At 41.5% G+C, this 197,889-nt stretch carries 153 protein-coding genes, 1 other RNA gene, 7 pseudogenes and 1 CRISPR repeat array; of the genes and pseudogenes, 85 read left to right on the top strand and 76 right to left on the bottom strand.

All coding sequences use genetic code 11. The annotated features are described in order from the left end of the window. Nucleotides 1-424: 424 nt before the first annotated feature. A complete protein-coding gene (locus H6G86_RS11320) occupies nt 425-568 on the top strand; it encodes a hypothetical protein (RefSeq protein ID WP_190934381.1) in 144 nt (47 codons plus the stop codon). Between the two features lie 195 nt (nt 569-763). Then, nucleotides 764-4,390, top strand: a complete 3,627-nt coding sequence (gene nifJ, locus H6G86_RS11315; RefSeq protein WP_190934380.1) for a pyruvate:ferredoxin (flavodoxin) oxidoreductase — start codon at nt 764-766, stop codon at nt 4,388-4,390. Between the two features lie 168 nt (nt 4,391-4,558). On the opposite strand, the gene H6G86_RS11310 is transcribed toward nifJ, so the two are convergent. Both H6G86_RS11310 and H6G86_RS11305 read right to left on the bottom strand, forming a co-directional pair. Beyond that, the gene (locus H6G86_RS11310) at nt 4,559-6,142 is read right to left on the bottom strand and encodes a hybrid sensor histidine kinase/response regulator (RefSeq protein WP_190934379.1); all 1,584 of its coding nucleotides are present in this window, start codon (nt 6,140-6,142) and stop codon (nt 4,559-4,561) included. Nucleotides 6,143-6,545: 403 nt separating this feature from the next. Next, nucleotides 6,546-8,465, bottom strand: a complete 1,920-nt coding sequence (locus tag H6G86_RS11305; protein WP_190934378.1) for a GTPase family protein — start codon at nt 8,463-8,465, stop codon at nt 6,546-6,548. A gap of 290 nt (nt 8,466-8,755) precedes the next feature. Between H6G86_RS11305 and H6G86_RS11300 the strand changes: the two genes are divergently transcribed. From H6G86_RS11300 to H6G86_RS11290, 3 genes are all read left to right on the top strand, one after another. Next, nucleotides 8,756-9,007, top strand: coding sequence for a DNA-binding protein (locus H6G86_RS11300; RefSeq protein ID WP_313930858.1), 252 nt, complete (start codon nt 8,756-8,758; stop codon nt 9,005-9,007). Then, a complete protein-coding gene (locus tag H6G86_RS11295; protein ID WP_190934377.1) occupies nt 9,004-9,417 on the top strand; it encodes a type II toxin-antitoxin system death-on-curing family toxin in 414 nt (137 codons plus the stop codon). Before H6G86_RS11300 ends, H6G86_RS11295 begins: the two co-directional genes overlap by 4 nt. Before the next feature lie 338 nt (nt 9,418-9,755). Beyond that, entirely contained in the window at nt 9,756-10,559 is an 804-nt protein-coding gene (locus tag H6G86_RS11290; RefSeq protein ID WP_190934376.1) for a PEP-CTERM sorting domain-containing protein, read from the top strand. Nucleotides 10,560-10,826: 267 nt separating this feature from the next. On the opposite strand, the gene ebsA is transcribed toward H6G86_RS11290, so the two are convergent. Then, nucleotides 10,827-11,201, bottom strand: coding sequence for a type IV pilus biogenesis protein EbsA (gene ebsA, locus H6G86_RS11285; protein WP_190934375.1), 375 nt, complete (start codon nt 11,199-11,201; stop codon nt 10,827-10,829). A gap of 675 nt (nt 11,202-11,876) precedes the next feature. Between ebsA and H6G86_RS11280 the strand changes: the two genes are divergently transcribed. Next, the gene (locus tag H6G86_RS11280; protein WP_114082993.1) at nt 11,877-13,283 is read left to right on the top strand and encodes a glycosyltransferase family 2 protein; all 1,407 of its coding nucleotides are present in this window, start codon (nt 11,877-11,879) and stop codon (nt 13,281-13,283) included. Nucleotides 13,284-13,349: 66 nt separating this feature from the next. Here the strand turns inward: H6G86_RS11280 and H6G86_RS11275 are convergent, their stop codons facing one another. Continuing rightward, complete coding sequence (locus H6G86_RS11275; RefSeq protein WP_190934374.1) at nt 13,350-15,473, bottom strand: DNA polymerase III subunit gamma/tau; 2,124 nt, start codon at nt 15,471-15,473, stop codon at nt 13,350-13,352. A gap of 367 nt (nt 15,474-15,840) precedes the next feature. Between H6G86_RS11275 and H6G86_RS11270 the strand changes: the two genes are divergently transcribed. Together H6G86_RS11270 and H6G86_RS11265 are read left to right on the top strand one after the other, a co-directional pair. After that, nucleotides 15,841-16,527 carry a hypothetical protein gene (locus tag H6G86_RS11270; protein WP_190934391.1) on the top strand — a complete coding sequence of 229 codons (687 nt, stop codon included), beginning with the start codon at nt 15,841-15,843 and terminating at the stop codon, nt 16,525-16,527. Nucleotides 16,528-16,697: 170 nt separating this feature from the next. After that, nucleotides 16,698-20,651: a CHAT domain-containing protein gene (locus H6G86_RS11265; RefSeq protein WP_190934373.1), complete on the top strand. Its 3,954-nt coding sequence runs from the start codon at nt 16,698-16,700 to the stop codon at nt 20,649-20,651. A gap of 79 nt (nt 20,652-20,730) precedes the next feature. Here H6G86_RS11265 and recR read toward each other — a convergent pair whose 3' ends face one another. Continuing rightward, entirely contained in the window at nt 20,731-21,360 is a 630-nt protein-coding gene (gene recR, locus H6G86_RS11260) for a recombination mediator RecR (RefSeq protein ID WP_190934390.1), read from the bottom strand. Between the two features lie 596 nt (nt 21,361-21,956). Here recR and H6G86_RS11255 point away from each other — a divergent pair. Next, nucleotides 21,957-22,568 (top strand): LuxR C-terminal-related transcriptional regulator, encoded by a 612-nt coding sequence (locus H6G86_RS11255; protein ID WP_190934372.1) that lies wholly within the window; start codon nt 21,957-21,959, stop codon nt 22,566-22,568. Nucleotides 22,569-22,913: 345 nt separating this feature from the next. On the opposite strand, the gene H6G86_RS11250 is transcribed toward H6G86_RS11255, so the two are convergent. After that, a complete protein-coding gene (locus H6G86_RS11250; protein ID WP_190934371.1) occupies nt 22,914-23,396 on the bottom strand; it encodes a DUF4168 domain-containing protein in 483 nt (160 codons plus the stop codon). A 110-nt stretch (nt 23,397-23,506) separates the two neighbouring features. After that, the gene (gene holA / locus H6G86_RS11245; protein WP_190934370.1) at nt 23,507-24,496 is read right to left on the bottom strand and encodes a DNA polymerase III subunit delta; all 990 of its coding nucleotides are present in this window, start codon (nt 24,494-24,496) and stop codon (nt 23,507-23,509) included. A gap of 172 nt (nt 24,497-24,668) precedes the next feature. Here holA and H6G86_RS11240 point away from each other — a divergent pair, with 172 nt between their 5' ends. Beyond that, nucleotides 24,669-25,460, top strand: a complete 792-nt coding sequence (locus tag H6G86_RS11240; RefSeq protein WP_190934369.1) for a DUF1868 domain-containing protein — start codon at nt 24,669-24,671, stop codon at nt 25,458-25,460. Between the two features lie 278 nt (nt 25,461-25,738). On the opposite strand, the gene H6G86_RS11235 is transcribed toward H6G86_RS11240, so the two are convergent. Together H6G86_RS11235 and H6G86_RS11230 are read right to left on the bottom strand one after the other, a co-directional pair. Then, nucleotides 25,739-26,524 carry an RDD family protein gene (locus H6G86_RS11235; RefSeq protein ID WP_190934368.1) on the bottom strand — a complete coding sequence of 262 codons (786 nt, stop codon included), beginning with the start codon at nt 26,522-26,524 and terminating at the stop codon, nt 25,739-25,741. Between the two features lie 45 nt (nt 26,525-26,569). Beyond that, on the bottom strand, nt 26,570-27,415 hold the full coding sequence (locus H6G86_RS11230; RefSeq protein ID WP_190934367.1) for a hypothetical protein: 846 nt from the start codon (nt 27,413-27,415) through the stop codon (nt 26,570-26,572). Between the two features lie 80 nt (nt 27,416-27,495). Between H6G86_RS11230 and H6G86_RS11225 the strand changes: the two genes are divergently transcribed. From H6G86_RS11225 to H6G86_RS11175, 11 genes are all read left to right on the top strand, one after another. After that, nucleotides 27,496-28,449 (top strand): stage II sporulation protein M, encoded by a 954-nt coding sequence (locus H6G86_RS11225; protein WP_190934366.1) that lies wholly within the window; start codon nt 27,496-27,498, stop codon nt 28,447-28,449. Between the two features lie 101 nt (nt 28,450-28,550). Next, a complete protein-coding gene (locus tag H6G86_RS11220) occupies nt 28,551-29,120 on the top strand; it encodes a Uma2 family endonuclease (protein WP_190934365.1) in 570 nt (189 codons plus the stop codon). A 357-nt stretch (nt 29,121-29,477) separates the two neighbouring features. Then, on the top strand, nt 29,478-30,521 hold the full coding sequence (pstS, locus tag H6G86_RS11215) for a phosphate ABC transporter substrate-binding protein PstS (protein ID WP_190934364.1): 1,044 nt from the start codon (nt 29,478-29,480) through the stop codon (nt 30,519-30,521). 321 nt (nt 30,522-30,842) lie between these two features. Then, the gene (gene pstC, locus H6G86_RS11210) at nt 30,843-31,820 is read left to right on the top strand and encodes a phosphate ABC transporter permease subunit PstC (protein ID WP_190934363.1); all 978 of its coding nucleotides are present in this window, start codon (nt 30,843-30,845) and stop codon (nt 31,818-31,820) included. 52 nt (nt 31,821-31,872) lie between these two features. Then, nucleotides 31,873-32,754, top strand: a complete 882-nt coding sequence (gene pstA / locus H6G86_RS11205; RefSeq protein ID WP_190934362.1) for a phosphate ABC transporter permease PstA — start codon at nt 31,873-31,875, stop codon at nt 32,752-32,754. A 193-nt stretch (nt 32,755-32,947) separates the two neighbouring features. Continuing rightward, nucleotides 32,948-33,727 carry a phosphate ABC transporter ATP-binding protein PstB gene (pstB, locus tag H6G86_RS11200; RefSeq protein ID WP_190934361.1) on the top strand — a complete coding sequence of 260 codons (780 nt, stop codon included), beginning with the start codon at nt 32,948-32,950 and terminating at the stop codon, nt 33,725-33,727. Nucleotides 33,728-34,278: 551 nt separating this feature from the next. After that, nucleotides 34,279-35,058, top strand: a complete 780-nt coding sequence (locus tag H6G86_RS11195) for a phosphate ABC transporter ATP-binding protein (RefSeq protein WP_012410452.1) — start codon at nt 34,279-34,281, stop codon at nt 35,056-35,058. 184 nt (nt 35,059-35,242) lie between these two features. Beyond that, nucleotides 35,243-36,532, top strand: a complete 1,290-nt coding sequence (locus tag H6G86_RS11190) for an IS1/IS1595 family N-terminal zinc-binding domain-containing protein (RefSeq protein WP_190934360.1) — start codon at nt 35,243-35,245, stop codon at nt 36,530-36,532. Between the two features lie 81 nt (nt 36,533-36,613). Beyond that, complete coding sequence (locus tag H6G86_RS11185) at nt 36,614-37,318, top strand: SDR family oxidoreductase (RefSeq protein ID WP_190934359.1); 705 nt, start codon at nt 36,614-36,616, stop codon at nt 37,316-37,318. Nucleotides 37,319-37,424: 106 nt separating this feature from the next. Continuing rightward, on the top strand, nt 37,425-38,501 hold the full coding sequence (gene hppD, locus H6G86_RS11180) for a 4-hydroxyphenylpyruvate dioxygenase (RefSeq protein WP_190934358.1): 1,077 nt from the start codon (nt 37,425-37,427) through the stop codon (nt 38,499-38,501). A 103-nt stretch (nt 38,502-38,604) separates the two neighbouring features. Next, complete coding sequence (locus tag H6G86_RS11175; RefSeq protein ID WP_190934357.1) at nt 38,605-39,297, top strand: HAD family hydrolase; 693 nt, start codon at nt 38,605-38,607, stop codon at nt 39,295-39,297. 150 nt (nt 39,298-39,447) lie between these two features. On the opposite strand, the gene H6G86_RS11170 is transcribed toward H6G86_RS11175, so the two are convergent. Beyond that, nucleotides 39,448-40,077, bottom strand: coding sequence for a CPP1-like family protein (locus tag H6G86_RS11170; RefSeq protein ID WP_190934356.1), 630 nt, complete (start codon nt 40,075-40,077; stop codon nt 39,448-39,450). Between the two features lie 623 nt (nt 40,078-40,700). Here H6G86_RS11170 and H6G86_RS11165 point away from each other — a divergent pair. Further along, on the top strand, nt 40,701-41,420 hold the full coding sequence (locus tag H6G86_RS11165) for a response regulator transcription factor (protein ID WP_041565535.1): 720 nt from the start codon (nt 40,701-40,703) through the stop codon (nt 41,418-41,420). 749 nt (nt 41,421-42,169) lie between these two features. On the opposite strand, the pseudogene H6G86_RS11160 reads toward H6G86_RS11165, so the two are convergent. Next, nucleotides 42,170-42,361, bottom strand: a pseudogene (locus H6G86_RS11160) (DUF2811 domain-containing protein); the annotation flags it as partial. Here H6G86_RS11160 and H6G86_RS11155 point away from each other — a divergent pair. Next, on the top strand, nt 42,360-42,626 hold the full coding sequence (locus tag H6G86_RS11155; RefSeq protein ID WP_190934355.1) for a hypothetical protein: 267 nt from the start codon (nt 42,360-42,362) through the stop codon (nt 42,624-42,626). The pseudogene H6G86_RS11160 and the gene H6G86_RS11155 sit on opposite strands and share 2 nt — an antisense overlap. 206 nt (nt 42,627-42,832) lie before the next feature. Then, nucleotides 42,833-44,116 carry an MDR family MFS transporter gene (locus H6G86_RS11150; protein WP_190934354.1) on the top strand — a complete coding sequence of 428 codons (1,284 nt, stop codon included), beginning with the start codon at nt 42,833-42,835 and terminating at the stop codon, nt 44,114-44,116. Nucleotides 44,117-44,322: 206 nt separating this feature from the next. Here the strand turns inward: H6G86_RS11150 and hisIE are convergent, their stop codons facing one another. Both hisIE and H6G86_RS11140 read right to left on the bottom strand, forming a co-directional pair. Further along, a complete protein-coding gene (gene hisIE / locus H6G86_RS11145) occupies nt 44,323-44,973 on the bottom strand; it encodes a bifunctional phosphoribosyl-AMP cyclohydrolase/phosphoribosyl-ATP diphosphatase HisIE (protein WP_114081825.1) in 651 nt (216 codons plus the stop codon). A 100-nt stretch (nt 44,974-45,073) separates the two neighbouring features. Further along, nucleotides 45,074-45,262, bottom strand: coding sequence for a ChaB family protein (locus H6G86_RS11140; protein WP_012410442.1), 189 nt, complete (start codon nt 45,260-45,262; stop codon nt 45,074-45,076). A 106-nt stretch (nt 45,263-45,368) separates the two neighbouring features. Between H6G86_RS11140 and hemL the strand changes: the two genes are divergently transcribed. After that, nucleotides 45,369-46,667 carry a glutamate-1-semialdehyde 2,1-aminomutase gene (hemL, locus tag H6G86_RS11135; protein ID WP_114081826.1) on the top strand — a complete coding sequence of 433 codons (1,299 nt, stop codon included), beginning with the start codon at nt 45,369-45,371 and terminating at the stop codon, nt 46,665-46,667. Between the two features lie 564 nt (nt 46,668-47,231). Further along, nucleotides 47,232-48,137, top strand: coding sequence for a polysaccharide deacetylase family protein (locus tag H6G86_RS11130; RefSeq protein ID WP_190934353.1), 906 nt, complete (start codon nt 47,232-47,234; stop codon nt 48,135-48,137). Between the two features lie 133 nt (nt 48,138-48,270). Here the strand turns inward: H6G86_RS11130 and H6G86_RS11125 are convergent, their stop codons facing one another. Continuing rightward, complete coding sequence (locus H6G86_RS11125) at nt 48,271-49,101, bottom strand: fasciclin domain-containing protein (RefSeq protein WP_190934352.1); 831 nt, start codon at nt 49,099-49,101, stop codon at nt 48,271-48,273. 346 nt (nt 49,102-49,447) lie between these two features. Between H6G86_RS11125 and H6G86_RS11120 the strand changes: the two genes are divergently transcribed. The 4 genes from H6G86_RS11120 to H6G86_RS11105 all read left to right on the top strand — a co-directional run bounded on the left by H6G86_RS11120 (nt 49,448) and on the right by H6G86_RS11105 (nt 55,023). Continuing rightward, complete coding sequence (locus H6G86_RS11120) at nt 49,448-50,239, top strand: glutathione S-transferase family protein (protein ID WP_163927539.1); 792 nt, start codon at nt 49,448-49,450, stop codon at nt 50,237-50,239. A gap of 144 nt (nt 50,240-50,383) precedes the next feature. Continuing rightward, nucleotides 50,384-52,114, top strand: coding sequence for a helicase HerA domain-containing protein (locus H6G86_RS11115; RefSeq protein WP_190934389.1), 1,731 nt, complete (start codon nt 50,384-50,386; stop codon nt 52,112-52,114). A 590-nt stretch (nt 52,115-52,704) separates the two neighbouring features. Next, nucleotides 52,705-53,688: an RNA polymerase sigma factor, RpoD/SigA family gene (locus H6G86_RS11110; RefSeq protein WP_012410436.1), complete on the top strand. Its 984-nt coding sequence runs from the start codon at nt 52,705-52,707 to the stop codon at nt 53,686-53,688. Nucleotides 53,689-54,315: 627 nt separating this feature from the next. After that, entirely contained in the window at nt 54,316-55,023 is a 708-nt protein-coding gene (locus H6G86_RS11105) for a hypothetical protein (protein WP_190934351.1), read from the top strand. Nucleotides 55,024-55,031: 8 nt separating this feature from the next. Here the strand turns inward: H6G86_RS11105 and cobO are convergent, their stop codons facing one another. The 3 genes from cobO to H6G86_RS11090 all read right to left on the bottom strand — a co-directional run bounded on the left by cobO (nt 55,032) and on the right by H6G86_RS11090 (nt 57,897). After that, nucleotides 55,032-55,709: a cob(I)yrinic acid a,c-diamide adenosyltransferase gene (cobO, locus tag H6G86_RS11100; RefSeq protein WP_114081831.1), complete on the bottom strand. Its 678-nt coding sequence runs from the start codon at nt 55,707-55,709 to the stop codon at nt 55,032-55,034. A gap of 336 nt (nt 55,710-56,045) precedes the next feature. Continuing rightward, entirely contained in the window at nt 56,046-56,501 is a 456-nt protein-coding gene (locus H6G86_RS11095) for a GFA family protein (RefSeq protein ID WP_190934350.1), read from the bottom strand. Between the two features lie 127 nt (nt 56,502-56,628). After that, nucleotides 56,629-57,897 (bottom strand): plasmid pRiA4b ORF-3 family protein, encoded by a 1,269-nt coding sequence (locus H6G86_RS11090; RefSeq protein WP_190934349.1) that lies wholly within the window; start codon nt 57,895-57,897, stop codon nt 56,629-56,631. A 183-nt stretch (nt 57,898-58,080) separates the two neighbouring features. Here H6G86_RS11090 and H6G86_RS11085 point away from each other — a divergent pair, with 183 nt between their 5' ends. The 3 genes from H6G86_RS11085 (at nt 58,081) to H6G86_RS11075 (ending at nt 65,298) form a co-directional block, all read left to right on the top strand. Continuing rightward, entirely contained in the window at nt 58,081-58,617 is a 537-nt protein-coding gene (locus H6G86_RS11085) for a nucleotidyltransferase family protein (RefSeq protein WP_190934348.1), read from the top strand. 172 nt (nt 58,618-58,789) lie between these two features. After that, entirely contained in the window at nt 58,790-64,213 is a 5,424-nt protein-coding gene (locus H6G86_RS11080) for a trifunctional serine/threonine-protein kinase/ATP-binding protein/sensor histidine kinase (protein WP_190934347.1), read from the top strand. 422 nt (nt 64,214-64,635) lie between these two features. Further along, nucleotides 64,636-65,298 (top strand): nuclear transport factor 2 family protein, encoded by a 663-nt coding sequence (locus tag H6G86_RS11075; RefSeq protein ID WP_190934346.1) that lies wholly within the window; start codon nt 64,636-64,638, stop codon nt 65,296-65,298. Nucleotides 65,299-65,349: 51 nt separating this feature from the next. Here the strand turns inward: H6G86_RS11075 and H6G86_RS11070 are convergent, their stop codons facing one another. After that, complete coding sequence (locus H6G86_RS11070) at nt 65,350-65,787, bottom strand: (2Fe-2S) ferredoxin domain-containing protein (RefSeq protein ID WP_190934345.1); 438 nt, start codon at nt 65,785-65,787, stop codon at nt 65,350-65,352. A gap of 75 nt (nt 65,788-65,862) precedes the next feature. Further along, entirely contained in the window at nt 65,863-66,543 is a 681-nt protein-coding gene (locus H6G86_RS11065) for a GntR family transcriptional regulator (RefSeq protein WP_190934344.1), read from the bottom strand. A gap of 89 nt (nt 66,544-66,632) precedes the next feature. Between H6G86_RS11065 and H6G86_RS11060 the strand changes: the two genes are divergently transcribed. Both H6G86_RS11060 and H6G86_RS11055 read left to right on the top strand, forming a co-directional pair. After that, a complete protein-coding gene (locus H6G86_RS11060; protein WP_190934343.1) occupies nt 66,633-68,255 on the top strand; it encodes a 2-isopropylmalate synthase in 1,623 nt (540 codons plus the stop codon). Between the two features lie 486 nt (nt 68,256-68,741). Then, nucleotides 68,742-69,170, top strand: a complete 429-nt coding sequence (locus tag H6G86_RS11055; RefSeq protein WP_163927529.1) for a KTSC domain-containing protein — start codon at nt 68,742-68,744, stop codon at nt 69,168-69,170. Here the strand turns inward: H6G86_RS11055 and H6G86_RS11050 are convergent. Beyond that, nucleotides 69,167-69,364 carry a GAF domain-containing protein gene (locus H6G86_RS11050; protein WP_190934342.1) on the bottom strand — a complete coding sequence of 66 codons (198 nt, stop codon included), beginning with the start codon at nt 69,362-69,364 and terminating at the stop codon, nt 69,167-69,169. The genes H6G86_RS11055 and H6G86_RS11050 overlap by 4 nt on opposite strands. 262 nt (nt 69,365-69,626) lie before the next feature. Between H6G86_RS11050 and H6G86_RS11045 the strand changes: the two genes are divergently transcribed. Together H6G86_RS11045 and H6G86_RS11040 are read left to right on the top strand one after the other, a co-directional pair. Next, nucleotides 69,627-70,115: a molybdenum cofactor biosynthesis protein MoaE gene (locus tag H6G86_RS11045; protein WP_190934341.1), complete on the top strand. Its 489-nt coding sequence runs from the start codon at nt 69,627-69,629 to the stop codon at nt 70,113-70,115. A 225-nt stretch (nt 70,116-70,340) separates the two neighbouring features. Next, on the top strand, nt 70,341-70,661 hold the full coding sequence (locus H6G86_RS11040) for a hypothetical protein (RefSeq protein ID WP_163927526.1): 321 nt from the start codon (nt 70,341-70,343) through the stop codon (nt 70,659-70,661). A gap of 34 nt (nt 70,662-70,695) precedes the next feature. On the opposite strand, the gene H6G86_RS11035 is transcribed toward H6G86_RS11040, so the two are convergent. From H6G86_RS11035 to H6G86_RS11020, 4 genes are all read right to left on the bottom strand, one after another. Continuing rightward, nucleotides 70,696-71,019 carry a DUF2103 domain-containing protein gene (locus H6G86_RS11035; RefSeq protein ID WP_185585786.1) on the bottom strand — a complete coding sequence of 108 codons (324 nt, stop codon included), beginning with the start codon at nt 71,017-71,019 and terminating at the stop codon, nt 70,696-70,698. A gap of 5 nt (nt 71,020-71,024) precedes the next feature. Continuing rightward, complete coding sequence (clpS, locus tag H6G86_RS11030) at nt 71,025-71,351, bottom strand: ATP-dependent Clp protease adapter ClpS (RefSeq protein ID WP_114081844.1); 327 nt, start codon at nt 71,349-71,351, stop codon at nt 71,025-71,027. Between the two features lie 108 nt (nt 71,352-71,459). Then, the gene (locus H6G86_RS11025) at nt 71,460-73,538 is read right to left on the bottom strand and encodes an FAD-dependent oxidoreductase (RefSeq protein ID WP_190934340.1); all 2,079 of its coding nucleotides are present in this window, start codon (nt 73,536-73,538) and stop codon (nt 71,460-71,462) included. Nucleotides 73,539-73,968: 430 nt separating this feature from the next. Beyond that, nucleotides 73,969-74,292, bottom strand: a complete 324-nt coding sequence (locus H6G86_RS11020) for a slr1957 family protein (RefSeq protein WP_012410419.1) — start codon at nt 74,290-74,292, stop codon at nt 73,969-73,971. Nucleotides 74,293-75,031: 739 nt separating this feature from the next. On the opposite strand from H6G86_RS11020, the gene H6G86_RS11015 reads away from it, so the two are divergent. The 10 genes and pseudogenes from H6G86_RS11015 to H6G86_RS10975 all read left to right on the top strand — a co-directional run bounded on the left by H6G86_RS11015 (nt 75,032) and on the right by H6G86_RS10975 (nt 83,188). After that, entirely contained in the window at nt 75,032-75,556 is a 525-nt protein-coding gene (locus H6G86_RS11015) for a pentapeptide repeat-containing protein (protein WP_199338232.1), read from the top strand. Beyond that, nucleotides 75,553-76,707 (top strand): 5-(carboxyamino)imidazole ribonucleotide synthase, encoded by a 1,155-nt coding sequence (locus tag H6G86_RS11010; protein WP_190934387.1) that lies wholly within the window; start codon nt 75,553-75,555, stop codon nt 76,705-76,707. Before H6G86_RS11015 ends, H6G86_RS11010 begins: the two co-directional genes overlap by 4 nt. A 60-nt stretch (nt 76,708-76,767) precedes the next feature. Next, nucleotides 76,768-76,951, top strand: a non-coding RNA gene (gene ssrS / locus H6G86_RS11005) — 6S RNA. A gap of 279 nt (nt 76,952-77,230) precedes the next feature. Next, nucleotides 77,231-77,685 (top strand): annotated as a pseudogene (locus tag H6G86_RS11000) (IS1 family transposase); the annotation flags it as partial. Between the two features lie 26 nt (nt 77,686-77,711). Continuing rightward, nucleotides 77,712-78,213, top strand: a pseudogene (locus H6G86_RS38615) (sensor histidine kinase); the annotation flags it as partial. A gap of 231 nt (nt 78,214-78,444) precedes the next feature. After that, a complete protein-coding gene (locus H6G86_RS10990) occupies nt 78,445-79,710 on the top strand; it encodes a M16 family metallopeptidase (protein WP_242064769.1) in 1,266 nt (421 codons plus the stop codon). Between the two features lie 95 nt (nt 79,711-79,805). Then, a complete protein-coding gene (locus H6G86_RS10985) occupies nt 79,806-81,077 on the top strand; it encodes a M16 family metallopeptidase (protein ID WP_190934386.1) in 1,272 nt (423 codons plus the stop codon). Nucleotides 81,078-81,223: 146 nt separating this feature from the next. Then, nucleotides 81,224-82,309 carry a peptidoglycan-binding domain-containing protein gene (locus tag H6G86_RS10980; RefSeq protein WP_190934338.1) on the top strand — a complete coding sequence of 362 codons (1,086 nt, stop codon included), beginning with the start codon at nt 81,224-81,226 and terminating at the stop codon, nt 82,307-82,309. Between the two features lie 373 nt (nt 82,310-82,682). Continuing rightward, nucleotides 82,683-82,805, top strand: a complete 123-nt coding sequence (locus H6G86_RS39480; RefSeq protein WP_277883576.1) for a hypothetical protein — start codon at nt 82,683-82,685, stop codon at nt 82,803-82,805. Nucleotides 82,806-82,834: 29 nt separating this feature from the next. Beyond that, nucleotides 82,835-83,188 carry a phage holin family protein gene (locus H6G86_RS10975; RefSeq protein WP_190934337.1) on the top strand — a complete coding sequence of 118 codons (354 nt, stop codon included), beginning with the start codon at nt 82,835-82,837 and terminating at the stop codon, nt 83,186-83,188. Nucleotides 83,189-83,193: 5 nt separating this feature from the next. On the opposite strand, the gene H6G86_RS10970 is transcribed toward H6G86_RS10975, so the two are convergent. Both H6G86_RS10970 and cimA read right to left on the bottom strand, forming a co-directional pair. Continuing rightward, a complete protein-coding gene (locus H6G86_RS10970; RefSeq protein WP_190934336.1) occupies nt 83,194-83,667 on the bottom strand; it encodes a cobalamin biosynthesis protein in 474 nt (157 codons plus the stop codon). 128 nt (nt 83,668-83,795) lie between these two features. Next, nucleotides 83,796-85,457 (bottom strand): citramalate synthase, encoded by a 1,662-nt coding sequence (cimA, locus tag H6G86_RS10965; RefSeq protein ID WP_190934335.1) that lies wholly within the window; start codon nt 85,455-85,457, stop codon nt 83,796-83,798. Between the two features lie 75 nt (nt 85,458-85,532). Between cimA and H6G86_RS10960 the strand changes: the two genes are divergently transcribed. From H6G86_RS10960 to H6G86_RS10925, 9 genes and pseudogenes are all read left to right on the top strand, one after another. Further along, nucleotides 85,533-85,871, top strand: coding sequence for a 2Fe-2S iron-sulfur cluster-binding protein (locus H6G86_RS10960; protein WP_163927518.1), 339 nt, complete (start codon nt 85,533-85,535; stop codon nt 85,869-85,871). Between the two features lie 16 nt (nt 85,872-85,887). Beyond that, complete coding sequence (locus H6G86_RS10955; protein WP_190934334.1) at nt 85,888-86,292, top strand: hypothetical protein; 405 nt, start codon at nt 85,888-85,890, stop codon at nt 86,290-86,292. A gap of 113 nt (nt 86,293-86,405) precedes the next feature. Continuing rightward, nucleotides 86,406-88,415 carry a glycine oxidase ThiO gene (gene thiO / locus H6G86_RS10950; protein WP_190934333.1) on the top strand — a complete coding sequence of 670 codons (2,010 nt, stop codon included), beginning with the start codon at nt 86,406-86,408 and terminating at the stop codon, nt 88,413-88,415. Nucleotides 88,416-88,702: 287 nt separating this feature from the next. After that, entirely contained in the window at nt 88,703-88,882 is a 180-nt protein-coding gene (psb34, locus tag H6G86_RS10945) for a photosystem II assembly protein Psb34 (protein WP_163927515.1), read from the top strand. A gap of 387 nt (nt 88,883-89,269) precedes the next feature. Further along, complete coding sequence (locus tag H6G86_RS10940) at nt 89,270-91,432, top strand: tetratricopeptide repeat protein (RefSeq protein ID WP_190934332.1); 2,163 nt, start codon at nt 89,270-89,272, stop codon at nt 91,430-91,432. A gap of 547 nt (nt 91,433-91,979) precedes the next feature. Continuing rightward, on the top strand, nt 91,980-92,693 hold the full coding sequence (locus H6G86_RS10935) for a conjugal transfer protein TrbI (protein ID WP_190934331.1): 714 nt from the start codon (nt 91,980-91,982) through the stop codon (nt 92,691-92,693). Between the two features lie 295 nt (nt 92,694-92,988). Then, a pseudogene (locus H6G86_RS40150) lies at nt 92,989-94,014 on the top strand (right-handed parallel beta-helix repeat-containing protein); the annotation flags it as partial. 366 nt (nt 94,015-94,380) lie between these two features. Next, a pseudogene (locus H6G86_RS10930) lies at nt 94,381-94,998 on the top strand (S-layer homology domain-containing protein); the annotation flags it as partial. A 36-nt stretch (nt 94,999-95,034) separates the two neighbouring features. Further along, entirely contained in the window at nt 95,035-96,456 is a 1,422-nt protein-coding gene (locus H6G86_RS10925; RefSeq protein ID WP_190934330.1) for a cobyrinic acid a,c-diamide synthase CobB, read from the top strand. Nucleotides 96,457-96,626: 170 nt separating this feature from the next. Here the strand turns inward: H6G86_RS10925 and H6G86_RS10920 are convergent, their stop codons facing one another. Then, a complete protein-coding gene (locus tag H6G86_RS10920; RefSeq protein ID WP_012410401.1) occupies nt 96,627-97,064 on the bottom strand; it encodes a cyclic nucleotide-binding domain-containing protein in 438 nt (145 codons plus the stop codon). Between the two features lie 699 nt (nt 97,065-97,763). Here H6G86_RS10920 and H6G86_RS10915 point away from each other — a divergent pair. Next, on the top strand, nt 97,764-98,438 hold the full coding sequence (locus tag H6G86_RS10915; RefSeq protein ID WP_190934329.1) for a cadmium resistance transporter: 675 nt from the start codon (nt 97,764-97,766) through the stop codon (nt 98,436-98,438). A 354-nt stretch (nt 98,439-98,792) separates the two neighbouring features. Then, the gene (locus H6G86_RS10910) at nt 98,793-99,464 is read left to right on the top strand and encodes a pentapeptide repeat-containing protein (protein ID WP_190934328.1); all 672 of its coding nucleotides are present in this window, start codon (nt 98,793-98,795) and stop codon (nt 99,462-99,464) included. Nucleotides 99,465-99,539: 75 nt separating this feature from the next. Here the strand turns inward: H6G86_RS10910 and H6G86_RS10905 are convergent, their stop codons facing one another. Genes H6G86_RS10905 through H6G86_RS10895 form a run of 3 tightly spaced genes read right to left on the bottom strand, consistent with a single transcriptional unit; the run spans nt 99,540 to nt 103,489 of the window. Further along, entirely contained in the window at nt 99,540-101,978 is a 2,439-nt protein-coding gene (locus H6G86_RS10905) for a single-stranded-DNA-specific exonuclease RecJ (protein WP_190934327.1), read from the bottom strand. Nucleotides 101,979-101,981: 3 nt separating this feature from the next. Further along, nucleotides 101,982-102,623: a GNAT family N-acetyltransferase gene (locus H6G86_RS10900; RefSeq protein WP_190934326.1), complete on the bottom strand. Its 642-nt coding sequence runs from the start codon at nt 102,621-102,623 to the stop codon at nt 101,982-101,984. Between the two features lie 53 nt (nt 102,624-102,676). Continuing rightward, nucleotides 102,677-103,489, bottom strand: coding sequence for a PD-(D/E)XK nuclease family protein (locus tag H6G86_RS10895; protein ID WP_190934325.1), 813 nt, complete (start codon nt 103,487-103,489; stop codon nt 102,677-102,679). Between the two features lie 431 nt (nt 103,490-103,920). On the opposite strand from H6G86_RS10895, the gene H6G86_RS40145 reads away from it, so the two are divergent. Further along, entirely contained in the window at nt 103,921-104,181 is a 261-nt protein-coding gene (locus H6G86_RS40145; RefSeq protein WP_520449431.1) for a WD40 domain-containing protein, read from the top strand. A gap of 218 nt (nt 104,182-104,399) precedes the next feature. Here the strand turns inward: H6G86_RS40145 and H6G86_RS10885 are convergent, their stop codons facing one another. Further along, nucleotides 104,400-104,603, bottom strand: coding sequence for a hypothetical protein (locus H6G86_RS10885; protein WP_163936482.1), 204 nt, complete (start codon nt 104,601-104,603; stop codon nt 104,400-104,402). Between the two features lie 10 nt (nt 104,604-104,613). Beyond that, nucleotides 104,614-105,177, bottom strand: coding sequence for a peptide deformylase (gene def, locus H6G86_RS10880; protein WP_190934324.1), 564 nt, complete (start codon nt 105,175-105,177; stop codon nt 104,614-104,616). 158 nt (nt 105,178-105,335) lie between these two features. Here def and H6G86_RS10875 point away from each other — a divergent pair, with 158 nt between their 5' ends. Both H6G86_RS10875 and H6G86_RS10870 read left to right on the top strand, forming a co-directional pair. Then, a complete protein-coding gene (locus H6G86_RS10875) occupies nt 105,336-106,238 on the top strand; it encodes a cell division protein FtsX (RefSeq protein ID WP_114081867.1) in 903 nt (300 codons plus the stop codon). Nucleotides 106,239-106,410: 172 nt separating this feature from the next. Next, complete coding sequence (locus H6G86_RS10870; RefSeq protein WP_190934385.1) at nt 106,411-107,220, top strand: DUF3598 family protein; 810 nt, start codon at nt 106,411-106,413, stop codon at nt 107,218-107,220. Nucleotides 107,221-107,289: 69 nt separating this feature from the next. Here the strand turns inward: H6G86_RS10870 and H6G86_RS10865 are convergent, their stop codons facing one another. The 3 genes from H6G86_RS10865 to H6G86_RS39970 form a co-directional block, all read right to left on the bottom strand. Beyond that, the gene (locus H6G86_RS10865; protein ID WP_190934323.1) at nt 107,290-107,757 is read right to left on the bottom strand and encodes a PIN domain-containing protein; all 468 of its coding nucleotides are present in this window, start codon (nt 107,755-107,757) and stop codon (nt 107,290-107,292) included. After that, entirely contained in the window at nt 107,754-108,002 is a 249-nt protein-coding gene (locus tag H6G86_RS10860; RefSeq protein ID WP_190934322.1) for a UPF0175 family protein, read from the bottom strand. The genes H6G86_RS10865 and H6G86_RS10860 overlap by 4 nt, the downstream gene beginning before the upstream one ends. A gap of 109 nt (nt 108,003-108,111) precedes the next feature. Next, the gene (locus H6G86_RS39970) at nt 108,112-108,228 is read right to left on the bottom strand and encodes a hypothetical protein (RefSeq protein WP_369009467.1); all 117 of its coding nucleotides are present in this window, start codon (nt 108,226-108,228) and stop codon (nt 108,112-108,114) included. Nucleotides 108,229-108,284: 56 nt separating this feature from the next. On the opposite strand from H6G86_RS39970, the gene H6G86_RS10855 reads away from it, so the two are divergent. Continuing rightward, the gene (locus tag H6G86_RS10855; RefSeq protein ID WP_190934321.1) at nt 108,285-108,458 is read left to right on the top strand and encodes a hypothetical protein; all 174 of its coding nucleotides are present in this window, start codon (nt 108,285-108,287) and stop codon (nt 108,456-108,458) included. 35 nt (nt 108,459-108,493) lie between these two features. Here H6G86_RS10855 and H6G86_RS10850 read toward each other — a convergent pair whose 3' ends face one another. From H6G86_RS10850 to aat, 3 genes are all read right to left on the bottom strand, one after another. Further along, a complete protein-coding gene (locus H6G86_RS10850) occupies nt 108,494-109,048 on the bottom strand; it encodes a hypothetical protein (protein WP_190934320.1) in 555 nt (184 codons plus the stop codon). Nucleotides 109,049-109,053: 5 nt separating this feature from the next. Continuing rightward, the gene (locus H6G86_RS10845; protein ID WP_190934319.1) at nt 109,054-110,325 is read right to left on the bottom strand and encodes an RNA/DNA-binding domain-containing protein; all 1,272 of its coding nucleotides are present in this window, start codon (nt 110,323-110,325) and stop codon (nt 109,054-109,056) included. Nucleotides 110,326-110,400: 75 nt separating this feature from the next. After that, nucleotides 110,401-110,979: a leucyl/phenylalanyl-tRNA--protein transferase gene (gene aat / locus H6G86_RS10840; RefSeq protein WP_190934318.1), complete on the bottom strand. Its 579-nt coding sequence runs from the start codon at nt 110,977-110,979 to the stop codon at nt 110,401-110,403. A 101-nt stretch (nt 110,980-111,080) separates the two neighbouring features. Between aat and H6G86_RS10835 the strand changes: the two genes are divergently transcribed. Beyond that, on the top strand, nt 111,081-111,410 hold the full coding sequence (locus tag H6G86_RS10835; protein WP_012410384.1) for a DUF8822 family protein: 330 nt from the start codon (nt 111,081-111,083) through the stop codon (nt 111,408-111,410). 133 nt (nt 111,411-111,543) lie between these two features. Here H6G86_RS10835 and rpsN read toward each other — a convergent pair whose 3' ends face one another. From rpsN to H6G86_RS10805, 6 genes are all read right to left on the bottom strand, one after another. Continuing rightward, nucleotides 111,544-111,846 (bottom strand): 30S ribosomal protein S14, encoded by a 303-nt coding sequence (gene rpsN, locus H6G86_RS10830; protein ID WP_114081875.1) that lies wholly within the window; start codon nt 111,844-111,846, stop codon nt 111,544-111,546. 75 nt (nt 111,847-111,921) lie between these two features. Beyond that, nucleotides 111,922-112,611, bottom strand: a complete 690-nt coding sequence (gene nth, locus H6G86_RS10825) for an endonuclease III (RefSeq protein WP_190934317.1) — start codon at nt 112,609-112,611, stop codon at nt 111,922-111,924. Then, a complete protein-coding gene (rseP, locus tag H6G86_RS10820; protein WP_190934316.1) occupies nt 112,587-113,687 on the bottom strand; it encodes an RIP metalloprotease RseP in 1,101 nt (366 codons plus the stop codon). The genes nth and rseP overlap by 25 nt, the downstream gene beginning before the upstream one ends. 124 nt (nt 113,688-113,811) lie before the next feature. Then, a complete protein-coding gene (serS, locus tag H6G86_RS10815) occupies nt 113,812-115,092 on the bottom strand; it encodes a serine--tRNA ligase (protein ID WP_190934315.1) in 1,281 nt (426 codons plus the stop codon). A gap of 196 nt (nt 115,093-115,288) precedes the next feature. After that, on the bottom strand, nt 115,289-115,606 hold the full coding sequence (locus H6G86_RS10810) for a hypothetical protein (RefSeq protein ID WP_228058047.1): 318 nt from the start codon (nt 115,604-115,606) through the stop codon (nt 115,289-115,291). 366 nt (nt 115,607-115,972) lie between these two features. Continuing rightward, nucleotides 115,973-116,545 carry a DUF3611 family protein gene (locus H6G86_RS10805; protein ID WP_114081880.1) on the bottom strand — a complete coding sequence of 191 codons (573 nt, stop codon included), beginning with the start codon at nt 116,543-116,545 and terminating at the stop codon, nt 115,973-115,975. A gap of 965 nt (nt 116,546-117,510) precedes the next feature. On the opposite strand from H6G86_RS10805, the gene H6G86_RS10800 reads away from it, so the two are divergent. Then, complete coding sequence (locus tag H6G86_RS10800) at nt 117,511-117,858, top strand: PadR family transcriptional regulator (protein WP_163929912.1); 348 nt, start codon at nt 117,511-117,513, stop codon at nt 117,856-117,858. A 52-nt stretch (nt 117,859-117,910) separates the two neighbouring features. Next, complete coding sequence (locus H6G86_RS10795) at nt 117,911-118,441, top strand: cofactor assembly of complex C subunit B (protein ID WP_012410376.1); 531 nt, start codon at nt 117,911-117,913, stop codon at nt 118,439-118,441. A gap of 438 nt (nt 118,442-118,879) precedes the next feature. Here H6G86_RS10795 and H6G86_RS10790 read toward each other — a convergent pair whose 3' ends face one another. Further along, nucleotides 118,880-119,197 (bottom strand): DUF3155 domain-containing protein, encoded by a 318-nt coding sequence (locus H6G86_RS10790; RefSeq protein ID WP_041566316.1) that lies wholly within the window; start codon nt 119,195-119,197, stop codon nt 118,880-118,882. 286 nt (nt 119,198-119,483) lie between these two features. On the opposite strand from H6G86_RS10790, the gene H6G86_RS10785 reads away from it, so the two are divergent. Beyond that, nucleotides 119,484-120,827 (top strand): GAF domain-containing sensor histidine kinase, encoded by a 1,344-nt coding sequence (locus tag H6G86_RS10785; RefSeq protein ID WP_190934314.1) that lies wholly within the window; start codon nt 119,484-119,486, stop codon nt 120,825-120,827. Nucleotides 120,828-120,909: 82 nt separating this feature from the next. Here H6G86_RS10785 and H6G86_RS10780 read toward each other — a convergent pair whose 3' ends face one another. The 5 genes from H6G86_RS10780 to fbp form a co-directional block, all read right to left on the bottom strand. Continuing rightward, nucleotides 120,910-122,151 (bottom strand): S-layer homology domain-containing protein, encoded by a 1,242-nt coding sequence (locus tag H6G86_RS10780; RefSeq protein ID WP_190934313.1) that lies wholly within the window; start codon nt 122,149-122,151, stop codon nt 120,910-120,912. A gap of 404 nt (nt 122,152-122,555) precedes the next feature. Then, the gene (gene opcA / locus H6G86_RS10775) at nt 122,556-123,917 is read right to left on the bottom strand and encodes a glucose-6-phosphate dehydrogenase assembly protein OpcA (protein ID WP_163929935.1); all 1,362 of its coding nucleotides are present in this window, start codon (nt 123,915-123,917) and stop codon (nt 122,556-122,558) included. 108 nt (nt 123,918-124,025) lie between these two features. After that, nucleotides 124,026-125,555, bottom strand: a complete 1,530-nt coding sequence (gene zwf / locus H6G86_RS10770; RefSeq protein WP_012410371.1) for a glucose-6-phosphate dehydrogenase — start codon at nt 125,553-125,555, stop codon at nt 124,026-124,028. A 134-nt stretch (nt 125,556-125,689) separates the two neighbouring features. Further along, nucleotides 125,690-126,835 (bottom strand): transaldolase, encoded by a 1,146-nt coding sequence (tal, locus tag H6G86_RS10765; RefSeq protein ID WP_190934312.1) that lies wholly within the window; start codon nt 126,833-126,835, stop codon nt 125,690-125,692. 352 nt (nt 126,836-127,187) lie between these two features. Then, nucleotides 127,188-128,237, bottom strand: coding sequence for a class 1 fructose-bisphosphatase (gene fbp / locus H6G86_RS10760; protein WP_190934311.1), 1,050 nt, complete (start codon nt 128,235-128,237; stop codon nt 127,188-127,190). A gap of 534 nt (nt 128,238-128,771) precedes the next feature. Between fbp and H6G86_RS10755 the strand changes: the two are divergent. After that, a pseudogene (locus H6G86_RS10755) lies at nt 128,772-129,350 on the top strand (Uma2 family endonuclease). A 397-nt stretch (nt 129,351-129,747) separates the two neighbouring features. Here the strand turns inward: H6G86_RS10755 and H6G86_RS10750 are convergent. From H6G86_RS10750 to H6G86_RS10725, 4 genes are all read right to left on the bottom strand, one after another. Continuing rightward, nucleotides 129,748-131,058, bottom strand: a complete 1,311-nt coding sequence (locus H6G86_RS10750) for a hypothetical protein (RefSeq protein WP_190934310.1) — start codon at nt 131,056-131,058, stop codon at nt 129,748-129,750. 7 nt (nt 131,059-131,065) lie between these two features. Further along, a complete protein-coding gene (locus tag H6G86_RS10745) occupies nt 131,066-133,042 on the bottom strand; it encodes a DNA cytosine methyltransferase (RefSeq protein ID WP_190934309.1) in 1,977 nt (658 codons plus the stop codon). Nucleotides 133,043-133,238: 196 nt separating this feature from the next. After that, nucleotides 133,239-137,177, bottom strand: coding sequence for a DUF4912 domain-containing protein (locus H6G86_RS38610; RefSeq protein ID WP_242064767.1), 3,939 nt, complete (start codon nt 137,175-137,177; stop codon nt 133,239-133,241). Nucleotides 137,178-137,665: 488 nt separating this feature from the next. Further along, entirely contained in the window at nt 137,666-138,778 is a 1,113-nt protein-coding gene (locus H6G86_RS10725; protein WP_190934308.1) for a precorrin-8X methylmutase, read from the bottom strand. Nucleotides 138,779-139,017: 239 nt separating this feature from the next. On the opposite strand from H6G86_RS10725, the gene H6G86_RS10720 reads away from it, so the two are divergent. Beyond that, entirely contained in the window at nt 139,018-140,958 is a 1,941-nt protein-coding gene (locus tag H6G86_RS10720) for a heavy metal translocating P-type ATPase (protein WP_190934307.1), read from the top strand. Here H6G86_RS10720 and H6G86_RS10715 read toward each other — a convergent pair. The 4 genes from H6G86_RS10715 to H6G86_RS10700 form a co-directional block, all read right to left on the bottom strand. Next, on the bottom strand, nt 140,941-141,405 hold the full coding sequence (locus H6G86_RS10715; RefSeq protein ID WP_190934306.1) for an RpiB/LacA/LacB family sugar-phosphate isomerase: 465 nt from the start codon (nt 141,403-141,405) through the stop codon (nt 140,941-140,943). The genes H6G86_RS10720 and H6G86_RS10715 overlap by 18 nt on opposite strands. Nucleotides 141,406-141,647: 242 nt before the next feature. Continuing rightward, nucleotides 141,648-144,839: an efflux RND transporter permease subunit gene (locus H6G86_RS10710; RefSeq protein ID WP_190934305.1), complete on the bottom strand. Its 3,192-nt coding sequence runs from the start codon at nt 144,837-144,839 to the stop codon at nt 141,648-141,650. Nucleotides 144,840-144,983: 144 nt separating this feature from the next. Next, on the bottom strand, nt 144,984-146,615 hold the full coding sequence (locus H6G86_RS10705; protein ID WP_190934304.1) for an efflux RND transporter periplasmic adaptor subunit: 1,632 nt from the start codon (nt 146,613-146,615) through the stop codon (nt 144,984-144,986). Between the two features lie 1,069 nt (nt 146,616-147,684). Next, the gene (locus tag H6G86_RS10700) at nt 147,685-148,974 is read right to left on the bottom strand and encodes a glycosyltransferase family 4 protein (RefSeq protein ID WP_190934303.1); all 1,290 of its coding nucleotides are present in this window, start codon (nt 148,972-148,974) and stop codon (nt 147,685-147,687) included. A 724-nt stretch (nt 148,975-149,698) separates the two neighbouring features. Between H6G86_RS10700 and glyS the strand changes: the two genes are divergently transcribed. Together glyS and murD are read left to right on the top strand one after the other, a co-directional pair. After that, nucleotides 149,699-151,852: a glycine--tRNA ligase subunit beta gene (gene glyS, locus H6G86_RS10695; RefSeq protein WP_190934302.1), complete on the top strand. Its 2,154-nt coding sequence runs from the start codon at nt 149,699-149,701 to the stop codon at nt 151,850-151,852. Nucleotides 151,853-151,936: 84 nt separating this feature from the next. Beyond that, entirely contained in the window at nt 151,937-153,421 is a 1,485-nt protein-coding gene (gene murD / locus H6G86_RS10690) for a UDP-N-acetylmuramoyl-L-alanine--D-glutamate ligase (protein ID WP_190934301.1), read from the top strand. A 134-nt stretch (nt 153,422-153,555) separates the two neighbouring features. Here murD and H6G86_RS10685 read toward each other — a convergent pair whose 3' ends face one another. Beyond that, nucleotides 153,556-153,780 carry a type II toxin-antitoxin system HicB family antitoxin gene (locus H6G86_RS10685; protein ID WP_012410354.1) on the bottom strand — a complete coding sequence of 75 codons (225 nt, stop codon included), beginning with the start codon at nt 153,778-153,780 and terminating at the stop codon, nt 153,556-153,558. Continuing rightward, the gene (locus H6G86_RS10680; RefSeq protein ID WP_313930840.1) at nt 153,758-153,973 is read right to left on the bottom strand and encodes a type II toxin-antitoxin system HicA family toxin; all 216 of its coding nucleotides are present in this window, start codon (nt 153,971-153,973) and stop codon (nt 153,758-153,760) included. The genes H6G86_RS10685 and H6G86_RS10680 overlap by 23 nt, the downstream gene beginning before the upstream one ends. Before the next feature lie 236 nt (nt 153,974-154,209). Between H6G86_RS10680 and argS the strand changes: the two genes are divergently transcribed. Beyond that, nucleotides 154,210-155,964, top strand: coding sequence for an arginine--tRNA ligase (gene argS, locus H6G86_RS10675; protein WP_190934300.1), 1,755 nt, complete (start codon nt 154,210-154,212; stop codon nt 155,962-155,964). Between the two features lie 175 nt (nt 155,965-156,139). Beyond that, complete coding sequence (locus H6G86_RS10670; RefSeq protein WP_190934299.1) at nt 156,140-156,697, top strand: 3'-5' exonuclease family protein; 558 nt, start codon at nt 156,140-156,142, stop codon at nt 156,695-156,697. A 117-nt stretch (nt 156,698-156,814) separates the two neighbouring features. Here H6G86_RS10670 and H6G86_RS10665 read toward each other — a convergent pair whose 3' ends face one another. After that, nucleotides 156,815-158,149 (bottom strand): hypothetical protein, encoded by a 1,335-nt coding sequence (locus tag H6G86_RS10665; protein WP_190934298.1) that lies wholly within the window; start codon nt 158,147-158,149, stop codon nt 156,815-156,817. Nucleotides 158,150-158,986: 837 nt separating this feature from the next. Further along, nucleotides 158,987-159,220 carry a hypothetical protein gene (locus H6G86_RS10660; RefSeq protein WP_114081902.1) on the bottom strand — a complete coding sequence of 78 codons (234 nt, stop codon included), beginning with the start codon at nt 159,218-159,220 and terminating at the stop codon, nt 158,987-158,989. 160 nt (nt 159,221-159,380) lie between these two features. On the opposite strand from H6G86_RS10660, the gene H6G86_RS10655 reads away from it, so the two are divergent. Then, nucleotides 159,381-161,525, top strand: coding sequence for an NAD(P)/FAD-dependent oxidoreductase (locus H6G86_RS10655; RefSeq protein ID WP_190934297.1), 2,145 nt, complete (start codon nt 159,381-159,383; stop codon nt 161,523-161,525). Between the two features lie 17 nt (nt 161,526-161,542). Beyond that, on the top strand, nt 161,543-161,722 hold the full coding sequence (locus H6G86_RS10650; RefSeq protein WP_190934296.1) for a hypothetical protein: 180 nt from the start codon (nt 161,543-161,545) through the stop codon (nt 161,720-161,722). 196 nt (nt 161,723-161,918) lie between these two features. On the opposite strand, the gene H6G86_RS10645 is transcribed toward H6G86_RS10650, so the two are convergent. Beyond that, nucleotides 161,919-163,469 carry a hypothetical protein gene (locus tag H6G86_RS10645; RefSeq protein WP_190934295.1) on the bottom strand — a complete coding sequence of 517 codons (1,551 nt, stop codon included), beginning with the start codon at nt 163,467-163,469 and terminating at the stop codon, nt 161,919-161,921. 979 nt (nt 163,470-164,448) lie between these two features. Between H6G86_RS10645 and H6G86_RS10640 the strand changes: the two genes are divergently transcribed. The 3 genes from H6G86_RS10640 to H6G86_RS10630 all read left to right on the top strand — a co-directional run bounded on the left by H6G86_RS10640 (nt 164,449) and on the right by H6G86_RS10630 (nt 168,229). Beyond that, entirely contained in the window at nt 164,449-165,903 is a 1,455-nt protein-coding gene (locus H6G86_RS10640) for an aminotransferase class V-fold PLP-dependent enzyme (RefSeq protein WP_190934294.1), read from the top strand. 109 nt (nt 165,904-166,012) lie between these two features. Continuing rightward, nucleotides 166,013-167,299, top strand: coding sequence for a sulfite oxidase (locus tag H6G86_RS10635; RefSeq protein WP_190934293.1), 1,287 nt, complete (start codon nt 166,013-166,015; stop codon nt 167,297-167,299). A 147-nt stretch (nt 167,300-167,446) separates the two neighbouring features. Then, nucleotides 167,447-168,229: a sulfite exporter TauE/SafE family protein gene (locus tag H6G86_RS10630; protein ID WP_190934292.1), complete on the top strand. Its 783-nt coding sequence runs from the start codon at nt 167,447-167,449 to the stop codon at nt 168,227-168,229. Nucleotides 168,230-168,415: 186 nt separating this feature from the next. Here the strand turns inward: H6G86_RS10630 and H6G86_RS10625 are convergent, their stop codons facing one another. After that, nucleotides 168,416-169,204 (bottom strand): response regulator, encoded by a 789-nt coding sequence (locus H6G86_RS10625; protein ID WP_190934291.1) that lies wholly within the window; start codon nt 169,202-169,204, stop codon nt 168,416-168,418. 668 nt (nt 169,205-169,872) lie between these two features. On the opposite strand from H6G86_RS10625, the gene H6G86_RS10620 reads away from it, so the two are divergent. Further along, entirely contained in the window at nt 169,873-170,964 is a 1,092-nt protein-coding gene (locus H6G86_RS10620) for a sensor histidine kinase (protein ID WP_190934383.1), read from the top strand. 305 nt (nt 170,965-171,269) lie between these two features. Here the strand turns inward: H6G86_RS10620 and H6G86_RS10615 are convergent, their stop codons facing one another. The 6 genes from H6G86_RS10615 to H6G86_RS10590 all read right to left on the bottom strand — a co-directional run bounded on the left by H6G86_RS10615 (nt 171,270) and on the right by H6G86_RS10590 (nt 177,593). Then, complete coding sequence (locus H6G86_RS10615; RefSeq protein ID WP_190934290.1) at nt 171,270-172,769, bottom strand: Ig-like domain-containing domain; 1,500 nt, start codon at nt 172,767-172,769, stop codon at nt 171,270-171,272. A 66-nt stretch (nt 172,770-172,835) separates the two neighbouring features. Continuing rightward, complete coding sequence (locus H6G86_RS10610) at nt 172,836-173,609, bottom strand: TIGR03943 family putative permease subunit (RefSeq protein WP_190934289.1); 774 nt, start codon at nt 173,607-173,609, stop codon at nt 172,836-172,838. Nucleotides 173,610-173,662: 53 nt separating this feature from the next. Then, nucleotides 173,663-174,718 (bottom strand): permease, encoded by a 1,056-nt coding sequence (locus H6G86_RS10605; protein WP_190934288.1) that lies wholly within the window; start codon nt 174,716-174,718, stop codon nt 173,663-173,665. Nucleotides 174,719-175,495: 777 nt separating this feature from the next. Continuing rightward, complete coding sequence (locus H6G86_RS10600) at nt 175,496-176,503, bottom strand: WD40 repeat domain-containing protein (RefSeq protein WP_190934382.1); 1,008 nt, start codon at nt 176,501-176,503, stop codon at nt 175,496-175,498. A gap of 299 nt (nt 176,504-176,802) precedes the next feature. After that, on the bottom strand, nt 176,803-177,096 hold the full coding sequence (locus H6G86_RS10595; RefSeq protein ID WP_012410339.1) for a hypothetical protein: 294 nt from the start codon (nt 177,094-177,096) through the stop codon (nt 176,803-176,805). Nucleotides 177,097-177,422: 326 nt separating this feature from the next. Continuing rightward, nucleotides 177,423-177,593 carry a CAB/ELIP/HLIP family chlorophyll-binding protein gene (locus H6G86_RS10590; protein WP_012410338.1) on the bottom strand — a complete coding sequence of 57 codons (171 nt, stop codon included), beginning with the start codon at nt 177,591-177,593 and terminating at the stop codon, nt 177,423-177,425. Between the two features lie 420 nt (nt 177,594-178,013). On the opposite strand from H6G86_RS10590, the gene ald reads away from it, so the two are divergent. The 3 genes from ald to cydB all read left to right on the top strand — a co-directional run bounded on the left by ald (nt 178,014) and on the right by cydB (nt 188,528). Then, complete coding sequence (gene ald, locus H6G86_RS10585) at nt 178,014-179,105, top strand: alanine dehydrogenase (protein ID WP_190934287.1); 1,092 nt, start codon at nt 178,014-178,016, stop codon at nt 179,103-179,105. A 276-nt stretch (nt 179,106-179,381) separates the two neighbouring features. After that, nucleotides 179,382-185,338: a CRISPR direct-repeat array (repeat unit 37 nt; unit sequence ATTGCAATTCATCAAAATCCCTATTAGGGATTGAAAC). Between the two features lie 638 nt (nt 185,339-185,976). Further along, complete coding sequence (locus tag H6G86_RS10580; protein ID WP_190934286.1) at nt 185,977-187,422, top strand: cytochrome ubiquinol oxidase subunit I; 1,446 nt, start codon at nt 185,977-185,979, stop codon at nt 187,420-187,422. 92 nt (nt 187,423-187,514) lie between these two features. Continuing rightward, on the top strand, nt 187,515-188,528 hold the full coding sequence (gene cydB / locus H6G86_RS10575) for a cytochrome d ubiquinol oxidase subunit II (RefSeq protein ID WP_190934285.1): 1,014 nt from the start codon (nt 187,515-187,517) through the stop codon (nt 188,526-188,528). A 125-nt stretch (nt 188,529-188,653) separates the two neighbouring features. Here the strand turns inward: cydB and dusB are convergent, their stop codons facing one another. The 4 genes from dusB to H6G86_RS10555 all read right to left on the bottom strand — a co-directional run bounded on the left by dusB (nt 188,654) and on the right by H6G86_RS10555 (nt 192,111). After that, complete coding sequence (dusB, locus tag H6G86_RS10570) at nt 188,654-189,712, bottom strand: tRNA dihydrouridine synthase DusB (protein ID WP_190934284.1); 1,059 nt, start codon at nt 189,710-189,712, stop codon at nt 188,654-188,656. A 76-nt stretch (nt 189,713-189,788) separates the two neighbouring features. Next, nucleotides 189,789-190,622: an Rpn family recombination-promoting nuclease/putative transposase gene (locus H6G86_RS10565; protein ID WP_190934283.1), complete on the bottom strand. Its 834-nt coding sequence runs from the start codon at nt 190,620-190,622 to the stop codon at nt 189,789-189,791. 119 nt (nt 190,623-190,741) lie between these two features. Then, nucleotides 190,742-191,161: a hypothetical protein gene (locus H6G86_RS10560; RefSeq protein ID WP_190934282.1), complete on the bottom strand. Its 420-nt coding sequence runs from the start codon at nt 191,159-191,161 to the stop codon at nt 190,742-190,744. Between the two features lie 92 nt (nt 191,162-191,253). Continuing rightward, nucleotides 191,254-192,111, bottom strand: a complete 858-nt coding sequence (locus H6G86_RS10555) for an acyl-CoA desaturase (protein ID WP_190934281.1) — start codon at nt 192,109-192,111, stop codon at nt 191,254-191,256. Nucleotides 192,112-192,284: 173 nt separating this feature from the next. Here H6G86_RS10555 and H6G86_RS10550 point away from each other — a divergent pair, with 173 nt between their 5' ends. Next, nucleotides 192,285-193,514 carry a TetR family transcriptional regulator gene (locus tag H6G86_RS10550; RefSeq protein ID WP_190934280.1) on the top strand — a complete coding sequence of 410 codons (1,230 nt, stop codon included), beginning with the start codon at nt 192,285-192,287 and terminating at the stop codon, nt 193,512-193,514. A gap of 81 nt (nt 193,515-193,595) precedes the next feature. On the opposite strand, the gene H6G86_RS10545 is transcribed toward H6G86_RS10550, so the two are convergent. Continuing rightward, complete coding sequence (locus H6G86_RS10545; RefSeq protein WP_190934279.1) at nt 193,596-195,476, bottom strand: DUF1565 domain-containing protein; 1,881 nt, start codon at nt 195,474-195,476, stop codon at nt 193,596-193,598. Nucleotides 195,477-195,597: 121 nt separating this feature from the next. Between H6G86_RS10545 and H6G86_RS39475 the strand changes: the two genes are divergently transcribed. The 3 genes from H6G86_RS39475 to thiS all read left to right on the top strand — a co-directional run bounded on the left by H6G86_RS39475 (nt 195,598) and on the right by thiS (nt 197,549). Continuing rightward, the gene (locus H6G86_RS39475) at nt 195,598-195,729 is read left to right on the top strand and encodes a hypothetical protein (RefSeq protein ID WP_277883573.1); all 132 of its coding nucleotides are present in this window, start codon (nt 195,598-195,600) and stop codon (nt 195,727-195,729) included. Nucleotides 195,730-196,102: 373 nt separating this feature from the next. Beyond that, the gene (locus tag H6G86_RS10540; protein WP_190934278.1) at nt 196,103-197,218 is read left to right on the top strand and encodes a thiamine phosphate synthase; all 1,116 of its coding nucleotides are present in this window, start codon (nt 196,103-196,105) and stop codon (nt 197,216-197,218) included. 118 nt (nt 197,219-197,336) lie between these two features. After that, the gene (gene thiS, locus H6G86_RS10535; protein WP_185580391.1) at nt 197,337-197,549 is read left to right on the top strand and encodes a sulfur carrier protein ThiS; all 213 of its coding nucleotides are present in this window, start codon (nt 197,337-197,339) and stop codon (nt 197,547-197,549) included. On the opposite strand, the pseudogene H6G86_RS10530 reads toward thiS, so the two are convergent. Then, a pseudogene (locus tag H6G86_RS10530) lies at nt 197,546-197,788 on the bottom strand (penicillin-binding transpeptidase domain-containing protein); the annotation flags it as partial. The gene thiS and the pseudogene H6G86_RS10530 sit on opposite strands and share 4 nt — an antisense overlap. Nucleotides 197,789-197,889 lie beyond the last annotated feature (101 nt).

The following is a 197,889-nucleotide window of genomic DNA, read 5'->3' as shown; positions in this document are numbered from 1 at the left end:
TACCAGCCACCACCGAATCTAGCGCAGCGTTCCCCTGTTGCGTCAATGTTCACAGTCCCGGTTTTTTGTTCACGATCGCTTGACTTTTAAGACAGTCGCTACGTCTAATGCTTCAAATCCTTCACCGACCTGTTTTGTTCCATCATCACTCACTATTCCGTAAATAATTTTCTCATACCATTTCTTTGTGAGGCTGCGCCAAACCCTTTTAACTTCTTTCTTTCTTTCTTTCTTTCTTTCTTTCTTTCTTTGTGTCCTTTGCGTCCTTTGCGGTTCGTTTCTCTTTCTTCTGTCTTGTACTTAAATATGGTTTAGCGCATCTTCATACAGAATTGGTATCATCTGAGAATTTCTCTGTATAGTCCACCTGCCAAAATGTATCCATGCGTTTAGGGCACACTAACCCATGCTGTTGTGCTTGTGAATGGTTCAGGATTTGCAGCAATTGGTACATGGAGCGATCGCAGTTCAGCTTGAATTTCACAAACAAAAAGATTCCCGAACCTATACCCCACAAAAAAGAATTAATTATCTCAAAGCCTTATCTAATCAATACTTGGGTTATTGAGTACATGATTAAGACATATTAATAGATGCGCTATTTCAGATGAGATATTCATATATGCAGTATTTATTTAAAGTTAACTGAAAAGCGCATAATAAACTGCTTGCTTGGCAATGCCTGCCTGACTCCGGCTATTTTTAATTCTTCTATTTACGTGTTCTGATAATGCAGTTGAGAGACGGGGACAAAAATCATATTATGAACAAAACATTTGCAACCATTGATGGAAATGAAGCTGTCGCCCGTGTTGCTTACAAACTAAATGAAGTAATTGCCATTTATCCCATTACCCCCTCTTCAGCAATGGGTGAATGGGCAGATGCTTGGTCAGCAGAAGGTCGTCCCAACCTCTGGGGTACTATTCCCAGTGTCGTGCAGATGCAAAGCGAAGGGGGAGCGGCTGGTGCTGTGCATGGGGCATTGCAAACAGGTTCACTGAGTACCACCTTCACAGCATCTCAGGGATTATTGTTGATGATCCCCAACTTCTACAAAATTGCTGGTGAGTTGACTAGTGCTGTAGTTCATGTTGCCGCGCGTTCCTTGGCTACCCACGCTTTATCAATTTTTGGCGACCATAGCGACGTGATGGCAGCTCGTGCTACTGGTTTTGCTTTACTGTGTTCCGCTTCGGTGCAGGAAAGTCAAGATTTTGCTCTCATCGCCCATTCTGCGACTTTAGAGACGCGAGTCTCGTTTATGCACTTCTTTGACGGCTTCCGTACTTCCCATGAAGTGCAGAAAGTTAAACTGCTTACAGATAATGATTTGCGATCGCTAATCCACGATCATCTCATACTCGCCCACCGCAGTCGTGCCCTCACCCCAGATCGTCCAGTATTGCGCGGGACTGCCCAAAACCCTGATGTCTACTTCCAAGGACGGGAAGGTGCTAACCCTTACTACAACGCCTGTCCAGAAATTGTCCAGCGCATCATGGATCAATTTGGAGAACGCACGGGGAGGCATTACCAAATCTATGAATATTACGGGGCCAATGATGCCGATCGCGTTATCGTTCTTATGGGTTCAGGCTGTGAAACCGTCCATGAAACAGTAGATTATCTTAACGCCCGTGAGGAAAAGCTTGGTGTGCTAAAAGTCCGGCTTTATCGCCCCTTTAATGTCCAAAGGTTTGTTGCAGCATTGCCAAATAGCGTAAAAGCGATCGCAGTTCTCGATCGCACCAAAGAAGCAGGTAGCGCCGGAGAACCTTTGTATTTGGATGTTGTAGCTGCTATCCATGAGGCGTGGGGAGATAAGAGAGCAGGGGGAGAAAATACTTTCTCATACCCTAAAATTATTGGTGGTCGTTATGGTCTTTCTTCTAAAGAATTTACGCCGGCGATGGTGAAGGGGATTTTTGACAACCTTGCCGAAGCTAAACCGAAGAATCATTTTACGATTGGGATTAATGATGATGTTAGTCATACTTCCTTGAGCTTTGACCCTAAGTTTTCTACAGAATCGGATAATGTTGTTCGGGCAATGTTTTATGGGTTGGGTTCAGATGGGACAGTTGGGGCTAACAAAAACTCTATCAAGATTATTGGTGAAGAAACCGATAATTACGCCCAAGGCTACTTTGTCTTTGATTCCAAGAAATCTGGCTCAATGACAGTTTCTCATCTGCGCTTTGGCAAAGAGCCAATTCGCTCCACCTACTTGATTGACCAAGCCAATTTTATTGGTTGTCATCATTGGGGATTTCTAGAACGCATAGATATTTTGAAAGCTGCTATTCCTGGGGCAACTTTACTGCTTAACAGTCCATACAATGCAGATAACGTCTGGGAGAATTTGCCGTTGCAGGTACAGCAGCAAATTATCGATAAGCATTTGAAGTTATATATCATCAATGCTAGCCAGGTTGCCCGTGAAAGTGGTATGGGTGGCAGAATTAACACCATTATGCAGGTCTGTTTCTTTGCCTTAGCCGGAGTCTTGCCGCAAGAAGAAGCGATCGCTAAAATCAAACAAGCGATTGAGAAGACTTATGGTAAAAAGGGCGTAGAAGTTGTCCGCATGAACTTGCAAGCTGTAGACAACACTATAGACAACTTGCATAAAGTAGATGTCCCACAGACAATCAAAAATCAACAATCAAAAATCAACAACTCAAGATTGCTGGACTCCGCTCCTGAATTTGTGCGGGAAGTTCTGGGGAAAATCATGGTGTGGGAAGGTGATGACTTACCTGTTAGCACACTACCAGTTGATGGCACCTTTCCCGTAGGTACTGCCAAGTGGGAAAAACGTAACGTTGCCGAAGAGATACCTGTGTGGGAGCCGGATATCTGCGTTCAATGTGGGAAGTGCGTGATGGTTTGTCCCCACAGTGCCATCCGTGCCAAAGCTTATCAAGCTGATGAGTTAGTGAATGCACCAGGAACCTTTAAGTCAACTGGTGCAAAAGATAAAGACTTTGCCAATCAAAAATTTACCATTCAAGTTGCCCCAGAAGATTGCACGGGATGTACGATTTGTGTAAATATTTGCCCTGCAAAAGATAAATCTGAGCCATTGCGGAAAGCGATTAACATGGCGCAGCAGTTGCCTTTACAAGAGCAAGAGCGGAAAAACTGGGATTTCTTTTTGAGCTTACCTAATCCTGACAGGCGATCACTAAAATTAAACCAGATTCGCCAACAACAACTGCAAGAACCTTTATTTGAATTCTCTGGTGCTTGTGCAGGTTGTGGTGAAACACCTTATTTAAAACTATTAACACAATTGTTTGGCGATCGCGCCGTCATCGCCAATGCAACAGGTTGTTCTTCAATTTATGGTGGGAATCTCCCCACAACTCCTTGGACAACCAACGCCCAAGGACGCGGCCCCGCGTGGTCAAATAATCTATTTGAAGATAACGCCGAATTCGGTTTTGGCTTCCGTCTCTCCCTCGACAAACAAGCTGAGTTTGCAGCAGAATTGTTGCAACAATTGGGGAATGGGGAATGGGGCATAGGGCATGGGGAATTGGGAATATCTCACGAGTTGGTACAGTCTATTCTCAATGCCAAACAAAACACTGAGGCTGATATTTGGGAACAACGAGAACGGGTAGCGCTGTTGAAACAAAAGCTAGATGAACTGTTAGAAAAAACGAATTACCACTCCCATGCCCAAATCCAAAATCTCAAATCCCTTGCAGATTACTTAGTGAGAAAAAGCGTCTGGATTGTTGGCGGTGATGGTTGGGCTTATGACATTGATTTTGGTGGTATAGATCATGTAATTGCCAGTGGTCGCAATGTCAACATCTTGGTGATGGATACAGAAGTGTATTCTAATACAGGCGGTCAATCTTCTAAAGCTACGCCACGAGCCGCAGTTGCTAAATATGCCGCCAGTGGCAAGCCGGCACCAAAGAAAGACTTAGGTATGATTGCTATGACCTACGGAAATGTCTACGTAGCGAGTGTAGCCCTTGGTGCTAGAGATGAACATACTCTCAAAGCATTTTTGGAAGCAGAAGCTTATGATGGGCCATCAATAATTATTGCTTACAGCCATTGCATCGCCCACGGCATTAACATGACTACCGGGATGAATCACCAAAAAACTCTGGTAGAATCAGGTCGTTGGTTGCTGTATCGGCATAATCCAGAATTGCTTAAACAGGGTAAAAATCCTTTGCAATTGGATATGCGATCGCCTACGCAATCTGTAGAACATTCGATGTATCAAGAAAATCGCTTCAAAATGCTCACTAAGAGTAAACCAGACGTAGCCAAGCACTTGTTAGAACAAGCGCAAGCTGAGGTAGATGCACGTTGGCAGATGTATCAATATTTGGCAAAGCGTGATATTCCCACAGCTTGAATAAGAGGCAAGGGAGCAGGGGAGGCAGGGGGAGTTATTGAATAAGCTTCTCTCTTGTCTCCCCCCTCTTCCTTGTTTCTTTTGTCTCTTCTTCATGCCCAATGCCCAATGCCTAATTCCCAATACCTCTTCATTGTGGGATAAAACCGATGTTTACGACGGGCAACTTTACGCGCTAACCAGAAAGTATCGATCAATTTCTGCCGTAAGTATTTCAAAGTCCACAGGCTTGGTGAAGTGATATTTAAAACCAGATTTAAGCGCAAGTTCTTTATCCTCCTGGCCACTGTAACCGGTGAGCGCAATCAGAATTGAGCGACTAAATTTAGAGTCTTTACTCAGTTCCTGGGCAACGGCGAATCCATCCATTTCGGGAAGTCCGATGTCACAAATAATCACATGAGGCTCCAACTCTTTTGCAGTTTGTACACCTAAAATTCCATTCTTAGCAATGGAAACTTCATGCCCGAAGTGTTCAAGTACTGCTTTTAATGTTGTGGCAGAATCGTCATTATCTTCAATCACTAAAATCTTCAACGATTTTTTAGCCGCCTCCATAGTCTCTAGGTCGTTGTCCAAGGTTTTAATCTCTTCGCATAGAGGGAGAGTAACTTTGAATTCTGCTCCCAAATTGATCCCTCTACTTGAGGCTTCAACATTCCCACCATGAAGTTCGACAAGACTTTTGACTACCGAGAGTCCCAAACCTAGCCCACCTCTCGAACGGTCTAAACTGAGATCGGCCTGAGTAAACGGCTCAAAGAGTTCTGGTAAGATTGTCGGTTCTATCCCTATACCTGAGTCTCTTATAGATAAAGCTGCTACACTGCCTGAGCTATTTTCACCTGGAATATATGAGAGATCCACCCAGATCGTCCCATCTGGTTTTGAAAACTTTAAGGCGTTATCAAGAAGGTTCCCAAAGATTTGAAAGAATCGCGTTGGGTCAACATAAGCCCATACGGGCGTGTTTGGCAAGTCTTCTACTACGGTAAAATTCGATCTCTTTATGGCTTGTGTATGGTCATTGAGACTCTGGCGAACCAAATCTACAAGATTCAACTTCTCAAGGTTTAATGAAATCTTTCCGTAGGTGATGGACGATACATCTAGTAGCTCATCGATCAATTTCGAGAGGTGCTTAATCTGGTGCTGCATCATTAAAACTGTTTCTCCAACTGCGCCAGTCACGCCCAGCTTCAATTTGAGAAGCTGAACCCCGTTTGAGATGGGGGCAACAGGATTCCTCAACTCGTGAGCTAGCATCGCAATGAATTTGTCTTTCAGGGCGTTTTGGTTCGTAAGTTTCTGGAAAAGTTGAACATTCGCGATCGCCACTGCTGTAGTGTCGGTCAAAATCTCAAGCAGTTCTATTTCTTCAGATGTGGCTAGATGTGGTGTACTCCAGTAGGCTCCGATCGCACCCAGTGGATCGGCAATCCGTATGGGAACCATCACTAAACTTTTGACAAAAGTCACTTTATAAGCATCAATAGGAATTCTTGCATCCTGATAAATGTCCTCAATCACGGCTGCTTGTTTATTGAGCATTGCCCAACCGGAGATACAAGACTTGAGCGGAAAACGCATACCTTTCCAAAGTGGGCCAATGGCGTTTTCATCAACATAGTGGCAGCATTCACCATCCCGCAGTACAAAAGTTACTCCATCAGCATTTGTGAGATCGCGGGCTGCCAAACGCACAATCTCAATAATTTCCTCAATAGTCCGCACACAAGCCAAATCTTTCACGACTAAAAGCAGCCGATTGTAAGATGAAATACTATAGCTCTGATGTGAATTTTGTTCTTCAGAGATGGAGGTTTGTAATATATTTTTCATAAATAACTCCGAACAAAAAGGATGTTTGGTAAAAACTTAGTTAAAGCGGTAGGTTTTAGTAGACACCTACTCTTAATCGTAATCTTAACTTTGATGTTAAAAGCTAAGAGATATTACGGCATTTTTTGTTTTCCTATTTTATATTTACGAGTATAAAATATTTCCAAAATATCTGTAAATATTCAGGATTTATCGTAGGGGATTAATGCAACTTGTAGTGTTTAATTAAGACTGAGTAAATGTGCCTAGCAAACTCGCTATTTAGGCGTAGCAGAATGGAAGATGCGGATATTACTTACTCAAGGCAGACAAATTATTTAGCAATCGACAGATAATACTCAAATCGCTCTCGGAGTTGTTGAACCGTTAGATTCTGAGCCCAGTACTCGACTAGAGCGTGACCAAATGCCCAGGCGTTGCGATCAGGTGAAGTGGAATTTTCTAGCAGTAGCGGCCAGAGGGATAGTAATTCAAAGTTAAGCGGGTTAGAGTTAGCTGTATTCAAGAGCGAGAAAAGCTCATAAGCCATTTGGAGTTTGCCAATCACAATTGGCAACTGTTCCACAGGAATTTGCTCTGCCAGAAGATAGGCTAGGGTTGGAGATCCAGTTGATAGGGTAGAAACAAACTGGAGGACGGGACTTTTGAGCAATGCCGTTAGTCCCTGTGTTGTTGCCATCTGGAAGGTATAGTGGTCAATGATTTTGGCGGCGGCGACAGTACGGGCTTCGAGATTACTCAAAAAGCGGGCGAGACGGAGTTGTTTGGTAGGTGCGATCGCATCTACTAATCCTAGTGAAAGCGCCTCCACTCCCCAAGCAACTCGACCTGTTTTGCTGTCACCTGTCACCAGTGGTAGAACTAGATTACAGAAGTTTCCCAGCAATTTGGCGCGATACTCAGTGGCTTCCCGAATGGCAACTTCTTTTGGACGATCGCCCCATTCCCAATCATAAGGCGGTTGCCATTCACGGATGGGACGCAGCCGATCTACCTGAGTGACGATCGCGATCGCAGGTAAATCTGTAACTTCTGCTTTTATATCTTGCATAAAGTCTACATCCATTTGCAGGGAAGGATCGAGGGCAGGGGTGACTAATAGCAGCAAATCTGCATCGATAGCATAATCAAGCACTAGGTTTCGCAGATCGGCATGGTTGACTTGTTCATAGCCAGGCGTATCCAAAAGCGTCAATGTTTCACCACTTTGAGTTTGCCATTGATAATTTTGAATGCGATCGGTACTGGGCAAAACATCAACGGCTGCTAAATCTGCCTGAAATAGGGTGTTAATCAGGCTACTTTTTCCTGAACCTGTGCGCCCCACCAGCAGAATATTCACGGGTTTTTGCTCAACTACCTCGGCTGGTTGAGCTTGAGTCAGTATTTCTCGCAGTGTTTGGGTTTTTGCCTTGGGTAAAGTTGGTGTGGATACTACGGTTGCTGAAACTGGTAATTTGCTACGTCCATAGAGGGCGATCGCCTGCCGACACAAGTTTTTCAGGGCAGCTTCCCGAAATAACTGGTTCAAATTCCCCAATAATTGCTGAGTTGCTTGGTTACTAGAACCCTGGCTGGCTTGTTTTGCCACCGCCGCCACCGGATTTAAAAGCCACTGTGCCCAGTTCCAAGCTTTCCAAAATTTTCTAGCCGATGGTTCCAACTTCCGGTAGACCTCATATCCTTGGTATGCTTGTCCAACCGTCACCTGATTAAGAACTGGGGATAATTTTTGCATCCACTGATCCATATCATCCACCGTTCCCCGAATCAACCCATAAGCCTGGGGGACGTAAATATTCAGCAGAGGATATTGAATTTGAGGATTGTAGATATGAGCGATCGCTACAACCAAATCCTGGCATCGTGTCCAAAAAGTTTGCCAGTCTTCCCAAATCGGGCGATCGCTTTGTGACGCTTGTAGAATCTCTTGGAGTGCGGTTTCTGCAAGCTTTGTGACATCACTTCCTGCTGGTGGTCTAACTGTATCCTCTACTGCCGATTCTAATTCTTCTTGAACTTGAGCTAATACAGCTTCTACTTGGTTAACAGCTGGTTGAGTCCATTTTACGAGTAGCCAGCGCCAACCAACGAATAAAAGGGTGAACACACCCCAGATCCAACTAATACCCCACGCATGAATTTGCGAACCGGCGGATACCAGTAAGAAAATAATGATAAACGCGATCGGGATTGCCAAAACGACCCACTGCCACGGTTTTAATCGCACCATTGCCCTATACCTGCTTTGAAATGTTGGGAAATTCGAGCTTTTGCAAAAATTACTCTTATAACAAAGTCTATCGTCTTCATTCGCTAGGGCAACAGTTACAAGGGTTGCTCAAGTTGGTTGCTACTCGTTCGGCTGAGGAGATGGCAAACTAACTGGTGTTTATAAATTACGTGAAATCGAAGATTTAAAGTGCGATCGCTTTTTAATTAGATTTTGGGACATCGGGAGCGATTATCTTCGACATGTTCTGCGATCGCAAGCAACGCTAAAGATAGCGATCGCCTGCCAGAATGCCTAAAATATCAGTAATGCTACACTTTCCTAGCATTCAAGGAGTAAAGGCTGTGGCTTCCATCACGATCGACATTTCCGATGAACAATTGCAGAAGCTGAAAACATTAGCACAAGAGAGTGGTATCTCGCTTGAAGATTTGTTACGTGCCAGGATAGAAGACTGGCTCAGTCAGCCAACGAGCGAGTTTGCTCAAGCAACCAACTATGTGCTGAAGAAAAATGCCGAATTGTACCGACGTTTAGCATGATACGTTACCTGATGGCGGTGGAAGTCCTGAATCTGCATCGTCAGGTTATAGAGCAGTCTGGAGGCGCATTAGGTATACGCGACCTTGGTATTTTAGAGTCTGCTGTAGCACAACCAAAGATGACTTTTGGTGGAGAAGACTTATATCCCACAATTATTGAAAAGGCTTCAGCATTGGGCTTCTCTTTGATCAAGAATCATCCTTTCCTAGATGGAAATAAGCGTACTGGTCACGCAGCTATGGAAATATTTCTTGTTTTAAACGGGATGGAAATTGATGCTTCAATCGAAGAACAGGAGCGTGTTGTCCTGCTGTTAGCGGCTGGTGATTTAGGGCGTGAAGAATTTACAGAGTGGCTCAGGCTAAACCTTATACCAATTCTGTATGAAGATGCGCTAAACCATATTTAAGTACAAGAAAGAAGAAAGAAAAACGAACCGCAAAGGACGCAAAGGACACAAAGGAAGAAAGAAGTTAAAAGGGTTTGGCGCAGCCTCATAAAGAAATGGTATTAGAACAATTTGAACATTTTCTCATCATGAAACGAGATTCAAATTGGGTAATGATGCGATTTTCTCCGATACGCTACGCAAACGCAACGCTAAAGATAGCGATTGACAAGGCTTTTTGTTACCGATGAAGCTTACTTCACAAACTTGGGAATAATAAACTGTGCCTGAGAAAAATTTTAAATAAATCTCAGTGCATTAGGTGTGTTTTTATCGGCGCTTCAAGGAGCAAGTTGTTAATGAAAGTAAGTTCATCAGGGATTAAGCTAGGTTGTGCAATTCTTAGTGGCAGTTGTTTAGCAGCAGTGACGATCGCTTTAAGTGGAGCAAGTGCAATTGCTGCTCAATTCATCACAATTGAAAGCACTGGCACATTATCAGGAACAATCGAACTTCCCAGAAATAATCCGAATTTCAATAACAGTATTACTCGTATTGATACGGATGACACTGGAACTTATTACCGGAACTTAGGTACTAACAATAATCCTAACTATGTTCCTATATACCAGTCAGACTATTTGCAGGTAGAAACGCGCTCTGATGGAAGTCTGCATTACTTTGTCGACTTTAAAGGTATTCCCTTTGTCTCGTTCGATGGTGTTCTCACATCGCCGGTTCTCTCTGGTGGTCAGTTGACACCCTATAAATACCAAGGACAATTAGCAGGAACCAAATTTCAAGGAGTAGTTCAGGATGAATTTAATTTCATAAAAGCCTTATACGCTGGTACTGTCACCGATCCAGACACCGGAAAGCAGTATCAGGGCACTTTTGAAGTAAGTGGATATGGAGTGCGATATAGCGATGCCAATGGTAACTCAACTCCCACAGTCTTTGATTTCCAGTCTGATATCCCAGGTTCGCCAACTGTAACATCCTTGAACATCACTAACGCTACCCTGGCCAATTTAAGAATCAAAGTACCTATTGATGAAACTTCTATTCCAGAACCCGCTAGCGTTCTCGGCACTTTTTTGGTAGCTGGTTTTGGTATAGTTTTGAAAAGAAAAAAACACATCTACCCTAAAAAGATGTTTTGAAAGTATTGTATGACTAAAAGTTATTACTACATAAAGCTGAGTCTACCTCGGTGAAATAACCAAAGCCAAGGTTTTTCTAACTTATAGAGGTGGGTAAATAAGGTTTCATGTAGCTGTGACTTAATAGTTGCCCAGGTGAGTAATAAATTAAACTTTAAAAACATCTTCATAAAAGATGTTTTTAAGGTGATAAACTGGTAAGTTTTATAATCACACAGGATAGTTTTAAAAACGAGCCGAACTAGCAAAAGTCCGGCTCGTTTTTAATCAATCATCTACACGCAGTAGCTTGCGGTAAAACGGTTGTGAAAAATCGGTCAAGCGATGGCGTTTATAGTTGTCCATAACTTCAATTAAAAAATTAATAAACTCGAAACTAGCCATCATTAGTTCGTAACTCAAGTCAGCATTGCCATCAAACTGAATTCGGCAACGGGTTAAGTCAGAGGGTAAAGTAGCAACATTCCAAGATGCGACAAAGGGGACATGTTCACTAGCTTCTATCTTCCGGTGTCCCTCCAAAACCCCTTTTTGATAAAGACTGATGGCATAGGGTAAAAAATTGCGCTTAGTGCCTTGGACGTAAGGTAAGTAAACACTGGCTTGTTGTTGATTAGCAGGCTGGAGTTGCTCAATAGACATGGTTAAATATTCCTCAAGTTAGTTGGCAACTAGGGATATTAGTGGATGTTAGTAGTGTTCCCAAAAGATGTGTCTAAAGCACATAGTGGGGAATAGGGAATGGGGCATAGGGCATAGGGAATAGGGACTGGAGAGGGACTGGAGAGCAGAGTAGTGAAGTTTAAAGACTCGTCAGCAAGTATCAAAGACTGATCCCTTATGCCCAATGCCCCATAAATGAAGTTACTGCTAAGAAATATTAAAATTTCGGTTACAATAAGGCTGCATTAACTTTGATCGCAGCTGGGCGCAATAACATAACATGAAAAACCCACACTATAAATTTGTGGATGTTATTATTGCTGTTTCTTCCAACAATAAGCTGCTGTCACCTTGGTATCACTTTGCCTAAACCGGAATTCTCATTAGAGAAAGTCCAACTCTACAAGCTTCCTGCCCAAGTGGGTATCAAAGGAATCAAGCCTCTGTCTAAGAGTAGCAAACGTGGTTAATGCTAAGTAATTACCCAGAGTGACAGTGACAACAAAAGTAGTCCCGGCGGCTTTTGGCTTAGGGATAGCGGGTATTGCAGTTTGCCCATTCCGATTAAAATCGGGAAAAGTAGCTTAGGGATATTTGTCCGTAAAATTACTAACTGTAGACAAATACTGGTTTTTGAATCAAGCAACCTAACCTATGCCAGCGAATTCCTGGCCCGAAGAAGATTCTTATCAAGAGCTTGATCCGCTCAACTCCTTGTTGTCTGACCTATCAGTAGATGAGGAGTCAGTGTTAGAGACAGATCCTATGTCTCTACCATCCCGGTTTCAAGGTCGTAGAGGCAAAGCAGCTCTAGTCTTGACTATCGTCTGGAGTGGCACGATCGCTCTACATTTAGTTTCTTGGGCTTCCATATTTATTCTAGGACTGACCACCATTCTAGGATTTCATGCCTTGGTGGTCGTGTTTACTAAATCCCGTCGCTATCCAAAAGAAATACAGGGGGATTTGCCCTTTGTATCTGTATTAGTAGCTGCGAAAAATGAAGAAGCAGTAATTGCAAAATTAGTCAAAAATCTTTGTAACCTGGAATATCCAGGTGGGCAGTATGAAGTATGGATTATTGACGATCACAGCAGTGATAGCACGCCACATTTATTAGCAGAACTAGAACAGAAACACGAGCAACTGAAAGTATTAAGGCGTTCAGCAGAAGCTAGTGGCGGTAAATCAGGGGCGTTGAATCAGGTGTTGCCTCTGACAAAGGGCGACATCATAGCAGTATTTGATGCTGATGCCCAAGTGACACCAGATTTGCTGCAACAGGTAATACCTTTATTCCAAAGAGAAAAGGTGGGGGCGGTGCAGGTGCGAAAAGCGATCGCCAACGCTAAAGATAACTTTTGGACTAAGGGGCAAATGGCCGAAATGGCCCTTGATACCTGGTTTCAGCAACAACGCACTGCCCTTGGCGGTATTGGCGAACTGCGGGGTAATGGTCAATTTGTCCGGCGTTCAGCCTTGGAAAGCTGCGGTGGCTGGAATGAGGAAACTATTACCGATGATTTGGATTTGACAATCCGCTTGCATTTGGATAAATGGGATATTGAGTGTGTTTTCCATCCAGCAGTGCAAGAAGAAGGTGTGACAAATGCGATCGCACTTTGGCATCAACGCAATCGGTGGGCAGAAGGCGGTTATCAACGCTATCTGGATTATTGGGATTTAATTCTCAAAAACCGGATGGGAACGCGCAAAAGCTGGGATTTGCTGATTTTTATGCTGATTATGTATATCTTACCTACAGCAGCAGTACCAGATTTGTTAATGGCGATCGCGCGTCATCGTCCACCAATGTTAAGTCCCATTACAGGCTTGTCCGTTACCATGTCGATGGTAGGGATGTACACAGGTCTAACGCGCATACGTCAAGATCAGAAATTCTCACTTTCTACATATCTTACGATGCTAGTGCAAACCCTACGTGGCAGTTTATATATGTTGCACTGGTTAGTCGTCATGAGCAGTACTACTGCCCGGATGTCGGTAAGACCAAAGCGCCTAAAATGGGTGAAAACCTTGCATACGGGGCATGTGGAATAGCCCCTTTGGGGAATTAAAAATTAAAAATTAAAAATGCAAAATTACCAAAAATAATTTTGCATTTTTTTATTCATCATCAACTTCTGATTCTTCTACCCATTCAGGTGTAGCTATGGAATCTGAGAATTCTGGGAAATCATCTGCAAAGCGGATAATTTCCCCGTTGAAAAATACTGCTAGACGTTGAGCAGCGATCGCTACTTCATCAATTTCCCAATCAGGTGCGGGTGTTCCCTGTGGCGGTGGAGGCAAAGTTTGCGCCCCATTTCTATTTGCCCCGTTTCCATTTACCCCGTTTCCATTTGCCCCACTTCCATTTGTCCCATTTCCATTTGTCCCATTTCCATTTGCCCCGTTTCCATTTTTTGCTAGCGGCTCGGTTCTTAGTGGCGCTGGCGTTGCTGGCTGTGGTACTGGCGCTGGAGAAATTTGCTGGTTGTAACTAGGAGTAGCTGGTTGCTGAACGCGACTAGAGTCTTTTGGCGGAGGATTTTTTTTAGCTGAAGTAGAGTTTGAAGAAATTCCTTTTTCTATATTTATCTGGATTTCACGCTGGAAAGTCTGCTGGAAAGCTGCCGTAATCATCGGTAGATAAGATTTACCCTTGTCATACCATGCCTGCTTGATAGCAATTCGAGCCATAACACCGTCGAACTCTAGAAGTTGGCTCATTTGACGCAGCATTTCTTGCCTTGATTTTGGCTGGAGGTTAGCAAGCACCTGTTGCCAAACCTGAGTTAAATCATATTGTGCTTCTCCAACAACTTCTGAAGTTACTGCTTCAACGTTCGCAGGCGATACGGGTACAGTTACAGGTTCTGGGGTTGGTGGTGAAACTGAGTTAGGAGCAGAATTGTGATTTGTTTGCTGTTCAACTGCGTTAGATGAAGTGACAGGCTCATTTTGGTGGGCAGTCGCTGCATGATGGTTTGTGGTAACAGAGCCTTGTCGAAGTGTAGAATTATGATTTATTTGCGGTTCCGCTACCGGTAAAGAAGAGACTGCATGATTTTGGGTAACTGCTGGAGGATAGCTTAGAGATACAGCAGGTGGGTTAATTCGCGGCGCGATATTTGGAACTTGTGGCTGAATATTTGTCGTCGCACTGGGTAACAATCCTAGTAATGTTACTTCCAACCATAAACGCGGCTGGGTGCTGTTTTTAATTTGCACTTCAGCTTCTCGCAGGTGTTTCTGTCCTGCTAAAATCACGCTCATATCGAAGTATTGAGCAAACTCAACCAACGCCGTCCAGGTTTGCTGAGTACAAGCAACCAAATCGTGGCGGTTGGGTGCTGTTTTGGCTATGAGTAAATCGCGGTAGAATGCGGCGAGATTTTGCAGAATAATTAGGGGTTCTCGACCACGATCGAGAATTTTGTGGGTACTGTCAAGAACTGCTTCGGGTTTATCTTGAGCGATCGCATTTAGAAGTCCCAGCAAGTCCTGTTCGCTTACCGTCCCCACTAAATCCCAAACTCTATCTGGTGTCACTTCACCCACTAACAAACCCAATTGATCGAGCAAGCTTTCGGCATCTCGTAACCCTCCCTGAGAAAGTTGGGCTACCAGGGTTACAGCTTCGGGTGAAATATGAATGCTTTCTTTAGAGGCGATCGCACTTAAATGCTTAACCATCGCCTCTAATTGAATACGTCTAAAATCAAACCTTTGACAGCGCGAAATAATCGTTGGTAACACCCGTTGCGGGTCTGTTGTCGCCAATACAAAAACTACGTGTCTCGGTGGTTCTTCTAGGGTCTTAAGTAGCGCGTTGAATGCCTGGGTACTGAGCATGTGGCATTCATCGATTACATAAACCTTGTAACGACACTGCACAGGGGCAAACTGGGCTTTTTCAATCAACTCGCGGATATTATCGACACCAGTGTTACTAGCAGCATCGATTTCAATTACATCTAAGGCGTAACCCTTGGTGATTCCTTGACAAACATCACACACGCCGCAGGGTTCAGCAGTGGGCTGATCGCTTTTGAGACAATTGAGAGATTTAGCTAAAATCCGGGCACTAGAAGTTTTCCCCGTACCTCTTGGCCCAGTGAATAAATAGGCAGGGGCGATTTTGGATGTGCCGATCGCATTCGTGAGGGTGGTAGCGATCGCCTCTTGTCCCACGAGTTCAGCAAAACTTTTGGGGCGATATTTATGGTGCAGGGGTTCGTAAGACATGGAAAAATAGACTTCAATGCCTTTCAACGTTAATTAGTAGCACCGAGTCGAGTTTGGGATTCAATTATTTTAAACTCTCGTACCTGCTTTCTTCATCGATGTTGCTATAGCGCTTACACTCAACTAATGCCGTCAATTTTGGCACTCAGGAAAGCAAACAACCAGATCATAATTTTTTACTATGATTTCAACATCAATGTATCGGAATTATAGCATAGCATTTAGTACATTTGTTCTCATCAAGAGTCGGAAGTAGGGAAAAAAGAACTAATGACCAATGACAAATGACAAATGACAAAGAACTAACGCTATAGTCCAGTGCGATCGCTACAATTTTATAGATAAGCAAAACTCGATGGTGCAGCAGATGCTCAAGCGGCTATTTCAATGGCTCAAAAAGCTTTTTCAGAGCTTGTTCGGTGGAAAACAGAATGTCTCAAAATCTAGAGGGAATATCCCAAAAGAACCAGCCCCACCCCTAAGCGATACGGATCTGGAATTTCTCTTCACCGAGTTGTTGCAAGGAGTACATCAAGCACGAGGGGAAGCTTGGGCGCAAAAGTGGCTGCATAATATTGAACATCGGATTACTACTGAAGACTGGGTTCAGTGGTTAGGGCGCTTTGGTGAAAAATTGCTAGCATCACCTACACCGAATAATGAAATAGCTGCACGGTTAGTACAACTCGGTGAGTTGGACATTGGAGAAATCGGTGATGTTGCCCATAGTATTGGAATGCAGTTGTTGACGCGCAATCAAGGCGAACCAATTTGGGAATATGAAGGGCCAGACGCTTTTAGCACGACTTTACAATCTGAGCCAACGCTCTCGATATCAGAGTCAGTAGATGCGCCTGAGAATCCCCCAGAGGGAGAATATCAAACTGTCACCCTAGAAGAGTTGTTTGTAATGTTGCAAGAGGATGAAAACTTACGCCAACAGATTGCTCAACAGCTTGCCGTTGAGACAGATGATCCACAACTGCTTGTCCAGGCATTGATCAATCAATTGTATCCTGCTGGTCAATCGACTACAGAGCAAACAGAAAATTAGTCGAATCGAGAATTGTAACGTTGTAATGCTTTACTCTTGAATTTTGGTATATTTTTTGCTAACCTGCGACGGAAGCGCTGTCCCGATCTAATGGATTTTTACGTAATTGATGATTTTTTTAACACAACGATGGCTACAATCTAGAAAAACAAAATCCAATAGTGTGGCAGATGCTCAGGCGGATATCGCAGTCGCTTAAAAGGCTTTTAAAGCGCCTCATTGAAAGTAAGCAGGCTAGTTCTCTTAAGGGTGCGAGAGGACATAATCTGGTGGAGGTACTACCAGAACTAACCAATGCGGATCTGGAACAATTGTTTATCCAATTGTTAGAAGGCGTGCATCAAGCACGAGGACGACAGTGGGCATTGAGGTATCTGCAACGGGTTGAAAATCGGATTCCGGCTGAACGCTGGATAGATTGGTTGGTGATGTTTGGTGAAAGCTTGCTAGCTTCACCTGCACCGAATCCTCTTTTAGCATCACAAATGGTGCAATTGGGGGAACTTGGTGTTGGCAGAATTGGAGATGTTGCTTATGACATTGGCATCCGCATGATGCAAAACTCACCTATACAGATAGAGGATGAGGAGAATTATCCAGAAGCGGACTTAGAAATTACTCCTGAACAATATGGGGTAGAAATCGCTCCTGGGGAAGAACTGATCGGCTTAGGCGATCAGTTATGGGAGCATGATGAGCCAGATGTCATAGAAACTACTCCTGGGGAAGAACTGATCCGTAATTTAGGCGAGCAGTTATGGGAGTATGATGAGCCGGATGTCGTAGAAATTACTCCTGGAGAAGAACTGATCCGCAATTTAGGCGAGCAGTTATGGGAGTATGATGAACCAGATGTTGTAGAAATCACAACCGATGAAGAAATTATCCCAATTTCGCCTGGGCAAGAGCTAATTCGTAGCTTAGGTGAGCAGTTATGGGAATATGATGTGCCAGCTGTTGAACCAATCACCTCAGCATCTGAAAATGTCTCTTTTGAGGAAAGATTCACCGAAAATTTAGAGGAACTGGTATTGGAGTATGAAAGGGAAGAAGCCCAAGCCACAATACCCGAAAATCTCCCTCTCCCTGCAAAGGAAGATTCAATCACCTCATTAGCCCAACTGAGGTTCGATGATGAAGAAGTTGTTCAAAGTACAACAGGAGTAAATCTCCTTTCTACTAGGCCAAGAAGTGAATTAACAAGTTCTCCCTCAGTGGAAAACTGGGATAGCACTTTGACAAATTTAGAGCCAAATGTGGCTAATACATTAGATGAGTTGTGGGTGAAATTGGATCAAAGTACCAATTTAGTCCAGCAACTTGCTTCTAACTTGGCAGTTCAAAGCAGTAATTCTCCTGGTATTATTGAGCGACATAGCGATCATCCGATTACCAACGCTCAAGGATGGTTTTACCAAGGTCTAAGCCAAGCGAAAACAGGTGATTTGTTAGGCGCGATCGCATCTTACGATCAAGCTATTGAACTTCAACCTGAAGTCTCAGAGTATTGGTTTAATCGAGGCTTGACACTGTTCCATTTAGAACGTTTTGAAGAAGCGATCGCATCTTACGAAACCGCCATAGAACTAAAACCCGACTTCTACAAAGCTTGGTACAACCGGGGTGGAACTCTCGGAGAATTGGGATATTTTGAAGAAGCGATCGCTTCTTTTGACAAAGCCATAGAAGTCAAGCCAGACTACCAAGAAGCTTGGTCTAGCAAGGGTTTGGCGCTACTGAAGTTAGGTTGGCTACCAGAAGCTATTTATAGTTACGATCAAGCGCTGCAATTGGAACCAGAAGACCAAGAAAACTGGTATCACCGAGGGATAGCTCTAGCTGTAGGCGAACAATTTGCAGAGGCGATTATATCCTACGACAAAGCCCTAGAAATTAACCCAGAGTACCACGAAGTTTGGATAGACCGGGGTGTAGTGCTGTTTAATTTAGGAAGGTGGTCAGAAGCGATCGCCTCCTGGGATAAAGCCCTTTCAGTTCAAGCCGATTTCTATTTAGCTTGGTACAACCGAGGCATAGCATTAGACAACTTAGGTCGTCGCCAAGAAGCGATCGCTTCCTATCGCCAAGCGATCGCTATCAAACCCGACTTCCACCTAGCTTGGTATAATCAGGCAGTAGCGCTGTTTTATTTAGAACAATTTGCCGAAGCGATCGCTTGTTATGACAACGCTTTGGAAATTAAACAAGATTATTGGGAAGCTTGGATTGGTCGGGGAACTGCGATCGGTCATTTGGTAGACTCGGAAGCATTGCTGAATTTGTCGAGTAATATAACTGCGGCAAATCCCGACTTGCAACAGGGTGGCTACGAAGGAAAATTAGCCAGCTACGAAGAAGGGTTAAAACATCTACGGACAGATACCCACCCAGAAGGTTGGGGTAGATTGCATCTGGCGATCGCTAATACTTATTACGATCAAGGCAAAAAACATCTCAATCCCCGCGATTATTGGCGCAAAGCTGCATCTGAGTACCACCAGGCGCTGTTAACCCTGACACTAGAATATTTTCCCCTGTTCCACCTAGAGGTTTTGCAATCTTTAAGCAAGGTACTGATGGGTTTGGGACAAACAACACAAGTTCAAGAATTGCTGCAACGCGGTACAGATTTATTGCGACAATTGCTGAGTGAAGAAACTCGCTCAGACGAAAGTAAAAAACAGCTAGCTTTGAAATTTGCAGGCTTTGATCAATTGGCAGTTGATTTAGCAGTAGAATCTGGTGATTTAGTTGAAGCTTGGGAAATTGCTGAACAAGGCAAAAATGCTTGTTTGAACTGGCTACTTTCTGGCTGGAATAATAATATTTACTCGCCCCATTATGGTGCAATTCAACAACTATTTAATCCCACAACAGCAATTATTTACTGGCATATTAGTCCAGTCGCTCTACATACTTTCATTCTCAAAGACCAAGCGCCATCCCCGATTCTTCTGTTTACACCCATGCAAGATACCGGGGCAATACCTTTAGGAGAAGACGCTATTCGTCTCAATGAATTGCCGCTACCTGAAGCAGTGCAACGCCTAATTGAATTTGAAACTTGGCTAGAAGATTGGCATCAACAATACCAAGAATATCGCACCACAGCCCAAGACAAAGAAAGTAAAAGCCAGCATTCTTGGCGAGTGGATATGGAACAGAAGCTGGTGCAGTTGTATGGCATCTTGAATATTTCCACAATTGCCCAGGAACTCGAAGGCATCACCCAACTGGTTCTAATTCCTCACCGCGACTTGTACAGATTGCCCATTCATACCCTTTTCCATCTTTCTTCCCCATCCCAGGAAGAGTTGCCGAATGTGGAGTCTAATTTCACCGTCACCTATCTACCTAGTGCCCAAATAGGTTTATCAATAAGAACTGAAGATATTTGGCAATGGCAAAATCAGTTATTGCTCAGTGTTGAACATCCTGAAAGTGCAGGTTATCCTCCACTAAAATTTGCCAACCTGGAGTCTGAAGTTGTTAGTCAGATGTTCAATAATATCCAAAGAATTCAGGGAGCAGAAGCTACAAAAAATATTGTTGAAAATGCCTTGTTTGATAATTACAATATTTTTCATTTTACAGGTCATGTCACTAATAATTTAGCTGAACCTAAAAAGTCAGAATTAGCATTAGCAGGTGAAGAAAAACTGACTTTAGATGAAATCTATCACCAAAATCTATCAACTTACAACCTGATTACTCTCTCTGCGTGTGAAAATTTAAGTACTAGCAACCACACTATCAACAGTGAATATGTGAGTTTAGCCACTGGTTTTGTCAGTCAGGGTGTCCCTCATATAGTTAGTACTCTCTGGAGTGTAGAATCTTCAGCTAGTGCCTTGGTGATGATAGAGTTTTATCGGAGATTACAGCCTAATAAATCAGCAGTTACTGCCTTAGCGGAAGCAACACGATGGCTAAAAGAACTAACCGCTGGAGAACTGACAAAATGGTATGAAGATATTTTAAATAATCTGCATCCTGAAGAATTACGAATTCAAACTTATTTAGCGACACAACTATATAGAAATAGTAAAATGGCATCAGATAAAAATCTTTATAATCATCCTTACTACTGGGCAGCATTTACGATTACGGGTAAGCCGAATTAATAGTTTGAGGTAGGGGCAATTCATCAATTGTCCCTACCTCAAAATTTTTACTTTTAGTTTATAAACCTTTGAATTAACCTTAATCTAACTCTCTTCGTCCTTCCAATGCCCTTGCCAGGGTCACTTCGTCCGCGTATTCCAAATCACCACCTACAGGCAAACCAAAGGCAATCCGCGTCACCTTGGTAAACGGTTTCAGTAGCTGACCTATATATAGTGTTGTTGTTTCCCCTTCTACACTCGGACTAATTGCCAGAATCACTTCTTGAGGTTTTTGCTGATTCACCCGTCGCTGCAAAGCCATTATATTCAACTGTTCTGGCCCAATTCCATCAATTGGAGAAATCACCCCACCCAAAACGTGATATTTGCCTTTGTATTCGCGGGTTTTTTCCAGCGCAATTACATCGCGCGGATCTGCTACGACACAGATAGTATTGTTGTCACGGTTGGCATTGCGACAGATTTCACAAACAGGTTCAGCAGATAAGTGAAAGCAAACAGAACACAAGCCTATCTGTTTTTTGGCTTCAATTAAAGCTTGTGCCAAAGCTTCTACTTCTGCTTCTGGACGCTTCAAAATATGCAAAGCCAGTCTTTGGGCAGATTTAGGGCCAACTCCCGGCAGGCGTTGCAATTGCTCAATTAACCGTGCTAAAGGGCGTGCGTAAACCGTTGTCTTATCTCCAGAATGTTTTACCTTAACTATGATGACATTTTTCAGGTACTTCCATCTGTCTGGTATGGCGTTTATTATGGAAGCTTTTGAGCCTATCAAGTTGGTGAGGTTAACCGTGAGGTGCGATCGCTTACTTTAATCAATGTAAAATTTAGTCTGCAATTTAGCATACATAGTAAATACACGCACATATAAATATTTATATGTGTATTTTTATTTACATCTGAATAATTTTTATTTATTGGGGTGATAGCTATTTTGTGGAAGTGGCTCACATTCAACAAAACAATACGTTTGATTTTAGACAATTAATCTAGCAATGACACCTTAGCGTAGCGAGGTAAAGTCTAACCAAATTAAATTTTGCGTCTTCCGAAATAGCCTATTTCAGAATTGTATTTAAAATGTATAACCTTAATTAATTCAAACAAAATAGATGAATTATTGATTGAGTATTCTCAGGAGTTTCTGTTAGAAAGAACACTTGTACTTATTTTGATCGGTGTGATTAGTCTGCAATATTCACCTAATTTATTCAGATAACCATCTAAAAAATAGATTAGTACATCTTCCAATTTGCACGAATCTAACAAACAATCACTATTTTATACATTAATCTATATCCTATGATTGCCCTAACAAAGACATTAATAAAAACAGTAGCAGAACCAGAACAGCTAGAGAATATTGATTTACTTAACTCGAAGCGAGCTAATTTTTTACAAGAAGTAATTGAAGGCTTAGAAGACGGTATATTAATTTTAAGCCAAACTGGTGAAGTCGTACATAGCAATGCGTCTGCTAATCGCCTTTGTTGCCAATTCAATCAAGACAATTTCAATCCGAATTTTGTACCGTCAGCTATCTGGAATCTTTGTGAATCTTTACTCAGTAGCCGATATTTGTTTTCTGATAAACTTCTGATTTTGTCGGATGAAATTGTACTTGATAAGTCAAATATTTTTCGGATTAGAGTGAGACTGCTAGATTTAGATGGGTTTGAAGTGCCTTGCTTATTAGTTACCATAGAAAACCAATATGAATCTGTAAAAAATATAGCACTCACTGAAGTTAAAAAATTTGATCTTACGCCACGAGAAGCGGAAATTTGGTTTCTCTATAGAAGCAACTACAGCTACAAAGAAATTGCTATGAAGCTTTACATCACCATAAACACCGTGAAGAAGCACATGAAAAATATTCACACTAAGCGACAAGCAAGCTTTTCTGATAATTGAATGATAGGACGGTAATAAAAATCGATTCGTAAAATTCAATAGATTATTAATTATTAACCTATTATCCACAAACAAGTATTTTATGAATCAATCTTTGATTGTTCTATAGATAAAAAATACTATAGCGGTTCTCGACCTAGTTAAGTACGATTTTAACCTCTCTCCTAAAAGGAGAGAGGCTTTGAATTGTTCCCCCTTCCCGCGACGAGTTGGGGGTTAGGGGGTTAGGTCTATTTGCATACCTGTACCTCACCGGATTGAAAATAGCTATAGCCCTTGCTTTCATACAAGGGTGGTTATTTTAACCGCGATCCTGTCTAATTTTAGTGTTAATGCAGATTTTAACTAAGGAGAATCGGGGGTTTTTTGCAGACGTAATAAGGTATTATAAACCTGCTGTTTTAAAAGATCGTTATTTTGTAGTTCTATAGTGATTTTGTTAAACTGATCAATGCTCAAACCATTATCTTGGACAATTTTTTGAGAGCTATTGCAGTAATTTACTGCGATATCTTGAGCCTTTCTAGGAAGACCATTTATGCTGTTAGAATCGTTACAAACAATTTTGGGAACTTCTCCATTGCCAATCAGGTTTTTAATGGTTTCAAAAGCTTTTTGACGCGCTGGTTCCATTGCTAGCACTGCTTGAGCGTAGCTGTCAATTTGAGTATTGTTAGCTATTGGTGATGCAGTTTGACCATAAGCTTTTGAATTAACTGAAAAAGCGTTGGAAATGACACTCGCAGTAGCGATCGCGCCGAAAAAGAATGATTGGCAAAGGATTCGCTTTCGGCTGGATCGGGAAAAGAAATTGGAAATTTTATTCATTATAGTGTGTGACACAAAACTACATCAGGGATATTATAAGGACTTTGAATTATTTTCGGAGTTGGAAGTTCCAGCAACTGTTCAATACATCAAGTTTTTATATTTGATTATCAACTTCCTCGGCATACTTGACAAAGTTCGATGACTTTAGTCTGAAATGTTGACATTTCTGATGCTCCTTGCTTGAGGCTCACTTCTAACTCCAATAGTAGAGGTAAGCAGGAGATTAACTGTTGCACAGAAAGCAGTTTGATTTCTTGTTGTAAGAAGTAGATCCGCTTGGGATTACCGATATCAGCAGCACTAGCGATCGCTTGTTGGTTGCGCTCACCACTTTCTATCATAATCTTGACCCATAGCCAGGTGCGAAATTGTCCAATCAATGTGGCCACTATCCGTAATCCCGGCTCGGAAGCATTGATCATATCTGCCAAGGTTGTCAAAGCTTTCGCTGTATCTCCTATTCTGATTGCTGCTGCTAATTGTAAACTATTTTGGGTAGTATTTCTTACTAACTTGGTAACAGTATCTACGTCTAAAGGCTTATTGCTACCGTGAGCATATAACCGTAATTTCTCTATTTCATTGTAGAGCAATCGCGTATCATTTCCGACGGATTCTGCCAACAGTTGGGCAGTATTGGCAGTCAGTTTTACGCCCACAGTCTGGGCTACTTGATTAACAGATTGCACTAGTAATTCGGTTTTCCAAGGGGGAATGAGGGGAAATTCTCGGAATTCGGTAGCAAATTGTTTTAACAATTTCGTGGATTTGAGGCGTTCATCTGGCTTGTTGCGGCTAGTGAGTAATAAAAATGAGTTTTCGGGAATGACAGATAGCGATCGCACCAATTCCCCTAAGACATTCTCTGGACAGTGCTGATACAGGGTTGTATTTATCAGCCATACCAAGCGCCCACCAGCGCCAAAAGTGGGTGTCATCACCTGATTTAACCCCTGGATAGCAGCATCAGGTTGATCTGGGGTGAATGCAGTGTAATTAAAACTTATCCAATTGGGATCGAGAACGCGATCGCGCAAAACAGCGATCGCCTTTTCCATCGCAAAATCATCTTCACCCCAGTAAACATAGATTGGCATAGATAAACCTCATTGGGCATGGAGAATGGTGCATTGGAGAAGAATTCTTAAAACTCCTACCTCCTAACTGCTAACTTCCTCAGCCCCAAAAACTAAATACTTTTAAAATCATTCTCTTATTCGGGGTAATTTTCCCTAAAATCTATCAAGTGAGAGCGTGAGGCTATGAAGATTGGACGACAACTATCAAACTTACTTAAATCGGTTAGCACGACTGACGCTGCCAGAAGCCTACAGATCCCAAGCCCAGCATATTCAGGAATCTTCTAAATTTCAGCTAAATTCTGGCTTGAGAGAAGCAGCGTCTTTTCCTGGGTATACGCTAATTACAACGCCTGCGGCAGAAGAAGAATCAGAAAATTCTGCTTTCTATGCCAAATTACAGACTTACCAACAGGAACTTTTGCAGTTGCCTGTAAACCGTAATTTGATTATACCTGTACCTCCTGCTAGCTTCCATGTAACTTTAGCGGATTTAATTTGGGATCATGCTTACCTTGATGCCCGCGAAAAGAATCCAAAATTTGACGAGGAGTTACCCTCTTGTTTAGCCGAAATGTTTCAGCAATATCAACAATTGATGACAAATAGGAGTCATCCGATTAAATGGCAAATGCTGGGACTGATACTAATGCCAAGAGCTATAGCTGTTTGCTTAGTACCTCAAGATGAAAGCTGCTATGAGGAAATTATTAAATTCCGCCGAACAATTTATCAAAATCCCAAGTTGATTGCCTTGGGTATTGAGCAGCATTATCATTTCACTGCCCATGTTACATTAGCCTATTTTGGGGAGGTTTCATCTGACTTAGACCGCACAAGTTTCAGCACAAATCTTTCGGAATTGAATGAAAAATGGCTGTTTAATTTGCCAGAATTTTCGATCAATCGTGTCGAATTGCGAAAATTTGACAACATGACACACTATTATCGTGAACCAGACTGGCCGATTTTAGATTTTTAAGCCATTAGTTAGTAGTTAGTAGCCAGTAGTTTCCACTCATTGGCAACTGACTACTGATTATCGAACAGAATCCAGGAGTCAGGAGTCAGAATGGGCTAAACGCCCCGCTACCGCTAACAGAATGAATTTTGTACGACTGTCCGATAAGCCTTTGGCATGGCTACGCTATCGAGCGTCTTGATTCTGACTCCTGAATTCTGACTTCTGAATTCTTCTTCAAGATTTTGTCTTTTAAGTAAACTTAACTTTTTACCAATGCTGTAAATAAAATTTCTCACCTAAAATTTAGGCTCTTGATATACGAGATAAACAGCTTCTAAAAATACATCAGGTGTAACAGCTTCTGGCAAGCTTTCTAAATTAATAATAGCTACTACTTGCTCGGCTAACTTTAGAGATAGTGAGGCTCTTGCCTTTAATGACATTGCAGCCCGTCGCTGCAAATATTCACGAATAACTGCAAAATCATCGGGCAATAATTTCGATAAATCGGCGATTTGGATTAACTGTTCATAAAGTTCCTTTGCCTGTTCTGAAATTGTCAATGTCGCAGATGCAATGGGTGTTTCAGCTTGAATTACAATTGTACCGGCAGCCAAATCACCTAAACGCTTTTCGCGACTACCCAACATAATTAAAAAAGCGCCAATAAATAAAGTCTCATCAAAGGGTCGCAGTAGGGCACGGAGAGTTGCTTGTTGTAACCCAATGAGCCTGCCATCATCTCGAACTACGCGAATTTTAGCAACCCGTTTACCAGGAGTTTGCCCAAACCATAAGGTTTCAAAAAATACAAAATAGCTGATGTAAATTGCAAAGGCAATAATGAAGAAAATTGCTAACAACCAAATGTCTAAATTTGGTAAACTCGTAAAAAAGTCTTCCAAAAAATTTACCAGCTGCGTTGAAAAGATAGTCCAGGTAAAGACAAACAAAAGCAAAGTCATACCCAACACTGTATAGTCAATCAGCAGTGCTAAAGCTCGATTACCAATTCCCGCTAAAGTAAATTCCAACTCTACACTTTCTGGAGTCTGGAATGTGATGCGATTAAAAAAGCGCATATTTTAACCAATTGAAAATTAATAGAGTTGAATTAAATCGTTAAGTTAACGAAAATCTTGTGTAGGAGGTTGTCTTAACTGCAAACCCAGACCTTCACGCCGAGTCCGCAAGTCCAAGTATAAAACAGCTTTTAGTGCTTGCCAGAACGGCATTATCAAAACTCCACCTACTAAGCTGCCAATCACAGAAATAAAATACACAATTCCGTAGATGACAGTACCAGGCTCAAGCTTGATGAGGAATAAGCTAGGTATATAGTTTAATACAAACACTAATGGCAGTGTAACGAAAAAAGCAACTAAAACAACGCCCTGAATGCGAAGTACTGAGGCTTTAGTTAACTCCCAACTTCTAGCAACACTTTCGCCACCATTAACATTTTCTTCAACTGCTAGCGGTACCTCAGCTACTATCCAACGAGAGTAGAACCAGGTTAGTCCCAACAGTAAAATAATTACCATTAAAATTATTGTCAATGTGGTTGTGACTATAACACCCGCAGTACCTAATATCCCTCCTAATAACGCTACCAGCAAAGCAGATAGAATACCACCTGCGATCGCCAATCCAAAATAAACTACCAGCAAAGATATTGCTACCTGAAATCCAACTCTTAAAAATGACCAGAGACGCGGATTAACATGGCTGCTGGCAGTTTGAACATCTTCAGGGTGGTAAATCAATTCTCCAAAAGCCAAGCGTGAAATTAGTCCAGAGATGGCTGCATATTTTGCCCAGCCATAAATCGGAACGATAACCCACAAGTGAGCGATCGCAGCCAGTTTCAGATAAGTCTTAAGATGAGAACGATATAATCGCACCGCAGCACTGACAACATTTCCTACACTCAGTGGTTGTATCTGGCCGGAAGATCCAAAATTTTCAGACATAATGGCAAATTTCCCTTGAAACTACGGAGATCAATTTGAGGCTATCTTAAGCTAAGTTAAACTCAGTGTTCCCAAAATTCATGAATATTCAACGTTGGATTGCGCGACGAGAATCAAATTGGCAACGTCTGGATGCCTTATTAAAGCAGATAGAAAAAAGAGGATTAAAGTCTCTAAGGGCAGCAGAAATTAGAGAGTTAGCGAGTTTATATCGTTCAGTGGCAGCAGATTTGGCTCGTGCCCGTACCCAGCAAATCGGCAATACTTTGATACAAAGTTTACAATCTTTAACAACTCGTGCCTATACGCAGATTTACCAAGGTTCGCGGCGACAGGAATGGCAGGCAATCCTAGAATTTTACAAATGGGGATTACCAGATGTAGTCCAGAAAACATTTGCATATATTGCTTTAGCCACGGCACTGTTCATACTGGGGGCACTAGTGGCTTGGTGGTATTCTTGGCAAAACCCCAGCTTTATGACTTTGATCGTACCTGAAAGTTTGATTACCAAGGTGCGAGATGATCATAAATTATGGATGGGGTCAATTGTCGGTGTTGAACCTCTGGCATCCAGCAGTATCACGATCAATAATCTGTCAGTATCCTTTGGTGCTGTTGCCGGTGGCATCACTGTCGGACTATATACAGCCTATTTGATGATTTTTAATGGCTTATTAATTGGTGCTGTTGGCACTTTAGTTGGTCAAAATAATCTGGCTTATCCTTTTTGGGCCTTTGTGTTTCCACATGGTTCTTTGGAATTACCCGCAATCTTTTTTGCTGGGGGTGCAGGATTTTTATTAGCAAGAGCAATTTTATTTCCTGGTAAATATCGCCGTGGGGATGCACTGAAATTTTATGGTTCTCAGGCGGTGCAGCTATTATTTGGCATTGTACCAATGTTGATTATTGCTGGTACGATCGAAGGCTTTTTTTCACCTAATCCGAGCATACCTGATGTAATTAAATATTTGGCAGGAATGGGATTATTTATATTTTTTGTAATGTATTGTATACGCAAGAAAGCATGAAATAATTTAGATATTGACGAATTGGTAAATTGAAAAATATTTTAGAATAAGGTAAATACTAACGATGTCACAAAGTATTATAAGTTGAAGCTAGGATAATCATGGTACAAATATCACATAAAATATTGACCCTAGAAGAGTTTATCGCACTACCAGAAACTAAACCGTATTGCGAATACATTAATGGGAAAATCATTCCAAAACCGATGCCTCAAGGAAAACATAGCACTATTCAAGGAGAACTCTGTGCCACAATCAATTCTGTTATCAAAGTCCAAAAAATGGGTTGGGCTTTTCCAGAATTGCGTTGCACTTTTGCAGGACGTTCTATAGTTCCCGATGTCGCTGTATTTTCTTTGGCAAGGCTTCCCGTAGATGAAAATGGTGATATTGCCAATACATTTACTGTAGCACCCGACTGGATAATCGAAATTCTCTCCCCTGAACAAAGCCATACAAAAGTTACAAAAAAAATCTTACACGCTCTCAATCACGGAACTCAAATGGGTTGGTTAATTGACCCTGATGAGCGGTTCATTGCTGTTTATCCTGCGGGACAACAACCTTTACCTTTTGAGGAAATTGAGTCTGTTTTACCAGTGCCAGAATTCTGTCAGGGTTTACAGTTGACGGTAGGTGATATTTTTGGCTGGTTAAAGGTGACTGCGTAACAAATATTTCGTTCAAGCCAACCTACGATTCTTGCACTGAAAATATACCAAAACGCATCATCACCGAACTAACCGATAAACACAGATAGTTATCCATTTTCTAGCAAAGTTTTATTTTTTAAATTTAGTGATTTACTCATTTTTAATTATTTAAATTAAATTTAAGTTTTTATTGGCATCTTTTTACTAACTAATCTAATCAATCAAATATCAACAAGTAAAAAATATTTTAAATTAAGATTTAAACGCATCTTAATTTTTTGTTTATCAATTGTTAAAGAAAATTTAACCATAACAAATGTAACTTGATTAAGGCTGGAATTACAGCAGGAAGATATTCCTTTAATCAGAGGTAATATGATTTTTTCGACCACCACCTTGAATCGTGTCGTTGCTACTTCATTGGTGACAACTTCTGTTGCACTTAGTCCATTTTTTGGTGCGATCGCACAAGCTGAAACTCTCAATGGTGCAGGAGCAACTTTTCCGGCTCCGCTTTACGAACGGTATGCTCGTGAAGTGAAGAAGAAATATCCAGACTTGAAAATTAACTATCAAGCAATTGGTAGTGGCGGCGGTATTCGTCAAGTCATCGCTGGAACCGTTGACTTTGGTGGTAGTGATGCTGCAATGAAAGATGATGAAATTGCTAAAGTCAAGAATGGTGCAATCTTAGTGCCTACAGCAGGCGGTGCTGTTTCTGTTGTTTACAATCTTCCGGGCGTTAATAACCTCAAATTATCCCGCGCTACACTACCAGCAATTTATTCAGGTCAAATTACCAAATGGGATGACGCAAAAATTAAAGCTGATAATCCAGGTGCTAATCTACCAAATCAAACAATTAAATTTGCTGTTCGTGCCGATGGTAGCGGTACAACTTTCATTTTTACTAATCACTTGAGTGCCATCAGTGGCTATTTTAAAGGCAGAGTTGGAGCTAACACAGCTCCAAAATGGAATTTGCCAAATGTCCTCAAAGGCAAAGGGAATCCAGGCGTAGCTGCTATAGTAGCTCGGACTCCTGGTTCTATCGGTTATGTAGAATATAGCTACGCTGTCCAAAACAACCTCAAATCAGCACTGGTACAAAATAAGAAAGGAGAATTTGTTGCTCCTTCTTTACAATCTGCAAATGCAGCTTTAGCAACTGTTACTTTCCCAGACAACTACCGTGTTTTTGTAGGAGATCCAGGACAAGGTTATCCCATTGTTGGTCTTACTTGGATGATGGTTTACAAACAGTATGCTAATGCTGCTAAAGCTGATGCAATTAAGAAATGGATTAATTGGGTATTGAAGGACGGTCAACAGTATAACGATGACCTCAACTACACCAAAATTCCATCTGATGTAGCAAATCGAGTACTTCAAACAGTGAATAGCTCTGTCAAACCTTAACTTGCGATCTTTAGGACTTACGTAGAAAATTTCCCCCAACCCACTTAAAAAGCAATACGTTTGGGTTAATAAAAATTGTAGGTTGGGTGAAGCAAAGCGCAACTCAACAAAGCTATGAAAATGTTGGGTTTCGTTCCTCAACCCAACTTACACAACTTTAGAACTTACGTAGAAAATATCCCCCAACCCACTTAAAAAAGGGGATTTTAATGTTCTCCCTTAAAAAGAGGGAATAGGGGGATTATCTCAATAATTTCCTCTCCTACGAAAGTAAGTTAATAACTCGTTCTAGTAATCAAAAATCTATTTTATTGATTTGTAATGGCAAATTCATCAGATGATTCAAATCTAGGCGATGAAAGTTTCAATCTAACAGGTGTCAGTGGTGCAAATTTCTGGTTTGACCAAGGTTTTACACGGCTAGTATACTTTTTTGCCGTGATTACTGTTGCAGTGTTATTTTTGATGAGTTGGGTAATTTTATCAGAAGCTCTACCAGCCATCAAACAATTTGGACTGGGGTTTTTGTGGGGAAAAGATTGGGATACAGGTAATCAGATTTTTGGTGCATTACCCTATATTTATGGAACTTTGGTAAGTAGTGCGATCGCTATTTTATTTGCTGTCCCAGTGGGAATGGCAGTAGCCTTAGTCACTAGTGAAAATTTCTTACCTACATCGCTGCGAACCATCCTAGCATTTGTTGTGGAATTAATTGCAGCAATTCCCAGTGTAATTATTGGTCTATGGGGAATTTTTGTCTTTATTCCTGTTCTAGAACCTCTACAAAAGTGGCTAGCCAGCACTTTTAAATGGATACCACTGTTTAATACAGAAGATCCTTCTGGGACTAATATGTTGACTGCTGGAGTTATTCTAGCCATCATGATTTTGCCCACAATGGCAGCAATTAGTCGTGATGTCTTAATGGCTATCCCTAAAGAATTACGTAGTGCATCTATGGCTTTGGGTGGCACTCGTTGGGAAACAATTTTTCGAGTCTTGTTACCATCGGGATTTTCTGGAATTGTGAGTGCAGCCATGCTTGCTTTAGGACGTGCTTTGGGTGAAACAATGGCTGTCACTATGGTAATTGGTAACTCTGCTCAAATCAGCGCTTCTTTACTCGATCCAGCTTATACAATTCCCTCTGTATTAGCTAATGAATTTGCTGAAGCTGAACCGGGATTACATATAGGTGCTTTAAGCTATTTAGGATTGATTTTGTTTGGGTTGACTCTAGCTGTAAATATTGGCGCTGTGCTATTGGTAAAGTGGGTTGGTAGGAAAAACAAATGATACTTTTTTATCAATGTAGCAAGACGTTTATCAATCAAAACTTGTAAAAATTATGAGTGGTTACATCCAGTCAGAAAGGGATGAATCTTTGGTAGCAGAATTATGCAGTCCTCTGCCAACAGAGCGGTTAATATTTACTTATGCAATGAATGCGATCGCCTTTGGTTTTACAGGTCTAGCACTCATTCCTTTGTTATCAATTTTGTGGGAAATTTTCATCCGGGGAATATCTGGACTCAAATCAGAAATGTTTGTCAAAGCAGTGATTGATAATGGCTTTGGCAATGCCATTTTAGGAACCATAATCATGGTGATCATTGGTGCTACTTTAAGCATTCCCACAGGGATTATGACAGGAATTTTCTTAGCAGAATTTGGACAAAGCAACACAATTGCTAGCCTTGTTCGTTTTATCACCAGCATTCTTACAGGCGTGCCTTCAATTGTTGTAGGTGTATTCGCTTATGGTGTAATAGTTTTAGTAACTAAAGGATTTAGTGCGATCGCAGGTGGTTTTGCTTTAGCCGTGATTATGCTACCTGTGATTATACTGACAACAGAAGAATCCTTAAAACTGATTCCTGCATCTCAACGCCTCGCTTCTGCTGCTTTAGGTGGAACTCGCTTCCAAACTACTTTTCGCATTGTTGTCACTACTGCAATCCCCGGAATTACTACAGGTATTTTATTAGCTGTAGCTCGTGCTGCTGGTGAAACAGCGCCCTTAATTTTTACCGCTTTATTTAGTCTAGATTGGTCAGAAGGATTGTTAAGTCCAACAGCTTCTTTACCAGTATTGATTTTTAACCTCTACAACGACCCCGACCCAGAAAAAAGCCAATTGGTATGGACTACTTCTATAGTTTTACTCGGCTTAATTTTATGTGTCAGCATTATTTCTCGCTTAGTTATTAGACAGAGAAGAATAAAATGAGCAGAATACAGAATTCAGAAGTCAGAATTAATTAGTAGAGGATTTCGATTGGCTACTAATTTAAAACTATTAAATAGTAATATTAGAAAATTAAAATATATTTGATTGTCTCCCATTACTATTATATAATTTCGTCTTAATCCTGACTCCTGAATTCTGTTTTTATAATTTTTATTTCGCACCTTAATCAAGCATGAGTAACCTAATTCCAGCTATCAAAGTTAAAAATATTAGCTTTTACTATGGCACAACAAAAGCAATTGAAAGGGTATCAATAGATATTTATCAAAAACAAGTAACCGCAATTATTGGCCCTAGTGGTTGTGGTAAATCTACCTTCATAAAAATTCTTAATCGCATTAGCGAATTAGAAGGGCCTGTGAAAGTTGAAGGATATGTAGAATTTTTTGGTCAGAATATTTACGATCCTCGTGTCAACATCAATCGATTACGCCGCCAAATTGGTATGGTGTTTCAAAAACCGAATCCTTTTCCGATAAGCATTTACGAAAATGTTGCCTATGGTATGAGAATAGCAGGTAGGAATTCAAAATTAGAATTAGATGAAATTGTTGAATCTGCCCTTAAAAGCGCTGCTCTTTGGGATGAAGTGAAAGATAAGCTCGATAAATCAGCTTTAGGGCTTTCTGGTGGTCAACAACAAAGATTATGTATTGCCCGCGCTTTAGCAGTCAAGCCGAAAGTTCTGCTGATGGATGAGCCTTGCTCGGCTCTTGACCCCATTGCCACCATGAAAGTTGAGGAACTCCTTCATAGCTTACAGTCTGAGTTGACAATTGCGATCGTTACCCACAATATGCAGCAAGCCGCGCGCGTTTCTGATTTTACGGCTTTCTTTAGCACCGACGAAAGTCGCATTGGTCAAATGATTGAATTTGGCGCTACAGAGCAAATCTTTAACAATCCACTAGACCCTCGCACCCGCGATTACATTTCAGGGCGTTTCGGTTAAGCTATGTTCTAGCGTGACTTATTGATTTTTGTCGAACCTCGCGCTAGAAGATACTCATAAAGTGTAGTTTAAAAAAGTTACTAATTTATCTTGATAAATAAACTAACTCTTCACCATACATGAAGGGTATGTGATATTGATATAGAACTCATATTTGATTTTAAAAAAAACTCTGTACAACTCAAAAAGCCTTCTTTCCTATTGCCTCTTGCCAACCCACACAAGTAAGTATGGCTACACCACGCCGCGCGAACAAAAATCAAAGCGGATTTCTATATAGCTATTTTAAATCGAACCAGACCACATCCTTTCTCATAACAAAGGATGATACGTCAATTAAGGGGGAAAAGATAGGTATAAAAAGTCTATAAAAGATAATTTTTGGAACACAGTCTTAATATGAATATCTGATAACAGTTTATCTGCTGGATGACTACAGCATAACTACGTAATTTCCATGTATATCTCCTTTTAGGAGTAACATAGTGAAACAGCTGTGCTGATTTGTACTGTTTTACTTAGTTAAGTTTTGTTTTACACGTTTTGGCAATATGAGTAAACTAATTCCAGCCATCAGAGTCAAAAACTTCAGCTTCTCTTACGACACTCAAAAGATAGTTGAAGGCGTGTCAATGGATATTTACCAAAACCAAATCACGGCAATTATTGGTTCTAGCGGTTGTGGCAAGTCTACTTTTATTAAATCGTTAAATCGCATGAGTGAATTAGAAGGAGAAGTGAAGGTTGAAGGAAAAGTAGAATTTTTTGGCCAGAGTATTTATGAGCGTCGGGTCAATATCAATCGCTTACGTCGCCAAGTTAGTATGGTTTTTCCCAAGCCAAATCTTTTTCCTATGAGTGTTTACGATAATGTTGCTTATGGAGTGAAATTGATTGGATGGCATCCGAAAGTAGAATTAGATGGGATTGTTGAATCTGCCATCAAAGCTGCTGAACTTTGGGATGAAGTGAAGAATAAGTTGCACAAGTCTGCTTTAGAACTTTCTGGTGGTCAACAACAAAGATTATGTATTGCTCGGGCTTTAGCAGTCAAACCAAATGTTTTGTTGATGGATGAGCCTTGTTCAGGTCTTGATCCTGCCGCTAGCATGAAAATTGAGCATTTGATCCATAACTTGCGTTCTGAGTTAACAATTGTAATTGTTACTCACAATATGCATCAAGTTACTCGCCTATCTGATTTTACGGCTTTCTTTCATAGTAATGAAAATCGTATTACCCAAATGGTTGAATTTGGTACTACAAATAAAATTTTTACTAATCCCGTAGATTCTCGTACCCGTGACTACGTTTTCGCCCGCGTCAGTTGAAGCGTTTCTTAAAATCTAACTATTCAGAGGGCTATGACATAGTGCAGGCGGAAATTAAGGTTGAATTTAATTTCTGCTTACTTTGAGTTCTTCTTGTGTTGGGCAATGCAGACTGACATTGACAGTCTTTTTTTATACTATATACTTAAATAAAAGTATCTGCCTAGACCACCTGAATCATAAGATGAAATGTCCTCTGTGCGAATCTACTTCATATTATAAAAATGGTCGTAGCAATGACCAGCAGAATTACCTCTGCAAAAATTGTGGTAAACAATTCTTTGAGCCTGCATTACTTTGTTCCCTGGAAATGGACTTGCTTGCTAACAGCAATGGACATACTAAAGTATCTATGGCTGATGCGTCAGAACTTTCTTTAGTAAAAAACCTACCAGAAGAAAAAATCATAGAGCAAGGTCTTGGCTCTTTTAATTTTATATTAGCTGAAGAACTGCTGCAAACTATATTATCGCCTGATTGCTTAGAATCTGCTGTGTTCAGCCAATCGCTCTTAAGAATTCAGCAAGAAAATGAAATTAGACATAAGTTAGAAACAGGAATCTCTCTTCTCCTTTTGGATGCAGAAAACTTAAAATTAGATATTAATTCAGAATTATTTTTAGCCAGTATATGTAAATCTCCTCTCCAAGTTAAAATTGCATTTGCTAACTGGAAAAATCCCAATATTGGGAAGCAAGATATTGAACTATATAACCGTGGCTATCAACTTGTCCATGTACCCGAAGGTAAAAATAGTGCTGATGCAAAAATGATTGCATTCGGTGCTTCTATCTTACGCTCTTATCCAACAGTTAAAGAAATATTAGTCTGTTCTAGCGATGGAATTTTAAACCATCTTTGTAACGAACTCCAAAATCAAGGATTAATTGTCTATTGGGTACGTAGACAAGGGCAAAATTTGCATATAGACAACCGGAATACTGGCAAAATAACTTATTATTCTTTGTCAATGGCAACAGAAGTTCCATCTTTTGAAAAAGTGATTGAGCCAATTCAAGATTTAATTAAAACTGAAGACGAATCAATCAATGCTAAATTAAACAGTTTAGTGGATGTTGCAACTTCATTTCAAGAAAGATGCGAGATCAATATTAAACATAATTTAAATCAGCCAGAAGAAGAGAAGCCAATATCTGTTGTAGATAACTCATTTACTGAATCTATTAAATGCCAAGCGAAACAAGAAGAATTTACAGAAATTTCTAATCGAGAAATATTAGATAAATTACTATTTAAAATTATTCAAGATATACATATAAATTCTCCCCAAACTAAGTTATCTGTGTCTAAGCTAGGTACAGAGATCCGGAAAATAACCGGAGAATCTCCTAATTCAATTATTAAAAAATTAAAGTTAGGTTCCAATTTTACTAAATATCTAGAATCGTCTCCCACATTTACATTAAAAGCTAGTGGCAAAGAATATGAGGTAACAGCACTATTGCGCGAGTAGATGCTTTCTGGATGTTTACGTACAACCTGAGCCTATAATTCAGTATTATGTAAAAAGATGTAAAGAAATATAAATATTGCAATGCAGGATAAAGTTGTCGTTATTATCGGTGCTACTGGTGGTATTGGTTCAGCTTTAACACATAAACTTGCACCCACCGGAGTCCGGTTGGTGTTGGCTGCGAGGGATGCAGCTCGTTTAACAACACTGGCTACTGATTTACCAGGGGAAGTTTTGACCGTTCCCACTGATATTACTGACCCCCAACAAGTAGATATTTTGATAGAAAAGACCATCGCTAAGTTTGGTCAAATCGATATTTTAGTGAATGCAGCCGGTATAGGTATACTCAAGCCTTACAACAGCCTGGAACCTGCTGATTTAGACAAGATGCTAGATGTTAACTTAAAAGGCAGCTTTTATACTACCCAGGCGGCTGCTGAAGAGATGCAAAAGCGCAAGTCTGGTCACATCTGTAATGTGGTAGGAATTCTCGGCAAGCATTCGATGGGGATGGCAGCAGCTTATTCTGCTTCTAAATTTGGTGTTGTGGGTTTTAGCAAGTGCATGGCAGAGGAACTCAAGCGTTTTGGTATCAAGTTCACGCTATTCTACTTTGGTGGGGTAGATTCTCCTTTCTGGGATAATGTCAACCTAAAAGTAGACCGGAAAAAAATGCTCAGTCCTGAAACTGCTGCCAATGCGATTTTCTTTGCCCTTTCCGCAGAACCGCAAGCTGTGCCAATGGAAATTAATATTCAACCTGATAGTCATCTGTTCTTTTAGAGTGGGAGTTCGCCTAAATAATTCCTGCTTAGGAAGGACATGAAAATCTAGCAAAAGAGGCAAAATTTACAGATATATAAGCTGTTATGCTGGATTTTCAATATATATGAAAATTGATCACGTTCATTTCTATGTAGAAGATGCCAAAATGTGGCGGGATTGGTTTGTACACCATCTTGGTTTTCAATCAGTAGCCGATCGCAACAGTTCGTTTCACACTTGTACAGAAGTGGTTAAAAGTGGTGCTGTCTGCTTTTTTCTATCTTCACCACTGTTACCCACAAGTCCAGTAGCGGAGTTTTTGCGTAAATATCCACCTGGTGTAGCAGATGTCGCTTTTGCCGTGGAAGATGTAGAAGCTGCGATCGCACAAGCTCAAAAACATGGTGCTAAAATCCTACAACCCATCCAAGAACGCCAGGTAGGTAGGGCTTTTCTCAAGTGTGGCAAAATTGCCGCCTGGGGTGGACTAACTCATACATTAATAGAAAGGTCATTTGTCAGCAGTCATTCGTCATTGGTTTTTGACAAAGGACAAATCACAAATGACAACACTTTTGCCGCCATCGATCATATTGTGTTAAACGTGGCAGTTGGTGAATTGGATCGTGCTGTCGCTTGGTACGAAAAAATCCTAGATTTTCAACCCCAGCAAGCATTTAAAATTAAAACCAATCGTTCTGCTTTACACAGCCAGGTAATGGTTTCACATAACGGCAGTGTTCAACTGCCAATTAATGAACCAGCTTCCAAAAATTCCCAAATTCAGGAATTTTTAGATGTTAATCGGGGGGCAGGTATTCAACATATTGCCTTACGGACAACTAATCTGGTGAGTGCGATCGCTAAATTTCGTGCCAGTGGTTTACCTTTACTCTCAGTACCCCAAACCTACTATTCACAACTAAAACAGCGTTCAGGACTCACCCTATCACCTCTAGAACTAGAAGCGATCGCTCAACAGGAAATTCTGGTGGACTGGCAAGAATATACTCCCGTAGGGACACAACAAACTGCGCCTTTATTACTACAAATTTTCACCCAGCCTATTTTTGAACAGCCGACATTTTTCTTTGAGTTTATTGAACGCCGTTTCCAAGCTCAAGGTTTTGGTGAAGGTAACTTTCGCGCTTTATTTGAAGCCATTGAAAGCGAACAAATCAAACGTGGTACCCTGCAATAATGCTTGAGTACAAAATATCAATTGAAATTCAGCCAGACTTGATAGGCTCAAAAAATAGCCATATATCTGAGATAATTTTAATAAAAATTAACTTTTTCCGCCGATGCTAAGACTGATTACTGACTTCGACGGCCCAATTATTGATGTTTCCGAACGGTACTACCGTGTTTATCAATTTTGCTTAGATAAAACCCGTCGCCCAGATCAAGTAGTGCAAGAACTTCCGAAAGCGGAATTTTGGCAGTTAAAGCGATCGCGCGTTCCTGAAAAACAAATCGCCTTAAATTCTGGTTTAGACGAAGCCCAAGCCCAAGAATTTGCCCAGTTGCGGCGGCAAACTGTGCATACAGAAGCTTATTTCAACTATGACACTCTCGCGCCTGGTGCTGTGGATGCACTGTTAAAAATTCAAGAAGCGGGAATTGATTTGGCAGTTATGACCATGCGCCGAGTTCGAGAACTAGATTATGCTTTTAAAAAACACGATTTAGGGAGATTTTTCCCGGAAAATCGTTGTTATTGCCTGAGTAACGACTACGTTAAAACTCGTGATATTGAAGATAAGCCCTTGTTAATGGCTAGGGCATTAAAAGAACTACCTCCGGCTGCCGATACTTGGATGGTGGGAGATACGGAAGCCGACATCACCGCAGCTAAGAATTATGATATTAAGGTGATGGCTGTAGAATGTGGTATCCGCGATCGCACCCAATTGGAACTTTACCACCCCGATTTAATCGTTAAAGATTTCAGCACTGCTGTCGATTTAGTCTTAAAACCCAAACACCTTGTCTAGAAAGGCTCTGTAGCTCTAACAGATTGAATTAATCGTACATATTAAAGCAGGAGTCAGAATATGTATTCTGACTCCTGACTCTATATATTATTTGAGAAGAACACACATAAACCATGTATTCTTTATGGAAATTTGCTTACAGCTAGTGGTTTACCGTAGAAAACTACTAACCAACCACAACAATACAAACGTTACTACAGTAGAGAATTGATTCGTTCCCAGATTGGTGAATGGTGATATTTGTGGTAAGAGCCAGCTAGCAACTAGTCCCCCAGCGATTAAGCCAATGATTAAACTTATCAGGGTAAACAAAACTGCTCGGCCAAATTTGCCTTCTTTGCGATTGAGAAAGTAAATACTGGTGCCTACCCCAACCACCAATGCTAACTGCAAAATCTGCTCGCCTCCCTCTGGGTAAAACAAGCTGATAGAACTCAAACCAAGAAACCAAGCTCCTGGTAAAAGTATATCCGCAGGTGTTGGCTGATCCAGCATCCGTTGCAGCCATGCAGGTGACTGCTCACGAGGCGTTGGACTTTCTTTAGGAGGTGATTGCACTCGCAACTCTGGAAACCGGATGCGCTCAGGAACTTTAATTTTACCTTCCTGGCGCATCCGTAAGCGATCCATTAAAATCGCATCGTAAGCCGCTTCAATTACTTCTAAATGCTTGGCATCGCCACTATGTTGCTCGAATAGGCGATTACGAGCATCCTGAATTTCATCGAAGCTAGCCTCTTCTGATACCCCAAGTTTTTCGTAGGGATTTTGATCGCTCATGGGAGTTTGTTACTTCAGCCTCAGTCAGCGGCAGTCTTTTGTCGAATAAAAAACAGTTTTAGGTTTTGTTTTAATCGAAACTAAAGTCTCGACCTACTTTTATGCCCTACCAGGATAGTAGCATGGGTTAGTTTGATTGACTTTGTAATTTCAACTATAGTCACTTTAACATATCGCTATAACTCCGTGTATACCCTCATGTCGTTGCTTAATTCTGGCTTTAATCTAGAATTTGAACGGAGAGTACCTAAAATCCAGAGTTTTTATGAAAAAATTAACTTTACTGCTTTCAATTTGGCAAAATTACTGTGCCCTAATAGAATTTTTTTAATTATACTGAATAATCGCTTGTGGTATATATCCGCATATCGATTTAAAATTGAAACGTTTTAAGTTGCCATCTAACTAAAACTATTACGGCTAAAGTCAGAACGCCTATCTACTGTGGCTAAAAGAAGTTTCGCGTTTTCATCGCCGACATTTCTGATTACAGTATTTATTTGTGAATGATCGGGATTCCCATACCGTAGCCATGTAGATTCTTAGTTAGTCCCAAAGTGGTAACTGCGTTTTTACGCAACCCCTCTTGTTAATCTTACGAATTTTTGTGCAAAGTAATGGTCATGGCTCCTGCCAAGATTCTTGTAGTTGACGACGATCCTGCGGTTCGGAATTTAATCCAACGCTTTTTGATTAAACAGAACTATCAGGTGGAGGCTGCCGAAGATGGAAAGACAGCCTTAGCTCTATTTGAGCAATTTAACCCTGATTTGGTGATTCTAGACGTGAATCTACCAGATGTAACGGGGTTTAACCTTTGCCAAGAGATGCAAAGTCGTAATGGTGTTTTTGTTCTGATGTTGACTAGCCGTGCTGACGAAGCTGACAAAATTCGCGGCTTTGCCAAAGGTGCTGACGACTATCTCACCAAGCCTTTTGGGTTGGGAGAGCTAGAAGTCAGAGTCGGAGCGATTTTGAGACGACAGCGAGTGATAACTACTGCCGAGCAGAAACGCTTGGTATTTGAAAAACTGATGATTGATCCGGTGCGACGGGAGGTAGCACTTAATAACCAAGCAGTACCCTTAACTGCGCTGGAATTTGACTTGTTGCATTTTTTAGCAAGTCATCCAGGCCGAGTTTGGCGACGGGCAGAACTAATCCAAGAGGTGTGGGACTATGAATATGTCGGCGACCAACGGGTTGTAGATGTACATATTGGTCAAATTCGCAAGAAGATTGAAATTGATGCTAGTCAGCCAGCATTAATTCAAACTGTACGTGGCGTAGGGTATAAGTTTGAATCTCCTGCTCACCCCCAACATTTGGAAGCCAAGTCCTGAGTCTATAGTCTAGAGTTTTTTAACTCTTGACTGTTGACTTATGGGGTAGTGATTAGTGAATTTCTTTAGCTTCAGTAAAAGACAAATTTAGACAATTAAACATAGATAGAATTGCTCAAATACTGACCAGACAGTTATTTGAAATGTTGGTTTATCAATTTAAAACAGTGGACAGTAAATAAAGTCCACTGAAAAATATTTCTTTGGATCTGACTGTTTTGGCAGATATGTGCTTAGGTCAAGTTTTTAGGGGCACATAGCTTGTCAATTTAACCTGAAATCGGCGCTTAGAAACCGCATCTACACGGGATACCTGCCTTTGCAGGTTTCACAACAAGGAGCTTAAGCCCCTTGTTTTTTCTTGCCCAGGCTCTAAGTTGACACTAATGTAAAAATAGGTATACGCAGTAGGAGCAATTCATGAATTGCCCTTGCTGCGTATAATTTTGAGCAAGTTATAGAGCAGAATCTACTGAATCCTTTTTATTAGACATCTCCAGAAATTAAATATGCGTTATCCAGAATCCTTTTAGAGACGTAGCACTGCTACGTCTCTACATTCATTTTCGGAGATGTCTATTGTAATATTTCCCCGATATGCTTAATCGCTATTGGATCAAATCCCATTTATGGGGCACGGTTTGCCGTGCCCAAATTTAGAGTATGAGCGAGAATAACGCCCGTACTTATGGAGTATCTAATAGATTAGCTGTTGCGGGTGAATCGATGCTGGGCGTTTCTACTGAGGAGTGGTGGAATAAAGTTTCCAGATAGACTCGGGCAGCCCGGCGATCGCTATCTCCATTTTGGAGTAAAAACAATGATAGTGCCGCCGTTAATACCCTATTTTCATCCCAATCAGGATGGGTTTCTAAGTAGTTTTTTAAGGATTCGTGGAGTGTTTCGGGAATTTCTGTAAAGATGCTAACCGTTGATTTCATGAGATTTTCCTCCTATGAGGATAATCAAGAGGGACAAGTTGCTTGCGGTGAAGCGGCTTATGGCTTCCTCACCACTCTTTTGCCATCCCGACAATCTACGCCCACATCTCAGGTAATATATTTTACACATTTGATGCCAACGGTTGAACGAATTACAAAAGCAAGCCGAATCATTGTGCGCCAAGAGGGGGTGGGTTTGTCAATGCTGCGAAATGTTAAAATCCAATGTATAAAAAATAAATACGAACGAAATAATCAGCATTAGAGGCTATTTTTCGTTACTTTACTTTATAAAAACTCAGTCCTTGAAGTTCTTCACCACTGTTAATTAACAATCCCCAGCCAGAGGGTAAGAAGCCCATTAGTTCGTAGTCAACCTGTGGAAAACTGCTAAAATCCCTGTGGAAACCCTGTGGAATGAGTGAGAAAAATAGCAGCCAATGATAAGAATTACAAAAATGTCACCAAACTATGACATCTAAACTCGTGAAATTAGCTTCTCAATCTCAGCTATCATCGTGGCTGCCTTCGATACATCCTCAAGTCTGGATTTTCGCAATTGGTAGATTTCTCTCGGAAGTTGGAACCGGCTGTACCCTGTTTTACGCCCCCATTTTTTTTGTCAATGAAGTTGGTTTATCCGCAACCAGTGTTGGGGTAGCCTTGGGTAGCGCCTCGATTTCCGGCATTGTGGGAAGGATTGTAGGTGGTTCTTTGGCTGATTCTGAACACTGGGGTCGCCGCCGCACTTTGTTGTTAGCGACGGCGATTTCAGCAATTGCTTCTCTGGTTTTAGCTGCAACCAATGATTTTACTATTTTGGTAATTGGTAGCTTGATTAGCGGTTTAGGGATAGGTTTCTATTGGCCGGCGGCTGAAGCTGTTGTTGCTGACGCTAGCCAGATTGACAATCGCCGCGAAACTTTTGCGATCGCACGACTGGCTGATAATCTGGGGTTAGCGATCGGAATTATGCTTGCGGGGTTTTTGATCGCCGTAATTGGGAGTTATCGATGGCTATTTATCATTGATGCCATCTCTTTTCTGATGTTTTTTGGGGTTGTCTATGTCGGAATTAGTGAAACTGAACAGCAGCAGATAGGGGAATCTGAAAAGACGGCACATTTTGCTTCTTGGATGGCAGTATTAAGCGATCGCCGTTTCCTGGTCTACATCGCAGTTAATATATTCTTTACAATCTATATTTCTCAAATCCATAGCACCCTGCCGCTTTACTTCAAAAACTTTGTGATCAAAAGTAGTACCGAAGGATTTGCTCAAACTACTATTAGCGTTCTATTTGCTTGGCATCTGGTGCTAGCTATCATTTGTCAGTTGCCTGTCACCAGTTTCTTAAAACGTTGTTCTCACACACTGGCACTCACCGTTTCCGCCATTCTTTGGGGAGTTGGTTTTGGACTCATTTGGGTAAGCGGTACTGCCCCATCTTATAATTTAGTTTGGGTAGCATTGGCATTGGGAGTATTTGCAGTTGCAATTGTTTCTTATACTCCATCTGCCGCCTCTTTAGTCACTGAGTTAGCCCCAGAAAATCAACGTGGCGTTTATTTCTCCGTCAATGCTGTATGTTGGGCTATTGGGTCTTTTATTGGTCATCCCTTGGGTGGATGGGCATTAGATCAACCGCCAATTATTACCAATACTTTCTGGCTAGGATTCCCCTTGAGTGTGCTGATTGTCGTGGTGATTTTACAGTATCTCAATCGAATTTTAGCTGATACCAATTCTGTATGAAGATGCGCTAAACCATATTTAAGTACAAGGAAGAAAAACGAACCGCATACTCCTAGGTCGATGCAACCTACGCGCAGGTCTCGTTAGAGAAGGACGCAAAGGACATAAAGAAAGAAGTTAAAAGTCCGGTTAATCACTTATGATTACCGCATCTGTGCAAAAATCGGAAAAGCCTCTTTCTCCCTGCCCCCTGCTCCCTTTCCTCCTCATTGGCGACGTTCTTGCAACTTACGATACACAGATTTTAAATCAACTTGATGATGAGCTAAGGCAACCAAAGTATGATATAGCAAATCAGCCACTTCACCTGCGATCGCATCTGCTTCATCATCCTTAAAGGCCATTACCACCTCGGCGGTTTCCTCACCGATCTTTTTCAATATTTTGTTATCGCCACCTGCGAATAACTTACAGGTATAAGAACTTTCTGTCGGATTATCGCGGCGATCGCATATTATTTGAAACAATTGCGACAACGTATCCCCTGGTGGTGGAACAATATTTCCTTCTATTTGGTGAAAGCAACTGCGTTCTCCAGTATGGCAAGCAACATCTCCTAATTGCTCTACCCCTATGAGTAGCGCATCACTATCACAGTCATAACGAATACTTTGCACTTTTTGAATATGTCCAGAAGTCGCCCCCTTGTGCCATAATTCTTGCCGGGAACGGCTCCAAAACCAAGTTTCTTCAGTTTCTAAAGTTTTTTGTAACGACTCCTGATTCATCCACGCCATCATTAGGACAGTACCATCCAAATAATCTTGGACAATTGCAGGCACTAAACCCCGTTCATCGTAGTGAATTTTTTCAACAGGGATGGCGTAATGTAGCGATCGCAAATCGTTAGAAGACATACCAGCTAGTTTGCTCTAATGAGAATAACTTATGGATTCACGATACCATTCTGAATAGAGCAACTGGTATGTTTTTTGAATTTAACTATCTTATCTAGCTCTAAACAAGAGCATTGTGTTCCATTGCAGACTGCATTTTTACAGCACTTAAAGCAACTTTATGAGCTTTTGATGCCTCACCATACCAATGGATGGCCGAGTTAAAAGCTGCTCGGTAAAGATCCTGGTATGCTTCAGATAATCGAGTTTGAATATCTAGAGGCAAGTCTTTGTTGGACTTGTATAACATATTGTTATTTTTTTGGTTCAGTTAATTCTATAGGATAGAAATTCTAAGCAATTTTTAACACTATCCTGAGATAGAGCTTTTTATTGTCCACTGTTAGGAGAGAACCTTGGTAAATACCACAATTAAAACAACAAAATCACAAGAGGTCTTCGCAGCTGCTCAAAACCTCATGCCCGGAGGAGTAAGTTCTCCAGTTCGTGCCTTTAAATCTGTAGGTGGACAACCCATCGTTTTTGATCGTGTTAAAGGCGCATATATTTGGGATGTAGATGGCAACCAATATATAGACTATGTAGGTACTTGGGGCCCAGCTATTTGCGGTCATGCTCATCCAGAAGTGATTGCAGCGTTGCATGAAGCTTTAGAAAAAGGCACCAGTTTCGGCGCTCCTTCAACTTTAGAAAATGTTTTGGCAGAAATGGTCATCGATGCCGTTCCCAGCATCGAAATGGTCAGATTTGTTAACTCTGGAACTGAAGCCTGTATGGGAGTTTTGCGGCTGATGCGGGCTTTCACCAACCGAGACAAAATCATCAAGTTTGAAGGTTGTTACCACGGACACGCCGATACCTTTCTCGTGAAGGCAGGTTCTGGTGTTGCCACACTTGGCTTACCAGACTCACCAGGAGTTCCGAAAGCGGCAACTAGCACTACTCTAACCGCACCTTACAATGACCTAGAATCCGTCAAAGCCTTGTTTGAAGAAAACCGCGACGAGATTGCTGGCGTTATTCTTGAGCCAGTTGTTGGTAATGCTGGATTTATTGCACCCGACGCAGGTTTCTTAGAAGGATTACGGGAACTCACTCACGAGTATGGAGCCTTATTGGTATTTGACGAAGTGATGACAGGCTTCCGCATTGCTTACGGTGGCGCTCAAGAAAAATTTGGCGTTACCCCCGATTTAACAACCTTGGGCAAGGTGATTGGTGGTGGTTTGCCAGTAGGAGCTTATGGCGGTCGCCGAGATATTATGTCAATGGTTGCCCCTGCTGGCCCCGTATATCAAGCTGGGACACTTTCTGGTAATCCCTTGGCGATGACTGCTGGTATTAAGACTTTAGAATTGCTGCAAAAGCCAGGTACTTACGATTATCTTGAGCGGATTACTAAAAAGCTAGCAGATGGTTTGCTGCAAATTGCTAAAGAAACTGGTCATGCAGCTTGCGGCGGTCAAATCAGTGCGATGTTTGGCTTATTCTTTACCTCTGGCCCAGTTCATAACTACGAAGACGCGAAAAAGTCTGATACAGCCAAATTCGGACGCTTCCATCGGGGTATGTTAGAACGTGGTGTTTACCTAGCACCCTCTCAATTTGAAGCTGGGTTTACGTCTTTTGCTCACACTGAAGAAGACATTGATCAAACTTTAGCAGTTGCACGGGATGTAATGTCTAGTCTGTAAGTTGTTAAGGGATTCCCAGATAAACAAGTATCCAGTTACCTCTCTCCTAGTTTGGAGAGAGGCTTTGAATCTTACTCCCCAACGCTAGAAGGGAAGGGGCTGGGGGTTAGGTCTGTATTCCATGTAATTGGGAACCGCGACAGTAGGGGATCAAAGAAATTTTTTAACGGGTCTGTACTCTACCGTTATCACTCAAATAAGGTCACACCTTTGTCATAATTTCGCAATGGCTTCGTCAATGCAGTATGCAATATTTAAACTGCATTAAGTATATTCATGTTAACAAGGCAAAATTAATTGCCTTTTATAGTTATCTAAATTCCCTTCATATCTCATAGTCTACGAAAACTAAGGTGCAAGAATGCTCTCACTTTCCTGGTGAGGGTTTTGTTTATAGATATTTAGATATCCGTAGAGTAAGGCATTTTTTCGGAGTCAGGGTTAGAGCTAACTTTAAAAGATATTACTAATCATGCTGTAGTTTGCATGACAAAGCTTATAAAATTGGAAAAAACTGCGAGAAGTATTGTGAAAAAATGGTTCTAGCCTTGAAGGAGCTATGAAGTGGAGGACAATAAGTCATTTTTTAGTGTGCAAAAAATATTAATAGCATTGCTTGTCTTGAGTACCACCACGATCATATTTATCAAGTCAAGATCATCTGAGGCCCAAAGTACAGAAAATATAAATGTAAACAACCTACCAGCCAAAGTTGGAGCCCAACAGCAGATTGAAGAATTAAAAGCAACGATGCTTAAAATTTGGCAACAACAAGCACAAATAAAGGGCCTTTCATATACTGTGCCACTAAGCTTTCAAGGAGCAATAGTTAGTGCGGCAAAACTTGCTCCCCAACAGAAAGTAATTGCTCTCACCTTTGATGATGGGCCATGGCCTGAAAGCACCGCCCAGGTACTAGATATTCTCAAAGAAAATCAAATCAAAGGGACATTTTTTGTCATTGGGCAGAATGTGAAAAATTATCCAGGCTTACTGAAGCGAGAAATTGCTGAGGGTCACGTAATTGGTAATCATACCTGGCATCATTGGTATCAGTTTTTGAATCCACAAGCAGCCGCTTATGAAATTGACCACACAGCAGACCAGATTTATCAAGTAACAGGGATTAAAACAAATCTATTTCGACCACCAGGGGGAATTATGCACAATGGAGTGGCTGATTACGCTAAAAATAGCAAATATGCCATCATCCTCTGGTCATCTGACTCTGTAGACTACTCACGTCCTGCTGTACCAAAGTTAATTAATAATGTGTTCAGAAGAGCCAAGCCAGGTGGAATTGTGTTGATGCATGATGGTGGTGGTAATCGCTCTAAAACTGTACAAGCTTTACCAGAAATTATTGCCAACTTTCGGAAACAGGGCTATAGCTTTGTTACTATCCCTGAACTTTTAGAAATGCAAGATAAGGATCAAAAGCTGATTACAAAACAAAACCAAAACCATTAGGTGGGCTTGCCAATTTAGCTCACCGTTATTACAATACAAAAAAACCGTCCAAAATTAACATTGAACGGAATTTTTATGTATTAATACTTTATTTCTACCTAATTCTGTTACTGATTGTACTAATACCTACAAGCTACAAGTCAGGAGGCAAAATTACCTGATCAATTGCGTGAATCACACCGTTGCTGCCTGTGATATCTGCTTGTGTAACCTTAGCATCATTGACAGTTACACCAGTAGAAGGATCAACTTTAACGTTGATTGCGCCACCTTCGAGGCTTTTAACTTCACCAGACTTCAAATCAGTGGACAATACCTTACCAGGTACTACATGGTAAGTTAAAATCTTGAGCAATACTTCTTTGTTGGCTGGGTTTAACAATTCTTTCAAAGCATCTGCTGGCAACTTAGCAAACGCGGCATCGGTGGGTGCAAAAATAGTTAAGTTATCTTTGCCTTGCAATGCTCCAGTCAACCCTGCTGCTTTCAAAGCCTTGGTTAAGGTTGTAAAAGAAGCGTTTGACTCTGCCAACGCTAATAGGTTTTTGCCTTGATTGTCACTTGCCCCTGGGCCTGGTGGAGTTGTAGTAGGTTTCTCACCGGGTTGAGTTTCCGGGGTAGTACCTGGCGTGGGGGGTTTTGGTTCAATAGGTGTAGCGCTACCGCCACGGTTATAAGGAGGCTCGTTGAAAATACTGGGTCTGGGATTGGTTACACTACCTTTCTGCGCTACTTGTTTGCGCTTAGTATTGCCCTTTTGTGTTTCGGAAGCAGCCTCAGTAGGTGTGTATTGAGCGTTTACTTGAAGGCGTTGACCCTTGTTATAGGGAGCTTCGTTGAAAATACTGGGGTTAGGATTTAATACCTCTTTGGCTTCAGATGGTAAAGTAATGAGAAGGCTTAAACTAGTGAATCCTGCTATGCCTGCCAACGTGGTCAGCAGTTTGCTGTTATTTGTCTTCATAAATTTTGTTTGTCTTTTTGTCCATACATTACATAAAGATTTATAACATTTTGCTATGCACAAAATCTAACCGAAGAGGGAAGTAAAATTTTTCCTCAGAAGAGTTTTTGCTAGTGAAGTAACATATATAACCTCGGATCAAGCTGATCGGTATGAAATATATCTACCACATATTTTATGTAATGAGTATATTTTCTCAGTCACACTGATAGAGAGTTAAAAAGCCTCACTTGGTGTAGCCTCAACTCTAAAAGAGTATGAAGAGCAACTAATGTAAAGAAAAATTACTTTAACTAAAGATACAATTGTAAAGTTTAAGAAGTTGACCAGTTATTAGGTATACAACATGCTGGAATTATACCAATGGGAACTATCTCAATACTCAGAGAAAGTGCGCCTAATTCTAGATTTTAAAGGACTAGATTACCGCAAAATAGAAGTTACGCCTGGGATTGGACAAGTAGAACTGTTCCGGCTGACTGGTCAGAAACAAGTCCCAGTATTAAAGGATCGGAATAAATATATTGCGGATTCTACGGAAATAGCTAAGTATTTAGACTTAGAGTATCCCGATCGCCCCATAATACCCCAAGATCCCAAAAAACGGGGTTTAACTTTATTGATAGAAGAATGGGCGGATGAATCTATAGGCATCAAAGGTAGGAAAGCCCTATTTGCAGCTGTAAGTCAAGATCAAAATTTCCGCAAGTCTTTATTACCCACCTCAACACCAGATATATTTAAAAGTCTGGTTGGAGGAGTACCTACTGACTTACTGACAGTGTTGGGTTTTGGGGTAGGTTATAGTCCAGATGTGATCCAGTCAGCGATCGCATCTTTAAAACAAGACTTGGAAGCGCTAACGTTATTATTGGCAGATAGTCCTTATTTAACAGGAGATGAGCCAACTTTAGCTGACTTAGCAGTAGCTGGCTTATCGATATTACTCAAGTTTCCCCCTGGCCCCTATTTGGATTTACCAGCTTCTATTAGAGGAAAAGGATTGCCAATCTTTTCAGAAAATATAGATTATGAACCATTCTTTACCTGGCGCGATCGCATTTACGCCCAATTCCGTAAACCATTAATCAGTACCACTTCAGCAGGGGGTGCGCCAACTTCGATTCAGATTGATTAGGGAATGGGTATTGGGCATGGGGAATGGGGCATTGGGAATTGGGCATGGGACATGGAGATTAGGAAGATTAGGGAGAATAATTAATGACTAGTGACAAATGACCAATGACCAATGACCAATGACAAATGACAAATGACAAATCAGATGAATTCGGGACAGCCATTAGGTTCGGTTATTCAAGGTTCTCTAACTGAAGGTTTAGAAGTACGATTGCATCCTGACATTTCTGTGGAAGATATGCGGGTTGGTAAGTTTCTTGTTGTGCAAGGGATGCGATCGCGCTTTTTTTGTATGCTGACAGATGTAGCATTAGGAGCTGCTAATGCCCGAATTATTGCTAATCCCCCCAGTTGGGAAGACACTTTTTTACGGGATGTTTTAGCCGGAAGTGGTACTTATGGCACTATCAACCTCGCGCCGATGTTGATGTTCACTCCCGAAGTGGAAGAATCTTTCTCCCCAACAAACGGCAAATCGGCAAATCCCTTTATCCCATCAGTAACCGGTTTGGCTTCCTTTGTGCCACAAACCAGCACGACGATGGAATTGTTGCCTGTTAAAACTATTCCTAGCCACTTTAGTCAAGTATACGAAGCCAGTGTTGACGACTTTCGCCGCGTGTTTGGCTGGGAAGATGACCCCCAAAGGCGCAATTTTTCCATAGGGAAACCTTTGGATATGGATGTACCCGTTTGTATCGATTTAAACCGCTTCGTGGAACGGAGTAATGGGGTTTTTGGGAAATCTGGTACTGGTAAATCCTTTCTAACTCGGCTACTTTTAGCAGGCGTTATCCGTAAAAATGCGGCAGTGAATTTGATTTTTGATATGCACTCTGAGTATGGCTGGGAAGCTGTCGCAGAAGGAAAGAACGTCAATACAGTTAAGGGATTAAAGCAACTTTTTCCAAGTAAGGTAGAAGTTTATACCCTTGACCCCGAATCAACAAAACGCCGGGGTGTGCGTGATGCTCAAGAACTTTATTTGAGTTACGAGCAAATAGAAGTTGAAGATATTAAGTTATGTAGTCGAGATTTAGGACTATCTGACGCAGCCCTAGATAACGCCAATATTCTATATAGTGAGTTTGGCAAGTCTTGGATTGTCCAACTGCTGAACATGACTAACGAAGAAATCGAGATGTTCTGCGACGAGAAACGCGGACACAAAGGCTCGATTATGGCATTGCAGCGCAAACTCTTGCGGATGGACAGCCTGAAGTATATGCGAGCAGTTTGCCCCCAGAATTACATTAGTAAAATTGTGCAATGTTTGGAATCTGGGAAGAATGTTGTGATAGAATTTGGTTCCCAGTCTAATATGCTCTCTTATATGTTGGTGACGAACATGATCACCCGACGTATCCACGAGCATTACGTCAAAAAAGCAGATAAATTTTTGCAAAGCAAAAACCCTTGCGATCGCCCCACGCCGTTGATGATTACCATTGAAGAGGCACACCGTTTTCTTGACCCGGCTATCGTACAAAGCACTATCTTTGGGACTATTGCCCGTGAGTTGCGGAAGTATTTTGTCACACTTTTGGTAGTTGATCAACGTCCATCAGGCATAGATAATGAAGTTATGTCCCAGATTGGAACTCGCATTACCGCTTTGCTTAATGACGAAAAAGACATTGACGCGATTTTTACGGGTGTATCTGGTGGTAGCGGACTGCGATCGGTACTGGCAAAGTTAGACTCTAAACAACAAGCTTTAATTTTGGGTCATGCCGTACCCATGCCCGTAGTAGTACGTACCCGTCCTTACGACGCAACTTTTTACGAAGAAATTGGTGAGCCAGCCTGGGAAGAAAAACCTGACGCGGAAGTATTTGCTGCTGCTGAACTCGCCAAAGCTGACCTGGGATTTTAAATAGTTATTTGTCATTGGTCATTGGTCATTGGTCATTTGTCCTACGGGAAGTCACTGATTAATCTACATCAAGATTAATCCCTTAGCGACCAATGCACAATTCCCAATTCGTAACATCCCTCCATCCTCACAAGAAATTAAGTTCGGTTATCCGGCTACTTTTTGGCAACAGAAGAGGGGTTTTTGAGGTCACTATAGATATAGTCAGTAATTTCAAGGAAGCCTAAATTTTTTTCCAAACGACCAATTTTGGATTACAATTGAAAGTTTTATCTTAAGATACTTTACTATCTGCCTGATTTATCGTACTATAAAACTAAGTGAACTCATACCGACTTCGGATTTACTCGTTACCTCAGTAACTACCTAAAGTAAGAATTCTCAAAAATAACCACTGTGCTAATAAGAGATTGAAAATTTAGGGAAGGTAGGGGAACCTATCTTAGGGGCTTAACGTCTTAAAAACGTCTATATCAATTGACAATTGTTTTTAGTAGCTCCTGATATTTCGTGATAGATTTACTACTTTTATCCATCCATTTTAGTAAGAAAACATACATTTTATTTACGGAGTAGAGGACAACGCACCAATGCCTACTGTCAATACCCAAACGGAAAATCTCAACACCAGATTCACGGCTGATATGGTGCGAACCTATCTGCGAGAAATTGGCCGTGTACCACTGCTAACCCGTGAACAAGAGATTGTATATGGGAAGCAGGTTCAACAAATGATGACGCTCATCGATGCCAAAGAGGTTTTGGCGAAGAAACTGCACCGCGAACCGGATATGTCAGAGTGGGCTGACGTGGTTCAACAATCGGAAACTGAAGTACAACAAACAGTAGCTCAAGGTAAGCGGGCAAAGCAAAAAATGATCGAAGCGAATTTGCGCTTGGTCGTTGCTATTGCAAAAAAATACCAAAAGCGAAATATGGAATTTCTGGATTTAATTCAGGAAGGAACACTAGGATTAGAGCGGGGTGTGGAGAAATTTGACCCAATGAGGGGTTATAAGTTCTCGACTTACGCTTACTGGTGGATTCGCCAAGCTATTACCCGCGCGATCGCTCAACAAGGACGTACTATCCGGTTGCCGATTCACATTACCGAAAAACTGAACAAAATCAAGAAAGTACAGCGTGAGTTGGCTCAAACCTTGGGGCGATCGCCCACTCCAGCCGAAATTGCCAAAGAACTGGAACTAGAACCTGCTCAGATCCGCGAGTACCTGAATATGGCGCGTCAACCAGTGTCTTTGGACGTTAAAGTTGGCGATAACCAGGATACTGAGTTGCAAGAAATGCTCGAAGATAGCGGGCCATCACCAGAGTATTACACCAACCAAGAATTCTTACGCCAAGATTTGAACAACCTACTAGCAGAACTAACCCCGCAACAGCGAGAAGTTTTAGCTCTACGCTTTGGTTTAGAAGATGGTAACGAAATGTCATTGGCGAAAGTGGGTGAGAGATTGAATCTCAGCCGCGAACGTGTCCGCCAGTTAGAGCATCAAGCTTTGGCTCATCTGCGTCGTCGTCGCGCCAATGTCCAAGAATACGTTGCTAGTTAAAGATGGAGACGCGAAATCCCGCGTTTCTAGAGCATGATGAGCCTCCTGAATTCAGGGGGCGATTTTTTTATGCTGATAGCCAGGAAAAATATTTTGAGCTGAGGCTGTATTTCTACGGCGACAAATCCGAGAAAATACTATCAGTATTTTTATTTATTAAAAAGTAAAAAACAAGGTACTACGAAACCCATATTGATTGAAAGGATCTAATTTCTGATTAATTTCACCCAACGAGATGAATCTATTGGATGAAAAACAACTCAAACTAATGTTAATTAATGTAAAGTTAATTAACATTAGTTTGTAGTAAAGGGTTTAGTCCTATTTGACGGGTTCAAGAAGCCCTCTCTTCTCTACGAGAGGCTTGTCTGCGACACGCTCCGCGAACGCCAACGAGACGCTGCGCGAACACTACAAACCTTTAATTGTTTACGCTGCTCTACTTCCCCTAACTGGTGGTAATCTAAGATTGTTGGGCTAGATTAAATAAAAACTTTGGTTTTTGACAGTTTTCTTTTTTGGACAATAGTAATATAAGTCGTTAACAAAGTCTTTGACAATTAAGACTTGGTTATAGTTTAAGTAAGTTCTAAAGAACTTAGTTGATTTTTTAACAGGAGAAGTAGGGTGCTTAACAACCTTTATCAGTTCTTATCTCCCCGCCAGTGGGGAATTTCCCTAGCGGGCTTAGGCTTACTTCTCGGTTTGGGCTTTATAGGCAAGCAGACTCAAGTTGTACCGGTTACGGATTCTCCATTATCATCGGCTCAGATTCAAAAAACCACAACCTCCGAAAACTCCCTTTTGTCGCAGCTCAGAAAAGTTAGAGAGCAGAGAAGTCAGCTGAGAGCATCTGCTGGAGAGAGAGGGATTTTTGTACATCAGAGCGGAAAAACACTCCCTAAAACCACAGCGCTGGTTCCAGATTCTCAGGGAGCTACAAAAGGTACAGAAGGTTTACCAAAAGTGAATTTTCCTGTCAAAGATGGGGTTTATCTCTATGGTCAATCGCCAAAATCAAACCAGCTTGGTCAAGGTTACATCATATTTCAAAAGCAGCAGGACAAGATAACTGGTGCATTGTATATGCCCCAATCAGAATTTAATTGTTTTCAAGGTACGCTCAACAAGTCAGGAGAGTTGGCGATGACGGTTAATAGTTCATCAAATGAAGCCAGTACTCCTCGATCAAATCAGGTAGCTGCAAACAGCAAACTACCTAAAGTCAGTGAAGATGAGTTCAGCAGTTATCCTTACTCAGTGGCTCTGCAAGACTTTTATCAATTAAATTCCATCACACCTAGCGATCGCCGAACGTTGCAAATGTGCAAATAATCGTTAAGTTAATACTCAATTCCTGGTTGCGCTTTCACGCCTTGATCGCGGAAAGGGTGCTTAATTAAGGTCATTTCGGTTACGAGATCAGCACGCTCAATTAAACCTGCTGGTGCGCCTCTACCTGTGAGAATAACGTGCTTGTTAGCTGGTTTTTGCGCCAAACCCGATAAAACGTCCTCTAATGGTAAGTAAGCCATTTTGAGGGCAATGTTAATTTCGTCCAACAACACCAGATGAAAGTCTGGGTTGCGAATATATTCTAATGATTTTTCCCAGGCGGCACTAGCTTTGTCAAGATCGCGATCGCGGTCTTGAGTTTCCCAAGTGAAGCCTTCGCCCATTGCATGAAATTCTATCTGGTCTTCCCAATAGCTGAAAACCCTTTTTTCTGAAGGTTCCCAGCTTCCCTTGATAAATTGGATGATAGCTACTTTATAGCCGTGACCTAGCGATCGTAACACCATCCCCAAAGCCGCAGTGGTTTTACCTTTACCATTACCAGTATTTACAATAATTAACCCTTTTTCTGGTACAGCTTCTGCTATGCGCTTGTCTTGCACTTCTTTGCGTCGCTGCATTTTTTTGCGGTACTGTTCATCAGTCAGAGATGAAGACATTACCTCATCAATCAAGCGCCCAATTTCTTGATCTTGGTTTAATTCTTGTGGTGTATCGTTTTTCATCAAGCTTGTCTAGAAATAACTGTTAAAAGTGTTGAGAATGAACCAAAATCTTCTTACTTATCCAATTTCACTTAAATTACTTGATTGGAAATGTCTAGTAAGTTTTCATGTGAAATATTAATAGTATGTTAGCTTTATTAATGATTTGCAGACAAGTGGAAATATCTATGATACACAAACTGAACTTATAATTTGAGTTTACTATTACTGTTTTAAATAATTTAATATGTTTATTAAAGCATTTTAACAATAAAAATTTCTTATTATCTCCTTTGGTAAAATTATGAGTTAGATGCTTTAAGTGTCAGGAGCTATGATGTCTAATATTAAGAGCATTTATGGATGTTGTTGTTTCCATTTTTCCCATAAAGGCTGCGTATCCTCTGGTTGCCCATCATAGTTGAGCAATTGATCTGAAATTATTACCCATGACTGGGCACTGCATGTCCAAATGTTACCTACTGGGCGTAACCAACTTGTATTATCTAAGGTTCCAGCTTTGACATTAATAGTATTGGTTTTATAAGTCCGTTCATGAAACAATCGCGTTCCGCAGTCGCCACAGAATAGGTTATTTACTTCACGTCCGCTATCATTTTTCCGAGTCCAAGCTTTCGGTTTTCCCTGAACAATTACAACAGCATCTCGTAGTACTGTAAGAGACATACCAAAGGCACTAGACGATTGTTTTTGACACTCCTTGCAGTGGCATAGGTAAAGGGTTAAAGGTTGGGCATGAATTTCATAACGAATCTGTCCACATTGACAACCTCCAGTATATGGAAGACTCACAAGTTTTATCTCCTGAAAATTTGTGTTGCTTTATTGTAGCTAAAACTATCTCAATCTTAAAGCGGGTTTTAGTAGACACAAACAGAAGACTTCTGAACACGATTCTCTATGCTTCTCTAATTCCTCTTCATCCTTCATCTTCATCCAATTCATCATCCTCACTCCAATACTGTTGAGGTGCATTTCCATGAACTTCTAAAACTTTTGGTTTTTTGATTTTGTTATCAGGTGGATTAATTGCTTCTAACTGCACATCAAATTTCCAGTTATCACCAAAATCATAAAGATAGGTCATTTTACCACCCGGTTCTAGAGACACATCACCGATCTGCACTTGGTCGGCAAATGAGGGTGTTTCCATATAGGCATGACCGATTTTTATGATGCGACCAAAATAGTCTTTATAACTAAACTCGTACAGGTGATCGTAATCAAAGTCAAAAGCATCAAGAATTGTCTCTGCTAGCCAGCTTAATGGTTTTTTGGCTGGTATGGCAATGCGTCGCCAAGCCTTAGAAATAGACACTTTAAAAATATAAATCCCGTCAGTAAAGCCTTGCTTGGGAACAAGTAAATTATGCTCCCATTCAGGAAAAAATGGTTGAAAATGTGACTGCAACTTTCCAAAAGTTACATTGACCTCATCCTGGAATTCTCCTCGTATACCTAGTGGAAATAGTAGTTGCAACATAGCATCTCCAAATGGCAAGCGTTGTAAACTAGTAATGCGCCATCCTTTGCCTTCTGTTGGCTTGCCATGTTTAATAGATAAAAATCCAAATAATTCTAACAGGGCAACATTATGCAGACCGGGGTAATAACTAATATCGTGTTGGTGTTCATATTTAGGAAATTTTAAACCTTTATCTGGGACGCGGGGCCAAAGTTGAATACATCTAAATAAATTCCCCAATGAATCTTGATGTTCACCTAAAATTTCGTTATTTCCCCAAATGAACCACGCTTCTAATAAATTGAAATAGCGTTCTGTTAAATTCAGGTTTGACCATGATTGCAAAGTTGCTGCGTCTAAAACTAAAACCTGTTTCTTGCCTTGGGATCTAATTTGGGCTATCCCAGAACTGCGTAATAACAGATATAGTCCATTAATGTAAGGGTATGATTTCTGTACAGGGCGTTTGAGTTTAGTTTCAATTGGGTGACTTAACAGAGAATTCAATTCTGATAGTACTTTCAGTGGTAGAAGATTATTAACACTACTAACTTCCACTCCATTCGGTTGTAATAAATCTATCAGAGTTTGAAAATCACGCAAAATTGTACCGGGTTGATTTTCATCAATACTGAGTTCTTGCAGGAGTTGTTGTTGTGACTCTGTTAAGGAAGGTAGTTCAGGGTTGAGTGTGCGTTCTAGCCGCGCAAATAAATCTTCCATAAATAAAAATTATAAATTCTAAATTCACAATTTAACCTTGTGTTCTTTATACGATGACTACCGAAATTATTCTAATAAAGCTTGACCCCATAAGTGTCACAGTAGGCCTATTAAGACCGTAAGCTTAATGAGATGTGAATGATAATATTCTCATCTTCTAGTTGACAATCCCAGGAGTTTGATATGAATAGTAACACTCGTCTACAGATGATTTTAGCTGATACACCTATTGATATAGTATTACCTGCGATCGCTCAACTAAATCTACCTAACTGGTGGTTAGCCGGTGGTGCAGTCCGAAACACTGTTTGGTCTTCGATTTTTGGCAATGACTGTGGGTTAGGTATTAAAGATTTTGATATTGCATTCTTTGATATAGAAGGAAATCGTTCTCAAGAACTAGCAGCAAAGGCGACTCTCACAGAACAATTTCCTCATGACGAGTTTGATGTCAAAAATCAAGCCAGTTTTGCTCGTTGGCGGCTTGGTAGCAGACCCTACACTAGTACAGAAGATGCGATCGCAGAGTGGCTGCACACTGCTACTGCTGTCGGAGTTCGACTAGATACACAAGGCCAATGGCAATTTTTCACTCCCTACGGATTAGATGACCTGTTTGATGGAATTATTCGACCTACACCAGCACATACTCATAATATAGATGCCCACAATAAGGCATCTGGATTCTTGCAGAAGTGTCCTAATCTGCATTTGGCGTAAAAGTTAGAGTGGCTTTTCCGTTACAAGGGAATAATTGCGTTTCAATTTATAACCCTTGAATACGGAATCACAATGTTAATAATTTTCTACCACTGGGAATAATTAAAGTAGAACCCCTTTTACGAGAAGACGGGGGGTAGTACTAATTTTGTAAGTTTATAGGCAAAAATCAATGCCAAATCGTACTGGATACCCAATCAACTCAACTCTCCACGAAGGAATCCAAACAATTATTTATCAAACACAAATGCCAAAAACGCAACAGCGAGTTATCCTCAAGTTGCTTAAAAATGAATATCCTACTCTCGAAGCTTTTACTCGCTTGAAAAATGAGTATCAAATTCAGCAAGGTTTAGACCATCCCAACATAGTTAAATCTATTAGTCTAGAAACCTTTAATAATCGTGTAGGACTGTTGTTAGAAGACTTTGGTGGTAAATCTTTAGCCCAAATTCTTCAAACAGAAAAGCTTGACTTAATTAACCATTTAAATATTGCTATTCAACTGACTAAAGCTTTAGATTATTTGCATAAACACCAGATTATTCATAAAGATATCAAGCCTAGCAACATAATTGTTAACTCCCAGACAGGTATTGTTAAACTCACTGACTTTGGTATAGCCTCCCGCCTCAATAAGGAAAATCCCCAATTTAATAACCCTAACTGCGTTGAAGGCACACTTGCCTACATGTCTCCTGAACAAACGGGGAGAATGAATCGTATTCTTGATTATCGTACTGACTTTTATTCTCTCGGCGTGACTTTATATGAAATGCTCACCGAGAAAACACCATTTTTTAGTCAAGACCCCTTAGAACTAGTTTATAGTCATATTGCTGTTCAACCGATAAATCCACAGTTATTAAATCCCACAATTCCTAACGCCATCTCAGAAATTGTGCTGAAGTTGATGGCAAAAAATGCTGAGGACAGATATCAAAGTGCTACAGGATTATTAGCAGACTTAGAGTTATGTCTTAACCAGTTAAAATCTCAGGGTATAATTACTGATTTTATTCCAGGTCGTTTAGATGTCTTAAGCCAGTTATTAATTCCTCAAAAATTATATGGTCGTGAAAACCAAGTTAATGAACTGCTAGCTGCATTTGAACGTGTTACATCTGGAACTACTGAGGTGATGCTAGTTTCTGGTTATTCAGGTATTGGTAAATCAGTTTTAGTTAACGAAGTTAATAAACCCATTACTCGCAGACAAGGTTACTTTATTTCTGGTAAATTTGACCAATTAAAACGAAATACACCTTATGCTTCTTTAATTCAAGCTTTTGCTTATTTAATGCGGTATTTACTAACAGAGAATAGTGAAAAAATAGAAGCCTGGCGTGAAAAAATATTATCAGCTTTGGGAACAAATGGTAAAGTCATTACTGACGTAATTCCAGAAGTAGAATTAATTATTGGTACACAGCCAGAGGTTGCCCAAATTGGTGCAACAGAATCACAAAACCGCTTCAATCGAGTTTTTAAAGAATTTATCCAAATTTTTACCCAAAAAGAACATCCCTTAGTCATATTTTTAGATGATTTGCAATGGGCAGACTCAGCCACCTTGAATTTAATCCAACTACTTGTAACTGATAATGATAGCAAATATTTATTATTTATTGGTGCATATAGGGATAATGAAGTTAATGCAGCACATCCTTTAATTCAAAAAATAGAAGAGATTAAGAATGCTGGCACAGTTGTTAATAATATTGTGTTACAAGCTTTAAATTTAGAGAATGTGACTCAACTAGTTGCAGAAACTTTACAACAAGCAGATATTAACCCTGATTCTGAATACAACACTTTTAGCGATAAAATTATCCAACTAGCTGAATTAATTTCTAATAAAACAGGTGGAAATCCATTTTTTCTCACACAACTTATTCAGGCACTTCATCAAGAAGAATTTTTGAGATTTGACTTTATTAAGGCTCAATGGCAATGGAGTTTAAAGGATATTCAAGCAATTGGAATTACCGACAAAAATGTAGTTGAGCTAGTTGCCAGTCGAGTTGAGAAACTACCAAAATCTACCCAAGATGTTTTAAAATTAGCAGCTTGTGTGGGTGACAGATTTAGTCTTGATGTTTTATCGATAGTCAATGAAAAATCACCTTCTTTGACAGCCAATGATTTACACTCAGCTTTGCAGGCGGGATTAATTCTACCTTTAAGTGAAGCTTACCGTATTCCTTTAGTTTTTAATCAAGAAGAAGCGGTTAATTTAAATTTAGACACTTCACGAGTGGGTTACAAGTTCTTGCATGATAGAGTACAACAAGCAGCATATTCGCTGATTCCAGAAGAACTTAAGAAATCTACTCACTTAAAAATTGGACAATTGCTTCTACAAAATACCCCAAAGGAGGAAATAGAAGCTAATATTTTTGATATAGTTAATCAGTTGAATGTAGGTATTATTAACCTAATAGAACAATCTGATAAAACTGAATTGGCACGACTAAACTTAATTGCAGGGCGAAAAGCTAAAGCTTCTACAGCTTATGAAGCTGCACTTAAGTACTTCACAAATGGTATAGAACATTTAAGTATAGACGCTTGGCAAACTGAATATACCTTAACTTTATGTTTATATGAAGGAGCCGCAGAAGCAGCCTATCTAGGCGGTAATTTTGAGCAGATGCAGCAATGGGCTGCGGTCGTGCAGCAAGAAGCCAAAATCCTTCTAGATAAAGTGAAAGTCTATGAAGTACAGATTATCGCTTCTATCATTCAAAGCAAACAACTGGAAGCCATTCAGATAGCAGTATCAATCCTAAAATTGTTAGGAATAAGTTTTCCAGATGAACCGACATCAATTGATATTCAGCAGGGAATGGATGATATTGCTGTTTCTTTGAAAGGGAAAGCCATTACAGATTTGATTAACTTACCATTAATGTCTGATCCGAACAAGATTGCAGCCATGAAAATCTTAATGGGGGTTCTCCCTGCGGCTTTTCAAACTGCTCCTGTAATGATGCCAATTATTGTCTGTAAAATGGTCAATTTGTCCTTAAACTATGGGAATACGGCTGTATCCGGGTACGGTTATAGTCTTTATGGCTTACTTCTTTGTGGAGTTCAAGGAGAAATTAATTCTGGTTATGAATTTGGGAAATTAGCTTCTAGTTTGGTGTCACAATTTAATGCTGAAGAACTCAAAGCTAAGATTCTAACGGTTGTTAGCGCTCATGTTATGCACTGGAAAGAGCATGTTAGGGAGACATTAACATCATCAATGTCTGGATATGCTAGCGGTCTAGAAACTGGAGATTTAGAATATGCTGGTTATTGTGGTTACATTTATCCCTATCATTCATTTTGGTTGGGTAAGGAACTTTGGGTTCTAGAAAAAGAACTGATAGCTTACTGTGATTCGCTGAAAAAAATCAAGCAACAAGTAGCTTTCACTTGGAACTCAGTGTATTTGCAAACAGTCCTGAACTTGAAAGGAAGTTTTGAAAATGTAGACTGTTTAATTGGAGAAGCCTACGACGAGCAAAGTATGCTGCCAATTCATCAGCAAGTAAATGATCTTTATACAATTAATCATTTATTTGTTAATAAACTAATGCTATCTTACATATTTGGAGAGTATTTTAAAGCTGTAGAAAATGCTGCGATCGCAGAAAAATCTTTAGGTGGTGTTACAGGGTTGTTTGTTGTTCCACTGTTCTATTTCTACGATTCTTTAGCACACTTGGCTATATATCATACTGCTACAGAGTTGGAGAGGCAAGCTATTCTAGAAAAAGTCCAAGCTAATCAGCAAAAAATGGAACTCTGGGCTACTCATGCTCCCACAAATCACTTACATAGATTTTATCTTGTGGAGGCAGAACGGTGTCGGATTTTAGGCCAAAAGCTGGAAGCAATGGACTACTATGAAAATTCTATTGCCAAATCTCAAGAGAATGGTTTTCTCCAAGAAGAAGCTTTAGCTTATGAGTTAGCAGGAAAATTTTATCAATCTCTAGGTAAAGAGTTAATTCATCAAACCTATATAACTAAAGCTTATTATGCTTGTATTCGTTGGGGTGCGATCGCTAAAGTTAAATACTTGGAATCAAAGTATACTTTTCTAGTAGGACAAACTACTACTGTAGAAACTACTACTTCCAAAATAGATACAATTCACCTCACCACTACCACAACTACTAATAGTAGTAGCTTAAGCGATTTTTTAGACTTTAATACATTCATCAAGTTTTCGCAAGCGATTACCAATGAAATTGTTTTAGAGAATTTGTTGAGCAAGCTAATCAAAATTTTATTAGAAAATGCTGCCGCACAAAAAGCGGTACTACTCCTACTTAAAGATAATCAACTATATATCGAAGCTTCTGGAAATGCTACCGTCAATGTAGTGACAGTTTTACCCTCTATTACTGTTGAAACCTATCAGGATTTACCGCTCTCTGTGATTAATTACGTTTTTCGCACTCAGCAATATCTTGTGTTGAATGATGCAATAACTACAGAACCGTTTAACCTTGATATTTATATTCAAGAATCTAAAATAAAATCAATCTTTTGCTTGCCCATAATTTACCAATCACAGCTTACTGGGATTATTTATTTAGAAAATCAGTTATCATCAGGAGCTTTTGTTACAGAAAGAATAGAGGTATTAAAAGTCTTGGTTTCTCAAATGGCTATTGCCATACAAAATGCTCGTTTGTACACAAGAGAACAAGACAAATCTAGAGAATTAGAACAGTCAATCAAAGATTTACAAGAGGCACAACTACAACTTATTCAAAGTGAAAAAATGTCTTCTTTGGGAAATTTGGTTGCAGGTGTAGCACATGAAATCAACAATCCAGTTGGTTTTATTACAGGTAGTATTGCCCAAGCAAAAGATACTGTTAATGATTTAATAGGCTATCTGCAACTATACCGAGAAAAGTTCCCGAATCCTGGTGCTGAGATTGAAGAAAAAGCCGAAGAAATAGATATAGATTTTCTACTAGAAGATTTACCCAAAATGATTGATGGTATGACGGTAGGAACACAGCGCATTCGCAATATTAGTACTTCTCTCCGTACTTTTTCACGCGCTGATACTACCTCTAAAGTATTAGCTAATATCCACGAAGGTATTGATAGTACTTTGTTGATTTTACAGCATCGTTTGAAAGCCGATCATAACCGTCCAGCAATTCAAGTCATTAAGGAGTATGGAAATATTCCATTAGTGAAATGTTATTTAGGACAATTGAATCAGGTGTTTATGAATATTATTGCAAATGCAATTGATGCTTTAGAAGAAGCAAATATCGGCCGTAGTTTTATGGAAGTTCAAGAAAGCTATCCAAATATTATTACTATTTTAACTAAGATAGAAGAGAATAATAATCTGACAATTAAGATTCAAGATAACGCTAAAGGAATGTCAGAAGAAGTTAAAGCTTGTATCTTTGAAAATCTATTTACAACCAAATGCGTAGGAAAAGGTACAGGATTAGGATTATCTATTAGTCGTCAAATTATAATAGAAAATCATAGTGGAAGTTTGATTTGTGAATCAGTCTTAGGACAAGGAACAGAATTTATAATTTCTATTCCAGTTTTGGGATAATAATCTCTCATGATAGAGATAGATTAGCAAAGATATAGCAAATAATACCAGAATTATTTGATAATTCTGGTATTTTGTTTGTCACGAATAATTCATTACATCCTATTTTTAAAGCCTGCTAAAGTAAAGGTTATTTTGCTGTTAGAAACTATGCAAGTGGTAACATCATTACTTAACGAAATCAACATAAAGTAGGTCTAATTTGGCACTTAAAACTTTACGTGTTGCCTGCTATCATAATAACTAATTGTATACATCAAATCTTGTACTATCTTTCTCATTTACTAACTGATATAAAAATAAACTCTAACTAAATATGTAAGAATTTTAGTCTAGTTTTTATCAGCTAACATATCAGCCGTAAATTGAGTTCATAGGAAGTTATAAGATGCGAAAATTGTAAAAATTAAGGTAGTTATCCTGTGGAAAAAAGAAGAGAAGGTGGGCGGATAGTTTCAAAGGCTATCTCGTTTTTGTTAAATCAGATTAGCTTGATTGTGCTTGCAGTTATTCTTGTGCTGTTTATTGGAGGTAGGTTTGAACTAGCAAATGCAACTCAACCTAACGCAGAATTAGAAATTCAAAAATTAACATCCTGTTACGCCCTGGGAACTGATGCCATTGGTAGAGGAAATCTCCTAGAAGGAAAAAATATTTATCGGGATTGTTTTACTCAAGATGCAGTCCTAACGGCCATTTTTCCTGATGGGACAACTCAAACAAATTATGGGACAGATTCTTGGGCAGATTTTGTCTATTCAGTATTCCAAGGAAATGGTTATACAGCTACCCAACACTTAATGGGTACGATCAACATTTCAATTGAGAATAATAAAGCAACGATGACTTCTTATCTCCATGCGACTCACAAGCGCTCGGAAACTAGCATTGATGTCGCTAATGGCACTTATGAAGATCAAGTTGTCAATATAAATGGGGACTGGAAAATTCGTAAACGTACTCTCAAACTCATCGATTTCTTGAATCTCAGTTCACCGACAGTTGATTCTTCAAATGCTAATGCCCGAAGCAGCAATTCCTCAACTAATTTTGTAAGACCAAAAATGTCTGGTTTTAATCATTAATCTTTCACAGCGACAAGGCAAAAATAAAAAGTAAAAAGTAGAGAGTACTTTTTACTTTTTATTCTGTTTGATGTATGAATAAAGAAGTTCGCGTAGGCGTAGCCCGTCGTAGACATCGCTCCGAGGATTTACAATTAAACATGGACTATTACCACCACTTACAATAACGACAGTAATACCAGCTTTTGGGCAAACTCCTAAACAACTGGTGCTAACCACCCGAAATTCACCCCATAATCCCTCAATTTTTAAACGAGATTTTAACCAATTCTCTAAGTCTTGACAAGCCGTTGAGCCTGATCGCTCGTTTGCACATTGCGAACACACAAGCACTAAACCAGACTCCCATCGGGGAGAAACGCTCGGAATAGAAATAGAAGTGTCTAACGGACGAGAATTTATTAAGGGCGATGTCTGCTGAGAAGTAGATGCAAAACTTTTAAAGATACGTTGGAGCAATCTTTTAATACGCTTGATCAATTTTTTCATGGACGATCCTACCTATTTCTCTGATAGGATAGTGTAAATTTACCGTTTAATCTGTTCTGGTAGATCGTTTAATAATCAGCGTTTCTGAGCAATTTGCTGCAAGTATGCAATTAGCTGTTCTCCTGCGGTGTCAATGTGTCGTTTTAACAACCTGACAGCAGCTTTTGTATCCTGCTTTTGACAAGCATCTAAGAGTTGATAGTGTTCTTTTTGCGATCGCTCTTGGTAATCCATCTGCGCTAATTGTACGCGAACATAGCGATCGCAATTAACGTGTAAAGTTTTAATCATCCCCAGCAACCTGGGACGTTCAGCAGTGGCGTACAGCGTCGCATGGAATTCCCAGTTGAGTTTTGCCAATATACCTGCATCAGTTGCTTGATCTGTCGCTTCTAGAATCACAGCAGCTTTTTCTATATCTGTTTCTTTGAACTTGGGTATTGCCAACTGTATCGCTTTCACTTCCAAGGCGCTGCGAATTTCACAAATTTCTTGCGCCTCTTGTGCTGTCAACACCGATACGATCGCACCACGATTTAAATGCAGTGTCACCAATCCTTCTGCTTCTAGCTGCTTGAGCGCTTCACGCACGGGAATACGACTAACGCCAAACTGAGTGGCGATTTCATCCTGTCTCAGGGATTGTCCTTCGTGAAAAATGCCACGCAGAATCGCTTCCCGCAAAGCATCGGCAATTAAATCTGGGGTACTGCGTTGTTGTTGCAGCACATTCGCTGCCAGGTCATTTAAGTTCATATTGGATATTGTATACAAAATCTGAGAAATTGTATACAATATCCAAAGTAAGTTTTTTAAACATCCCTTCAATACCACGGGAGACATTTATGAGCATCGCATCTCAACCAGACCGAGTTATCATCTTCGACACCACGCTACGGGATGGCGAACAGTCACCGGGCGCAACCCTCAATGTAGAAGAGAAATTAGCGATCGCTCATCAACTAGCTCTCCTTGGTGTCGATGTGATTGAAGCAGGTTTTGCCGTTGCTAGTCCGGGAGATTTTCAAGCTGTTAAAACCATTGCTGAACAAGTTGGAATACCTGGTGGGCCAATTATTTGCAGTTTAGCTAGAGCCATTCGCCAAGATATTCACGCCGCCGCCGAAGCCTTGAAGGAAGCAGATCGTCCCAGAATTCACACGATGATTTCTACCTCTGATATTCACCTGAAATATCAGTTGAAAAAGTCTCGCAGCGAAGTATTAGCGATCGCATCAGAAATTATTGCCTATGCTAAGTCGTTTGTAGACGATGTAGAATTTTCACCAATGGATGCCAGCCGCACAGAACCAGAGTTTCTCTATCAAGTTTTGGAGGCGGCGATCGCAGCAGGTGCAACTACAATCAACATTCCTGATACCGTTGGTTACTGCACACCCAAAGAAATCGGAACTCTGATTCAGGGAATTCGAGAACATGTTTCTAATATCGATGGGGTGATTCTTTCTATTCACACTCAAAATGATTTGGGTTTGGCGACAGCTAACGCTTTGGCAGCAATTGAATATGGTGTGCGTCAAGTAGAATGTACCATTAATGGCATTGGGGAACGAGCAGGTAATGCAGCATTGGAAGAGATTGTGATGGCGTTGCAGGTTCGCAAACCATTTTTCAACCCTTACTTTGGTCATCCGGTTGATGCCGATACACCCCTGACTAATATTAAGACTCAGGAGATTTATAAAACCTCATCTTTGGTTTCCCAATTAACTGGGATGCTGATTCAGCCTAATAAGGCGATCGTGGGAGCAAACGCTTTCGCCCATGAGTCTGGTATTCACCAAGATGGAATCATCAAGCACCGCGAAACTTATGAAATTATGGAAGCTGCTGCGATCGGTTTGCCAGAAAATCGCATTGTTTTGGGCAAACACTCTGGAAGGAATGCCTTTCGTACCAGGCTCAAAGAATTGGGTTTTGAATTGAACGAAGCGGATTTGAATAAAGCCTTCAATCGGTTCAAAGAAGTCGCTGATAAGAAAAAAGAAGTCTCAGATTGGGATTTAGAAGCGATCGTTCGAGATGAAACGCAGATTCAAGTAGAAAGTGGCTTCCAAATCGAACACGTTCAGGTAATTTGTGGTGACTGCACTTGTCCAACTGCAACTATTACAATTGTTACCCCCGATGGCAAAATCCTTACAGATGCGAGTGTCGGCACTGGCCCAGTGGATGCGGTGTATCAAGTAATTAATCGATTGGTGCAGATTCCCAATCAACTAATTGAGTTTTCTGTCCAATCTGTGACTGGAGGAATTGATGCACTAGGAACTGTCACAGTTCGCTTGAAGCATCAAGAGCGGATATTCTCTGGGCAAGCATCTGATACTGATATCGTGGTAGCCGCAGCTTACGCTCATATCAACGCTCTAAATCGTCTTTATCGTTATTTGCAAACAGAGAGATCCCATTTCCATGAAATAAACTCTGCTGTTGTGTCTGGGTAGAATGGCACTAAGAAAAGCTGAAAGCTTTGCCTGGAGTGGGTGTGGGAGGTGTGGGGAGTGTGGGGAGAATGAGGAGGAATTGAGAATGGGTGCGGCATCTATCGCTTGGGAGCAACACACTACCTCCCACACCTCCCACACTCAAAAGTCTTACAAATAATGGATTCGCCGTTATCTTAGTGCCATTCGTGTCTGGGTAGATTCAGATGCGTTGCTGAATACATGTATGAATCATGTAGAGACGTAAAATTTTACGTCTCTACATGGGTTTTGGTTCCACCACTAAGGTGACTCAAACACGCCCATTTGCCCTAGCCTAATCGTGAGTATTTCCACATCGCTGAAGGCTTTGCGCCCCTACTAAATTCTTCCTTGGCAAAAAACTTGACATCAAAAAGCTTTAGTAGTATATTTGTACTATTAAAGCACTTAATTGTTGCATAAAACTTTAACACTCCCGATTGCGCCAACAGGAGAGCAAAATTAATGAGGCTATCTAAGGTAGACTTGAGCGGTTTAGTAGCGATCGCTCACTCTGATGGATATTTGCAGTTGTTGCTAGATCGAGGTGACGAACTAGAGTTTTTGGAAATTCCGGCACCGATACAAGCCTATGAAGGATTGCAAGAATTGAACGAGGCAATCGCCCAAACGCCTGCATTACCCTTTGAAGAAGAACCAATAGCTATGCTACCAGTTAGCTCATCAATGGCGATCGCTGTAGGATATGATCGCGACGAACAAATTTTGCAAGTTGAGTTTCAAAGTGGATCTGTTTATCAGTACTTAGGCGTAGATGAGGATACCTGGGAAGATTTACACGCCTCTGATTCAGTTGGCAGCTTTTTCAATCAAGAGATTAAAGGCAGATATGACTGCGATCGTCTAGATAATGCAGATTATACTATTGACTAATAACTGCGTGTAGGGTTTTCAATTGTTACGCGATCGAGTATACACAGAGTCCCGATCGCTTCTCCTCCTGGTGTTAGCAAAGGTACACCTGCATAAAATCTCACAACAAGTCCAGCACCAATGACTATAGGATTCGTAGCAAATCTTTCATTAGTTAAGGTTTCGGGAATAATTAAAACTTCGCCACTTTCCATACAAATCGCCCTGAATCCTGTTTAAATAACTAAGCAAGCATATAACTTGATGGCTTTAATTATACTAATATCCCTTAAGAAGGATGAGCTATGTTTTGGTAAATTTAAGTAAATATTAGAAGATTTATACCCTGATAATTTTGGATAAATAAAATTACTTAGCTAAAAAATTCTTGTTGTTACCTAAAGCATTAACAAGATCATACACCAGTGGTATTTTCTTCAGAGACAATAGAGAAAGCCCACATAATCAAACGCAGTTATGACGACTACACTTGTTTCTGCTGTTAAACCAAAAGCCGAAGATAGTTTTGCCATTAGCTTTGCACCATTGTCTCTTGAAGAAATCTATGCCAAGTCTGACGATCCAGCCAACGGTGCTGTGGTTCTGATGAGTGGCGTAGTTCGTAATCAAACTGGTGGTAAACCTGTAATTGCTCTAGAGTATCAAGCTTATGAACCTATGGCATTGCGGATATTTTATCAAATCGCTGCTGATATTCGCTTATCTACGTCTGATGTAAATCGGGTAGTGATTCATCATCGCACCGGACGTTTGCAAGTTGGAGAAATTAGCGTTTTAGTAGCAGTAGGTTGTCCTCATCGGAGTGAGGCATTTGAAGCTTGCCAGTATGCTATTGATACCCTCAAACACAATGCACCTATATGGAAGAAAGAACATTGGGAAGATGGTTCTAGTTGCTGGGTAAATATCGGTGCTTGCGAACAGTTAGCAGAAAATTGTTCTTAGACCAATTCTATGTAAGGCTGCGCTTTATTCACGTAGGGGCAATTCATGAGTTGCCCCTACAGTCTATAGTTTTGCATCAGTATTTATATTCGCAAAACAACAATTTTTGTTGCATTTGTTTACAAAAACTACATTCCTCTATTGAGGTTTGTAAATAATTTGTATTTCCACAAGGAATATTCCTTTAGACTGATCTTTAACTGAAAAATGTGGGAATAAACACAAATGCATTCGTTAAATATATTTTGTCACGAATTTGTAGTTGCTGTTTCCTTTGTAGCTTGCATTGTTGGACTGGTATTACTGTTGGACAGTAAGCAACAAAAAAGTGACGTGGAAGAAACAGAAGTGATTCTGTTTAGAATGAGCTTTACTTATTGGCTAGTTTACTGTGTAGCTTTTGGCATAGAAAAAATAATTTTACCCGAATGGGGATCTGTAGTTATGACTTTGAAAATAACTACCGCTCTGTCATATTTCTTAACTTTTTCGTGTATTGTTAGTCTGCCACTACACAAATTTGCAGTCCACCGTGTTGAAGAATAGACATTGGGAATTGAGAATTGGGCATTGGAGATGATTAAGATTTCATTGCGATCGCTAATGCCGTTTCCAGTTCTGACTGCTCCAAAGGAGTTAAAATAAACACTTCTTGTACCGTCTTCCCCTGCCGTGCAATTACTTTATAGCCACCGCGAATCGGTACTGAGACACGGAGTTGCATTTTTGGACAATGACCTCTTGCCCGCCCAATCACTCCCGGCGTTACTGTTTGGATGCCATCCTGCTGACAAAGACGTTCTAAAATTGGGATCAGACCAGAAAGGTGTGTCGAGTGATTCCAAACCAGTCTGGCAGCTTTTTGTGAAGCCGCCCGGAGCGAATCTGCGGTGGGTTTGCCCATAATAATTAAGCTGCTTCTAGAGGTGCCATTGTCAAACCTGCTCGGCGCAGCTGCTGGTGATAAAGTTCCGCAGGTTCTTGAGGGCCGACCCAAACGATCGCTTGACCTTCATAGTGTACCTGATTAGTCAGATCCCACGCGCGATCGCCACTCATTCCCGGAATATATTTCATCAAACATTCAGCCACATGTTGGAATGTATTAAAATCATCATTTAATACAATCACTTTGTAATTTGGATAAGTCTTACGGGTAACTTGACTAGACCGTTCAGGAGTTATAGTTGGTGCTGTGGTCATCCCGTAAACATCTGCTGAAAGGTTCGTAACCATATAACAATTGGTCAATAAGATTTTACAAAACTACAAGTAACTAGTTTAGTACATTGTCATTTGTCCTTTGTTTTAACAAATGACCAATGACAAATGACCAATGACTATCTACCGCCAATTATCCCAGTTTTCGTTAAAAATGGATGTATCAGGGAAAGCGGTGGGGTTGCCATTTTGTTGTAAAAGCCTTTTGAGAGCTTCGAGTTGTGGCTCTTGTTTGGGCAAATTATCGACTAGTTGGTAGGGTGCGATCGCATTTTTGATGGCAAAGCTAGCAACAGTTCCCGCAGCCGCGCCAGACGACCATTCAAAGGAATGAACTCGATAGGCAGCAGCAGCAATATGACTAGTAGCAATGCTTTTGCCTCCTACTAGCAAATTATCAATTTTCTGGGGAATCATTGCCCTCAAAGCGATTTGGAATGGATAAGCTTGGCCAGCACCACGCCTTTCACCTGGACGTTCTGTGTTACCAGGGGCTTCTGGGGGACTATTCACCATACAAGGATGGAAATCTATAGCATAGTGACCAATACCCACAGCATCGGGGAAGATGGTAGAACGAGTCCGTCGCATTGCTTTGTCTGGTGGGACTTTACCATCAATTACTGATATTGCTTCCAAACCTGCAACTGCTGCTCGTAGCCTCCGATACATATCTTCTGGCAGAGTCTTGGAGTAATACTGATCATTGTAATCTCGGCGAGAAATATCAATTTCCCAAATACCAAAGCCACCAGGTTGTCCCCAACTTGGGCGGCCAATGATGCGCCGTCCTTCGCGCATATAGGGATATTTCGATAAGCCATGCACTGTTCCCATCGGGGAATTTAACCCAGAAACAAAGCGGTTATTGGTTTGCTGCTGCTTTACACCCTCGCCCAGTTGGGAATCTGTAGTCCCAGCTACTAACCAGTAATAGAATGAGAGGGCATTTTCCTCAGCTTTGCGGAGGGTTTCTGTCCGCAGTCCTCCCATCCACCCTCCTGGTTGTAACTGCCCAGTTCCTTGTAACTGTTGGCGACTGTAAACTAGGTTATCCTTAGCTGTTCCGGGGCGGTAGTCGTTACCCCAAGTCCAGTTTTGCATAGAGATATCCCCTGGTGTCGCAGCAGTAAAACTTACACCTCCAAATTTTGCTGGTTTCCCCTTGTTTGGACTCCAAATGCGACGATAGGTGAAAACTAAATCAAAGTTAGCCAGTCGCGTTAATTCATAGCTAAAATATGGCGCATATTGTAAATAGAAGGGGGGCATCGTCTGCGGTTGCGGTTCCTTAGTTGCCTCCATTGCAAAGGTGTAGGTAAATCCTTGAGGGCAATAGGGGTCGTTATTGGTGCTGGAAGCAGAAGGTTCTAGGTAAGAACGGGCATCAATGCCTAATCGATAGGGAACATCAGCAAGGGCAATAATTTCTCCAGTTTCGCTGGCATCTACGACGTACCACTTCGGAGCATCCCCTTTCGCTTCCTTGGGGAGAAAACGGAGAATAGTTTTAGTAAATCGAGATGAGTTTTCGTAACTATAAGAATCTTCAATACTTTGAGATAAAGTAAAGGTATTGAGAGGTGGTGCGCCTTTTGGTGGTTGATGTTGGATAGCGATCGCACTATTAATTATTTTGCCATCAGCAGCAATTTCCAAATCCTTAATTACCGTGTTGGGAAACCATTGCAACTTCCCTTTACCCTGCTTTTCGGCATCTTTGAGCATATCGACCAAAATGGCGTGAGCATCGCGGGGAAGAAAGCAGGAGTCACTTACCCAACAATCACCGGGGTTAAGTTTACCGTATTTGCGCCCAATGCGGTTTCGCAATTCTAGGTAGCCGCGAGAATAGAATTTGAGAGCCCGTTGAGTTGGGCGTTCGTCTAACGCAGATGTCCCTTGAGAAGAAATTTGTCCTCCCAGCCAGTCAGTAATTTCCGTCAGACAAACCGTTCGTCCTGCTAGCAAACCTTCGTAAGCTGTAGCGACACCAGATAGTCCACCACCCACAACTAAAATCTCGCAGTTCACACTTTTATCTGGAGTTCTTGGTAGTGTAGTGATCGCCTTTGACGTTGGCGTAGCGTTCGCCTTTGGCGTTGGCGTAGCCATCGCGGGATCAAATGCAACTAAGGTAGATATTAAATTGAAGCCGATCAGCGATGTCAAGCTATAAGCTACTTTTTGTCTGTGCTTCATGGTTAAAAAACCGCTCCAAATCCTGTGTCACCTTGTAGAAGGTAGCATCCAAGAAATGTTCATCACAAGTTTATAAGAGTAAATATATTTAAATATAAGTTTTATACCTAAAATACTCAGTATGTCGGTCAAATGTACCTTGAAGTGATTAAAACTCAGTTAATAGTGCTGATTGCTGAGTACTTTTTTCCTGATCTATGACACAACTATAGGACTCATATTTGAATTCTGAAAACATTCAGTACAACTTCCAGAGGCTCCTTAACTGTTGCCTCTTGACTTTTGTCTCCTAATACGGTTTGGTTAAGACCAAAAAATAAAAATGTGTAGCTGAAACTGTGCTGATTTGATCTATTCTTCTTTAATTAAAAACTGCTCTTGCTAAAAGTAGACAAGAGCAGTTTTTAATCGCAAAGCCCAAAACAAGAATTTAGGCATCTTCAAGTTCAAATTGAGCCACCGTAACGGCGTTAAAAGCGAATGCCAAAACTAATGGCATCGGCGACTGAAACCAAAAGGTAAAAAGAACAGCTATGATTGTGCCAATCACTGCGGACATCGACCACAATCTTTCTTCAAAGGTCAATCCCTTCTCAGCTTTAATCCCTCTGAGAACATTAACTGGGATTGGTTCTGGCATTACCCCACCCGGAGGGAAAGCCCAGAAGTTGTTACGTCGCTCAACAAATAAATCTGTCCAGCCATTTTCTTGGCACCATGCCTCAATCCATTGAAGTGAGTAATGATTCATCATCGGGTTTGGGAGTTCGGTTTGTGGAAGTTGTGTACTCGGTGAATGTAAACTCTTAGAGATTCCTGAAGAACTAACTAATCGCTATAAAATTAACGCTAATTATCCAATTTTTAAGCTTTGTTAAGCACTGGGAACGCTTATAATTGCGCTCAAACCTTGCTTTCACTAATTAAAAGATTAGCAGTTGATGGCGGTTGTTTAATTTAAAAGACAATAAACTTTACTTGGAAAGTTGTAAGTCAAGAATTGTAAATAAGTTGTTGAGTATTACTGCTTAATAAAACTCTTTATATCCTGAAATTCAAATCTAAAAATGAATAATTGTGAACAAATCAACAAGTGTTAGGCAGTGTTAGGCATCGTCTGTTGTAGATATTGTTTTATCCAGCAAAAATATTCCTTTAGAGTTAGAGATTTCAAATTCTCTCATCATTAAGAGTGATATTATGCTCCCCTTCTATGTTTTGCGAAAGCTTGCTTGATGTGACAAGTAATTTATACTCAATCATTGCGATCGCTATTTTGTAATTCTCATCCTGCTTTAGTGCGAACGCTCCTAGATTGCCGTTCTCTACCCAAAGTATGAGGCATAATTTTGCTCAAGGTGAGAAGCTTATGCCCTTTTTGCGTTACAAAATATTAAGCAAGGGAAATATACATCCCCCAAATCCAGTAGCAGGACTGCGAGTCTCAATTAGAATCAGCCAGTCTTGCTAATATTCAAATGCGGTAAGCTTAAATGCAGCGATTAGACACCAAATTGACTCTCGATATATTTTGGCGGCAAGGGTTGACGTTCCTTCTCGGAATTATTATCTGGTGCGTGGCTGATCCCGCGCTGGCAGTAGACTGGACTCATCCACTGTCATTTAGTAATGCAGAGTTGACAAGACGTGATTTTTCTGGTGAAAGTTTACAAGCTGCGGAGTTTTCTAACGCCAATATGGAATTGGCTAACTTTTCAAACGCTGATTTGCGAGGAGCAGTCATGAGTGCTTCGGTAATGACAAAAGCAAATCTCCACGGAGCAGATTTAACTAATGCAATGGTCGATCAGGTAAACTTGACTAAGGCTGATTTGAGCGATGCAGTTTTCAAAGAAGCTCTTTTGCTCCGTGCCATCTTTAATGATGTGAATATAGACGGTGCAGATTTTACAGATGCAATTTTGGATAGAGCGCAAATCAAAGAACTGTGCGGTAAAGCCAGTGGTGTGAATTCCAAAACAGGTGTGCAAACTCGTGAATCTCTAGGATGTCAATGAAACGTGTTGGTGTAATTGGTGGTGGACAACTTGCCTGGATGATGGCGGATGCAGCACAGAAGCTAGGAGTAGAATTAGTAGTACAAACTCCAAGCGTTCACGACCCGGCCGTGTCAATCGCTCAAGAAACTGTCTTCGCGCCAGTTGATGACGCAAGTGCTACAGAAATATTAGCTCAAAAATGCGATGTCATCACCTTTGAAAATGAATTTGTTAACCTGCAAGCTTTATCTGTTTTAGCACAGCAAGGTGTTTGTTTCCGTCCCAGCTTAAAAGCTTTAGCCCCACTTTTAGATAAATATGATCAGCGTTGCTACTTACGCGATTTGGGTTTACCAGTTCCTCAATTTTTCGCCCTGGACGAGGTGGAACATCTCCAATCAAAAATAGAATATCTAGGTTTTCCAGCAGTCCTCAAAGCCCGCCGCCACGGTTATGATGGTCAGGGTACTTTCATAATTCAGGATTTTGCTACTTTAGAGCAAAAGGTAAGTTATGAAACTATAACAAAACCTTTAAATGAACCATTTTTCTTGTTAGAAGAATTTGTCCCTTTTGAAAGAGAACTAGCAATAATTGCAGCGCGTTCTGTGGAGGGAGAAATTGTAACTTACCCAGTAGTTGAAACCCAACAAGAACAACAAGTATGTCGGCGGGTAATTGCGCCTGCTGATATTACACCCAATCAAGTAGCAGAAATTCAAGCGATCGCACATACTCTATTAAATAGCCTAGAAGTAGTAGGAATTTTTGGAATTGAGCTATTTCTCAGGGGTGATGGCAAAGTGCTGGTAAATGAAATTGCGCCTCGTACCCACAATTCTGGGCATTTTTCTATTGACGCTTGTGAAACCTCTCAATTTGAACAGCATCTCAGGGCCGTTTGTGGTTTACCTTTAGGGAATCCAGGTTTGCAGTGCGCTGGTGCTGTGATGGTTAACCTGCTGGGGTATGAAAATTCTCACAGCGACTACCAAAGCCAGCGTCAACAAATAGCGGAGATTCCCCAGGCGCACGTTCACTGGTATGGGAAGACAGAATCGCGTCCTGGGCGAAAGTTAGGGCATGTTACGGTTTTGCTGGATAATCAAAATAGAGAATCGGCAAGTGTCATCGCCCACACCATAGAATCTATCTGGTATCTCAGGTAAATTGAGCAGAAACTTTCGATGTTGAACACACAACATCTTTTGAAAAGCTATAATGAGTGAGTTGCACTACGACGTTGGTGACTGCCATCAAGTTTTTTGATCTATGCCTTTAATGACAAGGGAGTCAACTGTTCTCGTGGCAGTATACCGGGCATGTACCCGGAAACTTTAAATGAGGAATTTAGGTTCCCACCTGGATAAACCCAGGTCATAAACTTAGGTAAAACGGCGTCGCGGTGAACTTAAAATTATTAGCTTCCAAAATCAGTTAGAATTTGGGAGCTTTAATTATTTAAATGATTATTACTTGTAGTAAAAACCAGAAATCCTAAACTAACGTGATGTTAAGTTTAGTTGATTACTAAACTTGAATAATCCCACTCCGCTTGTAGAGACGTAGAACTGCTATGTCTCTACATTCTTTTTTAGAGATGTATTTTTAACATCTGCTGCCAGGTTGTTCAATACAATGGGTAATCGATTCCTTTCCCATCATAAAATTAATTCCTTCTCCCATCTCAAGGTCAAAAAATTGGGAGAGAAACTTCCAGATGCACCTAAAGAAGATGTAATTCCAGAAGTTGGAGAACTTGATGAATTAGAAACATTTGTTGGCTCAAAAAAAACAAAATTTGGTTATGGACAGCAGTAAATCACTTTACTCAAGGTATTTTAGCCTGGGTTTTAGGAGATCATAGTGCCGAAACTTTTGAGTCATTGTGGGAAATTGCTAAACAGTGGAAAAGCTATTTTTATGTGACAGACGGCTGGAAATTCTATCCAAGTTTTATTCCAAATGGAGACCAAATTGTTAGTAAAACATATATGACACGAGTTGAAAATGAAAACACAAGGCTTAGACATTATCTGGCACGTCTTCACTTAAAAACTTTATGCTATTCCAAGACAGAAGAAATGCTGAGATGCTCAGTTAAATTGTTACTTCACTATTTAAAGTATCAAACTGTACCTACATAAATCGATTCATCCCTTCATTCAGCAACACCAAAGTTGCTTGTAATCTCCATGAAGGGATTGAGAGTACGCTGTTGATTTTGAAGTATCGCCTCAAAGCTAACGAAAAGCGTCCAGCAATTGAAGTTATCACCGAATACGGTAAATTACCACTAGTTAAGTGCTTTTTAGGACAATTAAATCAAGTATTTATGAACATCCTCGCTAATGCAATTGATGCCTTAGATACATCCAGCAGAGGCTTTCTTTTGCCCAAGCGCAAGCTAACCATCACCAAATACTGATTAACACCGAAGTATCTAGTGACCAAAGCAAGGTGACAATTCGCATCAAAGATAACGGTCAGGGGATGCCAGAGGAGATTAGAGCAAGGATCTTTGACCACCTGTTTACAACAAAAGAGGTTGGAAAGGGAACAGGATTAGGATTAGCGATCGTCAAATTGTCGAGGAAACCCATAATGGGCGGTTGAGGTGCAATTCTGTGCTTGGTGAAGGAACAGAATTTGTCATTGAGATTCCAGTGTTTTAACGGTTCGCAGAAGTCCTCACCCTCTCTACGAGACGCTATTTGCGTTCAACTCTGAGTAGGGTGGGGATAGGGAGAAGCTGATAATGATTGCATAACGCGTGCCATTTCTTGGTAGTCTGGACAACAGTAATAGCACAATTCTTCAAAATCTGTATAACTTGATTCTAAATTAGGTATCGTTCAGAGTTAAGATTACACAATTGCGTTGAATTGTGGTTAAAGCTACAAAAATTGTTAAAACAACTAACTAATACCGTATTTCCAGCCTCAGTCTTCCGACTAGAGAGTGGTTTAACTTTTATTCATCAAGAGATTCCCACTACTCCTGTAGTTGTGGCTGATGTTTGGGTGCGTGCTGGAGCAAGCCTAGAGCCAAAACCGTGGTTTGGGATGGCGCACTTTTTAGAACACATGATTTTTAAAGGTACGGCAACGCTTCCCCCTGGAATGTTCGATTCCAAAGTTGAAAACCGGGGTGGCGTAAGTAATGCGGCGACAAGCTATGATTATGCTAATTATTCACTCACCACAGCCGCCCCTTATTTAAAGGATACTTTGCCCTATTTGGGCGAATTACTGCTCAATGCGGCAATTCCAGAAGACGAATTTAGCCGCGAACGGGACGTGGTACTAGAGGAAATTCGCTCTTGTCAGGACGATTCCGACTGGATAGGATTTCAAGCTCTGATTCAAAGCATCTATCCACATCACCCTTATGGGCGTTCGGTGTTAGGTACCGAGCAAGAACTGATGCAGCAGTCTCCAGAAGCAATGCGCTGTTTTCATCATGCCCACTATCAGCCGGAAAATATGACAGTGGTAATTGCTGGGGGTATAGCCCAGCAACCAGCTTTGGAATTAGTAAATCGTTCATTTAGTGATTTTGCTGAACGCTCAAATTGTCCGCAGTTTGAGAAAGTGACAAAGCCAGTAATAACAGGAATTCACCGTCAAGAACTGTGTTTACCACGCATAGAGCAAGCACGATTGTTGATGGCGTGGTTGGTTCCAGGAGTAGAAGAAATCCGCACTAGCTATGGTCTAGATTTATTGTCAGTGTTATTGGCAGAAGGGCGAACTTCGCGTTTAGTGCGTGATTTGCGAGAAGACTTGCAATTGGTACAAGGAATTCATAGTAGTTTTTCTCTACAACGGGAATCAAGTTTATTTACAATTACTGCCTGGTTGGAACCAGAAAATCTGGAAGAAGTTGAGTCTTTAATTTGCGCTCATTTGGATAATTTGCAGACAGAAGGAATTAGCGAACAAGAACTTGCTCGTACACGCAGGTTGCTATGTAATGAGTATGCATTTTCTACTGAAACGCCAAATCAACTGACAGGGCTTTATGGATATTACAATACCATCGCCCAAGCTGAATTAGCTGTGACATATCCCCAGCAGATTAAGTCTTTTGATGTTCAAGAACTGCAAAAATTAGCTAAACAATATCTCTCACCGCAGAATTATGCGGTTACTGTACTTAAACCCTGTTAGTTATTGGGAATTGGGAATTGGGAATTGGGAATGGGGCATGGGGCATTGGGCAAATGACAAAGGACAAATGACAAATGACAAATGACAAAGGACAAATGACAACCTTGCTGCAAAAATCGCCTATCCATCGCACCGTATTGAATAATGGCATTGTTGTGCTGGCGGCAGAAAACCCTGCTGCGGATATTATTGCAGCGCGAATCTTTGTGCGTGCCGGTAGTTGTAACGAAAACCGGGAGCAAGCAGGGTTGGCGCATTTGCTATCAGCAGTGATGACAAAAGGATGCGATGGACTTTCTAGTTTGGAAATTGCTGAAAAAGTCGAGTCTGTAGGAGCAAGTTTGAGTGCGGATGCTGGCACTGATTATTTTTTGCTATCTTTCAAGACGGTAACATCAGATTTTGCGGAAATTCTAGCATTGGCAGGGCGGATTTTGCGATCGCCTACTTTTCCCGAAACTCAAGTGGAACTAGAACGTCGTTTAGCACTCCAAGATATTCGTTCGCAAAAAGAGCAACCTTTCAATGTCGCCTTTGAACAAATGCGGCAGGTAATGTACCAAAATCATCCCTATTCTATGTCAGTGCTGGGAGATGAAACCAGTATGAGCAGCTTAACTCGTGCGGATTTAGTAGAGTATCATCAAACTTATTTCCGCCCAGATAATGTAGTAATTAGTATTGCTGGTAGAGTCACACCCACAGACGCAGCAGCGTTGGTGGAAGAAGTTTTTGCTGATTGGCAAGCACCAGCTCAAGCACTGCCAATACTGAATTTACCTGAAATTAAAGTGGAACCACAGGTAAAGGTTAAGCCAGTACAAACACAACAATCAATCGTGATGCTCGGTTATTTGGGAACATCGGTAAGTTCTGTTGACTACGCTGCCCTGAAGTTGCTGTGTACCTACTTGGGAAATGGGCTTTCTAGTCGCTTGTTTGTCGAATTGCGCGAAAAACGCGGTTTAGCTTACGAAGTATCTGCCTTTTACTCCACAAGGCTATTTCCAGCCTCATTTGTCGTTTACATGGGTACAGCACCGGAGAATACCAGCATTGCCCTAGAAGGACTGCGTACAGAAGTAGATTTATTGTCTACCGCCGAAGTCTCTGAAAGCGCCCTCCAAGCTGCGAAAAATAAGATTCTGGGGCAGTACGCCTTGGGTAAACAAACAAACGGGCAAATTGCTCAGATATACGGCTGGTATGAAATTTTGGGCTTAGGAATTGATTTTGATACCAAGTTTCAAGAATTGATTGCGGCGGTGAGTGCCAAAGATGCGATCGCTGCTGCAAGTAAGTATTTAAAATCACCTTATTTGTCTTTAGTTGGTCAAGAAGAAGCAATTAACCGAGCGATCGCGTAACTAAAACTGTGCGAAGCCGATAGCTTACCTCTACGGGAAGCAAGCTACGCGTAACGTATCGCAGAGAAGACATCGTAAATAGAGCAGCTGTTTTTTAGACCAAGCGGCTGTACCATTAGCATGAGAATATTCTGGGAGTAAATTCCATGCAAAGCAGCCTGACAGCAAGTATTTTGAGTTACTTAAAATTACTAGACCCCACTGTAAATCGCTGTGGAATGGAAAAACGGCAAAAAAGTTGGTGGACAAAGAGGTCTAAATCTTTCTCAGCCATTGAAATACTCTTGTTATCCGCAACGCCTCTGCTTATTGCCTCAACACCTTTAATATCAATAGCAGCGCCACAAAAAATTGCCCAAATAAATCCTGGAGATAGCATCAGCCGCCCTAACCTCAAAGTTGGTAGCCAAGGCGAACGCGTATCTGAACTTCAGGCAGCTTTGAAACTTTTGGGTTTTTACTCTGGTGCAGTAGATGGTATTTATAGTGAGAATACAGCCAGTGCTGTTGCCCGTTTTAAACAAGCAGCTGGCTTGAATCCAGATGGCGTTGTTGATGCCAGCACTTGGCAAAGACTTTTCCCTAATCAACCAGTAGCAGCATCAACCATCCCTTCATCCCAGCCAAGATTTAACTCAGCTACGAATTTTCCTGTTCCAACCCAGGCTAGCAGTCTCACCAACGTTGCAAATCCTAACCCTAACCCCCCAAGACAAGCTGCAACACAAGTTGCGACTAGCCCTGAGCCAAGACCTACTACCCCAAAAAAAGCTGCAACACAAGTTGCGACTAGCTCTGAGCCAAGACCTGCTACCCCAAAAAAAGCTGTAGCACAAGTTGCGACTAGCCCTGAGCCAAGACCTGCTACCCCAAGAAAAGGTACAACTTCAAGCACACAAAAAACGCCAAATCGTACTACATCCACTGCTAGAACTCAGTCAGCTACACGGACTGGGCAAACTACTCGAACTCAGAAAAACACAACTACTCAGCGAACTCCTGGTATTCAATATACCTCCGAAGGATTGCCAATTTTACGTATAGGATTACGTGGTTCTGAAGTTGTTAAGTTGCAACAACAACTGAAAAAGCTTGGTTTCTTGAAAGGCGATGCCGATGGAGACTTTGGTGAGACAACCGAGGCTGCTGTGCAAGCAGCACAAAAGCGCTATGGTTTAGAAGCTGATGGTGTAGTTGGTGGCTCTACCTGGGAGGTTCTTTTGCGGCGCTAGCCTTACTAGGGAGCATAGCCAGCGTCTCTTTTGCCTGTAACCAAAGTTGCGGGCAAGATGCTCCGAAGTTCTGATAGACTTATTTCTTTTTTAGAAGTCCCCAAGGTACAGAAGTTTTTCAACTTTAATAAACCTCTGTAGCAATATTGTTCCGTTACGCAAAGGAGGAGAAGGAAGAAATGCTTAACTGAACTATATTGACCTCTGTAGGAGTTTTGCGCTTCACAGCATTTTTTATCAAAACAGAATTTAGGAGTCAGAATATCCAACTGAATTCTGACTCCTGAATTCTGACTCCTGAATTCTTCTTTATGAATTTAATCCGGTACATCCTGCAATACGATAAAGATACACCGATTAGAAATATCTCTCTATGCCAGGACGGAAAAATTACATTACTTTTGGGCTGACAAAGGATAATAGCAACTTTATGAGTCAAGCAGAAAGACACATGACAGTGCTACAAATCACAACTGGCGACAGTGAAATTAATTAAACTTACTGCTAATTCCTCTAAAAAAACTTATGCAACACTTTTTATTAACTTGGCTCGGTACTGCGGTGGCGTTATTGATTACTACTAAAATCGTTTCGGGATTCGTGGTCACGGGTTTTGTGACTGCCTTGGTTGCTGCCTTTGTTATTGGTCTGGTTAATGCATTTATTAGACCAATTTTGCAGATTTTGGCCTTTCCGATTACCTTACTCACCTTTGGTTTGTTTGCATTGGTGATTAACGCCTTAACCCTTTGGCTGGCAAGTGTTTTAACTCCTGGTTATGGTTTTGAAATTCAGGGCTTTCTACCTGCTTTGTTAGGTTCAATTGTGCTAGCTATTGTTTCTAGCATAATTAACTATTTTTTGAGAGTTGTTGACTAGAAAAATTAGTTAATTTTTGTAATACTCATAATATTTGAGGCTTGGGCAACAGCTAGCGTCATTGCTCCTGGTTGCCCTTGTAGCTGGAAAATTTTTTTAGGAACTAAGAGTCTCGCTCCCAATGCTTCTGTGCTGCTGCTAAAGGGGGGAGCAGTCAACAACGAGGCTTGAGTCGCTGCAATAATAGCAGCTGCCTCTGCTACGCTAGGTGTACCTATTTTGTGGTCAGTAATTGTGGCAGGGTTGGGTACACAGACAGAGCAAAGAATTTCCGCAGAAAAGGTTTTTAGGGGCAGATTGCGTAGGTGGCAAAGTTCTACTAAACCAACTTCCAAGGCTTTAGCGTCAATGGTGGCAATCCCTGCGATCGCACTTTGAGAAAGTTGATTTTCTCGAAAGGCTTCCTCAATAGCCCAATCAATCAATTGCCGTGAGGTTCCCCGCTTACAACCGATTCCTACCCAGAAAACCTGTTGCACTTGGTGTATTATCCTTAATTCAATTCTTCAAGATTTGGTGTTGGCTTATAGGAAGCGATCGCACTTTGGCGATCGCTTCCCTGATCATCGAAAAACGCAAACTTTTTTACACTAAGTACTCCATTTTGTCAACTAGAAACTTTCACCGCCGCTTCTGTTTGGGAATGCAATAACAAGCCGTATTCCAAGCCCTCCACCACCGCTTGATAGGAAGCCTCCAAAATATTGGTGGAAACCCCTACAGTCGTCCAGCGTTGACGACCATTGCCTGATTCTACCAACACACGGGTTTTTGCCGCAGTGCCCGTATGTCCGTTGAGAATCCGCACTTTGTAATCCGTCAAATCAAAGGTTGCTATTTGGGGATAAAAGTTCACCAAAGCCTTGCGTAAAGCCGCATCCAAAGCTGCAACGGGGCCATTACCTTCTGCCGCCTCCAGAATATTTTTGCCGTCAACAGCGATTTTAACTGTAGCTAGGGCGTTACTAGTTTCTTTCCCCTCAATCAAGTCACAGTGGACTTGAAAACCTTTGACTTCAAAAAACTTCTGGCGACCTCCCAAAGCTTCGTGCATCAGTAGTGCAAAACTGGCCTCTGCTGCTTCAAATTGAAATCCTTCACTCTCCAAATCTTTGAGACGTTGGAGAATTTGCTTGGCTTCTGCCTTTAGCTGATCGAGGTCAATCCCAAAACTGCGGGCTTTGGCTAGAACATTACTAAGTCCAGACTGTTCAGAAATCACAATGCGGCGATGATTCCCGACTTGTTCCGGTTGAATATGTTCGTAAGTCAGGGGATTACGTTCTACTGCTGATACATGAATACCGCCCTTGTGGGCAAAAGCCGAAAGTCCCACAAAGGGAGCGTGTTCATCTGGCGCGAGGTTGACGACTTCACTAACAAAACGACTAGCTTCTGTAAGTTGTGTTAGCTGGTCTTCTGTGATACAACTGTAACCCAACTTCAGTTGTAAATTGGGAATTAACGAACAGAGGTTAGCATTACCGCAACGTTCACCGTAACCATTAATTGTGCCCTGTACCATCTTTGCCCCTGCCATCACGGCGGCTATTGCGTTAGCAACCGCCATTTCTGAATCGTTATGAGTATGAATTCCAATTTGGGGGATTGTCCTTTGTCCTTTGTCCTTGGTCATTGGTTCTTGACTAATGACAAATGACAAATGACTACTGACATCTTGAACAATTTGCCCAATTTCATGAGGTAAAGTGCCGCCATTGGTATCACAGAGGACTAGCCATTCAGCACCAGATGCGATCGCAGCCTCTAATGTTTGTAAAGCATAATCTGGATTGTGCTTGTAACCATCAAACCAATGTTCGGCATCGTAGATAATGCGACGACCTTGAGAACGGAGGTACTCAATGGTGTCACGAATCATCGCCAAATTTTCTTCTAATGTCGTTTTGAGGCTAGTTGTAACATGTAAATCCCAAGACTTACCAAAAATCGTTACCCAGCGAGTTCCCGCAGCCAAAATATCCTGTAGCATCGGTTCGGTTGCGGCAGTGGAGTTGGGCCGTCGAGTCGAACAAAAAGCCACAATTTCAGCTTGTTTTAGCGGATCTTCTTGGAGTTGCCAGAAAAATTGTACATCCTTGGGATTAGCACCAGGCCAACCGCCTTCAATGAAGGGAACTCCCAGTTGATCGAGTCTCTTGGCAATGCGTAACTTATCTTCTATCGATACAGATAGCCCCTCGCGCTGAGTGCCATCCCGTAATGTAGTGTCATAGAGCCAAAGTTGAGGTGAGGAATTTGTGGTCATAAAACTGGGACCGACGAGACAACTTTCGAGGCAATGTGTCAATATACAACAAAAAGCCAGTTTGGCAATTTAAAAATGCCTAAAGTACTAGCTGAAGGTAAAACAATTCAGTGCGTAAGCGGAAGCAATCTCAGAACAATTTTGCTGCAAAATGGTATTCACCTCTACAATGACGGTGCTAAGGTAATAAACTGTCGGGGCATTGGCAGTTGCGGAACCTGTGCGGTTAAGGTAGAGGGCGAAGTATCAGCAGCGAATTGGCGCGATCGAGCCCGGCGTTCGCTTCCTCCCCATTCTCCTACAACAGACTTGCGTTTAGCCTGCCAAACTCAGGTTTTAGGCGATGTGAAAGTGACAAAGTTTGATGGATTTTGGGGACAAGGTTCTCGAATAGTGTGGACACCAAAAGGTTAAAAAGGAGTAAGACAAGATGGGTAGATGGACACCCCTAATTTTAATGGCTGGAGGTTTAGCCATTCTGCTTGGTACATTACTAGGCATCAATTTTCCTATGGGCGTGCAAAGCGCTAACGCTCCCAGTGGTAAAGCAGCAAAAGTTCTGCCAGCTAATATCAATGTTAATAGCAGTGCTGGCAGCAAAAATGAAGAAACTGCAACAGAAGGAAACGAAACAACCGAAACAACCGAAACAAACGAAAATAGACGCAGTATTGTAGCCCCAAGACCTGACAACAGAAGCAGTGTTGCTCAGAATCCTTCTGATGACTCAACATCACCTGCTGACAGTACAACAGACGGCAGTACAGATAGTTCCGAAAACACGCCATCCAGCGATTCTAGTCAAGGCAACGAACCAATTCGCGCCTTGTGGTAACGATATATCTGTCTTTAGTTACGAGTTATAAGTTATAAGTTATGAGTTAATTAGTTATGAGTTATTAGTTATGTACTAATGATAAATGGCTAATGATAAATGACTAATGACTAATGACTAGTGAGATCGTAATTATTGGTGGCGGCGTTATTGGTTTAGCGATCGCTATTGAACTAAAAATGCGCGGGACAAACGTCACCGTGCTTTGTCGTGACTTTCAAGCTGCCGCTACCCACGCCGCCGCCGGGATGTTAGCACCAGACGCGGAAAACATTACTAATGAGGCAATGCGTTCATTGTGTTGGCGATCGCGTGCTTTATATCCCGACTGGACAACTAAACTAGAAGAACTAACTGGTTTAAATACTGGCTACCGTGCCTGTGGTATTCTCGCACCCGTCTTTGAAGAGGCGCAAGGGAGCAGGGAGAAGGGAGCAGGGAGCAAGGGGAAGGGGGAAATCTCTCCTCTGCACCCTTCCCACTGCTCTCCTGCCTCTTCCCCGGCTTACTGGTTAAATAAAGAGGCAATTCATCAATATCAGCCAGGATTAGGAGCAGAGGTAGTTGGTGGCTGGTGGTATCCTGAAGATGCACAAGTTGATAATAAGGCTTTAGCTCAAGTATTGCGGACGGCGGCTGAGTGTGTTGGTGTTGAACTCAAAGACGGTATTACAGTAGAAGCATTTTTACAGCAGCAAGGACAAGTGGTTGGCGTGCAAACCAATGTTGGGATAATTCGCGCCGCGCACTATGTTTTAGCTTCAGGTGCTTGGTCAAATGAGTTATTGCCGCTACCTGTGCTACCCAGAAAAGGACAAATGCTGAGTGTACGGGTACCAGAATTTGCGCCGGAAGTGCCCTTAAAGCGGATTTTGTTTGAGCAGAATATTTACATCGTACCAAGACGCGATCGCCTGATTATTGGGGCAACAAGCGAAGATGTTGGCTTCACCCCCAACAACACCCCAGACGGCATTCAAAAATTATTACAAGCTGCCATCCGACTATATCCCCAATTAAAGTATTATCCTATCCAAGAGTTCTGGTGGGGATTTCGCCCAGCCACCCCCGATGAGTTACCCATCCTTGGTACTAGCCACTGTCAAAATTTAACCCTTGCTACAGGTCATTACCGTAACGGGATTCTACTTACACCTGTAACAGCCGTATTGATTGCCGATTTAATCTTAGAACAAAAGCCTGATCCTCTACTTGCTGATTTTCACTATTCGCGCTTCCAATCCGAGCCATCTACCCCCACTCCAATGCTGACTCACTCTGCCAACTTCTCCAACGGGAATCGTCCTGCTATATTCTCCCTCCCAGTTCAAGACTCGCCGCTAATTATTGCTGGCAAAACCTTTCAATCCCGCTTAATGACGGGAACCGGTAAGTATCGCAGCATAGAAGAAATGCAGCAAAGCCTCGCTGCCAGTGATTGCCAGATTGTCACCGTGGCTGTACGACGGGTACAAACCAAGGCCCCCGGACATGAAGGTTTAGCCGAAGCTTTGGATTGGACAAAAATTTGGATGTTGCCCAATACCGCAGGTTGCCAAACTGCTGAAGAAGCGATTCGGGTGGCGCGTTTAGGGCGAGAAATGGCGAAATTGTTAGGGCAGGAAGATAATAATTTTGTCAAGTTAGAAGTGATACCTGACCTTAAGTATTTACTCCCAGACCCAATTGGGACGCTGCAAGCCGCAGAACAACTGGTTAAAGAAGGTTTTGCAGTATTGCCTTATATTAACGCTGACCCCATGTTAGCCAAGCGTTTAGAAGAAGTAGGGTGTGCGACGGTAATGCCTTTGGCATCGCCCATTGGTTCTGGACAAGGGCTAAAAACAACCGCCAACATCCAAATCATCATCGAAAATGCGAATGTGCCAGTGGTGGTAGATGCTGGTATTGGTTCACCCTCAGAAGCTGCTCAAGCAATGGAATTAGGAGCAGATGCTTTATTGATTAATAGTGCGATCGCTCTTTCTGCCAACCCAGCAGCAATGGCTCGTGCCATGAATTTAGCAACAGTCGCCGGTCGCCTAGCATACCTTGCTGGCAGGATGCCGATTAAAGATTACGCCAGTCCTAGTTCGCCTCTCACTGGGACGATTACTAATTAGGGAATGGGGAATGGGGAATGGGGAATGGGGAATGGGGAATGGGGAATGGGGAATGGGGAAAAGGGGACAAGAGGTGAGAACTTGAAACAAGTCTTTCCCCTTATCCCCAATTCTCCTTGTCCTCTTCCCAATGCCCAATGCCCAATGCCCAATGCCCAATGCCCAATTCCCAATTCCCAATTCCCAATTCCCAATTCCCAATAATGTAACGATTTGTCTAGCAGTTTCAGAGCGGATTTAGCATTTATGTAACATTAAATGAAGTATCAAGATAAAGGAATTAATTCATGCCCTATACCAATGAAGAAGGCGGCCTTCTGAATAATTTTGCCCGGGAACCAAAGATTTATCAAGCAGAACCTCCAACACAAGGGCAAAAACGAACTTATCTCATACTAGGAATTGCCGCTACAGCTTTGGTTGTCGGCTTGATTCTAGTCGCCTTCTTCGTTTCTAAGAGCAGTTAATCATAAAATATTTTCAGAAAACTTAATCTTCTTTATCGTTTTTCAGGTTCCGATTTTAAGAGGGGCCTGCTTTTTTATTTTTTGTTAAAATTGAATTAGCCATTAAAGTATATAATTATACTTTTCATGACTGTTTGGCTTGAAGGCTGAATTTATTCTGAGCAACACAACATCTACTTAAAAATAATTTTTATTACAGCAGTTTGCAAATAAGTGAGCTATAAAATGTAGGACTCAAAATCACATATCAAAAATTTCTGCTTCCTACCTCCAGCCTCCAAACCCGTAGCTTTGTACTTCATACAAAAGAAAACTGCTGTATGACTTGAGCCCACTTAGATATACCCAAAACGTTGATATGTACTATGTTTTGGCTTTTTAGCCGCTATGAGCGTGAATGATACTGCACACAACAATAATTCTACTTTGAATCGGCAAGTATACCACCGCCTGAAACTTGCCCTAAGCCTTGGCTTACGACGACAACTTTTTTTAGCAGTATGTGATGATTTACACCTAAGAAATCAGGTAGCAGCTCGCTTGCATTCTACATTGGCTTATCCTGTTGGACAGGTGCTATATCAGTCATCAAATGCCCAAGAAAATAGCACTCCAGCTTATCCGCGCTTAGTCACATTGCGTTTAAATTTAAACGAACCCAATCCCATAGTTCAGATAAATCAATGGTTAGCTAATTATCCACCACCAATTGTTGGAGCATCAAAAGATACCCCTGGAAGACCTTTTCCAGTACCAGCATTTCAGATTGTCGGCGTGGAACATCTCACCAAGGAAACAGTAGCAACACAGCGTTTATTTTTACACTATCTCCGCTTAAGTGAGCAATATTTTTCTACACAAGAATCCAGTCGATTCCTAGAATCTAACTTACTGTTGTGGATACCGCGTCCTTGGTTATCTGCCATCAAGCAATCAGCACCACAGTTTTGGCGTTGCCGGACTGGTGTATTTGTGTTTGCTGGAGAACCCACACCCGCGACTCAAAATGCAGGCTATCCAGAACGTTTTTCACCTTCCAGAAACTTGGATTTAGGGAATATTGAGCAGTCGGTTTTAGATAAATCAGTTAACCAAGCAGAACTCAAAACCCCAACCTCCGAGTTCAAGTTTGAGAATAATTCCGGTTTCCCAGCAGAGATACAAGGGAATGGCATACACAAAACCCAGGAATTTACTAATAGGTCTGGTAGTGGTAAAAATAATCAATCGCTGTTGTCTTTATCTTATGTAAGTAGCGAGTTAACAGAGCTAGTAATCGCAACAATTAACGCAAGTAGGGATAAAAATACTGAAAATTATTTACAACCGCAGCAGATTTTGTTGGAGATTGAAGAATTACACGAAAAGCAAGCTTCAGGGGATGTACTGGCAGAAGCTTATCATCGCTTGGGCACTTTATACCGCCTTCGGATTGAGCAAGGAGAGTCAACCCTAGAAAACCTGATGGTGGCAATTATTGCCTATCAGGAGGCTATTAGCTATGACGAAAGCTCACCACAACTTCCAGATATCTTGAATGATTTGGGTACACTCTACTGGATGCTATACCGTACACCACCCAATTCAGAGGAGGGACAAACTTATATAGAGCAGGCAATAGAATTTTATCAGTTGGCATTAAAGATGATTTCACCGCAGACGCATCGGGAAACTTACGCTCGTGTGCAAAATAATTTGGGGACAGCTTATGGTGATTTAGCTCGTTTTTCTCACCCATCTGAAAATTGGCAGGAGGCAATATTAGCTTACAACGAAGCACTCAGCTACCGTACAGCCGATATGGATTCATTAAAGTATGCAGCTTGCCAGAATAATTTGGGTACTGCTTACTGGCATCTAGGGCAATACAACCAACCGATTGTGCATTTAAAGAAAGCGATCGCAGCTTACAACGAAGCACTCGTATACTACAACCCCGAAGAGGAACCGCTCAAGTATGGGATGATTCAAAACAACATCGGCACTGCCTGTTGGAATTTGGCACAATACGAACAACCTGCCCAAAATCTCCAGCTAGCTATTAATGTCTATAGCAAAGCTCTTAAGTATCGCACTCCAGCTAATGTTCCCAGCGCCTGCGCCGCTACACAAAATAATCTCGGTACTGCCTACTGGCACTTAGCGAACCTTTCTCAGACAACTAAAGAGGCACGTCAAAAGTATTTGCAACTATGTATCAGCGCTTATGAAGAGGCTATAGCTTTAGCTCGCTCACTTAGCGGTACTCCTTTAAGCTTTGACTTGCTTGCCTCTTATAATAACTTGGCACTAGCACATTATCAGCTAGTAATAGATAAGTCGTTTAATGGTGACAAAGCAACACATTCTCAACACTTAGAAGTAGCTTTAGACTACCATTTGCAAGCCTTAAACGGATTGAGCAAACAATCAGAGGCTTATCAAACAACCTTCACTTATGTGGTGAAAACTATTCGTGCTTTTCATAATGAATTAGGGATACAAGGACAAACTCTAGCTTTATCTAAAGTTCCTAGTCAGTTGTTACCAGAGATTTTGTCAAAGTTATAAGGTATTGAGGAGTAACTTGATATCAACTTGATAATTACTCAGAGCATCAAGTAAGGTTATCTGGCTAAGTAGATGCTCTCACTTTTTCGGGTATCTCTATTTCATAACTTTTGTGGATAATAAAAAATTAAAACCCGCCAGCGCAGGTTTCGTTTGTATGGTTCTGTGACTATCAGTACCGCAGATAAATCATTCGTTAAGAAAACGAAAATATTTCCCAATTTCTAGCAAATCAATTTAAAATGGAAGCAAGAGTTCGCAGTTAGCCCATCGCCTCTATTTAAGGGCTTAGATATGTGGACATAAGTAATAAAACAACCTTTAGGAACAAGATGATACTCGTTTACGCCGCATAAATGTCTTGCCTCTGATTTGAGTAACCCACATTAGCAGGATACTAATTCAGAGTTGCGATCGCACAGGCTCCCATAATAAAAAGTACTTTTATCTTCGGAATACGCTTATAGACAGGTTTAAAAACAGTCAGAAACAAACTCAGTAAATCACCGTCATCAAATACATCACATACACAAAGGACAACCCTCTTATGGCTCGCTCACATCAATGGAAATCTAGAACTGCTGCACTAATGGCAATAGCCGTTACCGCAAGCGTCGCTAGCCCCCTATTAAGCTTGGCTCCTGCCAATGCACAATATAGAATTGGGCAAGACAGAAATACTCAATATGGAAATGTTACCATTCCTTCTGGGGTTGCTTTTCCTGTCACCTACGAGAAAGAGACTATTACTATTGCTCCTGGGGAAAGTAAATCTATAACCTTGAGAATAGCCAATGACATTATCGACAGAAATAGAAATGTCTTAATTCCTGCTGGAACTAAAGTAAATGGACGGCTAGAATCTGTTGACTTAGATAATTATTCAAGAAATACAGATGACAACCAAGGAAAAGGCGTGCGGTTTGTCGCTCAAGAATTAGAATTTTCTAATGGTCAGCGTCAGTCGATTAATGCAACTTCTCGGACATACACCACAACTCAAAAAGTTTCACAGGGCCCTAGCACTGGTCAGGTTTTAACTGATGCAGCTATTGGTGGAGGTGCTGGTCTTTTAGGTTCACTAATTACTGGTAACAACAGAATAGATGATTTAAAACCTGTTATTGGTGCGGCTGCGGGTGCAGGTGCAAGTGTCCTATTACGGAAAAAAGAAGCAAATGTGTTTGTCATCAGACCCGCACAAGATTTAAGGCTCACACTGAATTCTAATTTGAATTTAGTACCACGCTCGCGCTACTAGATTTAACTCTATTCAAGTTGTGACTTTAATCACCCCTCATAGGCGATCGCCACTTTAACTAGAGTGTGCGATCGCCTTCATTTTTAGACCTAAAAAATTCTATTTAATAGCAACTATCATATCTCTATATCGTCTTCATCACCATCGATATTTATTGGAATACTTATTGAAGTATGCTATTGAAGGAAAGAGCTAGGAAAGTCATCTCTATTTTATTCTCTATCTAAAAGAGTATTCAAAATTACCTAATATCCTGATACTTTTTCTCAAGTAGTGTATAAAAGAGCATTTTATTATGGTAAGTAAAGGTTTCATTTTAAGCACATCTCTTGCAATTCCCGTGGTGTTAATTCTTTTGACTCAGGGAGAAAAGATAAAAGTATCTTTAGTTGAAAATGCCCCTCAGATATCCACTAACAACGAAATTAGCCTATCCAGCAACAAGCTAATTAGCGCGAATTCAACACCGAAAACATACTATGTTAGTGGTAATGGAAACGACAAAAATAGCGGACTTTCTACTTCATCCGCATTTAGAACAATTCAGAAAGCAGCAGACCTTACCAACCCAGGTGATACAGTATTGATTATGAATGGAGTCTACAAAAATGTAGCCAAAGCTTTGAGTGTAGTAAGTATTAAACGTTCTGGAACTGCAAATGCATGGATTAGGTATAAAGCATATCCTGGACATTTCCCAAAAATTCAGCACAATACATGGAACGGTGTTCTGATTTCAAGTGGTGCTTCATATATTGAGATCAACGGACTGGAGGTTATAGGGAATAATGCCAATATAACTCTTGATTATGCGATGAGTGAGAAGACTAACAAACTAAACCCACTCACAAATGGAAACTGCATCAGCATTGACGGACGCACCAGTGGTCATGTTCATCACATCCGTATTCTGAACAATAAAGTGCATGACTGTGGAGGAGCAGGTATTTCAGCGATTCAATCAGATTATGTGACAGTAGATAATAACGTAGTTTTCAATAATGCCTGGTATGGTGTTTATGGTTCTAGTGGTATTTCAATGTTGAATAATTGGAATTCTGACAAAAACCAGGGATATAAAATGTTTGTTACCAACAACAAGGCTTACAACAATCGTATGTACATCCCTTGGATTGCAGTTGGAAAGATCACAGATGGGAATGGTATTATTATTGATACTACAAGAAACGATCAGAATAACTCAAAATTGGGCGCATATCAAGGACGTACATTAGTTAAAAACAATCTTACATTTAATAATGGTGGCTCAGGTATTCATACATTTTTAAGCGAGCATATTGATATTGTAAATAACACTGCTATTTTAAATAATCAAAGTCCAGAAATTAAAGATGGGCAAATATTTGCTAATGTATCATCTGATGTCAGGATTTTAAACAATATTTTATATGCTTTTCCTGGCAAAGATATTAATAGTAACAATAAAAATAAAAACGTTGTTTATGATTACAATATATACCTGAATGCTTCTAAAATAAGTGTTAAGGGAACTCACGATATTGTTGCAGATTCACAGGTTTTAAAAAAGTATCCTACTATCGAAAAAATATCTAATGATTGGAAATCGCGGCTAGATAAACAAAATCCACCAACACGGATTTATGTAGAGTCTAACTCCGCAGGTTTTGTTTGTGAGTCAGTAACTTATAGTTTACAAGGGAAACCAATCCAAGCAGGATGCTCCCCGCTATCTTTAGCTCAAATTGCTTTTTCTGATGTTTCATCTAACTATTGGGCAGCACAATTTATTCAACAATTGTCACAGCGTGGTGTAATTGCTGGATTTCCTGATGGTAGGTTCCGCCCTGAAGAACCGGTGACACGCGCTCAATTTGCCGCTATGGTCAACAAAGCTTTCCCTAAATCACAGCAGAGGCAGGCGATCAATTTTGCTGACGTGCCTAGCAACTATTGGGCATACAGTGCAATTGAGCAAGCCTATACCATTGGTTTTTTATCTGGATATCCCGGTAATCGTTTTCAACCTAACCAGGCTATTCCCCGCCAGCAGGTTTTGGTTTCCCTCGCCAACGGTCTGGGATATACTTCTGGTGGCAATAGCGAAAACACTCTGAAATATTTCAACGATGCCTCTAAGATTGCTAGCTATGCTCGTAGCCCGATCGCAGCCGCAACCCAAAAGCAAATTGTGGTGAACTATCCTAATGTCAAGTCCCTGAATCCAACCGCAACCGCAACTCGCGCCCAGGTAGCAGCTTTTATCTACCAAGCACTGGTTAGTTCTAACCAAGCCTCAGCAATTAACTCGCCTTATGTCGTGTCAAACCTCAGCAATTAACTGCCTAATCAACAATTATCCATGTCTATAATCATTGCTGGAGAACGTAGTGGGGTGGGCAAGACAACAGTCACGCTTACCCTTTTAGCATCTTTACGTCGTCGCGATCGCTTGGTGCAATCTTTCAAGGTAGGCCCAGACTACATCGATCCGATGTTTCATCAACACGTAACTGGTCGTCCTTGTCGCAACTTAGACCCAGTGTTGACTTCAGAAACCTACGTTCAGCAATGTTTTGCCCGTCATAGTCAACTGACTGAATATGCCCTAGTAGAAGGGGTAATGGGATTATTTGATGGAATTTCGTCATTGGTCATTAGTTCTTTGTCTTCTGCAAATGACAAAGGACTAATGACTAATGACAAAGGACAAATTACTGACTTTGCAAGTACGGCACACATTGCACGGCTTTTAGATTTACCTGTGGTGTTGGTGATTGATTGCAGTCGCTTGTCTGGTTCTGTCGCTGCAATCGCTCACGGCTACCAATCTATTGACCCCCGAATTAAAATAGCTGGGGTAGTATTAAACCGCGTGGGAAGCGATCGCCACCTCTCTCTCCTCAAAGATGCCCTAAAACCCTTACAATTACCTATTCTCGGCGTGCTGCGCCGTCAAGATAATATCACAATTCCCGATCGCCATTTGGGTTTAGTACCCACAGCAGAACTTCCCGAACTCAATGCTTTAATTGATCGCCTCGCCGATTTAGGAGATACTTGCTTCGATTGGCAAAACTTATTGCCCCTGTTAAAATCACAACCTCTGCCTCCTCCCCCTAATCTGCCTCATTCTCCCTCCTCGATCAGAATTGCAGTTGCCCGCGATCGCGCTTTTAATTTTTATTACCAAGACAATCTCGATTTGCTACAACAACTTGGTGCAGAACTGGTTTTCTGGAGTCCATTAGAAGATGCTGCAATACCAAAAGATGTCCAGGGAATGTATTTTGGGGGAGGTTTCCCAGAAGTTTTTGCCCAGCAACTAGCAGAAAATACCAGCGTTCGTGATGGAGTGAAAACAGCAATTCTGGAAGGAATGCCTGCGATCGCTGAATGCGGAGGATTAATGTATTTATGTGAGCAAATTATCGATTTTGAGGGTAAATCTTGGGCGATGACGGGAGTTTTACCAACATCTGCTGTCATGGGTGCGCGTCTAACTTTGGGCTATCGTCGTGCAGTAGCTTTGCAAGATAATCTGTTAGTGAAGGCAGGTACAACTGTTCACGGACATGAATTTCATCGTTCCCATTTAACCTTAACTCCCACTAAGCCCCTATTTGAAACTTCTCGCTACGATTGTGACGAAAATATGGGATGCGAGGGATGGGGTTTTCCTGCAAATGTTCATGCTTCTTATGTGCATTTGCATTGGGGAGAAAGTAGAGAAATTCCCGAACAGTTTCTTAAAAAATGTAGAACTTATACCATTTCTTTGTGAGGCTGCGCTAAACCCTTTTAACTTCTTTCTTTGTGTCCTTTGCGTCCTACCCTGCGGGAAGCCGCTCCGCGTCTATGCGGTTCGTTATTCTTAAATATGATTTAGCGCATCTTCAGACAACGTGAGTTCGACGGAGTGAATTGACTGTGGTAGGAGGCTTTGGGTTTAATTCAACGTGAGTTCGATAAATTCATATCGTCATTTAACTTACGAATCAGACGGGATAACTCACGAATGATATTCACCGCAATTTCAGGAGTTTCTTCGATCGCATCATACAATTGCTCTTGCGTCAGTTCCAAAAATTCGCAAGGTTCCAAAGTTGTTGCAGAGGCAGAACGAGGTTGAGTATCAAATACTGCCATCTCACCAAAGTATTTTCCCTGTTCCACCTCTGCAAGCATTTTATTGCCGATGTGAACTTTAACCCGGCCTGACACGACAATATAAAGCGATCGCCCTTCTTCTCCTTGGCGAAAGATGGTGTAATTAGCTGGAAATGACAGTTCGTTCATCACTGAAGTGAGCCGCACAATAAAATCATCCCGCAATTCCTTAAAAATCGGGACTCGCCGGACAAATAATAAACGGTCAACACTGGTTAGCATAATTACAAGTTAAACATAAAACATTACTGTAAATTTTAAACCTGAAGGCAGAGCGCAATTAGTCATATTAACCGATGTTGAACGCTAGCCGCCAAGAATATCTCAAACTTTAGCCTGTCTTTGATCTGACTTTCCACATAACGTGAAAAGTCCACCAAAAACCTAACCCCCTTCCCGCGTCGGGAAGGGGGAAAATTCAAAGTCTCTCTCCTTAAAGGAAGAAAGAAATAGAAGAGAGGTTTTCCAGATGCCGTGAAAAGTCAGGTCTTTGATAGGAGCGATGCCTACGGCGGTAAACTACGCTCTTAAACTTCTCAGATACTAACTCAGTATGAAACGCAACCAACTGCCAGTCTGTTTTGTTAAAAACCTTGCCAGCCCCGCTAAAGCAACACCTATAAAATAGACTGTTTATCAATCACCTTTATTTATCGTTTTAAAAAACAAGAGTATTTGCTCTTATTGGGTTGCAAGCCATAATATTGACTTCATGAGCTCCCAAGGTACCTTGCTGAGAAAAAAATCACCAATTTGATTAGAGGCAATCGCCTGTAAAAACTGGGGAACTGGCTGATGACTAGCGAACCTCAATCGGTTGTCGTTAGGTAAAACAGTCGCAAAATCTCCTTATCTACCCTCACCGCGAGGTGCAGAGAAGGACTAGGACATAACAGCATTGAATTATCGTGAGCAACAATTATGAGTTGGCTAATTAGTACATTATTTATTGGGATATCTGTCGCTTTTGCAACTACCTTTGACGACAATTTATATTTGACAGCTTTTTTTGGAAAAGTCAATCGCAGCTTTCGTCCTAAGCATATTATTATCGGTGAATTTCTGGGATTTACTACCTTAGTGTGCGCTAGTCTCCCTGGTTTCTTCGGTGGTCTTCTGATTCCTAGCACCTGGATTGGATTACTAGGTTTGCTTCCCATTGCTATTGGTATCAGTAATTTCATCAGTCGAGAAGAAGAAGGAGAGACAGTGCAAGCTGTGTCAGTTGAGTTAAAGTCTCCTGTCAAATCTGAACGCCAGAATAAATCATTATTAGCAACCATCCGCGATCCTCAAACCTACCGCGTTTCTGCTGTCACCATTGCCAATGGAGGAAACAACATTGGGATCTATGTACCTTTGTTTGCTAGTAGCAATCTTCCAAGTTTGAGTGTAATTTTGTGTGTTTGTTATTTCAGTATTGGAGTGTGGTGTTTCCTGTCTTACAACCTGACTCGTAATCCTCTGATGACTCCCGTTTTAACCCGCTTCGGCCGAAAAGTCTTCCCATTTGTCTTAATTTACCTGGGACTATCTATCTTAATTAAGAGTGAATCATATCGACTGTTACCTAATCTGGCAATGCTTTCTAATTAGGCATTACACCCGAACTGAAAACTGTTTACCTGGGAATGCCATGTCTACGATGGTCACTGACTTGTACTGAGTGCAGTCGAAGCATACCACTTCATAAAAGCAAGCTACGTGCAGCGTCTCGTCGAGAAGTGCAGGCTACGCCTACGCAGATGGGTGCTATTCCCTGACATAACCAAACAATTACCCAATCGTTTCCCATCCAAAAAGATTTTTTTAATCACTTGAATTTATCAACTTGAATCAAAATAATATTTGATCTTATCAATCAATTTATCTAAAGTGAGAATAAAGCACATTATTGATGGCTCTTATAAAAGCAAACCCACTACTACGAATAATGATAGGAAGGAACTCATGAATCAATCAAATTCCAAAAAATTAACTCGGTGGATTGTAACAGTAGTATTTCTGGTACTTGTCGCAGGATTTTCGCTCCTTGATCAGCCAGCAGTTAAAGCTCAAACATTAACAACATCCATACCTACTGAGTCTGAATTAGCTCCAGTCACATCTCCGGTTACACCGCCAATGGAGTCTGAACTAGCTCCAGTCATACCTCCGGTTACATCGCCAATGGAATCTGTAACTTCCCCAGTTATACCTCCAGTTGTATCTGTAGCAACAAATGTTAGACATTTATTACAAACCAATGAATGTGTCGGATGTAACCTAACTGGAGCAATGCTTAAGGATGCAAACCTGCAAGCGGCTAATTTGGAGGGTGCTAACTTACAAAATGCAGACTTAGAAAGGGCTAACCTACAGCAAACAAACTTAAAAGGGGCAAACTTTCAAGGAGCAGATTTAGGTAAGGTAAACCTTTTGGGAGCAAACCTGTTAGGAGCAAACCTATTTGATGCAGACTTAGAAAAAGCAAACCTGTTGGGAGCAAATCTGCAAATGGCTAACCTACAGGGCGCAGACTTGGAAAAGACAAATCTCACAAATGCAAACATCCAGGGGGTTAACCTGATGGGGGTTGATTTGGAAGGTGCTATCAGACCTGAAGGATTCACTGTTCAGTAATTAAACTGAAGTTCTGAGTAAATTTAATAAAAACCCTCAAAAGCCTGATTCAGTAATGAATACAGGCTTTTATTTTTAAAGATTTGTACTCATATAATTGTCGGAATTTGCGATCGCCACAATAGTAGATAAAGGCACGTCAGCAAAATACTGTTGCTGAAATTGTTCTTCTCGGACAGCAGCTAAAAATTTTGCCACCGCTTCATCAGCAAGGTTTTCTGCCCTATCACTCGAATGCCAGGTAATTTGTAAATAATTGTCTTGTCGTTTGACTGTGAACCCTAAATGTTTTAAGGCTTTGATTCCTACAAGTAAAGTTTGATCGCTGATGCCGATTTTCTCTAAAAGTTGGACGCGCGTAACTAGTTGATTTGTGCGGCTGAGATATTTGGCAATTCCGACAAGAGTCAGCCAAATTTGATTGGGTGGTTGGTGGTTGGGTTTAGACCAAGCGATCGCTAATTGTTGTTGATTGGAAACCGTAGATGCAGAGCGGCTTATCGCTAAACATCGCCGCAACCATAGACGTAAATTATCCCAACTCGTGGGACAATCTTCAAGAATCAACGCTAAGTCCTGAGTTGTGTTAGCCCTAGCCTGTGAGTGTTCCCGATTCCGTAAGTCTAAGATGAGTGGTGAGTGTTGAGTGTTCAGTGCTGAGTTAACACTCGGACGCACGGCAATTAATCTGATTTCATAACGTTTTTTAAAGGTATTGTAGTCCAGTTCAGCTATGCAATCACACCTTCCTATGGGCAATTCATCTTTGTAGTGTCCCCACCATAAGCCAGGAAAAGCACTTCTGCCGGAATCATCCCGAATGTCAAACTCAGTTTTAATGTACTGTACCTTCTTCCCTTGCCAATCCTGCTGATTACGATGCCAGGCATTTTCAAACCAACAGTTTTGAATGAGCAATTTCGGAACAGCATTACCCATTCCACAAGGTTCTAGCACTTTCAGTTCTAAAAATAACTCTTTCCCCAAGTCTGCAACTGTCACCGTCAAGTCTGCTTGCACCGTTGGCGTTAGGGTTGTACTACCTAAAGATTGCCGCAACTGCTGATTAATCGCTGCTGCAAATAAAGGAATATTCTCTACTAACAAACTCAACCCAGCTGCAAAGGGATGTCCGCCAAAGCGATGTAACAAATGTGCTTGGTCTTTTACCAGTTGGTATAAATCTACAGAATTCACCGAACGGGCAGAACCACGGGCTAGGGATTGGGGACTTGTACTGAGCGCAGCCTCTCGTAGAGAAGTATTAGGGATTGGGGATTGAGAAAATTCTTCCTCTGTTCCCAGTCCTTCTGTACTTAACAAAATCGTTGGGCGACCTGTTTCTTGTGCTACTTGTCCGGCAACTAAGCCCAACACACCCGCAGGCCATTGGGCATCTTCTAGGACAATGACGCTGGTGGTTGATAAGTCTAATTGAGTAAGTTTTTGTGCTACTTGCGCTTGTACATCTTTTTGCAAAGATTTGCGCCTGGTGTTTGCGAGTTCTGTAACTTCGGCTAATTCGTTACAACGTTTGACATCTCGACTGGTTAATAATTCAACGCAAAAACTGGCATCACCTTGGATGCGGCTGACAGCGTTAATTCTTGGCCCCAAACCAAAGGAAATATCTGTGGGGCGATCGCCACTTTTCTGGCACAATTCTAATAATCGCCCCACTCCCGGACGACGACGCGCTGCTGGTGGCTGTTTAAAATCTTCTTGTAGTCGTTGAATTCCCAACTGCGCCAAATAACGACAATCTCCACTTAATTGCACTAAGTCGGCAATTAATCCTACTGCTACTAAATCTAATAAATCCTCTAACGGATGTTTTGCAACATTAGGCAGACTTTGATATAGTGCCTCCACTAACTTATAAGCTACCGCTACCCCAGAAAGATTAAATAGCTGATGTTCTCTTGAAAAATAGCGGGGATTGATAATTGCTGCGACGGGTGGGCGTTCAGTTGGTAAAGTATGATGGTCTGTAACTATTACATCTATGCCTAGCTGTTTAGCGTAGATAATTTCCTCAATATTTGTGCTGCCAGTATCGCAAGTAACAATTAATTTACAACCTTGTTTTGCTAAGTTATCAATCCCTTGATTATTGAGACCGTGAGATTCTTTCAGGCGATTGGGAATATAGAAAATTAACTGAGTATTTTGTTTAAAAAATTGCCCTAATCCATCCCAAAGTACAGATGTAGCAGTAATCCCATCAGCATCAAAGTCTCCCCAAATAGCAATTTTTTCTTTGGCGTTATATGCTTGTTGCAACCGTGCGATCGCTAAGTCCATTTCTTGCCCAAACTCAAAGGGACTCGCTGGTTGATAAGCTTTATAGTTAATAAAAGCTGTTAATTGTTGATTATCTTTAATTCCCCGTTGCCACAACAATTGTGCTGCATATATTCCACTTGATGTGGGTGTATGCTGCTTCACCGCTTGGATGAACCATTCCGGGGGTTGTTCGGTTGCTATTATAGTCCACTGCTGTTGTTCTGGCATTGTTTAAATCGGGGATTGATCCTCAGTTATTTGAGATTCACCTGCTAGGGGATTAAGAATTACTTCATTAGCGACGCTCTCAGCTTTACGGGCGCGAATTGCCGGACGCGATCGCTTGTAACCTGCTCTTTCAGCTTTTTGGTGTTCGTAATCAATTAATCTGCCATAATATTCATGCTTGCTTAAATTCATCGACAAGAAAATATGCTGGCGAGTATTACCAAAACCCTTGCGGTTAAAAAACTTTAAGGCTGAAGTATTGGTGGGATCGGTATCTACCAGCATAAACCGCGCCCCATCTTCAATCATCCGGGCGACAACTTTATCCACCAACTTGTCTGCTACTCCCCGACGCTGATACTTTGGACTAACTCCCAACCATAAAATATATCCATAAGTCCAGGATGCTTTGGTGATGATAGTTCCCAAAATGAATCCGGCTAATTCTCCGTCTGTTTCAGCCACAAGACAATATTCAGGATCGGTATTGTAAAGTCCAATCACCTCCCATTCATCCCATGTGCGGTATAAATAAGGATATAAATCGCTGGTAAATAACCCTTCTCCCAAGTGGTAAACGGGAGCAATGTCATCAATTCCTAATTCGCGGACATAAATGGCTTCAGTTTCGTCAAAAGTTGACATAAATTTAGAAGTTGTGATTTTTTTATATCCCTATTGGACTTGACAAACATCCTTTAATGTATGGGGTTGAGTGAGACTTCTTGAATGCTGTCAAAATTTGGCAATGAGTCTTTCACTGCTTCTTCAGAAACTTGTGTGCGATCGCACCGTTTGGCAAACTGACAATAATCACAGGTTTTGCTACCCTCTACCACTTGAGGAAACTGCTGGTTATTTTGGTAATCTTCCAGCCAATTAGTTAACTGACTTAACAATTGATTAAGTTTCTTTGCTATTTTTGTGTGTTGAACAGTATTGTAATTAAATTTAATATTTTGCGGCTTACCCTCAGATTGGACAAACCAGTAAGTCATGGAAATATTTTCTGGCGAATAATCGCTAGTTTCTGCCAATACATACAGATAAAGCCGTGTTTGCCAGTTGGACTCTAACTCGCGTTTATTGGGTGGTTTAGGATAAGTTTTCCAGTCGAGAATTTGCGCTTGTTGGTTATCTGCAATCAATAAATCATAGACAACCGTCAGCAAATAATTCTGAACTTGCAGGGTGCGGTAGTGTTCACTCTCACGGAAAGTTTGATTATCAGATGCAGCCGTTAAAATTTCAGGTGCTGCATCAGCAAAACCTAGCATCCAGCTTTGCAGTTTAGCATCTGCTTGCAAAAAACTGTCAATTGGCAAACCCATTTCTCGCTGCTGCATTAGCAAGTGAAAACGACTACCCAAAGTTTGCCGTTCTTCTTGTTCTGGATTTGAGGGCGAATTGAGTTTTTCTAGATAGGTATGTTGAAATTTACGCGGACAAGCTTCTAGTAAGTTGAGTTGTCCTTGAGACAGTCGCAGTAGTTGAGTGGGAGTTAACAGCATTCTTCTATTTTAGAAGTTAAAAGGGCGAATGACCTCCGCCCTGGCTCTAAGTTGACACCCAAACACTAACTGCTATAGTTCTCATATCTGTTATTTCAACTCTTCATCATCTGCCTTATCTTGGTGATTAGAATATTTCGTTTTTCCTTGGGACTTGATGGAGCCAAGCAATCAAGCGCGAGTTAGTTTACCTAGAATAATTGCTAGATGATATTGTGCGTCCCTTGCCCAAAAGGGAAGTACTTGAAGCACTCGCTAATTGAACAAAGAACTGCATTTTCACCCTCCACTCTGTGGTGATGAAATACATGACTAACCGATTAATTGAACAGGTTTATCACAAAGTTACTACTGGGGATATTAGGCTATTTATAAGCCATTTACTTGTGCTGGACATAACGGTTCGGTAAAATCAGTTACCTTCAGTCCCGATGGTCAAACCCGATGGTCAAATTTTAGCTAGTGGCAGTGAAGACCAAACAGTAAAGTTATGGGATCTCCACACGGTAAAATGCTTTAAAAATTTACAGGGAAATACCAATAGAGTCAGGTCAGTTGCCTTTAGTCCCGATGGTCAAACCTTAATTTGTGGTAGCCAAGATGAGACAATTAAAGTTTGGGATGTATTGACAGGTGAGTGCCTAAAAATACTGCGTAGGCGTAGCTCTTCTCTACGAGAGGCTACGCCCTAAGCGTAGCTATTTACGGCTGCGCTCAGGAACCACTCGTCGTAGACATCGCCAAAACCCTACGAAAGAATGAATATCACTGGCGTGACAAGGTTAACCGCAGCACAGGTAGTAACGCTGAAAGCTTTAGGGGCAGTGGAAGATCCAGGGTAAAAATAAAAGGTAAAAGAATGAATTTTGCCTTTCCCTTCATCCTTTTACCTTTTTTATGTACCTGATGCTTATTTCATGTTAGCCCTTGCGTCCTTCACTGCGGCAAAGAAAAAGAATCCGGTGAGTGGAATGCTCAATGCGAGGATAATCGCCGTGACTTGGAAACCCAAATCTGGTTGTCCGTAACTGAGTTCAAAAATCGAACCAACAGCTGCGATCGCACTTACACAAGAACCACCCAGAAATAAACTGCTTTTTGGAGTTAAATACACTACTAGCCCCCTATGCTATTGGTTTCACCGCTTGATACGAGAAGCCATTTTTAGATAGCTCCTGGGCTAAAGTCAAGGAGTTTTCTACACGGTCTACAAATACCACACCGTTGAGGTGATCCATCTCGTGCTGAATGCAGCGTCCTAAAAGGGTATTAGCCTTTAATGTTCGAGGACGACCATATTCGTCTTTATAGGCTATCTCCACGACTTCAGGACGCTTTACGTCTAGATATACGTTAGGAATGCTTAAGCATCCTTCTTCGGCAACAGAGATGTCACGGCTGACTTGTTTAATGGTGGGGTTAATCAACACCAAAGGCGGATTAGCTGCGTTCTCTGGTTCCAGGTCGATGACAATTAGTTGTTTGTGAATTCCCACTTGGGGGGCAGCCAAACCAATGCCATCTTTGCTGTACATAGTTTGCAGCATTTCCCGCACCATCCGGCGAAGTTCGTCATCTACTTTAGAAACCCGCTTTGCAGCTTGACGCAGCACGCGATCGCCTAAATAATGAAGCTCCAAAGGTGGATTTTTTAACTTTTTTTTCTCTACAGCAATTTCAGAAGGCATGAGTCTCAATGGCTAGTGGTGAAAATTCTTACTATTTTCATTCTATCAAGTTGGGGAATGGGGAGTGGGGAATTGGGAATGGGGAATGGGGAATGGGGAATTGGGAATGGGGAATTGGGAATTATTAATTACGAATTACGAATTACGAATTACGAATTATGTTTAAGTCTTTTACGAAACTAGACTATCTGCTTAAAGAAACTTTCCTCGGTTTGCTGCGGGGAGGTTGGATGAATTGGGCAGCTGTAAGTACTGTGACAGTGTTACTGTTTTTATTTGGTTTGAGTTTGCAAACCTCTTGGCAAGTCGAAAAACTACTCTATCAGTTCGGTAGTCAGCTAGAAGTGTCAGTTTATCTTGAACCGGATGCACGTGCCGAAAATATTGAGCCACTGATCGCAAAAATGCCAGAGGTCGCGGCGATGCAAACCATTACCAAAGAGCAAGCTTGGACTAAGTTAGTTAAGGAAATGAGAATTTCTGATATTGAGGGTGCTACACAGCAGCTAGGTGAGAATCCCTTGGTTGACGAGATGAAGGTGAAAGCACGTAATTCTCAAGTTGTACCAACTTTAGCAACGCAACTGGCTAAGTTGCCGGGAGTTGAGACGGTGGAGTATATCGATGAAGCAGTTAAACGTATTGCCCAGTTGCACCGAGGGCTGAACTGGATTACTTTAACAATTACAATTATTCTGACCCTAACAGCGATCGCAGTGACTACAACCACAATTCGGTTGATTGTCATGGCGCGACGGCAAGAAATTGAAATTATGCAACTAGTGGGAGCAACCTCAGCTTGGATTTACCTGCCGTTTATTTTACAAGGAATTGCTTTTGGTTTAGTTGGTGGTGCGATCGCTTGGAGTTTCATTTCTGTGATTCAACAGTTTCTTGGTAAATTGCTAGCCAATCAACCTGAGTTTATTCAAGTTATCAGCAATGGTGTGCAACTCACTCCAGCCCAAGTTTTACTATTACCCTTGATTCTCTTGAGTTTCGGTGCAGCTGTAGGATTAATGGGGAGCTTATTTGCAGTCCGAAGTTTTGCTAAAGGATAGTCATTTGTCCTTTGTCATTTGAACTCGGAACTTCGACCTTTTAACTTAAAATTTTCAAGTTTTTAAAAGAACAACTCAAGTTTGGGATTGAACGAATATGAAATTAATCCTACATATCAACTTAACAAGGCTAATCAAATGACCAATGACAAATGACAAAGGACAAATCTTTATGAAATCGCAATGGGAATGTTTTCTGCAAAATCTTGGTGTATGGGAAGGTTCATTTACCAATTTTTCTCCCCAAGGTACGCTTTTGAACGATACTTCTAGCCGTCTTTGTCTAGAAGGTTTGAACAATAACCAGACAGTACGCCTAACTCTGAGTCGTTCGGGAAAGGATGATGTAATCAGAGAATTTAGGTCTGTGGGAGGGGGTTTGCTATTTTTTGAAAATGGTTCATTTTCTGAAGGTTTAATTCAGCTAGGGCCATTTTCCGAATTTGGTGGAGAACTCGCTTTTGTTCATGAAAATCGCCGCTTACGTCTGGTACAACTGTTTGATAAAAATGGTCATCTAAATGGACTAACTCTCATTCGAGAACATCTAGCTGGAACCTTAGTAGCAGAACGTCCCCCTTTGCAGATACATGACTTGTTAGGAGAATGGCGAGGACAAGCTGTGACAATCTATCGAGATTTGCGATCGCCTGATATTTACTCTACAACTTTAAAAATACAACTTGATGATGCTGGGCGATTAATTCAAAGTACTTCTTTTGGCGATCGCACAATTACCTCAACTGCTACTATCAAAGGTTCCATCGTTCTCTTTGACCAAGATCCCCAAAAGCAAGTACAAGTATTATTGTTACCTGATGGCGCTTCTGCAACTTCTCCTCTCAAGGTACAATTACGTCAACCCTTATTTCTAGAAGCGGGTTGGTTAATCCAGACAAATCTGCGCCAGAGGATGATTCGCAGCTATAACGACAAAGGCGAATGGGTTAGTCTGACATTAGTTACTGAAGAAAGGGTGTAAAGGAAAGGATTTGTGAGTGCGATCGCACTATCTCATGAGACATCACACTTCATTTACCATATTTAAAACCTAATTGTATAGGGCTGGAGAAACTCTAAACTCTGATGTAGTAATTAAGGCATCCATCAACGGTTTGACAGCAACTATGAGATTTTGGTGTTTCGCCTCAATCAAAATACCCAGCAATCCAGTAATCCTTAATCCTAGGCGATTAGCTTCTGCTCGACTTCGACGTTCATCAATCAATAGCAAATCAGCACTCAGTTCTAAAGTAAGGGCGATCGCCTCAGACTCTCCAGGATCTAATTTCACCTCATCTCGAAGGCGTTCAACAATCTCACGGCTTGCAACTTTTCGAACTTCCAGCCAAGAAGTAGTTTGAACTTCAGAGGTTCCAGGAACTGGAGGATCGATATCGGTAAGCTCACAATATACTGCTTCGGGAATGGTGACTTGAGTGTAGAGTTGAGCTAGAAGTTGCAAGTGTTGAATTGCTGCCAAATTTGTGATTGCCGACGTATCGCTGATAACAATCACAGCCTTCCCAGCTCTCGCAGGTTTTTCAAATCCAATTCAAAGTCCTCAACGTCGTAGGAGTAGAGAGGGATGTTTCGCTGCTTGAGGAGTTGGCCAAAGGTATTGGGTTGCATATCCGCTAGCTGACTGGAGTAGCCTATCGTTAAGCGTCCTGTCTGGAATAGGAATAACGCAATTTCTTGACAAAACTCGCTTGGGGTAAGCTGAGATGCTTGTAGAATTTCGTCTGAGATTACAACACTCATAACAAGGCTAATTTACCGATTGTATCTTTAGGGTAGCCCAAGAAACCTCAAACTACGTTACGGTGCAGTAGGTTTGTTAGACTGCGATCGCTTTTGTTAGCCTGCACCGTTAATCCCCTCTGATTTCGACTAACGCTTCACCAAATCGCAAAAGCTTTAATGCTTCTGGCAGTGTTGAATTCAGAATCTCTTTCAATCGGTGATTTGACGTATTGCCACACGTCAACCAGATAACTTGTGGCGGTGTTCCAAAACGATCAACTAAGTCAGTAAAGTCACTGGATGACTCTTATAGCCCTCGCTGCCTCGAAAATCTCAGTATCTTCGGCATCTCTCAACCCAATATCACGCAAAGCTAATGCGGTTATGCCGAATGTGATGGTGATCCAAGTTGCAATTGCAGGTCACAGATGTGCATCTATCCAGATCGTCATGCGACCAAAACGGGATGATTGAGCTTACGTGAAGCGTACAGAAGTGCTGCTTTCAGATCATCCGCTTCTAGCATTTTGACTAACTATCTCGGTTGCAATATATTTCTGACGTGGATGATTAGGTTGATGAGGATAGAAGTAGTTAATACGACCTGACGCAATCAAGGCGCGAATTATTTTTAGAAGATATTGCTTTTTACGTTGTAAAAGAGTTTCAAGATCATTAACTCCTAGTGGAGCTAATGCACATATTTGTACTATGACTGTTTCTAATGTTAGGCGATTCACTCGAGGATGATCCCGGATAATTGTACCTAGCTGCATCAGTTCATTCCAAATATTTATTGGAATAGTTTCTTGTTTGCTGGGCAATATAACAGTATTTATAGGCATTCGAGTTCCAGATGTAACCTGTGAACTTAACTCGTAACAAGCGTAACGCCCTCCGCTAACCATTTGTAAAAACTGTCGATTACGAAGACCAACGAGTACTTTAGATATGTCAGCTGGATGCTGACCAGTTAATCTAGTTAGTGTTGCATTATCAACATAGCCGTGGTGCTTGGCATGAACCAAGGCTAATTGCTCTGCTTCATTCCACTGTGAACTCAAATTCTTTAGCCAACGACGATCCTCGGTAGAAAGTAAGTGAGCCTGACGAAGCTGTAATGCAAATTCGTATCCTCTGTTCCGGCATCAATTTTGGGCATTTCTAACCCCAATTCACGCCATGCTCGGATAATTTTTGGGATGCCAGTTCCCGCCTCTTCAGCTAATCCAATTAGACGAAACATACGGACTAATTCAGGGTTACGCGGATCAGAACGATCACCGTGAAGAAGATCAAATTCAGAAATACGAGAACTTCCAGGGTTCCGAAAGAGAAACCCGCTAGGTGTGCGGACAATAAGTGATGCTTCTGGTACAGCATAATCAGCGTGGACAAGAAGATTTATAAGTGCCTCACGTAGCACAATATGGACAGGGCTTTCCTCAATTCGTGTTGCTCCCTGCAACTGAAAGGCTGTAGCTAAACCTGTTGTTAGACGAAGATAAATATTCTCAAAAGCACCAAATAAATGTCCTTCCCACGGAACGCGATCGTCCCAGCGCTTATCGGGATCATCTTCAGTTAGTACCATTCTATAGTCGATAAGATGACGTGATCGCCACTCCCTAATACCCTTATCCGTTCCCAGTAAGAGCAATCCTGCAACAGTTAAGCCCTCCTTTGCAGTTCCTCTCTCACGACCATAACCGCCTATTGCTGACAGAAAGCGGACATCATCATAGGTATTACGCGGTTCGCCAGGGTGAAGGGTTTGATCTAATCGCCGATATCGTGTTAATGCATTTTGATCTATATCATCCAAGTTAAATCCGGGCAAAATCGCGGAGTCTGCACCGACATCTGACGCTTCACGCATCATCCGGTCTACTTCTGGCTTAGTACAGTGATGATCGCCAGTGTGGCGTCTCACATAAGTACCATTATATGGGTTGCCATTGATATAGACAGGACGTTGTTGACGTGGCGCTTCTGCCACACGGATAACAAGTATTTCCTTCCCATCTAAACTTTCAATCCGTGCATCCTGTGCGTTACAAATTGGGTAATTAATTTTTTGAGGATTACGCAACATGTTGTAGAAATCATCCAACATTTTGGACGGGTTAGAAAGCCCTTCAACCTCAAGCATATTATTTGACTCTTTGATGCCCAACAGAATCCACCCACCATTGGTATTGGCAAATGCACTGACTGTCTCCCACAGGCTTTTAGGTATACCGCCTTGAGCTAATTTGACTTCGACTTCTAGCGTTTCACTACCTTGCAATCGCTCAATAAGAGTGGCAATCAAGTCAGTAACAGCAATATCCATAGGCATACTTACTTTTGTCCACCCTTGACATGATAATTGCGAGAGTCTAACACAGATGAACAATTATAGACTTTAGTCTGACTAAATTATTAGAGAACAACGACATTGCAACGCTTGCTTGAGTAAAACTTGATACTCCTCATCCTCAACCCGATAAGCACCAAACCTCTCCAAATGTGGATTCATCATTTGGGCATCGAAAAACACAAATTTCCTCTGACGCAACCTTTCCACCAACTTAACCATCGCTACCTTTGAACCTTCGGGAATGCGGTAAAACATCGACTCTCCAATAAAAGCACCGCCAATGACAATCCCCAAAATTCCCCCAGCTAATTCGTCACCTTGCCAAGTTTCAAAACTAAAAGCATAACCATTTTGGTAAAGTAGCCAGTAAATCTTTTCCAATTCCGGTGAAATCCAAGTTATCTCTCTATCGGCACACCCAGCCACCACAGCTTGGAAATCGCGATTAATCGCCACAGTAAACCGTTCTTGATTCAAGACACGCTGTAAAGACTTGGGGTAGCGAAACCGTCCATCCAAAGGAATAAAAGTCCGATCGCGACTTCCGTACCAACTCAGGCGATCGCGCTCATCAGCCATGAGAAAATAGCCTTGTGCATAGCCCTCAACAATAGCGGCGATATCATATTGCATAAATAAATATAAAAAAAACACTAGAGAAACGCAATTTGATGCTAGAAGTCAACCTCAGCGTTCCTCTGCGTTTCCCTCCGCGTCCCTCTGCGTTAAAAAACATGACTCAACCAATCCCACCCATCACCCTACCACCGCCTGAGAATCCGTTACTCGAAGGTGAATGGTTACGAGAACGCTTACAACGGTGGCTAGATACAGAATTTATCCCCGAAGCAGTAAACCAAAATATTGCCCAACGAGCCGCACAGATTTTTGTGCGTCAACGTATGGAAGGAGAAAACGACCTTGGTTCTCTGGTAATTGCCATTGTCACAGAGATGCAGTCGTATGATTTTTCCAATAGCTTTTATGGAGAGTTTGCGATCGCCAACGCCGTCAGCGATCTACTCTTAGAAAGTCTGGGAATTGATAAGTGTTGTGGTCAATAATATTTTGTCATTTGTCATTTGTCCTTTGTCATTTGTTCTTTACCAATGACTAATGACCCTTACGGGTTCGCCAGTCACTCATGGGGGAAACCCCCAAGACCGCGCTGGCTCACTAATGACTAATGACTCTTAACTACCAGCTAGACTTAACAACTCCAGGTAAAAGACCTTCATGCGCCCATTCTCGTAGTACGTTCCGAGAGAGTCCGAAATCGCGGTAAACTCCTCTAGAACGACCAGTCAACCAGCAACGGTTGCGGTGGCGGGTGGGCGCACTATTCCGGGGTAGCTGTTGAATCTTCCGGTGGATTTCTAGCTTATCCAAAGGAGATGCTGCGCTTCTGAACTCATCCAAAAGGGCTTCCCGCTTGTCAGCATACTTTTCTATCAACCTGGTGCGCTTTTTCTCGCGCTCAATCATGCTCTTTTTAGCCATTATTCTCTAACTTCTTTAAAGACACCGTTCTCCATTCTACAGTCTCTCCATCAATTCTGGGGTTACTTGTGTCGCTTACCCTACAACCACTGGCTTATTCGCTACAGGGCATAAATCAGCAAGCTCACACGCAACGCAAATGGGAGAGCGGGCTTTACAAATAGCACGACCATGATAAATCAACCGAATTGACCAATTTTCCCAATCAGGCTGAGGCAATAAACCCATTAAATCTTGCTCAATCCGAACGGGGTCTTTTGCTTCAGTTAAACCCAAGCGTTGGCTGAGGCGCTTGACGTGAGTATCTACCGTCACGCCAGCATTAATACCATAAGCATGAGCCAGAACGACATTTGCTGTCTTCCGCGCCACCCCAGGAAGCTTTAACAACTGTTCCATCTGGTTGGGGACAACAGAGTTAAACTCGGTAACAATCATCCGACAAGCGGCTTGAATGTTTTTAGCTTTATTGTGATAAAACCCTGTAGAACGCACCAAACTTTCTAATTCTACTAAGTCAGCGATCGCTAAACTCTCAGCATCAGGAAACTTACCAAATAAAGCTGGTGTCACCTTATTCACTCGTTCATCAGTACATTGAGCAGAGAGAATCGTTGCCACCAACAATTGTACTGGCGTTGAGTAGTTCAAAGAGCAAGTAGCATCTGGATAAAGACGCTTCAGACGAGCTAAAATTTCTAGCGATCGCTTCTTTTTAGATAACGATTTGCGGGTAGTAATCACTGGAATAATTTTTGTACCCACTCCAATTGGCTAGTTAATTGAGTAGTTTCTTTGACGATCAGAAAAATTCCTAACCCTAAGAGTAATACCAAACCAGTTTGCATTACACCTTCTTGAATCCGGGACGGTACAGGCTTACCGCGTAAACCTTCAATCAGCAGAAAAGCTAGTTGTCCACCATCCAAAGCTGGCAAAGGCAAAATATTGATAATAGCCAAGTTAATGCTGATAATTGCCGCAAAAGACAACAGATTTACGCTATTATCCTCAGCTAATTTTGCACCGATTTTGACAATATTAACTGGCCCAGAAACTTGTCCAGCAGTTTGTTGAAAGTTGGTAATCAACTGTCCAAAACCGCTCAGTGTCCCAACAAATAATTGTTGAAACCTGTTAGCAGCAAGACCAAAAATTTCAAAAGGACTATTCGGACGGCGATAAACTGCTGTAGCATTTGGACTAAGTGCCACACCAACTACACCTTTGCCATCGGCTCCCAGTTTTGGCGTTAATTTCAGGGTTTGTTGTTGGTTTTCACGCAGAATTTTCAGTTCGATTGGCTGATTGGGATGAGTTTGAATTTCTTTAGTCAGCAAAGGAGTTGATTTGTCAGAAGCCGGGAGTTCTTGACCGTTAACAGCCAGAATAATATCTCCTTCCCGAATTCCTGCTTGATAGGCAACAGATTCTTGATTAACGGGCTGTACAATGACACCAGCTTGATAGTTTAATTCTTTGGGAATACCAACGATACCCAATTGCAGAACCAGCACCAAATAGGCAAATATTAAATTTGCAATCACTCCAGCACTGATGACAATCGCCCGGTCTAAAACTGGACGGTTACGCAGCAGATTTGGGTCATTGGGTGGAACATCGCTATCGGGGTCATCATCAGGAAAGCCCACAAAGCCGCCCAAGGGAAAGGCGCGGATAGCATATTCGGTTTGTGAACCTTGATACTTCAAAAGAACTGGGCCAAAACCCAAAGAAAAACGGTTAACGAGAATGCCTTGAGAACGTGCTGCAACAAAATGTCCCAACTCGTGTACCAAGATTAAAACAGCCAAGACTGCGATCGCTGCTAAAACTGACATAGAGTAAATTAGAGAAAATATTAAGCTATAGTTATCTCCATTCTAATTGGGCATTGGGTATTGGGTATTGGTCATTGGTCATTGGTCATTGGTAAAGAACAAAGGACAAATGACTAATGACAACTTATAAAACTTCACGCCCAAAATAAGGTTGCAGCGCTTCTGGTATCTTCACTGTCCCATCAGGTTGTTGATAATTCTCCAAAATTGCTGCCATAGTCCTTCCCACCGCCAAACCCGAACCATTGAGGGTATGTACGAACTGAGTTCCTTTTTTCCCCGCCTCTTTGAAGCGAATATCAGCCCGTCTTGCTTGGAAATCTATAGTATTGGAACAGCTCGAAATCTCGCGGTATTTGCCAGAAGAGGGCAACCAAACCTCTAAATCATAAGTTTTGGTAGAGGCAACTCCCAAATCTCCAGTACTTAAATTTACTACTCGATAAGGCAACCGCAACGCCTGTAAAATCGCTTCTGCATTCCCCACCAATTTCTCCAGTTCATCAAAAGACGTACTAGGTTCAACAAATTTCACCATTTCCACCTTGTTGAACTGATGTAGGCGAATTAACCCCCGCATATCGCGCCCATAGCTACCAGCTTCGCGGCGAAAACAGGGAGTAAAAGCGCAGTGGTAAATAGGCAAATCTTCAGCAGCAAGAATTTCACCCCGATAGAGATTTGTAACTGGAACTTCCGCCGTCGGAATCAGCCATAAATCATCATCCGCGCATTTAAAGCTTTCTTCCGCAAATTTGGGTAACTGACCGGTCGCCGTCAAAGACTCGGTATTCACTAACAGAGGCGGACTAACTTCCACATACCCAGCTTGAGTATGGAGAGTCAGCATAAATTGAATTAATGCCCTCTCCAATGCCGCACCAGCGCCTATCAATGTCACAAAGCGACTTTGAGCAACTTTTACAGCTCGTTCAACATTGAGAATACCCAGCTTTTCGCCAATTTCCCAGTGAGGGAGAATATTCGGATTTTGGGGAATGTACTCATCACCCCAACGGCGCACTTCTACGTTATCTTCCTCATTCTTACCAAGGGGTGTAGAGTCGCTTGGCAAGTTGGGAAGTGCCAACACAAGTTGGGCAATTTCAGCTTTGAGTTCTTTTTCTTGGGGTTCCAGTTGACTCAAAGTAGCTTTTACAGAGTTACCTTCATCCCGCAAAGCTTGAATTTCTGGGTCTTGAGGACTGATCCCAGATTTAATCTTCTGCCCAACAATTTTACCAATTTCGTTGCTACGAGCTTGGAGTTGACTACGTGTCCCCTCAAGTTCCCGTTGTTGCCGATCTAACAGTAATATCGGTTCAATGTCGTATTTACCACTACGACTATTCAATCGTTCTTGAACTAATTGCGGATTTTCCCGTATTTGCTTAATATCCAGCACAGATTTTTCTCAGTTTCTAGCCTAAAATCTTCCTGTCAATACAGTTAACACATTAAGCATTTAGCATATAGTAATTTTGGTTTGCTGTGACTGGAAAAACAAAGTTTATTGCAAAAATTCAGTCTTAATCTCTGAATCAAGATTTTTCCCTAGCATCACTGCCAGGGCTAAGAAAGCATATATTGCATTTAACCAATCATGAGCTAGTATCCTGAGCTACTCTTGTTTCAGTAACCTGAGCAAGACTTTGACCATTACCATTATTGTTATCAGTGGCTGCAAACGTCCTTTGAGTGATACTCTGTGCTTCCTTATCGTCTCTAGTTTGTCCAGGTGAAGGCAACCAGTATGCAAGCACACTTGATAAACCACCCCAATACAGAGCAACATTCTTATCGTCCCCTGGCGAGCCAAGCTTGAAAATGCACAGCCCCAATACGATGCTACTAAAGAAAACCTGTACGCCAAATCTCCATACGTCTTGATTAAATTTATGGGCTGGTTGATTTTTCATAGTGTTCAAACTTATAAAAAAGGTATACAACATCATCCCTGTTCTAGTTTTGACATCACTTGTTAGTACAGCTTGGCGGAATTCTTAATGACATCCGTACCTCTACGGTGATATTGCTATGCGTAGTGTACCGCTCTCTCGACTCGCTAAGGTAATTGGTAATTCCTATACTGCAAGCGTTTCATTGATTTGAAATGGATAGTTCATTTACGCAATGCTGTACTATCAGGATGTTTTTTCAAGGATTATGTAGTTGTCTTCACACGCAGTTTTGCCCGTTTCGGAAAAGTATGATAATTTTCTTTTGACTCTTGAAAACTCAGCATAGGCGAAATGCCCGCCCCGCTACCGCTAATAGAACTCATACTAAGGTCGGTTAATACGATTGAGTAGCCAAAGTGACGCTACAAGCCCTGCAAAATGTGCTGATACAGTGTTGGTATTTGCCTGTACGACAAGCATATCTAGACCGCTAATAATACGGGTAGGGTCAAAAAATTGTGTAGTTATAGCTTGAGGAGATATGGATCTTGCTACCAGTGTACCAACGATCGCTTGCGCGCCTAAAAGAGTCACCAGTGTTCCGCCTAAATTTACCCACAGCCCTAAGCGTAATACTTGCACAGTCTCACTTTTGCGAGGGCGGTTGCTGGGATTGGAGGATTCTAATTGCTTGCCAATTCTAGTGTAACGATAAGCTAAATAAATACCTCCACCCAAAACAACTAGTCCACAAATTGCTAAAAATACGCCAAAGCCAGTCCCAGGATTATTACTAGGACTACCAGTTCTTTGATTAAAGATGGCGAACAGCAACACAATTATGCTAGAAACAACGCCTAGTACTAGCTGAATCCAGAAGCTAATCCAACCTGTAAGGCGAAAGGTTTGGGCAATAGCCCGCAGAGAAGATGATGGAGCATCGGGAGTCTGTGACATATATAGAAGATTGCCAATGTGCCGGGCACTTTCAAAGGACACAAAGACACAAAGACAAAAGTTTAATCTAAGGAAGCCTTAGCTCAAAAGTTCGGAGAACACGGAGAACTGTGAGAGGTATCGCACTCTACGTCTCTATCTCTCCGAGAACACCAATTCAGTCAGGACTTACGTAAATAATGGCCGAAAAGAAGGATTTTCAAGTAGGGCAATTCATAAATTGTCCCTACAGCAACTAGTTTTGCGTAAGTCCTATCAGTAACGAATCATCTCTCCCCAACCTCTTATCTTTTAGCCAAGGAGGCTGGGGATTAGGTTTTTGATTACTGAATCGATGCTCTAGTCTTTGCGTCTTCTTTGATAAATTTACTATCACATTTACCAAATGCGACAAGAGATTCTCTTGTCCAGCAAATCAGTAATGCGTACTACTTAAGTGTGTCCACCACCGTAGCAGCTTTAAACCACATATATCCCATAGCTTAAATTCTTATGATTTGCATTGGGAAAATCACTGTAAAACAAAGTGTTTATTAAGTTTTACAGACAAAATTGCATTTTACCTGTAAAATTTCTTCGATGGCATTTTATTGCTTAAGCATTTCTAACTACCTTGGCATTACTTAATACCAAGACAGTCAGAAACCTCACGCCTAAAAGCTGGGGCTTGGCATTTGCCCTAATCTGACCAAGACTTAGTACTTTCTGTACTAAGTGAATTTGCTACTCTCTGTTAGCTCCTCACCACACCATATCAAGCTTGGGCTAGGGTACATTTCTTTGTGTCCCTAAAACTCGCAACTCTTACCACGACTTCATAAGCGTGGATAATCGTTTGGTATTTACGCTTTGTAAATCTAGTCTAAGTAGCATTATATATATTACTCGCTTGGCAGTAGCACTGTATACTGACTACAAGGATTGTAGACCTTACCATAAGGCATTTTTTTAGCCATTCACTAACCATGAAACTTGAGGATATATATCAATTCTTTGAGAATCCTCCGCCAACTTACCTTTGTCAGGAAGTAGCAGTTTGTTACATACTGTCTGTTTTATTACAAGGTGAATCCTACGGAACCGAGTTGATTGAGCAATTAGAAACTGAATATTCAACCTATAGGCTTTCGGATACTGTGCTTTATAGTGCAATCAAATTTCTGGAAGACGAAAAGGCAATCACTGGATATTGGAAGAAACTGGAAGGACGAGGACGGCCTAGGCGGATGTACCAAGTTTCTCCAGAATGGCAAGTTCAAGCGCAGGATTTAGCTTTGCAATGGCTTAACTACATCAATAGGAGGACAAAGTAACGAATAATTGATAATGAATAAGTCTCCTCCAGTCAAACAATAACAATCAGTTATGGATACTGCTATTCTGCCATCTACGTTCCTGCTAACCTTGTTGTTATCGGTTGGGCTGTTTTTCTTTATTCGTGCCTCGACTAAAGACCGCATACAAACAGTGCAACTGGTATCTGAGCAAGACGAAGCTGCTTTAATGTCTCAATTAAAAGAGTATTTTCGCTCCCGGTCTTACCAAGTGGCAGAGGTAGACCGAGAACAAAACAAAGTGACTTTTGAAGGGAATGTTCGCCCCAGTTGGTTTTTAGCTATATTTTTAACTCTGCTGGCAGCGACTGGGATTGTTTGTCTCTCACTAGTCGTATACCTGCTTTTTCCTAACCTCAGTCCCATTGTTTTGGCTATGGTACTGCTATCGCCTTTAAGTGGCCTGTTTTATTGGAAAAAATCTGGAAGACTTGAGAAGGTGTCACTCAAAGTAGAAACAACTCAGAGTGAACAAACCTCCTCAAGTAAGATCACTGTAGTTGCCCATCGAGATGAACTCAGTGAGTTACAGAGAACTTTACAGCTCAAGGCTGGTGAATAATTGTTGCTTTTTTTAACTATGATATGCAGACTTCTGACCTGATCTAATCTTTAGGCAATGAAAAGTAAAAAGGAGGAAATCAAGACTTCTGCTTTGTCACTTTCCCCACGACTTATATCGTGGGGAGAAATTTAAATTAATTAACTTAAATTCGTTGACAAAGCTTGGTTAACAATTCACGGTATAAGAGCGCAACTTCACTAGCGCTTTTGGAGGCGCTTGGCTCTATACCCACTCCCTTTTATATCATGACACTAGTATCAACCCATGCAATCTAGCGTGCTTTGAGACTAGTTTATTTTCCAATTACCTGGACTAGCCTGACTGGCAAATCAGCTCCAAACTAAAAAAAAATTAAATTTTGCATAAACTTAGCTATTTTGCCAGTTAATGAATAGTCAGGAGCCACATTCAATGTGTAAGATGACCATCTATGGTTCACCGACTAGCTAAAGCAAGAGGTTCTTGACCAGGCGAAGGTTCTAATACCCTCAAGCTTGGAAACAAGAAATGGTTTTCCTCTACGTATTGAGCACCAAACAGTCCCTTTTCTGCCCAGAAATAACGATCTGTTGTGTGTTCATTTCGCTTTACGAGTAGCAACGCAGGTGGCAAAATCCCTTCAGCTTGAATGAATCTTCTCGCTGCTGTCACAGGTTTTTCTTCGCCACTTTCGATGCTATATTGAGGCACGTGTTCCAAAATCCGCCGTCCTTCTTGACGACGGCGACTTTTCCTTTTGCGTCTCCTTGCCAACCTATTGTCCTCCTCTTTCAAGCTATAGATTGTAGTTTTAGCTACAAAATCCGTCGTCATTATATAAGTTCTAGTTCAAAATATCAATAGTTTTTAACCTTTTCATGCAAGAAAATTAACATCTTTGAAAATAGATAAAACAAAGTTACCTAAGAAAATAATTCCTTGGTACAAACCATCACTAAGAAGATTTTAGTTAAGCTTTATTGAATGGGTGAGGTAAAAATTAAGTATCCTCTCTTATCATCATGCCTCAAAATCTGTAATCTTGAGCAAGAGCTAAAAAATGTTAATGTCTGCCAGTTCCGATTTTATTGCTCTGTGTCGAGAGCAAATAGCGCTGCTAACCCAAGGGCTGGGAGCAACTTTAAGTATTGTGTACCTGACACAAGAATTGGTAGAGGCTCCTTCTAGTGAGGCCAAACTGATTCCTGTGGTAATTTACCCAGAAACAGCATTATTACCGCCAGGGGAAGAAACTGCTGAGGTGACAGTAGTACACAAGCAACTTCAAGTTGGAAATGTGTTTATATTACCCAACGATCGCAGAAGGTTATTGACAGCAGAATCGGAATCTCCAACCTCATCACAGCAGTCTGAGGCATCTCAACCCCATTTAAAAGAGGAATACCTCTTTAGTGGCAACCAAATTGTTTTACCTCTAGTTTATGAGGGTGTGATGATGGGGTTATTGGTGACGGGTAGGCAAGACCGGGCATGGAATGAACATGAGGAAAGTCAGATTCAACAGATAGCCCAAACATTAGCGATCGCTTGTATTTTAGATCAACGCCGGGCATGGTTTGAGGAGCAGTTGCGTGAGCAACAAATTCTCCAAGAAAAACAGCGAGATTTGTTAGATAACCTGTTGCATCAGTTTCGTAACCCATTAACGGCATTGCGGACTTTTGGGAAACTGCTATTGAAGCGGCTGCGCCCAGGAGATAGCAACCGGGATGTGGCCAATAGTATTGTGCGAGAAAGCGATCGCCTCCAAGAATTGCTACAACAATTCGATCAAGTAATAGACTTGACAGAAACAGATTTAGCACCACTACATCTACCCGAACATGAAGTGTTTGTGGAAGCAACTATCCAAAAAGACGCTAAACCGCCGCTATTATTGCCGGGAATGGGAGATAAAACAGTTGACTGCTCATTAGCAGATATCTTAGAACCATTATTAATCTCAGCCAAAGCGATCGCCCAAGAGCGAAAGCTAAAACTAATAACTGAAATTAAACATAATTCACCCCTAGTACGTGCCAACATCAAAGCATTACGAGAAGTTTTAACTAACATCATCGATAATGCTTTGAAATATACTCCCACTGGTGGCAAAATTTTGATTCAGGCGGGACAAGAAAAAGCTAATTTTCAGGGAATTGTGATCAGTGACAACGGGCCTGGCATTCCCCCCGAAGATTTAGAACATCTTGGAGAACGGCATTATCGGGGTGTACAAGCGCAAACAGAAATCCCTGGCACAGGTTTGGGGTTAGCGATCGCAAAACAATTAATAGAGCAAATGCAGGGCAAAATCGAGGTTTTCAGCCCTGCAATCAACTCTAAGCTAACTTCACCCAATGCACCGGGGACTACGTTTATTATTTGGTTGCCGAAAGTTTAGGATTTGTCCTTTGTCCTTTGTCATTCGTCCTTTGTAAAGACCAATGACCAATGACCAATGACCAATGACTAATGACCAATGACTATCTGAGTGAAACCAACAAGTTTTGATTGATGGTCATTTGTAAATCGGTATCTGGGTCAATGGCGATTAAGTCAACGCTATTCTTACCGAAGAATAGACCCACCAATGCACCGATACCAGCGCCACCCAAAACTTCTTCTGTGGCGATCGCGCGATCGCCAGTTACAGCAGATACCGCAGTTGCCGCACCTGCACCCAATACAGTATTTTTGATAATTGAACCAACACTAGTACCCTTCTTGACGGTTTCAGTTTTGGTGATCACTTCAGAGCTAGCGTTAAGCTGATACTCCTGTCCACTGGTCAAAACCAGTTTCTCGGCAACGAATTGAGAACCACCTGTGGCAGGCTTGAGTTGACCAATTACTTGACTTCCAGCCGGAATGACTACAGATCCGTCTTGTGTTACTACGTTTTGGGATACTGTCAATGTCAAAGGCGCAGTTTCATCCTTTGTAACCAGAATTTTTTCTGCCTTGTCATACTTCACAGGGATAGCAGTCCCTTGAGGAATTGTGACTGATACAGGCGTTGGGGTAGTAGACCCGACAGCCACGACATAAGGCGAGTTAATTGCTGAAGCTTGGTTAGAACTAACCAGTGCTTGGTAGATAAAAGCTGCTACTTGGGCGCGAGTAGCGGTTGCAGTTGGATTGAGGAACTTCACATTAGGATAGTTCACAACTATTTGCTTTTCAGTTGCAGCTGCGATCGGGCTACGGGCATAGCTAGCGATGTTAGAGGCATCGTTGAAGTATTGCAAAGTGCTTTCGGTATTGCCACTGGGACTATATTCCAGACCGTTAGCGAGGGAAACTAAAACCTGTTGGCGGGGAATAGCTTGGTTAGGTTCAAAGCGATTACCGGGATATCCAGATAAGAAACCAATGGTATAAGCTTGCTGAATGGCACTTGATGCCCAATAATTGCTGGGCACGTCAGCAAAGTTAATTGGCGATCGTTGCTGTGATTTTTGGAAAGCTTTGTTGACCATAGCGGCAAATTGAGCGCGTGTCACTGCTTCTTCAGGACGGAAACTACCATCAGGAAATCCGGCAATTACACCACGCTGTGACAATTGTTGAATAAATTGTGCCGCCCAATAATTAGATGAAACATCAGAAAAAGTAGTTTGAGCTAAAGATGGAGAAGCTGTAATCAAAGGCGCTACAGTGCCTACTGTGACAGTCAAAGCCATGAGTGCAGCTGTTCCAGATTGCAACCGATTAAAAGTAAACATTAATTTTTAACTCCAGTAGAATTATTTTTATTGCTGTTAATTAATGAGACATTTCTTAAATTATTAGGTTCCCTTTAATTTCTATTTTTTGTAAAAACCATTACTTTTGTCATATAGTCAAATTAGATAGTCAAATTAAGAAAAAGCCTGCCAAAATTGCTAGCAATAGGTAATAGTGTAATCAGCCTCTTACAACTAGAGGATGTTTTAAAAGTCCTCTGATTGGTATCAAAAGCTTTAGATGCCTCTAAATCTCCCTTAAAAAGCAATACAGTTCAGTTAAGCCCAAAATCCTTAACTGAACTGTATTACCTTAAAAAACGGGGACTTTCACCTGGTTCCATGCTTAAAAAGCCTACCGTGTATACACAAGGTCAGGAAGCAGGCAGGGGGTTAAGTCTAAGTTAATTTACCAATTTGAAAATATTCGCTGTCACTCCCAGACTTTCTTCAAAAAGGGACTCACGACCCCAGCGTTGCACCTGCTGACTTAGTAATGCTTCGGCTTTTTGTTCTGAAAGTGAAGTTACCTGTTGAAACAGACCAGCAGATTGGGCACCACCATGTGTTTCCATCCGCATACAACCACCAGTTTCCGAGCAGATAACTGTACCACAGTCTGCCTGGGGATTTGTGGAACTGAGGCGCAAGGCAATCAAGTCACCAATAATATCGCCCACATCCGCAACGGGAACCCCTGCTAACTCGGCTTCTACTTGTCGCTGATCTTGAGAAATAAAATGGATGCGAGTGATATCATAATCACCGCTTTCCTTTTGATAAGAAACTGGTTGCCATTCCAATCGACTTGCCAACCAACCCAAAAACAGCAAAGCTTGGGCGGGATTGCCTTTTTCGTAATCAATCGTCACGCGGTCAATTTCTCTGAGGGCAGCGCGACGCTTAGGTGAATCGTAGGCTTCAGCTGTCAATTCCTGCCATGATGCGAGGCGACGCCAGTTCAAATCCGCTAAAGGTACACCAGCTTCTACCAACTCTTCGAGGCGGAGTAAATCACTTTCTGGCTCGTTAAAGTTGCAAGAATCGACAATGACATTATTGCAGATTGCTGCTAGGCGTTTGAATAGACCGTTGTTAGGGTCTGGTGTCGCCTTCCACCAGAGAAACTTTGGCAAACCGCCAATCAACAATGCTGGAATCATGCCACCGATGCGTTCTAAGGCAGCAGCAGTTCCACTCAGAGTAATGTATTCGCAGCAGATAAGTGTGCTTGACGATTGTTTTTGAATCGGGCAATAGGCAGAAACTTGAGCCTTGACTCCTTCATCTTCGCCAGTAATAGGAAATAGGGCAATGATGCGGCAGGGGTTGCGGAGAGCGATTTCATCAGCAATTCTGGGGCTACCGCTATTTAACCCAGCAATAGCATGTTCTCCTCCAGTCCCACCTCGCTGACCTTTAGCGAATTCTTCTCGTAATATAGTCAGAGTTTCTTGTGTTGCTGTTCCAGTTTCTGGCAGTTTATGTTTCTTTTGCACTTCCCGTAATGCTGCTGCCATTTGCGGCCCTAAAATCCCATCAATTGGGCCGTTGTAAAATCCTAAAGCAGCCAACAAATACTGAGTTTCTTCTGGTTCGTAGACTACTAAGGTAAATGTTGTTGCCCTAGTAGCACTGGGAAGTCCACCGTCCTCGCCAGTTATGCCATAGCTTTGCCAAATTTGATTCAGTTCTGCATCTATTTCGTTAAGCGAAATATCTTTCGGTGCCTGGAGGGAAAAAATTGTAGAAGTTTGGAGAGCCATAGGAAGTTTTAGATTTTGTCATTTGTCATTTGTCATTGGTCATTCGTCATTTGTCATTCGTCATTTGTTTTTACTAGTGACTAACGACTAATGACTAATGACTAATATTTAGAGTCTGCGCCAGCGACGGCCATCCTGGTTAATTAAGAGTTCTGCTTGTTCTGGCTCCCAAGTGCCGGCTTCGTATTGGGGAATAGTAGTAGGATCGGCGGGTGCATCCCAAACGGAAAGGGCTGGTGTTACTACCTGCCAAGCTGCTTCTACTTCATCGGCGCGTGTGAACAATGTTTGATCGCCCATCATACAATCAAGGAATAAGCGATCGTAGGCATCAGATGTTGCTTGGATGCCAAAGGAACCATAACTAAAGTCCATATCAACGGAACGGGTGCGGAATTCTGCCCCCGGCATTTTGACATCAAAACGCAGGGAAATACCTTCATTTGGCTGAATCCGCATCGTCAAAATATTGGCGTTTGTCTGTTGAGCGGCAGATTGGAACATCCGAGATGGAACTTCGCGGAAGTGAATTGCAATTTCACTCACTTTTTTCGGCATCCGCTTTCCAGTCCGCAAGTAGAAAGGAACACCTTTCCAGCGCCAGTTATCCACCAAAAACTTCATTGCTACATAAGTGGGTGTGGTGGAGTTGGGGTCAACGCCTGGTTCTGTGCGATATCCTGGCACTGCTTGACCTTTCATCCAGCCAGCACTGTATTGCCCACGGACTGCTGACCGCGACAGATTGTGAACATCAGCTAAACGAGTAGCTTGGAGTACCTTCACTTTTTCTGTGCGGATGCTGTCGGCATCCATTGCGTTGGGTGCTTCCATCGCCGTTAAGCAGTAAAGTTGCATGAGGTGATTTTGCAACATATCCCGCAGTGCGCCGGCGCTTTCATAGTAACCAGCCCGGTCTTCTACGCCCACGGTTTCTGCTACGGTAATTTGCACGTGGTCAACGAATTGACGATTCCACAAGGGTTCAAAAATCGCATTGGCAAAGCGAAACACCAGCAAATTCTGGACTGTTTCTTTACCCAAATAGTGGTCAATACGATATACTTGATGCTCTTTGCAATATTTCTGTACTACTTGGTTAAGGCTTTGGGCAGAAGCCAAGTCCCGACCAAAGGGTTTCTCAATTACTAGACGATGTTTGTAGGGATCTTCTAGCATCCCGCCGCTTCCTAGCTGCTTAATAGCTTCGGGAAAGAATGAAGGGGCAACGGAGAGATAGAACATACGATTACCTCGCGTGCCCCGTTTTTCGTCTAATTCACTCAGTAAGGTTTTTAGTTTCTGGTAGCTTTCAGGGTTGTCTATATCTCCAGGACTGTAGAACAGACCTTGAGAGAAGTCTTGCCAGAGTTCCCCTAAATCGACATCAGGATGTGCCTCTTCCATGCCCTTCTGCATTTGTTCGCGGAAGTATTCATGGCTCCATTCTCGACGTGCTACGCCAACAATAGTAGTTTCTGGCGGAATGCGCCGTTCTCGCCGCAATTTGTAAAGTGCTGGCACTAGTTTGCGCCAGGTGAGATCACCAGAAGCGCCAAAGATAACTATAATCTGGGGTTCAGGCATCCCTTGTTGTTGCAGACCAACGCGCAAGGGATTTTCTAGCAGACTAACCATAACAATTTTGGATTTTGGGTTTGGGTTTTGGGTTTTGGAATTGGGAATTGGGCATTGGGCATTGGGAATTGAGGAAAGAATTCTTATAACTCCCATTCCCCATTCCCCATTCCCCATTCCCCATTCCCAATTCCCTACACTGGTGACAATACCTTGATCTTGTCTTCTAAAGAGTTCATCAAGGACTGGAAGGGCTGGATGAACTTGTCAATACCTTCAACTAACAGTTCATCCATTACGGTATCGAGATCGATGTTGATGTCGGGATCTTTGAGGTTTTCGATCAGCGTGTAAGCATTATTTACGTCTGTTTCTAAGCGATCGCTCACGTTACAATGATCGGCACAAGCTTTAATGGTCGCTGGTGGGACGGTGTTAACAGTATCAGGGCCTACCAACTCTTCGATATACATCACGTCGTTGTAGTTGGGGTCTTTGGTGCTGGTACTAGCCCAAAGTAGCCGTTGTACTGTGGCCCCTTTTGCTACCAACTCTTGCCAACGCTCACTTCTAATGATTTTCTTGTATTCTTGGTAAGCTAGCTTGGCGTTTGCGATCGCTACTTTTCCTTTCACAGCTTTTAGCTTTGCTTCCACGGCAATATCATCAACGCCTTTTTTCAACTTAGCATCTATTTTGCCATCAATGTTGCTATCGATCCGGCTGAGGAAGAAGCTAGCGACTGAAGCAATTCTACTGATGTCTTTACCTTCAGCCAGCCGTTTTTCTAAGCCCCGAACATAAGCCCAAGCTGTGTTTACGTAGCTTTCTACAGAAAATAACAGCGTAATATTGACATTCATACCCTCGGCTATTACCTGCTCTACTGCTGGCAAACCAGGTTCTGTACCGGGAATTTTAATCATCAGATTTTCCCGACCAATTTCTTGGAAATATCGCCGAGCTTCGCTTATTGTTGCTTCCGTATCATGGGCGATGGTTGGCGGTACTTCGATACTCACATAACCATCTAGTCTATTCGAGGCTTCATAAACAGGGCGTAAAATATCACAAGCATTACGGATATCTGCAAAAACTAGGGATTCGTAAATTTTGTCTATCGGTAAGTTAGCGCGAACTCCGGCTTCTATATCGGCATCATAAATGACGTTACCTGCGATCGCTTTTTCAAAGATAGCTGGGTTAGAAGTAATCCCAGATATACCTTGATTTTCAACCATGTCTTTGAGTTCACCTGATTGAATAATGTCACGGGTCAAATTATCCATCCAGATACTTTGACCGTATTGCTTAATTTCTAGTAGATGATTGGTAGACATAGCTAGTTTATTTCACTCCTGTATAGTGATGTTTCTAAGTGAAGTTGGCAAAACGCATTAACACTTACTTTTGAATTGTGGCGTTGCCAATCACTTATTGCATCGGCCAGCTGAGATAATCCTTAATTGATCTTCTGATCTTCAAAAAGCGCTATTTTGCATCCCCAATCCTAAATCACCATGATTAACGTTTAATTAATGGCAGATGAGAGTACAGCACGGCGTAAATAAACACCCTTATAAAATGTCTAAAACCCTTACGGAACACGAATTACGAATTACGTTAGCGCAGCTAAAGCCTTCGGCATGGCTTCGCTTAAAGCGACGCAGGAGCGTCATTACGAATTGTATTCTAGTGTCCGTTTTGAATAAAAGACTCTACCTTTGCGACATCTTCTTTGCTGCCAATAATTAAAGGTGTGCGCTGATGCAGTTTTTTTGGCACTACATCCAAGATGTTTACCAATCCTGTCGTAGCACGGCCGCCTGCTTGCTCAATCAAAAAGGCGAGAGGAGCGGTTTCATAAAGCAAGCGCAATTTTCCTTCAGGGTTTTGAATTGTACCTGGGTAGAGAAACACGCCGCCTTGAACCAAAATTCTATGGATGTCGCTCACCATTGCGCCGCTATAACGAGCGCTGTAGCCTTCTGTGCGGTGAACGTAGCGAATGTATTCTCGAATTGATTCTTCCCACTGCCAAAAGTTACCCTCGTTCACGCTGTAAACAGACCCGTGGTTAGGAATGCGGATATTTTCTTCTGTGAGAATAAACTCTCCTAAACTGGGATCGAGAACAAAGGAATGAACGCCCTTACCTATAGTATAAACCAGCATCGTGCATGGCCCATACAGGATGTATCCGGCAGCAAGTTGCTTCCGTCCGTTGGTGAGGAGATCGGTTGCCTTACCATCGCTATCATTTCCTTCTTGTTGGCGAATAGCGAAAATGGAACCCAAGCTGAGATTATTATCAGTGTTTGATGAGCCATCAATTGGGTCATACAACAGGGTATAGCGACCAATGGGGCAATTTTCGGGGATATAGTAAGGATTTTCCATTTCCTCAGAAGCGAGGCGACAGACTAAGCCGCTTTGCTTAAACACTGAGATAAACACATCATTGGCGTAGACATCCATCTTTTTGACGGATTCTCCTTGGACATTAACTTCCCCGGTAAAACCGAGAACGCCTTCCATCAAACCAGCGCGACTCATGCGGCGAGCAACCAGTTTACCTGCTAAGGCGATGCGATTCATCAGCGCACTTAAATCTTGGGCATCTGGCGAAAAACTCTGAAGTTGCTGGAGAACGTGACGGGATAAGGTTGTACAATCACGATCTAAAGCTCTATCTGTAATTTCATTGATAGACGATTCTAAGGATTCTGGCGTTTTAGCCATTTTTATGTTCTCCGCAGCCACTAGCTGTTAATTGGGTTTTAGTTGTGTAGGGCAACTTATGGTTGCTGCTTCTATCTTAGAAAGGTAATTTGAGAACTTAGATGCGACTTTAGATAAACTAAAGAAATGAATTTTCAGTGACTCTTGCACTCAGAGCCTGGATACTTAGTAGGTCGTCTAAGATATGACGAAGATTTACTCAGTAGTTTTTATGAGGATTTGGGCTAGCGATGCCTACAGCTGGCTGCGCCTACGCTTACTGTATTCTGACTCCTGAATTCTGTTCGATAAAGTAGAGTTAGAGGTTTAGTCTTCGCTATTGGCAGCGCATGGGTGTAAGAGGATGTTTGAAAAGTCCTCTTGTCGGTATCAAAAGTTTTAGATCCCTCTAAATCTCCCTTAAAAAGGGAGACTTTGATTCTGGTTCCCCCCTTTTAAGGGGGTTAGAGGGGATCTAAAAGTGCTTAAAGTCATAGTGAAACACTTTTAAAACATCCTCTAATGCAACTAGGATTTTGTGGAGCGGAATTAATTATGACTGCTTTAACTTTACAATTACCTCCTAATCTCAAATTTACGGATGAGGAATTTGAACAGATTGTTGCTGTGAATAAAGAATTGCGTTTGGAATTAACTGCTGAAGGAGAATTGGTAATCATGTCACCCACTGGAGGAGAAACAGGAAATCGTAATTTTGATTTATTAGGTCAATTATGGTTTTGGAACAGTCAAAATAATTTAGGAAAAGCTTTTGATTCTTCTACTGGTTTTAAACTTTTAAATGGTGCAACTCGTTCTCCTAATGCTTCTTAGGTAAAGATGGAACGGTGGGATGCTCTCACCTCACAACAAAGAAAAAAATATCTCCCCTTGTGCCCAGACTTTGCAGTAGAATTGATTTCTGAAACTGATGATGTCGACGACACTCAAGCCAAGATGCGGGAATACTTAGCAAATGGTTTACAACTTGGGTGGTTAATTAATCCCAAAGATAAACAAGTAATCATTTATCGCCCTAATCAAGCACCAGAAGTTTTACAATCCCCTACAAGTTTATCTGGTGAAGATGTTTTACCTGGTTTTATTTTAAATTTACAGCCAATTTTTGCGTAGATAATCGTTATTTTGATTGTTACAGCAAGTCATAATGCTATTCTGTAAAGTCCTTCATAATTTTTATATAAGACTTATGTAAAACTACAGGCTGTAGGGGCAATTTAAATCTAGAATTTGCTCAAACGCTTCATCAGCTATAAAAATCTGATATTTATCTTCAATATGATTCTTGGTAAATAGTCCACTACTTAAGCGTTTAACTTTTCCTGCCAGGTATATTTGCTGATTACTTTATCAAAATGTCTGTTTACTTTCTTAAAATACTGAAATGCTTTATCAAAATGGCACTGTACAAGCTAGGGACTTTGATAAATCAAGCCAATCTCTGCCACATCGTAAAGCCGCACTACCAATTAAGAGCCACCCTATTGTTGTAGCGATGAGTAACATTCAGCTATTGAATTGTCAAAGTCTCGTTTAGTTTAAGCAGCCATTGATAACATGGCTCATCAATTGGGGCAATATCTCTACGTTGCTGCGCTAAAGATTCTGTGTAAGCTATGAGCCAAGTAGAAGCAAGTTCTTGCTCGGTTGCAGCCTCATCCGCTAATGTACGAGCAAACTGTAGCTCTACCCATTCTTTAAAAGTAACTATTTCAAGGGATATCCCAAATATTTCTTCAATTTCATTACATCGAGGCATCAGTTCATCAATTCGTTCAGTTTCAAGACTTGTAACGAAACCAGCTTTTCTAACGCTGGAATGTACTTCGAGTTTTTCTGATAATTCCTCAATTTCATCTCGCAAGTATGACTTACCATACTTGGCATCCCAAGCTTCCACAATTTGCCTATCCTCTAAAAGTTCAATATCACCAATATTGCCATGCTTCTTATTAGCTGAACGCATTTGTGAAAGTGGTTTTAGCAAACTTCCGTGAAAAACTTGGTGTTCTTGCATAGCCTGCATTAAGCTATGCATAGCTATCTCCATTAAACGAGCCGCATAATCAGATTGATTGATGTGACGCAGTATGAGACTTAATGAAATGCCTTTATCAACAACTGTTGCTCCGAGAAATAAGGTCAGATTCTCAATAGTTTGTAAAGCTAATCTTCTAAAGTTATCTGCTTGATTGAGTAGTTGCGAAAGAAGATAGCGCAGTGCTACTTCAGAAACTACTTCGTATTTCTCAATTGCCTCAACAATACTTACCCACTCAGAGCGTGCGCCTCTCATGTTGGCTTTATATACAAATGAATACGGGTAATTTTCTGCTAAACTGCGTGTCATCATGAAACCATCTGCATTCAATCTTAGTAGTTCATATTTTCGTAACACAGGTGTAATGTATTGCTTATCAAGAGAACGCATAGAGATACCATCACACCAAGAAAAGTCTCTTATAGCCGTACTCCCTTTGTGTAGCCTAATACTCTGCTCTGGCTCAATTGCCTTAACGCACAACTGTAGAATTGATAAACCCACCAATGCTCTACCAACTTCGCTGGTCACTGACTGTACAAGTCTATCTAAAAGATATTTATGTGCTTGGTTCAAGGTCAAGAAATCAAGATTCGATGAATAATCTCTGCAAAATAAAATCTGTTTTTCCAAGTAACCTGTAGATAGTTCTACGGCTATTTTCTTGTACCGTATCTTTGCAGCTTGACTCATTCCTCCTTCTTGAAAGTATTGAATTGTTCCATCAGGTAAAACTAACTCACTTCTGTTTGTATAGACTCTCAGGTGTAGCTCATTCATAATCTGTTTATAGATTTTTACGAAGTTGCACGCTTTTAGGGTTTAGTGTAGGAAAGGCGTAAGGAATCAAATACTCACCTTTGGGAATTTGTGGATTTGTGTTGTGATTTCTAACTTCGTAGCCCATAGCCCGCAGAGACTGAAGATAGGAGAAGACATCTTCTGCTTTCACACCCCATAGGTCTGCAAGCTCTGTAGCTGAAAGTTGAGCAGCAGTACCAATACACCTTGCCACACATTGGATTACACGCCAAAGTGGTTTAACTTCCAACTTAGGATGAAAAGTTATTATTCCACTAATTCGGGCATTGTATTGATAATATCCAGATAACTGAACTAAATCCGCTTTTCCTGTAGCTTCAGTTAACTTTTCTTCAAAAGCTTTCCAAAGAGATGTATATAACTGTGTATCAAGAGCTTTAGCACAAAGCTTAACTGAACACGTTCCCAGAACCCATTCATCATGACCGCAAGACGGATTAATATCTATCACGAATTGATCTTCTTCTTCGCAATTATCATTAATACCTGCTGTGAACAGCCAGCATGAATCATTCAAATCGTAGGATATATAAATTTTTACACTTTGAGAAGTTTGTTTTGTTGTCCAAGAAAAATCAGTAGATAAAAATCTTATCGTTGTTCCTTTTTCTTCATATTTCAAACGAGGTATAGATAAAATTTTTCCAGCTTTGCGTAAATCTATAATTGCAGATTTAGCTTTTTGAGAATAAATTTCGGTTAACTTTCTTTTACGCTGCCGAAAACCTAGTTTTTTATTCTCAGGTAAGTAACTTATAGGGAAAGGTAATTTAAATTTAATTACTTGTTCTAGAATACTAAGAGCCAATATCCGCCCAAGCTGAGGAGGCACTGAATTTCCAATTTGTTCAATAGAAATCTGCCTATTCCCAATAAGTTCATAGTCATCAGGAATAGTCTGTAACCTCTTTAACTCTGCAATCGAGAATTTTCGATTTTGCCAACTGAAAGGCCCGGTGTATTGTCCTCCCTGTGCTTTAATTGTTCGTACTGGAATTGTTGGATCTGCTTTGTACAGGAAATCTGAAAATTTTGATCTCCAGCTAAATACTGGGTTAGGATAACCCATCTCTTTTGTATAAAAACTATAGTTTAGTCCAGGTGGAATATGTTCGAGTAGATGCCCAAAACGTCCGCCTATACCTATTTCCATTTCTGAAATATCAACGCCTTCTACAGCTTCTCCTGCTGAATAATAACAATTTTGATTGAGAGAATCTGGCCCATGAGTAGGATAGGGAAATAAATATTCTCCTTCTTTTAATCCAACAATAAATAAACGTTCTCGATGTTGGGGTACTCCATAATCAGCGGCATCAAGAATACGAAAATAAATATCGTAGCCAACTTCTCTAAAAGCTTTTTGAATTTCTTGCCAAGCTTTTCCTCCATTTGCACCAGTTATTCCATATACATTTTCAAATAAGAATCCTTTCGGTTTAAGTACATTGAGAATACGAACATATTCTTGAAATAGTGTACCTCTAGCATCAGTTGTTCCAGATACTCCAGCAGCTCTACGTCCGGCAGCAGAAAAAGTTTGACAAGGAGGGCCGCCAATAATAAAGTCTATTGTCAAATGAGATTCAGGTAAATAATCTCTAATATCAATGCAGATAGCTTTAGAACCTTCTAGCCATTTATTTGGTAAAGAATTCCTTTGTAAAGTCTGAACATACTTGGCTTCAAGCTCTACCATTTGAATGATTTCAAAGCCAGCATCATGAAATCCAATGTCTAATCCACCACCACCAGAAAATAAGCTGAGTGTTTTAATGGGAGTAAGTCCATGTTGCATCAGCCATTGGCGGAGATATTTACCAAAATTGTCAGTCCATGCTGCTTCTTGGCTGACTTTAAGAATGGCTAAAATATCTTGGAACCAAGTTGTATTAATTGGCTCGGAGCTAGACAAATCGAAAGAAAGAGACAACTGTCGCATTGCGTAACCTAAATATAACGCTTGTCGGTTGTGTAAAATACACTTTGGTTAAAAGAAAGGGACTAGCGGATTAAAGATTAGAGTAGTGTATTCCATCCAGTTTGAAAACCGCTATATATAATAAAATCCCCTCTCACACCACACTTACCTCAAAGGGGAGGGCTGTAGGTTGAGAGGGGATAACTAAGAGTAATTACTAGTTCTCTGAAGTTTCCTGAGAGAACTTTTTATGGATGGTTTTGGTGGATTCTCCATCAGCAGCTACTGTTATGAGATAGTCCATTAAACCATCTGAAAAGGGAAGACGCAGGTGGAAAGTACCATCGGGTTTGATTTTGATGGGATGTCCAGCAATGTTTACGCTTGTATTTGGTTGGGTTGCTCCGTGAATAATTAACTCAGCATCTGCTACAAACCAAAAATCTTCGTGGGAACGACTGAAAACGCGAACATTAGGTGAACGGGCGATGAATAACCAATGATCGCCATCAGCAATATAGCCAATTTCAACCATGTAATCGCGATCGCTCACGGGAATGGCCACAAAGCGATCGCGGGCTACTTCTTCACATTCATACTGCTGTACAAGCTGGGGACTTTGATAACTCAAGTCAATCCCAGTTACATCGTAAAGCCGCACTACCAATTGAGAACCGCCCTGTTGTTGCAGCGCTTTGTTCTGAGTCTGGGAAATGTGCCAAGAGACATAAGCCCATTTGGGAGTGCGGGGTATGAGCAGTATGTTGCTTTCTTCTTCACTGCTCTTTTCTTCTACGTTTACCAAGTTAATAGCTGTTTCGCTTGGTAATGCTCCATTTTCAACGGTGGAATCTGTAGGAACAGGACTGAAAACACGAGCGATCGCAGAACGGGCAATAAATAACCAGCGATGACCATCAGCGACATAGCCAATTTCAGCTATGTAATCGCGATCGCTGATGGGAATTTCCACAAAGCGATCTTTTGCAGTCTCTTCACATTCATATTGCTGAACAAACTGGGGATGTTGATAACTCAAGTCAATCCCAGTTGCATCATATAACCGCACTACCAATTTAGAGCCGCCCTGTTGTTTCAGTTCTGCTTTTTTGGTTTCGGATATCTCCCAAGAGACATCAGCCCATTGGTAAGTGCGAGGTGTGAGGACAAGACTGCTCTCTTCTTCAACATCTACTAAGTGAATATCTGTTTCATCCGCAATCGCCACATCATCAACGATGGGATCTGGATGCACAGAACTGGAGAAATGAACAACTGGTGAACGGGCAATGAATAACCAGCGATCGCCATCAGTGAGATAACCAATTTCAGCTATATAATCGCGATCGCTGGCGGGAACATCCGCCAGTCCGTCGTTTACTGTCTCTTCAGATTCATACTGCTTGACAAGCTGAGGAATTTGATAGCTCAAGTCAATCCCAGTCACATCATAGAGCCGCACTATAAATTGAGAGCCGCCCTGTTGACGTAGTGCTGCTTTCTTGGCTTCGGAAACTTTCCAAGAGACATGAGCCGATGTAGAAGTATGTGGTGTAAGCACAAGACTGCTCTCTTCTTCAACATCTCCGAAGTGAATATCTGTTTGGTCCACAATCGCCACATCATCAACGATGGGATCTGGATGCACAGGACTGAAGAAACGAACAACTGCTGAACGAGCAATGAATAACCAGCGATTGCCATCAGCAAGATAACCAATTTCAGCTATATAATCGCGATCGCTGGCGGGAATCTCTACTAAGCGATCATGTGCTGTCTCCTCAGATTCATACTGCTGTACAAGCTGGGGACTTTGATAACTCAAGTCAATGCCCGTTGTATCATACAGCCGCACTACCAATTGTGAACCGCCTTGTTGACGCAGTGCTGCTTTCTTGGTTTCAGAAATTTCCCAAGAGACATTAGCTGATGTAGAAGTATGCGGTGTGAGCAAAATGCTGCTCTCATCTTCTGCATCTCCCAAATGGATATCTGTTTCGGCTGCGATTGGCACATTGTCAATCGTAGTATCAGTTTCTCCTGGGGTATCCGATCCCAGATTAATCGCCCAGGCTCCAATCCCTGCGCCTGCTGCTAAAGCCGCAACGTCTGCATAATCTATGGAGTCATTCTCAGCAGCACCCTCGCTAACAGTTGTCTCTGTTTGAGTTTCGTCTACCACCTCGATCGGAGGTTCGGCTGCATCTGCTACCACATTGAATACATCTACATCTGGCAATTCTGGCAAATTGAGCAGTGGAGATGGTGGTAACGGTGAAGGTTCCACTTCGTCAGAGTCTGCTAAGGGCAATTCATCTGTATCTTCAGTTGAGGTGAGAGTCTGTAGCCAGTTCAATTCTGCTTGAAGTTCCTCATCTATCTCATCTTCAGAAATTTCTGTGTCCCAATATTCCAAACCAGATGTTACTTCTGGCACATCTGGTAATTCGGGCAGTGGGGCTGTTACCTCAGATGAAGGCAGTTCTATATCAGAAGATATTTCTTCGGGAAGATTTCCCAAGTGAGGATATGGAGTATTTACTACAGCTGCTGGGGCTTCTATATCCCATGCAACCTCATCAGAATCGGTTGTATTTGTCCCAGTATAATTATCTCGTTCGACCGTCTCATCAATTGTGTTTGTTTCTATTTCTTTGTTGTTAAAGGCAGACCAGGTAGCTGCTCCGATGCCTGTTGCTAAAGCCGCACCACCAGTTAAAGCTGCGGCTCCCGCTCCATTAGTTAGAGTAGAGGTTGTGCCTTCATAGAAGTTAGAATTTCCATTATTTGCCTCGTGAGTACCATTCTCAGCCAGTTCAGATTGTGTTTGAGCATAGATATTGAAAGGAGTGCGATCGGGGGTTTCTTGCTCTTGGAATTGTGAAACTGGCTGTTCTTCAAGCATCGCTCCGTTAATGGAGGCAGCTGTGCTGGCATTAAGTACTGCTGTTTCTCCATCTTCTGGATCGGGTGGATGAGGATTTGATTCTGGTAAGTTGTCTGTTTTATCATCGGATGATGGGTTTTTTCCGAGAGTCCACCAGGCCAACGCTGCAATTACACTAACAAAAAACAAAGGTAGCAGTACCCAAAACGGTACTTCTTTGTTGATAATTGGGCTTTTTTGTGTAGTAGTGGCAGGAGCGACAAAAGGCTGTTCGGCAAATGCAGAAGAAGTAGCACTAGGGGAAGCTGTCGCAGCAGGTGTAGTCTGGGCAGTGGGAGAAGGCGTGACAATAGGTTGTGATACGTTGGTTGCGATCGCAGTTGCTTCAGCTGTTCTTGCTTGTTCTATAGCCTGCTGTCCTGCGGGTGCAAGGGTAAAGCCAAGAAAATCTACTACGCTTAAGCTGGGATTTTTTTTGTAAACGTAAACTAAAGGTTGCGAGAAGGGATATTTTGCATCATCTGGTAAGGCTTGATGTAATTGCAGAACTCGCACATTTTGCAGCTTCGACACCTGATTAGCTAACACATAGCTGATGCCATCTTTACCCAGTTGTTTGATGATTTCTGCGGTATTATCCTCACTTAGTTGGGTAGCACTAGACCCTGTAGCAAATTCAGCAGTCTTGAAGGCTGGATAAGTGCGAAAAGTATTGCGAGTCTCACTTGTGTTCGGGTGATCGATTAACCGAATTTTCCCTGGAGGCGCTCCTAATTGTGACCAATTTGTAATTTGTCCCCGGAAAATCCGAGCAAATTGCCTACTAGTCAAGCTTCCTTTGAAAGGATTATCTGCGCTGACCACGATCGCAATTTTCTCACGGCGCAAGCGGACTTGCTCTAATCCTTGAGCTTTTTCTGCTGGTGTCAACCCACGCCCCATTGCTACGATGTCGATTTTGCCATCTAGCAAATCTTTCAGTGCTGTATCAGTGCCATTAGCGGCAACTTCAACCTTAGTACCCAAAAACTGTTTTTCAAAATTCTCTTTCAGACTTTGGTTAATTGCACCCAAACTATTTGAACCATCAATCCGAATTGTCGTTCCATTCTGCACTGTTTGCGGCAGTGTAAAAGAAGGAGACTCAGTTTTAGATTGCGCCAGTATAGGTTCTGATACCAGCAAACCTGCTGCCATAGGAGTTGTAGCTAAAGCAACCCATAGTATCAGCCTGATTATCGAAGTATCTTTTTTTTCTTGTTGCCACATAAGCCCCTTAATTAAAGTAAAAAATAGAAAGCCTACCAGTCTTAACCCACAATCTTGTTAAAGATTATGGAGGAGACGCGCTAATTATACATCTGAGTTCTCTTTACTTCTAAGTTCCTTCAGCGCACTTATATTGATTTATACTTGGACTGAGATTGTATAGCATAATAATTTATACTCTCATTGCCAGAGTCTGTTTACTATAAAATGTTCTAATTTATATTGCAACTTATACCAAGTTGGTAGCTTATGGCCACAATTATGAATTATTGAATTACTAAAACTGGTAAAGTGTAGCAAATTCAATATTATTTAACAATATTATTTTCAGTCATGCTGAGTACTGTGTATCCTAATGTCTTAATAGAGTACTTATTGTTCAGTTTTCAGAAGAATCTACTATAGGACTTCTATTTGATTTTGGAACAAGACTCAGTACGGATGTATCCCTCTTTTCTTGCCAATTCCCAATTCCCAATTCCCAATTCCTATATATTTTTGAGATAACAATGACAATCTGGCTTATCAATCAGCGACTCCACCAAAGCATTTAGGGCAGTAGCAGCTAAAGCGCCACCTCCCAAAGTTCCTTCAACTGTAATAAAAGGTATCCCTTGTTGCATCAGTTGCCGCTTGGCTGCGGGAGCATGGCTAAAACCAATGGGCATTCCAATTACTAATGCTGGCTGAATTTTTTGATTGCTAATCGCGTCACAAACTTCTACAAGGACTGAAGGAGCATAACCAACTACCAACACACAACCTTGACTTACTTGCAGCAATTTTGATCGCCATTCTCTATGTTGCCAAAAAGCTGCTTCTGCTTCTGTGGCGGTGGTAATGTGGGGATTATCAATTAAGGTTTCAGTGCAGCATCCCAAGTGAAGTAATCGGGTTTGATCTAAAGCAGCCGCAACCGTTTGGGTATCAACAACGATTTGACAGCTTGAAGATAAGGCTTCTCGACTAGCTGCGATCGCATCTCGGCTCAATTTCACAAAGGATACTAAACTCACATCGCCACAAGCCAAAACCAACTGAGAAATTAAGTGTTGTTCAATTTCTGAACGGTGAGATAAATCTGGTAATAAGCGTTGTAGCGATTCGGAAAACGCTTCTGAATGGGTATGAATTTCTGCATCCAAACCACTCCAGAGATTATCCAATCCCCCCAATCCGGCTTGGGTTTCGACATCAAGTAACTTGAGTTGTGCCAAAACTTCCGCCTGGATAATTTGACAATGGCGATCGCGCCCCAATAATCCTTCTAATGCTGATGCAGTTTGCCGCAGTTGGGAAATTTGTTGCATCACCGCTCGATATTGCTGCTGAAGTTGTCCCATGAGGTTAACAGTTGTGTCGGCTTCTGGTTCCACCTCCAAAATATTGCGGATATGGTTTAGCTGAAACCCTTGCTGCTTCAGTGCGACAATCCGTTGTAACCGCAGGACATCTTTTTTGGTGTAGAGACGATAATTGCTGTGCGATCGTACTGGTTGCGGTAACAGTCCCAATTGATGGTAATGACGCACCATTCGCGGTGTTAAACCGCCGCCGACTGCATCAGTGAGTTCTTTAATAGTTAAGCAACCAGCATTCATGATTTACTCCAACAACGGCAAAATTCTTTGTAACTCTTCACAACCACCCTGGAGAGATGGCGGCGCATTTTCATCTAAATTCCCTTAAGAACACTGGGTTTACAAATAGATAAACATTTAACTCTGCGTACCTTTGCGCTTCCCTCAGCGCCCCTCTGCGTTTCAAAATCATTATAAACCTTGACATTAACATTAATGTCAAGGTTTAGCGTGAGAGAGTCCCTGTTAATTCACCTCTCATGCTCTACCCCCAACGTTTAGGCCAATTCACCAGAGAACACACAGATACCGTAGCAGCGCTTTTGTGTGGCTTGCTGCTATTTTTTGGATGGTTCGCCTTGCATCTCGGTTGGTTGGGATTGGCGTTCCTGCTGCTACCTGCTGCTTATGTAATTGGTGGTTACGAAAGTGCGCGGGAAGGATTAACTACCCTCTTCAAAGAAAAAGAACTCGATGTAGATTTGCTGATGATTGTCGCCGCTATTGGTGCTGCTAGCCTCGGTTTATGGCGACGAGAATATCATCTAATTATTGATGGGGCAATTTTGATTTTGATCTTTGCCATCAGCGGCGCATTAGAAGGCTATGCCATGCAGAGAACTGAGCGGAGTATCCGCAGTTTGATGAGCCTGACACCCGATACAGCAAGAGTTTTACTTCAGGGAAGAGAAGAAGAAATTCCTATTAGTCAGTTAAAAGTGGGTGATGAGATTGTCGTCAAACCTGGAGAGCTAATTCCTACTGATGGGATAATTTTATCTGGTTACAGCACCCTCAATCAAGCTGCAATTACAGGCGAGTCTTTACCTGTAGAGAAGACAGTCGGCGCAGAAGTATTTGCCGGCACACTTAACGGCTATGGTGCATTGCAGATTAAGGTACACAAACCAGCCCAAAGCAGTTTGATTCAGCGTGTGATTCGCTTGGTAGAACAGGCGCAGACAGAAGCACCACCTTCGCAAGAGTTTATCGATCGCTTTGAGAAGGGATATGCCAAAGTCATTGTAGTAGCCGGAGTATTACTGGCAACTTTGCCGCCATTTCTTTGGGGTTGGGATTGGGAAACAACAATTTATCGGGCGCTTACCTTCTTAGTAGTGGCTTCTCCTTGTGCGTTGATGGCTGCAATTATGCCCACGCTGCTTTCAGGAATCGCCAATGGTGCAAGGCAGGGGATTTTGTTTAAAAATGGGGCGCAGTTGGAGAAGATTGGCAAAGTCCGTGCGATCGCATTTGATAAAACTGGTACTCTAACAACAGGACAGGTGCAGGTATTCCAAGTAATTGCAGCTAGTGAATACACCCAAGAAAATGTATTAAAAGCCGCAGCTAGCGTGGAATCCTATTCAGAACATCCCATCGGTAAGGCAATTGTGCAAGCGGCTGATGATTTGGATTTGGTTGGTGCAATCCAAGTGCAAGCCATACCTGGACAGGGTATTGTCGGAATCGCTCAAGAACAACAGATAATTGTCGGGAATGCCGTTTTTGTACAGCAGTATGTGACCAATTTACCTGAAGAGTTACGAAAAATGGCTCAATCTTTGGAGCAAGAAGGTAAAACTGTGGTTTGGGTAGCACAAGAAGGCAGGGGAGCAGGGGAGCAGGGGAGCAGGGGGGCAGAGGTGATGGGTGTAATTGCGATCGCAGATCAAGTAAGATGGCAAGCAGCCGCAACCATTACCCGCTTGAAGCAACTGGGAATTGAGCAAATTGTCATGCTAACTGGAGATAATGAAGAAACTGCTCAAAGTGTCGCCAAAGCTGTAGGAATTGATCGGGTATATGCTCAACTTCTACCAGAAGATAAGCTAGATGTTATCCGCCTTTTACAGCAAAAGTATCAAACAGTGGCAATGGTGGGCGATGGAATTAATGATGCACCAGCTTTAGCCCAAGCATCTGTGGGTATAGCGATGGGAATATCTGGTAGTGATGTGGCATTAGAAACCGCAGATATAGTACTGATGGCAGACAAGTTAGAAAAAATTGCGGTGGCGATACATTTGGGGAGGCGATCGCAATCCATAGTCAAACAGAATATATTCGTAGCATTGGGTTTTATTGTGTTGCTCTTGATGGGCAACTTTTTAGGAAGTATTAACTTGCCTATTGGCGTGATTGGGCATGAAGGCTCTACAGTACTAGTGACCCTCAGTGGTTTAAGATTGCTGAAATAAAGCACTCTTCTCTAACTGTCTAATACGCTCCATTTGCAGAATGTTCCACTCATCTTCAGAAAAGGGTGTGCTAAACCAGGCATCTAATATTTCTTTTGCGATCGCTTCTGTAGTGGCACGTAAACTTAATACTAGAACATTCGCATGATTCCAAATACGTGCCCCGCGTGCAGTTTCAGCATCATGGCATAATGCCGCACGTATCCCTAAGACTTTGTTGGCGGCAATAGATGCACCAGTACCAGTCCAACAAAAGACAATCCCCTCATCTGCTTTTTGGGTTGCTACTGCCAAAGCAACTTTACTACAACTGAGGGGCCAATCAACTTCTAAATCATTCTCAGCTAAGGAACCGAAGGGTATAACTTCATGTCCGCGCTGCTTAAGTTCTTCCAGTATCCTATCAGTAAGGTTGGTGCGTTCATCACTGCCAATAGCAATTTTCATGCATTCCCCCTTAAAATTAGTCTTCCCCATCTCCTCATACTACGATGTTTATAGGAGACAGGGCAATACTTCTCGCTTAAGGGGAAAAGGGGAAAGGGAAAAGGGAAAGAAAAAATCTTTAACCCTTATCCTTTACCTTTACCCCAAACCAGATTCCGAGTTAAAAATGCACAAAGCGAGAAGTATTGGGAGACAGGGAACAGGGAACAAGAAAAAATTAATTACAAATTAGGAATTACGAATTAATTCTCGCCTTTTGCTGAATATACAGCACTTTGACCATCCAATGAAACTGCATCTGTTTGTAGTTCTTGATGCCGATTTGGTTTGATAAAGCGCTCTGTTGTTGTCTTAATCACGATATACAAAATCGGTACTACAAACAAACTCAAAAAAGTTGCAATTAACATCCCTCCAAAAACTGCTGTTCCCAAAGATTGGCGACTACCCGCACCGGCACCTGTGGCAACAGCTAACGGAAAAATCCCCAATAGTGTAGAAAAAGCAGTCATCAAAATTGGGCGTAACCGCTCTTGCGAAGCCTCAATTACTGCTTTGGTAATCGAAAGCCCTTGTTCTCGTAATTGGTTAGCAAATTCCACAATCAAAATTGCGTTTTTACTAGCTAAACCGATCAACATTACTAGACCAATTTGGCAGTAAACATCATTCGCAAAACCCCGCATTGATTGAGCTATCAGCGCTCCAAAGATAGCTAAGGGAACTGATAACAGAATGATAAAGGGGTCAACGTAGTTCTCATATTGAGCGGCTAGTACCAAGAATACAAAGATTATTCCTAATCCAAAGATTAGCGGTGCTAAACCACCAGAATCTATTTCTTCTAATGCAGTTCCTGACCATTCGTAACCATAGCCGGCAGGTAAAACTTCTTTAGCAACTTTTTCCATTGCTTTAATTGCGTCTCCTGAACTAGAGCCAGGAGCGGCGGAACCATTAATTTCAATCGAGCGGAACAGATTATAATGATTTATCGTTTGCGCTCCCACAGTCTGAGTAACTGTGACTAAGTTACTCAAAGGAACCATTTGATTCTTTTGAGAACGAACGTATAGTTTGCCAATATCTTTGGGATTGGAACGAAACTGTTGATCTGCCTGGATATACACCCGATAATTACGCTGCTGGAGATTAAAATCATTTACATATTGCGATCCCAAAGCAGTTTGTAAAGTACTGAAGACATCATCTATAGAAACTTGCAATGATTTGGCTTTATTGCGGTCTACTTCCACAAGCAATTGTGGTGTATCTGCGGCAAAGGTGCTAAATACAGCTTGTAATCCTGGTGTTTGATTAGCTTTACCCAGCAACTTACCCATTGACTGGACTAGATTTTCTAAACCACTGTTACCTCTGCGGTCTTGCAGTTGAAAGACGAAGCCGCCAAAGTTGCCTAAACCCTGAATTGGTGGCGGATTCACAGGAAAAACCCTCGCTTCTGGAATTGCCATCAACTTTCCTTGCAAGCTGCCAATAATTGCCTGTACTGATTGATCGGGTTTTGAGCGCTCATCCCAAGATTTTAAAGTTGTAAATATGATGCCACTATTGGCGGTGCTACCACTAAAACCAAATCCGCCGATCGCAAAAGTCCCCAATACTTCTGGAATTTGCAGAATTTCTTTTTCTACCTGTGCAATCACATCGCTAGTATATTGCAGAGAAACCCCTTGCGGCCCTTGGATAATTGTAATGAAATAGCCTTCATCTTCATCGGGTAGAAAAGCTGTTGGGACTGTGGTGTAGAGCCAAGCAGTCATTCCCAAAGAAACTATAAACAACCCAATCACAATAGCTTTGATGTGTGTTAGAAAGGTCAGCGATCGCTTATAACCATTCTGTACCCAGTCAAGAAACCGATTAATCTGGCCAAAAATCCAACCCAGCCAGCCTGAAGGTTTTTGTCCTTGACGCAGCAGCAGCGCGCACAAGGAAGGTGTCAGGGTCAAAGCCAAAAAAGTTGAAATTGCAATGGAGAAAGCGATCGTCAGGGCAAATTGCCGATAAAGTGCGCCTGTGGTTCCCGGAAAAAACGCTACTGGCACAAACACCGCCATCAACACTAGTGAAGTGGCGATAACCGCGCCAAACAGTTCCCTCATTGATTCACTAGCGGCTCGGCGAGGACTAATTCCTTTATCCTGAATAAAACGGCTGATTTGCTCCACCACAACGATCGCATCATCTACCACCATCCCCGATGCTAAAGTTAGACCAAATAAAGTCAAACTATTGATGGAAAAGTTAAAAACTTTGACGAAGGCAAATGTCCCAATTAAGGAAAGCGGAATGGTAAGTGCTGGAATTAAAGTAGTTCGCCAGTCCTGCAAGAACACAAAAATTACAATTACAACTAGCACTACCGCTTCAATCAGAGTCTTGATAACTTCTGACATCGACTCTTCTACAAAGGATGTCGTGTCAAAAGCTACCTGATATTTCAGCCCTGGGGGAAAACTCGGAGCTAATCGTGCTAGTTCGTCTTTGACTCCCTTAGCCACATCTAAGGCATTACTACCAGGAACTTGATAAATCCCTAAACCGACAGCATCATTACCACGAAATCGCAGAAATGAACTGTAGTTTTCTGCACCCAGTTCTGCTCTACCGACATCTTTAAGCTTGACTAATGTGCCATCATCTCCAGTTTTCAGGACAATTTCTTCAAATTCTGATGGTTCTGCTAATCGGCTAGCAGCACGCACATCAAGTTGATATCTTTGCCCTTCAGGAGCCGGTTCTTGTCCAATTCTCCCTGCACCAACTTGCAAGTTTTGTTCAGATAAAGCATTCGCTACATCCTTGGTCGTTAGTCCCCGACTAGCAAGGCGACTCGGATCTAGCCACAGGCGCATTGCATAGCGACGTTCACCAAAAATTTGAGCGTTGCTCACGCCTTTGACTCTTTTTAAGGCATCTGCTAAGTAAAGGTCGGCATAATTGCTTAAGAATGTATTGTCATACTCTTTATTTTCAGCGAATAAACCAATCGCTAAGAGGATGTTACTAGATTCTTTCGATACTCGCACACCCGTGCGCTGCACAGAATCTGGTAGTTGTGGTTGGGCAACAGAAACACGATTTTGCACATCCACAGCCGCAATATCTTTATCCCGCGATGAATCAAAGGTGGCTGTAATAGTACTAGTACCATCGTTACTACTGCTAGAAGTGAGATATCTTAGTCCCTCAACCCCGTTGATTTGCCTTTCTAAGATATTTGTCACTCCGCTTTCTACGACTTCTGCACTAGCTCCGCTATAGTTGGAAGTTACAGTGATTTGGGTGGGACTAATTTCTGGGAATCTGGCGATCGGTAGTGAGGGAATACTAATTAATCCTGTTAAAAGGATAACGATCGCACAGACCGACGCAAAGATTGGTCGCTTAATAAAGAAGTCAACAAACATAGTTTAAAAATTGGGCTTTGGGTATTTGGCATTTATTGGGGCATTGGGCATTGGGCATTGGGCATGGGGCATTGGGCATTGATCAATGATTAATAGTTATTCTCCCCCTGCTTCCCCTGCTCCCCTGCTCCCCTTGCCCCCTCCCTATGGCTTCTGACTACCAACTTCTTGCGGTGCGGGAGTGATGGGAGCGCCATTAGTTAGGTTGAGAATACCGGAAACAACAATTTTGTCTCCAGCTTTTAGTCCTTCGATAACTTGATAATTATTCCCCTCAATAACTCCCAATTTCACAGGTTTTTGTTGAGCAACTAAAGATGGCGCTCCAGCTTTCTTTTCTGCTGGTGCTTCAGCTTTTTTTTCTGCTGACGCTTCAGCGTTCTTTTCTGTTGGCGCTTCAGCTACAAATACAAATGTCTCCCCACCCAGGCGAGATACTGCCGTAACTGGAATTAAAATTCCTGGACGTTCGTTCCAGATCACTTTGGTTTGCACTGATTGGCGATTTACCAGTTGACTTCTAGAATTACCAAAGTTAGCTTTCACCAAAATTGTCTGCGAATCGGAACTAGCATCTGGAGAAATGAAACTTATCTTACCCCTTGCTGCGGGTTGGCCTTGAGCGTTCAGCATTTGCACTGGTAATCCCAAGCGCAGTTTTTTGGCTTCTTCTAGGGGAACAGAAATATTTAGTTCTAAAGAGTCGTTTCTAGTAAGTGTAGTCAGCTGGTCTGCTTTTTCTACATAATCTCCCACTTTTGTGGGAATATCGCCAACAGTACCAGTAAAAGGTGCCAGAACTTTTGTGTATTGTAGTTGAACTTGGGCTGCTTGGACTTGGGCTACTGCTTGAGTTACTTGCGATCGCGCTTGGGCAATTTCTTCTGGGCGGGAACCATTTTCTAGTTGCCTTAAGTTTTGTTTCTGCTGTTCCAAAGCTCCAGCTAGCTCATTGATACTAGAAGTTCTGCTTTGGCGGAGTTGAGCTAGGCGTTTCTGGGCTACAACCAGGGCAGCTTCAGCACTTTGCTGTTCTTTGACATATCCTTCTAAGGTATCTTCAGAAACTGCGCCCTCTTTTCTCAATTGTGCGTATCGCTTGGCTCGTGACTGTGCTAGTTCTACATCCGATTTAGCTGACTGAATTTGAGCCTCAGCCTGAGCAATTTCTTGTGGTTGCGATCCCGATTGGGCATCTCGCAAGCGAGCTTGGGCTTGGGTTAACTGCGCTCTAGCTTGGGCAACTTCTTCTTGTCGCGTACCCGCTTTGAGTTCAGCAAGACGTGCTTGAGCTTGTGCTAGTCCAGCTTTTGCTTGTAATAATTGCGCTTGGACACTATCACTTTCTAGGCTAATAATAACTTGCCCCTGTTGAACACGGTTGCCCTCTTGGATGAAAATCTGGGTAACTCGTCCTTCAACCTGTGGCTTGATGATTACTGAACGTGGAGCCTCTAAGGAGCCAATAAACTCCGAACTTTCTTGCACAGTTTCAGGTTGCACAGTCGCTAGCTTGACTGGAATTGCCATCGGTTGACCAGCAGCTGGCCCACCTGCTGGTGGATTACTAGCACTACTAGTTTGCCACCAGCGCCAACCAAAACCAATGCCTCCAATTAAGAGGATAATTCCCAAAATTAGAGGCCAACGACGCTTTTGAGGTGGTTTAGGCGATCGCTCTGGCAGTGGTGGTTGTGGCTCTTGACTAGAATCAGTAACAGCAGGCTGTTCTATTTCAACTGGAAGCGGAGAATCAGGGAACTCAGAATGGGACATCTTCAGTTTCTCGTCTTGTGGATTTAGACTTGGGCAATCTACTCTTGACTAAAAAAGCATTATCTGAATAGTTTTTTAGCCCTTTGTTTTGATGTTGATAACTAACAAATATGTATTTGGGTATTTGGGCGATCGCTCACGATGTCTAGTACCTAAAACAAACAAATATGCTTCATCACATTATGGTAATTTTGTACATTACTTAACTCCCATCATTTTTTTAAAGTGTAATTTATAAAACTTTTTTGGTCAGTATAAAACCATCACTTCCTGTCATAGAGAAAACACGGTTTATGTTGTTGCAAGGAAATCAATACAATTTTCTGCCTCCTACAATGGCAAACTGCCTGATACCGTGTACAAATAAATTTAAAGAAGTTTCGATGTAGTATTCATATCTATAATCTAGTGTGGTAGGGATATCGCTAAAAACGCAGAATACCGTGAAACAACATACCCGTGAAACTATCTACAGATGCTTTTAAATCTATATCTGAAGATACTTCACCCTTATCTTGACTTTTTTGCAGGCACATAACCACCTAGCTCTTCGCGCAGCGATTAGCGATTTTTAGTTTTGTATAAAATCAGACATGAGGCTTGATGATTCTTTCATAAGCGTTTGCAAGCGCTTGCTTGCATTATAACCACATAGGAAACTAGATTTGTATAAGTTTAAAGATGAGTTTATCCCTCTTGAGTCGTATTGAATACTGATCTTAGGGAAGAAAAATGTACGGTGCAATGTATGGAGCGATGCATTCTCTATGAGAGGCTTATCTGCGACACGCTGTGCGTAGCTTGCTTCTGAGTAGGAGTACGCCAACGGCGGGCTACGCCTACGCTGATTAATTCAGCTCTATTCATCAAGGTTGCAAGTTTCATTGAGTTATCCTCACCAAGAACAAAGTGCAATCAATACAGTGTTCTCTAGAGTCCTATTTTTGAGCATTCTTATCTTCCTACACTTAGGTCATCCAATCGGATGATTTTTAACTCACCCATTCGGGTGATTTAATTTATCCTAATCAGGGTTCTGTATATGTGAGCGAGTCATGCTCAATGCCCTTCAAGCATCCACAACTGATTCCTTAGAATTCAATTTCGGCAAGATACCCACAGTTGATTTTCGGTTAGCAAGAATATGATAAAAGAGCCACTCATACCGATCAAGTGCTTGCTCCAACGAATAGTTTTCTTCGGCAAACTGTCTTCCCGCGTTACCTAGCTTCGTACAGAGAGTAGGATTTGCATATAAATCATGCACCGCAGCGGCCATTGCAGCGGGCGATTCTGGCTCAACAATTATCCCACCACCACTGAGTTTGATCGCTCTAGCAGCAGTTCCAGTTGCAGGAACTGAACCCACAATTGGGCGACCACTTGCCAATAGTAGTGGTATTTTTGAAGGCATATTGAACGAAATTACATTGTGCTTTTGCACAATCAGCCCGACATCAGATGCTGCTAGCATTTCGGGTAATTTTTCTCTTGGCTGCAATGGTAGCAGCAAAACATTATCTGCTCCATGTAATAGACAATATTCTTGCAACCTTTGCAATGCCGTTGATTCGCCGACAATGACAAAGACAATTTCTCTGATATGACGTAGGCAAACTGCTGCTTCTATTACTGTTTCTAAACCTTGGGTTAGAGCTATGTTTCCCGAATAAAGGACTATAAATTTCCCATCCAGTTGATGACTAGATATCCAAGAGTTATTCTTTTTTGGTAAAGGGTGGATGAAATTTACATTCACCCAATTAGGAATACAAATAATTTTATTCACAGGTACTCCCTTATTCACTAAATTCTCACGAAACCCATCGGCGATAACACTAATAGTATGTGCAGTCCGATAGGCAAATTTCTCTAAAGCTGCAAGAGTTCGGATCATCCACTTATTTTTCAGTAGTCCGATACGCACAGCAGCTTCTGGTAATATATCTTGCACATTTAGAACTATTGGGCAGTTGTATAGCCAACCAAATATTGTTGCTGGTAAGATACCTAACAAAGGCGGTACTGTTAAAATCATCACATCTGGACGTTCACCTCTAAAGGCTTGAGGCAAACTTGTGAAAATAAAGCTTAACTCCAGCAACAGACGATCTAAAAGGTTAGGTTTAGACTTAATTCTGATGTAGCTTCGCTGAATTGTGACACCATTTTTTTGTTCAGTAATATACCATTGACCCCGATAACCATCGTAAATTTCGCGCTGAGGATAGTTGGGCATTCCGGTAATTACCCGCACTTCATGACCTCGATTTACTAGTCCTTCTGCCAATTCAGTCATTAAGGGAGCAATTCCAATCGGCTCTGGATGATAGTTGTAGGAATATATCAGAATGTGCATGAGCTATTTATAAATTTGGTAAATGCAGCCTGAAATAAGCGGATTTCTTGCTAACTTCAATAGAGGCTACAACTTTTATTATTTAATTTAGTTTGTGATTAGATTATGATTTTTTAAATCACAATTGTGATAAGCACTGATTAGAAATTTTCTAGGTAGATTTTAACAGTTATGAGCGAACAATTATCACTTTTTCTGGTTGGATAAAGTTTCCTAATCGTATATTTAAAAGTTACGCGTGTTAACTAATTAAACTTTAATTGTTCACTTATTTAAAAGTGAATGGAGTTGTTAAATTTACACTGAGGGGATTGTAGCATGAGATTTAATATCATGCATATAACCTGCATTCCGCCTTCTAAACTGGCACATGAAGCATTTTTAAGCAAGTAAAGAATATTGCATTAATGGGTGAGCGTCCAGTTTTTTTAGTGGCTCAAAGGCAGTAACTTTTTAACATTAGTGTGTTTAGTAGTTTCGTATTTAAAGCTGTAACTGGAAAAACTCCAATGTATCGCAATTGACATTAACAGCTTTATTTGGGTTGTTAGCAACACTAGCGATGCCTGTGGCAGGCTACACTGACGCAATACTAAAAAGTTGCACTGATTGCTATGGTCAGGGTAATTTTAGCGAGTAGCAAGGGTTATTACCTAAAAATCACGAGCGATCGCCTGAGAATAACTGATAAAGTTGAGCTACGCAAAGTTGAAAACAGTGACCTATGCCTGCGTTTCTATTAGAAGTTGGTACAGAAGAATTACCTGCAAGCTTTCTCAGTGATGCCTTAATACAGTGGCGAGAACGCATTCCCCAAAGTTTGGAAGCAAACAGCCTTCAGGGTGAAAGTGTCCAAGTGTACGGTACTCCCCGGCGTTTAGCGGTATTGATTAAAGGTCTACCATCCCAGCAAGCAGACCGAGAAGAAGAAATTAAAGGGCCTCCCGCCCAAGCTGCCTTTAAAGATGGTCAGCCAACAGCAGCAGCATTAGGCTTTGCCAAAAAGCAAGGTGTGGAACTAGATGCACTCTTCCTTCGCCCCACTGACAAAGGGGAATTTGTTTTTGTGCAAAAAAGAATTCCTGGCCGTCCTGTGGCGGAAATTTTGACAGAACTTGTTCAAGAGTGGATTTGGGGTTTAGAAGGTAAGCGGTTAATGCGTTGGGGAGATGGGGATGGGAGGTTTTCTCGACCAATTCGCTGGCTGGTAGCTTTGTTAGATGAGACGGTGCTACCGTTGGAATTGGTGAATGGTTCTAAAACGATTCAGAGCGATCGCATTTCCCAAGGTCATCGTGTCTTACATCCTGAACCTGTGACAATCGCCCAAGCTACTGATTACGTTACCGCCCTCAAGTCTGCTTATGTCACCGTTGACCCCGAAGAACGGGAAAACCTAATCAAAGAGCAAGTAAAGGCAGTAGCAGAAAGTTTAAGCGGGTATACAGTCATTTACCCCGATTTGTTAGCGGAAGTAACCAACCTTGTAGAATATCCTTCTACAGTTGTTGGTAAATTTGAACCAGAATTTTTGGAATTACCAACTGAAGTAATTACCGAAGTTATGGTAACTCATCAACGTTATTTCCCTGTATTCAAACCAGGTAGTTCCGAGCAAGAATTATTACCAAACTTCATCACCATTTCTAACGGCGATCCCAAAAAATCAGATATTGTTGCCGTCGGAAATGAAAGGGTAATTCGTGCCAGATTAGCTGATGGCAGGTTTTTCTACGAAGCTGATTTAACTAAACCAATAGATAGCTTTTTACCCCAGTTAGAAAAAGTCACCTTCCAAGAAGAATTGGGTTCGGTGCGTACCAAGATAGATAGAGTAGTCAAGATTGCCGAGCAAATTACCACCCAATTAAAATTAGCTGAAAATCAAAGCCAAAAAATCCAACGTGCTGCTTTATTGTGTAAAGCAGATTTGGTAACTCAAATGGTGTATGAATTCCCTGAATTACAAGGTATCATGGGAGAAAAATATGCCTTAGCTAGTGGTGAAGATGCCGAAGTAGCAAAGGCAATTTATCAACATTATTTGCCAACGGGAGCCGGTGACAATTTACCCGAAACGCTCACAGGTCAAATTGTCGGTTTGGCAGATAGATTAGATACTTTGGTAAGTATCTTTGGTTTAGGTTTAATTCCCTCTGGCTCCTCTGATCCCTTCGCTTTGCGTCGGGCTGCTAATGCTGTAGTTAAAATTACTTGGTTTTATAATTTACCAATAAATTTAGATGATTTATTGGCGCAAATATCAACAGATTTTGCCGCGAAATATCAAAAAGATCGGGCATTATTAACCACAGCATTACAAGAGTTTTTCTTACAACGCATCCGCACCTTATTGCAAGAAGAAAAACAGATTGATTACGACTTGGTAAATGCAGTTTTAGGAGAAAATGACCCAGAATACACAGAGCGGACGTTAAAGGATTTATTGGATGTCCGCGATCGCGCCTTGTACTTACAACAAATCCGTAACGACAGTACTCTAGATAACATCTACGAAACCGTTAACCGTTCCACACGATTAGCTGCCCAAGGTGATTTGGATACAAAACAGCTAGAACCAACAACCGTAGTTCATCCAGAATTATTCCAAAAGCCTTCTGAGACAGCTTTGTATAATGCTTTAATCGAATCAGTACCACAAACTCAAACAGCACAGCAGACACGGAATTATCAACTGTTAGTAGCAGCATTAGCAAAAATTGCTCCAACAGTTAGTAACTTCTTTGATGGGCCAGATAGCGTATTAGTTATGGACTCCGATCCAGAAATTAAGCGTAATCGATTACACTTACTGGGATTGGTTCGCAATCATGCCCGTGTTTTAGCTGACTTTGGTGCGATCGTCAAAAATCTGTAGCGTAAGTCAACAAAAAGTTGTGTAATTTTTGCCAATAGACGCTACTATAGGGAGTGCTTAACCAGGGACACTCTGCTGCAATCTATGTCCAAAGCTCATGTTATTGGATTGGGAAAGTCCGGTGTTGCTGCGGCGAGATTGTTGAAACGGGAAGGTTGGGAGGTAGAGCTGAGTGATGGCAACACCTCCAAAACCCTCCTACAACAACAACAAGAACTCGCTGCCGAGCAAATAACCGTTAAACTAGGCCAATCCCTAGAATTAAATGGTGATAATTTACCCCAATTAATAGTTGTTAGTCCTGGCGTGCCTTGGGATATTCCCGTATTAATTAAGGCACGCCAATTAGGTATTGAAACCATTGGGGAAATGGAACTCGCTTGGCGAAATTTGCGATCGCTACCTTGGGTAGGAATTACTGGCACTAACGGTAAAACTACTACCACAGCTTTAATTGCTGCCATTTTTCAAGCAGCAGAATTAAATGCACCAGCCTGCGGTAACATTGGCCACGCCGCTTGTGAAGTTGCCCTATCTTGGAGGGGGAGAGGGGCAGGGGGCAGGGAGCAGGGGGCAGGGGAGGCATTTGATAATTCCTCACTTTTAACTTCTCACTCTTCACTCGATTGGGTGATTGCGGAGATTAGCAGTTATCAAATAGAATCTTCTAGTTCTCTTGCACCCCGTATCGGTGTTTGGACGACTTTCACACCGGATCACCTTAGTCGCCATAAGACTTTAGAGAACTATTACAACATCAAAGCAAAGTTGTTGCGTCAGTCAGAGTTGCAAGTGTTCAATGGCGATGATGCTTACTTGAGCCAGTTAGGTTTAAGTGCTTGGCCTAATGCCTATTGGACAAGTGTCAAAGGAAAAGATTTCCTGATTAGCGAAAAAGGCTTTTACATCGAGGACGGCTGGGTTGTGGAAAAATTGACTGCAACCTCAGCACCAGAAGCGATTGTGAAAGTATCTACTTTGCGGATGGTGGGAGAGCATAATCAGCAAAATCTCTTGATGGCAGTAGCAACGGCACGATTAGCGGGAATTAATCGTGATGCGATCGCACGTGCGATTCAGGAATTCCCCGGTGTTCCTCATCGTTTGGAGCATATCTGCACTTGGGAAGGCATTGATTTTATCAACGACAGCAAAGCCACTAACTACGATGCTGCCGAAGTTGGTTTAGCATCAGTGAAAAGTCCAGCGATTTTAATTGCTGGTGGAGAAGCTAAAGCAGGTGATGATACTGGCTGGCTAGCACAAATCCAAACCAAAGCTGCTGCTGTGTTATTGATTGGCTCTGCTGCACCCGCATTTGCCCAACGCCTGCAAGAAGTGGGGTATTATTCATACCACATTGTCGAAACTATGGAAAGGGCAATCCCCAGATCGGCGGAATTAGCCAAGGAGTATGAAGCGCCTGTGGTGTTGCTATCTCCAGCTTGCGCGAGTTTCGACCAATATCCCAATTTTGAGGTGCGGGGCGATGATTTCCGTCAGTTGTGCCTTGCTTGGGCGGGAGGAGCAAGGCTTCAATACAACTCGATTCTTTCGTCTTCCCTATAATTCGTTCACTGTGTGGCTTGCAGTTACACAGTGAATTAATTATGTAATCTAAAAGTGCGGTGCGATCGCATTATCACAGAGATTTAAAATATTCTAGAAGGATTGTTTAGAGCTACTTTAGTAGTTTTCTATAATTATGTTTTGCTGTAGTTTGCAACTTCAACCTCATGAGCGATGCTTGTAGGTTTAGGAATAGGTAAACCATCTTCTAGCATTCCTTCTATATGAAATTCAATAGCTTCTGCAATCATCTGCTTGACTTCTTCTAAGGTTGCACCTGTAGTTACACAACCTGGTAAATCAGGCACATAAGCAGAGTAATTACTATCCGCCTTTTCAATCACCACTACGTAATGCATTGCCGTTCTCCTTATAATTGTGCTTGCCTCCAAATACTACTGAGAGTACCAGGGCTAAGTCGTCAGACAATTTACCTGGAACTGTAACTAAACCTGGTTTATCAGGATGCTTGAACTGTCGATGACTACCTTTAGTTCTATCAAGATACCAACCATCAGCTTCCACTCGCTTGATCACATCACGTACTTTCATGTTACTACTTATCTCTACAGGGAAAATTTCTGTTACAGATAGAGTGACTTATTGAAAAAGCAAAGTAAACACAATTATGTCGCAATTCTGTCCGTCATTTTGTCGTGGGTTTCAGCATTGCTAAGTAGAAAGACAAAAATATTTCTCATGAATCGAGTGGCTCAAAATGAAATGCTAAAGTTAATAATCAAGCTTTTGCAGAGCTACATTCTCTCTCTCCCAGATAAAATTTATATATGAACGCTACACAAGAAAAACTAAAAGTTCAGCTTGAACAGGCTTTAGTCGAGGCTTTTGGCGCTGACTTCGCGGGAGTAGATCCAATTTTGGTTTCTGCCAGCAATCCTAAATTTGGTGATTATCAGGCGAATGTGGCTTTATCCCTGAGTAAAAAGTTAGGCAAGCAACCAAGAGCGATCGCAGGTGCGATCGTTGAGAAACTAGATGTATCCGAAATCTGCGAACCACCAGAAATTGCTGGGCCAGGATTTATCAATCTGAAACTGAAAACGGTATATCTAGAAGCACAACTGAACGATATTCAAGCTGATCCTCGGTTGGGAGTTCCAGCCGCGAAAACACCCAAGCGGGAAATTGTGGATTTTTCCAGTCCGAATATTGCCAAAGAAATGCACGTTGGACACCTGCGTTCTACCATTATTGGTGATTCCATCGCCCGGATTTTAGAATTTCTTGGACACGATGTACTGCGGTTAAATCATGTCGGTGATTGGGGTACGCAGTTTGGCATGTTAATCGCCTATCTGCGGGAAGTTTACCCAGATGCGCTTACTACCGCTAATGCTTTAGATATTGGTGATTTAGTTTCTTTTTACCGCAAAGCTAAACAACGCTTTGATACAGATACAGCTTTTCAAGAAACAGCACGCCAAGAAGTTGTCAGATTACAAGCAGGTGCAGAAGATACACTTCATGCTTGGAAAATGTTGTGCGAACAATCACGGCGAGAGTTTCAAGTAATTTATGAATTGCTGGATATCAAGTTAACTGAACGGGGCGAATCTTTCTACAACCCTTTACTACCAGAAGTTGTGAAAGATTTAGAAAAATCTGGATTACTGGTAGAAAACCAGGGCGCAAAATGCGTTTTTCTGGAGGGATTTACAAATAGAGAAGGTGAGCCTTTACCCTTGATTGTACAAAAATCAGATGGCGGTTATAACTACGCCACCACTGATTTAGCATCCCTGCGCTACCGGATTCAGCAGGATGAAGCAAAGCGGATAATTTATGTAACTGATGCTGGACAAGGAAACCACTTTGCCCAATTCTTCCAGGTAGCACGCAAAGCCGGCTGGATTCCCGATGATGTGGAATTAGTCCATGTTCCCTTTGGGTTGGTATTAGGAGAAGATGGGAAGAAATTCAAAACTCGTTCTGGGGATACTGTGCGGTTACGGGATTTATTAGATGAAGCTGTTTCTCATGCCTATGCTGACCTAAAAAGTAGATTACAAAAAGAAGAACGTCAAGAAACTGAAGAATTTATTAATGAAGTTGCTAGGGTAGTTGGAATCAGTGCAGTTAAGTATGCAGACTTAAGCCAAAATCGCACCAGTAACTACATCTTCAGCTACGACAAAATGCTGGATCTCAAAGGTAATACTGCGCCCTATATGCTATATGTTTATGCGCGGATTCATGGGATTAGCCGCAAGGGTGATATTAACTTTAAAGAGTTGGGAAATAATGCCGTTTTGTTGCAGCATGAAACAGAATTAGCGCTAGCAAAATATTTACTTCAACTTGATGAAGTTATTAGTAGTGTAGAGCAAGACTTGCTGCCTAATCGTTTATGTGAGTATTTGTTTGAACTGAGTCAGAAGTTTAACCAATTCTATGATCGCTGTTCCATACTACAAGCGGAGGAACCGCAGCGAACATCTCGCTTGGTTCTGTGTGATTTGACTGCTAGAACTCTGAAGTTGGGATTATCTTTGTTGGGAATTCAGGTGTTGGAGAGGATGTAATATTTTTAACGCAAAGGTACGCAGAGTAAGAGTTACGCTGATTTTTTCGCACAGCGTCTTGTAGAGAGGAACGAGCGTCGCGTCTTCATTCTGACTTCTGAATTCTGAATTCTTCTTCAATTCTTGGAATTCCCTTAGCATGAAACATACTGATAAAAGATAGGCAGGATAAAAGGTGACAATCGAAATCTACGTCAGCACTGATATAGAAGCGGATGGCCCTATCCCTGGGCCCCACTCCATGCTTAGTCTTGCCTCAGCTGCGTATACCGCAGACAAACAATTGGTTGGGACTTTTACAGCTAATTTAGAAACCTTGCCAGGGGCCCAAGGACATCCCAAAACTATGAAATGGTGGGCAGAACAGCCAGATGCTTGGGCAGCTAGTAGAGCCGACCCCCAGCCCCCTCTAAAGGTCATGGAGTCTTACCACGCCTGGCTTGTGGCTTTACCAGGTAAACCGATCTTTGTTGGCTATCCAGCCGCCTATGACTTTATGTTTGTCTACTGGTACCTGATCAACTTTGTGGGCGATAGCCCCTTTAAATTTTCGGCATTGGATATCCGCTCCTATGCGATGGCATTCTTGAAACAAAGCTACAACGAATCTGGCAAGGATAATCTACCTGCTGCATGGTTAGAAAATCTTCCATTGGCTCACATTGCCTTAGATGATGCCATTCAGCAAGGGAAGTTATTCTGTAATCTTTTGCAAGCGAATCTACAGCGTTAAGTAAGATAGCTATGCGATCGCATTTATAAGATTTTGTAACAGATTTCCGATAACGACGAAGCCTGATTCATTGTTATCGGAAATCTCTTACTCCTTTGAGAAACCGAGGATTTTGCCCTATACCTGAGTACCTTCGATATAAGCCTTAATGGTGGGTAACGCCGTCATTTTCTCATAGAAGAAATTGTTGACTATTTTCATCACTTCCGCCTGGGCTACTTCTACTTCCGAACCAAGGGGAGTGCCAGATTCTTGGCGGCACAAACTACGATATAAGCGCAGCAAATGACGCACGATTTCTAACTCTTCTTCCCCCTCCAAAACCTTGACGGCTGCCACAATCAGTTCATCTGCCTGATTGAGAACGCTATCGAGATCAAACACAGCACTATTGTCCCTAGCTTGTTGCACAGTTCCCATTAATGCGTGGACTTGGTAAAGCAGTGCCGTAGGTTCGTCGAACAATTCACGCAGAAACGCTGCTTCCTCGTAACGCCCATTCAGCCGAAAGATGTTGTACATCCGCTTGGCTGCTTTGCCGTAGTTGAGGTGTTTACCTTGTTTGACATATTTTTTGACTTCCTTTTCCAATACCGCCACATAATCATCCATGACATCGGCGGAGGCTTGCTTCACCAGTTTGGAAAAGATGGGAGCGGATTCAGCATCTAGGTAAACTTCTTGAAAATAGCCGTCCAGATAGCCGTCTAGTGCTGTGATAGTTCCATCTGGTGCTTCCCAGGTAACATCTACCACGTTGCTGGCATTGGACAATTGACTGCGTATTGTGTCAGCAACAACCCATTCCAGCTTACACCAAGACCAGTTAGGGTCTTGGGCTACGGCATCCCAGGTCAGCACTAGAGGATTGCCCTCTAGGTCGTTTACCTCAATCTGACCGGCAATCACCTCATCGGGTTGCCAGTTAATTGGCGAACCAGCACGTCTGGTGTTTTCTCCCCGAACCACTTGTTGGGGATAGGCACCAAAGTTCACATCAATTAACTGATAATTTGGGCCAGACAAGGTGTTAAGTGCCTTATCCCGAACCAGTTTGCCCAGAATCTCGGAGGCTTCGCTACGAGTAGGTGCAATGATATTCACCCGCTCGAAGTAGTCACAGTCACCAGGATAAGTCTGAATTTTAGATTGAGCCGCAGAACCAGAGATCGCCAACGCGGTTTCTACAATACCAGGAATGTCCTCAAATTCGACGATTTTGCCAATGGCGCGAAACCGTGCCAACTCTTGCGGATCAAAATCCAACATGGTGACTTTGTGCCCAAAAGCACCTGTGTCTTTGTCTACGACAATATCACTGTCGCCTGTGGCCTCGGTGATGGAATTCATCCAACGTTCTAATTCTTGCTCATTGAGTTGAACCCCTAAACGATTAGCTGATTCAACGATACGGCTACGTGCATCTAGAGTTTGATCCTGTATTTTTGTCATAGTTAATTCATGATTTTATTTTGTGATTATACCTTTATAGATGATTTCAATAAAAATACTTTTTGCGATCGTAATTAAAGAATATTTATGGAATATTAAGTTTGATAAAATACGGGTTATCTCACAGTGATTGCATAAGAAACAAGCGGCTAAAGCTTTCTATATAAGGTCTACGACGTAAGTAATTGCTATGCTTTTGTTGAATCTGGTTTTCGGATAAATATTTTTGAAGAGAGAAAAATTAATAACGCTAAATATTTTATGTCCTAACTTTATGTTCATATCCTGATGATTATTTTTTAAATAAAGAATGTTGACAAATAGCCATTTTCAAAATAATTAGGAGATAGCCGACACAAATAAAGTTAACTATTTAAGGTTGTCGCTTTTCCGTTTTCGTTCTTCCTTGCTCAGGGTTTCAAATATATTTAGCTTTTGTAATATAGTTATATTTATTCCCACTTACTTAGTTAGCGATCGCTAACTTAAGTTATGTGCCAAAAAGATTTATTCCGCTAAGGTGTCGAGGCAGCGATCAAAAGTATAAGGATGAACCCAAAAAAGACCTAGGCTGTAAAGCAGAGGTCTTTCGCCTTCAGAACGTTGTAAAATTCTTTAGCAAGGTAAAACGCTGATATGGTTAATTTAGTGGCTTCTGCGCCATGAATGCCAAAATAGCAAGTCAATTGCCAATCTCATACTGACAATTATTGTTACTCCTATACCTAAAATGCGATGCCTACGGCGGGCAAAGCCAACGCCAATATTCTCAATATTTAGTTGCAAACCTAAATATCTAATGCTGGTGCAAAAATTTTCTTTATATTATGCAAGGTTTTAGGAGAACTTTTCCCAGGATTGGGCAACTAATTGGCTCAACCAGCGACGTTGTTGCTGATCCAGCATTGGATCGTCTGCTAGCAACTGAGCGGTTAATTCTTCCAAAGATTGACCCTGAGCGCGGACAATTTTAATGACTCCAGCGATCGCAGCTGCAACGAGTTCTTCATCAATTGGCTGTTGTCGCAAGGCAACAATTTCTTGGGGACTGTCTGGAATGGGATAATTCATGGCGTGGGTTTACAGAAATACAAAATGAACAATAAATTCAACAAATTCTTAAAATTTCTTTACTGAATCTTTACGAAACTAGTTGCGCGGAGTTTACCTTACTTTGTGCCTTCATAAAATCTGTCTTAGTGAGTAGATTGATCGGAGATGTCAGGAAACGATGAGAGAAATCCTTTATTTAGAAGTTCCAACTCCAGATATAGAAACTGTACGTAGCTGGCTACAAACAGATTTTGAACCTGGAAATGGAGAAAAAGTGCTTACTTCGGAAGGCTTTCGCCTCAAAATACCCAGTGCTAAGACACCTGGTGGGGCGGCTCTTTCCGAAAACTTGCCTGTGGAGCTTTCGGTATTTGTCTGGTCGGTGCAACGAACTACCTATCTGAAAGTGTTTCGTTGGGCAGAACAACCCTTTCCCAGTGAGGGACAAATTCTGCAACGCCTAACCAAACAAATCAGAAGCCGTTTTCCGCATCATTATCCAGAACCACCAGCGATTGATTTATCCCAAGAATCGATTTTTGCCGCTTTAGCCTCTGCTTACCCCCTCACCGTCAAGTATTTTCAGAAAATGCCCAACGGTGAATACGATCTAACACGTGCCTACTGGTGGGAACAACGATGGCGCGAAGGAGTACGAAATCCGCAGCAGCCGCGTCAAGTTGTGTTTTCCAGTCGAGGGGACAGGGTACTGGGGACTGGGGACTGGGGAAAAGGTAATCCCAATACCCAATCCCCAATTCCTAATCCCCAGTACGACATCATTTATATCGGCGGCGCATTAGGCGCGATTCATGCAGCATTGATGGCAAAACTAGGATATAAAGTCCTGCTGATAGAACGAATGCCCTTTGGCCGGATGAACCGAGAATGGAATATTTCTCGCGATGAGATTCAAAGCTTGGTTAACCTGGGTTTAGTCACCCCCGCTGAGTTAGAAACCATCATTGCTAGGGAATACAAAGATGGATTCAATAAGTTTTTTGATGCGAACAATACATCCAAACTGCGATCGCCCGTTCTGCACACACCCACAGTCCTAAATTTAGGCTTAGATTCCGAAAAATGGCTCCAAATGTGTGGGCAAAAGCTGCAAGCCGCAGGCGGCGAAATCTGGGATGAAACAGAATTTATGCGTGCAGATATTGATATATCACAAGTTCTGTTGCAAGTCAAGCACTTACCTAGTCAGGTTGAAAAACAAGTAAGTGGACGACTGCTAATAGATGCAATGGGAACTGCATCACCCATCGCTTGGCAGTTAAATGGTGGTCGTGCCTTTGATAGCGTATGCCCAACAGTGGGAGCGGTAATTGAGAGCGGATTTGAGCCAGGAGTATGGGATTCCCAATACGGGGACGTTCTTTATAGTCATGGGGATATTTCGCGGGGAAGGCAGTTAATTTGGGAACTGTTTCCCGCCGCAGATGACGAATTGACGATTTATTTATTTCATTACCATGAAGTCAATGCTGAAAATCCTGGTTCCTTGCTAGAGATGTACGAGGACTTTTTCACAATTTTGCCAGAGTATCGCAGGTGCGATATGGACAAATTGGTGTGGAAGAAGCCGACATTTGGGTATATACCGGGGCATTTTAGTGTAGGAAGTAGCGATCGCACAGTTGCCTTCGATCGATTGATTGCGATCGGCGATGCCGCATCACTTCAGTCTCCACTCGTCTTCACCGGTTTTGGTTCGCTAGTTCGCAACTTAGAGCGCTTAACAACACTGTTGGATACTGCTCTCAAACACGACTTATTGAGTTTCCGCCACTTGAACCAAATTCGGGCTTACCAAAGCAACGTTTCCGTGACTTGGCTATTTTCCAAAGGCATGATGGTACCCACTGGGAAATTCTTACCACCCCAGCGCATTAACTCCATGCTCAACACCTTCTTTGGACTGTTAGCAGATGAACCCCAAGAAGTAGCAGATAACTTTATCAAAGATAGGTGTGATTGGTTAACCTTTAACCGCCTAGCGCTGAAAGCAGCTAGAAAAAATCCTGCCTTACTTTTATGGATTTGGGAACTGGCTGGGCCTAGAGATTTAATGCGATGGCTTGGTAGTTATTTGAATTTTGGTCGTCATGCTCTCGTTAGCGCTTTACTAAGTCCCTGGTTTGGGCGCTTCTTAAACCGGGTAGGTTTTTGGCTAGAACCCCGAAATCCTGGCTTGTGGCTGTGGCTATTGGCGATTAATTATGCGATCGCCACAGGCAAACCGCGATCGCGCTCTCAAGTAGCAAAGGCAAATCCAGAAGCCGTAATTCCGAAGTCAGAAGCAAGGATTCTCAATTAATTATTGGTCATTGGTCATTGTTCATTGTTCATTGGTCATTGTTCATTGGTCAAGAACCCCGAAATCCTGGCTTGTGGCTGTGGCTATTGGCGATTAATTATGCGATCGCCACAGGCAAACCGCGATCGCGCTCTCAAGTAGCAAAGGCAAATCCAGAAGCCGTAATTCCGAAGTCAGAAGCAAGGATTCTCAATTAATTATTGGTCATTGGTCATTGTTCATTGTTCATTGGTCATTGTTCATTGGTCATTGGTCACTGGTCACTTGTAGTGAACTTAGTCGTAAAGCCTGCGGCATAGCTACGCTTAAGGCGCAGCCTCTCCAAAAGTTGTATTAGTCATTGGTCATTGGTCTTAGTATTTTGACAAATGACAAATGACAAATGACAACTAACTATTGACCTTTGGGGCGAAAATTCGGTAGTTCCACAGATGCCAATGACTTACGCCCCTTGGGTGGACGTTGGGGATAAACCACAGGTGAAGGTGAATTACCGTCATTGGTGTTATCACCTAATGACTCTGGGGAAAAATCATTTTCTGACAATTCCAACTGTGACAATTGAGAAACTTCTGACCAGTAATCTTCAGCTTCTCCAATAGGCGGCTCAGTGTGGAAGGAGGTGGAAGACACCAGTAAGTTATTGGCTGGTGAAAGTACAGAATCTGTTGTCCAAGAAGTAGAGGTAGTTACAGGGGGGTTAATTTCTGCCTCCAACTCCTTCTCCCGTTGATTTGCTACTTCCTCATCGTCTTCTAATATTGTTGCTAAAGTCTCCCAGACAGGGGCATTATTACCATCCACGTCTGTTTTTGCAGTAGGCGGTGGTGATGCAGATGGAGGCTGGGAAGTGAAAAACATTTGGATGAGACTATCTAATTGCTGATCTAAATTGGATGACCCCGAAGTTGAAACAGCTTCAGGTGTATCTGGGGAATCGTCAATTTTTGGAGAGGGCGCAGGAGGTTCTGCTGATTTTGGGGTATTTTGTTTAACTGACCAGTTCCAAGAAGATGGTGGCGGTGGAGTCGGTTCAGTTCTTTGGAATGGGATTGGTGCTGACGGTTCACCCCAAGAATCATCTTCTTTTTCAGTCAATGATTCTGATTCTGCTGACCAAGGTTGAATTGGCTGGGCGTTAGGAAACAAAGACCGAGCTTTTCTAGAAAATCTTCCTTGGCTACTAGTTATGTCTTTGGGGTGTTGTGCAGTATCTTCTAAGGAGTCATAGCTAGGAACCGATGTATCTAAACATTTTTCCAGAGCTGCTTTAAATTGCAGCGTCTGACGTTGTTGTCGCATCAGCCTAGTACGTAACTCCCGACAAACAGTTTCTGACTGCAATAACTGCTCAGACTGTTCGCTGTTATTAGTGTGTAACAACGTACATTCTCGCTCTAGCTGGGCAAGGCGTTGCTGGCTAATTTGTAGCTGTGCTTTATAACTATCAGTGAAAATTTCCTGACGTTGAATAGTTTGTACAGCAATTTCTAATTGTTGAAATAAAGATTTTATCTGTTCTTGAGCCGCAGCTAGTTCCTGAGTATGTTGGTTGAGCATCGACTCAGTAACGCTAGAGCGCGTTTTCTGCCACTGCAAAACCTTTTCAGACTCAGCTAGGTTGTCTTTTAGCTGCTCTACTTGTTCATACAAGTTATTGTTAGCTGCACGCAATTCTTCATTCAATGCCAGCAGGTTCTGAAATTCTGAATCAATAAGTGCTTGCTTGCCGATTTCCGGTTCTGCAACCCAGTCATGCTGGGTGGTATCTTTTGAAAATTGTCTATCTTCAGCCGGCATGAGGAGTGGCAGTTGTTTAACTGCCATATTCTCATTAGGCACAACTGAGTAAAAGGGACAACTCGCCTGCTCCGATTGTGGCGAATTAGCAGAATTTAGGGATTCCATCACAGCCCCCTTATTTGAGGTGTCAGCTTCATTCATCACTCTTGACCCACCTGCCTAAAAATATCAGCAGTGCTGGCATTAGCATTGCTTATCAACCTTGTCTAATCAGGGTTTGCTCTAGAAGCTAAGTTTAACTCTCTCCAGGCACCAGCAATTAATCATCAATTGGTGTTCCCTATTTTGGATCTAGACTGATGCCGTTATAACACTATGATGCTCGTCCCCGTCAAGAAGAGGCAGGGGGAACAGGGCAGGGAGCAGGGGAAATTAAAGCAGTGGTGCCTCTGTCCCAAGGAAGTTTTTTACATGAAAAAACTGCCTCAGATTATATTTTATTTTTTATAATCGCATCTATCTTAAGGTTTAAATTAAAATGTCTTCTTTAACACATTTTTATACTGACTTATTTATTACTTAGGATAGATGTCAGTACAAGTATCTACTATTCGATGATAATTCTGTTATTTTGAGCGATCGCTATTAATGTCAGCAAACAACTAAGAGCTTCTGCTAAGAGTAAAATGTTAAGAAAACCTGACAAATGCGAATAAATACGTACAAAACAATATTAAAGCAGTAATAATTCAAATAAGTAAATTAATAAAACTTTTTTAAAGAATAATCTCAACTTAGTACAGACTTTTTTCTCGTTAAATATAGTCCCAGCAAGCAACCTCAGTCTTAGCTAGAAGAGGCTTTTTTTATCAACTTGCCTTCAATATATCAAGTTTGTTTAATGACTACAAGAAAATTGTTTAAAGTATACTTGACTACTTACAATTATTTTTTACATTGTAATTTAATTAACAAGAAAATTATTTTATTTAAGCGTTAATACGGATACACTTTTTAATTAATTTATTAAAGAATAATTGTAATAACAGAGTTTTCTACTAGCCATAAAGTAATTATAAAGACCATAATTACTACTGATCAATGTGAGATTGAGTTAGAGAAAGCGGTGTGGTAGCTAGGCTTATCCAAAAATTCTAAGTTTAAAATAGGGGTGCTAAAGATGACCGACATACTTGCAATAGGTGTAAATATAAAGCAAGAAGCTGTCCAATTACCGCTAGTTGCAGAAAATTTTGACAGTTTTTGGGACAAAGAAATTAGACCGTTATTCACAGATGAGTCTCTATCTTTTCGGGTAAAGACTCTGAAGGGAAACTATGTAAATTACGTCAACTTGGATAATGGAGCTACAACCACTCCCTTTACAACCCTCAAGCAGCATGTAGACGAGATGCTTGACACATACGGCAGCGTGCATAGAGGTTCTGGGCAAAAGTCCATCATCACTACACGAGAGTATGACGCTAGCCGGAACGTCATTCGAGACTTTGTGGGGTCATCTTCAGACAACTATGTAATCTTTGCGAAGAATACAACAGAAGCAATTAATGGAGCCGCCACACTTTGGGCAAAAAAACCTGGGAAAATCTTAGTTTCTGATATTGAGCATTCATCAAACCTGCTCCCTTGGGTTACTAGAGACGAAGTTGTCCAATACAGAACCCAACCGGATGGAAGTGTAAGTGTCGCAGAAATAGAAGATATATTCAAGGCATACCAAAATCTTCCTGAAGCCGAGCAAATTAAGTTAGTAACTATTACAGGTGCTTCAACAATTACAGGTTATAGACCCCCAATTTATGAGATCGCAGCTTTAGCACATCGGTATGGTGCTAAAATTTTTGCCGATGTGTGTCAGTTAATTCAGCATGAACGAGTAGATATGCGTGCTGATGATGACCCATGTCATTTAGATTTTGTAGCTTTCTCTGGACACAAGATGTATGCACCTTATGGAACTGGGGTTTTGCTGGGGCCAAAGGAATTTTTTGATAGTTCTTACCCTTATCAAATTGGTGGTGGGAACCTGCCTTATATCACCAGAAATCTAGAGATCAAGCGTTTTTATACAGAACGGGCCCATGACCCTGGAACACCAAACGCAATGGGTGCGATCGCCATTGCCAAGGCGATTGAAATTATCGAAGCAGTAGGGCGCGATCGCATTGCTAAGTATGAACACTCTCTAGTTGAATTCACATATACAAGGCTTGGGCTAATTCCTGGAGTTAAATTACATATCCCAGGAGATAATTTAGCCCATGTTATTCCCTTTGATATTGATGGGTTTGATGGACGCTTAGTAGCAGAAATTCTCGCACAAGAATACGGCATTGGAGTTAGGGCTGGGGCTTTCTGCACTTATGAATACATTCGCAAACTGAAGAATATTTCAGATGAGCGAGACTACGAGATTGCTCAAGAAGTAGACAGGGGAATTACGCGCAACATTCCTAGTATTATCCGCGCTAGCTTTGCAGTATATAATACATTAGAAGACTGTGATCGCTTTATTGATGCGATCGCTCAAATAGCTAAAAACGGATTTGCTCACTATTTGCCCAACTACACACAAGATGAAATAACTGGTGTTTGGACAGCGATAAACAGCTAGTCTCTTCAGGGCATGGATAAGAGGCAGAGGAGAGAAATTTTCTGCCTGCTCCCCACTCCCTTATCTTTGTGTTTTGAATTACGAATTACAAATTACAAGGGGGTATAGCTTGAGCGATGAAAACCTCTTAGACCAAGAAGATTATCTACAGGCACGGGTTGATGAGTGCATCTGGCAAAAAAACACAGATGCAGGTATTTCGCGCCAGCGCTTTCTGAAAATATTAGCCATGATGGTTGGCGCAACAGCTATAGGAGGGTTAACTAAACCTGCGCCTGCTCACAGTCAGGCAGCTGTTAAAACTAAGGGCAGTAAAATACTTAAACCATTACCACCAGGGTATATCTCTCATAGCAAAGGCACGTTAGAGATGAACTGGGAAGCGATGTATGGGCGTGGTTATTTAGTACCAAACGATTGGTTCTATGTTCACAACCGCAGTACACCTCCGCCTTTTGACCCATCTATATGGCGTTTGCAAATTCATGGAACTGGCGTTTCTGTGCCTTGCGAGTTCACATACGATGAAATCATCGCTATGCCTTCCATCTCTGTCACTTGTGCCATTGAGTGTGCTGCTAATGGTCGGCGCTTCTTTGAAGAGGCTTATAACAAACCACTCACTGGAACCCGGTGGAGGCTTGGGGCGATTGGTGTGGCTGAGTGGACTGGTGTACCACTGAACATATTATTAGAGCGGGCTGGATTGAAATCTACAGCAAAAGACGTACTCGTAGAGGGTGCAGATTTTGATTCGCTGGACTCAAAGGGGACAAATAAATCTAAATTCAACAATGTAGTTCCGATTGCCAAAGCATTAGCAGATAACTCGCTTGTCGTCTATGCAATGAATGGAGAACCATTACCTCCAGATCATGGCCAGCCATGCCGTGTCTTATTCCCTGGTTGGGGAGGAAACGCCAACGTTAAATGGATTGAGCGGATTGAGGTTTCTGAAACACCGATATATACCCAGTGGGTAACGGAGCAGATGGTACTGGTTGGTGCAGATTACCCAGCGATCGCACCATATAAAGGTAAGCTAATTACCTATCAAAATGTTAAGAGCGCTTTCGAGTTAGCTTGGCCCGCTACGCTTTCGGCTCGAACCCATTTACTACGTGGACGTTCTTGGTCTGGGAAAGGAAAAATTGTCCGTGTCGAAGTCAGTCTAGATGGCGGTAAAACTTGGCAGTTTGCACGACTGAGAGAACCAAACTTTCCATTTGCATGGACACGATGGGACATTGAATGGAACCCAGTCCCTGGCGAATATTTTCTCCAAGCTCGTGCTACTGACAATTTAGGTAACACACAATCGAGTACAGTTCCGTGGAATGATTTTGGATTGCTCTACGGAGGCATTGTTAGCCATCCGGTGACAGTAAGGGGATGAGGGAGAAGAGGCAGGGAGCAGAGGGGCAGGGGGAGCAGGGGGAGATAAGGAAGACAAGGGGAGAAGAAGAATCATCATGCCCAATGCCCAATTCCCAATGCCCAATTCCCACTTAGCACTATCACTTTTCTAGAAAAATACCTATTTATGATTGATTTTAGTTGGTTGATTTTAGTAACTGGGGGTCTAATATCTGGAGTTATAGCCGGGCTTTTAGGAATAGGTGGCGGTATTATCACAATTCCTCTTTTAGTCACACTAGGTTATACTCCCGTTCAGGCGATCGCTACTAGTAGCCTTGCTATTGTGATTACTTCAATTTCTGGAAGTTTGCAGAATTGGTCGATGGGATACTTTGACTTTAAACGAGTAATGTATTTAGGAATTCCAGCTTTTCTAACTACTGGAATAGGTGTATATTTCGCCAACAAAATTCCATCCTATATAATACTCTTTACATTTGGCATCATACTACTCGCTAATATCTATTTGATTGAACTTCGTAAGGAACTGGCCCTTAATGAAAAAGAGAATACAGCCCCAGTATTTAACCCATTAGTTTCTAAAATTGGCACTGGGGGAGCAGCAGGAATTTTAGCAGGTTTATTTGGCTTAGGTGGTGGTACGATTATGGTGCCATTACAAATGTTGCTACTGGGAGAAGAAATTAAAGTAGCAATTCAGACTAGTTTGGGTGTAATTGTCATCACTGCTTTAGCTGCCTGTACAGGACACACATTAGAGGGAAATATTCTGTTTGCTCAAGGTCTAGTTTTGGGATGTGGTAGTCTTTTAGGCGTTCAGATGAGTACTCGCACATTACCAAAACTGCCAGATTCTACTGTAAGTTTAGTGCTTCGTATCTTCTTGGGCACACTATCAATCTATCTTTTTTGGGAAGCTTGGATAAATTATCAACACATAATTTAGTAGTTTGTCATCAAGTCGGTAAGCCAACTTAACTTCTTAACTCTGCATTGAATATGCCAATATTTTTAATCTGTCAATATAGTTTTAATTTTCCCTATCAAACTTATTTTTAATTTCACTGATGAACGAAAGTATATATCTAAGCTTTCTGTTCTATCTGTCAAAAATATTATCTACTATGTTGAGCTAATCTGAATGATTTTGGATATCAAAAGTTACTAATTTTATACTAACCGCATAGCGTACTAGACCTACAACATCATAAATATTAAGTCGTTTCATCAAATGCACTCGGTGTGCCTCTACCGTTTTAGTACTGATACTTAATAACTCTGCAATCTCTTTTGTGGAACGACCTTCTGCAATTAATTTTAGGATTTCAAGCTGGCGGGATGTTAATAAAGAGCTAGGCTTGTTGTTGGTAAAGATACGTCCTTTTTTTGTCGATAATTCTGACTCTAGTTGATGAGGTCTTGTAATTTCTAATTTTAATTCATCATTCACTAAAGCTAGTTTTGTAGTATAGTTTTTAACCTTAACTTTTAATTCTTCATACGCTTTAGATAACACTAACTCTGCTTGTTTATGTCTAATAATATTGAGGGCTGTTTGAATAGCAACATAGAGGTCTTGTTGACTAATAGGTTTTAGAATATATCCACAAGTAAATCTTAGTGTCGCCTTTTCTACAGTAATTTTATCAGAGTATGCTGTAATATAAATAAAAGGTATTTGGAGACAATCCCAAATTTCTCCCGCCGCTTCAATACCATCCATTCCACCCCGTAATTTAATATCCATTAAAACTAAATCTGGGCGAAGCTCAGTTGCTCTCTCAATTGCTGTTTCTCCTGAATCTACAATATCTACAACAGTGTATCCGAGCCACTCTAAATTTTCTTTTAAATTCATTGCAAGGATAAATTCATCTTCTACAATAAGAATCCGATGAATGTTTGTTATAAAAGTGTCCATAAAGCTATTGGCTGACTATATATCTAGTATCCGTTTTTTACAGACTTTGATTCAATGATTTATTCTGTAAACAATCAAAATATCTACAACTACTACTGCTACAATGCAAATCGGCATTATGTTCCTTCTCTCATCTGGTTGCGGTAGCATAAACTTTGCTTATCACTGCTAATCAACTGTGGTACTGTTACTGGTTGTGCATATAAAATTTATATAAAGTTCATTATTATACCCGTGGAAATACAGGATATGACATCCTGTTAGAAGAGATAAAAGACTACTTTAAATTTTTCTTTTCTACTGGTAGTCTGCGATCGCTTGTTGTATGAATCTGGGAACCTTATGGCTTTTAAAGCCTAATTTATCATTATTTTCTGATAATTAGGAAAATCCTTAAATAATTTAAGGATTTTCCTGATTGTACTTTTTTTGTATTGCAGTTAATGTTGTAAAACACTGCAAAAATAATATCTTATTACGTCAATTTATAATGTGAATCACTTTCAACAAGCTTTTATAATCGTGGCTCCTCAATTTCCTAGCTTAAAAAGCATATAAAATACAATTGCTTATCAAGTAATCATTCACGGAAAATAGGCATTTACTTGAAAGTTGCTATTCTTCAGATAAGCGTCGATTTATTTCGTCTTTTAGCACTAAACGTAAAAATGGCAATACTACCTTTTGAAAATGAAAAAAATTTTACTGAGCAAGAGCAGCCTCTTGTAGGTGAGAATATTTCAACGACAACAGATGATGAAACGTTTCAATATCTTAATTCACAGATTACAACACTAAATCAGTTATTAGATGTTTCCGAGCAATCTACTATAAGTCAATCAGATCGCCTTGAACAAACAAATGCTGCCCTTCAGGAGACTTTAAAAAAGCTTCAATCAGCTCAAATTCAACTAGTACATAACGAAAAAATGTCTAGTTTAGGGAAACTCATTGCTGGTATTGCTCATGAAATTAACAACCCTATTAACTTTATTTATGGTAATCTCAGCTATGCTCAAGAATATACATATTCCATTTTGAAAATAATCCAAAAATATCAAAATTATTATCCAGATCCTCCCGAAGAAATTAAAAAACTAGTTAAAGAAAATGACTTAGATTTCCTAATTCGAGATATCACAAGAACTTTCAATTCTATGACAGTGGGAACGGAACGAATTACTAAAATTGTTAGCTCACTGCGAAATTTCTCTCGTTTAGATGAGGCAGAAATTAAACAAGTGTATATTCATGAAGGTATCGATAGTACTTTAATGATTTTACAGCACTTTTTAGAAGCTACAGATAAAACTCCAGAAATTGAAGTTGTTAAACAATATAGTCAATTACCTTTAATAGAATGCTATCCTGCTCAAATAAATCAAGCTTTTATGAATATCATTACTAATGCTATTGATGCATTACAAGATAGTGGTAAATCATGGTTTAGAGCTAATAATCAACTAGAAAAACCCAATTGTCTATTACCAGTAATTCGTATTTCCACTGAATTAATTGATCCCGAATGGGTAGCAATAACCATTGCTGATAATGGTTGTGGAATGAATGAGAAAGTGCGTGCAAGATTATTTGACCCTTTTTTTACTACTAAACCCGTGGGTAAAGGCACGGGTTTAGGTCTATCGATTAGTTACCAGATTATAGTCGAACAACATCGCGGAAAAATCAGCTGTATTTCTGTTCCAGAGCAAGGGACAGAATTTGTGATTAAGATTCCTGTAAAGACTAAAAATGTGTAGGGCATAAATCAATACTTGTCGGGTTTTGGGGAAAAGGGGAAAGAAAAAACCTTTACCCTTTAACCTTTTCCCCAAACCCAATTCCGAGTTAAAAATCCAAAACCCGAGCAGTATTGGGGCATAAATAAATTTACTTGCTCTGAAACCCATCCAGGCAGGAGTAATTCCAATATGGTTTGGTTAAAGGAGAAAGATTTTGAATACATTCTTTACCCAGACCACAAGGAAAGTGAAAAATGCTTATCCGAACCGTATGGGGGTAATTCCACTATTTTTCCCCTGCCCCTGCTCCCACGCCTCTTCGGTCAAGGTAGCCACCGGGGACGAAATCCGGCTAAGGGGAGTTGTTCTGGTCTAATTTCAACAGTCGCAGCATCAGCGATGGGTAGCAGAGGCATTAACCACAGGCTACTGGTAGCAATAACATCTCCATCATCAGTTTTCAAAGTGTTGGTGGGTAATGATGCTGGGGGGTTTGCCTGGGGTAGTACTTGGTCAAATAACAAGCCTAAACCGTCAGCAGATAAACTCATTTGCACATTTCGTTGAGCGGGTGGCAGTACTAGCAGTGGTTTCTGTTGCCCGGTTTTCAGATCAATTGCCACCACATAAGGTTGTTCTATATATTGTTCTTTGGATACTAGCTGTGTCAGCAAGCAGTAGAGGGTGGGTGAGGCAATATCAAATTGGCAGCTGAGAATTGAGCCTGTAGTTTTTAATAGTTGTTTCTGTACACCTTGGTTTGTCACTAAAAACAAATCTCGCGTGTAATCTGTATTAAACTTTACCATCGCTGCTTGAGAGCCATCTTTAGAGAAAGCCTGTACCAAACCAAACTGCGGTAGAAAATCTAGAGGTTTACTGGCATCACCTTGCAGTGGTAAGATTGCTGCTCCCTGTCCTTGGGCAACTGCTACGGCTTTACTATCTGGGGTGATCATAAAGTCTCCCCCTGGTTGGCTTTTCAGACGTTTAGGGGTGGGTTTTTCTGCTGAACCGTCGCTGGTTGCTGGCATAAACCATAGTCCAAAATCGCCGGGATTATTTTTGTTTCCGCGCTGGATAACAATAGTTTGCCCATCAGGTGATAAGTCAAATTTCAGGTTTTGATAATCTTTACTATCTAAAACTAGGTCAACTTTGCCTCCTGGTTGTGCTTCTTGTCCAGATTTACTAGAAACGCCTGTTGTGACTGTGTACAGTTGGGCTGAAAGTAAGTCTTCGTTATTGCTGGCGCGAGCCGAAAATAAAATTTTCTCTCCATCTGGAAATGACTCGAAGTCCATTGCTATCAAGTCTTTGGGGGTAAGTACCCTTTTTTGCTCTTGGGTTAAGTTGTATAGAACTAATCGCCCCTGTTCTTCTTGATTGGTTCCGATGTAAAGAATGACGCGATCGCGTGTGCGGAAGCTACCTGTAAAAGCCTGGATCAACCGATTTTTGCCTTCTTGCTGTGCAAACTTATCTTTAGCTCCCTGTAACTGCAATTTATAATTCGTGCCATAAGGTGCTGGTGTTAACAGCGTATAAACCATTCGCCGCCCTGCCCAACTAAATTTACCTGCTAGGGGTGGCTCGATTTTCAAGTTATCCTCTACACTTTTTGTTTCCATTGGGCGGCTGAAGGTGAGGGTGAAGGAGTTATCTTCCGCCCCAATCTGTTGATTTTGCCAGGTAAAGTCTCGCACACGAGCAGTTACCACATCACCTTGCAATATGATTAACCCAATCAGCACACTTAGCAGTAGCATCAGTGCGATCGCTATCCGATCGAGTGGTTGGATAAATGCTTTAGATTTTGTCATTTGTCATTTGTCATTGGTCATTTGTCATTGGTCATTTGTCATTAGTCATTTGTCATCAACAAATAATTAATAACTATAAGGATTCTGGGGTTGAGGAATCTTTTTGAGAGAAGTAGCGGCAATGGTAAGTTGGCGTTTACCTGCCAAATTTTCTGTCTTCATTTGTCCTTCTACTTCCAGCCAAGTGTCGGGGGAGTAACGCTCTTGATTGTTTGAGAGTTTAACGGGTAATCCTACTGGGTAAGCATCTGCTGCACAGCAAGTTAAGACAAATCGGGCTAAAAACAAATATTCTTTTCCTATATCTGGTGGATGAATAACAAATCCCTGAACTTTAACTTTTTGACCTGTATATGTATCTGGTTCTGGATAGACATTGACAGTGCGTACCCAATCTACGAGCGATCGCTCCTCTGGACGAACAGTAGCTCGAAAGGCTTGAGGTTTGACGCGTGTACTTCCCAATAAATCGGTGGTTACGCCCCTTTGGAGTGCTTTGTCACTAGCAAAAACTTGCGGTGTAATGATAAAACCTAGAATCGCTGTAATCAACAATAAAACACTGCCCCAACCAGGGGGAAATAAACTAATATGTTGGCCGTTTGACGTAACATCACGGCGACGGCGCTGCCAAAGTTCCTGCATCTTGAAGAAACCAATAACAATCAAGCTGATACCTGTCACAACCACAAACCAAATGTAATTTGGGTGAATCAACAGGTTTAGCTTGTTAGTCAGCCAATATCTCAACATCAAAATGCCCCAAGATGTAATTGCAAGGGCATCCAACCAAGGGAGTAACAGATTTGGGATTTTAGATTTAGGATTTTTATTAGCCATTAGTTATTGGGCATGGGGCATTGGTTATTAGCAAAGAACAAAAGATTAATTCTTTAAAAAACGTGCAAGTTGAGGAAAAGAGTTAACACAAATGTTAATTGTGCTGCTAGAGCAAATAAATAAAACACAGTTTTGGGCTTAAAAATAGATAACATCAAACCAACGCTTTTGATGTCAATCATTGGGCCAAATACCAGAAATGCCAACAAGGAACCGCTACTAAAGGTCGAGGCAAAAGATAGAGCAAAGAAAGAATCGACTGTAGAACAAATTGACACCACTACTGCTAATATCAGCATGACTACAATCGAGCTAATAGGCCCAGCACCCAAACTGAGAATTAATTCACGGGGAGCTAAGACTTGAATCGCTGCTGCGATCGCACTTCCTAAAATCATCACTCCGCCCAATTCCCGGAATTCTTGGACGCTATTATCTACCACTAGGCGCAGTTTATCTGCAAGGGGTTTATTGGTATTAGAAATTGGGGCAGTCGGCTGTACAAAATTAGTATCAATCCGCAGAGGTACACCTGCTTTTCCCCCTAAAATATAAGTCCCGGATTGCAAGATATTTGGTATCGCTTCTTGCTGTTCTACTTGGTAACGTTTACCACGGCGTTTGGTTTCCGGCTGCGCGGGTGGATTAAACTTCATATACCGAGCGATCGCAGGTTGAATTATCGGATTTAAGTCCTTTTGAAAACTGAAAACAAAACCAATAATTGTGGCAATTGCTAGAGAAAATACGACTCGTAAGACCACTATTTCTGGCTGATCTCGAAATGCTGTCCAAGTTGACCAAATTACAATTGGGTTAATTGTTGGCGCTGCTAGCAAAAAACCAATGGCGACTGGTGTGGGTACTCCCTGAATCAGGAACCGCCGCGCTACAGGCACATTCCCGCACTCACACACCGGAAATAAAAAGCCGATCATGCTACCAACTAAAGCACCCAGCAGCGGATTTTTGGGCATTTTTTCTACTAATTTGCGCTCATCAACAAAAAATAGCAGCAAACTGGAGAATAAGACCCCAAGAAGCAAAAAAGGCATCGCCTCGACTAGCAGACTTAGAAATATCGTAAAACCATTGTTCAGTTGATTCATGTGCGTCGCAGTCAAAAGCGGTTTTTAGTTTTAGGGTTCTGCCTAGTCATTCTATCGAAATGGGGATCAAAAGCAGTTCGGGAAAATTAAACATCATTTAAGTAGCAAGTTATCTTACGTTTCAAATAGCGCTTAAACGCTACAAACCTTTGCTTCAGCCAAGATAGTAATTTTTACCTGAGTGCATTTACTGACGATGACCAGTTCTAAGATTGTCTAAGTTCAGAAATTGTTCCGATTATAGGTGGCAAGTAGCTGCATAGATGATTTGAATTTACCTATGTTTATACTTACAGTAATTTGCTGGATAAGATATTAGCTCGGCTGTATTTTCATCAAGTATTCACATTTACAGTTATTGAACAATTGGCGTAGGCGTAGCTCGTCGTAGATATCGCTTTTGCTTGCTACAACGATTGATTTTGCGTAGTTATGGCAAAATCTAATCTGAGCTTTGCTTGATTTTTTACTATAAAAACTCTAAAAAAGCAAGACAAAAGTTTAGCAAACACGGTAAATGCTTGCAATACCTTGTCCTAAAGAACAAGATATTGTGCTGATTACTCTTTTGTATAAAAGTCGCTATTAGGCTAGGAGCCTGGACGGTAGCCATTCAGAACCCCGACTTTTTAAATAAGTTGGGGTTCTAGTGGTCTATCGCATTAATTTTGCTAGGTTTGTAGTGAGCGATTTATCGCTCAAATCAAGGACTAAAGTCTTTACTACGAACTTTTATAACCCTTCAGAATTAATGAGACAGACCACTAGTATTCGCTGTTAATTACGTTTTTGTGGAGTTCCCCAAATCTTGATTTGTCGATCAAATCCGCCACTGGCGAGGATTTTACCATTGGGACTAAAAGCGATCGCACTTACCCAGTCTGTATGTCCATTCAGTGTATTGATTAACTCACCTGTAGTTAAATTCCACACTTTAATCCCATCTTTGCCGGCACTAGCAAGGGTTTGTCCATCGGGGTTAATAGCGATCGCATTTACCCAGTTATTATGTCCTGTGAGGGTGCGGACTAATTCTCCAGTATTAATATTCCACAGTTTGACTGTGCGATCGCGGCTAGCACTCACTAATGTCTGTCCATCGGGTGTAAAAATGACAGCGCTAACAACATTAGAATGAGCCACAAATTCACTGATTAATTTACCAGTACTCAAGCTCCATACCTTGATTACACCCTTACTATCACCACTAGCTAAGGTTTGTCCATCAGGGCTAATGGCTAGAGTATAAATCAAATTATCGAAGCGTACTAAAGTCCCTAAAGGGCGCTGCTGTAGTAAATCCCATAGACGAATCCCATCCAAAGCTCCACTGATCAGAACTTTACTATCAGGAGACACCGCTAAAGATAATACGTTGCTGGTATGTCCCACAAAAGAGCGGCTAAATTTAAAATTTTTCAGGCTCCAGAGGTTAATCGTGTTGTCATCACTACAACTAGCAAGGGTTTGTCCATCTGGTGAAATCACTAAAGACTCTACGGCTGCTTTGTGTGCTTTGTTAATATCACCTAACTTTTTACCATTTACTGGATTCCACAGGCGAATAATACCCTCGTTTTCTGCACCTCCACTCGCAAGAATTCTGCTATCTGGACTGAAAGCGAGAGATTTAACAGTTCCGTTATGTCCTCTGAGTGTGTAAAGTAGTTGGGCATTAGCAAAGCTGTTAGTAGTTGGGAAGTTTGGTGTTACTTCAACGGCAGCATGAGCTTGATGAATGTAAAACCCTTGCCAGATAGTCACTGGAAGGGCAACAACTGCCATAAATGACAGGATAATATACGGACGCAGAAAATTATCCCCACCTCTTCCCTCACTACTCACACTTTTTCCTCACTTTTTATATACAAACAAACCACTTAGAATTATGAATTAAGCTAACGCGCCTACATATTGCAATATTTTCCGTGTAGACCGTCATTAGTCATTAGTCATTAGTCAAAAGTGTTTACCAAGGACAAAGGACAATTGACAAAGGACAACCTCACCAGTTGATGTGCAATCTTATTTGCGTAACAGCAACTCATAACGGGCTAAACCTTAGCTATCCGCTAACAGCACTCTTAAAGAGGTGGTTTTTTCTTAGAAACGCTTAACATTGGTAAAGGCGCACTAGAAGAACGAGAGGGCAAATAATGTTGCACCACAGGTTCCTCTGGTAGAGGACGGCGCTGCTGGAAACGCCACAGTTTAAAGGCTAGCGCTATGCCTGTTGTTCCTAAACCAAAAGCGAACAATGACCAGCTATCATTCAATCCGCCAATCAGGGCATCTATAGCGCCCATCGTCACCAATACACTGATTAGTGGCTCTTTTCGGTAGGTTGACTTCAAAAAACGAGGTAATACAGCATTCATCACAGCTTGGTTGGTTCCAGTTCAGCTTTTGTGTATATTTACCAAGAATACCTCACCCATAATTTGCCTTTCTCATCGAAGGCAGACACTAATTATGATTTTCTTTAGTTGGGGAGGAAGTATAGTCATTAATTGCCTTGCATATACTAGTTGCAAGTCTATGATATTTCCATCACTAATAGGTATTTTGATTCCTCTCTTGCTTACATTCTAGTGCAAAGCACTTCGCTATCAATTGCCAAAGTCAAAACCAACTGGTTGTTCCAGCTGGTTGAAACTCTTTTAACTACTAGCTTACAACTTGCACCTTGTGCTGGTTGGTGGCACTACTTCAGACCCAGCCATGATAGCACCCCTTGATTAGTGACATATTCAATCACCAGCATCAAAGCGAAGCCAATCATTGCAGCTCGACCATTCAAGCGTTCAGCATATTCGTTAAAGCCAAACTTTGGCTCTTCTAGTTTAGGTGTAATTGTTGGTTGTGTTTGTGTCATTTTTAAGAAACCTTTTTTTTTGACAAACGGGAGTTGATATGAGAATTCACAGCAATTGTCAGGTATAAGCGGTAAAGGTTAAAGGAATTGAATAGTATTTTCCCCTTCAGCTTTACCCTAAACTTGGTAACTTATGAGCTAATTGCAGTGCTTGAATGTCAAGATGACTTGATTGATTTTCAGCAAAAGCTTCCTAGTAGGGAGCTATACAATCGCTCTTTTAATAAATTGTTACTATTCTTTATATATTGTATAAACACTGGGGTAATAGTCAAGGGCTTGAGTTTGGGGCTACTCAGATTAAATTAAGAAACTTAGAACACAGATTAACTATCTTTAATACAGCTATCTGTAATAAGTCGGTAGCAAGCTTGAGATTCGCAGGCTAAAGTTAAACAAAAAAATTATCAGAGGCTATATATGGAAATCGGCGTTCCAAAGGAAAATAAGGATCAAGAATTTCGTGTAGGGTTAAGTCCTTCTAGTGTGCGGGTGCTGCGAGAAAATGGTCATAGCATCTTCGTAGAAACACAAGCAGGTAATGGTGCCGGATTTTCAGATGACGACTACAGAAGTGCTGGAGCCGAGATTGTCCCTACATCAGAAACGGCTTGGAATCGGGAATTGGTTGTGAAAGTCAAAGAGCCGTTGATATCTGAGTATAAATTTTTGCAGAAAGGGCAGATATTATTTACTTATTTACACTTAGCTGCCGATCGCAAATTGACAGAGCATTTAATTGATTGTGGCACAACTGCGATCGCCTACGAAACTGTAGAACAACCTGGTGCTAACAAACTCCCCTTGCTCACCCCCATGAGCGTGATTGCAGGTCGGTTAGCAGTACAATTTGGGGCCAGATTCCTAGAACGTCAACAAGGTGGTAGAGGATTGCTTTTGGGCGGTGTCCCTGGAGTCAAGCCAGGTAAAGTAGTAATTTTAGGTGGCGGTGTTGTCGGCACAGAAGCGGCTAAAATTGCTGTGGGTATGGGTGCGATCGTGCAGATTTTAGATGTGAGTGTCGAGCGCTTATCTTACCTAGAAACCTTGTTTGGCTCTAGGGTGGAATTGCTTTACAGCAACTCTGCTCATATTGAAGCTGCCGTTAAAGAAGCCGATTTACTCATCGGTGCAGTTTTAGTGTTAGGACGTAGGGCCCCAACATTAGTATCGCGTGAATTAGTTAAACAAATGCGCCCTGGTTCGGTAATAGTTGATGTAGCCGTTGACCAAGGTGGTTGTATAGAAACTTTACGCGCCACATCTCACACAAATCCGGTATACCTTGAAGAGGGTGTGGTGCATTATGGCGTACCTAATATGCCAGGAGCAGTACCTTGGACAGCAACTCAGGCACTCAATAATAGTACATTACCTTATATCGTCCAGTTGGCGAATTTGGGAATTATGGCGCTAGAAGTTAACCCAGCCTTGGCAAAGGGTGTGAATGTGCAGAATCATCGCTTAGTGCATCCGGCTGTACAAGAGGTATTCCCTGATTTGGTAAATTAAGGTGTGCAAGGATTAGGCGATCGGGAATCAGACTAATTTTCTTGCCTTATGCGCGGATGGGTAGGTGTACAAAAGGAGAAGGAGCAAAAAATGGCTACTGCTCCATCTATACAATGCTTTCAGGTCACTAGTATTTTTAAACCATCCGCGCACCTTATGGAGACTGGCTTTCAGCGATTTGCATCTTGTGCTATGACTATTTGCTGTGTTATGATTCACACATTCGCGCAACTGCACCTTGAAAATCAAATACAGCAGCGCTTTCAGAAGCCAGCGATTGCAATTCATCAAAATCCCTATTAGGGATTGAAACATAAAAAGCAACTTGAACTCTAATCCAAGATCCAATTGCAATTCATCAAAATCCCTATTAGGGATTGAAACTGATTAAAGATTGTTGTCTAGCGCCAAATACTTATTGCAATTCATCAAAATCCCTATTAGGGATTGAAACAGGCGATCCGTCTCCGCACCGAGAAAATCTTGAAAGATTGCAATTCATCAAAATCCCTATTAGGGATTGAAACAATCATGGATCAATTTCAAAAACAAGTCAAAGTAATATTGCAATTCATCAAAATCCCTATTAGGGATTGAAACAAAAATTCTGGCAGCAGTAATCTATATTGTTCAGATTGCAATTCATCAAAATCCCTATTAGGGATTGAAACAGTATTTTCTTTCTATCCCAATATGCGGGATGGCGATATTGCAATTCATCAAAATCCCTATTAGGGATTGAAACGGAACCCTTCTGATTCCGCGTACTCTTTGATTGTAACATTGCAATTCATCAAAATCCCTATTAGGGATTGAAACCTCTACCTTTCGCGGCAGATTTACCACCGACGTATTGCAATTCATCAAAATCCCTATTAGGGATTGAAACTTTGATAAGAAGCCAAATGAAGAAGTGCGATCGCTATTGCAATTCATCAAAATCCCTATTAGGGATTGAAACACAACCAATTAAACCAATATCTATGAGAGGCTAACGCCTATTGCAATTCATCAAAATCCCTATTAGGGATTGAAACGAGACTATTACCACTCTGCTTAACATCATCAATCCATAATTGCAATTCATCAAAATCCCTATTAGGGATTGAAACAACCTAGTAAGGAACAGCAGCCAAGTCTACAAAGATTGCAATTCATCAAAATCCCTATTAGGGATTGAAACACTGATCAGCCGAATGCCTGTAGTAGCTGTTAATACCTCATTGCAATTCATCAAAATCCCTATTAGGGATTGAAACAGCGTTAAGGATGGGATTCTACCAGTGATTGAGAAATTGCAATTCATCAAAATCCCTATTAGGGATTGAAACAAAATCTACCTTAACTCCTCCGACATCCAAGGCCATATTGCAATTCATCAAAATCCCTATTAGGGATTGAAACCCAAGGACATAAGTGTGATTCTTGCCAGCGCCTTATACATTGCAATTCATCAAAATCCCTATTAGGGATTGAAACATATCTAAAAACCGTAACTTCAATCTATTAGCCAAATTGCAATTCATCAAAATCCCTATTAGGGATTGAAACGCCAGGTAAAGAATCCAGTAATTTAGCTGAATCAATTGCAATTCATCAAAATCCCTATTAGGGATTGAAACACTTATGAGAACACCGATAATAAGGATTTGCAAGAATTGCAATTCATCAAAATCCCTATTAGGGATTGAAACTTACCAAACTGGGATAATTCTGCACCAATTGGATTATTGCAATTCATCAAAATCCCTATTAGGGATTGAAACTCAACAAATCCTTTGTCTTCCAAAACTCCTATAGACATTGCAATTCATCAAAATCCCTATTAGGGATTGAAACATCCTCAGAGTAATCTTGGACAAATGCAATTTATTGCAATTCATCAAAATCCCTATTAGGGATTGAAACTTGCAAAGTTGCTCTACTTGGGGAAACCCCAAGACATTGCAATTCATCAAAATCCCTATTAGGGATTGAAACGATTCTACAAAAGCATAACCATTACCAACTAAGAATTGCAATTCATCAAAATCCCTATTAGGGATTGAAACCCGTTAACCCTAACTACACAGCCATAATGCTTTATTGCAATTCATCAAAATCCCTATTAGGGATTGAAACAGATACTCCCGGCAGTCGTGCTTTGTTTACTGGAATTGCAATTCATCAAAATCCCTATTAGGGATTGAAACAACTAAGAACCACTGACGGATATTTTCAAGAATTGCAATTCATCAAAATCCCTATTAGGGATTGAAACAAAGCATTGATTTTTCGTGATATTTTTGCTTTAGATTGCAATTCATCAAAATCCCTATTAGGGATTGAAACGTATCATCCCAATTTTTTGCCGACTTAGCGCACTCATTGCAATTCATCAAAATCCCTATTAGGGATTGAAACTTTGATTCTTTGTAAATTCTCAAGTGCATTACATTGGAATTGCAATTCATCAAAATCCCTATTAGGGATTGAAACCTCAAGGCTTGAAAAGCAGAAAGATTATGCGGTTGAAATTGCAATTCATCAAAATCCCTATTAGGGATTGAAACTCCAATGCATACGTGGTCGTCTTAACTGCGAAATTGCAATTCATCAAAATCCCTATTAGGGATTGAAACGAGGTCGGTACTCCGATTGCCGCTCTCAAACAGTAATTGCAATTCATCAAAATCCCTATTAGGGATTGAAACAAAGAGAGAGCAAAGCAAGAAAGAATTTCTCTCAAATTGCAATTCATCAAAATCCCTATTAGGGATTGAAACCTAGTGTTATTCATGGTGCTGGGTTGAATTTAGAATTGCAATTCATCAAAATCCCTATTAGGGATTGAAACGTGAAGATGACAGAAGTCCACCTACCCGGTGGAATTGCAATTCATCAAAATCCCTATTAGGGATTGAAACACTTCTAAATAAAGGACTGTAAAAAATGGCTGGCATTGCAATTCATCAAAATCCCTATTAGGGATTGAAACAACGGATGCACTCGGATTATTTTCTGCCCCAACAGAATTGCAATTCATCAAAATCCCTATTAGGGATTGAAACGTGACAATTTGAAACGCTTGCCAAGCCTAGCTCGGATTGCAATTCATCAAAATCCCTATTAGGGATTGAAACTTTCTTTTTATCGACAGGGAGTTTTAATACTCCTATTGCAATTCATCAAAATCCCTATTAGGGATTGAAACAAGGGGGGAGAGTGGAGACAAGGCGCTTGTAGGAATGGAATTGCAATTCATCAAAATCCCTATTAGGGATTGAAACGAGGACTTTAAAAATATTTCTAAATATTGGCAGAAATTGCAATTCATCAAAATCCCTATTAGGGATTGAAACTAACCTTGCTCAATGGTTAAACCGGAATAGGCAGAAGATTGCAATTCATCAAAATCCCTATTAGGGATTGAAACCCACCTGGGCAGCCGATAGATGACATATCGCCTCCGATTGCAATTCATCAAAATCCCTATTAGGGATTGAAACTACGAAAAATTGGGATGATACCACCTCTATAGGTCGATTGCAATTCATCAAAATCCCTATTAGGGATTGAAACCACATAAAATCCATGCACTGAATATTGCGCTTGCAGATTGCAATTCATCAAAATCCCTATTAGGGATTGAAACTCACCTTCAACAGGATTGTACTTCTTCCATGCTGCAAATTGCAATTCATCAAAATCCCTATTAGGGATTGAAACGTGAAATTGAGACTGCTTTGAGTGAGTTCTGGTGCATTGCATTGCAATTCATCAAAATCCCTATTAGGGATTGAAACATGTTGTGGGTAGTGTTGTGCGATGCTCTTAGATATTGCAATTCATCAAAATCCCTATTAGGGATTGAAACGTATTAGAAGCCCGCGTAAAATTCTATGTCAGATTGCAATTCATCAAAATCCCTATTAGGGATTGAAACGCTGTGCATCCTCCTCTAGAAGCGACTCAAGTAAAATTGCAATTCATCAAAATCCCTATTAGGGATTGAAACAAACAAAAGCAGCGATCGCAGCGAAGACAACCAGATTGCAATTCATCAAAATCCCTATTAGGGATTGAAACAGCTAACTCCAACTTGTTGAAGTTTAGCGGCGGCTGAATTGCAATTCATCAAAATCCCTATTAGGGATTGAAACCTAGTTTTCAACTTGCCCTTGGTGGTAGATTTATTGCAATTCATCAAAATCCCTATTAGGGATTGAAACGCATCAGCAGCATCCTTTGCAGCAACCGCCGCCTTTGATTGCAATTCATCAAAATCCCTATTAGGGATTGAAACCTGGGGTGACCAATGCAGGATGCAAAGCCATAACATTGCAATTCATCAAAATCCCTATTAGGGATTGAAACAATGGGGTTGTCATTTTCGTTGCCTTGCCCAAGTGATTGCAATTCATCAAAATCCCTATTAGGGATTGAAACGCGGATCTTCATTTGGTTGCTCAAATCGTCTAGATATTGCAATTCATCAAAATCCCTATTAGGGATTGAAACGGAGCAACTAATACTCTTCTCTGCAAAATTATTATTGCAATTCATCAAAATCCCTATTAGGGATTGAAACTTACTAGCATCTGAGCAAGCTGATGCTGCTGCGCCTGCTGAATTGCAATTCATCAAAATCCCTATTAGGGATTGAAACAAAACTTGGGGCAATCCTTACGTCATTTAGTGCCATTGCAATTCATCAAAATCCCTATTAGGGATTGAAACCCTGGCTTTTCTGCGCCGAAAGCGCGAAAAGTTTTATTGCAATTCATCAAAATCCCTATTAGGGATTGAAACGCCCCAAGTAGCAGCACTTGAGAAAGTGCTAGTAATATTGCAATTCATCAAAATCCCTATTAGGGATTGAAACATCAGTAAACACTGATTTTATCAATTAAACAAAGAATTGCAATTCATCAAAATCCCTATTAGGGATTGAAACGGCAAGGGGTCTTTAGCTGGTGATAAGGATTTTCAAATTGCAATTCATCAAAATCCCTATTAGGGATTGAAACTATAGGAGGCTCAGTAGATGGATTATTTGCAGGATTGCAATTCATCAAAATCCCTATTAGGGATTGAAACCTTTGGTAAACTCAGCGATGTTCTTACGGGTCAGAATTGCAATTCATCAAAATCCCTATTAGGGATTGAAACAGAACGTCGCCTAGGGTCAGCCCTGGATAACTTTATTGCAATTCATCAAAATCCCTATTAGGGATTGAAACAGTTAGGGGAAACCTTACTCGTTGGTTTTGTGGACGGATTGCAATTCATCAAAATCCCTATTAGGGATTGAAACGTAAGCTTTGAGTCTTGCCGTGAGCTTGATACAAATTGCAATTCATCAAAATCCCTATTAGGGATTGAAACATTCAAAAGACTTTACCCAGAATATCTGAATCACAGAATTGCAATTCATCAAAATCCCTATTAGGGATTGAAACGATGGAAAAAGAAACTTTTACCCCACCTGGGATGAAGCATTGCAATTCATCAAAATCCCTATTAGGGATTGAAACAACGCTAGGAGCGCAAGTGTTGACCCTATCTGATTGCAATTCATCAAAATCCCTATTAGGGATTGAAACAATGCCTTGCTGATTGATGCCGGATTTACTACTCAAGAGATTGCAATTCATCAAAATCCCTATTAGGGATTGAAACATAGTTTACACAAAATTTATAATTCATAAAACTATTGAATTGCAATTCATCAAAATCCCTATTAGGGATTGAAACCCAGTGGGAGCGATTATCAAATTCTCTACGATCGATTGCAATTCATCAAAATCCCTATTAGGGATTGAAACGAGTAATTGAATTTTTATCAAGTTGTTCCGCGAATTGCAATTCATCAAAATCCCTATTAGGGATTGAAACCAAACTCCCCTATCTCTTTTCTTACTTTTTGTGAATTGCAATTCATCAAAATCCCTATTAGGGATTGAAACATTTGGTAGGTTGTAGTGAGTAAATGCGTAAGCGAATTGCAATTCATCAAAATCCCTATTAGAGATTGAAACATCGGGGCAATCTCTTATGATGCCACTGGCACAAATTGCAATTCATCAAAATCCCTATTAGGGATTGAAACGCCGTAGCAAACCAACAATATTGAGAACAGCTGAATTGCAATTCATCAAAATCCCTATTAGGGATTGAAACCTAGGATATTAAGCCTACGTAGCATAGCCTCATTATTGCAATTCATCAAAATCCCTATTAGGGATTGTTGTGAAAAATACCTCTGTTTTAGTACCAGCTTATTATCTGGTTTTTGAAAGTTAATCAAATTAATAATGCATATCAAAGTTAAACAAATGGCAATAAATATTTTTAAAAATTTTAAAAGTCGATTAACCTTGATCACTTGAATGGATTGATAAATTTCTGCCTTTGTAATATAGATTCTCTAGCCCCTGTCAACTTCTGCGGAAAAGGAGCTTTAAAGCTGACATGAATCGGCCATATCAGCCCTAAATCATAGCTCCTCAACTTATTGGAGAAGTCGGATAGATGTACATTAGTGTCACCTTATGTTTTTTATGCCAACTTTGACCTCTTGTCTTTTGACATATATTACTGATTCACTCACAATTTAGAAAACTTTCCCTATCTATAGAGAGATGCTTTCCTCTCTAATAAAGTTTAATAAAGAGAAAATCTACGAAATTAGTCTTTCCATTTTACTATGATAATGAAGTTTTTGGAAACTGCGATCGCTAGAATATTATTCACGAATTGTCAAGAATTAATATTCAATAGTGAATAAAGAAAATTGGATGGAATTAGAATCTCCATCTAAAGATTTTGGGCTGTTGAATTTGAACTCAGAGAAACAAATAAGAGTGAGTTTCAATAGAGGAATACAGGCATGGAATTTTTATCCAATTCAGTTGTGCTATCACGGATGCAATTTGCACTGACTGCGATATTCCATATACTTTGGCCCGTCTTGACTACAGGGATGGGGATTTATTTGGTCATTATCGAGGGGCTATGGCTAAAGACTCGTAATCCAGACTACTATCTCCATGCCCGTTTTTGGTCTAAGTTCTACATCCTGAACTTTGGGATTGGTGTAGCAACGGGTATCCCAATGGAATTTCAGTTTGGCACTAATTGGGCACCTTTCTCGGAAGCAGTAGGTAACTTTTTTGGCAGCGTTATTGGGTTTGAAGCCTCTTGGGCATTCATGCTGGAAGCTGCTTTTTTAGGCATTATGTTATTTGGTTGGGAACGCGTTAATCCCACTATTCACTATCTTTCAACAATTTTAGTTGCCGTTGGCGCGAACCTATCAACCCTGTGGATTTTGACAGCAAATTCCTGGATGCAAACCCCATCGGGTGGGGAAATGGTTAATGGAAAATTTATTGTCCACGATTACTTTCAAGCAATTTTAAATCCCTTCATGGTCAACAGTGTGATGCATATGTTCTTTGCCACACTGGAGACTTCACTATTTGTCATTGGTGGAATTAGTGCTTGGTATATTCTCAAAGAACGCCATCCAGCTTTCTTTTCGTATTCTTTGAAGATTGCTTTAGCAGCTGCTGTTGCAGTTGCCCCATTACAAATATACATTGGGCATTTGAGCGGCGAACAAGTTTATCACTATCAACCCACAAAACTTGCAGCAATGGAAGCACAGTGGGAATCTTCACCTGCGGGACAGCCTGCTGATTGGAGTCTTGTAGCTATACCTAACGAAAAGGCGCAAAAAAATGACTGGCAAATCACTGTTCCGAATGCGCTGGGATATATTCTGGAATTCAAAAAGAATCTTTCCGAACCAGTACGCGGCTTGAAGGAGTGGAAACCAGAGGATCGTCCTCATATGGTGGGTTTGATTTACTACGCTTTCCGCGTCATGATTGCCATTGGCTTTTTCTTAGCCGGATTAGTGTTATTGAGTACGCTGCAATGGTTGCGCGGTAAACTCTCAGCCGAAAATATTACTCAACAGCGTTGGTTGATGCGGGCTTGGATGTTCGCAGCTCCTCTAGGATACATCGCCGTAGAGTCAGGCTGGATTGTCCGCTGTGTAGGAAGACAGCCGTGGACGCTTTACGGGCAAATCCGCACAGCAGATGCGGCTTCTCGTCTACCCGCTAATAATGTCTTAGTTTCACTAACTGGCTTTGCTACAGTTTACAGCTTTTTATTTATTGCGGTTTTGTACTTTGGCAGCCGCATTATTCGGAAAGGCCCAAATCTCGACTTGCCAGTACCAGGTGTGGAAATCACTAAACCAGCAGTAGATACAACCCCTGGAGAGTTCGTTCCAGATGAACGCCCTGTAGAAGCACAACAATGACTAATTCAAAATTCCAAATCAATAAAGTCTATTTGGATAGAGATTTTGACTAATTGACTGCAAACTAAATATGGAGCAGTATAGGATATTTTATGGAGACGCTAAACTATCTTCTCCCCCAAGTATGGTTTATCATTTTAGCTCTTTTTCTATTCCTCTACGTGATGCTAGATGGATTTGACTTAGGTGTGGGGATATTATCTCTTACTTCTTCCGATGATGAACGCCGCGGCATCTTAATGACTAGCTTAAGCAACATTTGGGATGCTAATGAAACTTGGTTAGTTCTCATGGCTGGGGGTCTGTTTGGCGCATTTCCACTAGCATATGGCACGATTTTAAATGCTTTATACATTCCAATTTTCGTAATGGTGTTTGGGTTTATCTTTCGTGGTGTAGCATTTGAGTTTCGTGAACAAGCAAACCGCAAATTATTTTGGAATTTTGCCTTTGGTGCCGGGAGTTTTAGCGCCGCACTTGGTCAAGGTTTCGCTCTTGGTGCTGTGCTGAAGGGTATTAATGTTGATGAGGCGGGGCACTTTATTGGTACAACTTGGGATTGGTTGAGCCTTCCATCGGTGCTGGTAGCTTTGACATTGATTCAAGGATATGTGCTGATTGGCTCCACCTATCTTATTTGGAAAACAACAGGGGAATTGCAAGAAACTCACTATAAAACTGCCAAAATTGCTGCTTGGACGACACTAATCGGCGCAATTTTAATTACAATTACAACACCAATAATTTATGAAAATGCTAGGTTCCGCTTGTTTCAACAGCCTCTAGTTTATATCTTTGCCATCATACCCGTGCTGGGAGTCGTTCTGATTTGGCAACTTTTACAGAGTCTCAACCACAAAGAAGAAATAGCACCTTTTCTCTGGACAATTTTACTGTTTGGATTGTCGTTTATTGGGTTAGGATTGATTGTCTTCCCTTACATCATTCCCAATAAAATCAATATCTATGAGGCAGCAGCTGATCCTAGTTCCTTAGTAATCATGCTTATCTTTATTGGCTTTCTCATCCCCGTGATGTTGTTCTACAACCTTTACCAGTATATTGTTTTTCGAGGTAAGGTAACTGGCAATAATTACGGGGAATGATAAAAATTGAAGTTTAACTTTTTTGCTTGATTTTTACTTTTGAATTGTTAAGTAAATCGCCTCAATTTATCAATCGGCAGTTGCAGATTTTAATGCTACATCAAGGCAGTGGTAATATCAATTTTTTAAAGCATTACTAAACTACCTTCTGCTTCTTCTTCTTCTAGTTCATAACCATTAGCCAATTTTTCAATTGCTTGGTCAATCATTGCCAAACCTTGATCTACTTTTTCAACTAAACTTAGCTGTCCCCGGAGTTCGGCAGCACCAACGAAACCTTTAGCATACCAAGTCATGTGCTTTCGGGCTTGACGCACACCGCGATCGCCTTTATATTCCCACAAGGCTTGTAAATGATCTCTCGCACATTCCAAACGCTGAATCGGAGTAGGTGTCGGTAATATTTCCCCAGTTTTCAGAAAGTGATCGATTTCTCCAACCAAAAACGGATAACCCAAAGTCCCACGGGAACACATCACACCATCAGCACCAGTTTGTTCTAAACATTTCACCGCCGCTTCAACGGAAAAAATATCTCCATTCCCAATTACGGGGATAGAAAGCACTTCTTTGACACGAGTAATCCATTCCCAACGGGCATTGCCATTGTATCCTTGGGCGCGGGTGCGTCCATGTACTGTAATCATTTGTGCCCCTGCATCTTCCATCCGCTTGGCAAAGTCGAGAATAGTAATTTCGTTGTCATTCCAGCCAATACGGGTTTTTACTGTCACAGGTACATCAACAGCTTTCACCACTTCCCGCACAATTGCTTCTGCTACTTCTGGTTGCCGCAACAATGAAGAACCGCCACCATTTTTAGTGATTTTATTTACTGGACAACCCATATTAATATCAACAGTATCAGCACCTTCGGCAACTGCCTTGATTGCTGCTTCTGCCAAAAAATCGGGACGACAATCAAATAGTTGAACGCTAATTGGGCGTTCGTTGGGATCTACCTCCATGATTTTGGGTAACTGCTTAACATAATGCAATCCCGTAGCATTCACCATTTCGGTATACATCATCGAATCTGGTGCATAGCGACGCACAAGACGGCGAAACACCATATCCGTTACTCCAGATAGAGGTGACTGGAGAACCCGACTTTTTACCTCAAACGATCCAATTTTTAAGGGTTGGGAGAGTCTAGCTTGCAGAGTGGGAGAGAGCGAAATCATACAAAAAATTAAAAATTATGGGAATGGAAAATAACAGGAATATTTATGATTATCTGTGAGCAGTGCTAATTGTAGGTTACGTATCCTGACTTGGAGGCTGTTTTTGCATTTCTTGCTGAATTTCCTCTAAACTCAAACCTAACTCTTTTGCCATTTCTTCAAAACTCAATCCCAATCTCAACAACAAAGGTATCATTCTAAACTTTTCTTCACGCGCTCCTTCTTGTTTACCCTCTTGTTTGCCTTCTTGCTTGCCCTCTTCCTTCCCTTCTTGATAAACTCGTGTTTGTTTCAAATCACTTAGCCCAAACATACCTTCAATCTCCTCTCGGCTCATCGTCGGAAACTTATAAACCAAAATTGTCTCTATTAATTCTAGTAACTGCTGCCGTTGTGGTTCAATGTTGATTTCTTGCTGAGTTCTGTCTATTAGCTGCCTAGCAGATGTAATTGCTGTTTCCTCTTCATCGACAACTAATTTCATAGTAGCAATTCCAACTGGCAGCGATGCAGTTTCACCCAATTCATTAAGATAAATGCGAGTAACACGATTGCTAGTGAAAAATTCGCTGTAATTATTGATATCTGCTATATCTAGACTGCGATTGGGATAGATAACTACTCCTCGCCAAGAATTTTTAGGTTTATTTTGACGTAAATATAAACAAATTTCTGAAATTAGGCGCGAATAAATTTCTGCGTCGGTTTGAAACTGGACTTCAACAAAATAAATCGGATTTTCTTGCCCTTGTGTTGGGAGAAAAACACCATCTATACGGAATGTCGTTTGCTTGATTTCAATTGATGAGAATTTATACCCCTCTGCGGTTTGGGGTGGATTACCAATTAATTCAAAAAATATCCCAGGAAGTTCCTGAAAAAGGCGGTAAAAAATGCTGTCAGTTTTCACACTTGATGTATTGCGGTGATTTAAACCGTTAGATTTTACCGTGAAACAGCTAGTAACAGATTTTGTTTAATTAGACTTAAGAAAATAAGGCGATTTTAATTATACCTATATATGTTATGTCAATTTGTAGCTAGTGTACTACGCCACTCTTTCAATACAAAACTAGACCACAGCAAAAAAACTATCAGTAACAGTCCCATAACTCCATCGAGCCAAATTAGGCTATGCATTTTCAAAGACATGGGAGCAACCATCGGGAAAAGATAATGGACTGGACTGGAGATACTGGTGATTGAGTATAAGGCTAATAAAAAATACGCCAACCAAAAGATGCCTTTGGTGTAAAACCAATATCCCAACAGTCCAACTGGAGTCATCACAATTACAGTACTAATTACTCCAACAGAAGTGAACCACGCGGGGCCAGGATATCTACTCAAAAATAATGCATTGTCTATGTAGTGTAGCCAAGTAGAAATGAGGTTAAGTGTGATGACAATTAGCAGAATCGTCTGGCGAAACCTAGATGTATTGATCATGATGTAAATATGCAATTAAAATGCGTAATAGCTTATTAAGCCGACTGCAAGAAGCAATCGGCTTAACAAATTTATAGTAATTTAGTTGCAATTTAGCCGTGAGTTGCACCTTGAGGAGGACGTGAGACAACTTTTTTGGCTAAACCCAAAGTCTGCAAAACTAGGATGCTCCACCAAGTAACATCAATCTCCCACCAAGACAACCCAGATTTCGCCATGTGGGGATAAGTATGATGGTTGTTGTGCCATCCTTCTCCATAAGTTACGAGGGATACCCACCAAAGATTACGAGCGCCATCATTAGCATCAAAGGTGCGATAACCCCACAGGTGTGATGCTGAGTTTACAAACCAGGTTGAGTGCCAAAGCAAGACACATCTGAGAAACACTCCGTAGAACACAAAAGGCCATCCTCCTAATCCATATAAGAGGAGTGCGAAGGGTATTTGCAACAGCAAGAAGTAGCGATCTAGCCAACAATAAAAGGGTTGTTTTGCTAAATCAGGCGCATATTTTTTATAAGTGTCATAGTCAAAAAATTCTGGGCGTGGGTAAAAAATCCATAATATATGGCTCCACCAAAACCCTCTTTGAGCAGAGTAGGGATCTAAATTGATATCTTCCGTGTGGGCGTGATGCTGGCGGTGTCCACCTACCCAAAAAATTGGCCCACCTTGCAAAGCCAGGGCTCCTATTAGGGCGATCGCATACTCTAACCACTTGGGAACTTGGAAACTCTTATGGCTCAGTAGTCTATGATATCCCAGGCAAATACCAATGCTCCCGAATAACCAGTGGAGAAACACTAGCAAACCCAATGCTGGCCAGGAGAAGAACCAAGGAGACATAAGTGCTAAGGCATGAAACGTAGTAAAAAATACTACGTTTGTCCAACTGAGTTGAGGTGAGTTGCCTCTCTCAGGGGCGATCGCCCCAAAATTTGCGGTCATAAAAATTCCTGTTGATGGATGATGAAGCAATTTGCCTTTTCTCGGATGCCACCCCACAAGGGATTTACCCGCACTGTATACTAATTCGTTACAGTAGAGTAAAGCAAGTATCACTTACATTTGTTATGCTAGCAGAACTCTGATACCCCTGCAAGTGCCACTTGCATTTTTCTATGTCGTCTCACCTCGTTTCCACTCGTCAACGCTTGATTCAAGCTGCACTTGAGTTGTTTTCTGCTCAGGGAGTTAGCGCTACCACAACCCGCCAAATTGCAGAAAAAGCCGAAGTCAACGAAGTGACTCTATTTCGGAATTTTGGCAATAAGCATGGACTGCTTTTAGCGGTGCTGGAAGAGTCCGCAGCCTTTAAGGATTTAGGTGAATCGCTGGTGCGGCGGGCAACGCCTCCCGGCAATGTGTACCAAGCTCTCAAAGATTATGCAAGTGATAGCTTGCACGCATTAGAACGAGTGCCAGAGTTTGTCCGGTCTGTGGTAGGTGAAGCCGACCAATTCCCGGCAGAAAATCGCCGCGCACTAGGCAGGGGAGTTACAGAGGCAAACCGTTATGTAGCTCAGTATTTAGCTACTGTAATCCAGCAAGGGCACCTAAATACTTATTTACCAGCAGAAAAATTAGCTAGTTTGCTAAATGGGATGATCTTGGGATATGCCGTAATTGAGTTCACCAGCGAATTTCACGAACTTTGGGAGGATCGGAATGATTTTCTCGAAAATTTGGTGGAGTTGTTTTTACATGGAGCCATGTCATCCTCAGCAGAATCAGCTATAAACTGCTTACAAGGAGGGTTCACCACCACAGAAGTAGCTGATTTGCCTGCTAGTTTAGTTCACGAAATTTTACAACAAGCCAGGAAATCGGGAGTACGAGATTATGCCTTGGCTTATGTGTTATTTGGGGCTGGGTTATCTGCCACAGAAATAATTAGCTTGGAGCGATCGCACCAAATCTACGATCCTCAAGGGCACTTCCTGCAAATTACAATCCCCGGATGTATCCGTCAAGTACCAGTAAATCAGTGGATTTTGGGCAAACGCTACGGTTCTTTTACCAATAATCCTTTAATCAAATGGCTGAAAAGTCGTAAAGATACTCAAACAGCCATGTTTTTGAATGAAACAGGTAAACCCATGACAGAATCAGAGCTTGAGACACGTTGGCAAGTATGGAGTGAGGGACTATTAACTCCCCAAGGACAAGCGCCAGCGATCGCTCAGGCACAACAAACTTGGCGCGTAGAAATGTTAATGCGGGGAATCACCTTGGAAAACCTGATTATCTTAACAGGTTGCGATCGCTCCCAATTACAACCTTATGTCCGTCGAGCCAAAGAAAAAGCTGCCCTAGAGCAAGCCACCCGTTTGGATCATAAGCCGGGATAGGGTACGCCTAAGCAATTAAAAATTAAAAATTAAAAATGAATAAATGCAAGGGCAGTAAGCATTTTGGTGTCGATCAATTGTTTAATTTAAGGGTTCCATGATGGCTCTTAAACCATTGCTAGAGAGTGTTTTGAGCATTTCTTTAGCGTTATATTCACTGCTAAATACTCCTGCTTGCATAACTCTTTGACCTTCCCAAACTGTGGGAAAGGCACCAGGGGCAAGCGATCGCACTAAGTCTTGATCTCTATCAGTGAGGAGTGGAACTACTACGCGATAACGGATACCGAACTGTGTCGCAGATTTACTGGCATAAGGAATACTTGCAGAACTTGTTTGCATATTGCCAGTATTACTAATGGGGATATTGTTATCGGGAAGTGGTAAAAGTGCTGAGGCATTGGGGGCAGTAGCTTCTAGTATTGGCAATGGCTGCTGTGTTTGATTCCTTGTGCTGGCAACTGAATTGGATGGGTACTCAGGGGCAGTAAATTCAATCGTATTAGGATCAATCCGCACATAATTCAACTGTGGTGTATTAGGCGGCTGTGCTGGACTGGAAGTTGCAATTTGAGTGTTAGTTGGTATTTGTCTCGCCGACAAGCTGCTAGGAGTCGGAAATGCAGCAACTTTAGATGTGGGTTGCTGTTGATTGGATATAGGCGTGGAAAGTGGAACCTTAGATGGCACTAATGGCAACAGTTGACTGTTTAATTGTGTAGAAACAGGATTATTTGCTGAAATACTGTTGCTGTTTTGGCTATTAGTAGTTTCAGAGATTCCGGGAGCCGAGAAGGTGATTTCCCCAGTTGGTGGTATTTCTTGTAATACATTGTTGGGAGTCGATTGAGAATTTTGTGCTACTAGTGCTATTGTCCCGTTAATATCTACCTTGCCAGTGATGCGATCGCTCACAAGACTATTACCGCCAGCAGAAATCATCTGTTTAGCAGCACTGGCGTTAATGTCGTAGCGGCCATTATTTTGAAATTGATTACCCCCAGGTTCCGATGCACTACCCAAATCTGGCATTGCTTGAGCGATCGCAACTAGACCATCTTCTTTATTATCTTGAATAATATTATTCCGTAAAATCGGGTGCGCCTTTGCTTGCACTACAATTCCCGATCTATTGTTCTGAATTTGATTGCCTATAACTATTGGAGCGGCATTTTGGGCAATATTAATGCCAAAACCCGTTTGGTGAAAGACATTTTCTTTCACTTGGGGACTGGAATTCCCGGCAATTGTCATGCCATTGGCTCCATTGCGATCGAAGTAATTCTTGCTAATGGTAGGTGCAGCATTACCACTGACAGAAATCCCATCTTGGGTACTGCCGGTAAATGTATTTTCCGCGATTACCGGATCGCTAGATTCAATCCATAAACCGTAACCCCGGCGATTGGGGTTCGTCACCGTCACCCCAGTGAGCAAAGCTTGGTTTGCCCCGACAATTGTGACGTTTTGACCGCCAAAGCTCCGACTCAGGTAATCACCGCCTCCCTGAATGATAATATCCTTGCCTTGATTGCTAGCGTTGCCTTGAATTGAAACACCCGGTTTCAGCATTAAGGGAAATTCCTCTCCTGTCTCGGCGCTATAAGTGCCAGTGGAGAGCATAATTACAGTATTGGGGTTAGCTAATCGCAACGCATGGGTAATCGTTTTCACAGGAGCAGATTCGCTACCATTACCTGCGCCGTCATTTCCACCATTTGGGTTAACAAACAGCACGTTAGCCTGAGAATTTTTTGTCTCACCTAAAGGTGCTGAATTTGGTGCTGATGGTATCTGAGCGATGGCACTATCCAGGAACGTCATACTTGTCGCTCCTATGCCTACGGTAAAAGATAATACTGATAAACTAAAAAATAAAAGTCTTGCTGATTCCAGAAACTTCAGCTTTGCAAGCATAATATCTACTCTACGGTACTTAGGAAACACACGACAGTGAATCATATTTAACACAACTCCTTAGAAGTAACAATAAATTCTTATACTCTTAGAGAGTATTATGTCGATAATATTACTCACATATTGAACGATTGGCGATTTTTAATACAGGGTAATAAATGATATTGTGTCTGTTCGAGAATACCTGGCTTTAAAAGACAGGCTACGCGATCGCCAAAATACCCTCACCCTAAAAGAGCTTGTAATTCAGGACTTACGCAAAAAATTCTTCCTCGAAAGACAAACACTCTCTAAATAGTATCTATGCCAATACTTGTCGGGTTTTGGGGGAAAGGGGAAGGCGAAAGGGGAAAGAAAAAACCTTTACCCTTTAACCTTTTCCCCAAACCCAATTCCGAGTTAAAAATGCTTTACCCGAGCAGTATTGGTATCTATGCAGTCTCAATTTAATTTGCCCATTGGAGATTTTCTGATGTATCCCTTTGGGCTAGTCCTTTGTAAGCTCGTTGTTCACCCTAAAATACTTGACTAACCTTAGTGCAAAACTGTAGCCTCAAACTACCCTTATCACTGCATATAAGAACATGGGATAATTTATCGTAACCCTCATTACTACGCTTTTTGGCGTAGATTCGGCAAAAATTGAGTAAAAAAAGCAAATTAATTGACTTATGGTTACTAAGAGATATGATAATTCACATTTTGATGAAAGCACTAACGGGGTTGTTGTAATGGTCGAGCCATACAGCCAAAAAGAGCAAGTACAACAAGTTGTCTATCGCATTTTAGATGCCAATTTAGACCGCGCTCGTGAAGGCTTGCGAATTATTGAAGAATGGTGTCGCTTTGGCTTGAATAATGCCCAGTTAGCTCTTGAATGCAAGCGCCTACGACAAGAATTAGCCAAGTGGCATACCCCGGAATTACGAGCGGCGCGAGACACACCAGGCGATCCTGGGACTGAGTTAACTCATCCTCAAGAAGAAGAACGAGCTAGTATAAAATCAGTATTGCAAGCTAACTTTTGCCGTGTCGAAGAAGCATTGCGGGTGTTGGAAGAATACAGCAAGCTTTATCAGCCAAATATAGCTAAAGCTTGTAAGCAGATGCGCTATCAGGTTTATACCCTAGAAAGTAGTTTAATGGGTCATCAGCGCCATCAATTGTTGTGGCGATCGCATTTGTATCTTGTTACTTCCCCGAATGAAAATTTGTTGAATAACGTCGAAGCTGCACTTAAAGGGGGATTAACGCTTCTACAATACCGTGACAAAACCGCCGATGATTCTTTGCGTTTGGAACAAGCCAGAAAACTCCGGCAGTTATGCCATATCTACGGTGCTTTATTCATTGTTAACGATCGCGTGGATCTAGCTTTAGCTGTGGATGCAGATGGGGTACATCTGGGACAACAAGATATGCCTATTGCTATTGCTCGGCAATTACTTGGTTCCCAACGTCTGATAGGTCTTTCTACCACCAATAAAGAAGAAATGCAAGGAGCAATTGCTGAAGGTGTAGATTACATTGGCGTAGGGCCAGTTTATGAAACTCCCACGAAAGTAGGTAAGGCCGCAACAGGTTTAGAATATGTCAGCTATGCTGCGAAAAATTGCTCAATTCCCTGGTTTGCCATTGGCGGAATCGATGCCAATAATATCAATGATGTGATCGATGCTGGAGCCAAACGTGTAGCAGTGGTGCGATCGCTCATGCAAGCCGAACAGCCTACCCTAGTAACACAATATTTGCTCTCCCAACTCAATCGCATTAAGCCAGAACTCTAAAATAGTCATTTGTCATTTGTCATTTGTCATTTGTCATTAGCCCAAAGTGAGTAACCAATTACCCATTTCCAATTCCCAATTCCCAATTCCCCATTCCCAATTCCCCATTCCCACATTTATGTCTAATGAGATTACGGTTCAGGTAAATGGGGAAACCCATAGCTGTTCATTTCAAATTTCTTTACCCGACTTGATCCAAGAGTTGGGTTTTAACCCGCGCTTGGTGGCTGTAGAATATAACGGCGAAATTTTACATCGCCAGTTTTGGCCACAAACAAAATTGCAGCCAGGCGATCGTTTAGAAGTAGTAACTATTGTTGGTGGTGGTTAGTTAATGTGAGCCAGCAAGCCCAAATCTTTAAGGCTGCGTCGTGTAATCTCGATGCGGATGGGCGCATCCTCTGGTTTATACATATCAAGGGTTGTTGCGAAAAAGTAGACGTTTTTGTTTTGTTCTAAATAACCCACAAACCAACCAACTTGTGGTTTGGTACTTGTTAACCATCCCGTCTTTCCCCGCAGTGTGTAGTCTGGAGTTTGTTCGCGTACCATAATGTCTTTGACAAGATTTAAGTAGGACAGGGTGAAAAAACCAAATTGTGTAAAGATAAGTAAATACACATAATGTATCTACCACGGTAACAGGTATATGGGCAGCCGTTTAAGGGTAT

Origin of the sequence: Nostoc sp. FACHB-133, from assembly GCF_014698055.1 — a bacterium.
GTDB lineage: Bacteria > Cyanobacteriota > Cyanobacteriia > Cyanobacteriales > Nostocaceae > Nostoc.
Note: the sequence above shows the minus strand (reverse complement) of the source record. Positions and strands in the feature narration are given on the sequence as shown.

What these genes read in the sequence shown, in the direction of transcription:
- H6G86_RS10955 (WP_190934334.1), top strand. Translation starts at nt 85,888, where the DNA reads ATGGGTAGATGGACACCCCTAATTTTAATGGCTGGAGGTTTAGCCATT.
- H6G86_RS11165 (WP_041565535.1), top strand. Translation starts at nt 40,701, where the DNA reads ATGGCTCCTGCCAAGATTCTTGTAGTTGACGACGATCCTGCGGTTCGG.
- H6G86_RS11190 (WP_190934360.1), top strand. Translation starts at nt 35,243, where the DNA reads ATGAAATGTCCTCTGTGCGAATCTACTTCATATTATAAAAATGGTCGT.
- holA (WP_190934370.1), bottom strand. Translation starts at nt 24,496, where the DNA reads ATGCCAATCTATGTTTACTGGGGTGAAGATGATTTTGCGATGGAAAAG.
- H6G86_RS11225 (WP_190934366.1), top strand. Translation starts at nt 27,496, where the DNA reads ATGAATATTCAACGTTGGATTGCGCGACGAGAATCAAATTGGCAACGT.
- hppD (WP_190934358.1), top strand. Translation starts at nt 37,425, where the DNA reads ATGAAAATTGATCACGTTCATTTCTATGTAGAAGATGCCAAAATGTGG.
- H6G86_RS10700 (WP_190934303.1), bottom strand. Translation starts at nt 148,974, where the DNA reads ATGCACATTCTGATATATTCCTACAACTATCATCCAGAGCCGATTGGA.
- H6G86_RS11120 (WP_163927539.1), top strand. Translation starts at nt 49,448, where the DNA reads ATGCTGGAATTATACCAATGGGAACTATCTCAATACTCAGAGAAAGTG.
- H6G86_RS11040 (WP_163927526.1), top strand. Translation starts at nt 70,341, where the DNA reads ATGCATTCGTTAAATATATTTTGTCACGAATTTGTAGTTGCTGTTTCC.
- H6G86_RS10590 (WP_012410338.1), bottom strand. Translation starts at nt 177,593, where the DNA reads ATGACACAAACACAACCAACAATTACACCTAAACTAGAAGAGCCAAAG.
- glyS (WP_190934302.1), top strand. Translation starts at nt 149,699, where the DNA reads ATGCCTGCGTTTCTATTAGAAGTTGGTACAGAAGAATTACCTGCAAGC.
- thiS (WP_185580391.1), top strand. Translation starts at nt 197,337, where the DNA reads ATGTCTAATGAGATTACGGTTCAGGTAAATGGGGAAACCCATAGCTGT.
- H6G86_RS10550 (WP_190934280.1), top strand. Translation starts at nt 192,285, where the DNA reads ATGTCGTCTCACCTCGTTTCCACTCGTCAACGCTTGATTCAAGCTGCA.
- H6G86_RS11140 (WP_012410442.1), bottom strand. Translation starts at nt 45,262, where the DNA reads ATGTTATACAAGTCCAACAAAGACTTGCCTCTAGATATTCAAACTCGA.
- H6G86_RS10750 (WP_190934310.1), bottom strand. Translation starts at nt 131,058, where the DNA reads ATGAATGAGCTACACCTGAGAGTCTATACAAACAGAAGTGAGTTAGTT.
- H6G86_RS11110 (WP_012410436.1), top strand. Translation starts at nt 52,705, where the DNA reads ATGCCTACTGTCAATACCCAAACGGAAAATCTCAACACCAGATTCACG.
- H6G86_RS11065 (WP_190934344.1), bottom strand. Translation starts at nt 66,543, where the DNA reads ATGAACTTAAATGACCTGGCAGCGAATGTGCTGCAACAACAACGCAGT.
- H6G86_RS10725 (WP_190934308.1), bottom strand. Translation starts at nt 138,778, where the DNA reads ATGAATGCTGGTTGCTTAACTATTAAAGAACTCACTGATGCAGTCGGC.
- psb34 (WP_163927515.1), top strand. Translation starts at nt 88,703, where the DNA reads ATGCCCTATACCAATGAAGAAGGCGGCCTTCTGAATAATTTTGCCCGG.
- aat (WP_190934318.1), bottom strand. Translation starts at nt 110,979, where the DNA reads ATGCAATATGATATCGCCGCTATTGTTGAGGGCTATGCACAAGGCTAT.
- H6G86_RS10925 (WP_190934330.1), top strand. Translation starts at nt 95,035, where the DNA reads ATGTCTATAATCATTGCTGGAGAACGTAGTGGGGTGGGCAAGACAACA.
- H6G86_RS10645 (WP_190934295.1), bottom strand. Translation starts at nt 163,469, where the DNA reads ATGAATGAAGCTGACACCTCAAATAAGGGGGCTGTGATGGAATCCCTA.
- pstC (WP_190934363.1), top strand. Translation starts at nt 30,843, where the DNA reads ATGGCAAATTCATCAGATGATTCAAATCTAGGCGATGAAAGTTTCAAT.
- fbp (WP_190934311.1), bottom strand. Translation starts at nt 128,237, where the DNA reads ATGGCTAAAACGCCAGAATCCTTAGAATCGTCTATCAATGAAATTACA.
- H6G86_RS10655 (WP_190934297.1), top strand. Translation starts at nt 159,381, where the DNA reads ATGAGAGAAATCCTTTATTTAGAAGTTCCAACTCCAGATATAGAAACT.
- H6G86_RS11290 (WP_190934376.1), top strand. Translation starts at nt 9,756, where the DNA reads ATGAAAGTAAGTTCATCAGGGATTAAGCTAGGTTGTGCAATTCTTAGT.
- dusB (WP_190934284.1), bottom strand. Translation starts at nt 189,712, where the DNA reads ATGATTTCGCTCTCTCCCACTCTGCAAGCTAGACTCTCCCAACCCTTA.
- H6G86_RS11300 (WP_313930858.1), top strand. Translation starts at nt 8,756, where the DNA reads ATGCCTAAAATATCAGTAATGCTACACTTTCCTAGCATTCAAGGAGTA.
- H6G86_RS10860 (WP_190934322.1), bottom strand. Translation starts at nt 108,002, where the DNA reads ATGAGTGTTGTAATCTCAGACGAAATTCTACAAGCATCTCAGCTTACC.
- H6G86_RS10810 (WP_228058047.1), bottom strand. Translation starts at nt 115,606, where the DNA reads ATGAAAAATCAACCAGCCCATAAATTTAATCAAGACGTATGGAGATTT.
- clpS (WP_114081844.1), bottom strand. Translation starts at nt 71,351, where the DNA reads ATGGTTACGAACCTTTCAGCAGATGTTTACGGGATGACCACAGCACCA.
- H6G86_RS40145 (WP_520449431.1), top strand. Translation starts at nt 103,921, where the DNA reads ATGGTCAAACCCGATGGTCAAATTTTAGCTAGTGGCAGTGAAGACCAA.
- H6G86_RS11035 (WP_185585786.1), bottom strand. Translation starts at nt 71,019, where the DNA reads ATGGGCAAACCCACCGCAGATTCGCTCCGGGCGGCTTCACAAAAAGCT.
- H6G86_RS11070 (WP_190934345.1), bottom strand. Translation starts at nt 65,787, where the DNA reads ATGAAAAAATTGATCAAGCGTATTAAAAGATTGCTCCAACGTATCTTT.
- ebsA (WP_190934375.1), bottom strand. Translation starts at nt 11,201, where the DNA reads ATGTCTATTGAGCAACTCCAGCCTGCTAATCAACAACAAGCCAGTGTT.
- H6G86_RS10960 (WP_163927518.1), top strand. Translation starts at nt 85,533, where the DNA reads ATGCCTAAAGTACTAGCTGAAGGTAAAACAATTCAGTGCGTAAGCGGA.
- H6G86_RS11195 (WP_012410452.1), top strand. Translation starts at nt 34,279, where the DNA reads ATGAGTAAACTAATTCCAGCCATCAGAGTCAAAAACTTCAGCTTCTCT.
- H6G86_RS11250 (WP_190934371.1), bottom strand. Translation starts at nt 23,396, where the DNA reads ATGAATAAAATTTCCAATTTCTTTTCCCGATCCAGCCGAAAGCGAATC.
- H6G86_RS11265 (WP_190934373.1), top strand. Translation starts at nt 16,698, where the DNA reads ATGCTCAGGCGGATATCGCAGTCGCTTAAAAGGCTTTTAAAGCGCCTC.
- H6G86_RS11170 (WP_190934356.1), bottom strand. Translation starts at nt 40,077, where the DNA reads ATGAGCGATCAAAATCCCTACGAAAAACTTGGGGTATCAGAAGAGGCT.
- thiO (WP_190934333.1), top strand. Translation starts at nt 86,406, where the DNA reads ATGACTAGTGAGATCGTAATTATTGGTGGCGGCGTTATTGGTTTAGCG.
- H6G86_RS11015 (WP_199338232.1), top strand. Translation starts at nt 75,032, where the DNA reads ATGCAGCGATTAGACACCAAATTGACTCTCGATATATTTTGGCGGCAA.
- cimA (WP_190934335.1), bottom strand. Translation starts at nt 85,457, where the DNA reads ATGACCACAAATTCCTCACCTCAACTTTGGCTCTATGACACTACATTA.
- H6G86_RS10875 (WP_114081867.1), top strand. Translation starts at nt 105,336, where the DNA reads ATGTTTAAGTCTTTTACGAAACTAGACTATCTGCTTAAAGAAACTTTC.
- H6G86_RS10640 (WP_190934294.1), top strand. Translation starts at nt 164,449, where the DNA reads ATGACCGACATACTTGCAATAGGTGTAAATATAAAGCAAGAAGCTGTC.
- H6G86_RS11305 (WP_190934378.1), bottom strand. Translation starts at nt 8,465, where the DNA reads ATGGTGCGATTAAAACCGTGGCAGTGGGTCGTTTTGGCAATCCCGATC.
- H6G86_RS10795 (WP_012410376.1), top strand. Translation starts at nt 117,911, where the DNA reads ATGGATACTGCTATTCTGCCATCTACGTTCCTGCTAACCTTGTTGTTA.
- H6G86_RS11060 (WP_190934343.1), top strand. Translation starts at nt 66,633, where the DNA reads ATGAGCATCGCATCTCAACCAGACCGAGTTATCATCTTCGACACCACG.
- H6G86_RS10940 (WP_190934332.1), top strand. Translation starts at nt 89,270, where the DNA reads ATGAGCGTGAATGATACTGCACACAACAATAATTCTACTTTGAATCGG.
- H6G86_RS11275 (WP_190934374.1), bottom strand. Translation starts at nt 15,473, where the DNA reads ATGTCTTACGAACCCCTGCACCATAAATATCGCCCCAAAAGTTTTGCT.
- H6G86_RS10630 (WP_190934292.1), top strand. Translation starts at nt 167,447, where the DNA reads ATGATTGATTTTAGTTGGTTGATTTTAGTAACTGGGGGTCTAATATCT.
- H6G86_RS11235 (WP_190934368.1), bottom strand. Translation starts at nt 26,524, where the DNA reads ATGCGCTTTTTTAATCGCATCACATTCCAGACTCCAGAAAGTGTAGAG.
- hisIE (WP_114081825.1), bottom strand. Translation starts at nt 44,973, where the DNA reads ATGTCTTCTAACGATTTGCGATCGCTACATTACGCCATCCCTGTTGAA.
- murD (WP_190934301.1), top strand. Translation starts at nt 151,937, where the DNA reads ATGTCCAAAGCTCATGTTATTGGATTGGGAAAGTCCGGTGTTGCTGCG.
- cydB (WP_190934285.1), top strand. Translation starts at nt 187,515, where the DNA reads ATGGAGACGCTAAACTATCTTCTCCCCCAAGTATGGTTTATCATTTTA.
- rseP (WP_190934316.1), bottom strand. Translation starts at nt 113,687, where the DNA reads ATGTCAGTTTTAGCAGCGATCGCAGTCTTGGCTGTTTTAATCTTGGTA.
- H6G86_RS11280 (WP_114082993.1), top strand. Translation starts at nt 11,877, where the DNA reads ATGCCAGCGAATTCCTGGCCCGAAGAAGATTCTTATCAAGAGCTTGAT.
- ald (WP_190934287.1), top strand. Translation starts at nt 178,014, where the DNA reads ATGGAAATCGGCGTTCCAAAGGAAAATAAGGATCAAGAATTTCGTGTA.
- zwf (WP_012410371.1), bottom strand. Translation starts at nt 125,555, where the DNA reads ATGGTTAGTCTGCTAGAAAATCCCTTGCGCGTTGGTCTGCAACAACAA.
- H6G86_RS38610 (WP_242064767.1), bottom strand. Translation starts at nt 137,177, where the DNA reads ATGTGGCAACAAGAAAAAAAAGATACTTCGATAATCAGGCTGATACTA.
- H6G86_RS10540 (WP_190934278.1), top strand. Translation starts at nt 196,103, where the DNA reads ATGGTTACTAAGAGATATGATAATTCACATTTTGATGAAAGCACTAAC.
- H6G86_RS10620 (WP_190934383.1), top strand. Translation starts at nt 169,873, where the DNA reads ATGGCAATACTACCTTTTGAAAATGAAAAAAATTTTACTGAGCAAGAG.
- H6G86_RS11295 (WP_190934377.1), top strand. Translation starts at nt 9,004, where the DNA reads ATGATACGTTACCTGATGGCGGTGGAAGTCCTGAATCTGCATCGTCAG.
- H6G86_RS10870 (WP_190934385.1), top strand. Translation starts at nt 106,411, where the DNA reads ATGAAATCGCAATGGGAATGTTTTCTGCAAAATCTTGGTGTATGGGAA.
- H6G86_RS10665 (WP_190934298.1), bottom strand. Translation starts at nt 158,149, where the DNA reads ATGACAAAAATACAGGATCAAACTCTAGATGCACGTAGCCGTATCGTT.
- pstB (WP_190934361.1), top strand. Translation starts at nt 32,948, where the DNA reads ATGAGTAACCTAATTCCAGCTATCAAAGTTAAAAATATTAGCTTTTAC.
- cobO (WP_114081831.1), bottom strand. Translation starts at nt 55,709, where the DNA reads ATGAAAAACGATACACCACAAGAATTAAACCAAGATCAAGAAATTGGG.
- H6G86_RS10580 (WP_190934286.1), top strand. Translation starts at nt 185,977, where the DNA reads ATGGAATTTTTATCCAATTCAGTTGTGCTATCACGGATGCAATTTGCA.
- H6G86_RS11230 (WP_190934367.1), bottom strand. Translation starts at nt 27,415, where the DNA reads ATGTCTGAAAATTTTGGATCTTCCGGCCAGATACAACCACTGAGTGTA.
- H6G86_RS11220 (WP_190934365.1), top strand. Translation starts at nt 28,551, where the DNA reads ATGGTACAAATATCACATAAAATATTGACCCTAGAAGAGTTTATCGCA.
- H6G86_RS10720 (WP_190934307.1), top strand. Translation starts at nt 139,018, where the DNA reads ATGCTCTACCCCCAACGTTTAGGCCAATTCACCAGAGAACACACAGAT.
- H6G86_RS10895 (WP_190934325.1), bottom strand. Translation starts at nt 103,489, where the DNA reads ATGCTGTTAACTCCCACTCAACTACTGCGACTGTCTCAAGGACAACTC.
- tal (WP_190934312.1), bottom strand. Translation starts at nt 126,835, where the DNA reads ATGTCTACCAATCATCTACTAGAAATTAAGCAATACGGTCAAAGTATC.
- H6G86_RS10610 (WP_190934289.1), bottom strand. Translation starts at nt 173,609, where the DNA reads ATGGCTAATAAAAATCCTAAATCTAAAATCCCAAATCTGTTACTCCCT.
- H6G86_RS10605 (WP_190934288.1), bottom strand. Translation starts at nt 174,718, where the DNA reads ATGAATCAACTGAACAATGGTTTTACGATATTTCTAAGTCTGCTAGTC.
- H6G86_RS11055 (WP_163927529.1), top strand. Translation starts at nt 68,742, where the DNA reads ATGAGGCTATCTAAGGTAGACTTGAGCGGTTTAGTAGCGATCGCTCAC.
- H6G86_RS10835 (WP_012410384.1), top strand. Translation starts at nt 111,081, where the DNA reads ATGACTCAACCAATCCCACCCATCACCCTACCACCGCCTGAGAATCCG.
- H6G86_RS10920 (WP_012410401.1), bottom strand. Translation starts at nt 97,064, where the DNA reads ATGCTAACCAGTGTTGACCGTTTATTATTTGTCCGGCGAGTCCCGATT.
- H6G86_RS11270 (WP_190934391.1), top strand. Translation starts at nt 15,841, where the DNA reads ATGCTCAAGCGGCTATTTCAATGGCTCAAAAAGCTTTTTCAGAGCTTG.
- H6G86_RS10855 (WP_190934321.1), top strand. Translation starts at nt 108,285, where the DNA reads ATGACTCTTATAGCCCTCGCTGCCTCGAAAATCTCAGTATCTTCGGCA.
- H6G86_RS10715 (WP_190934306.1), bottom strand. Translation starts at nt 141,405, where the DNA reads ATGAAAATTGCTATTGGCAGTGATGAACGCACCAACCTTACTGATAGG.
- pstS (WP_190934364.1), top strand. Translation starts at nt 29,478, where the DNA reads ATGATTTTTTCGACCACCACCTTGAATCGTGTCGTTGCTACTTCATTG.
- H6G86_RS10660 (WP_114081902.1), bottom strand. Translation starts at nt 159,220, where the DNA reads ATGAATTATCCCATTCCAGACAGTCCCCAAGAAATTGTTGCCTTGCGA.
- H6G86_RS11045 (WP_190934341.1), top strand. Translation starts at nt 69,627, where the DNA reads ATGACGACTACACTTGTTTCTGCTGTTAAACCAAAAGCCGAAGATAGT.
- H6G86_RS10980 (WP_190934338.1), top strand. Translation starts at nt 81,224, where the DNA reads ATGCAAAGCAGCCTGACAGCAAGTATTTTGAGTTACTTAAAATTACTA.
- H6G86_RS39480 (WP_277883576.1), top strand. Translation starts at nt 82,683, where the DNA reads ATGCCAGGACGGAAAAATTACATTACTTTTGGGCTGACAAAGGATAAT.
- H6G86_RS11185 (WP_190934359.1), top strand. Translation starts at nt 36,614, where the DNA reads ATGCAGGATAAAGTTGTCGTTATTATCGGTGCTACTGGTGGTATTGGT.
- H6G86_RS10915 (WP_190934329.1), top strand. Translation starts at nt 97,764, where the DNA reads ATGAGTTGGCTAATTAGTACATTATTTATTGGGATATCTGTCGCTTTT.
- H6G86_RS11090 (WP_190934349.1), bottom strand. Translation starts at nt 57,897, where the DNA reads ATGGAAGATTTATTTGCGCGGCTAGAACGCACACTCAACCCTGAACTA.
- H6G86_RS10705 (WP_190934304.1), bottom strand. Translation starts at nt 146,615, where the DNA reads ATGTCCCATTCTGAGTTCCCTGATTCTCCGCTTCCAGTTGAAATAGAA.
- H6G86_RS10745 (WP_190934309.1), bottom strand. Translation starts at nt 133,042, where the DNA reads ATGCGACAGTTGTCTCTTTCTTTCGATTTGTCTAGCTCCGAGCCAATT.
- H6G86_RS11115 (WP_190934389.1), top strand. Translation starts at nt 50,384, where the DNA reads ATGAATTCGGGACAGCCATTAGGTTCGGTTATTCAAGGTTCTCTAACT.
- pstA (WP_190934362.1), top strand. Translation starts at nt 31,873, where the DNA reads ATGAGTGGTTACATCCAGTCAGAAAGGGATGAATCTTTGGTAGCAGAA.
- H6G86_RS10800 (WP_163929912.1), top strand. Translation starts at nt 117,511, where the DNA reads ATGAAACTTGAGGATATATATCAATTCTTTGAGAATCCTCCGCCAACT.
- H6G86_RS10545 (WP_190934279.1), bottom strand. Translation starts at nt 195,476, where the DNA reads ATGATTCACTGTCGTGTGTTTCCTAAGTACCGTAGAGTAGATATTATG.
- nifJ (WP_190934380.1), top strand. Translation starts at nt 764, where the DNA reads ATGAACAAAACATTTGCAACCATTGATGGAAATGAAGCTGTCGCCCGT.
- H6G86_RS11010 (WP_190934387.1), top strand. Translation starts at nt 75,553, where the DNA reads ATGAAACGTGTTGGTGTAATTGGTGGTGGACAACTTGCCTGGATGATG.
- H6G86_RS10905 (WP_190934327.1), bottom strand. Translation starts at nt 101,978, where the DNA reads ATGCCAGAACAACAGCAGTGGACTATAATAGCAACCGAACAACCCCCG.
- opcA (WP_163929935.1), bottom strand. Translation starts at nt 123,917, where the DNA reads ATGGCTCTCCAAACTTCTACAATTTTTTCCCTCCAGGCACCGAAAGAT.
- H6G86_RS11050 (WP_190934342.1), bottom strand. Translation starts at nt 69,364, where the DNA reads ATGGAAAGTGGCGAAGTTTTAATTATTCCCGAAACCTTAACTAATGAA.
- H6G86_RS10935 (WP_190934331.1), top strand. Translation starts at nt 91,980, where the DNA reads ATGGCTCGCTCACATCAATGGAAATCTAGAACTGCTGCACTAATGGCA.
- H6G86_RS11150 (WP_190934354.1), top strand. Translation starts at nt 42,833, where the DNA reads ATGACATCTAAACTCGTGAAATTAGCTTCTCAATCTCAGCTATCATCG.
- H6G86_RS10685 (WP_012410354.1), bottom strand. Translation starts at nt 153,780, where the DNA reads ATGCATTACGTAGTGGTGATTGAAAAGGCGGATAGTAATTACTCTGCT.
- H6G86_RS11255 (WP_190934372.1), top strand. Translation starts at nt 21,957, where the DNA reads ATGATTGCCCTAACAAAGACATTAATAAAAACAGTAGCAGAACCAGAA.
- H6G86_RS10975 (WP_190934337.1), top strand. Translation starts at nt 82,835, where the DNA reads ATGCAACACTTTTTATTAACTTGGCTCGGTACTGCGGTGGCGTTATTG.
- H6G86_RS10780 (WP_190934313.1), bottom strand. Translation starts at nt 122,151, where the DNA reads ATGTTTACTTTTAATCGGTTGCAATCTGGAACAGCTGCACTCATGGCT.
- H6G86_RS10560 (WP_190934282.1), bottom strand. Translation starts at nt 191,161, where the DNA reads ATGATCAATACATCTAGGTTTCGCCAGACGATTCTGCTAATTGTCATC.
- H6G86_RS10555 (WP_190934281.1), bottom strand. Translation starts at nt 192,111, where the DNA reads ATGACCGCAAATTTTGGGGCGATCGCCCCTGAGAGAGGCAACTCACCT.
- H6G86_RS10680 (WP_313930840.1), bottom strand. Translation starts at nt 153,973, where the DNA reads ATGAAAGTACGTGATGTGATCAAGCGAGTGGAAGCTGATGGTTGGTAT.
- H6G86_RS11125 (WP_190934352.1), bottom strand. Translation starts at nt 49,101, where the DNA reads ATGAAGACAAATAACAGCAAACTGCTGACCACGTTGGCAGGCATAGCA.
- H6G86_RS11155 (WP_190934355.1), top strand. Translation starts at nt 42,360, where the DNA reads ATGAGATTTTCCTCCTATGAGGATAATCAAGAGGGACAAGTTGCTTGC.
- H6G86_RS10710 (WP_190934305.1), bottom strand. Translation starts at nt 144,839, where the DNA reads ATGTTTGTTGACTTCTTTATTAAGCGACCAATCTTTGCGTCGGTCTGT.
- H6G86_RS11020 (WP_012410419.1), bottom strand. Translation starts at nt 74,292, where the DNA reads ATGATGAATCATTACTCACTTCAATGGATTGAGGCATGGTGCCAAGAA.
- H6G86_RS10985 (WP_190934386.1), top strand. Translation starts at nt 79,806, where the DNA reads ATGACAACCTTGCTGCAAAAATCGCCTATCCATCGCACCGTATTGAAT.
- rpsN (WP_114081875.1), bottom strand. Translation starts at nt 111,846, where the DNA reads ATGGCTAAAAAGAGCATGATTGAGCGCGAGAAAAAGCGCACCAGGTTG.
- H6G86_RS10625 (WP_190934291.1), bottom strand. Translation starts at nt 169,204, where the DNA reads ATGGACACTTTTATAACAAACATTCATCGGATTCTTATTGTAGAAGAT.
- H6G86_RS10900 (WP_190934326.1), bottom strand. Translation starts at nt 102,623, where the DNA reads ATGTCAACTTTTGACGAAACTGAAGCCATTTATGTCCGCGAATTAGGA.
- H6G86_RS10805 (WP_114081880.1), bottom strand. Translation starts at nt 116,545, where the DNA reads ATGTCACAGACTCCCGATGCTCCATCATCTTCTCTGCGGGCTATTGCC.
- H6G86_RS10845 (WP_190934319.1), bottom strand. Translation starts at nt 110,325, where the DNA reads ATGCCTATGGATATTGCTGTTACTGACTTGATTGCCACTCTTATTGAG.
- def (WP_190934324.1), bottom strand. Translation starts at nt 105,177, where the DNA reads ATGCCTTCTGAAATTGCTGTAGAGAAAAAAAAGTTAAAAAATCCACCT.
- H6G86_RS11080 (WP_190934347.1), top strand. Translation starts at nt 58,790, where the DNA reads ATGCCAAATCGTACTGGATACCCAATCAACTCAACTCTCCACGAAGGA.
- H6G86_RS11320 (WP_190934381.1), top strand. Translation starts at nt 425, where the DNA reads ATGGTTCAGGATTTGCAGCAATTGGTACATGGAGCGATCGCAGTTCAG.
- H6G86_RS10910 (WP_190934328.1), top strand. Translation starts at nt 98,793, where the DNA reads ATGAATCAATCAAATTCCAAAAAATTAACTCGGTGGATTGTAACAGTA.
- H6G86_RS10600 (WP_190934382.1), bottom strand. Translation starts at nt 176,503, where the DNA reads ATGGCAGTTGTTGCCCTTCCAGTGACTATCTGGCAAGGGTTTTACATT.
- H6G86_RS10615 (WP_190934290.1), bottom strand. Translation starts at nt 172,769, where the DNA reads ATGACAAAATCTAAAGCATTTATCCAACCACTCGATCGGATAGCGATC.
- H6G86_RS10595 (WP_012410339.1), bottom strand. Translation starts at nt 177,096, where the DNA reads ATGAATGCTGTATTACCTCGTTTTTTGAAGTCAACCTACCGAAAAGAG.
- H6G86_RS10785 (WP_190934314.1), top strand. Translation starts at nt 119,484, where the DNA reads ATGTTAATGTCTGCCAGTTCCGATTTTATTGCTCTGTGTCGAGAGCAA.
- argS (WP_190934300.1), top strand. Translation starts at nt 154,210, where the DNA reads ATGAACGCTACACAAGAAAAACTAAAAGTTCAGCTTGAACAGGCTTTA.
- H6G86_RS11025 (WP_190934340.1), bottom strand. Translation starts at nt 73,538, where the DNA reads ATGAAGCACAGACAAAAAGTAGCTTATAGCTTGACATCGCTGATCGGC.
- H6G86_RS11175 (WP_190934357.1), top strand. Translation starts at nt 38,605, where the DNA reads ATGCTAAGACTGATTACTGACTTCGACGGCCCAATTATTGATGTTTCC.
- H6G86_RS11085 (WP_190934348.1), top strand. Translation starts at nt 58,081, where the DNA reads ATGAATAGTAACACTCGTCTACAGATGATTTTAGCTGATACACCTATT.